Source organism: Streptomyces sp. NPDC007157 (genome assembly GCF_040634235.1).
Classification (GTDB): domain Bacteria; phylum Actinomycetota; class Actinomycetes; order Streptomycetales; family Streptomycetaceae; genus Streptomyces.
Genome location: NZ_JBEYFE010000011.1, coordinates 114,074 through 299,174 on the forward strand (window position 1 = coordinate 114,074; position 185,101 = coordinate 299,174).

A 185,101-nucleotide genomic window follows, 5' to 3' on the forward strand; every position below is an offset into this window, starting at 1 on the left:
GCTGTCGCCGGAGCGCGCCGGGGACTCTAGGGCACGGCGGGGACCGTGGCCACATCCGAGTACCGCGGCACGGTTCGGGACCAGTGGTAACACCCGCGGATCCAGCCGATCATGCCCTCCACGTAGCCCATTCCGGCGGCGCTCAACTCCGGTTCGACGGCCTTGTGGAGTTCCTGGAACTCTTCGACCGTGCCGTTGATCTGCTGAACGGCCAGGAGGATGGCGGTCTGCAGAGAGCATCGGTGTTCGCGCTGGCGCGCCAGGGCCAAGTTGATCATTTCGCCCGCACGCTTCTCCTTCACAGCGGAGAACAGGTCGGCCGTCCACACGGCCGCATCGGCCGACAGCCGGCCGAGTCGCTCTACAACGGGGTGGTGAAGTTCGGAGAGGGGTACTTCGAGCGGCTGGGCGGCCTCGTACAGCGGGTAGAACGGTTCGACTCCCGCGGTCAGCGACCGTATGGAGGTGCAGTCCGCGGAACGCAGGAGGAAGGGGTGGTCCTGGGCCACCGCTTCGTACAGCAGCCCGTGTACGTATTCACGGCTCTTCCAGGCCCACCGCGCGGCCTGTGCCGGTGTGCATCGTTCCCGGACCTGCCGGTGGAGATCGGTCAGAGCCGCTCCGAGGGGAGTGCTGGGCGGCCGGCCGTCCCGCAGGATCGCAACGCTCTCGCACAGCATGGGCAGCAGCCCGCCCGGAGAGCACCGACCGACGTCTTCCGCGAGGTCGTCGAAAACGAACTGATAGGCGATCTGATTGGCCACGATCTGGAGGAGATCGCAGTCCACCGCCGGGCTGGTGTACGACGCGAGCTCGGCCGGCCGGGTGCGCGCGATCATCGCCGCCACCCCCGGTTCGCCGGTCAGACCCCACCTGCTCAGCCAGGCGTCGACGCCGGCGGCGGCCTCGGCCTCATGGGGGTTGCGCTGGAAGGGAAAGGGCATGTGGAGGTGGGTGTCGATCAGGTCGCGGAGGTTGGCGACCGGGGTTTCGTCCAGTACGCCGACCGGGATGTCCTCATGTGTTGCCGACAACGTGATCACCTGCCCTTTCGGGAGTCCGAGGCGCGAGGGGCGGCCACGGCTCGGGGTGCGGGGGAGTCGGCGCGGGGCGTCGCGCCCGACGGCATGCGGGAGCGGGCTTCGCAGGTCATGACCAGGGAACGCGGACCCAGCGTGATCGCGGGGCGGGGTGCCTGTTCGGTGGTGCCGGGCAGATGGCGCAGGCGACGGCGGCCGGCGATGGTCGCCAGCGCCAGGGTGACCTCGACCATGGCGAACTCGTCGCCGAGGCACTTGCGGTTGCCCGCGGAGAACGGCATCGTCGCGCGGCGCTGTGCGGCGGTGGGCCGCCCCGGCAGCCAGCGGTCGGGGTCGAAACGCTCGGGGTCGGGGAACCACGACGGATCGTGGTGCAGGAGGTAGGGGCTGTAGAGCACGGTGGCCCCCGCGGGCAGCCGGCGCCCGGCGAGTTCCGTCTCCCGGGTGGTGACGCGGGTGAAGAGCCAGCCGGGCGAGGAGTGGCGGAGCGTCTCGGAGACGACGCACCGGGTGTGCACGAGGTGCGGCAGATCGTCGGGGCCGGCAAGGCGGCCGTCCGGGAGGACGGCGTCGAGCTCGGCGTGCAGCCGGCGCTCCGCCTCGGGGTTGCGGGCCAGCAGGCTGAACGCCGCGGCCAGCGCCAGTGCCGAGGTCTCGGCGCCGGTGAGCAGCAGCGTGATCAGGTGGTCGTGGATCTCCTGGTCGGTGATCGCCGCCGCTCCGTCGGTGCCGCGCGCGGCCGCCAGCAGCGTGCCCAGCACGTCGTCGCGGTCGGCGCCGAGCCGGCGCCTCGCGATCGCCGTGTCGATGATCGCGTGCAGGCGGCTCAGGGCGCGCCGATAGCGGCGGTTGGCCGGGGTCGGAATGCGGAAGAGGACGTCGACCGGGACGACCGTGCGCAGGAACAGGCCACGGACGACGTCCGCGAGGCAGTCCCGCACCTCTGCGGTCGTCCTGTCGTCCAGGGAGTCGGAGAGCAGGACCCGGCTGATCACCCGGGTCGTGAAGGTCATCATCGCCTCGGTGACCGGCACGGTCCCGCCCGCCTGCCATCCCTCGCACACCGACTCGGCCTCCTCGGTGACGAGGTCCGTGTAGGCGGCGACATGGGAGGGCCGGAAGGCCGGTTGCAGCAGCCTGCGTTTGTCGCGGTGGGTGGGCTGGCGGCAGGTGACGAGGCCGTCGCCCATCAGACTGCCCAGTCTGTCGTAGAGCGGGCCCCCCTTGTCGAAGGTGTGCGGATCCATGAGCACCTCGTGGGTCAGCTCGGGATGGCACACCATCCAGGCACGCTGGGGGCCCAGGCGTATCTCGACCAGATCTCCGTGTGCGGGCAAAGAATTCAGAAACTCCAGCGGCCGTCGGTAGAAGGCGATACCGTGACCGAGGAGAGGGAATATGCCGGGAGCAGTACCTGTCGTCCATGTTCGTTTTTGTTCAGGCACAGCGTGGTTCATGGAAACCTCCTGCCCGGTGCTACACGTGAAATGAGTGAACCTGCCTCGGGTTGAACGTCCGAGACAAGTCCTGCCCAGGTTCCACGTTCCGCGGTTTCCCGAAACCTTTCTCCAAAGGGGCGCACGGGAGCACGCTGAAGCAGAATTCCCATGGTGTGAACGATTGTTGATGCACTGCGCAGCGAGCGGGATTTTCCTGTGTCACTCCCGTGCGGTCCCGCCCCACCAGGAACGGGACCGTACGCGCTCAGCTTTCGTGGACCCGGAGCGATTCCAACGCCGGGGACGAAAGGATGTCCTTCTCGCAGAACCGCGCCGTCACCCACCTCTCGGCCGAGAACAGCCGGGTCTGGTCGCTGTGGTGCGGCGAGTTCGGGTTCGAGGACTGGGAGTACGTCAGCAGGGTGCGGGCCACCGGGCAGTGGCTGTCGTCCCAGCCCACCGCCTGGATGTGACTGGAGCCGAACGCGACGTCCGTGTAGCCGCCCTGGCCGGCGTTCCAGACCGGCTCGATCTTGTTCCAGACGCCCAGCGCCTCGGTGCCGCCCGGGACCGGGATCCGCCGTCCGTCGCGTACGACGAACTGGTGGTCCCCGAGCCGGGAGCCCAGCGGGATGCCCGCCGCCCGCAGTTCGGCCACGGCGTCGGCGAGGGCCGTGGCGAAGCCGGGTGCGGCGGTGTCGAGCGTGTTCGGGGTGTGCACCGGGTCGGCCGCCGAGAACGGCACCCGCCACAGCTGGGCCGCCGGCACCGAGGCCGTCAGCTTCCGCCAGAAACGGTCGAAGAGCAGGGCGCCCCGGCTGCCGGTGTCCATCGTCCGGTCCCAGGCCGCGAGCACCGGACAGGCCGCCGAGACGTCGACCGCCGTGCCGTCGCTGCCCGTCGCCGTACCGCCCGGCAGCGCGGCACACGCCTTCGCCGCGTCGGCCGCCGCCAGGTCGCCCGCGGGCACCCGGTTCGCGAACTCCTGTCGCTGGAGGTCCTGGACGGTCAGCCCGCCCCGCTTCGCCATCGCCGCCACGTCCTCGATCGCGCCCCGGGTGCGCGGTGTGCGCGGCGTGCCGATGTCGCCGAAGATCCGCTCGTACCCGGTCAGCGGCCGGTCGGCATTGGTCAGCCAGGCGCTGTCGTTGGAGTTCTCCACGTACGGGGCGTCCTGGAGGACGGGCATCCGGGCGGGCCCGAAGGTACCGGGCTGCACGGCGTCGGCGTCAGTGCCGGGCGTGCAGTCGGCGCGCGAGCCGTCGAGGACCGCCAGCCCCGCCTGCGGATAGGTGATCCTGCCCAGATCGGTGGAGCAGCGGGCCGCGAGGCCGTCGGTGATCCGGGGCAGCACCTGCGACTGCGTGTACAGGGTGTGCCCGCCGGAGTCCGCGGCGACGGTGTTCACCCACGGGAGCCCCTGGTACCGGTCGAGGGAGGCGCGGACGTCCGCCGTGGAGCGCGCCCTGCCGAAGCCGAGTGAGGTGTCGGCGAACCGGAAGTTGGCGGCGTTGGGGTCGTTGAACGCGTACGCCGTCGTGGCGGTCCAGGGCAGCGGCGGATCGCCGTCCGGGTCGGCGACCACCGGGCCGTACCGGGTCCACCACTGGGTGCGGGTGACGGGGGCACCGTCCTTGACCGCCACGGTCACGGTCCGCCTGGTCATCCGCTGCCGTGTGCCGTCCACCAGATAGACGGTGGGGTCGGACGGGTCGAGCGTGAGCCGGGTCAGGTTGAAGGGGACGCCGGTCGCGACGGTGTGACTCCAGGCCACCCGGGAGTTGTAGCCGATGGCCACGGTCGGCGTGCCGAGCAGGGACGCGCCGGCCACGTTCAGCTCGCCCGGAATGGTCTGCTGGGACTGCCAGAACCGGCGTCCGCCCTGCCACGGGTAGTGCGGGTTGCCCAGCAGCAGCCCCCGGCCGTTCGCGGTGGTGGCGCCGCTGAAGGCGACCGCGTTCGATCCCATGTCGGAGGTGGCGGACCGGTCCCGTACGACCTTGATCAGGGCCTCGGCGTCAACGCCGCGCTCGGGCGCCGGGGCGCCGGTGGGAGGCGTCGCCCCGGTGATCTCGTCCACGGCGCCGCCCTGGCCGCCCAGGACGGAGAGGGCGTAGTAACGGGTGGCCACGTCCAGCGTGGTGACCGGCCGCACCCAGGCGGCGCCCGCGCAGGCCGGGTCGTTGATCCGGTGCTTCGCCAGCCAGGTGTTGTATCCGGTGGCGAACCCCCGTATCAGGTCCTTCACCTGCCGGCTCGGGCCCAGCGGAGCCGGTTCGGCGAGCAGCTTCGCCACCGTGCCGGACTGCCGTACGCCCCGGAAGTAGAGGTCGCTGGACAGGTTGTCCCCGGCCGACGAGAGCGAGAGGTCGGTGGTCGCGGTGGCGCCGAAGAAGCGCGAGCGGTCGCCGCGTACGGTAGTGAAGCCGTCGGCGAGGGTGCAGACCTGGTCGGCCGCCTGCGCCCAGCCCGTGCCGAAGCCCAGGTCGGCGTAGTCCTCGGCGAGGATGTGCGGAATGCCGTACTCGGTGTAACGGATGACGGCGGACAGGCCGCCGTGCGAGGGACGGGCCTGAGGAGCGGCCCGCTCGGCCGCGGCGGCCGGTAACGCGGCCGAGGCGGTGAGCAGGGCGACGGCTGCGACGAGCAGCCGTCTCGCGCGGGTGGTGCGCATCTGTGTCTCCCAACGTCGTTGCGGGACAAAGCGGTTGAGCCCGGTTGCGCGGGGGTGCGGTGCCATGGTGCTTGACCTCTCCCGGCGACGGGCCGAGGATCATGAGTCATGACGCAGGGACAGGGCAGCACGGTTGACGGGGTGCTGCGGCGCAGCGCCCGGCGCACCCCCGCACGGGTGGCGCTGGAGTACGGCGAGCGCCGGTGGACGTACGGGGAACTCGACGACGCCGTCTCCCGGGCGGCGAGCGTCCTGCTCGACCAGGGCCTCACCCGCGGCGACCGGGTCGGCACCTACGGGCACAACTCGGACGCCTACCTGATCACGTTCCTCGCCTGCGCCCGGGCCGGCCTGGTGCACGTGCCGGTCAACCAGAACCTGACCGGCGAGGACCTCGCCTACCTCGTCGGCCAGTCGGGCAGCTCACTGGTGCTCGCCGACCCGGACCTCGCCGGACGGCTCCCGGACGGGGTGAGGGTGCTGCCGCTGCGGGACGCCGACGGCTCGCTCCTGGCCCGGCTCGCGGACGCGCCGCCGTACGACGGTCCCGAACCGCGTACCGAGGACCTCGTGCAGTTGCTGTACACCTCGGGGACCACGGCGCTGCCCAAGGGCGCGATGATGACCCACCGGGCGCTGGTGCACGAGTACCTGAGTGCGATCGCCGCCCTCGACCTGAGCGCCGGTGACCGGCCCGCGCACGCGCTGCCGCTCTACCACTCCGCCCAGATGCACGTGTTCCTGCTGCCCTACCTGGCGGTCGGCGCGACCAACATCGTCCTGGACGGCCCGGACGGCGACACCCTCTTCGACCTGGTCGAGGCCGGACGCGTGGACAGCCTCTTCGCGCCGCCCACCGTGTGGATCGGGCTGTCCAACCGGCCCGACTTCGCATCGCGTGACCTGAGCGGACTGCGCAAGGCCTACTACGGGGCGTCGATCATGCCGGTGCCCGTCCTGGAGCGGCTGCGTGAACGGCTGCCGAAACTGGCCCTGTTCAACTGCTTCGGACAGAGCGAGATCGGGCCGCTGGCCACCGTACTGGCGCCCGAGGAGCACAAGGGGCGGCTGGACTCCTGCGGCCGTACCGTGCTGTTCGTGGAGGCGCGGGTGGTCGACGAGGACGGCGAGGACGTGCCCGACGGCACGCCCGGTGAAGTCGTCTACCGGTCCCCGCAGTTGTGCGAGGGGTACTGGGAGAAGCCCGAGGAGACCCGGGAGGCCTTCCGGGACGGCTGGTTCCACTCCGGCGACCTCGCGGTGCGCGACGCCCACGGCTACTTCACCATCGTCGACCGGGTGAAGGACGTCATCAACTCCGGTGGTGTACTGGTCGCTTCCCGGCAGGTCGAGGACGCGCTCTACACCCACGAGGCCGTCGCCGAGGCCGCCGTGATCGGACTGCCCGACGAGCGGTGGATCGAGGCCGTCACGGCGGTCGTCGTGGCGCGCGGCGAGGTCGGCGAGGCCGAGCTGATCGCCCATGTCAAGGAGAAGATCCCCGCCTTCAAGGCGCCCAAGCGGGTGCTGTTCGTGGACGCGCTGCCCCGCAACGCCAGCGGGAAGATCCTGAAGCGGGAACTGCGGGAGCGGTTCGGGGAGGCCCCGTGAGGACCCAAGACGTCTGGTTCCCTACCTCGCGCGGCTTCCGGCACCACGTCCGGCGTTCACCGGTGGCGTGCACATAGCAGACATGCGCTGCTGCCTCCCCGTCCCCCTCGGCGCACTCGCGGGCATCCCCGGCCCCTGCGAGATGCTGCGCTCCGGTTTCCTGCTCGCACCCGCCCTGCTCAGGTCCGCCACCGCCCCCGCGCCCCGTCACCACCGCTCCCTCGTCGCCGTCCACCTGGAACTGGTCACCCTCACCGAGGACCGCGCCGTCATCACCTGGCACACCGCCCTGCCCGGCACCGACGACGGCACCGGCAGCATGCTGCCCGCCGTCACGGAGGGCGAGATCGTCTACGGCACCCATCCCGCCCGCCTGAACCGCACCGCGGGCGAGGACCGGCCCACCGCCCACCACCATGTCGAACTCACCGGCCTGGAACCGGGCCAGACCTACTACTACCAGGCCCGCTCCCAGGGCGTGCCCGCCACACCCACCGCGCTGCACCTGGTCCGCGGCAACGCGGCCGGCACCTCCCGGCACGGCCTCGGCTCGCCCGGCGGCCCCTACTCCTTCACCACCCCCCAGCCCCCGCCCGGCCGCCACCTGCTCTCCCTCGCCCTCTGCAACGACCTGCACATCGGCGAGACCGTCGCCGGTCTGGTGGCCGGCGTGCCCTTCCTGCGGGGCGTGGCCCAGCGGGCCGGGCTGACCGCCTACCCGGAGCTGATGAGCCGCGCCGTGGTCGACGAGGCCCGCCACCGCGGGGCCGAACTGCTGCTGGCCGCCGGTGACATCTCCGCGGGCGGCGCACCGCGCGACCTGGCGGAGGCCAGAGGGATCCTGGACGGCTTCGGCACCCACCGGCGGGACTACTTCGTCGTCCGCGGCAACCACGACCGCAACGCGCAGGAGGGCGACACCTTCCGCCGCGCGTTCGGTACGCCCGACGGTCCCGGCTACTTCGAGCACGACGTGGGCGGGCTGCGGATCATCGGGCTCGACACCTACGACAAGCGCGGCAACGGCGGTGACGCCGGCGGTCTCGGCGCCGAGCAGCTGTCCTGGTTCCGCCGCCGGCTGCGGGCCCACCGGGAACAGCCCACCGTGGTCTTCGGACACCATCCGCTCACCGTCCGGGACGCCCTCTTCCCGGTGAGCCCCGGACAGCGCCTCGGCCGCCGCCAGGCCCGCGCGATCCTGCGGGCCTACGCCGCCGCCCCGGGCGTGTTCCTCCACCACGCCGGCCACACCCACCGCAACAAGCGCACCCATGTGCCCCTCGCCCCCCGGGTGACCCTGCAGGAGGTCGGCGCCGTCAAGGAGTACCCCGGCGGGTTCTTCCTGCTGCGGATCCACTCCGGCGGCTACGCCCTCAACTTCTTCCGGGCCCGCCGCACCGAGGCCCTGGAGTGGAACGAGCGCAGCCGACGGCAGGCCGGGGGACTGTGGCCGTACCACGCGCTCGGCCGCACGGTCGCCGACCGCAACAGCGTGGCCGTCCACGACCTGTCCGGCATCGGCCGCCCGGCACAGCCGTCCGCGCCGTCCGGTTCGCCCCAAGGGATGACGGCCGTCCCGATTCCCCGCCTGGATGCGGCCTGAGGCACGGACGTCTCCGTAGCGTGGACGCATGTCGACCCTGTGGGAACTCATGCACGACTGCATCCCTGACGACCACGCCCGCCAGGTCACCTCCCGCTACTACCTCGACGAGGCCATGAGCTCGCCGCGGGCCCCGGACCGGGTGGTCGACCTGGGATGCGGGCGGGGCACCTCGGCCGGGCTCTTCCGCCGGCACGCCCCGGACGTGCGGTGGGTGGGGCTCGACATCAGCGACTCCCCGGAAGCCGCACAGCGCTCGCCCGGCCGCGACCCGGTGGTGTACTTCGACGGCGTCAACATGCCGTTCCGCTCCGACGCCGTGCCGCTGGTCTACTCCCACCAGGTCTTCGAACACGTCGCCCGGCCCAGGGAACTGCTCGCGGAAGTGGGCCGGGTGCTGCGTCCGGGCGGACTGTTCATCGGCAGCACCTCCCAGTTCGAGCCCTACCACTCCTTCAGCCTGTGGAACTACACCCCTTACGGCTTCCGGGTCCTGGTGGAGGAGGCCGGGCTGGCCCTGGAGGAGATCCGGCCCTCACTGGACGGCGTGACCCTGATCATGCGCACCTACCACTCCTCGCGGAAGAAGGAGTACGGCCGGTTCTGGCAGACGGAGTCGCCGCTCAACACGGAGATCGACACCTGGGCACGCAAGAGCGGGCGCCACACGGCCCTGGTGAACCTGCGCAAGCTCACGTTCTGCGGCCAGTTCGCCTTCCGGGTGACCAAGCCGGGCGCGAGCGTCTGACTCGGGCGCCGCCCGTTGAACCCCGTTGCGACACCGCGCCGCCGTCCCCCATGATCAGCCGCATGCCCACCTTCACCGCGGCGGACGGAACCCGCCTCGCCTACCACGTGCGGGGCGAGGGCGAACCGCTCGTCGTGCTGCCCGGCGGACCCATGCGCGCCTCCGCCTACCTCGGGGACCTGGGCGGGCTGACGGCCCACCGTCGGCTGATCCTGCTCGATCTGCGCGGAACCGGCGACTCCGCGGTGCCCGCAGACCCGGAGTCGTACCGCTGCGACCAACAGGTCGACGACGTGGAGATGTTGCGGGCCCACATAGGGCTCGACCACATGGACGTACTGTCGCACTCGGCGGGCGCGAGCCTGGCTATCCTCTACGCGGCGGCCCGTCCGCACCGGGTACGGCGGCTCGCGCTGATCACCGGAAACCCCTCGGCCCTCGGCCTGCGGACCACCCCGCAGGAGCGGCTGGCGGCGGCCCGGCAGCGGGCCGCGGAGCCCTGGTTCGGCGCGGCGTTCCCCGCCCTGGAGGCCTGGCTGAACGGCACCGGGGACTTCGACGAGGCGTTCATGCCCTTCTTCTACGGCCATTGGGACGACACCGCCCGGGCCCACGACGCGGCCGCCGAGGAACAGACCAACGACGAGGCCGGCGACCGCTACTTCGCCGACGGCGCCTTCACCCCCGACGCCACCCGGACCGCCCTGCGCGCGCTCACCGCCCCCGTCCTGCTGTACGCGGGCGAAGTGGACGGCGGACCCAGCCCCGCACTGGTCCGGCGCGCCGCCGCGGCCTTCCCGAACGCCGAGGTCGTCGTGCAGCCCGGCGCCGCCCACTACCCCTGGCTCGACGACCCCGAGGAGTTCGTCCGCCGTACCGTCGCTTTCCTGAACGCCTGAGCCGGGCTCAGTTCCGCGGACCGTACGCTTTCAGAAAGCGGTCGCGGAACTGGTTCATCGCCCAGATCGGGGCGTCCCCGGCCGGCTTCAGACCCGGCGTCCAGCCCCAGCCGGCCACCCGGTCCAGGACCTTCGGGTCATGGGCCACGATCGTGATCGGGACGTCCCGGCGCGGGCTGTCCGCGACGACCTCCGGCCGGGGCTGGTGATCGCCCAGGAACACCAGGACCGTGTTCGCGTCGGCGTAGCGCCGCATGAACCCGATCAGACTGCGCAGGGAGTACTCGACGGAGACCCGGTACTCGGTGCGCACGTTCTCCGTGTCCTTCCAGACCTCCGCCGGGTCCTTGCCCGCCCGCTGGATCGGCCCGAAGACCGAGCCGTCACCCAGGTCCTTCCAGCCGATCATGCGGGGCAGGGGCGCCCAGGGCTGGTGGCTGGAGGCGAGGACGATCTCCGCCATCACCGGGCGCCGGTTCCGCCTGCCGAACTCCAGGCGCTCGAAGGCCTCCAGCGTGAACTGGTCGGGGACCGGGCTCCAGCTGAAGTACGGGCCGCGGTAGCCCAGATGTGTGGAGTCGTAGGAGCGGTCGAGGCCGAAGAACCCGGCCTCCGGCCAGGCCCGTCGGACGCCCGGGACGACCCCGACCGTGCGCCACGCACCGGTCCTGCGGAAGTACTTGTTGAGGGTCATCCGGTCGCCGGAGACGAGGTGGCGGTAGCGCTGCTGGTTGTTGATCCACAGCCCGGACAGCAGCGTGGCGTGGCACATCCAGCTGCCCGCCCCGATCACCGGCGACCGCAGCCAGCCGCTGCGCGCGTCGAAACCGGCCGCCTTCAGAGAGGCGGTGCCCTCCGCGAGGACCGCGCCGACCTGCCGGGCCATCGCCGGGTCCTCGATCGCCGTGCGGCCGTAACTCTCGACGAACGTGAACAGCACGTCCTTGCCGCGCAGGCCGGTGAGCAACCGGTCCGGTGGCGTCCTGGCGAAGGCGTCGACGGCGGCCTCCGCCTCGAAGACCCGGGCGTCCGCGAGCCCGGCACGGACCGCCCGCACCCGGTCGTCCACCAGCTGCGCGTCCAGCGTCGAGGCGACGGGGGCGCCGCCGGCCTCCAGGCCGAAGATCGCGCAGGTGACCCAGGCGACGGCCAGGGCGAGGGTGGCACCGCCCGCGGGCGGGCGGCTGCGTGCCATCCGCTCGGCGAGCCGCACCATGGCGAGCACGGTGAGGACGAGCACGGCCACGACCAGCAGCAGCGCTCCGGCGATCGCGAGCACCTCACTGGTCCGGCCGAACGACTCGCGTACGAAGTCCGCGGCGTCGTCCAGCAGGATCCAGTCGAGCACCAGGTCGAAGGGGCGTTGCAGCACCGAGTAGAAGCCCATGTCCAGACACTTCACGAGCGTCAGCACCCCGAGCAGCAGGCCCGCCACCGCCGCCGTGACCCGCCGCGCCCGCCCGGGCAGCACCAGCAGTACGGCGGCGAGCACGATCCCCTCGACCGGGATCCGCAGGAACGCCGGCGGCGTGAGCAGGTCGAGCCGGTTCGGCAGCGACAGGGCGCCCAGCAGCACGGCGGCGGCCAGGACCGTCGTCCCCACCGTGACCCCCCGGGCGGCCCGCGGACACCTCTGGCGCCATCGCGGCCGGCGCTGCTGCCGCTGCCCGGGCTCGGTGGCGGCCGACCGAGGAGGCGTGGGGTGCGACACCCGAGGGTCCTTCCGTGCGAAACCGGTCGCTGTCACTCTGTGTACATGATCCACATGGAATCGTGCGCACAGCGTACGGCCACCGTGCCGCCCGGTGAGGGTGACTCCCCGCGCGTCCGCCGGTCGACGCGACCGGCACGTCCTACCGGTCGGCGGCCACCGCCACCTCTCGCGCCCACCGGTAGTCCGCCTTGCCGCTCGGCGACCGCTGGATGGACTCGGCGATCACCAGCTGGCGGGGGATCTTGTATCCGGCCAGCTGGGTACGGCAGTGGGTCTGGATGTCCGTGAGGGAGGGCTGATCGGCGCCCTCGCGCAGTTGCACCACGGCCGCCACGTGGTTGCCCCACTGGGCGTCCGGCACCCCGGCCACCAGCGCGTCGTAGACGTCCGGATGGGACTTCAGCGCCTGCTCGACCTCCTCCGGGTACACCTTCTCGCCCCCGGTGTTGATGCACTGCGAGCCCCGGCCGAGCACCGTGACGACGCCGTCCTCGTCGACCGTGCCCATGTCGCCGAGGAGCACCCAGCGCCGGCCGTCCTTCTCGAAGAAGGTCTCGGCCGTTTTCCGCGGGTCGTTGTAGTAGCCGAGCGGGACATGGCCGCACTGCGCGACCCGGCCGATCTGGCCCGCCGCGACCGGCTCATGCGTGGCCGGATCGACGACCTGCGTACGGGAGTTGACGCGGACGCGGAACTGACTGCCGGCCCCGGAGTCGTTCGTCGCGGTGCCGTTGAAGCCGGACTCGGAGGACCCGAAGTTGTTGAGCAGCATGCAGTTCGGGACGAGTTCGCTGAACTGCCGGCGCACGGTCTCGGAGAGGATCGCGCCGGAGGAGGAGACGCTGAACATGGCGGAGCAGTCGGTGCCCTTCAACGGTCCTCTCAGGGCGTCGATCAGCGGGCGCAGCATCGCGTCGCCGACCAGCGACATGCTGGTGACCTTCTCCTTCTCGACGGTCCGCAGCACCTCCTCGGGCACGAACTTGCGGTGGATCACCACCCGCTGCCCGAAGTTGAAGCCGATGAAGGTGGTGAGCGTCGACGTGCCGTGCATCAGCGGGGGAGTGGGGAAGAAGGTGATCCCCGTGCCGCCCGCCGCGACCCGCTCCGCCAGCTCCTCCGGCCGCTTCACCGGCTCGCCGGTCGGCGCGCCGCCGCCCAACCCCGCGAAGAACAGGTCCTCCTGACGCCACATCACCCCTTTGGGCATCCCGGTGGTGCCGCCGGTGTAGATGATGAACTGGTCGTCCGCCGAACGCGCCGGGAAGCCCCGTTCGGGCGACCCCGCCGCCTCGGCCTCCGCGAAGGACAGGGCCTTCGGGCCCGACTCCGCCTCGCCCACCCGCACCAGGTGCCGCAGCTTCGGCGCCCGCGGCAGCGCCGCCGCCACCCGGTCGCCGAACTCCGCGTCGAAGACCAGCGCGACCAGGTCGGCGTCCTGGTAGAGGTAGGCCAACTCCTCTTCGACATAGCGGTAGTTGACGTTGACCGGCACAACCCGGGCTTTGAGGCAGCCGAGCACCGTCTGGAGGTACTCGACCCCGTTGTAGAGGTGCAGCCCGAGGTGCTCTCCCGGGCGGATCCCGCTGTCGACCAGATGGTGGCCGATGCGGTTGGCGGCCGCGTCCAGCTCCGCGTAGGTAAGCCGGCGTTCCGCGCCCGTGCCGGGGTGGTCGAGGTACACGAGCGCCTCGCGGTCCGCGGCCACGTCGACGACCGACTCGAACAGATCGGCAAGGTTGTACTCCACCGCTCCTCCTGACCCCGGCAAACCATGGCGAAGAAAGGCGCACTTGTCGGTTCGCCGGTCATCAGAGCAAAGGGCGCGGCAAGTGGGAAGGGTTCGCACCAAGAAATCTGACTATCTGTCAGAAAACCCTTGAAGTGCCTCCCGCCCTACTGCAACCTGTTCTCGTTCCGGCAGAGGGGAGAGGTCCATGGGTGGGACGGAACACCTCACCGTACGGCGCGAGGGCGCCACACTGGTGCTCACGCTCAACAGGCCCGAGGCCAAGAACGCGCTCTCGATCTCCATGCTCGTCGGCCTGTACGACGGCTGGATCGAGGCCGACGAGGACGACGAGGTCCGCTCGATCGTGCTCACCGGAGCCGGCGGCGCCTTCTGCGCCGGGATGGACCTCAAGGCGCTGGCCGGACAGGGCATGGCGGGCGAGCACCTCCGCGACCGGCTGAAAGCAGACCCGGACCTGCACTGGAAGGCCATGCTCCGCCACCATCGCCCGCGCAAACCGGTGATCGCCGCCGTGGAGGGCCACTGCGTCGCGGGCGGCACCGAGATCCTCCAGGGCACCGACATCAGGGTCGCGGGCGAGTCCGCGACCTTCGGCCTGTTCGAGGTCAGACGCGGGCTCTTCCCGATCGGCGGCTCCACGGTCCGGCTGCAACGCCAGATCCCGCGCACCCACGCCCTGGAGATGCTGCTCACCGGACGGCCGTACACCGCCCGCGAGGCCGCCGGCATCGGGCTCGTCGGCCATGTCGTCCCGGACGGCGGCGCGCTCGACAAGGCCCTGGAGATCGCCGAACAGATCAACGCGTGCGGGCCACTGGCCGTCGAGGCGGTCAAGGCGTCGGTGTACGAGACGGCGGAGATGACGGAGACCGACGGGCTCGCCTCGGAGCTGAAGCGGGGCTGGCCGGTATTCGATACGGCGGACGCGAAGGAGGGCGCGCGTGCGTTCGCGGAGAAGCGGGCGCCGGATTACAAGCGTGCGTAGAGCCGCGTCGGCCTGGGGCGGTCCGGCAGCCGCGGGCCGTATGTCGCCGGCCGCGCCCACGCGGCGGCGCCGCACATGTCGCAGCCCCGCGCCCCCCAAGGGGCGCTGGTCACCGTCCTTCTCAAGGAGGCAGCCCGGATGCCCGAAGTCCTCAAAGCGCCCCTCGTCGTCGAGTTCCCCTTCACCCGTTCCCTGGGCCCGGTCCAGAGCGCGTTCCTCACCGGCCTGCGGGAACGTGTCGTCCTCGGTGTGAGGACCGGCGACGGCCGCATCCTCGTGCCACCTGTCGAGTACGACCCGGTCACCGCCGAGGAGATCCGCGACCTGGTCGAGGTCGCCCCCACCGGCACCGTCACCACCTGGGCCTGGAACCACGAACCCCGCCGCGGCCAGCCCCTGGACACCCCCTTCGCCTGGGTCCTGGTCCGCCTCGACGGCGCCGACACCGCCCTGCTGCACGCCCTCGACGCCCCCGGCCCCGACGCCGTCCGCACCGGCATGCGGGTCCGTGTCCGCTGGGCCGAGGAGCGGTCGGGCGCCATCACCGACATCGCCTGCTTCGAACCGTACGACGGTGAGACGGCCGAACCGACCGGACACGGCGGCGAGTTCGAGGACGCCGTGCACGGCATCGTCGCCCCTGCCCGCCTCGACTACACCTACTCGCCCGGCCGCGCCCAGTCCGCCTACATCGACGCCCTGTCCACCCGGCGGACCTACGGCGAGCGCTGTCCCTCCTGTCGCAAGGTGTACGTCCCGCCGAGGGGCGCGTGCCCCACCTGCGGGATGGCCACGGTGGAACAGGTCGAAGTGGGCCCCCGGGGCACGGTCACCACGTTCTGCATCGTCAACATCAAGGCGAAGAACCTCGACATCGAGGTGCCGTACGTCTACGGGCACATCGCCCTCGACGGCGCCGGCCTCGCCCTGCACGGCCGGATCGGCGGCATCCCCTACGACCAGGTGCGGATGGGCCTCAGGGTCGAACCGGTGTGGACCGAGGGGGCCCGCTACCCCGACCACTACCGGCCCACCGGCGAACCCGACGCGGACTACGACACCTACAAGGAGCTGCTGTGACCGCACCGACGCGGGACATCGCGGTCGTCGCCTTCGCGCAGACCGACCACCGGCGCACCAGCGAGGAGCTCTCCGAGGTCGAGATGCTCATGCCGGTGCTGCACGACGTCCTCCAGCAGACCGGGCTGCGCACCGCCGACATCGGCTTCACCTGCTCCGGCTCCAGCGACTACCTGGCCGGCCGCGCCTTCTCCTTCACCCTCGCCCTCGACGGCGTCGGCGCCTGGCCGCCGATCTCCGAGTCGCACGTCGAGATGGACGGCGCCTGGGCGCTGTACGAGGCGTGGACCAAGCTGCTCACCGGGGACGCGGACACCGCGCTCGTCTACTCGTACGGCAAGTCCTCGCCCGGCTCGGTCCGGGACGTGCTCACCCGCCAGCTCGACCCCTACTACCTGGCCCCCCTCTGGCCGGACTCCGTCGCCCTCGCCGCGCTCCAGGCGCAGGCACTCATCGACGCGGGGGAGACCGACGAGCCGGCGCTGGCCGCCGTCGGCGCCCGCAGCCGGGCCGACGCCGGTGCCAACTCCCATGCCCAGCTGCGGGGTTCGGTGCCGCAGGGCGACTACCTCGTTCGGCCGCTGCGCACCGGCGACTGCCCGCCCATCGGCGACGGGGCCGCCGCGGTGATCCTCGCGGCCGGGGAGCGGGCCCGCGAGCTGTGCTCCCGGCCCGCCTGGATCCGCGGCATCGACCACCGTATCGAGGCGCACGGCCTCGGCGTCCGCGACCTGACCGACGCACCGTCCGCCCGGCTCGCCGCCGAGCGGGCCGGCGCCTTCGAACGGCCCGTCGACACCGCCGAGCTGCACGCGCCGTTCAGCTCGCAGGAGGTCGTGCTCCGCAAGGCACTGCGGCTCGGCGACGACGTACGGGTCAACCCGTCCGGCGGGGCCCTCGCCGCCAACCCGATCATGGCCGCCGGGCTGATCCGCATCGGCGAGGCCGCCGCCCGCATCCACCGCGGCGACTCCGACCGCGCCCTCGCCCACGCCACCTCCGGGCCCTGTCTGCAGCAGAACCTGGTCGCCGTACTCGAAGGGGACCCGTTGGAGAGCCCCGCTCAGGAAGGGGAGCCGCGATGAGCAAGGAGCCCGTGGCCGTCGTAGGGATCGGCCAGACCAAGCACGTGGCCGCCCGGCGGGACGTGTCGATCGCCGGACTGGTCCGGGAGGCCGCGCGGCGCGCCCTCGACGACGCCGAGTTGGACTGGGCCGACATCGACGCCGTCGTCATCGGCAAGGCGCCCGACTTCTTCGAGGGCGTGATGATGCCCGAGCTGTACCTGGCCGACGCGCTCGGGGCGGTCGGCAAACCCATGTTGCGGGTCCACACGGCGGGGTCCGTCGGCGGCTCCACGGCACTCGTCGCGGCCAACCTCGTCGCCGCCCGCGTCCACCCCACCGTGCTGACGCTCGCCTTCGAAAAACAGTCCGAGTCCAACGCCATGTGGGGACTGTCCCTGCCGATCCCCTTCCAGCAGCCGCTGCTGGCGGGCGCGGGCGGATTCTTCGCCCCTCACGTGCGGGCCTACATGCGGCGCAGCGGTGCCCCCGACACCGTCGGCTCGCTGGTCGCCTACAAGGACCGCCGCAACGCCCTCAAGAACCCCTACGCCCACCTCCACGAGCACGACATCACCCTGGAGAAGGTCCAGGCGTCCCCCATGTTGTGGGACCCCATCCGCTACTCGGAGACCTGCCCGTCCTCCGACGGCGCCTGTGCCATGGTCCTCACCGACCGGGCCGGGGCCGCGCGCTCCCCGAAACCGCCCGCCTGGATGCTGGGCGGCGCCATGCGCAGCGAACCCACCCTGTTCGCGGGCAAGGACGCCGTCTCGCCGCAGGCCGGCAAGGACTGCGCGGCCGACGTCTACCGCCAGGCCGGGATCGCGGACCCGCGCCGGGACATCGACGCCGTCGAGATGTACGTGCCGTTCTCCTGGTACGAGCCCATGTGGCTGGAGAACCTCGGCTTCGCCGAGGAGGGCGAGGGCTGGAAACTCACCGAATCGGGTGTCACCGAACTCGACGGTGACCTCCCCGTCAACATGTCGGGCGGAGTGCTCTCCACCAATCCGATCGGCGCCTCCGGCATGATCCGCTTCGCGGAGGCCGCCCTCCAGGTCCGCGGCCTGGCCGGAGAACACCAGGTGGACGGCGCCCGCAAGGTGCTCGGGCACGCCTATGGCGGCGGCTCCCAGTTCTTCTCCATGTGGCTGGTCGGCGCCGTGGCCCCCGACTCCTGAAAGGACCCCCTCACGTGGCCTGTTGAGCGCCGGAACCGAAAGCTAGGCTGGCCGCGGACGACGAATTCGGGAGGAGCACGGACGTGGCCGAGAGCACCATCCAGCAGCAGTCGGTACTGGGCTGGGACAAGCCGGAGCTGGACCTCAGCGAGGCCGAGTGGCAGTCCAGCAGCCGTGGCCTGGGGGATGTCCAGATCGCCTTTGTCGAGGGATTCATCGCGATGCGCAACAGCGGCAGCCCGCAGAGCGCTTCCCTCATCTTCACCCCCGCCGAATGGGGCGCCTTCGTGTCGGGGGCCCGGGAGGGCGAGTTCGACCTGACCTGAGCACCGCCCCCCGGTTCCACGGCAGAGAGGTGAACCGGGGGTGTGTTCCGCAAGGATTTCCGGACACGTGACCAGCAGCGCCCTTCCGGGGCCGCCGCCTGAGACAGGCTGGCCCCGGACAGGGAAGGTCGTATTCCGGAGGTGAGCAACGATGAGCACTGCGCCGGTCATCGCCGCGGTGGACGGTTCGGACGACAGCCTGCGCGCCCTGGACTGGGCCCTGGACGCGGCCCGGCGACGGGACGCGCCGCTGCGGGTGGTCCATGTGCGCCAGTACGCCGCCTGGGGACAGCCCGACATCATGGTCGCCGCGGAGCCCGACGCGGCCGGCGACCCCGTCCTCGACGAGGTCCGCGACCGGCTGGCGGCCGGCAGCGGGGGACCGGCCGTCGAGTACGTCGCCATGGAGGGCGCCCCGTCCGCCTTGCTGCCCGAACTGGGATCCGACGCCCGGCTGTTGGTGCTCGGCTCCCGGGGCCGCGGCGGCTTCGCCAGTCTGATCCTCGGCTCCAACGGCATGGCCGCCGCCCGCGACGCCGGATGCCCGGTGGTCGTCGTACCCCGGCCGGGACGCGAGGTCCCCGACGAGTTCCCCGCCCGGCCCGGCCCCCGGGTCGTGGTCGGCGTGGACGTGGACAGCCCCGACGACGCCACCCTCGCCTTCGCCTTCGCGGAGGCCGCGTGGCGCGGCGCCCGGCTCCAGGTGATCGCCGCCTACCCGTGGCCGGTCCAGTTCTGGGCCACCGCCGGAGAACTCGCCCCGCCGACCCTCGACCAGGACGAGATCGAGCAGGAGACCCGCACCCTCGCCGAGGGCTTCCTCGCCCCGCACCTCAAGGAGCACCCGAACGTGTCCGCCGAGGCCCTCGCGCTGCCCGGCGACGCGGCCGGCGCCCTGGTCGCCGCTTCGAAGGACGCCGAACTGGTCGTCGTGGGGCGCCATCGCCGGCGCCTGCTGGCCCCGACCCGCATGGTGGGCTCCGTCACTCAGGCGGTCCTGCTGCACGCGGCGAGCCCGATCGCGGTGATCCCGCCGCCACCGTCCGAAGAGTCCTGAAGTGTCCTGTCAAGCCCCTTGGACCAGTAACCGTCAGTAGGGAGCGCATCACGCCCATCGAGCGTACGCTGAGCTGCCTGCAAGCCACGGTGCGCGCCCGCTCCCCGCGCTCGCGCATCACCGTGGCAGGGGGTGGTCATGGGACAGCGGGTCCTTCGGAACCGACGGACGCTCTATGAACGTGAGAGCGAACTCGCCACCGTCGACGAGGCGTTGGCGGAACTCACCGGCCTGAGCGCGAACGGTGCGGCACCGGCCGACCGGCCGCTCGGCGCGCTGCTCGCCTTCGCCGGGCGGGCCGGCATCGGCAAGACCACGCTCCTCGCCGAGGTCCGCCGTCGCGCCGCCGCCCAGGGCTGCACCGTGCTCTCCGCCCGCGGCGGCGACCAGGAACAGCGCGTCGCCTTCCACGTCGCCCGCCAGCTCCTGCAGCCCCGCCTCGCCGGTGCACCGGAGGCCGAACTCCGCGCCTCACTGGGCAGTTGGTACGACATCGTCGGCCCCGCCCTGGGCCTGTGCGCCCCCACCGAGGGCGCCCCGCCGGACCAGCAGGGCCTGCGCGACGGCCTCGACTGGGTGCTCACCCACCTCGTGGTGCGCCAGGCACCGGTGGTCCTCGTCCTCGACGACGCGCACTGGGCCGACCCCGAATCCCTCGGCTGGATCGCCGCGTTCGCACCCCGCGCCGAACAACTCCCGCTGCTCGTCGTCGTCGCCTACCGGCCCGACGAACTCCCGGACCACGCCGAGTCGTTGCGCGGACTGCCCAGCCGGGCCGGCGGCCGACCGCACGACCTGGAACCGCTCAGCGCCGACGCCGTCGCCGTCCTGGTCCGCGAGAGCCTCGGCACGCACGCCGACGACACCTTCTGCCACGAGTGCTGGGCCGTCACCGCCGGCAACCCCTTCGAGACCGTCGAACTGACCGCCAAGGTCCACGACCGCGGCCTCGACCCCACCGAGGCCGGCGCCCCCCTGCTGCGCGACCTCGCCGCCGCCGTCAAGGGCAGCGGCCTGATCGCCCGGCTGGAACGCCTCGGCCCCTCCACCGTCCGGTTCGCCTGGGCCTGCGCCGTGCTCGGCACCGAGATCCATCCGGCGCTCGCCGCCGCCGTCGCCGGCCTCGGCCACGAAGAGGCCGCGGACGCCGCCGACGCGCTGCGCGGTGTCCGCGTCCTCACCGGCGTCGAGACGCTGGAGTTCGTCCACCCGCTGATCGCCACCGCCGTCTACCGGGCCATCCCGCCCGGCGTCCGGGTCGCCCTGCACGGTCAGGCCGCCTGGTGCGTCACCGACGACGGCCAGGCCGCCGCCACCGCCGCCCGCCACCTGCTGGAAACCCACCCCGAGGGCGACACCTGGGTCGTTCAGCGGCTGCGCGCCGCCGCCGGCGAGACCCTGCGGGCCGGCGCCCCCGACGCCGCCTGCCGCTACCTCGCCCGGGCCCTGCGCGAACCCCCGCCCGCCAAGGACCGCGCCGCCGTCCTCTACGAACTCGGCAGCGCCTCCCTGCTCACCGAACCCGCCACCACCGTCAACCACCTGCGCGCGGCCCTCGCGGAACCCATCGCCGAGCCCGAGCTGCGCCAGAACATCGTCTACCGCCTCTCCCAGGTCCTCGCCCACAGCGACCGGCTCGCCGAGGCCTCCGAGACCCTGGCCCGGGAGATCCGGGTGACCGGCGACGCCCGGGTCCGGCTGCGGATGCTCTCCGAACAGTTCATGTGGGACGCCTTCCGCGCCGACGAACCCGACCACCCCTCCCGCTCCCGCCGGCTGGCCCGGCTCGCCGACCGGCTCCAGGGCCGTGACCTCACCGAGCGGTACATCATCGGCCTGCGCACCTGGGACGCGGTCCAGCGTGGCGAACCCGCGCAGGTCGCGCTCCACCACGCCGAGCGCGCCCTCGCCGGCGGCCTCGGCTGGGCCGAGTCGGACCGCGGTTTCGAGGTGCCCGTCCTGGTCGCCCTCGCCTTCATGTACGCCGACCGGCCCGACCGCACCGAGGAACTCTTCGCGACCGGCACCGCCGACTTCGAACGCCAGGGCTGGCGCGGCGCACACCTCTCCTTCGCGTACACCCTCCACGGTTATGTCCGCTACCGGCGCGGCCGCCTCGCCGAGGCCGAGGACCTGGTCCGCTCCGGGCTGCGCCTGGCCGAACGTGTCGGCCCCGGCACCCCCGCCCACTGGTACGCGGTCGGCACCCTCGTCCAGACCCTGCTCGCCCGCGGCCGCACCGACGAGGCCACGCAGGTCGCCGAGCACCACTCCTTCCACGAGCCCTTCCCGGCGGCCGTGGTCTTCCCCGACGCCCAGACGGTCTACGGCGAACTCCTCCTCGCGCGCGGCCTCACCCAGGACGCGGTGGCCGAGCTCTCGGCCGCGGGCCGCCGCCTGGAACCACGCGGTATCCGCAACCCCGCGTGGTGCCCCTGGCAACTCCACCTGGCCCGCGCCGAGAGCCACGACGCACCCGACCGTGCGCTGGCCACGGCCCTGGAAGCGGTCGGCCGCGCCCGCCAGTTCGGCGCCCCGTCGGCGATCGGCCAGGCCCTGCGCACGGCGGCGGAGGTCACGACGGGCCCGGCCCGCCTGGCGTACCTGAAAGAGGCGGTGACCCACCTGGAACGCTCCCCGGCAGCCTACGAACTGGCGTGCGCGCTGGTGACCCTGGGCACGGAGCTCCACGACCCCGTCCACCTCCGCAGGGGCCTGGAGACGGCCGAGCAGTGCGGGGCCGATGGCCTGGCGGACGAGGCGCGAGCCGAACTGGCAGCGGCGGAGACGGCGAGTTCGCAGCAGCCGTAGGGGCGCCCGGCCACGGGAGTCGGTGACGGCGCCATGGACCGTCACGATCGCGGGCTCGGTCTGTGCGAGTCTCCCGTAGTGGAGTGCGTCCGCCGGCCACCGGCGGCACGGGATGCGGGATGGCGCGTTTCGTTGGAACGTTGTCGTGTTCGAGCGTGCCCCCGCATGCCTGGCACGCGACGGTGTCCGCCCACGGGTCGAGGAGAAGGAATGAGCGGCCTGCTCTCCGACATTCTCGAGGCCCACGGCGGCGTGCAGCGGTGGGAGCGGCTGACGACCGCGACGGCCACCATCGTCAGCGACGGCGAACTCTTCGCGTCCAAGGGCCTGCCCCAGGACCTCCAGCCGCGCCGCATGACAGTCAGCCTGCATGAGGAACGCGCGTCGGTGAGCCCCTTCGGCTCCCCCGGACAGCACACCGACTTCACGCCCGGCCGGGTAGCGATCATGCGGAGTGACGGCACGGTCGTCGCCGAGCGCCTCGACCCGCGCGAGTCGTTCTCGGGGCACGTCCTGGACACCCCCTGGGATCCGCTGGACCGTGCCTACTTCAACGGCTACGCGTTGTGGACGTACCTGACCACACCGTTCTTCATGATCATGGACGGCATGGCCGTGGAGGAACAGGAACCATGGGCCGAATCCCCGACCGAGGCCTGGCGCCGTCTCCGGGTCACCTTCCCGGACGCCGTCGCAAGCCACAGCACGGTCCAGGACTTCTACTTCGGGGACGACCTTCTCCTGAGACGGCACGACTACCACGTGGACATCGCCGGCGGCTTCGCGGCCGCCCAGTACGTCACCGACTTCGAGGAAGAGGACGGCATCAAGTTCCCGACCAGGCGTCGCGCGTATCTGCGCAGGTCCGACGGACGTCCCGACCACGATCACGTCATGGTGAGCATCGACCTGAGCGACGTGCGCTTCTCCTGACGTTCCCGAGGAGGCGCGGCGGTGGGGAAAGCGCCGCGGCCCCGTACCATGGACCGCATGTCGTTCCTCCGTCGCCGCAGCGCCACTCCCGCCGGCCCCGACTTCGACGTACTGGCCATGGACCCGGGCGACTGGCCCGGCAACCTCGGCGCCGGGCTGCTGCCCGCCCCCGACGGCACCTGCCAGGGCGTCTTCCTGCGCTACGACCTCTTCGGCGGCCGCGGCCCCGCGATGATCATCGGCAACCTCCCCGAGGGCTCCCCGGCCCGCGAGGTCGCGGAGGACGAGGTCCCCTTCGAGGTCGGCCAGCTCTTGCTCGCGCTGGAGAACGACGAGGACGTCACCGTCGTCGGCACCGAGGACATGCCGGTGCTGCAGGGCGACAACCTGCTGATCGTGCGCCGCCTCAAGCTCTCCGAGAGCCGGATCTCCTGCGTCCAGTTCGACCGCAGCGACGGCGTCCTCGTGACCATCGCCGCCTGGGACCGCCCGATCACGGACGACCTGTACGCCCTGCTGAAACCGCTCCCGGCGGAGCTGTTCCAGCAGGGCTGACGACGGTTACCGCCGCCCCCACCGGCTGGCGGGCGCCACCGTCACGTCGGCCGCGCGGACGAACTCGACCCGGTGGCCGTACTGGATCTCGTAGTACAGGTCCTTGCCGACCACGACCCGGTGCGAGGCGGTGTCGAAGGTGACCGCGTAGTAGTACTCGCCCGGCACCGCGCCACCGACCACGTACTCCTGGCCCGCGGGGATGGTGTACGGCAGCGCCGACACCGCCTGCGCGGGTACCCCGGAGGGGTACGCGGCCGCCTCCGGATAGGCACGGCCGTACACCGGGATGCTGGTCAGCCCCGCCTTGGGCGTCACCACCAGCCCCGCCGCGGTCACCGCCGTCGGCGCCTTCGCCGGGTTCTTGAACCAGGCCTTCTGCCCCAGGTACCAGATCGCCGTCCAGTCGCCCCAGGTGTCGGCCACCGCGTACTGCTGGCCGGTGGAGACCCGTGAGGAGAGATCGTTCACATCGGCCGTCGGCGTCCTGCCGAGGCCGATGTCCTTGATCAGGGCCGAGCTCTCGTCGTGGTCGGAGTACAGCCGTACCTCACTGGAACCGTGCGCGGCGCACGGCTGGCCGCTGGTGACACAGCCGGTGTACGCCGGCTGGTTCGTGGCGTAGTCCGGCAGGATGGTCACCAGACCGCCCTTCTTGCCGCCCGTGCGCTTGAAGGGGTGCTCCAGCAGCTCGAAGTAGTGCCGCCAGTCCCAGTACGGGCCGGGGTCGGTGTGCATCCCGGGGATCGTGGAGGTGGTCGGCCCCGGCACGTTGTCGTGGCCCAGGATGTGCTGCCGGTCCAGCGGGATGCCGTACTTGGTGGTCAGGTACTTCACCAGCCGGGCCGACGACCGGTACATCGCCTCCGTGTACCAGGCGTCCGGCGCGGCGAGGAAGCCCTCGTGCTCGATGCCGATCGACTTGGCGTTGATGTACCAGTTGCCCGCGTGCCAGGCCACGTCCTTCGCCTTGACATGCTGGGCGATCAGACCGTCGGTCGAGCGGATCGTGTAGTTCCAGGACACATAGGTCGGGTCCTGGACCAGGTTGATGGTCCCGTCCCAGGCGCCCTCCGTGTCATGGATGACGATGTACTTGATGCTCTGCGAGGCCGGCCGGTCGCCGAGGTCGTGGTTGCCGTAGTCGTTGTCCCCGAACTCCTCGTAGGGCGCCGGGATCCATTCGCACGACACCGTTGTCGGGCATTCCGTGTCGTCCGCCGCCACGGTGCGCAGCCCGGTCAGCTTCAACTGCGCGCTGTCGGCCTTCAGCTCCGGCTGGGCGGCGAGGGCGATGATCTGCCCCTCGTCGGTGGTGCGCTCCTCGCCCGTGTGGAGGACGTCGAACACGTCGTTCGCGTACGCCGCCGCGGTCGCCGAGTCGTCGGCGCCGGAGAAGCGGGCGATCGCGCCGTACCAGTCGGCCGGGTCGGCGCTGAGCGGCTGGTGCAGGGACTGCTGGGCGGACGCGAGCAGGGCGGCGCCGCCGGCCACGTTCGCCGCCGGGTCGGTGCGCAGCTCCGCCGCCGGGATGCCGGTCAGCCCGGCGGCCCGGACGAGGGTCCTGAGGCGGGCCGGGAGCGCGGAGTTCGCCGGTACCTTGACGCTGGGGTGCAGGGCCGGGCGGGCGCCGTCGCCGCGGGCGTCCTCGGTGCCGTCGGCGAAGTGCTCGGTGGTGGTGGCCAGCGCGGTGCGCGCGTCGGTGAGGTGCATCGGGCCGTAGCCGCCCGTCACACTCGGCGCGCCGCCGTGGGTGTCCCAGCGGGACTGGAGATAGGAGACGGCCAGCAGAACGCTCTGCGGCACGCGGTACTCGGCGGCGGCGGACGCGAACGCACGCTGGAGCAGTCCGGCGGACGACGAGGTCTCGCCGGGCGGCGGAGCGGCACCCAGCAACGGCAACAGCAGCGCCGCGGAGCCGACGGCAGCGGCCGCCCTCCGCATATGTCTGCCGCCATGAGTGGGCGCTGGCTCGGTGACGGATCCTCGCAATGCGGCCTCCTGGGGCGATCGAGCGCGGCGGGGCGTGCGGGGCTGAGCGTGGCTCAGTGGTACCGGCTTGCCGACGATCCGTCAATCATGCCCAGAGGAGGGAGAATTCCCATGTCATACGATGATCGTGGGAGTTTCGCGCCGGAGGCTCCCGGCCTGCGCGGCGTCAGTGGCGTACACCTGTGAACGGTACGGCCATCCGAGAAATCCGCGGTGCGCAGCTGCCCTGAGCGCACCGCGGATTCTCGTCCCCGTCAGCGAGTGCCGACCGCCGCGCGCACGGCCCGGCGGGCCAGCTGGCAGTCGTCGTGCAGCCGCCGGAGCAGCAGCCGCTGTTCCTCGCCGGTCGGCGCGGCACCCGGATGGGCCATACCCTGTGCCGCCGGGGTCGCGTCGTGCATCGAACGCTGCACGGCGGTCTCGTAGGTCCGGATCTCCCGGGTGAGAACCAGCATCAGGTTCACCAGGAAGGCGTCCCGCGACGCGGGCCCCGCCGACTGGGCGATCTGGCTGATCTGACGACGCGCCACCGGAGCGTCCCCGAGCACCGACCAGAGCGTCGCCAGGTCGTACCCCGGCAGGTACCAGCCCGCGTGCTCCCAGTCCACCAGCACCGGACCGGCCGGCGACAGCAGGATGTTCGACAGCAGGGCGTCGCCGTGGCAGAACTGGCCCATCCCCTGCCGGCCCGCCGCGACCGCGATGCCGTGCAGCAGCTTCTGCAGGTCACCCATGTCCCGGTCGGTGAGCAGACCCAGCTCGTGGTAACGGGAGATACGGGCCGCGTAGTCCACCGGGGCGTCGAAGGTGCCGGCCGGGGGCCGCCAGGCGTTCAGCCGGCAGATCGCGCCCAGAGCGGCCCGGATGTCCGCCCTGGGCGGAGCCTCCGCCGGGTGGCGCTGTACCGCCGCCACCCGACCGGGCATCCGCTCGATCACCAGCGTGCAGTTGTCCGGGTCCGCCGCGATCAGCCGCGGCACCCGGATCGGAGGCCGCTGCCGGACGAACGAGCGGTATGCGGCTATTTCGTGGCGGATCCGCTCCGCCCAGGCGGGGGATTGGTCCAGTAGACACTTGGCTACGGCCGTGCTGCGCCCTGTCGTCCCGACGAGGATCACGGACCGCCCGGAGCGCCGCAGCACCTGAACCGGAGCGAACTCCGGGCAGATCCGGTGCACCGACGCGATGGCGGTGCGCAGCTGTGCGCCCTGGGGGCCGGACAGGTCGAGTCTCCCGCTGAGCGGTTGGGTGCCTGGCCCCGCGGCGCGCCGTTGCCGGCCGACGACCGGTACGGCGGCCCCTGTACGCGCGGGGTCGAGATAGGGTCCGCTGCCCGCCGGGCGGGGGCGCAGCGTCCGGGGCGGGGCGGACACGGAGGACGATGCTGCGTACATGGGCGATACAGATCCCTTCGTGTACCTGCGGTGCCTGCCTGAGAAGTCCTGCGAGAGGTCCTCGGCGCCCACCCGGCCCGGCCGCCCGGGCACACCCTGGGGAGTGTGCCCGTCGAGTGGCGACCGGGTCGGGGTGGCGCGTTCCTACCTGACACCCGTTGCCCAGTGGCACACCATCTGGCGCACCCTGGCGAACCGTGGCGAATAGTCGCCCGGCAATCGTCACGGGGCTACTGTCAACTCAGCCGAGAACCTGGGGGCTTGACGTGAGCGGACAAACCAACACCCGTCTCTCGGACCTGTTCGGCCTGGCCGGCTGGTCCAAGGGCGAACTCGCGAGGCTGGTCAACCGGCAGGCGGCGGCGATGGGCCACCCCCAGCTGGCGACCGACACCTCCCGGGTGCGGCGGTGGATCGACACGGGAGAGATCCCGCGCGATCCGGTGCCGCGGGTGCTGGCGGCCCTGTTCACCGAGCGTCTCGGCCGTGTCGTGACCATCGAGGACCTCGGTCTGGTACGGCACGGGCGTACGGGAAAACGGCCGGACGACGGGAACGTGGAACATCCCGACGGCATGCCGTGGGCGCCCGAACGAACCGCCGCGGTCCTCACCGAATTCACGGGAATGGACCTCATGCTCAACCGACGCGGCTTGGTGGGCGCGGGTGCCGCGCTCACCGCGGGATCCGTACTCAGCAGCGCCATGTACGACTGGCTGCACACCGACCCCACCCTGAAGGCCGACGCCCCCGTCCTCGACGACCCTCTGCACGCCGACCCCGCTGGGTTCGACCGCTACGAGGCCGCCCCCATCGGATCCGAGGAGATCGAGGAACTGGAGCGCTCCGTCGAGGTGTTCCGCGCCTGGGACGCGGCCCGCGGCGGCGGGCTGCAGCGCAAGGCCGTGGTGGGACAGCTCAACGAAGTGGGCGGCATGCTCGCCTACCGTCACCCCGACCATCTCCAGCGGCGCCTGTGGGGCGTCGCCGCCAACCTCGCCGTGCTCGCGGGCTGGATGTCGCACGACATCGGCCTGGAGCCCACGGCCCAGAAGTACTTCGTCATCGCCGCCCACGCGGCCCGTGAGGGCGGTGACCGGCCGCGTGCCGGGGAGGCGCTCTCCAGGGCGGCTCGCCAGATGGTGCACATCGGCCGGCCCGACGAGGCGCTCGACCTGATGAAACTCGCCCAGTCCGGCTCGGGCCAGGAGGTACTGCCGCGCACCCAGGCGATGTTCCACACCATCGAGGCGTGGGCGCAGGCGTCGATGGGCAAGGGCCAGGCGATGCGCCGTACCCTCGGTCAGGCGGAGAGCCTCTTCGTCTCGGACCGCAGCGACGTGCCGCCGCCGAGCTGGATGCAGATGTTCAACGAGGCGGATCTGTACGGCATGCAGGCCCTGGCCTACCGCACGCTGGCCGACCACGACCCGAGCGCGGCCGTGCACGCCCGGCACTACGCGGACAAGGCCCTGACGCTGAGGGCCGACAGCAAGCAGGAGCGGTCGAAGATCTTCGACTTCCTCTCCATGGCCTCCGCCTGCTTCATCGCGGACGACCCCGAACAGGCCGGCCACTACGCGCGGTTGGCGCTGGTGTCGATGGGATCGAACTCCTCCCACCGCACCTGGGACCGGCTGCGCCAGATGTACCGGCTCACCGCCGAGTACGCCGGCTATCCGAAGATCCAGGACCTGCGTGAGGAGATCAAGCTCACCCTGCCCAAGGCCAGGAACAGGGGGGCGAACAACAGCGCACAGGCATAGGGGGCCTGTGCGCGTCCAGACGTACCGGTTGATCCGGGTGGCGGCAGCCGCCCCTATTCACTCACCTTGGCGATGAGCACGCAGGCCTCGTCCTCGCGCTCGGTCTCGCCGAACTCCTCGATCACTGCCCTGACACAGTCCTGGGCGGTGGATGCCGCCCCGAACCGCGGGGACAGGCCGAGGAGACGGTCCAGGGAGTCCGCCGCGCTGTGCCCGGGCAACAGCCCGTCGGTGTGCAGCAGGAGCAGGTCGCCCGGTTCCAGGGTCACTTCGGCCTGCCCGTAACCGGCTCCCGAGGTGGCGCCGAGCAGTACGCCGTCCGGCGCGCTCAGCACGCACCCCGTCCCGTCGCGGAACAGCAGCGGGGCGGGGTGCCCTGCCTGTGCCCAGGTCAGGGTGCGGGTCGCGGGGCGGTAGCGGCAGCAGACGGCGCTGCCCAGCGCGGGTTGCACGGTCGCGTCGAGCAACTGGTTCAGCAGGGACATGAGCTGCCCCGGCCGGGCACCGGTCATCGCCATGCCGCGTACGGCGCCCAGCAGCATCGTCATACCCGAGGCGACGGCGACACCGTGCCCGGTGAGGTCGCCGACGCTGAGCAGCGTGTCGCCGTCGGGCAGGTCCAGCGCGTCGTACCAGTCGCCGCCGAGCAGCGCGCTGGCCCCGGACGGCAGATGGCGGGCGGCGGCGTCGAGAGTGCCCGGGCCCCCGCGCGGCAGCCGCAGCGCACCGCGCCCCGGCGGCAGCACGGCTTCCTGCAGTTCGGCCGCGAGCCGCTGCTCGGTCCGCTCCTGCCGGCGCTGATGACGCAGCGAGTCACGGGTCTCGCGCACCGTGCGCTGGCTGCGCCGCAGTTCGCTGACGTCCCGCAGCACGGCCCACATCGAGGCGGTGCTGCCGTCGCCGCCGAGCACGGGCTCGCCCATCATGTGCACGGTCCGTACGTTCCCGTCGGGCCGCAGGACGCGGAACTCGCCGTCGATCGGCTTGGCGTCGACCAGGCAGTCGGTGACCATCGCGGTCAGTTCGGGCCGGTCCTCGTCCAGGACCAGGGCGGGCAGTTCGTCGAGGGTGAGGGCGGGCGCGCCCGGGTCGCGACCGAGGATCTGGTAGAGCTCGCCGGACCAACTGGCCTCGTCCGTAAGGAGGTTCCACTCCGCACTGCCGACCCGGCTGAGCAGCGAACCGTGCGGGATGTCGGCCGGCGCTGACCGCTGCACCGGGCCGGGCGGCGGCGACGCGGGGCCGTCCCGCAGCTGCGCCAGGTGCTCGTCCAGATCGTTGAGCTGATGCAGGGCCAGGTCGTACAGCGCGCGCTGCCAGCGGTCCCGGGGGTCCGAACCGTCGCTCCGGGTGTCCCGTCGTACGGCGTCCACGTCGCCCTTGAGCCGCCGCGTCTGCGAGATCAACGCCTCGACCGAGCCGCGCCCGGGCGGCTGGGCGGCGGGGCGGTCCGCGGAGACATGGGACGGCATGACGCACTCCGATGCGGGGACGGTACGGCCAGGACGGGCGGGGGACCGGTTACGACTGTTGCACAGCCTGCGACGCCCCGTAAGGGATTTGGCAACACCCGATACGGTGGTGCTTCTGGCATATGCCAGAGTCTTCACGGGCAGGTGGACCGCTATGAAAGACGTACGCGGTCGGGCGGGGGAAGTCGTAGGAGGACTACGCGACTTGACTTACTTTCAAGAGCCCTCGTGTCGCGCTCGGGCGACTGTTCGACGTGCCTGTGTTCACAGTGTCGGGGTCTCGGCCACCCGCGGCAACTCTGTCCGGATTTCGCGTCATGCGAGGGGCACCTATGGAGTCCTACAGGCATGGACATCACTTTCGAGCAACCCGCCCGCGCCCGGCTGATCACCGCCGAGGACCAGGAGGTCCCGGTGCCCGCCACGCTCCGGTACACCTCCGGTGACCCGCTGGCCGTGTTCGTGGACTTCCCCGCCGAGGTCACCCTCGGCGGCGAGGAGGTCACCTGGACCTTCGCGCGCTCGCTGCTGGACCAGGGTCTCGATGTCCCCGCCGGGCGCGGGGACGTGCACATCTGGCCCTGCGGCCGGGGCCGTACGGCCGTGGAGTTCCACTCGCCGCACGGGCTCGCCCTGCTCCAGTTCGACACCCAGGCGCTCGTTCGCTTCCTGCAGCGCACCCACGAGGTGGTGGCGCCGGGGGAGGAGGACGTCGAGGCGGTCGTGGAGCGGGGTCTGAGCACCTTGTTCGGGGGTGTGTGAGCGGGATCCGCTGCCACTGGCGCGGACTTCGGCTCTTGTTCACTCCCGCCTCACCGCTCCGGACCGGAGCCTGACGGATGCCCCGTGCACCCTGGCGCGCGGTGTGCCACCGGGGCGCACCCGTGACGAGGACGGGGCGAATGACACCGATCAGCCGAAGAGGCTTCGTGGGGCTGGGCGCTTCCGTGGCGGCGGGCATGGCGGTGAGCGCCGTCGGTCCACGGACGGCGGCCGCGGCCCAGAGCACGGCGACCGGCACGATCTCGGACGTCAAGCACGTGGTCATCCTGATGCAGGAGAACCGCAGCTTCGACCACTACTTCGGGCGCCTCAAGGGCGTCCGCGGCTTCGCGGACCGCAGCGGTATCACCCTGAACGGCGGCTACCCGGTCTTCGACCAGCCCAACGGCTCGGGCCGGCAGTATCCCTGGAAGCTGAGCGCGACCCCCGACGCCGGCGGTCAGGACGGCGAGACCCTGGCCCAGTGCAACGGCGATCTGCCGCACTCCTGGTCCTCCCAGCACTCCGCCTGGAACAAGGGCCGTCTCGACAACTGGGTCGCGGGAGTCGGCAACGTACGGTCCCTCGGCTATCTGGACCGGTCCGACATCCCCTTCCACTACGCGCTCGCCGACAACTACACGATCTGCGACGCCTACTTCTGCTCCACCCTCAGCGCCACCGGCCCCAACCGCACCTACCTGTGGAGCGGCAAGGTCGACTCCGCCAGCTACGACGGCGGTGACGAGTCCGGGCTGACCTGGCAGAACTACGCCGAGGCCCTGCAGAACGCCGGAGTGACCTGGAAGGTCTACCAGAACGCCCAGGACAACTACGGGGACAACGGTTGCGCCTACTTCAAGAACTTCGCCGGCGCCAAGGCGGGCAACCCGCTGTACGACCGGGGCATGGCCTCGGTCCCCAGGGTCACCGGCTCCACCCCCGACGACATCGCCGCGGCCATCAGGGCCGACGTCGTCGCGGGCACCCTCCCGCAGGTCTCCTGGGTGGTCGCCAACCAGGCGTTCTCCGAGCACCCCTACGCCCCGCCCGGCGACGGCGCCCACTTCGTCAACCTGGTCTACCAGGCCCTCGCCGCCGACGAGGACGTCTTCGACTCGACCGTGCTGTTCCTCAACTACGACGAGAACGACGGCTACTTCGACCACGTGCCGCCCCCGGCGCCGCCCGCCGGCACGGCCGGTGAGTTCCTGAACGGCGTGCCGTACGGCTTCGGTTTCCGCGTCCCGATGATCGTCATCTCGCCCTGGACGCGCGGTGGCTGGGTCTCCTCCGAGGTCTTCGAGCACACCTCCGTGCTGCGCTTCCTGGAGACCTGGACCGCGGCGCTCGGCAAGCCCGCGAACTGCCCCAACATCAGCGCCTGGCGACGCTCGGTGAGCGGCGACCTGACCGGCGTCTTCGACTTCGCCAACCCGGTCCACGGCGCCGTCTCCCTGCCCGCGACCAGCGTCATCGGCTACTCCACCTGCGGTCCGCTGCCCAACCCGGTGCCCACCACCAACGCCCTGCCCGCCCAGGAGTCCGGCAGCCGCCCGGCCCGTGCGCTGCCCTACCAGCCCAACGGGTACCTGGACCACCTGGAGTTCGGGACGGCCGGCACCATCCGCGCCTGGTTCACCATGGCCAACCAGGGCACCCCGGCCACCCGGGCGGCGCACTTCTCCCTCCACCCGAACGCCTACCGGGACACCACGCCCTGGCAGTACACGGTGGCCGCGGGCGGCACCGCCTCCGACCACTTCGACATCGGCACGGGGTACGGCGGCGGCAAGTACGACCTGAGCATGGTCGGACCCAACCGCTTCCTGCGCCGCTTCCAGGGCGACGCCACCAAGGCCGGTAAGTCGGCCGAGGTGAGCACCCGTTACACCGTGGAGCCCGGCACCGGCAAGCTCGCCGTCTGGTTCAAGATGACCAACTCGGGCTCGGCGCCGGTGAAGTTCACCATCACCTCGAACAACTACCGCACCGACGGCCCCTGGACCTATCAGGTCGCCGCCGGTGGCTCGGTCGAGGACTACTTCAACGCCGTCGCCTACCAAAGCGGTTGGTACGACTTCACGGTCACGGTGGACTCCGACGCGACCTGGTCGCGCCGCTTCACCGGCCACCTGGAGACCGGCTCCGCGAGCGTCAGCGGCTGACGTCCCCGGCGTACAGGTCCGGGCGCGGGGCGAGTCCGACGGTCGTACGGCCGCCGGACTCCAGCGCCCGGACCCCGGCCTCGGCGACCACGGAGGACGCGTAGCCGTCCCAGGCGCTCGGTCCGGTGACCCGGCCCTGGCGGGTGGCGTCCACCCAGGACTGCACCTCGCGGTCGTAGGCGTCGGCGAACCGCACCAGGTAGTCCTGGGGCACCTCAGCGCGGGCGGCACCCGCCGAGGTGACCAGCATGGTGTGGTCCTCGCCGATCCGGGCGCTGCCCCGCTCGCAGACGGCCTCGCAGCGCACCTGGTAGCCGAAGCCGCAGTTGACGAAGGCCTCGACGTCGACGAGGGCGCCGCCGTCGGTCTCGAAGAGCACCAGCTGCGGGTCGAGCAGTCCCTGCGGGGCGCCCGAGGACGGCTGCGGCCGCAGCACGGTCACCGCGGTCAGCTCCTGGCCCAGCAGCCAGCGGGCCGCGTCGATCTCGTGCGAGACCGAGCTGTTGATCACCATGGCGCTGGTGAAGCCGGGCGGCGAGGACACATTGCGGTGGGTGCAGTGCAGCATCAGCGGCCGGCCCAGGCCGCCGCCGTCCAGCAGTGACTTGAGGCGCTGGTACTCGGCGTCGTAACGGCGCATGAACCCGATCTGGGCCAGCCTGCGGCCGAGCCTGGCTTCGGCCTCCACCACCCGCAGCGCACCTGTGGAGTCCGGCACCATGGGCTTCTCGCACAGCACCGGCAGCCCGCGGGAGAAGGCCGCGAGCAGCGGCTCCTCGTGCGCCGGGCCGGGTGAGGCGATCAGCACGGCCTCCACGCCGGGTGCGTCCAGGGCCGCCAGCGGATCCGCGTGGACGGTGACCCCGTCGAGGCCGGCCACCGCCTCCTTGGCGCGGTCCAGGTCGGGGTCGGCGACAGCCGCCACCCTCGCGCCGCTCACCACTTGGTCGAGTCGTCGTATGTGGTCGGCACCCATGTGTCCGGCACCCAGTACCGCGACGCCCAGCAGCTCAGCCACGCCCACACTCCCTCTCGGCCGACGATCACTCCTCAGAGCCTAGACGTCGGCCGAGCGGGCGGGTCCGTCAGTACCGCAGCACCCCGGCGATGCCGTTCTCGTCGTCCAGGGTGCCGTCCGGGACGAAGCGGACGTCGGCACCGGTCTCCAGGCACTGCTCGACGATCTCGTCCACGATGTCGTCGCGGGCGTCCAGGTCGCCGCTCGCGGCCGGGATCAGATGGTCGCCGTCGTCACGGACGGCGGTGCGGTAGTTCTCCTCGACGGCCAGGAGCCGGACGCGGCCTTCGCGGGCGCTCTGCCAGACCTCGTCGACACCGGCCGCGAACGTTCTGTGACCGCGCGCGGATTCGAGTTCCCTGGTCACCGACGCGGTGTTGCGGCGGGAGTCCGCCTCCAGCAGCGGCCGGATCACCTGCCACACGGCCTCAGGGCCTGCGTGCGTGAGGCCGCCGTGCTGCACGGGGATGGTGAACCTGGCGACGTTGCCGAACTCCTCCCACAGGGACAGTGCGGCCTGCTCGCCGGTGACGTACAGGCGTCGCGGCTCCTCACGCAGCAGCGCGGCCATCGCGGTGTCCGCGTCCCGCAGGAAGCGCTTGGTGTCCTCGTCGCGGAAGGTGCTGGGCATGTCGCCGATGCGCTGCAGCCGCTCGGCGTCGAAGTTCTCCTGGCTGCGGGTCATCGGGAAGCCGCCGGTCTCGCTCTCGGTGACCCGGTCGACCCCGCCGTTCCACAGCGTGATCCGGTCGGCCGAGATCGACAGCACCCAGAACGGCCGCTCGGCGGCCTGGGCCGAGACCAGGTTGCGGGTGAGGAAGGTGTCCGAGAGCACCACGCGCTCGGGCACGCTGCGGGACAGTGACCACACCTGGTGCTCACCCGGCGCGGCGAAGATCACCAGACCGTCCTCGGCATGGGTCAGATCGACCTCGGCGAGGGCCCGGTCGAGCTGGTCGAACAGGTCGCTGCGACGCTCCCGGGTGACCGCGGGATCGATCTCCAGCTGCTTCTTCGCCTCGGCCACGACATTGCGCAACCGGACGGGATCCTGGGCGTTGTAGGGCTCGCGGCGGTGCGTCGGCGTCAGCACGGAAACGGCGGGGTAGGGGCGCGGGCGGCGCAGCTCGGCGAGGGTCGAAGGACTGAGTGCGTGCTCCATACCAGCACCATAGGGCCGATTCGCCATTGCGGCATTTGGGGTAATTACCCCAACGGGATCGTGCAGTGGGATTCGTGCGGCGGGATTCGCCCGGTGAGCGGTGGAGGTGAGCGCGATGGCCCGGCTGACCGTCGACGGTGACGAGGTCGTCGTCCGGCTGGGCGGGCGGGAGCGGCTGCTCGCCCACTGCCGCGGGCCCAGGGTGCCGCTCGCGCAGGTGCGCGGGGCATCGGTGGAGCCCGACTGGTGGCGGGCGCTGCGTGGCGAACCGCCCTCGGGCCACTTCCTGCCCGGCCGGCTCTGCGTCGGCGCCTGGCAGTACCCGGGCGGGCGGGACTTCGTCGCCGTCCAGGAACACGGCCCGGTCGTCCTGGTCGACCTGGGGCCGTCCGCGCCCTTCGCCCGGCTCGCGGTGTCCGCGGACGACGCCGAGGCGGTGGTGGCGGCCATCAGACGCACGCTGTAACCGTGTTGAGGCCGGCTGCCCGGTGACGGTGGGCGACGCGGCCGGTTACCGTACCCGGCAGTAACCGGATCACGCCCCAGGAGGCCCCCATGCCGCAGCTCGAAGTCGACGGAGCGGCGCTGACGTACGACGACGAGGGCCCCCGGGACGGCGCCGCCGCGCCCCTGGTGTTCATCCACGGCTGGACCGCCGACCGGCACCGCTGGGACCACCAGACGGCGCACTTCGCCAAGGGCCGCCGGGTGATCCGTCTCGACCTGCGCGGTCACGGCGAGAGCACCGGGGCCGGCGTGAAGACGATCGCCGAACTCTCCCAGGACGTCGTCGCCCTGCTCGACCATCTCGAGGTGGATCGTTTCGTCCCCGTCGGTCACTCCATGGGCGGCATGATCTCCCAGACCCTGGCACTCACCCACCCCGAGCGGGTCGAGCGGATGGTGCTGGTCAACTCCATCGGCCGGATGACGTACAGCCGCGGCCGCGGCCTGCTGATGGCGGCCTCCACCCTGGTGCCGTTCAAGCTCTTCGTCGCCGCGAACATCCAGCGCGCCTTCGCCCCGGGGTACCCCCGCGAGGAGATACGCGGGTACGTCCGCGCCTCCGCGGACACCCCGCGCGAGGTCGTCATGACGCTGTACGGCGCCATGCGGGCCTTCGACGTCCTCGACCGGGTCGGGGAGATCACCGCGCCCACCCTGATGGTGCACGGCTATCACGACATCCAGCTGCCGGTCGGGCAGATGCTGCGGATGGCCAAGGCCTACCCGGACGCCGAGGTCCGGATCATCGACGCCGGCCATGAGCTTCCCGTGGAGCGGCCGGCCGAGCTGACGGCGGTGCTGGACCGGTTCCTGACGGCGGCGCCGGCACGTGAGGAGCGCGAGGACGCGTAGCGCGAGGACGCGACAGCGACAGGTGGCCGGCGCCCGGTGAAAACCGGGGCGCCGGTTCCGTTTGGGGAAGTTTTTGCGGTTGGCCTGTTCCGGGCGGGCGAGGCCCGATGTGGGGCGGGTTCGCGGGCCTCGCCGGGGCAAAGCGCGGCCGAAAGGGTGAGGCGGGGCGGCCATCCGTGTTACGGCCAGGTTGACCGGCCCGGGTCCCGGGCGCACGCTCGTTATATAGGTGCTGAATACAAGTGGTTCGCTCGGGCAATCGCCTTCCGTCGTGGAACCGCAGGTGGCGGGTGTTGTCCGGCAGACCGGCAGCAGGAGGTAACGCATGTGTGGCATCACCGGCTGGGTCTCCTTCGACCGTGACCTCACCACCGAGACGCACGCATTGGATGCAATGACGGAGACCATGGCCTGCCGCGGTCCCGACGACCGAGGCACCTGGAGCGAGGGCCCCGCAGCCCTGGGACACCGCCGGCTCGCGATCATCGACCTGCCCGGCGGCCGGCAGCCCATGACCGTCCGCACCCCGGACGGCACCGTCGCGATGGTCTACTCCGGCGAGGCCTACAACTTCACCGAGCTGCGCCGCGAACTCACCGACCGCGGCCACGAGTTCACCACCGACTCCGACACCGAGGTCGTACTGCGCGGCTACCTGGAGTGGGGCGACACCGTCGCCGAGCGCCTGAACGGCATGTACGCCTTCGCCGTCTGGGACGGCCGCCACGACAAGCTCGTGATGATCCGCGACCGCATGGGCATCAAGCCGTTCTACCTGTACCCGACCCCGGACGGCGTCCTGTTCGGCTCCGAGCCGAAGGCGATCCTGGCCAACCCGCTGGTGCGTCCCCGGGTCGGCCTGGACGGGCTGCGCGAGCTGTTCACCATGGTCAAGACCCCCGGGCACGCCGTGTGGGAGGGCATGCGCGAGGTGGAACCCGGCACCGTCGTCACCGTCGACCGTCACGGGCTGCGCACCCGGACCTACTGGCGACTGGAGACCCGCCCGCACTCCGACGACCGCGACACCACCGTCGCCACCGTCCGCGAACTCCTCGACGACATCGTGCGCCGCCAGCTGGTCGCCGACGTGCCCCGCTGCACCCTGCTCTCGGGCGGCCTCGACTCCTCGGCCATGACCGCCCTGGCCGCCCGGCAGCTCGCCGCGCAGGGCGAGAAGGTCCGCAGCTTCGCCGTCGACTTCGTCGGCCAGACCGACAACTTCGTCGCCGACGAACTGCGCTCCACCCCCGACACGCCCTTCGTGCACGACGTGGCCCGGCTCGCCCGCACCGACCACCAGGACATCGTCCTGGACGTGAACAGCCTCGCCGACCCAGCCGTCCGCGAACGGGTGATCCGGGCCCGCGACCTGCCGGCCGCGTTCGGGGACATGGACGCCTCGCTGCTGCTGCTCTTCCGGGCCGTCCGCGACCAGTCCACCGTCGCCCTGTCGGGAGAGTCCGCCGACGAGGTGTTCGGCGGGTACCTGCAGTTCTTCGACGAGGGCGCACGCACCGCCGACACCTTCCCCTGGCTGTACCTGGCCGGCCGGCACTTCGGCGACGACACGGACGTCCTGCGCACCGACCTCACCAAGTCCCTCGACCTGGAGTCGTACATCGCGGACGGCTATCACTCCGCCGTCACCGGCGTCCAACGCCTCGACGGGGAGAGCGACTTCGAGTTCCGGATGCGCCGGATGAGCTATCTGCACCTCACCCGTTTCGTCCGCATGCTGCTCGACCGCAAGGACCGGATGAGCATGGCCGTCGGCCTGGAGGTCCGGGTGCCGTTCTGCGACCACCGGCTGGTCGAGTACGTCTACAACGCGCCCTGGGCCCTGAAGTCCTTCGACGGCCGTGAGAAGACCCTGCTCCGGGAGGCCACCCGGGACGTTCTCCCGCAGTCCGTGTACGACCGGGTCAAGAGCCCCTACCCGTCCACCCAGGACCCGGAGTACGGCCGGGCCCTCCAGGACCAGGTCAAGGACCTGCTGACCCGGCCCGACCACCGGGTCTTCGACCTCGTCGACCGCGAGAAGCTGGACCTCGCGGCCCACCGCACCGGACTGAGCAGCCACGCCGCCCGGCGCGGCCTGGAACGCACCCTGGACCTGGCGCACTGGCTCGACCTCTACGCCCCCGAGCTGACCCTGTCCTGAGCCTCAGCCCGACGAGTCGGTGCCGGCGCCGCGGTCGTCGGCGTCGGCCGGGCAGGAGCTGCCGTCGGCCGGCAGCGTGCCGTACAGCAGGAAGTCGTCGACCTTGCCGTGCACGCACTTGGAGGACGTGTACCCGGTGTGACCGTCGCCCCGGTTGTCCAGCACCACGGCCGACGGCCCGAGCCGCTTCGCCGTCTCGAGCGCCCAGCGGTACGGCGTCGCCGGGTCGCCGCGCGTGCCCACCAGCAGCATCGGGGCCGACGGCACGTCCTTCACCTTGTCGCGGATGAAGTCGGTGCCACGCGGCCGGCCGTAGCAGAGCAGTACCTGGGTCAGCCGGAACCGGCCGAAGATCGGGGACGCCTGCTGGTACTCCTTGCCGAGCCGGCCGACGTCCTGGGTGAGCCGCCGGGCGCTCGGCCGGTCGGGGTCGTCGGCGCAGTTGATCGCCATCAGGGCGGCCGACAGGTTGTCCACGGGGATGTCGGCGCTGTCCACCAGCCCGCTGCCGCGCCGCTGCCCGACGGGGAGGGAGTAGCCGCCGGACGCGAAGTTCTGCACGGCCCGGGTGTCCCCGTCCTCGATCAGGGAAGCCAGCGCCCGCTCCAGCAGCGGCCACAGTTCCCTGCCGTACAGCCCCTGCCCGATGGCGGTCACCAGGTCCTGACCGGTGAAGGCGCCGCCGAAGTCGGACGGCACCGGGTTCTCGTCCAGCGAGCGCACCAGCTTCGTGACCGCCTCGCCCGCCTTGCGCCGGTCCTGCCCGAACGGACACCCCAGGTCGGTGACGCACCAGTCGAGGAAGTCGTCCAGCGCCGTCTGCTGCCCCTGGGCGCCCGCCACCCCCTGCTCGGCCAGCGACTCGGTCAGGGTGTCCACCCCGTCCAGGGCCATGCGGCCCACCTTGTGCGGGAACTGGGCCGCGTACACCGCGCCGAGCCTGGTGCCGTAGGAGAAGCCCAGGTAGTTCAGTTTCTTGTCGCCGAGCGCCTGGCGGATGACGTCCAGGTCGCGGGAGGCGTTCACGGTGCCTATGTGGGACAGCACGGGCCCGGAGTGCTCGGTGCACCGGACCGTCAGCTGCTTGAGGATCTTCATCAGGGCCTGCGGATGGGCGACGTCGGGGACCTTGTCGACGCTCGCGTCGTCCGAGGGCTGGTCGAGGCCGTCGCCGCAGCTGACGGGGGAGGAGCGGCCGACCCCGCGCGGATCGAAGCCGACCACGTCATATCCGTTGGTCAGGCTCATGAAGTCCTTGCCGGCCTGCCCGAGGCCGCTGACGCCCGAGCCGCCGGGGCCGCCGAAGTTCAGCAGCACCGAGCCGCGCGACTTCCCGGACGCCCGGTAGCGGGACAGCGCCAGGTCGATGGTGCCCGTGGCCGGTTTCGCGTAGTCGAGCGGCACGGTCACCGTGGCGCACTGCATGTCGTCGGGCAGCTCCACGTCCTTGCACGCAGTCCAGTGGGCCTTCTGCCGGTAGAAGCGGCTCAGGTCCGGCTCCTTGCCGCTCGTCGTCGTCGCCGCGGCAGCGGGCAGCCCCGCGCCGAGCAGGGCCAGCGCGACGGCTCCGGCGCCGGCGCAGCGACGCACGGCGGGCCGGTTACGGGGCATGGCCGGCATCGAGGGCCTCCAGGGACACTCCGTGGCGGACCGGGAACAGGGCTTTCGATCACCATAAGGGGGTCCCGGTGGGCCCGCCTCCCGGCGAGCGGCCCGGACCGGGGTGCCGTATCGTGCCGCGATCACCGGCTTCAGGCTCCTAACACGGTTTTGCCCCGGGTTCGATAACGATGTCACTCGATGGGGTGAAATGTGGATAAGCCATAACTCGCATGGTGCGGCCACTGTTTAACCGGTGCGGGCGAGCGCCCGCGACAATTTCTGGAAGGCAGGGAACCTATGAAACGGGTTACCCGAAACGGTGTGATCGCCGTCGCCGCCGCCTCCGGTGCGATGGCCGTGGCGGTCCCGTCCTGGGCCGACTCGGGCGCGGACGGCATCGCCGCCGGTTCGCCCGGAGCGATCTCCGGCAACGGCATTCAGCTGCCGGTGCACGTCCCGGTGAGCGTGTGCGGGAACACCGTGAACGTGGTGGGGCTCCTCAACCCGGCGGCCGGCAACACCTGTGTGAACGAGGGCGGCGGCGCCGCTGACGGCAAGTCCGGCGGCTCGGCCTCGACCGGCGACGCCGGTGTCGGCAAGTCCGGCGGCTCGGCCACCACCACCGGCGGCGCGTCCGCGCAGGGCGCCGAGGAGGACTCGCCCGGAGTGATCTCCGGCAACGGCATCCAGTTGCCGGTCGATCTCCCGGTCAACGTGAGCGGCAACAGCGTGAACGTGGTCGGGGCACTCAATCCGGCCACCGGCAACACCTCCGTGAACACCTCCGGCGACCACCCGAGCACGCCGGATACGCCCACCACGCCCACCCCGACCCCGGTCAAGACCCACCCCGGTCCGAAGACGGACCACCCCGCCCCACCGCCGGCCGCGACGACCACCCTCGCCCACACCGGGACGGAGCTCACGGGTGCCGCCGCCGCGGGCAGCGCGGCGCTGCTGCTCGCCGGGACCGCCCTGCACCGACGCTTCAGGCCGGGCCGTATGCGCTGACCCGTCCGACGCGCTGCCGAGGCGGCGCGCCGAGAAACGTGCCTGCAGGCCCCACCGGACCCCGACCGGTGGGGCCTGTGCCGTGTGCGTGTCCCGGCCCGCCGCCTTCAACAAGCCTGCCGACGCGCTCTGTTGCACACGCCGACGGCTTGATCCCGGCGTGGTGCGGCGCCCGGTGATCGGGAAGGATGCTGCGGACGCGGCGCCGCCCGCCGCGCTGTCCGACCGCACCGTGTGGGCGGCCCGGGCCGCCCTGACCAGCCGCTGAATGGAGCGCATCGATGACCTCTCCGGCCCCCCAGGACCTCGTCGTCACCCAGGCCACGCCCGAGGACTGGCCGGTGGTCCGCGGCTGGGCCGTGGACGAGGGCTGGAACCCCGGATTGTCGGACCTCCCCGCCTTCTTCGCCCAGGACCCCGAAGGGTTCTTCATAGGCCGCGTCGACGGCGCACCGGTGTCGGCCGTCTCCGTCGTCAACCACGGCCCCGACTACGCCTTCCTGGGCTGGTACCTGGTCCGCCCCGACCTGCGCGGCCGCGGCCACGGCCTCGCCACCTGGAAGACCGCACTGGCCCACGCCGGCACCCGCACGGTCGGCCTCGACGGTGTGGTGGCCCAGCAGGACAACTACCGCCAGTCCGGCTTCCAACTGGCCTACCGCACCGCCCGGTTCGTGGGTCACGCCCCGGCCGCCGAGATCCCCGCGGGCGTCCGCCCGGCACGCGCCGCCGACCTGCCGGCCGTCACCGCGTACGACAGCGCCTGCTCCCCGGCCGACCGGCCGCGGTTCGTGGCCGCCTGGCTGACCGGCGCCGGCCACCGGGCCTTCGTCCGGCACGACGGCGACCGCCTCACCGGCTACGGCGTGATCCGCCCCGGCCACGACTGCCTGCGGATCGGCCCCCTGTTCGCCGACACCGCCGAGGACGCCCGGGCCCTGTTCACCGCGCTGATGGCCGAGGCGGCCGGCCGGCAGGTCGCCGTCGATGTGCCCGAGATCAGCACGGCGGGCGTCGCCCTCGCCGAAGAGACCGGATTCACCCCCTCGTTCGAGACCGCCCGCATGTACACGGGCCCGGTCCGCGACTACGCCCTGGAGCGGGTCTTCGGGGTGACGACGCTCGAACTCGGCTGACCGGCCGGGCGGCCGCGTCCCCGGCCGCCCGGGAACGCGTGGCGTCGGCCCAGCGTGACGACCACCAGCGCGACCGACACCAGCGGCAGCGCGGTCCAGGGCAGCGCTGCCGCGCCCAGCCGGTCCAGGACGAGGCCGCCGGCCAGCGAACCGGCGGCGATGCCCGTGTTGTAGACGGTGGTCTGCAGCGAGGTCGCGACCTCCGCGTCGGCGGGCCCCGAAGCGTCCACCAGCGCCGTCTGGATCAGGGTGGGCGCCCCGCCGAAGGCCACGCCCCACAGAGCGACGGCGCCGACCAGCACCGCGGGCGTGCCGGCGTACCGGCCGAGGACCAGCAGCACGGAGGCGAACAGCGCCAGCGCGGCGAGCAGCGTGCCCCGCGGATGCCGGTCGACCAGGAGGCCCGTGACCCAGATCCCGGCGACGGTGGCCGCGCCGAACACCGCCAGCAGCAGTCCGGTACGGCCCTCGCCGAACCCGGCGTGCCGCGCGAACGGCGCGAGGTAGGTGTACATGGCCTGGTGCCCGAGCAGCAGGAACAGGGTCACGGACAGCACAGGGCGGATGCCCGGCCGTGCGGCGACCTCCAGGAACGGCGCACGCACATGCGGCGGTTCACCGGGGAAGTCGGGCACCCGCCACCGCACCCAGCCCACCAGCGCCGCGGCGAAACCGGCCAGGGCGGCGAAGGCGGCACGCCAGCCGACCGCAGCGGCCAGCGCCGTACCGGCCGGCACGCCCAGGGCCAGCGCCAGGGTGATCCCGGCGAGGGCGACCGCGATCGCCCGGCCGCGCCGCCCGGCCGGCACCATGCGGGCCGCGTACCCGGCGAGCATCGCCCACAGTGTCCCGCCCATGGCTCCGGCCAGCAGCCGGGCCGCGAAGCTGAGCGCGTAGGACGACGACAGCGCCACCAGGGCGTCGCTCACCGCCAGGCCGATCAGCGCGCCGCCCAGCACCCGGCGCCTCGGCAGCCCGCGCAGGGCGGCGGTGAGCGGGATCGCCGCCAGGAAGGAGGCCGCCGCGTAGCCGGTGACCAGGAAGCCGACCCGGGACTCGGACACCCCGAGCGCCGGGGCCATCGAGGGCAGCAGCCCGGCAGGGAGGAGTTCGGTCAGCACGGCGGTGAAGGCGGTCGCGGACAGGGCGAGCAGCCCGGACCAGGGCAGCGCGGCGCCCTTGACCTGGGAAGAGGTGGTCATGCGACCATGGTCGGACTTTGACACCAGTGTGAAGGCAAGCGGGCGCCGCGGAGGCCGCGATGAGGATCGGTGAACTCTCCCGCCGCACCGGCGTGCCCACCCGGCTGCTGCGCTACTACGAGGAACAGGACCTGCTCCACCCCGACCGCGCCGACAACGGCTACCGGTCCTACGGCGAGGCCGCGGTCCAGGACGTCCAGCAGATCCGCGGGCTGCTCGACTCCGGGCTGACCACGGAGATGATCCGCGCGATCCTGCCGTATCTCTCCGGGCCCGAGCAGATCCATCCGCCGCGCGAGTGCGTGACCCCGGAGACGGCCGCACTGCTCAGCGGGCACGTCGAGCGCATCCAGGCCCGCATCGACTGCCTGGCCCGCAACCGGGACCGGCTCGTCGCGTACCTGGCCGTGGTACGGCCGCAGGGCGACCGGTAGGGACTGTCCCCGCGGTCGCCCCGTAGCGTGTTCCGTGTGTCTGGCGCGGTTCGGCGGTCCGGCTAGGCGATGTGCCGGGCCGCGGGTCGGCCGTAGCCGGTCGCGCGGGTTCCCGTGTTCACCGGCGGGCCCTGGTCCGGTCGAGCGCCGCCACGCCCAGCGCCGCCAGCGCGATCTGGATGAACCACTCGATCCAGTCCGGCCCCTTGGTGTCCGCCACGCCGAAGCCGGCCGCGATCGCCGAGCCCAAGAGCGCCGCCACGATGCCGACGACGATGGTCAGCAGAATGCCGATGTGCTGGCGGCCGGGAACGACCAGGCGCCCCAGCACACCGATGATGATACCGATGATGATGGCACTGATGATGCCCGAGATCTCCATGTCCGCCCCTCTTCGTCTGTACCCCACTGAAGTCCAATCTGCCCGCTCAATGGGCAGGCAGTCCCCTCCGGTTGTTACAGCGGTTTTCTGTTCACCGATCCGACATGCCATGTACCTTTCAATGAGTCGACGCGTGTAGAAATCTCAACCAGGTTCTACGCGCGAAGAGTTGGCGTCCCCACCGCCTCAACCCCACCCCCCTCATGGAGGTTCGCCGGATGTTCGGATCCAGCAGATCCCGCCACAGAATCACCACCGCCCTGGCCGGGTTCGCCCTGCTCACCACGGGAGCCGCCCTCCAGGTCGGCACCGCGGCCACCCCCGCTCACGCGGCCACCACCTACCGCGTCCTGTTCGACGACGGCCACGCCGAGGAGGCGGGCAACGCGGACTGGATCATCTCCACCAGTAAGCCCGACCCGCTCTCCCAGGACTCCTCGCCCTCCTCGGAGACGGACTGGACCGGCGCCCTCTCGTCATGGGGCGTCGCCCTCCAGAAGACCGGCAGCTACAGCCTCAAGACGGCCACCAGCGCACTGACGTACGGCGGTTCGTCGACGACCGACCTGTCGAACTTCGACGCGCTGGTACTGCCCGAGCCGAACACGCTGTTCACGACGGCCGAGAAGACGGCCATCATGAACTTCGTGAAGAACGGCGGCGGCCTGTTCATGGTCTCCGACCACACCGGTGCCGACCGCAACAACGACGGCGAGGACGCCGTCGAGATCTTCAACGACCTGATGACGAACAACAGCGTCGACTCGACCGACCCGTTCGGCTTCTCGATCGACACGCTCGACATCAGCTCCGGCTACCCGGCCGCGATCAGTGACAGCACCGACCCGGTTCTGCACGGCTCCTTCGGTACCGTCACCAAGAGTCTGATCGCCGACGGCACGACGGCGACCCTGAAGCCGACGGACAACTCCGCCGTCAAGGGTCTCCTCTACCGCAGCGGTTACTCCGGCAACACCGGCGCCTTCTTCGCCACCAGCACCTTCGGCAGCGGCCGCGTCGCCTTCTGGGGCGACAGCTCCCCGATCGACGACGGCACCGGCCAGTCCGGCAACACGCTGTACGACGGCTGGAACGACAGCGGCGCCACCAACGCGGCCCTCGCCCTGAACGCCACCGCCTGGCTCGCCGGGGGCGGCAGCAGCGGCGGTGGCGGTGGCGGTGGGGGCGGCGGCACCTGCACCGCGGCCCAGCTGCTCGGCAACCCCGGCTTCGAGTCCGGCAACACCACCTGGACCGGCAGCAGCGGGGTCATCACCAACTCCAGCAGCGAGGCCGCCCGCACCGGCTCGTACAAGGCCTGGCTCGACGGCTACGGATCGGCCCACACCGACACGCTGTCCCAGTCGGTGACCATTCCGTCCGGCTGCTCCGCGACCCTCAGCTTCTATCTGCACGTGGACACCGCGGAGACCACCACCAGCACCGCCTACGACAAGCTGACGGTGACCGCCGGATCCACCACCCTGGCCACGTACTCGAACCTCAACGCGGCCTCCGGATACGTCCTGAAGAGCTTCGACGTCTCCTCCCTCGCGGGCACCACGGCCACCATCAAGTTCAGCGGCGTCGAGGGGTCGACCCTCCAGACGTCCTTCGTCATCGACGACACCGCGCTCAACGTGAGCTGAGCCCGGCGGACGGTTCCGGCGCGGCTGCCGGAACCGTCCGCTCCGCCGCGTTCCAGCCGGAGACCCGCACCCGGGGCTCCGCGCCGTGCAGATCGGCGGTGCGGTAGGTGGCCGTCAGGGTCGCCGACTCGCCCGGCCACAGACTGACCTCGTTGTCCGACCAGCGCACCGGTAGCACCGGCCTGCCGTTCGCGTCGACGAGATGGACGTCCGTCAGCAGCGCCGGAGTCTTGTCCGTACCGGCGTTGCGGACCGTCACCGTGGTGGTCGACGTGCCGTCCGCGGCCGTGGTCGACGCCGTGGCCGTGACCGGCACCTGGGCCATCGACGTCAGCCCTTTCAGATCCGCGTGGCTCGTCGTCGGCGTGTGCCACCAGTCGGTCTTCGCCCAGTCGAGGGTGTCCGCCTTGGTGGAGAGCCAGTAGACGTTGCGGCTCACCTCCTGGCCGGCCGCGTCGGTCAGGACCAGCCGTACCAGGTACGTGGACGGCAGTCCGCTCACCGACGCCGGCAGGGTGAGCGCGGTGGTGTGCGCGCCGTCGCCCTTGACCGAGAGGCCGGTGACGGTCCGGTCGTAGCGCTGGGTGCCGTCCGGGTCGAAGAGCGTCGCCCGCGCGGTGAGCCGGGACGCGGCGGCGTGCCGGTTGTTCACCACGGCCACCGAGCGGTCGTCGTACGAGTACTGGACGTGCAGCGGCTCGTTGGCCTTCTTCGCGCCGAAGTAGGCTCCGCCCTGGTCGAGGTAACGGTCCATCAGCTGCCAGTGCAGGGACGTCCAGCCGCTGTTGAACATCCAGTAGACGACCCCGGTGGACGGCTTGGCGGCGTCCGTCTGGTTGCGTCCGTACGCCTCGTACTGGGCGCGGACGTTCTCGTACTGGGCGAGCTGCGCCTTGCGCACGTAGTCGGTGAGGCTCTTCGGGGCGCCGTAGCGGCCGGCGAGGGCGTCGTCGTAGACCTTGAGGGTGCCGAAGACCGGGGAGGGGGAGCGGTGGTACTGCTTGAGGTCCGGGTACTTCCAGAGCGTGTCCAGCTCGGCCGGGGTCATCATGCGGCGCAGGGTGTCGAGGGTGGGGATGTCGGGGCCCGCGCTGGTCTCGGAGTTGAAGCCGGTGGCGCCGCCCTCCCGCTTGGCGTACCAGTAGTTCGGCGGGATCCAGTCGTAGGGGCCGGTCATCTTCATGCCCGAACTGCCCAGCTGCGGAGTGGAGTTGTCGGAGGCGGCGGAGACCACAGGGGCGGCCCAGTCGGCCGCCTTCAGGGCGTCCAGGTAGGTCTTCTCGATCTTCGCGTCGGGTGCGAAGTCGCTGCCGATCAGGAAGGAGACGACGCTCGGGTGGTCCCGCAGCCGGGCGGCCTCGGCGGCCATGGAGGCCTGGGCGACCGGGTAGTCGGCGGCCGTCCACTTCTCGCCCCGCTCGCCGTCGCCGTTGACCTGGCCCTCCCACTTGTCGCAGCACTCCCAGCCGGGCAGGGTGAGGATGCCGTACCGGTCGGCGATGTCGAAGAACTCGTCGGGCTCGATGTGGCCTTCCAGGCGGATGGCGTTGAGGCCGAGGTCGAGCGCGTACTTCAGGCGGTCCTCGACATAGGTCCGGTCCCAGCGCAGGAACTCGTCCGGTGACCAGCCGCCGCCCTTGATCAGCAGCCTGCGGCCGTTGATCGAGTACTGGCGGGCGCCGTCGGAGTTCAGCGGTGCCCGGACGTCACGGATACCGAAGCTCTCGTGTGCGGTGTCCGACGCCGTGCCGGCTACGGAGGCGGTGAGGTCGAGGTCGTACAGCGGCTGGCCGCCCATACCGGCCGGCCACCACACCTTCGGGGAGGTGAGGTGCAGACCGGGCACGTCGGCGGGGGTGAAGGTGACGGTCTTGCTCTGGTGGGCGGCGAGCGCGACCGACCTGGTGACGGCCACTCCGGCGACCGTACCGGAGACCTCGGCCGTGACCGGCGTGTCGGAGTCGTTGCGGGCCTGTGCCTTCACCGTCAGGTCGGCCGTCGCCAGGGAGGGCATCGCGAGCTTCGTCACCACGTGCGCGTCGCGGAGCGCGACCGGGCCGCCCCGGCGGACCAGGACGTCACGGACGATGCCCATGTTCTGGTCGGGCGGCGGCTGGAGCCAGTCGATCCAGCCCATGGTGAGGTTCTTGTCCGGGTCGTTGGGCTGGATACGGAAGGCGACCGTGTTGGTCCCGGCCCCGACCAGCGAGGTGACGTCCAGCTCGTGGTGTGTGTAGGCGCCGGTGACGTCCGCGGTCGTCGCGACCCGGTGGCCGTTGACGTACACGTCGGCCGCCGAGATCACCCCGCTGAAGTCCAGGTAGGTGCGCTGCGAGGGGTCCGCCACGGTGAAGTCGCTGCGGTACCACCAGGGCACCTGGAAGGGTGACTTGGGGATCTTCTGCAGGTTGGTGGAGACGAACGGGTCGTCGTAGACGCCGTCGGCGAGGAGTGCGGCCAGCACCGTGGAGCGGGGGCCCGCCGGATACCAGCCCTTGGCCGGATAGCCGGGGGAGGAGACCGCCGCCGCCGAGTCGCTCACGTCGGCCGTCGACCGGATCGCGTAGCCGGACAGCGCGGTCTGCGACCCGGCGGTGGACGGCACACGGGTGATCCGGGCGGGCCCGTGGGCCGGGTCGCGGGCCCCGGCCCAGGCGCTGGTGTTGAGTGAACCGAGCAGGCCCAGGGCCACGGCGGCCGTGGCGAGGCGGTGTCCGGGGGCGCGGCGAGGGAACACGGTGGTCTCCAGGCTCGTAAAGTTAGGAAACTTTACTAACCCGGCTCAAGCTAGGGTCCCGAGTGGGCCGTGTCAATCACCGTGGCGCCCGCGCGAGTTGGCGGCGGCGGATTCAGGACGCGGCCGACCTGCGCTGGAAGACCAGGTCACGGGCGGTGCCGAGGGCCGTGGCCACCGCGCCGAGCAGCACCGCGTCCTCGCCGAGCCGGCTGGGCGCGAGCTTCGGGCGCAGCGGGGTGAGCGTGCGCAGATGGTCCCGCACCGGGCGCAGCAGCAGGTCGACGCTGTGGCCGACCCCGCCGCCGAGCACCACCAGGTCGGGGTCGAGTACGGCCGCGGCGGCCGCCACCGTATGGGCGATCCGCTCGCCCTCCAGGCGTACCGCCTCGACGGCGGCGGGGTCGCCCTGCCGGGCCGCGTCGAACACGGACTTCGCGGTGAGCTGCCCGGTCATCCCGAACCGGCGCGCCGCCTCGACCACGGCCACCCCCGACACCGCGTCCTCCAGCCGCTCCGGCTTGCGCTGCTGCCCTGGCCACGGCAGGAAACCGATCTCCCCGGCGAGCCCGTGCGCCCCCGTGAACAGCCGTCCCTCGCTGACGACCCCCATCCCCAGACCGGTGCCGATCATGATGTACGCGAACAGCCGGCTGCCCGCCCCGACGCCGTACGTGTACTCGCCGAGCGCCGCGAGATTGGCGTCGTTGTGCACCTCCAGCGGGACGCCCAGTTCCTCGTGCATCCGGTCGAACAGCCCGGCGCGCCCCCAGCCCGGCAGGTGCATCGCGTACCGCACCCGCCGCTGCCGCTCGTCGTACACACCTGGCGTGCCCACCACCCCGTGCACCACCTCGGCCGGATCGACCCCGGAGTTGGCGACGACCTGCCGTGCGGTGGTGACCAGCAGGTCGGCCATGGCGCCCGAGCCGCGGGCCCGGTTGCGCACGTCGGAGCGGGCGACCAGGGTGCCGTCCAGGTCGGCGACCGCCACCCGCAGCCAGCCGCGGCCCACGTCGACGCCGAGCGCGTATCCGGCCGCCGGGTCGGGGGCGTACAGCACGGCGGTGCGGCCGCGCTCCGGGGCGTGGGTGCCCACCTCGTGGACCAGACCCGCCGACTCCAGTGCCGCGAGCGCGCTGGAGACCGTCGGTTTCGACAGGCCGGTCTCGCGGGCGAGTTGGGCACGGGAGGCGGAACCGAGCAGGCGCAGCCGGTCCAGCAGCAGCCGCTCGTTGGTGCTGCGCAGTCGCTGCCGGCTCCAGGGCTGTTCCTGCTGCTCTACGACGTCGCTGGCGGCCATCACACCATTCTCACCGATTCCTGACGCATACTTGACGCATCTAGTAAGGCTCCTTAACTTTATCGGCCATCCCGCCGAATCGGCCGCCGTCCGTCGTCAGCGTCCCGCCTCTTCCCCAGCGCCTCGCTCAGGAGCCCCCATGTCCGGTAGTCCCGGTAGTCCCCTCGGTCCTGGTAGCCCGCCGTCCGACGGCGGTTTCGTCCGGCGCGTCGGCCTGTTCCAGGCCACCGCCATCAACATGAGCCAGATGTGCGGCATCGGACCGTTCGTGACCATCCCGCTGATGGTGTCCGCGTTCGGCGGGCCGCAGGCGGTGATCGGCTTCGTCGCGGGCGCCGTGCTCGCGCTCTGCGACGGTCTCGTCTGGGCGGAGCTGGGCGCCGCGATGCCCGGCTCCGGCGGGAGCTACGTCTATCTGCGCCAGGCCTTCCAGTATCGCACCGGACGCCTGATGCCGTTCCTGTTCGTCTGGACGGCGATGCTCTTCATCCCGCTGATCATGTCCACGGGCGTGGTCGGCTTCGTGCAGTACCTGGGCTATCTCGCCCCCGGTCTCGGCCAGACCTCCGGCGACCTCATCGGGCTCGGCATCATCGCCCTGGTGGTGCTCCTGCTCTGGCGGGGTATCGAGCACATCGCCCGGATCACCGCCGTCATGTGGACGGTGATGATCGCCTCGGTGGTGCTGGTGATCGCCGCCGCGGCCTCCGACTTCAGCCCGCACCTCGCCTTCACCTACCCGGCGCACGCCTTCGACCTGACCAGCGACCACTTCTGGCTGGGCTTCGCCGCGGGCCTGACCATCGGCATCTACGACTACCTCGGCTACAACACCACCGCTTACATGGGCGCCGAGATCAAGGACCCGGGCCGCGTCCTGCCGCGCTCCATCCTCTTCTCGATCGTCGGCATCATGGCCATCTACCTGATGCTGCAGATCGGCACGCTCGGCGTCGTCGACTGGCAGCGCATGACGAACCCGGGCGACATCGCCTCGACCTCGGTGGCCTCGGCGGTCCTGGAGGAGACCTGGGGCAAGGGTGCCGCCGACACGGTGACCGTGCTGATCCTGATCACGGCCTTCGCCTCGGTCTTCACCGGCCTGCTCGGCGGCTCCAGGGTGCCCTACGACGCGGCCCGCGACCGGGTCTTCTTCCGCCCCTACGAGAAGCTCCACCCCAAGCACCGCTTCCCGATGCTGGGCCTGGCCACCATGGGCGTGATCACCGCGATCGGCTTCCTGATCGGCCGCCACACCGACCTGGCCACGCTCATCCAGCTGCTCACCACCGTGATGGTGATCGTGCAGGCACTGGCCCAGATCGTGGCGCTCACCGTGCTGCGCCGCCGCCAGCCGACGCTGAAACGGCCCTACCGCATGTGGCTCTACCCCCTGCCGAGCATCGTCGCCTTCGCCGGCTGGTGCGTGATCTACGGCTACGCCGACAAGAACTCCCCGGGCCGTCACCCCATCGAGTGGTCCCTGGCCTGGCTCGCCCTCGGCTGCGTGGCGTTCCTGATCTGGGCGCGCCTGGAGAAGGTGTGGCCGTTCGGCCGCAAGGAGATCAACGAGGAGTATCTGGCACCCGAGAGCCCGGTCGCGGTGTAGTCTGCGGAAAACACGTCAGCCTCACCCGGCATGCTCAACTACCGCCGGGTGAGGCTTTTTTCATGTCCGACACCACGGAAACCGCCGATGTCGTCGTCCGCCCGGCCGCCGTCGAGGACCGCCCTGCCGTCGAACGGCTGTGGCTGATGTTCCACCACGACCTGTCCGAGTTCCGCCGGCACCTGCCCGACCCCGACGGCACGTTCCGCAGCGAACGCGTCGAGGACGCCTTCTCCTCGCCCGGCTGGGCGCCCTACCTGTTCGTACAGGGCGGCCATCCGGTCGGCTTCGCGTTCGTCCGGGGCCTGGACGCGCCCGTGCGGGTGCTCAACAGCTTCTTCGTGGTCCGCGGCGCACGCCGGACGGGCCTCGGGCTGCGTACCGTCCGTGAGGTCCTCACCCGGCATCCGGGCGGCTGGGCGATCGCGTTCCAGTACGAGAACCCCGGCGCCGTCGCCTTCTGGCGGCGGGTCGCGACCGACCTCACGGGCGACGCCTGGACGGAGGAGACCCGCCCGGTGCCGGGCCGGCCCGAGCTGCCGCCGGACGTGTGGATCTCGTTCGATCTGGGGGACCGAGCGCACACCGGAAGCCGTCGACCTTGACATGCAGTTATTTGCCTGCATAACTTTGAGTGTGCGATCAGAGGACGACAGTGGGATGGACCAGGTCTTCAAGGCGCTGGCCGACGACACGCGCAGACGGTTGCTGGACCGCCTGCACGAGCAGAACGGACAGACGCTGGGCGAGCTGTGCGAGCGCATCGTGATGACCCGGCAGTCGGTGACCCAGCACCTGGCCGTCCTGGAGGCCGCGAACCTGATCAGCACGGTGCGGCGGGGGCGGGAGAAGCTGCACTACCTCAACCCCGTGCCGCTCCACGAGATCCAGGAGCGGTGGATCGACAAGTTCGAGCGCCCGCGCCTGCGCGCGCTCGGCGACCTGAAGCGACGAGCCGAGGAAGCCATGAGCGACCAGCCCAGCTATGTCTACGTCACCTATATCGCCAGCACCCCCGAGAAGGTCTGGGACGCCCTCACGGACGCCGACCTGACCGCCGTCTACTGGGGGCACTCCAACGTCTCCGACTGGCGACCCGGCTCCCGCTGGGAACATGTGCGCACCGACGGCTCCGGCATCGCCGACGTGGTCGGCACCGTCGTCGAGAGCGAGCGTCCGACCCGGCTGGTCACCAGCTGGGCCGCGCCGGAGCATGAGGGGGAGCCGGACCGGCACTCCCGGGTCACCTTCGACATCCAGCCGCACGCCGACATCGTCCGGCTCACCGTCACCCACGAGGACCTGGACGGCGAGGACGAGCTGCGGGCCATCTCGGCCGGCTGGCCGGCCGTGCTGTCCAACCTGAAGTCCCTCATCGAGACCGGCAGTCCGCTCCCGCAGGAGCCCTGGCTGGTGCCCGGCCGGTGAACAACGCGGCGGGGCCGGTCCGCCGTCACCGGACCGGTCCCGCGTCCTCCCTTCCAAGGGGGAGTTCGGTGTTGCCTACGACATGGGCGTCCGCCGGGCCGCCGAAGCGGCACACACCAGCCCGAGGCAGAGTGCCAGCGCGCCGATGATCACGTTGTTGATGATGACGCCCGTGTCCGGGCTGCGGCCGACCACCCAGGGCGCGATGATCATCCAGATGCCCAGGGCGCACATGGCCCAGCTGAGGCCGTACATGCGTTCCGGGGCCCGGGTGAAGCCCAGTGCCAGCAGGCCTATGGCTATGCCCATGATCAGGTTGTGGGTCATCAGCGCCGGCTGGCTCGCCGCGTAGTGAAGGATCCACGGGGAGGCCGCGCAGTACAGACCGAGCAGGAACACCGGTCCGTCCACGAGGGCCACATCACGACCGCCGAGCATGCGGTCGTAGCGCTCCCGCATCTCGCCTACATCGGGGTGGCTCGATATGTCGCTTCTGCCGTGCGAGACGTTGGCCATGAGTCGTCTCCTTTGACTGTGCAGGCCTGACCGCGTCTGGTGCGTGCGTTATACGCCGCTATCAGACATTCTGCTCTTATTTCCCCTTTATGTGTAGAGCGGGGCGTGAGTGCCGGAGCAGGCAGGGTGTATCGACCTGTGCGCGGTTCCGCACCGTTTCTGCAGCGAAAAGACGTACGGGTGGCGAACCGGTGAGCGGCTCAGCCGCCCGCCTCCTGCTGGAGACAGCCGTGCAGCCGGCGCAGGCCGCGGCGGGCGTGACTCTTGACCGTGCCCAGCGGCCAGCCGGTGCGTTCCGCGATCTGGGTGTGGGTGAGGTCCTCGTAGAACGCCAGCCGGAGCACCCGCTGCTGAGGGGCGGGCAGCTTGGCGAGTTCGTGCAGGACGATGACCCGGTCGAGGGCCGCGTCGGGCTGCCGGGCCGCGGGATCGGCCAGGGCGAGCGACGAGCCGGCCGATGCGACCAGGGCGAGCCGGCGGGTCCGGGCGGCCACCGCGTCGGCGATCTTCCGCCGGGTGATCCCCGTGATCCAGGCGCCGAACGAGCCGCGCTCCGGACGGAAACCCCCGCGCCCGCGCCACACCCCGAGGAACACCTGCTGGGTCACGTCCTCCGCCTCCCTGGCATCGCCCAGGGAGCGCCAGGCCAGCGTGTGCACCAAGGCCGACCAGCGGTGATAGGCCGCCTCCAGGCAGTCCTCGTCACCCGCCACGACCCCCCGCGCGAGCTCCTCGTCGGTGAGGGACTCCGCCGCCGGCACCGACGCGACGGCACTGTCCTGCGGGCTCATGACGGCGGCTCCTCACGTCGCACGTCCCCCTGCGGGGGAGACTCGGCCCGGCCGGGCCGCTGCCGGAAGGGCGGACTCGGGACGGCCGCCGCGAGCCCTGGCACCGCCATCGTCCGAGGGACCGAACCAGGTCCTCAACTCGCATCGGTTCTGCGTCGTATAGTCGCTGCCATGAGTCAGCCATCCGCGTCCGGGGACTCCCCGCGAGGCGAGGCGCGGGACCGGCCCGGACGGTCCGCGAAGGCGGCGGACGTGCCCCTGACGACCGGGGCACTGGCCCGTCGGCTGGGGGTGTCGCCCACCACGCTCCGCTCCTGGGACCGCCGCTACGGCATCGGGCCCGCGGTCCGAGCCGACGGACGGCATCGCCGCTGGACCCCGCAGGACGTGGCCGTGCTCGAGGAGATGTGCCGGCTGACCTCGTCGGGGGTACCGCCGGCCGAGGCCGCCCGCGCCGCCAGGGAGACGGCCGATCCACCGCCGGGGACGGTCGGGACGACCGTGCGCCCGCCGGACCGCGGTCCTTCGCACGCGGCCGGCGCACTGTCGCTCGGCGACGTGCGCCAGGAATGCCGGGGCCTGGCCCGTGCGGCCGTACGGCTGGACGCCCCGGCCGTCGAGGAACTGCTGACCGCCGTCGTGGAGCAGTACGGCGTCGCCGTCGCCTGGCAGGAGGTGATGGTGCCGACCCTGCACGCCGTCGGACGCAAGTGGGTCTCGTCCGGCGACCGTTACGTCGAGGTCGAGCACCTGCTGTCCTGGCATGTCTCCACCGCCCTGCGCCGTCGCACCCCGCCGTCCGACCGGCAGGGCGCCGGACCCGTCGTCCTGGCCTGTGTGCCCGGCGAGCAGCACACCCTGCCGATCGAGGCGCTCAACGCCGGACTGGGCGAACTGCGCCTGCCCACCCGCATGTTCGGCGCCGCCGTCCCGGCGGAGGCACTCGCGGCGGCGGTGCGGCGGCTGGGCCCGTCGGCCGTGGTGCTGTGGGCGCAGGCGCGCTCCACGGCCAGCCTGCCGCTGGCCCGGCACGTCGCCGACACCCAGTGGGGGGTGAAGGGGGCGCGCCGCCGCCCCCTGGTCGTGCTGGGCGGACCCGGCTGGTCCGGCCCGTCGGTCCGCGGAATGCTCCGGCCGCCGAGCCTGCAGCACGCCCTCGACATCCTCTCCACCGCGTACCGGGAAGGACCGTCCGGCTCACCGGCCTGACGAGCACTTCCGGGGGAGGGCCGGGCAGCGGCCGCCGCATCCGGGGTACACGGGGGACGGGAAGTCATTCCCGCACGCGTGCGCCGTCGCGCACGGCCGACGCCGTCCGGGCCCCACCCGGCGGCCCGACAGCCGAGGGGCTCGACATGTCCGCGTCCGCCCGTACCCCCGACGTCCTCGTGATCGGCGCAGGCGTCGCCGGACTGGCCTGCGCCCGGGACCTGCTGGGTGCCGGACTCGACGTCCGGGTTCTGGAAGCGTCCGACGCGGTCGGCGGACGGATGCGCTCCGACCGGGTCGACGGCTTCCTCGTCGATCGCGGCTTCCAGGTCTTCAACACCTCGTATCCCCAGGTCCGCCGCCGTCTGTCGCTGCGCGCCCTCAGGCTCCGGCCGTTCACGCCCGGCTTCCTCGTCCACACCGGGGACGGCGGCCCGCTGCGCTTCGGCGACCCCACCCGGCGGCCCCGCACCCTGCCCGACCTGGTCACGGGGCGGGTCGCCGGCCCCCGCGACCTCGCGGCCCTCGCCCTGCTGTCGGCCCGGGACATGCTCGCCCCGGTACGGCTGGTGAAGCGGTCGCAGGACCGCACCACCCGTACCGCGCTGGCCGCCGCCGGATTCTCCGAGGACTTCGTCGAACGGTTCCTCCGGCCTTTCCTGTCGGGCGTGTTCCTGGAGGACGACCTGGAGACGTCCAGCCGGTTCTTCCACCTCGTCTGGCGCAGCATGCTGCGCGGCACCCTGTGCCTGCCGGCCGCCGGGATCGGCGCGGTGCCCGACGCGCTCGGCGCCGCCCTGCCCGGCGGGACGGTCCGGCTGGACACCCCCGTGACCGGCCTCACCGACGACGGCGCGGTCACGGCCGACGGCACCGAGGTGCCCGCACGTGCCGTGGTGGTGGCGACCGGCCCCGGCCCGGCCGCCGGCCTGCTCCCCGGCCTGGACGTCCCCGCCGGGCGGACGGTGACGACGTACTGCCACGTCGCCCCGCGCTCGCCGCTGGGCGAGCCCACCCTGCTCGTCGACGAGCGCCGCCGCTTCCTCAACACCTGCGTCCTCAGCGACGTGGTCCCGGGCCACGCGCCGGCCGGCTCCGCGCTCGTCGCCACCTCGGTCCTCGGCGCGGCCGCCGAGGGCCGGGAGCCGTCGGTGCGCGCGGCGCTGGCCGAGGCGTACGGCACCGACACCGCCGGCTGGGACCTGCTCACCACCCGCACGGTCCCGGACGCGCTGCCCGCCATGCCACCGCCGTGGCCGCTCACCCGTACCACACGGGTGAGCCCGGGCCGCCACGTATGCGGGGACCACCGCGCCACCGGCTCGGTCCAGGGCGCCCTCGCCTCCGGCGCACGCGCCGCCCGCGAGGTGGTGGCGGACCTGCACCGCCGATAGTCGGCCACCGGGGTCGGGGGCGGGCCGTCGCCGGCGGCCGGGAAGTGCGGGCCGAGCTGGTCGCCGAACAGTCAGTGGGGGGTCATGCGCGGGATCCTTCAGTCGCGGGCGCGAGCCCGCTTGAAGCGGGCGAGGCCTTCGGACAGCTCGACCACCGGGTCCGGGTAGTCGTCGAGACCGGCCCGGCCCGGCCCCCGCAGCTTCCAGGGCTCGTGCACCGCCGGGCCGTCGACCGCGGCGAGTTCGGGAACCCAGCGGCGGACGTACGCCCCGTCGGGGTCGTAGCGCCTGGCCTGGGTCACGGGGTTGAGGACGCGGTTGGGGCGGGTGTCGGTGCCGGTGCCCGCCATCCACTGCCAGTTGAGCTGGTTGTTGGCGACGTCGCCGTCGACCAGGAGGTCCAGGAAGTGGCGGGCGCCCACGCGCCAGTCGACGTACAGGGTCTTGGCGAGGAAACTCGCGGCCAGCAGGCGGCCCCGGTTGTGCATCCAGCCCTCGTGGCGCAGCTGGCGCATCGCCGCGTCGATCACCGGGTATCCGGTGCGTCCCTCCTTCCATGCCTCGATGTCCTCGCGCGCGGCGTACGCGGAGCGCCAGTGGTCACGCTTGGTCCGGTAGTCGGCCGTGGCGGCCGCGGGCCGGGCGGCGAGCACCTGGCGGTGGAAGTCACGCCAGGCGATCTGCCGGACGAAGGCCTCGGCGCCGGGCCCGCCCGCCCCGCGTGCCCGGTGGACCAGTTCGACGGGGGAGAGCGTCCCGAAGTGCAGATGGGGCGAGAGCCGGGAGGTGGCGTCGCCCGCCAGATCGTCGTGACGGTCCTCGTACGCGCCGATCCCGTCGCGCAGCCAGGCGGACATGCGCCTGCGGCCCACCGTCTCCCCGCCGGCCGCCAGGCCCTCGGACACTCCGGAGAGGGCCGCGCGGGTGGGCAGGTCCTCGGAGCCGACCCCGTCCGGGACCCGCACGGTGCGCGGCGCGGCCAGCGCGTCCCGCAGCCGCACTCCGGACCACTGGCGGAAGTACGGGGTGAAGACGGCGAAGTGGTCCGAGGAGGCCGGGGTGAGGTCGCCGGGCGTCACGGCGGTGGTCACGGTGTCGTGCACGTGCAGCCGCCGCCCCTCCGGCTCCAGTGCCCGGCGCAGCCGCCGTTCCCGCAGCTGGGCGTAGGCGCTGACGTCGCCGGCCAGGTGGACTTCGTCGGCGTCCGTCTCGGCGGCCACCTTGCACACCTCCTCGACGACGTCGCCCGAGCGCACCACCAGCCGCCCGCCCCGCTCGCGCAGACCGCCGTCGAGATCCCGCAGGCAGTCGGCGAGGAAGGCCATCCGGTTGGGCACGGCGAACCCGGCGTCCATGACGCCCGTGTCGCGTACGAACAGCGGGACCACCTCGCGGGCCTCGCCGGCCGCCCGCAGCGGTGGATGGTCGTGCAGGCGCAGGTCGGCGGTGAACAGGACGACCGAGACGTTCATGATGCTTCTCCGGAGTCGAATGGCGGGCGGCCGGCGAGGTACTTCCGGGCCGGCCGGCCCCGCGGACGCGGCCGTCATCCGCGGGGCGTGAATTCCCTCGTGGGGGCGAGCGGGGTGCGGGCCGCGGCGAGCGCGATGTTGCGGGCCATGCCGCCGAACACAAGCGTGTGGAAGGGGCAGACACTCCACCAGTAGGCGTGGCCGAGCAGCCCGTGCGGATGGAACATGGCCCGCTGGCGGTAGCGGGTACGGCCCCCGGGGTCCGTGTCGGCGTACATCTCCAGCCAGGCGAGACCCGGCAGCCGCATCTCGGCCCGCAGCCGCAGCAGACGGCCGGGCACGATCTCCTCCACCCGCCAGAAGTCCAGCGAGTCGCCGACCCGCAGCCGTGCCGCGTCCCGCCGCCCCCGGCGCAGCCCCACCCCGCCCACCAGCCGGTCCAGGCCGCCCCGCACCGCCCAGGCCAGCGGGAAGGAGTACCAGCCGTTCTCCCCGCCGATCCCCTCGATCACCCGCCACAGGGCCTCCCGCGAGGCGTCCACGGTCAGCTCCCGCCGGTCCGTGTACAGGCTGCCGCCCGCCCAGTCGGGATCGGTGGGCAGCGGGTCGCTGGGCGCGCCCGGCACCGACGCCGACGACCAGCGGGTGGTCACCTGCGCGTCCTGGATGCGCTGCAGGGCCAGCCGTACCGCCTCGTCGAAGCCGAACGGATGCCCGGGCGGGTCCGGCACGTACCGTGCGATGTCGTGCTCGTGGCAGACGACCTCGTGGCGCAGCGACTCGGTCAGCGGCCGGGCGATCGACGCGGGGACCGGGGTGACCAGCCCGACCCAGTGACTGGACAGGCCGGGGGTCAGCACCGGCACGGGGAAGATGACCCGGCGGGGCAGTCCGGCGACCGCCGCGTACCGCAGCATCATGTCGCGGTAGGTCAGGACGTCCGGCCCGCCGATGTCGAAGGCACGGCTGACGCCGGCCGGCATCCGGGCGCTGCCGACGAGATACCGCAGCACGTCCCGGACCGCCACGGGCTGGATGCGGGTGCGCACCCAGCTGGGCGTGATCATGACGGGCAGACGCTCGGTGAGGTAGCGCAGCATCTCGAAGGAGACGGAGCCCGAACCGATGACGACCGCGGCCCGCAGCACGGTCGTGGGCACCCCGGAGTCCAGCAGGATCCGGCCCACCTCGGCCCGCGACCGCAGATGCGGCGACAACTCGGATTCCGGCACGCCCGACGGCGTCAGACCGCCGAGGTAGACGACGCGCCGTACCCCCGCGGCCCGGGCCGCCGCGCCGAAGATCCGCGCCGCCTTCCGGTCCGTCGCCTCGAAGTCGTCGCCGCTGCCCAGCGCGTGCACCAGGTAGTAGGCCACGTCGACGCCCCGCATGGCCTCGGCGACGTCGGCGGCGTCGGTGACGTCGCCCCGCACCACCTCCGCCCGCCCGGCCCACGGGTGGTCGCGCAGCTTTTCGGGGGAGCGCGCCAGACAGCGCACCCGGTGGCCCTCGGCGAGCAGCTCCGGCACCAGCCTGCCGCCGATGTATCCGGTCGCCCCGGTCACCAGGCAGCGCGGGCCGGGGGCGTGGTCGTCAGCGTTCATCAGCTCTGCGTCCTCCGCGTCGGCCCCCTGGAGATCACTTCCCCTTGTGCCGCCGTTTCGGATGCGGCGGGTTCCATGGTCTGCCCGTCGGCGGCCACGGTCGACCGGGGGCGGCGCACGGCGGGCGCCCGCGCGGACTCCTTGGGCATGTCCGCGCCGATCGCGGGCAGACGAACCGCAGGACAGGGGCCGGATCCGGCCGGAGGAAGGACGCTGGAGGTGTCTGCCACCATGAGCGCGAAGGTGTTGGAACGTTTTCCCGCCGGAGCTCCGCGGGGATCGTGGCCGGCGGAGGAGTACGCGGCGGAGCGCCGCGCCGCGGGCGAGGCCGCGACGGTCGTGATGGATCTGCGGACCGACGCCTTCCTGGTCGTGGTCCCCGGCCCGGACGACGACTGACTTCCCGGTCACCAGCCGGCTCACGATCGGTTCGGTGGTGAAACGACTCCGCCACCGGTCCCCACGGCGCCGTCTGCCGCGCCGTCAGATCCCGGCGCCGGCCGTCCTGTCCCGCGCGTCGGTCTCCCGGGCCGGCGGGGGCCGCGGGAGCGTACGAAGGCGACGGCGGTGTCCTTGACCGTCGCTTCGGGCTCCGCGATGCTGTGTTGCGATACATGAGATGCGTGTCGTCATGGGCAACGTCTCGCCCCCTCTGCCAGTCGAGGAGCGGCCATGTCGCAGCAGGTCCGTGCCGTCGTCGCGCGGAGCGAGGGTGCCCCCGTCCGCATGGGGGCGATCGTGGTGCCCGATCCCGGCCCCGGCCCCGGCGAGGCGCTGGTCAAGGTCGAGGCCCGCGGGGCCTGCCACACCGATCCGCACCACCGCGAGGGCGGGATCAGCGACGACTTCCCGTTCCTGCTGGGACACCAGGCGGCGGGTGTCGTCGAGGCGGTCGGCGACGGAGTCACCGACGTGGCACCCGGCGACTTCGTCATCCTCAACCGGCGGGCCGTGTGGCTGCTCGGCCTCGACCATGACGACTTCGTCACCGAGACCATCGCCCTGGACGAGGTCGAGAAGGCCTTCGAGCGGATGAGCCACGGTGACGTCCTGAACTCGGTGGTGCTCCTGTGACGACCCGGGAGCGGATCGACCGCGGTCTCTGACCGGCCCCCTCCGCGGGCGGTCTCCGACCGCCCCCCGCGACGACGCGGCCCTGCCTCGGTGCCGGAACCTTCCACGGCACCGAGGCAGGGCCGCGTCGTCGCGCTCCAAGGGACGCCTGTTTTCCCTGTTCACCCTTGCTTTCGGGGGCACTTCGGCAGGCCCGGGGATCCACCGTCGCGGCCCGCGCAAACCGGCGGGTGAACGCCTTGACAACGCTTCGGAACCGCCCCCAGACTGACGTTGCGCTCATCGCAATCCGTTTCGCTATACGCACCGAGGTGTCATGATGATTCCCGCGTGCCGTCTCGCGGATCTGCCGCGAGGCGAGGCCCACCGGCTCGATATCGACCCGCCCGTCTCGGTGTTCCACACCGAGGACGGCGAGCTCTTCGCCATCGACGACACGTGCACCCACCAGGACGCCTCGCTCGCCGACGGCTGGTTGGAGGGCCGCGAGGTCGAATGCCCCCTGCACGCCTCCAAGTTCGACCTGCTGACCGGCGCCGTGGACGCACCCCCGGCCAAGCGTCCGGTCCGCACCCACGAGGTCGTCGTCGAGGACGGCACGGTCTACGTCCGGCTCTCCGCCGACGCCCCCAACCTGCCGCCGTGCGTCGCCGCCCGGCTCGCCGGGGGCGCGGCGTGAGGACGGTCGCCGTGGTGGGCGCCTCGCTGGCCGGACTCTCGGCCGCGCGCTCGCTGCGGCAGCGGGGGTACGACGGCCGGTTGGTCGTCATCGGCGACGAGCCCCATCGCCCGTACGACAGGCCGCCGTTGTCCAAGGAGTTCCTGGCCGGCACCCTCGGCGAGGCGGACCTGGCGCTGGAGCGGGACGACGAGGAACTCCGTGCGGAGTGGCTGCTCGGGGCGCGCGCCACCGGGCTGGACCGCGCCGGGCGGGCGATCCGGCTCGCCGACGGCCGGGAGGTCCGCGCCGACGGCGTGGTCGTCGCGACCGGCGCCGCCGCCCGTACCCTGCCCGGCACCGAGGGCCTCGCCGGGGTCCATGTGCTGCGCACTCTCGACGACGCCCGCGGCCTGCGGGACGACCTCGCCCGGGGTGGCCGACTGGTGGTGATCGGCGGCGGGTTCGTCGGCGCCGAGGTCGCGTCCACGGCGTACGCCCTCGGGCTGGACGTGACCGTGATCGAGGCGGCGCCGACCCCGCTGGCCGGACCGCTCGGCCCGGCCATGGGCGCCGTCGTCTCGGCCCTCCACGCCGACCACGGTGTACGGCTGTTGTGCGGGGTCGGGGTGAAGGGGCTGAGCGGCGAGCGCCAGGTGTCGGCGGTTCTCCTGGAGGACGGCCGCAGTGTGCCCGCCGACACCGTCGTCGTCGGTGTGGGGGCGCGGCCCTGCGTCGAGTGGCTGGAGGGCTCCGGCGTCGCGCTCGACAACGGCGTGAAGTGCGGCGCCGACGGGCGGACCAGTGTGGCCGGGGTGGTCGCCGTGGGCGACTGCGCCAACTGCTACGACCCGCACACCGGCGGCCATCGCAGGGTCGAGCACTGGACCGGCGCGCTGGAACGGCCGGCCGCCGCCGTCGCCGCGCTCCTCGCGTACGGCGCGACACAACCGGGTGTCCCCAGGCCCCCGTACTTCTGGTCCGACCAGTACGGCGTGAAGATCCAGTTCGTCGGGCACGCCGCCGGGGCCGACGAGGTGACGGTCGAGGAGGGCTCGACCGACGACCGCAGCTTCCTCGCCGTCTACCGGCGCGCGGGCCGGCCGGTCGCCGTGCTCGGGATGAACCAGCCGCGGCTGTTCACCCGCCTGCGCAAGCAGTTCGGCACCACCGCGTCCTGACCCGGCGCCCGCGCCGTCCCACCGACCCACGACGTTCTCCGAGGAGTGCACCGTGACCTCGACCAGCCTGCCGGACAGCCTGATCGCCACCCTCCCCGGTTCCGCCTACACGGATCCCGGCATCTTCGCCCAGGAACAGGAGCGCATCTTCGAGACGATGTGGTTCTGCGTCGCGCGCGCGGCGGACCTGCCGAAGCCCGGCGCGTTCCGCACGGTGGACGTGGGCCGTGAGAGCATCCTCGTCACCCGGGCCCGGGACGGGTCGGTCCGTGCCTACTTCAACGTCTGCCGGCACCGCGGGGCCAAGCTGTGCACCGAGGACACCGGCGAGGTCAGGCGCGCCTTCCAGTGCCCGTACCACGCCTGGACCTACGACCTGGACGGCAAGCTGGTGGCGGCACCCAACCTCACCAAGATGCCCGACGTCGGCCGCACCGAGTACGGCCTGGTGGGCGTGGCCGTGCGGGAATGGCTGGGCTATGTGTGGGTGTGCCTCGCGGAGGACCCGCCCTCCTTCGAGGAGGACGTGCTGGGGGCCGTCGTCGAGCGGCTGGGCGACACCGCGTCGATCGAGCACTACGACATCGACCACCTCGCGGTGGGCCGGCGGATCGTCTACGACGTGCGGGCCAACTGGAAGCTCATCGTCGAGAACTTCATGGAGTGCTACCACTGCGCCACCATCCACCCCGAACTCACCGAGGTGCTGCCGGAGTTCGCCGACGGCTACGCGGCGCAGTACTACGTGGGCCACGGCGCCGAGTTCGGCGCGGACGTGCAGGGCTTCACCGTCGACGGTTCCGAGGGGCTGGACCGCATCCCCTCGGTCGCCGCGGACCAGGACCGGCGGTACTACGCGATCACCGTGAAACCGCAGGTGTTCATCAACCTCGTGCCCGACCACGTGATCTTCCACCGGATGTACCCGGTGGCCGTCGACCGGACGGTCGTCGAGTGCGACTGGCTCTACCTTCCGCACGTCGTGGAGAGCGGCAAGGACGTCAGCCGGTCCGTGGAGCTCTTCGACCGGGTCAACCGCCAGGACTTCGACGCCTGCGAGCGCACCCAGCCCGGGATGAGCTCACGGCTGTACGCCAAGGGCGGTGTGCTGGTGCCCAGCGAGCACCACATCGGTGCCTTCCACGACTGGGTCCACGAGCGGCTCGGTACCCGGCAGCCGGAATGAAGCGGCGAGAGCGGTGCCCGTGGCCCGCGCGGCACGCGGACGCGGGCCGTACGGCGGTCGTCAGCGGGGCGCTCAGCCCAGGTACCCCATGCGGTGGCTGATCTCGTGCGCACCCTTGACCAGCACCGGAGCCAGCTCGTGCATACGCTCCTCGGTGAACCGGTAGGACGGTCCGGAGGCGCTGATCGACGCGATGACCTTGCCCTCCCGGTCCCGGATCGGCGCGGCCACGGCGTGCAGCCCGATCTCCAGCTCCTCCAGCGTCCAGGCGTAACCGCGCTCCCGGGCCTCGGCGAGGTTCTTCTCCAGCTTCGCCTTCGTGGCGATGGTGTGCGGGGTGAGCTTCTTCAGGCCCCCGTCCGAGATCAGCGCGGCCCGTTCCTTCGCCGGCAGATGGGCCAGCATGATCTTGCCGCTGGAGGTGGCGTGCAACGGGGTCAGCTGGCCCACCCAGTTGTGCGCGGTGACGGCGGCCGTACCGCGTACCTGGTAGAGGTTGATCGCGTAGTGCTCCTGCATCACCGCGATGTTGACCGTCTCGCCGATCTCCTCGGCCAGCCGCTCGCACACCTGCCGGCCCTGCTGGGTGACGTCGATACGCCCGGTGACGGCGCCCGCCAGCCGGACGATGCCGAACCCCAGCGCGTACTTGCCCCTCTCGCCCGCCTGTTCCACCAGTCCGCGCGCCTCCAGGGCGCCGAGCAGGCGGAACGCGGTCGACTTGTGTACCTCGATCTCGGCGGCCACCTCGCTCACGCCCGCCTCTCCGCGCTGGGCGAGGATCTCCAGGACGCTGATGGCGCGGTCGACGGACTGTACGCCGCCGGAGGATGAGCCGTTCGTTTCTGTGTCCGGACTGTAGTTGCTCATAGCGGAACTATACGCGGAGTAAACAACAGCACCCAAGAAACGAGATGTGAACAAAGATCTTACAAGTTGCGTTGTTCGCAACCTAGTGCGCATAGCGATACCCGTACTAGCATGCCGCGCACATCGACGGCGCGAGCGAGACGAGGCACGATGGCTCCCTTGCAGTACGACTTCGTCATCGTCGGCGGCGGATCGGCCGGCAGCGCACTGGCGAACCGGCTCTCGGCCGATCCCGGCAACCGGGTGCTGGTGCTGGAGGCGGGCCGCCCGGACTACCCGTGGGACGTGTTCATCCATATGCCCGCGGCGTTGACGTACCCCATCGGAAGCCGTTTCTACGACTGGAAGTACGAGTCCGAGCCGGAGCCCCACATGGGCGGCCGTCGTGTCTACCACGCCCGCGGCAAGGTGCTGGGCGGCTCCAGCAGCATCAACGGCATGATCTTCCAGCGCGGCAACCCCATGGACTACGAGCGCTGGGCCGCCGATCCCGGCATGAAGACCTGGGACTACGCCCACTGCCTGCCGTACTTCCGCCGGATGGAGAACTGCCTGGCCGCCGACCCCGACGACGAGTTCCGTGGCCACGACGGACCGCTCGTGCTGGAACGCGGCCCGGCCGAAGGCCCGCTCTTCTCCGCCTTCCTGAAGGCCACCGAGGAGGCGGGCTACGCGCCCACCGACGACGTCAACGGCTACCGGCAGGAGGGCTTCGCGAAGTTCGACCGCAACGTGCACCGCGGCCGGCGGCTTTCCGCGTCCAAGGCGTACCTCAAGCCCGCCAGGAAACGGCCCAACCTCACCGTGAAGACCCGCGCCCTCGTCACCCGCGTCCTCTTCGAGGGGAAGAAGGCCGTCGGCGTCGAGTACCGGCGCGGCAGGGGCGTCCTCCGGCAGGTCCGGGCCGCCGAGGTCATCCTGTGCGGCGGCGCCGTCAACTCCCCGCAACTGCTCCAGCTTTCCGGCGTCGGCAACGCCGAGGAGCTGCGTGCCCTCGGCGTCGACGTCGTCCACGACCTGCCGGGCGTCGGCGAGAACCTCCAGGACCACCTGGAGGTGTACATCCAGTACGCCTGCAAGCAGCCCGTCTCCGTACAGCCGTACCTGGCGAAGTGGCGGGCCCCCTTCATCGGCCTGCAGTGGCTGTTCCGCAAGGGGCCGGCCGCGACCAACCACTTCGAGGCCGGCGGCTTCTGCCGCAGCAACGAGGAGGTGGACTACCCCAACCTGATGTTCCACTTCCTGCCCGTCGCGGTCCGCTACGACGGCTCCGTGCCCGCCGGCGGCCACGGCTACCAGGTCCATGTCGGGCCCATGTACTCCGACGCTCTCGGCTCGGTGAAGATCCGGAGCAAGGACCCGCGCGAACACCCGGCGCTGCGCTTCAACTACCTCTCCACCGAGCAGGACCGCCGCGAGTGGGTCGAGGCGGTCCGGGTGGCCCGCGAGCTGCTCAACCAGCCCGCACTCGCCCCCTACAACGACGGGGAGATCTCGCCCGGCCCGTCCGTGGCCACGGACGAGGAGATCCTCGCCTGGGTCGCCAAGGACGGCGAGACCGCCCTGCACCCGTCCTGCACCTGCAAGATGGGCACGGACGCGATGTCCGTCGTCGACCCGCTGACCCTGCGGGTGCACGGAGTGGACGGACTGCGCGTGGTGGACGCCTCGGTGATGCCGTACGTCACCAACGGCAACATCTACGCCCCGGTCATGATGATCGCCGAGAAGGCGGCCGACCTCATCCTCGGCAAGGAGCCGCTGCCGCCGTCCGATGCCGTCTACTACCGGCACCGCGACGCCCGGAAAGAGGCCGGGTAGCGCACTCTGCCCGGACTCTTGACGGCGGTCGGTCCGTTCGTCAGGGTGTTCCACCAAAAGCAATCCAATGCACAATGCGCAACGAATTCGGGCTCGAAGGGCGCGGCCGTGGCAGATCTGTATGTGGATGGTGAATGGCGTGCGGCGGAGGCCGGCGGCCGGCGCGAGATCCGCTGTCCGGCGGACGGCACCCTCGTCGCCACGGTCTCGGAGGCGACCCGCCCCGACACCGAGGCCGCGATCACCGCGGCCCGGCGCGCCTTCGACGACGGACCCTGGCCGCACACCCCCGAGCGGGAGCGCGGCGCGCTGCTGCTGCGCACCGCCGGCATCATCGAGCGCGACGCCAAGGAGTTCGCCCGCGCCGAGTCCCTCGACACCGGCAAACGCCTGGTGGAGAGCGAGTACGACATCGCCGACGTCGTCTCCTGTTTCCGCTACTACGGAGGCATCGCCGGCACCAGCGCCGGGCGGGTGGTCGACACCGGCCGCGACGACGCGCTCAGCCGGGTCACCTACGAGCCCGTCGGCGTCTGCGGCCTGATCACCCCCTGGAACTACCCTCTCCTGCAGGCCTCCTGGAAGGTCGCCCCGGCCCTGCTCGCCGGCAACACCGTCGTCCTCAAGCCCAGTGAGCTCACCCCCTCCACCTCGATCCTGCTGATGAAGGCGCTGGAGGAGGCGGGCCTCCCGGCCGGAGCCGCCAACCTGGTGCTGGGTGCCGGCCCCGAGGCGGGCGCGCCGCTCGCCGAGCACCCGGCCGTCGACATGGTGTCGTTCACCGGCGGACTGCACACCGGCCGGCGCCTCATGGCCACCGCCGCCGCCACGGTGAAGAAGGTCGCCCTCGAACTCGGTGGCAAGAACCCCAACGTGGTCTTCGCCGACGCCGACTTCGCCACCGCCGTCGACTTCGCGCTCACCGCCGTCTTCCTGCACTCCGGGCAGGTCTGCTCGGCCGGTGCCCGGCTCATCGTCGAGGACTCGGTCCACGACGCCTTCGTGGACGAGGTCGTGCGCCGAGCCCAACTCATCCGCCTGGGCGGCCCCTTCGACCCCGAGGCCGAGACCGGGGCGCTGATCTCGGCACAGCACCGCGAGAAGGTCGAGGCGTATGTGGCCGCGGGCCTCGCCGAGGGCGCCGTACTGCGCTGCGGCGGCGCGCGCCCCGACGATCCCGCGCTGGCGAACGGCTTCTACTACCCGCCCACCGTCCTCGACGAGTGCCGGCAGGACATGCGGGTGGTGCACGAGGAGTCCTTCGGGCCCGTGCTCACCGTGGAGCGCTTCCAGGGCGAGGACGACGCCGTCCGCATCGCCAACGACACGGAGTACGGCCTCGCCGGAGCCGTCTGGACGCAGGAAGCGGGCAAGGCCCAGCGGGTCGCCCGCAGGCTGCGCCACGGCACCGTGTGGATCAACGACTACCACCCCTATGTGCCGCAAGCGGAATGGGGTGGCTTCGGGCACTCGGGCGTGGGCCGCGAGCTGGGACCGACCGGCCTGGACGAGTACCGAGAGCCCAAGCACGTCTGGCAGAACATCCAACCCCGGCCGCAGCACTGGTTCCGCGGCTGACGGCGAAAAGAGGCCGACCATGACCCCAGCCCAGACCGAGGTGTCGCAGCGGCGCGACTCGTCCCAGGACCCCGGGGACCGCACCCCGGTCATCTCCGTGCGCCGGCTGTGGAAGGTGTTCGGGCCGAAGGCCGACCAGGTGCCGGGCTCCGAGGAGCTGTGCGGGCTGACCCGCCGCGAACTGATGGACCGCACCGGCTGCACCGCCGCCGTACGGGACGTGAGCTTCGAGGTGTCGCCCGGCGAGGTCTTCGTCGTCATGGGCCTGTCCGGGTCCGGCAAGTCCACCCTGGTGCGATGTCTGACCCGGCTGATCGAACCCACCGCCGGCGAGGTCGTGTTCGAGGGCGAGGACATCCGGGGCGCCGACGCCCGGCGGCTGCGGGAGCTGCGGCGCAGCAAGTTCTCCATGGTCTTCCAGCACTTCGGTCTGCTGCCGCACCGCAAGGTCGTCGAGAACGTGGCGTTCGGCCTGGAGATCCGGGGCATGAGCCGGGCCGAACGGACCAGGAGGGCCATGGAGGTCGTCGAACTGGTGGGCCTCGCCGGATACGAGAACTCCTACCCCGACCAGCTCTCCGGCGGTATGCAGCAGCGCGTCGGCCTCGCGCGCGCCCTGGCCGGCGACCCCGACGTCCTCTTCTTCGACGAGCCGTTCTCCGCGCTCGATCCGCTGATCCGCCGTGACATGCAGAGCGAGGTCATCCGCCTGCACCACGAGGTCGGCAAGACCATGGTGTTCATCACCCACGACCTCTCCGAGGCGCTGAAACTCGGCGACCGCATCCTGATCATGCGGGACGGCAGGATGGTCCAGTGCGGCACCGGCGACGAACTCGTCGGCGCCCCCGCGGACGACTACGTACGGGACTTCGTCAAGGACGTGCCGCGCGGCGACGTCCTCACCCTGCGCTGGATCATGCGGCCGGCCACCCCGGAAGACGCCCTGGACGGACCCGAGTTGGGCCCGGAGGTGGTGGTCCGCGAGGCCACCCGGGCGGTGCTCGCGGCCGAGAAGCCGGTCAAGGTCGTCGAGAACGGCAAACTGCTCGGCATCGTCGGCGACGAGGAGATCCTCGCCGTCGTCGCGGGAGCCGTCGGTGCCGGAGCAAGTGGTGCCGGAGCAGCCCGTGCCGGAGCCGTCGTCGCGGGACAGGAAGGCGGCGCGTGATGGCCGCCGTCGCCGACGCGGCCGCGCCCGTCGCCACCCTGCGCCACAAGGTGAGCCGCTCCATGGTGGTGGCGGCGATCCTGGTCGTCTGGCTGGTGCTCTTCACCGTGCTGCGCGGCCGGCAGACGCTCGACCTGGCCGCCGCCGACCTCACCGGACTGCACCGCCGGCTGAACGACGTCAACGACAGCATCGGCGCCAACCGCAACTCCAACTGGGTCTTCCTCTACTTCTTCAACGAGATCCGGCTGGTCATCGACAACCTGGTGACCTTCGTCCAGTCGCTGATCTCCCAGCCCGCCGGCTCCCGCCCGGTTCCGCAGATCGGCTGGCTCGGCGTCGTCGGCCTCGCCGGTTACGTGTCCTGGGTCGTGGGCAACTGGCGGGTCGCGCTGCTGGCCGCGGCCGGCTTCACCTTCTTCGGGCTCCAGGGCCTGTGGCAGGAGAGCATGGACACCCTGGCGCTGACCCTGTCGGCGGTCCTGGTGGCCCTGCTCATCGGCATCCCGCTGGGCGTCTGGGCCGGACTCTCCGACCGGTTCAACCGGATCATGACGCCCTTCCTGGACTTCATGCAGACGATGCCGACCTTCGTCTACCTCGCCCCGCTGACCCTGATCTTCCTCATCGGCGGGGCCTCCGCGGTGATCACCACGGTGATCTACGCGGCACCGCCCGCCATCCGTATCACCGCGCACGCGATCCGCTCGGTCCCCGAGACCACCGTCGAGGCGGCCGACTCGCTCGGCGCGACCCGGACACAGCAACTGCTGAAGGTGCTGCTGCCGATGTCCCGGCGCACGGTGGTCATGGGCGTCAACCAGACGATCATGGCCGCCCTGGCCATGGTCACCATCGCCGCCTTGATCGACGCGCCCGGCCTCGGCAAGACCGTCGTCCAGGCCCTGCAGTCCCTCGACGTCGGCACCGCCTTCAACGCCGGACTCGCCATCGTCGTCATGGCCATCGTGCTCGACCGGGTCACCACGGCGGCGGCCGCCCGCACCCAAGTCCGCCGCGCCGACGGCCCGTTCCTCAAGTGGCGCCGCCCCTTGCCGGCGGCCGGCGGCATCGTGGCCGCCGTCCTGGTGTACCTCTCCCACACCTACGTCTGGGCGGCCGAGTTCCCCGGTGACGGCACCGTCGGCACCCACATCGCGAGTGCCGCCGACACGGCGACCACCTGGCTCCAGGACCATCTCTCCGGCCTGACCAACGCCCTGCGGGACGCCCTCACCAACGGCCTGCTCAACCCGTTCCAGACGCTGCTCACCGACTCCCCGTGGTGGCTCGTCGGCGCCATCCTGGTCGCGCTCGGCGCGGTCCTCGGTGGCCGGCGGGCCGGGGTGACGGCGGCCGTGTGCGTCGGGCTGCTGGTCGGCACGGGCCTGTGGTCGGACAGCATGACCACGCTCGCCTCGACCGCCGTGGCCACCGTCCTGGTGATGCTGCTCGGTGCTGTCGTCGGCGTGTGGATGGGCCGTAGCGCGCCGGCGGACCGGTTGATCCGGCCCGCCCTGGACGCCGCCCAGGTCATGCCGCCCTTCGTCTATCTCGTGCCGTTCCTGGCGCTCTTCGGCGCCACCCGCTTCACCGCGATCGTCGCGGCCGTCGTCTACGCGGCCCCCGTAGCGATCAAGATCATCGCGGACGGGGTGCGGAACGTCCCCGAGTCCACCGTGGAGGCGGCCACCTCGGCCGGGTGCAGCACCTGGCAGATCATCACCAAGGTCCAGCTGCCGATGGCACGCGGCGCCCTGACCCTCGCGACCAACCAGGGCCTGATCTACGTGCTGTCGATGGTTGTGGTGGGCGGCCTGGTAGGCGCGGGCGCCCTCGGCTACGACGTCGTGGCCGGTTTCTCGCAGGGCGAGTTGTACGGCAAGGGGCTGGCGGCGGGGCTCGCCATCGTCCTGCTCGGAGTCATGTTCGACCGGATCACTCAGGCTGCGGCGCGACGCACCCGGGCATAAGGAGCACCGACACCATGGCACAACACTGGCGCATAGGCGCGGCCGGCCTGGCCGTCCTCGGCCTCACCCTCACGGCCTGCGGCGGGGCGAAGGTCGGCGAGGACACCTCGGCCGGCTCGAAGTCCTCGGGCGGCAAGTGCGGCACCTTCAACCTGGCCGTCAACCCGTGGGTGGGCTACGAGGCGGACGCGGCGGTCGTCGCGTACGTCGCGGAACACGACCTCGGCTGCACGGTGCAGAAGAAGGACCTCAAGGAGGAGATCGCCTGGCAGGGTTTCGGCACCGGCGAGGTCGACGCCGTCCTGGAGAACTGGGGCCACGACGATCTGAAGAAGAAGTACATCACCGGGCAGAAGACGGCCGTCGAGGCCGGTTCGACCGGCAACAAGGGCATCATCGGCTGGTACGTCCCGCCGTGGCTCGCCAAGGCGCACCCGGACATCAAGAACTGGCAGAACCTCGACAAGTACGCCGCCGAGTTCAAGACGTCCGAGTCGGGCGGCAAGGGCCAACTGCTGGACGGTGACCCGTCGTACGTCACCAACGACGCCGCCCTGGTGAAGAACCTGAAGCTGGACTTCAAGGTGGTGTACGCGGGCAGCGAGACCGCGCTCATCCAGGCCTTCCGGACGGCCGAGAAGAACAAGCAGTGGCTCATCGGCTACTTCTACGAACCGCAGTGGTTCCTCTCCGAGACACCGCTGGTGAAGGTGGACCTGCCCAAGTACACGACGGGCTGTGACGCCGACGCGGCGAAGGTCGCCTGCGACTACCCCGTCTACGACCTGGACAAGATCGTCAGCGCGGGTTTCGCCAAGTCCGGCAGTCCGGCGTACGACCTGGTGAAGAAGTTCAACTGGACCAACGACGACCAGAACACCGTGGCCAAGTACATCGCCGTGGACAAGATGTCGGACGACGCGGCGGCCAAGAAGTGGGTCGACGCCAACCGTGCCAAGGTCGACGCCTGGCTGAAGTAGCGGGGGGCGTCCAAAGGCCGGTCCAGTACGCCCGGCGGGCGGTGCGCACACTGCGCACCGCCCGCCGGGCGTTGCCTTTTGCCCCACTGCCTTTCGGTCGTTTCCCGACGTCACCGGACCTCTTGACACCCCTCCTCGACGACGGGCACATTGAGTTGCGCAGCCTGAATCACGTTGCGCACAAAGCAACTGCACCGGTCTCAAGTTCGGAGGTTGGGCGATGGCGGGACCCCGAGTGGTCATCATCGGAGCGGGCGTCGTGGGAGCCGCGCTCGCGGACGAGATCTCCGCACGCGGCTGGACCGAGGTGACCGTGGTCGACCAGGGCCCCCTCCCGGCCACCGGGGGCTCCTCCTCGCACGCCCCCGGCCTGGTCTTCCAGACCAACCCGTCGAAGACCATGACGGAACTGGCCCGCTACACCGTCGAGAAGTTCTGCTCCCTCGACGTCGACGGCAAGCCCTGCTTCCTCCAGGTCGGCGGCCTCGAAGTGGCCACCACCCCCGAGCGCCTCGCCGAACTCCACCGCCGCCACGGCTGGATCACCGCCTGGGGCGTCGAGGCACGGATCCTCACCCCCGAGGAGTGCGTCGAACAGCACCCGCTGGTGAACCCGGACCGGGTCCTCGGCGGCCTGCTCGTCCCCACCGACGGCATCGCCAAGGCCGTGCTCGCCGTCGAGGCCCAGATCCGCCGGGCCGCCGAGCGCGGCGTCCGCTTCCTCGCCCGCCACGAGGTCCTCGACGTCCGCCGGAGTGAGGGCCGCGTCACCGGTGTCCTGACCGACCAGGGCGAACTCCCGGCCGACATCGTCGTCTGCTGCGCCGGCATCTGGGGCCCGAAGATCGCCCGCATGGTCGGCATGAACCTGCCGCTCACGCCGCTCGCCCACCAACTCGCCTGGACCGGCCCGGTCCCCGCCCTCGCCGGCCAGACCGAGGAGGCCGTCCGCCCGATCCTGCGCCACCAGGACGCCGACCTCTACTACCGCGACCGCTTCGACGGCCTGGGCATCGGCTCCTACGGCCACCGCCCGATGCCCGTCTCGGCGGACGACATCCTCTCCTTCGACGAGGCCGAACCGATGCCCTCCGTCCTGAAGTTCACCGAGGAGGACTTCGAGGACGCCTGGACCGAGACCCGTTCGCTGCTCCCCGCCACCCGCGAGGCCAAGGTCGAGGAGGGCATCAACGGCCTGTTCTCCTTCACCACCGACGGCTACCCGCTGCTCGGCGAGTCCCCGGACGTCAAGGGCTTCTGGGTCGCCGAGGCCGTGTGGGTCACGCACTCCGCGGGCGTCGGCCGGGCCGTCGCCGAATGGCTGGTGGACGGCCACTGCTCGTCCTTCGACCTGCACGAGTGCGACATCAACCGTTTCGAGCCGCACCAGCTCGCCCCCGAGTACGTCCTGGCCCGCGACTGCCAGAACTTCGTCGAGGTCTACGACATCCTCCACCCCCTCCAGCCGAGCGGAAAGCCACGCCCGATCCGCACCAGCCCCTTCCACGCCCGCCAGCAGGAACACGGCGCGTTCTTCCTGGAGGCGAACGGCTGGGAGCGCCCCCAGTGGTACGAGGCCAACGCCCCCCTGGTCGAGGGCCGTTCGATCCCCACCCCAGGCGACTGGGCCGCCCGCTACTGGTCGCCGATCGTCGGCGCCGAGGCCCAGGTCACCCGCGAGACGATCGCGCTCTACGACATGACCGCCCTCAAGCGCCTGGAGGTCTCCGGCCCCGGCGCCGCCGACTTCCTGGAGGGCCTGGTCACCGGCAAGGTCGCCAAGTCCGTCGGCTCGGTCACGTACACCCTGCTCCTGGACCACGACGGCGGCATCCGCAGCGACATCACCGTCGCCCGCCTCGCCCGCGACCTCTTCCAGGTCGGCGCCAACGGCAACCTGGACCTCGACTGGTTCACCCGACACCTGCCGGCCGACGGCCGGGTCCAGGTCCGCGACATCACCCCGGGCACCTGCTGCGTCGGCCTGTGGGGCCCGCTCGCCCGCGAGGTCCTGCAGCCGCTGACCGACGAGGACTTCTCCAACGAGGGCCTCAAGTACTTCCGTGCCCGGAGCGCCTACGTCGGCTCGGTGCCGGTCACCGCGATGCGGCTGTCCTACGTCGGCGAACTCGGCTGGGAGCTGTACACCACCGCCGACCAGGGCGCGAAACTCTGGGACACCCTCTGGCAGGCGGCCCGGCCGCTCGGGGGGATCATCGCCGGCCGGGGCGCCTTCAACAGCCTGCGCCTGGAGAAGGGTTACCGCTCCTTCGGCACCGACATGACCTACGAGCACGACCCTTACGAGGCCGGCGTCGGCTTCGCCGTCAGGCTCGACAAGGGCGACTTCGTCGGCAAGGCCGCGCTGGAGCGGCGCAGCACGCAGGTACGGCGCCGGCTGAGCTGCCTCACCATCGACGACCCGCGGGCCGTCGTCATGGGCAAGGAGCCGGTGTACGACGGTGAGCGCGCGGTCGGCTACGTGACCAGCGCGGCCTACGGCTACACGATCGGCAAGGGGATCGCGTACGCGTGGCTGCCGACGGAGCTGGCGGTGCCCGGAACCGGCGTCCAGATCGGGTATTTCGACCAGCGGGTGGCGGCGGTGGTGGCCGAGGAGCCGTTGTTCGATCCGGGGATGGCCCGGCTCCGTGGGTGAGGGATCCGAGCGGCGTCGCCGTTCGGCCGCGGGGCTCGTCGTGGCCGGCCGTCGCCCGGTTCCCCGCGCCCCTTGCGGGCGCCGCAGTTCGGCTTCCTGCACGTACCGCCGGTGACCGAGAGGAACGCGAGACCCGCATGAACGCGCTGAACACGCCCCTGGCCGAGCTGGACCCGGAGGTCCATGCCGCGCTCCAGGCCGAACTGCACCGTCAGCAGACCACCCTGGAGATGATCGCCTCCGAGAACTTCGCGCCCACCGCCGTGATGGAGGCGCAGGGCTCGGTCGCCACCAACAAGTACGCCGAGGGCTACCCGGGGCGCCGCTACTACGGCGGCTGCGAACACGTCGACGTCACCGAGCGGCTGGCGATCGAACGCGTCAAGTCGCTCTTCGGCGCGGGCTACGCCAACGTCCAGCCGCACTCCGGTGCCCAGGCCAACACCGCCGTCTTCTTCGCCCTGCTCAAGCCCGGTGACACGGTCCTCGGCCTCGACCTCGCGCACGGCGGCCACCTCACCCACGGCATGCGCCTCAACTACAGCGGCAAGATGCTCGACATCGTGCCGTACCACGTCTCGGAGGCGTCCAACCTCGTGGACCTGGACGAGGTGGCGCGGCTCGCCAAGGAACACCGTCCGAAGATGATCATCGCGGGCTGGTCGGCGTACCCGAGGCAGCTGGACTTCGCGGCCTTCCGCCGGATCGCCGACGAGGTCGGTGCCCTGCTCATGGTCGACATGGCGCACTTCGCGGGCCTGGTCGCCGCCGGACTGCACCCGAGCCCCGTCCCGCACGCCCACGTGGTGACCACGACCACGCACAAGACCCTCGGCGGACCACGCGGCGGCGTCATCCTCACCGACGACGCCGACCTCGCCAAGAAGATCAACTCGGCGGTGTTCCCCGGAATGCAGGGCGGTCCGCTGGAGCATGTCATCGCCGCGAAGGCCGTCTCCTTCAAGGTCGCGGCCACCCCCGAGTTCGCCGAACGCCAGGCCCGCACGCTGGCCGGCGCCCGCATCCTCGCCGAGCGCCTCACCCGCCCCGACGCCGCCGCGGCCGGAGTGAGGGTGCTGACCGGCGGCACGGACGTCCACCTCGTCCTCGTCGACCTCCGTACCTCGCCCCTGGACGGCCGGCAGGCCGAGGACCTCCTCCACGAGATCGGCATCACCGTCAACCGCAACGCCGTCCCCTTCGACCCGCGCCCGCCCATGGTCACCTCCGGCCTGCGCATCGGCACCCCCGCCCTGGCCACCCGGGGCTTCACGGAGGCGGACTTCGCCGAGGTGGCCGACGTGATCGCCCTCGCCCTCCAGCCCGGCCCTGACGTGTCCGCCCTGCGCGCCCGCACCGCGACCCTCGCGGCCGCCTACCCGCTCTACCCGCACCTCTCGCACGACGGAGACGTCCGATGAGCCCCCGCACCCCCGGCGCCGACCTCCCTGACCACCCGGACTTCCTCTGGCGCACCCCCGAGCCGAAGCGCTCGTACGACGTGATCGTGGTCGGCGGCGGCGGACACGGCCTCGCCACCGCCCACTACCTGGCCAAGAACCACGGCATCACCAACGTGGCGGTCCTGGAGAAGGGCTGGCTGGCGGGCGGCAACATGGCCCGCAACACCACGATCATCCGCTCCAACTACCTCTGGGACGAGAGCGCGGGCATCTACGAACACGCGCTGAAACTCTGGGAGGGCCTGGAGGAGGAGCTCGACTACCCGATCCTCTTCTCCCAGCGCGGCGTGCTGAACCTCGCCCACAGCCTCCAGGACGTCCGCGACAGCGTCCGCCGGGTCGAGGCCAACCGCCTCAACGGCGTGGACGCCGAGTGGCTCGACGCCGAGCAGGTCAAGGAGGTCTGCCCGATCGTCAACACCTCGCCCGAGGTGCGCTACCCGGTCCTGGGCGGCACCTACCAGCCGCGCGCGGGCATCGCCAAGCACGACTACGTGGCCTGGGGCTTCGCCCGCTCCGCGGACGCGGCCGGCATCGACATCATCCAGAACTGCGAGGTCACCGGAGTGGACGTGGTGGCCGGCAAGGTGGTCGGCGTCCGGACCACCCTCGGCCCGATCGCGGCCGGCAAGGTGGCCCTGTGCTCGGCCGGCCACACCTCCGTCCTCGCCGCCATGGCGGGCATCGAACTCCCGCTCCAGAGCCACCCGTTGCAGGCCCTGGTCTCCGAACTCCTGGAGCCCGTCCACCCGACCGTCGTCATGTCCAACGCGGTGCACGTCTACGTCAGCCAGGCGCACAAGGGCGAGCTGGTGATGGGCGCGGGCATCGACGCGTACAACTCCTACACCCAGCGCGGCGCGTTCCACATCATCGAGGAACAGATGGCGGCGGCCCTCGAACTCTTCCCGGTCTTCGCCCGCGCCCACGTCCTGCGCACCTGGGGCGGCATCGTCGACGTCAGCCCCGACGCCTCACCCATCGTCGGCCTCACCCCGGTGGCCAACCTCTACCTCAACTGCGGCTGGGGAACAGGCGGTTTCAAGGCCACCCCCGGCGTCGGCTGGGTCTACGCCCACACCATCGCGCACGACACCCCGCACGATCTCAACGCCCCCTTCTCGCTCGACCGTTTCACCACCGGCGCGCTCGTCGACGAGCACGGCGCGGCCGCGGTGGCCCACTAGGGAGCCCCACCATGCTGCTCATCCCCTGCCCGTGGTGCGGGCCCCGCGACGAGGCCGAGTTCCACTACGGCGGCCAGGCCCACGTCCCCCACCCCGAGACCCCCGCGTCCCTCACCGACCAGGAGTGGGCCCGCTACCTCTTCTTCCGCGCCAACCCGAAGGGCCCCTTCGCCGAACGCTGGACCCACGCGGCAGGCTGCCGCAGATGGTTCAACGCGGTACGCGACACATCGACGAACGAGATCCTGACGGTGTACCGCCCAGGCGAGACACCTCAACCACCCCACCCAGCGACCTCGCAACCCCGCTCAGCCCGTCAGGCAACCTCGCAACCACCTTCAGCCGATCCGGCGACGTCTCAGCCGACTGCGCCTCTCTCAGCCGATCCGGCGATGTCTCAGCCGACTGCGCCCTTCTCAGCCCGTCCGGCGTTTGAGGACGAGGCCGTTCAGGCCGACGGGGGGTCTGGGGGCGCAGCCCCCAGCGGGGTCGAAGGGGCAGCGCCCCTGGAGGACGGGAAGGGTAGGGGCGGCGGGGGCGACACCCCCCTCGCCGGCACCACCGCGGCCCACCCCCACCGCACCCCCACCGGCGGCCGAATCGACCGCACCACCCCCCTCACCTTCACCTTCGACGGCACCGAATACCAGGGCTACCGAGGCGACACCCTCGCCTCCGCCCTCCTCGCCAACGGCGTCATCCAGGCCGCCACCAGCATCGGACTCGGCCGCCCCCGGGGCATCTTCACCGCCGGCCCCGAGGAACCCAACGCGGTCGTCCAGATCGAGGCCCCCTTCCCCGAACCGATGCTCCCCGCCACCACCGTCGAGCTCTACGACGGCCTGGTGGCCACCGGCCTCCCGGGCCAGGGCCGCCTCGCCACCGACCCCGACCCCGCCCGCTACGACGCCGTACACGCCCACTGCGACCTGCTGGTCGTCGGCGCCGGACCGGCCGGCCTCGCGGCGGCGGCGGCCGCAGCCACCAGCGGCGCCCGCGTCATCCTCGCCGACGACCAGCCGGAACCCGGCGGCAGCCTGCTCGGCACCGGCGAGCACCCCGACTGGGTGGCCGCGACGTTCGCGCGCCTCGAAGCCGCCGCCGAGGTCCGTGTCCTGCGCCGCACCACCGTCTTCGGCCACTACGACGACAACCACCTCCTCGCCGTCGAACGCCGTACCGCCCACCTCGGCGCCGACGCCCCCGCACACGTCTCGCGCGAACGCGTCTGGCGGATCCGCGCCCGGCAGGTCGTCCTCGCCACCGGCGCCCACGAGCGGTCCCTCGCGTTCGGCGACAACGACCGCCCCGGCGTGATGCTGGCCGCCTCGGCCCGCACGTACCTCCACCGGTACGCCGTCCTGCCCGGCCGCCGCGCGGTCGTGTTCACCACCAACGACAGCGCGTACGCCGCCGCACTCGACCTGGCGGCAGCCGGCGTGGACATCGCGGCGATCGCCGACACCCGGCCGGAGCCGGGGGAGTGGGCCGAACGCGCCCGGTCCGCCGGTATCGAGGTACTGGCCGGACACGCGGTCACCGGTACGGCGGGCGGCGCCCGGCTCACCGCCGTGACCGTCGCCCCGTACGAAGGCGTGACCGTTGCCGCACACGAAGGTGTGACCGCACCTCCGCACGAAGGCGTGACCCCACCCCCGCACGAAGGCGTGACCGTCGCTCCGCACCAAGACGCCGGCACACAACGGGAGTTCGCCGCCGACCTGCTGCTCGTCTCCGGCGGCTGGAACCCCGTCGCGCACCTGTTCAGCCAGGCGGGCGGCACGCTCCGCCACGACGAGACGCTCGGCACGTTCGTCCCCGACGGCTGCCGTCAGGCGGTGACCGTCGCGGGCGCCGCGAACGGGGCGTTCGACCTCGCCACGGCCCTCACCCAGGGCGCGGCGGCCGGCGCCCGGGCGGTCGAGGCCGAGGGCTGTACCGCAGAGCCCCCCGCCCTCCCCGCTGTCGCCTCCCAGCCGTACACCCCGCCGATGCAGGTCTTCACGATCCCCACCGCCTCCGGCGCCCCCCGCTTCGTCGACCTCCAACGCGACGTCACCGTGGCCGATCTGACCCGGGCGACCGGCGCGGGCCTGCGCTCGGTGGAGCACACCAAGCGCTACACCACGGCCGGTACCGCCAACGACCAGGGCAAGACCGGCGGGGTGCTGGCGAGCGGGGTCGTCGCCGAACTCCTCGGCGTGGACGTCTCGGCGCTCGGGCTGCCCACCTTCCGGCCGCCGTACACCCCCGTCTCCTTCGCCGCCCTCGCCGGCCGCGACCGGGGCGCGCTGCACGACCCCGTCCGCACGACCGCCCTGCACGGCTGGCACGTCGAGCACGGCGCGCTGTTCGAGAACGTCGGTCAGTGGAAGCGGCCCTGGTACTACCCGCGGGACGGCGAGGACCGGGAGACGGCCGTACTGCGCGAGTGCCGTGCCGCCCGCGCGGGGGTGGCCTTCATGGACGCCTCCACGCTCGGCAAGATCGATGTGCAGGGCCCGGACGCCGCACTCTTCCTGGACCGGCTCTACACGAACATGATCAGCACCCTGAAGGTCGGCATGATCCGCTACGGCGTGATGTGCCGCCTGGACGGAATGGTCTTCGACGACGGCACGGTCATGCGGCTGGCCCCGGACCGGTTCCTGGTCACCACCACGACCGGCAACGCGGCGGCCGTCCTGGACTGGATGGAGGAGTGGCTGCAGACCGAGTGGCCCGACCTGCGGGTGCACTGCACCTCGGTCACCGAACACTGGGCCACCGTTGCGCTGGTCGGCCCGAGGTCGCGCGCGGTCCTCGGCTCGGTCGCGCCCCGACTGGCCGTGTCCAACGACGACTTCCCCTTCATGGCGTGGCGGGAGACCACCGTCGCCGGCCTCGACGCCCGGGTGTGCCGGATCAGCTTCTCCGGCGAACTCGCCTACGAGATCAACGTGTCACCGTGGCGGGCCCGCGCGCTCTGGGAGGCGCTGTACGCGGCGGGCGAGCCGTACGGCATCACTCCCTACGGCACCGAGGCCATGCATGTGCTGCGCGCCGAGAAGGGCTACCCGATCGTCGGCCAGGACACCGACGGCACGGTCACCCCGCAGGACCTAGGCATGGGCTGGGCGGTGTCGAAGAAGAAGCCCGACTTCATCGGCAAGCGCTCCTTCGCCCGCCCCGACACCGTCCGCCCCGACCGCAAACACCTGGTCGCGCTGGTCACGGACGACCCCGGCGCCCTCCTCCCGGAAGGCACCCACCTGGTCGCCGGGAGCGAGCTGCCCGCCCCGCCCGTCCCCACCCTGGGCCATGTCACCTCCAGCTACCGCAGCGCGGCGCTCGGCCGGACCTTCGCGCTGGCCCTGGTCAAGGGCGGCCGGGACCGCATCGGCGAGCGCCTCTACGCACCCGTCGGCGCCCGGCTGCTGCCGGTGACCGTCGCCGGTCCCGTCCTCTACGACCCCGAGGGAGCCCGCCGCGATGGCTGACACCGCCCCGACCACAGCGCAGCGCAGCCCCCTGGCCGACGCCGCGCACCGGCTGGCCGCCGTGACGCGCTCCTCCCGGGGCGCCGTCCGGCTGGCCGAACTCCCCTTCCTGGCCCAGGTGAACGTCCGCCTGGACGCCAAGGGCCCGGCGGCGGACGCCGTCGGCCTGGCCCTGGGACTCGCACTGCCGCTGGAACCCGACACCGTGGTACGCACGGGGGAGGCGACCGCGGTGTGGCTCGGGCCGGACGAATGGCTGGTGGTGGGCCGGCCCGGCACCGAGCGGGAGCTGGAGGGCCGGATCCGCTCGGCGGCCGGGGCCGAACCGGTCGCCGTCACCGATGTCTCCGCCCAGCGCACCACCCTGCTGGTCGGCGGCCCCCGCGCCCGAGATCTGCTGTCCCACGGCTGCGCGCTGGACCTGCACCCGCGCGCCTTCGGCCCCGGCCGCTGCGCCCAGACCACGCTGGCCCGCACCCAGGTCGTGCTGGTCGCCCGCGAGGAGAGCCGGGCCGGGTTCTGGGTGCTGGTGCGCTCCTCCTTCGCCGGCTACCTGGTGGACTGGCTGCTGGACGCGGCCGTGGAGTACGCCTGAACGGCCCGGCGGCCGGCTCAGCGGGCTCGCTCCGCGAGCTGCTCCAGATGGGCCGTGCGTGATGCGGCGGTCTGGCCCTGGACCAGGAGGAACAGGGCCTCCCGGGCCAGGCGCTGGGCGCGGGCGGTGACGGACATCGCCCGGCCGCCGCCCGTCACCACGGCCGCCGTGGTAGCCGTACGCATGAGTGTGAACGCCTCGGCCCGCAGCGCCAGCCGCTCCTGCGCGTGCTCCCGCGGCACCGGATGGTCCGCGAGCGCATAGGCCCGGCGGCGCAGGTCGTCGGTACGGGCCCGCAGCGGAGCCGCGTACTCCTCGTCCACCAGGGCCAGGGCCGCCGCCGTGATCCCGAAGACGGCCGGATTGGCGTTGCGGGACTTCGGGCGGTCCGTCGCCGCCCACTCCTCGTACGGCGTCCGGAGCGCGACCGCGTCCTCCGCCACCCGCAGGCCGTCCAGGTCCAGGGACACCGTCCGGGACGCGGTGAGCGCGGCCAGCCGCATCGGCTCCGACGGGCGCAGCCCCGGTTGCTCCCGTGCCTCGACGAAGGCGAACAGGGCCTCGTCGTCCTCGGTCACCCCGGCGAGCAGCAGCACGTCGTTCAGGCCCCAGCCGGTGTACCAGGGGACGGTGCCGTGGAAGCGCCAGCCGTCTCCCTCCCGCCGGACCCGCACCGGGACACGCGGATACGACCGCAGATGCGCGTACGCCACCCCGGACAGCAGCTCACCTCGCGCCAGCGGGCCCAACAGGCGCTCCCGTACCGGCAGTTCGGCCTTGGTCAGGGTCAGTACCGGCGTATGGTGCTGGGTCTGCACGAACCACGTCGAGCAGCACGCCCCGGCCAGGATCTCCGCCGTCTCGCGCACGACGGCCGCGGGCGCCGCCGAGCCGCCGTACGCCACCGGTGCGTTCAGGCCGAGCAGTCCCGAGCGTCTGATCGCCTCGATGTGGCTCACCGGCACCCCCTCCTGGTCGACGCGCTCCGCGGCGGGGGAGAGGACGCCGTCGGCGAGTTCCCGGGCGCGGACGACGAGCGGATGTGCGGAGATGGTCATGGAAAAGATTCTTTCGGCTGTCCGGGGCGGGGTGTCGATCCGGGGGCCCGCCGTTCGTGTAGAAGGCGAGCAACCCCCACGATGACCGAGGAGAACGTCATGAAGCACTACCTGCTCAGCGTGGTCCAGCCGGCCGACGGCACCCCGCCGCCGCCCGACGAGATGGCCACGATCATGCGCGATGTCGAGGTGTTCAACGACGAGCTGCGCGCGGCCGGTGCCTGGGTCTTCTCCGGCGGACTGCACGGCCCGGAGACGGCCACGATGCTGCGCCCGAAGGACGGCGACGTGCTGGTCACCGACGGGCCCTACGCCGAGGGCAAGGAGTACCTCGGCGGGATCAGCCTGATCCGGGCGGCGGACCTGGACGCCGCCCTGGAGTGGGGACGCAAGGCCGCCCTGGCCACCCGGCTGCCGATCGAGGTGCGGCCCTTCATGGACCAGTTCTGATGGCGGATGCCGCCGACGTCGAGGCCGCCTTCCGTGCCGAGTACGGGCGCGCGGTCTCGGTTCTCGTCCGCTTCCTCGGCGACATCGACCTCGCCGAGGAAGCGGTCCAGGACGCCTTCGCCACGGCGCTGGACCGATGGCCGGAGAGCGGGGTACCGCCGAGCCCGGCCGGGTGGATCATCACCACCGCCCGCAACCGGGCGCTCGACCGGCTGCGCCGCGAGTCCTCCCGGGACGCCCGGCACGCCGAGGCCGCCCGGCTGTACGCGTCCGACCCACCGGCCGAGGAGGGCCCTGTGCGCGACGAACGGCTCCGGCTGATCTTCACCTGCTGTCACCCCGCGCTCGCCCCGCAGGCCAGGGTCGCGCTCACGCTGCGCCTGCTCGGCGGGCTCAGCACCGCCCAGATCGCCCGCGCCTTCCTGGTGCCCGAGCCCACCCTCGCCCAGCGCCTGGTGCGCGCCAAGGCCAAGATCCGCGACGCGGGCATCCCCTACCGGGTGCCGAAGGACGCCGACCTGCCCGACCGGCTCAGCGGTGTGCTGGCCGTCGTCTACCTGATCTTCAACGAGGGGTACGGCGGTGATCCCGCGCTGTGCACGGAGGCCGTACGCCTGGGGCGGCTGCTGTACGGGCTGATGCCGGACGAGCCCGAGGCCGCCGGGCTGCTCGCGCTGATGCTGCTGGTCGAGGCCCGGCGGGCCGCCCGGCGCCCGGCGGGCGGCGAGCTGGTGGCGCTGCCCGACCAGGACCGCGGCCGGTGGGACCGGGAGCTGATCGGGGAGGGGCAGGAACTCGTACGGCGGTGTCTGCGCCGCGACCGGCCGGGGCCGTACCAGATCCAGGCCGCGATCAACGCCGTGCACAGCGACGCGCGGACCGCCGAGGCCACCGACTGGGGCCAGATCCTGCGGCTGTACGACCAGCTCATGGCCCTCGACCGCTCTCCGGTGGTGGCGCTGAACCGGGCGGTCGCGGTGGCCGAGGTCGAGGGTCCTGACCAGGCCCTCGCCCTGGTCGACGCGCTCGACCTCGGCCGCTATCACGTCCTGCACGCCGTCCGGGCCGACCTGCTGCGCCGCCTCGGCCGTGACGACGAGGCGGTACGGGAGTACGACACCGCCATCGAGCTCGCCGACGGACTGCCCGAACAGGCGTACCTTCGGCGGCGACGGGCCGAGCTCGCGGCCTGAGGAGCGTGGCCACGGCAGGGTGGGCCGGGCAGGGCGGCAAGGGGTTCCGTGGTGGCGGAATTTACTTCGGCCCCTGAAAGGTTGCATTATGCATCCGAGTGTTCGACACCCAGCCGGGCCGTCAGGCCCGTACGCACCACCAGCGAGGCATCCGTGAACCAGTCCACCCCCGAGCAGCCCGCCGACGTCGTCGCCCGGCTGCGTGCCACCTTCCGCACCGGCCGCACCAAGCCCGTCGAGTGGCGCACCGATCAGCTGCGCCGGCTGCGTGCCATGCTCACGGAGCGTGGCGACGAGCTGGCCGCCGCCCTCCACGCCGACCTGGGCAAGAGCGCCGTCGAGGCCTACCGCACGGAGATCGACTTCACCGTCCGGGAGATCGACCACAGCCTCGACCACCTGGCCGAGTGGCTGCGCCCCGAGTCCGCCCCCGTCCCGGCGCACCTGGGCGGCGACGCGAGCGCCTGGACGCAGTACGACCCGCTCGGCGTCGTCCTCGTCATCGCCCCGTGGAACTACCCCGCCCAGCTGCTGCTCGCCCCGCTGGCCGGCGCCCTCGCCGCGGGCAACGCGGTCGTCGCCAAGCCCAGCGAACTGGCCCCCGCGACCTCGGCCGTCCTGGCCCGGCTGCTGCCGGCCTATCTCGACGCCGAGGCCGTCGCCGTCGTCGAGGGCGGTGTCCCGGAGACCACGGCCCTGCTCGCCGAGCGCTTCGACCACATCTTCTACACCGGCAACGGTACGGTGGGCCGGATCGTCATGCGCGCCGCCGCCGAGCACCTCACCCCGGTCGCCCTCGAACTCGGCGGCAAGTCCCCGGCGTTCGTCGACCGGGACGTCGACCTCGCGGTGGTCGCGGACCGCCTGGCGCGCGGCAAGTTCCTCAACGCGGGGCAGACCTGTGTCGCCCCCGACTACGTCCTGACCGATCCCGAGACGGCCGCCGCCCTGGAACCCGAACTGGCCAAGGCCGTGCGGGCGTTGTACGGCACGGAGCCCAAGGAGTCCGGCGAGTACGGCCGGATCGTCAACGAGCGCCACTTCGACCGGCTCAGCGGACTGCTCGGCTCGGGCCGGGTGGCCCTGGGCGGCGACACCGACCGCGTCGCCAAGTACATCGCGCCCACCGTGCTCGCCGACGTCGACCCCGAGTCCCCGGTGATGCGGGAGGAGATCTTCGGCCCGATCCTGCCCATCGTCACCGTCCCGGACCTGGACGGCGCGATCGGCTTCATCAACGACCGCGACAAGCCCCTCGCGCTCTACGTCTTCAGCGAGTCCGGCGACACCCGGGACCGGATCGCCGCCGAGACCTCCTCCGGCGGGCTCGGCCTCGGCCTCCCGGTCGCCCATCTCACCGTCTCCGACCTGCCGTTCGGCGGGGTGGGGGAGAGCGGTATGGGGAGCTACCACGGCCGCTACTCCATCGAGACGTTCAGCCACCGCAAGGCGGTCCTCGCCAAGCCGCTGAGCTGATCCACCGACTTTCCGGGCCCGGCGGCGTGTTGACGCAGCCGGGCCCCACCGCTGCCGTGCCGGGCGTCGGCGAGGGCCCGGCTTGCCTGTTTCCGGGCGCAATTGGGGAAACCGCGGACCGAGGATCCACTCCCGAATGACTGGTCTACACCCTTGACTGGTACAGACCAAAGCAGTTGAGTGTGCCTCACACCCCCCACCGCGGCCGCTCCCCCTCCGTGGGGCGCGGCCGTGCTCCGCAAAGGAGTTGATCCGTGTCGAGGCGCCGTATCGCCGCACTCCTCACCTCACTCGCCATAGGCGGCTCCGCCCTGGTGCTCCAGGCGGCCCCCACAGCCTCCGCCGCCGGCTTCGTCGTCAGCGAAGCACAGTTCAACCAGATGTTCCCGAACCGGAATTCCTTCTACAGCTACAGCGGCCTCACCGCCGCTCTCAGCGCCTACCCCGGCTTCGCCAACACCGGCAGTGACACCGTCAAGAAGCAGGAGGCCGCCGCCTTCCTCGCCAACGTCAGCCACGAGACCGGCGGGCTGGTGTACGTCGTCGAGCAGAACACCGCCAACTACCCGACGTACTGCGACTGGAGCCAGTCCTACGGCTGCCCGGCCGGACAGGCCGCCTACTACGGACGCGGCCCCATCCAGCTCAGCTGGAACTTCAACTACAAGGCGGCCGGCGACGCGCTCGGCATCGACCTCCTCGACAACCCCTGGCAGGTCGAGAACAACTCCTCCGTCGCCTGGAAGACGGGCCTGTGGTACTGGAACACCCAGACCGGCCCCGGCACCATGACCGGCCACAACGCCATGGTCAACGGCGCCGGCTTCGGCCAGACCATCCGCTCCATCAACGGCTCCCTGGAGTGCGACGGCAAGAACCCCGCGCAGGTGCAGAGCCGGGTCAGTGCCTACCAGAAGTTCACGCAGATTCTCGGTGTCGCGGCGGGCAACAACCTCTACTGCTGACCGGTGCCGCAGGCATCGTGTGCCAGACTCCGTCGATGACCTCCGAAACGATCACCGCGGACACCTCCGGCACCTGGAGCCTCGGCGATCTGCCCGTCCACCGTCTCGGCTTCGGTGCGATGCGGTTGACGGGCAACGTCGCCTTCCACCGCGGCACACCGAGCGACCGCACCCGCTCGGTCGCCGTACTGCGCAAGGCCGTGGAACTCGGTGTGAACCACATCGACACGGCTGCCTTCTACTTCTCCGCACTGCGCTCCGCCAACGAACTCATCAACACCGCGCTCGCCCCCTACCCCGACGACCTGGTCATCGTCACCAAGGTCGGCCCCTTCCGCGACTACTCCGGCGAGTGGGCCACCTCCGCCCGCCCCGACCAGCTGCGCGGGCAGGTCGAGGAGAACCTGCGCCAGCTCGGCCGTGACCACCTCGACGTCGTCAATCTCCGCCGGATGGGCCAGGACTCGATCGCCGAGCACTTCGGCGCCCTCGCCGAACTCCGCGAGGCGGGACTGGTCCAGCACCTCGGCGTCTCCGACGTCACACCGCGCCATCTCGACGAGGCACTGGCCATCGCCCCCGTGGTGTGCGTGCAGAACCGCTGGGGACTCGACCTGCGAGACGCGGCCACCGACGAACTGGTCCGCCTCTGCGGCGAACGCGGCATCGCCTTCGTACCGTTCTTCGCCGTCGCCGGCGAGGCCGGGGCGGGCGGCGCCACCGAGAACGACGACGCCGCCGTCCTCGCGGTCGCCCGCGCCCATGACGCCAGTCCCGCCCAGGTCCGCCTCGCCTGGACCCTGCACCAGGGTTCGCACGTCCTCGCCATCCCCGGCACCGGAAACCCGGACCACCTGGCCGAGAACGTGGCGGCGGGCGCCATCCGGTTCACCGAGGAGGAGCTGACCGAGCTGAACGCCCTGCACACCAGGGCCGGTTGACAGTCTGGCTCAGACCGCCCACACCCCGTCCCGCATCAGTCGCCGGCCGCGCGGCTCGTGCTCCTCGTGCCGGGCCTCGACCGCGAGGGGCCGGATCCGGAACCAGGCGCACGACGGGCTGTCCCCGCGCGGGTCCCAGCCCGTCCTCGCCCGCAGCGCCTCGGCGTCCGGGCCCGGCTCGGTGCGGTCCTGGGCCCGGTACGCGGCGAACGGTTTCAGGGCCGTGGGGCGTCCGGTCGTGCGGCTGACGCCTGGTGCTGCGGGGGCCGGGACCAGCTGGCCAGCAGCTTGAGGCGTTCCGCGGAGGGAGACCCTGGTTCGGCGGTGGAGACGCCCAGGGTCTGTTCGGGGTCGTCGGCGGGGACGAAGGCCTCGTAGCCCAGGACCAGGTCGCCGACGACGGGATGGTGGAAGCGCTTGGTGCCGTGGGTGCGCTGGAACACGTCGTGGTCCGCCCACCAGTGGCGGAAGTCCGCGTCCTGGACGGAGAGTTCGCCGATCAGCTCGGCCAGGGCAGGGTCGTGCGGGTGGCGTCCCGCGTACAGGCGGAGTGAGGCGACGATGGAGCGGGCGGCGTCTTCCCAGTCGGCGTACAGGGTTCGGAAGTGGTCGTCGAGGAAGACCAGGCGGGCCATGTTGCGGCAGCGGGCGGGCAGGGCCTCGAAGTCCGTGTACAGGGCGCGGGCGAGGTCGTTGGCGGCCAGGACGTCCATGCGGCGGCCGTAGACGAGGGCGGGGACGTCGGTGAGGCTGTCGAGCAGCAGGCGCAGACCGGGGCGGACGCGCTGCGGGGGGAGCGGGCGAGGACGGGTGCGCGCCGGTCTGGCGACCCGGAACAGGTGGGCGCGCTCCAGATCGGTCAGGCGCAGGGCGCGGGCGATCGCGTCCAGGACGGACGCGGAGACGTTGAGGTGGCGTCCGCGCTCCAGGCGGACGTAGTAGTCGACGCTGACCCCGGCGAGCTGGGCGACCTCCTCGCGCCGTAGGCCCGGAACGCGGCGGGTGCCGGGCAGGGGTGCCAGGCCCGCCTCCTCGGGGGTGATCTTCGCGCGACGCGAGCGGAGAAAGTCCCGCAGCTCGCTGTTGGGTTCCTGGGCCATGCCACCACCGTAGACCGGGTGACCTGGGCGGTAGCCGCGCCAGAGGGGGTCTGTCGGACCCCCGGTCAGGGCGGGTCTCCCACCCCGGCCGCGAGCGGTGCTCGTCTGGTGGCGAAAGCAAGCACGCACCCGGAGGAACCCCTCATGAAGCGCAGGATTCTCGGCGGCACCGGCATGTCGGTGAGCGAATACGCACTGGGCACGATGATGTTCGGGGCGATGGGCAACACCGACCACGACGAGTCGGTCCGCATGATCCGCACGGCACTGGACGCCGGGATCAACCTGGTCGACACCGCCGACGTGTACTCCGGCGGCGAGTCGGAGGTGATCGTGGGCAAGGCGCTGAAGGGCCGCCGCGACGACGTCGTCCTGGCCACCAAGTTCGGGCTGGCGACGGGCGAGGACCCCAACCGGCGCGGCGGCTCGGCCCGCTGGATCCGCCGCGCGGTGGAGGACAGCCTGCGCCGCCTGGACACCGACCACGTCGATCTGTACCAGATGCACCGCCCGGACCCGCACACCGACATCGACGAGACCCTCGGCGTCCTGTCGGACCTGGTCCGGGCCGGGAAGGTCCGTGCTGTGGGCGGCTCGTTCTTCTCCCCGGAGGAGATCGTGCAGGCCCAGTGGACGGCCGAGCGCCGTGGCCATCACCGTCTGCGCACCGAGCAGCCGCCGTACTCGATCCTCACCCGCGGTGTGGAGAGCCGGGTGCTGCCCACCGCCCAGCGCTACGGCATGGGCGTGCTGACCTTCGGCCCGCTCAACTCCGGCTGGCTCTCGGGCCGCGCGGATCCCACCGCCGGGCACCGCAGCGCCGGCGCGGGGGCGAGGATGTTCGATCTCACCCGGCCGGGCGTCCGGGCGAAGGCCGACGCCGTGCGCGAACTGACCGCCCTGGCCGCTGAGGCCGGCCTGCCGCTGCCTCATCTGGCCACCGCTTTCGTCCGTGCCCATCCGGCGGTCACCGCGGTACTCATCGGCCCGCGTCGCCCCGAACAGCTGACCGACCTCCTTGCCGCGGCCGACGTGGAACTCGGCGACGACATCCTCGACCGCGTCGACGAGATCGTCCCGCCCGGCGTGGACGTGAATCCCGGCGACTTCTACATCGACCCCACCCCGCCGATCACCGACAAACGCCTGCGCCGTCGCTGAAGCCCCCTACGCCTCCATGGCCGGACCTCCGTCGTCTTGCCGCGCGCGAGCCGCATGCCTTACGCCCGTACATGGACGTCCCGGCCGCCAACAGCCTCGCCATCGCGCTCTCACCGTTCGACGCAGCGGGACACAACGGCATTCTGGCCGCGTTCCTGGAGCCGGAGACGCGGGAGCGCTCCACCCGGAGGCATTGCGCATACCGTCCCCCAGCACACGGACCAAGCAGCCGGACGCCGACGCCGTGGATCGCGAGGTGGCGGACCGCCCGGCTCCGACCGGTCCGCCCACCGCCACCGCGACGTCGTCGAACGCTGCTTCAGCCGCCTCAAGCCATGGCGCGGCCCGGCCACCCGTTACGACAGGACCCGCGAGTCCTACCAGGCCACCGCCGCCGTCGCCGCCGTCCTGCTCCGGATCCGACCCTCAGCAGACGACCCCTGGGTCTCCGGTACCGCTCACCGCCGGAGGTTCCCCCCGCCCCCGGTGGGGGCTCCTCTTCATAATGGGTGCGCGGGCGGTGGCCGCCGCCCGTCTGACTACAGTGCCGTAGACGGTCCCTGGGGCTGCCGACGAAGTAGGGGTGAGGAACCTTCCATGGCCGACGCGAAGGACGAACGCCGGCCCGCCGGTGAGCTGGAGGCGAGCGTCATGGCCGCCCTCTGGGCCGCCGGTGCGCCCCAGACCCCCGGACAGGTGCAGCGCAGCCTCGGTGCGGACCTGGCCCGCACCACCGTGACGACGATCCTGACCCGGCTGCACGACAAGGGTGTGGTCGACCGGCACCGTCAGGGCCGCGGCTTCGCCTACTTCCCCGTCCAGGACGCGCAGGGCCTGACCGCGAAGCGGATGCACAGCGAACTCGACCGCGACACCGACCGGGAGACCGTGCTCGCCCGCTTCGTCGCCCAGCTCAGCCCCGACGACGAACGTGTCCTGCGGAGTCTGCTCGACGCCGGCGAACAGCCCGGGGTGTCATGACCGCGCTGCTGATCCTGCCGCTGCTGGTGCCGTTCGCGCTGCCGGCGCTCTCCCGGCGGGCCCTCGACCGGCTGGCGCCCGCCGCCGCGCTCTGGGTGATCACCGCCTCGGCCGTCGCCCTCGCGGGCTGCTCCCTGGCCGCACTCGGCGCGTTCGTTCTCACCGGACTGCTCAAGCTGCCGTTCTTCGCGGCGCTCGGCGAGCTGGTCCGGCCGCTGCACACGGTCTCCGACCGCTACGTCCTGCCACTCGCGGCCCTCTCGGTCGGCGCTCTCGTCGGCTGCGCCTGGACCGGCACCCGGTCGGTGCTCCGGCAGGCACGCGCCTTCCGCGCGGCCCGTGCGGAGGCCGGGCGGGGGCCCGTCGCGGGCGACCTGTGCGTGGTCGACTCGCTGAGTCCGGACGCGTACGCGCTGCCCGGCCGGCCGCATCGGATCGTCGTCACCACGGGGATGCTGCGCAGCCTCGACGGGGCCGAACGGGAGGCGCTGTTCGCCCACGAACGGGCGCACAACGCCGGCGGCCACCACTTCTTCCTGGCCGCGGCGGAGCTCGCGGCGCACTGCCATCCGGCGCTGCGGCGGGTCCGGGACGTGGTACGGCTGGCCGTGGAGCGGGTCGCCGACGAGGCCGCGGCGCGCGCGGTGGGGGACCGGCGGCTGACGGCCCGTGCGATCGCCCGGGCCGCGCTGGCGGGACAGGGCGGGGCCATCGAGCGGCCGGCGTTCGTGTCGGGGGCGGCATCGGGGCCGGTGCCGCGGCGGGTCGCGGCGCTGCTGGCCGCGCCGCGGGGGCGGCGCCGGGCCGGTTCCGGGGTCGCGGTGCTGCTCGCGGCCTGTGCCGCGCTGTCGTGCGCCGCGTCCACGACCGGGGTGATCGACTTTCATCATCGGGTGGAGGTCGCGCAGGGGGAGGCGGAGCGGTAGGGCGGGCGCTGCGTGAAGGGTGCGGGTCCGTAGGGCGGCGCCGCGTGAAGGGTGCGGAGCGGTAGGAGGGCGCCGCGTGAAGGGTGCGGGTCCGTAGGGGCTGGCCGCTTCCACGCGGCGGTAGCCGTGCGCGGTAGCCGCAAATCGACACGGCCCCGCACCCCTGTCGGCGCGCTTCAGCCGACGCCTCCCGAAAATGCGACCCATGGCTGAGTGCGACTGGCGTTCGCCAGGTTTTACGTATAACCTCTCCCGCTAACCGCACCACCGAAAGGCCCCCATGCGACGCGTCGCCCTGGTCACCCTTGTCGTCGGCGACTACGACGAGGCGATCCGCTTCTACACCGAGGCTCTCGGGTTCCGGCTGGTCGAGGACGCGCCGCGACCGGACGGCTCCCGCTGGGTCGTCGTGGAGCCCGGGACCGAGGGGCACGGCACCGGCCTGGTGCTCGCCCGCGCCAAGGACGACCGGCAGCGCGCCCGGGTCGGCGACCAGACCGGCGGGCGCGTCGGGTTCTTCCTGCACACCGACGACTTCGCCCGCGACCACGCCCGGATGACCGCCGCCGGCGTGACCTTCCTGGAGGAGCCGCGGCACGAGCCGTACGGCAGTGTCGCCGTCTTCCAGGACCTCTACGGCAACCGCTGGGACCTGCTCCAGCCCACCGACTGACCCAGACCCACCGCCCCGAATCACCCGCCGAGGAAAACCCCGCCATGACTGCTACGCGCGTAGATGCCGATGTGATCCGCCGCCTCCCCAAGGCCGTCCTGCACGACCACCTCGACGGCGGCCTGCGCCCCGCCACCCTCGTCGAGCTCGCGGCCGAGGTCGGTCACACCCTGCCCACCACCGACCCGGACGAGCTGGCCGCCTGGTACGTCGAGGCCGCCAACTCCGGTGACCTGGTGCGGTACATAGCCACCTTCGAGCACACCCTCGCCGTCCTGCAGACCAAGGAGGGGCTGCGGCGCGTCGCCGAGGAGTACGTTCTCGACCTCGCCGCCGATGGGGTGGTGTACGGCGAGGTGCGCTACGCCCCGGAGCTGAACGTCAAGGGCGGGCTCACGCTGGGCGAGGTCGTGGAGAGCGTGCAGGAGGGGCTCGCCGCCGGTATGGCGAAGGCCGCTGCCGCCGGCACGCCGCTCCGGGTCGGCACCCTGCTGTGCGGGATGCGGATGTTCGACCGGGTCGGCGAGGCCGCCGAACTGGCCGTCGCCTACCGGGACGCGGGCGTCGTCGGCTTCGACATCGCCGGCGCCGAGGACGGCTTCCCGCCCGCCGACCACCTCGCCGCCTTCGAGCACCTGCGCCGCGAGAACGTGCCCTTCACCATCCACGCCGGTGAGGCGCACGGCCTGCCCAGCATCCACCAGGCGATCCAGGTGTGCGGCGCCCAGCGCATCGGGCACGGTGTGCGGATCACCGAGGACATCGCCGGCGACAAGCTCGGCCGGCTCGCGAGCTGGGTGCGCGACCGCCGGATCGCCCTGGAGATGTGCCCCACCTCCAACCTCCAGACCGGCTGTGCCACCTCCATCGCCGAACATCCGATCACCGCGCTGAAGGAGCTGGGCTTCCGGGTCACCCTCAACACCGACAACCGTCTGGTGTCCGGTACGACGATGACCCGGGAGATGTCCCTGCTGGTCGAGGAGGCCGGCTGGACGGCCGAGGACCTGCGCACGGTCACGGTGAACGCCCTGAAGAGCGCGTTCATCCCGTTCGACGAGCGCACGGCCCTCATCGAGGACGTCGTCCTGCCGGGTTACGCGTCCGTGCTCTGAAGCAGCCCCCGCAGGTAGGCGGCCTGTCCGACGTGCTGGAGATCGTCGGACAGGACGCTCACCAGCCGGACGCCCAACGTGACCGGTGGGTCGAAGCGGGTGTCCACGATCCGTTCGAGATCCTTGGCGGGGAGCTCGCGCAGCACCCCCAGGGTCTGCTCGTGCACCGCGTCGTAGTAGCCGGCCAGCAGGTCGCCGGAGTCCACCGTGACCTTCGCGACCTTGGCGGGGGTGTGGCCGTACCCGTGGTCACGGGGCGGCAGGTCGAGGCCGAAACGCTTCTCCCAGCCCTGGGCCAGCCACACCTGGTCGAGGTCGAAGGCGTCGGCGACATGGTCGTCCTGGATCCGGGTGAGGTGCCAGACCAGCCAGGTGATGGAGTTGGCGCCGGGGGCCGGAGGCCTGTTGAGCAGGTCGGGGTCGAGGCCGTCGAGGGCGGCGTGGACTTCTTCCTGGATGCGGCCGAAGCCGTCGATGAGGATGTCCCTTGCATGCATGCGACCACGATCGCGCATCGCGGCTCGTCATGCGTCCGGAATCCAGCTTCCGTGGAACCCCAGCGGCACCCGGCCCGGCAGGTGGACCCGGGCCAGCGGCTCGCCGGTGAAGTCCTGCGCGGCGAGGATCAGCAGGTCGGCGGCGCCGCGGTCGGGGTTGTGGACGTAGGCGAGGGTGAAACCGTCGTCCTCCTGGGCCGCGTGTTCGCCCGGCACGAACACCGCCTCGCCCGCCGCCGCGCCCCTCGGCAGCCGGTGCACCTGGGCCGTGCCCCGCGCGAGGTCGTGCTTGAGGAGGGCGTTGGAGAAGGCGTGGTCGGGCGGGTTGCCGTCCCCGGCCAGATACGCCAGTGACATCTCGGCGGCCGCCGCCGAGTAGCCGTAGCGATGCCGGCGGGAGACCAGCTCCTCGTTGACGCGCGGGAACTCCTGCGGCCGGTCGTCCAGGGTCCGCCTGCGGACCCGGCCGTGGCGCAGATCGACCGTCCAGCGTTCGAGCTTCGCGGTGCCCACCGCGTGCGGTCCGTCCGTGAACTTGCCGGCCACGTCGAACGGCGCCGGATACGTCGTCAGGTCGATCACCACGGACTCGCCCTCGTCGTACGCGTTGAGGGTGTGCGAGTAGAACACCGGGTCGACGCCGAACCAGCGGACCGCACCGCCGGACCGGGGCATCACCCCCACCCGGGCCGGGTGTTCCCGGTTCCAGTCGTACGGCACCAGGGCGCCGGCCTCGGCGGCCGCCGGGTCGAAGGTGACCGGGATGTCGAAGACGACCACATGCTTCTCGGTGAGCGCGAAGTCGTGCATCATCGGCGCGTCCCGCACCGGGATCCGGGTGGTGCGCGCGACGCGGCCGGTGGGGTCCACGACCAGATGCCGGACGTGGTCCCAGGTCGGGTAGTAGGTGACCGCGTGCAACTCGCCCGCGACCGGGTCGTACTTGGTGTGCGCGGTGAACGCGCCCTCCAGCGTGCCCCGGAAGTCGAAGGCACCCACCGTGTTGAGCTCGCCGTCCAGCTCGTACGGCAGTGGGCCGCTCTCCTGGAGTGCGAGGATCCGTCCCCGGTAGGGGATCACATGCGTGTTGCAGGCGAAGTCGTCCGGCGGGACCGGGCCGGGGTAGGACTCCCCGAGTTCCGCGGCGACCTGGGAGGACCGCACCCAGCGGTTGCGGTACCACTCGGCGCGTCCGTCGCGCAGCCGTACGCCGTGCACCATGCCGTCGCCGAGCATCCAGTGATGGGCGCGCGGGTCCTCCAGGCCGAGGACGTTCGGGCCGTTGCGCAGAAAGCGGCCGTTGAGCTCGCGCGGGATGCGGCCGGTGACCGGCAGGTCGAAGGCCGTGAGTTCCTCGGTGACCGGGGCGAACGCGCCCTGGAGGAACGGGTACTGATGATCCGTCGATCCCGTCGATCCCGTCGCTGGGCGTGCCGCCGCCGTCGCGGTCCCGGTCGGGCCGGCCAGCGCGGTGGCCGCCGCGAGACCCGCCGCGCCGCGCAGCACCGTACGCCGTGTGTGTTCCGCCATGTCCCCCTGCTCCCCGTCGTCGTTGTGGACGCTCATGAGTCTGCGCCGACGGGAGGCCGAGGTCAGGAGGGGTGGACCCCCTCCAGGGGTGTTGTCAGGCCCCCTGTTTCGAGGAGGGTGATCAGCGCCCGGGCCGCCGGGCTGGTGGCCGTCTCGGGCGGCAGCAGGGCGACGGTCTCGTAGGCGGCCTCGTCCGTGTCCTTGAGCGCGAGCGCGGTGAGCGAGGGCCGCTTGTGCCGGAAGTGCCGGGGTACGACGGCGATGCCGAGGTTCTCGTCGACCAGGTCGAGGAGGCTGTGCACGTCGTTGACCTCCAGCGCGACCGTGCGCCGTACGCCCGCCGCGGCGAAGGCCGAGTCGGTCGTACGGCGCGGGCCCCAGTCCGGATGGAAGTCCACGAACACCTCCCCGTCGAGGTCCGCCGGGACCACCGCCGCGCCGGCCGTGGCCAGCCGGTGGCTGGGATGGCACAGCACGGTCATCGGCTCGCCGGTCAGGGCCACCGAGCGCAGCTGGTCGGTGTCGTCCTGGGTGCGGTAGGCGAAGGCCAGGTCCAGCCGGCCCGCCGCCACCTCCTCGGCGAGCGCGCCCGATCCGGCCTGCCGCAGCCGGATCTCCACGTCCGGGTGCCGGCGCCGGAAGGCGGCGAGCAGCCCCGCGACATGCACCCCGGCGATGCACTGCTCGGTGCCCAGCGCCAGCGTTCCGCGCAGCACGCCCTGCACCGCGGCCACCGCCTCGTGCGCCGACCGCACCTGTGCGAGGATGCGCTCCGCCTCACCGAGCAGCGCCCGGCCCGCCTCGGTGAGCGTCACCCGGCGGGTGGTCCGCACGAACAGGGGCGCCCGCAGTTCCCGCTCCAGGGCCCGGATCGAGGCGGACAGGCCCGACTGGGACACCAGTAGCCGTTCCGCGGCCCGGGTGAAGTGCTGGTCCTCGGCGACGGCGACGAAGTGCTGGAGGTGGCGCAGTTCCATGATTGAGAAGCCTAACCGCACAATTCCATCGGATTCTCCTGTTGGACCACTGTCGAGGCTCGGGGAAGAGTGGAACCGGTAGATCCTGTGCCCACCCCTCTGGAGTCGCGTTGTACACCGCACACCCCGACCGCTACGCCGACATGCCCTACCGCCGCAGCGGCCGCAGCGGCCTGAAGCTTCCCGCGCTGTCGCTCGGCCTGTGGCACAACTTCGGGCCCGACCGGCCCGTGACGACCCAGCGCGCCATCCTGCGCCGCGCCTTCGACCTCGGGGTCACGCACTTCGACCTGGCCAACAACTACGGCCCGCCGCCCGGCGCCGCCGAGTCGGCGTTCGGCGAGGCGCTGAAGGCGGACCTGGCGGGGTACCGCGACGAGCTGGTGATCTCCACCAAGGCCGGCTACCTGATGTGGCCCGGCCCGTACGGCGAGTGGGGTTCGCGCAAGTACCTGCTGTCGTCGCTGGACCAGTCCCTGACCCGGATGGGCCTGGACTACGTCGACATCTTCTACTCGCACCGCCCGGACCCGGAGACTCCCCTGGAGGAGACGATGGGTGCCCTGCACTCCGCGGTCCAGCAGGGCAAGGCGCTCTACGTCGGCGTCTCCAACTACTCGGCGGAGCAGACCCGCGAGGCCGCCCGGATCCTCGGCGAGCTGGGCACCCCGCTCCTGATCCACCAGCCGCGCTACTCGATGCTCGACCGCCGCCCGGAGACCGAGGGCGTCCTGGACGCCCTCGACGAGCTCCAGGTCGGCTCCATCGTCTTCTCGCCGCTGGAGCAGGGCCTGCTCACCGGCCGCTACCTGGACGGCATCCCGGAGGGTTCCCGGGCCGCGAGCGACAGCCCGTTCCTGAACTCGGACGCGGTCACCGAGGACCTGGTCGCCCGGCTGCGCGCCCTCGACGAGGTCGCCAAGGGCCGCGGCCAGACCCTGGCCCAGCTCGCCCTGTCCTGGGTGCTGCGCGGCGGCCGGGTGACCTCCGCGCTGATCGGCGCGAGCAGCCCGCAGCAGGTCGAGGACTGCGTCGGCGCCATCGGCAACCTCGACTTCGACGCCGAGGAACTGGCCCGGATCGACGCGATCGTCAAGCAGTGAGCGACGTCGTCGTCGACCGGTGAGCCGCGTCGTCGTCGGCCAGTGACCGACGCCGTCGGCGATCAGTGACCGGCGTCGTCGCCCACCGGTGACACGCTCGGTGAGGCGGACGCGCACCGCGTCCGCCTCACCCCTGCCGGCTCAGGCCCCGGTCGGCACCCGGTCCAGGAAACCCAGCACCTGCCGGATCCGGCCGTCCTCGCTGAGCGTGACCACGTCAAAACCGGCCACCGGTGCGGTGCCGTCGGTCTCGTTCACCAGCTCCCAGCCGAAGCGCGCGGTGTCGTGGTGGCCGTCGACGGGCCCGAGCGGACGGAACACGAAACCCGGGAACTGCTCGTGCGCCGCCGCGATCACAGCCGTGATCTGGGCGTGTCCGGAGACCTCGGCGAGCGGGTCCGTGTAGGTGCCCTCCGGGGCCCAGGCCTCGGCGACCGCCTTGCTCAGCGCCTCGGGCTCGGTGGCGTTCCAGGCCTCGAAGTAGCGGGCGGCGGCGGTCTGGTAACGGTCGGTGTTCACGGACATGGCGAATCAGCCTCCATCGAGGGTGTCACTGCTGGTCAGGGGGTGGATCGCGGCCTGCGGCGATCCGTTGACACCACCATGCCCGGATCCGCGTGACGGGTCGATTACCCCTCGGGTAATGAAGGCAGGGCCGTACAGCTGGCGCATTCCGGCCAATTCGCAGAGCGAATATGCCAAGAGACTGGCCGGAAAGGTGTGGTGACAGTGTTTCGAAAGTGAACATACTCGAATGTCAGGAGCACTTCACCGCACAGGAGCCGCACGGAAATCCGCCCGCGACGGCACACCGGCGAGCTACGGGGGAGTGATCGTGCACGACGAATTCCTGTGCCATGTCACGGCATACGGTATCTGCGGCGGGCAGCGCATCGGCGTTCCGCTCGGCACCTACCGTGCGCCGACCCTGGCACTGGCGCTGTGGTGGTTACGGGACCGGGCCTCGTGGATCGCGGAACGGCTGGATCCCTTACCCGAGAACCCCAGGTATCCGCAGGGGGCACTCGTCCCGGTGGGGGCGACCGTCTCGGACGTACCCGGTCTGCTCCGCGCCTGGTGTTCCGACGCGGTCCGGCAGGAACTCGTCGCCGACGAACTGGCCGGCGGACGGCTGGTGCGGATCGCCGTACAGGACGACACCACCGAGTACGAACTGCTCGCCGAGTCCGTGGACGCCCTCCGTATGCAGCGCACCATTCCCGCCCTCATCGTCCCCGTGGCCTGACACGTGACAGCCGCCGGGCCGGGCGGCCGCAGCCAGGCAGTCGTAGTCGACAGTCGTAGCCGGTGGGCGTAGTCGGGCAGCCATGGTCGGGCGTATAAGCCGACAAATCTGTAGAATTTTGGCCATGGCGGAGCGGCCGGTCAGCTCGACGGCGCCCGAACTCGTCCTGGAGACCGACACGGGATCCACGGTGATGAGCCCGGGCCGCGACTACCACGTCGGGCGTGACCCGTACAGCGACATCGTCATCGACGACTCCCGGGTCTCCTGGCACCACGCGGTGCTGCGGCCCGATGACGGCCACTGGACCCTCGAGGACGAGCAGAGCACGAACGGCACCTACGCCGACGGCCGCCGCATCCGGGAATGGGAAGTGGGCCCCGGTACGGTCATCCGCTTCGGCAGCCCCGCCGACGGACCGAGCGCCGTCCTCGTCGGCCGCCCGCCGCCCGCCCCGGACCGCCCCTCCGCCGTCTCGATGCCCAGCCGCACCGGCACCTTCCGGCAGCCTTCCTCGGTACGACGGCTGCCCGCGCACACCGTGCGCATAGGCCGGGCCCCCGACAACGACGTCGTCGTCGACGACCTGATCGTCTCCCGCCACCATGCCGAACTGCGCGCCCACCCCGACGGCGGCTACGAGATCGTCGACCTCGACAGCCACAACGGCACCTACCTCAACGGCCGCACCGTCGTCCGCGCCCCGGTCGGCCCCCGGGACGTCGTCGGCATCGGCCACTCGGCGTTCTGCCTGGTCGACGGCCAGCTGCAGGAGTACGTCGACACCGGCGAGGTCTCCCTCGACGTCCAGGAACTCACCGTCGCCGTCGACCGCGGCCGCAAGATCCTGCTCGACCACGTCTCCTTCCCGGTCGGCGAGAAGTGCCTGCTCGCCGTGGTCGGGCCGAGCGGCGCCGGCAAGTCCACCCTGCTCGGTGCCCTCACCGGCCAGCGCCCCGCCGAGCACGGCACCGTCCTCTACGACGGCCGCGACCTCTACCGCGACTACGCCGAGCTGCGCCAGCGCATCGGCCTGGTCCCGCAGGACGACATCCTGCACGTCCAGCTGACCGTGCGCAGCGCCCTCACCTACGCCGCCGAACTGCGCTTCCCCGAGGACACCGCGAAGGCCGAGCGGCGGGACCGGGTCGAGGAGGTCATCCGGGAACTCGGCCTCGAACAGCGCGCCGAGCAGCCCGTGCACAGCCTCTCCGGTGGGCAGCGCAAGCGGGTGAGCGTGGCCCTGGAGCTGCTGACGAAGCCCTCCCTCCTCTTCCTCGACGAGCCGACCTCCGGACTCGACCCGGGCATGGACCGCTCGGTGATGAACACGCTGCGCGGCCTCGCCGACGACGGTCGTACCGTCATCGTCGTCACCCACAGCGTGCTCAGCCTCGATGTCTGCGACCGCCTCCTGGTCCTTGCCCCGGGCGGCCGGACCGCCTACTTCGGCCCGCCCGGCGACTCCCTCGGCTTCTTCGGCTTCGACGAGTGGCCCGAGGCCTTCGAGGCGTTCGAACGGGACACCGACCGGGACTGGGCGGGAGAGTTCCGCGCCTCGTCGTACCACCGGAAGTACATCGTGAACTCCAGCGCGCAGCCCGTCGTGCCGCGCGCCGGCCCGGTCGCCGCGCCCCCGCCACCGCGGCCGCGCGGCTGGGGAGCCCAGTTCTCGACCCTGGTACGCCGCTACACCGCCGTCCTCCTCGCCGACCGCACCTTCCTCGCCATCATGGTCGGGCTACCGTTCGTCATGGGCGCGATGGCCCGCGCCGTCGCCGGCAACAAGCTCACCTTCGACACCGCGACCAACGCGCTGCTCACCCTGTGCGTGGGCGGGGTGCTGACCGGCGCGGCCAACGCGGTGCGCGAACTGGTCAAGGAACGCGTCATCTACCAGCGCGAGAGAGCCGTCGGCCTGCCCAGATCGGCGTACGTGCTGTCGAAGGTCGTGGTCCTCGGCACCATCACCGTGCTCCAGGCGATCGTCCTCACCCAGGTGGGCCTGGCCGGTGTCGACATCAACGCGCCCGGTGGCGAAGGGGTGTTGATGCCACCCCTGCTGGAGATCACCGTCGCCGTGGCCGTGCTCTCCTTCACCGCGATGATGCTCGGCCTGCTGATCTCCGCCCTGGTCCGCAAGGAGGAGGTGACGATGCCGCTGCTGGTGCTGCTCACCGTCGTCCAGGTCGTCTTCTGCGGAACCCTGCTGAAGCTGGACGGCGTACCCGGTCTCGAACAGCTCTCCTGGCTGGTCCCGTCCCGGTGGGCGCTCGGTGCCATGGCCGGCACCGTCGAACTGCACCGGATCGTGCCGGGCAAGCTCACCGCCGACCCGTTCTTCCGGCACTCGGCCGGCGTCTGGTTGCGCAACATGGTCATGCTGGTGGTGCTGTCCGTCGCCTTCGGCTGTGTGCTGTCCCGGCTGCTGCGCCGGCACGAACCCGCCGTGATGCGAAAGTAGGCGAGGCGATGACCACGAGCCCGGGGTTCCGGCCCACCCACGTCGTCCCGGCCGACGGCATGCCCGCCTGGGAGGCCCCGGACCCGGCCCGGCCGACCGTGCCCCTGGACCCGCTGCTGCCGGTGCAGCTCGTGGAGCGGCGCGGCGACTGGGCCCACATCAGCTGCGCCAACGGCTGGGCCGCCTGGGTCGACGGCCGCTACCTCGTCACCGTGCCCCGGGACCCGCCCCTGACCGGCGGCCCGTCCGCCGACGCCACCGACCCCCGCCCGCTGCTGACCCAGGCCGCGCAGGTCCTCGCCGACTACCGGGACGCCGTCGAGGACCTGGCCGGCGGCGGCCTCGACGGCGAGTCCTTCCGGGGCCGTACGCACGGACTGCGCATCGGGGTGGTGGTCGACGGGGAGTCCATGTGGCTGTACGACCCGGCCGAGGGACGCTGGCTGTACGGCGACGGACGGCGGATGTCGACGTACCTCACCGATCGCGACGTCGCCGACGGGGACGTGACCGACCGGGACCTCACCGATCGGCATCTCACCGAGCGGCCTGAGCCGGGCGGCGACGGCGTCGGTCGCCACGCGACCCGGGTGGTGACCCCCGACGGTGAGCGTAGGCGGTAGGCATCAGGTTCTGCGGGCCGCGACCTCACCGGGCCGGCGTACCGGGCCGGCCGGCAGCGCGCCCACGAACCCGGCGATCAGACCCCAGAGCGCGCTCAGGCCCACCGCCGACCACAGCCGCGGCTCCAGCAGCAGTTCGCCCGACAGATTGCCGCCCAGGTCGCCGATGCCGAGCAGCGAGAGGCCGTAGTGGGCGGAGACCCGGCCGGTCAGGCACAGCGTCAGCATCGTCAGCGCGAGCGCGATCGCCAGATGCAGGGCGTGCTGCCAGGCGCGGACCCGGGCCGGTGAGCGCACCGCCGTCAGGAACCCGGCGGCGAGCAGCAGCACCGCGGCCACCCCCGCCAGCCACCACCAACGGCCGTCGTGGGCGGTGATCGTACGGAGGTTCAGGGTCGAGACGTCCGGGGTGCGCAGCACCTCCGCGAGGACATGCGGCACCGGCAGCCCGAACGGGCCGTCCACCCGGCCCCGCCAGGTGGCCCCGAGACCGAGCGTCAGCGCCAGCCACGCCAGGTTGGGCAGCCCGAGCAGAATCACCGCGAGGGTCTCCTTGGCGTGCCCGCGCGTGACCATCGCGACCAGCGCGGCCACCAGGGCCAGCGCGACGTACGCCAGCACGAGCACGACCATCGCGAACGCCGCGGGGCGCACGGACGTTTGGAAGCGCAGCAGTCGCCCCGGCAGCGGCGCCCCACGCGACACCAGCAGCGCCAGCAGCAGGATCCCGGCCAGCCACAGCAGCCCGAACACGACGGTGAGCGGCACGTCCGTCGTGAAGCCCACCTTCGGTGCGGCGCCCAGCAGGTCGGTGAGGTCACTGAGCGTGCCGCTGCCCACGTTCACGGCGAAGGTGTGCCGGGCGCCGAGCGCGAGCCCGATCAGCGCGAGCAGCCACAGCACCGCGATCCGGGCCGCCCAGCCGGCCAGCTCCCGGGCGCCGGCCACCGCCCGGTGCCGCAGCGGCCGCAGAAAGCCTCCGGCGACGACCAGCGCCCCGACCAGCGTGACCGAGAGCGGTACGACGGTCAGCCCGGCGTTCGTGCGGGCCAGGTCGCCCGCGTCTCCGGAGAGCTCGACGGTGCCGCCGACGGCCGTCACCACGGTCGCGAGCACCACCGGGAGAAACGCGCCGTTCGGCAGGTCCGCCGCACCCGCCGCCCACAGCCCCACGGCGGCGACCACCGCCATGGCGACCAGCGCGGCCAGTACCACGGCCAGGGCAGGCGGCCAGCCGTGCCGGGCGACGGGCCGGCCGGCGGGCGCGGCCACCGGCCGCGCGGAGGCGATTCGGGGGCTCACGCTGTCACGCTAAGCAACACCTTGACGCTCCGCCTGCCGGGTGAGCCGTCCGCGTCGGCTTGCGGACGGTACGGGTCCGGCGCACATTGGGCTCGTTGTGCATCAATTGAGGCAATTTTCATAGAAGCCGTTTATCGCGAATGTCGTCCATCACGACGGGGAGATGAGCGTGAGCATCGGACCGCCGTCATCCGGCCGCCCCACAGGACCGCCCTCCGGCCCGCTGTCCGGGCCCGCCGGGCCACCCCCCGGCCCGCCCTCCCAGCCGCCGGGCGGCGGAGGTGGCGGCAGCCAGGGCGGACAGCCGAACCAGCCGTGGTGGCGCTCCACGCGCCGGATCGGGATGCTCACCACCGCAGTCGTGGTCGCCGCGGTCCTGGCCGTGGTCTTCACCCGTCCGGGTGGCGGCTCCGGGAAGGGCGGCGAGGTCTTCCTCCAGGCGGCGGACAGCTCCGGGCAGGACCCGTTCACCGAGTCCAGTGCCACGAAGAGTTCCGTCGCGCCGGCGTCCTCCATACCTGCCGCGTCGTCGGCCGCCTCGGCCGTGTCGGAGGGTTCGGCGGTGCCTGCGAACGAGGTGCGCGGGGTGGACGGCGGGGCGCCCGGCCTCTACAGCGGCACGAAGAACAGCGGCAGTTGCGACATCGAGAAGCAGATCAGTTACTTCCAGGCCTCGCCCTCGCGCAACAGGGCGTTCGCCGCCCAGGTCGGCGTCCGGCCCTCCGGCGTCCCCGCCTACCTGCGGTCCCTCACCCCCGTACAGCTGCGCGCGGACACCCGGGTCACCGCCCACGGCTACCGCGACGGCGGCTCGACCACGTACCAGTCCGTCCTCCAGACGGGCACCGCCGTCCTGGTCGACGGGCACGGAGTGCCCCAAGTGCGCTGCGCCTGCGGCAACCCGCTGACCCCGCCGGTCGCGCAGAAGAACTCCCCGCGGACCACGGGCAGCGCCTGGTCCGGGTACCGGCCCTCGAACGTGGTCGTCGTCGCGCCCGCCGCGCAGATCGTGAACGTCTTCGTCCTCTTCGACCACAAGCGCGACGACTGGTTCGGCCGCCACCGAGGCGACCACACCGGGCACGAGGACCGCCCGGCGAAGCCGCCGGCCGATCCGAATCCGATGAACCCGCCGGTCCACCACGGCTGCCCGCCCACGTCCGGCGGGACCGGCCGCCCCGGTGCCACGCCGTGCCCGTCGGCCTCCACCGGCCCGTCGGGATGGGCCAGCCCCGGCACCAGCCCCGGCACCGGCTCGAAGTCCCCGTCGTCGAACTCGCCGTCCTCCAAGTCGCCCTCGTCCGAGTCGCCGTCCTCGAAGCCGCCGTCCTCGGAGTCTCCGAAGACGGAGTCCCCGAAGTCCGAATCCCCGAAGTCCGAATCGCCGAAGACCGAGCCGCCGAAGTCCGAGTCTCCGAAGACGGAGTCCCCCAAGTCCGAGGCGCCCAAGTCTGAGTCTCCGAAGACCGAGTCCCCGAAGCCCCAGGCGCCGGTGCCGGGGTCGCCGGCGCCGGAATCTCCCAAGTCAGAGGTCCCGCCCTCGGCGCAGCCGCCCTCCGTGGCGTCGCCCGGCTCCGAGTCCGCGGTGTCCTCGGCCGCCCCGGTGTCCCCGCAGGCCCCGCCCAGCTCGGCCGCCCCCGCGCCCCCGGAGTCCGGAGGCCTCGGTTCCCCGCCGGTGTGACCAGCGTGACGCCTTTTGTGCGTGGTCGGCGGACACGCCGGGGACTGCGGGACGACACTCGGGGTACGAGCATGGTGGCAACAGCGACCGGGCCGGACGGGCCTCCTGGAGAGACACGCATGATCGAACACCTGGGCGGGGCAGTGATACCGACTGGCTTCGACGTACCCGTGGAGCCGCTGCGGCGGGCGGCGCACTACACCGGTGAACCGGGATGCATCGCCGAGGCGCGGGACTTCGCGGGCCGCTTCCTGGAACAGCTCAGAACCGAGTGGTGTGCCACGATCGATCCCCGGGCCGACGGTGAGCTGCTCCTGGTGGTGAGTGAGCTGATCACCAACGCGGACCGGCACAGCAACGGCCCGTACATCCTCGAACTGGAGGGTACGGACAGCGCGGTCCTGGTCTCCGTATACGACAGCAGTGCCGCGCTGCCCCGGCGTTTCCCCAAGGATCCCGAACGGGTCGGCCGGCACGGTCTGGAGATCGTCCACGCCGTGGCCGCGGAGGTCACCGCCGAGCGGGTACCGGTCGGCAAGCGGGTCCGCGCGCTGGTGCCCCTCGCGCACTGAAGACGGATGTCGGACTCGCGCTGAAGACTGTCGGACCTCGGATCACCCGCACAATCACCCGGACGCGGGATCGCCACGGGCGCTGCCCCACGCGCCGGTGCGGGGCAGCGCCCGTGAGTCCGCCGTCAGGCGCAGCCGAGTTCGCCCAGCATCCCCTGGCGCAGGCGCGCGATGATCCGCTTGATGAGGCGGGAGACATGCATCTGGGAGCAGCCGAGCCGCTCGCCGATCTCCGCCTGCGTGGCCTCCTCCACGAACCGCAGATGGATGATCTCCCGGTCCCGTTCGCTCAGCTCGGCCATGAGCGGGGCCAGCGACTGGAAGTCCTCGACGAGCCGCAGCCCGTCCTCCTCGACGCCGATGAAGTCGGCGAGCACCGATTCGCCGTCCTCGGGACCGTCGCCGGTGAGCGCGGCGTCCAGGGAGGAGGAGTTGTAGCCGTTGGAGGCCAGCTGCCCCTCGACCACCTCGGGCTCGGACAGGTTCATGAGCGTGGCGAGCTCGGCGACCGTCGGTTCCCGGTCGAGGCGACTGGAGAGTTCCTCCCGCGCCTTGGCCAGTTCGACCCGCAGCTCCTGGAGACGGCGCGGGACGTGCACGGCCCAGGTGGTGTCCCGGAAGAACCGCTTGATCTCGCCCACGATGTACGGCAGCGCGAAGGAGGTGAACTCGACCTCGCGCGACAGCTCGAACCGGTCGATGGCCTTGATCAGGCCGATCATCCCGGTCTGGACGATGTCCTCCATGTCGTCGCCGCGGTTGCGGAACCGTCCCGCGGCGAACCGCACCAGGGACATGTTCATCTCAATGAGAGTGTTGCGGGCGTACTGGAATTCGGGGGTGCCCTCCTCCAGCTCGGCGATCCGCCGGAAGAACTGGCGGGACAGCTCCCGCGCGTCCCGCGGGGCGACGGTCTTCGGGTCCTCTATTCCGGGCAGCGCCCCTTGCGTCGAGCGCTCCCCGACAGACGGCGCGGTGCTCACTGCTTCCGACCGGATCCCGGCGGTGTTCATTACCTCTCCCCACGAAAGTCACGGTACGGCGTGTGCCTCTTCGGCCTTTGTCGTTCCGGCCTTGTCCAGTTGATCGCCCTGGCCCTGGTACCCGCTGTCGGACATCCCATGCGTGCTTGACGGACGGGTACCCGGGGTGACGTACCGCATGCGTACCGTCCACCGGGCTGGCGGAAAACAGCCGGTGACGTTCGGTGGTATTCGGTGACGTTCGGTGGAGAGATGCTCACACCTCGACGCGGACGGCCGTGATCAGCTCGTGCCAGTACCGTTTGGTGACCACACCGTCGTACCGCGAGTCGATGAGCTTCCGGACGCAGTCCAGCAACCCGTTCCGCGCGGTGTCGGGCAGGGCGCGGTGGTTGGAGTAGGTGAGGAGTACGTCCAGATAGGTGTCGGTGGTGTACGTGATCTCCTGGGCGTGGCCGTGCACGGTGACGTCCGTGAAGCAAGGGGAGCCGCTGAGCTCGGCCGTGTCGGGGGTGATCCGCGACTCGGGGGTCAGCCGCAGCCCCGGCGGTGTGGCCGGGTCCCACCGCTCGTAGCACTTCTGGACGTCGGCGAAGAAGCCCTCCGTGCCGCCCGCCACATGGTGGGTGGTGACGACGGCGAGCAGTCCGCCGGTGCGCAGCGCCCGGGCCGCCCTGGGCACCCGGACCTCCGGGTCGATCCAGTGGAACGCGGTCGCGCACACCACCGCGTCGAACGGCTCCGGCGGCAACTCCCACCGCTCGAAGTCCGCGGTCACGACCTCCACCGCGGGGAACGCGGCCAGTTCCCGGCGGGCCACCGCGGCCAGGGACGGGCCCAGCTCCACGGCCGTGATCGCGCAGCCGGACCCGGCGAGGTCCACGGTGAGCTGGCCGGGGCCCGGAGCGATCTCCAGCACGCGCACCCCCGGGCCGGCGCCCGTGACCCGGCTCAGCTCCTCGACGAGGGAGGTGGGATAGCGGGGCCGTGCGCGCCGGTACCGCTCCGCGTCCTGGTCGAAGGTGTCCCGTAGCTCCGGCCCTGTTCCCATGAACTCCAGCGCATCCATGCCGGGCAGCTTGCCGATTCCCTTCCGGGGCGGGCCACTGCTTTTAGGCTGTCGGAGTGAGCAGCCAACCGCCGAACCACGCCCCTGTCGTCCCGCTCCGCCCGCGGCAGCCGGACCCGGAGCCCAGGGAACCCCTCTGGCGCGACCTGGTCGGCGACGTCCTGCGGCGGGAGCGGCTGGATCAGGAGCGCACCCTCAAGGACGTCGCCGAGACGGCCCGGATCTCCATGCCGTATCTCTCGGAGATCGAGCGAGGCCGCAAGGAGGCCTCCTCCGAGGTCCTCGCGGCCGCCGCCCACGCCCTCGGCCTCGACCTCGGCGGGCTGCTGTCCCTGGTCCAGTCCGAGTTCGTCCGCAGGACCGCTGTCGGCCGACCCGTGCCCGGGCCCTACAACGGGCTGTGCCTGGTCGCCTGACCGCCGCTCAGCGCCCGCCCTGCTCTCGCAGCTGCCGGAAGAACGCCCGGACGTCGCCCACCAGCAGATCCGGTTCCTCCATCGCCGCGAAGTGCCCGCCCCGGTCGAACTCCGTCCAGCGCACGATGTTCTCCGTGCGGTCCGCCTTGTGCCGCAGCGGACGCTGGGGTTCGGCCGGGAACAGGGCGACGGCGGTCGGTGCCGTCGACGGCCGGGAGGGCGCGGTGGCGCGCGGGCCGGTGGCGTGCGCCCGCTCGAAGTAGATGCGGGCGGACGAGGCGGCCGTACCGGTCAGCCAGTACAGCATCACGTCGGTCAGCAGCCGGTCCCGGTCCACCGCCTCCTCCGGCAGCTCCTCGGAGTCCGTCCACTCCCGGAACTTCTCCACGATCCAGGCGAGTTGCCCGACCGGGGAGTCCGTGAGCGCGTAGCCGGGGGTGTGCGGGCGGGTGCTCTGCAGGACGGCGTACCCCGTGCTCTCCCGGGACCAGGCGGCCCAGCGGCGCCAGGAGTCGAGGGTGTTCGCCTGCTCCTCGGCATCGAGGGCGGCCAGTTCCTCGGCGGTGGGCTCGGTGGCCTGCTGGGCACCCGGCAGCAGATTGAGGTGCACGCCGATCACCCGATCGGGATGGGCGCGGCCCAGCTCCCGCGAGATCGCCGCTCCCCAGTCACCGCCCTGCGCACCGAACCGCTCGTGACCGAGCCGTGCCATCAGCTCCGCCCAGGCGTCCGCGACCCGCCCCGCCTCCCAGCCGGACTCCGTGGTCGGACCGGAGAGACCGAACCCGGGGACACTCGGCACCACCACATGGAAGGCGTCGGCTGGATCCCCACCGTGCGCCGCCGGATCCGTGAGTGGGCCGACCACGTCCAGGAACTCCACGATCGAGCCCGGCCAGCCGTGGGTGACGATCAGCGGGGTGGCGTCCGGCTCGGGGGAGCGGACATGGGCGAAGTGGATGTGCGCGCCGTCGATCGTCGTCGTGAACTGCGGCCACGCGTTCAGCTGCGCCTCGGCGGCCCGCCAGTCGTACTCGTGCCGCCAGTACCGGGCCAGCTCCCGGAGATACGGCGTCGGTACGCCGTACTCCCAGCCGGCGCCCGGCAGCTCGGCCGGCCAGCGGGTGCGGTCCAGGCGGGCGTGCAGGTCGTCGAGGTCGCTCTGGGGGATCGAGATGCGGAACGGTTCAACAGCCGACGAAGAGGTCATGGTCGGGATGCTAGGTGGAACGGCGAGCGAGCAGCGATGAGTTTCCCGCCGTGTGGGGGTCGGTACAGATGACCCTGTTCCACGCCCCAGGAGGTGTCCATGACCACCGACGGATTCACCACGTGTCTCTGGTTCGACGGCCAGGCCGAGGAGGCCGCCCACTACTACGTGTCGATCTTCAAGAACTCCAGCGTCGGGCGGATCGGCCACTACACCGAGGCCGGACCGGGCCCCGCCGGCTCGGTGCTCGCCGTCGAGTTCACGGCCAACGGGCAGAGGTTCGTCGCCGTCAACGGCGGCCCGGAGTTCAAGTTCAACGAGGCGGTCTCCTTCCAGATCCACTGCGACGGCCAGGAGGAGGTCGACCACTACTGGGCCAAGCTCACCGAGAACGGCGGCGAACCCGGCCCGTGCGGCTGGCTCAAGGACAGGTACGGCGTGTCCTGGCAGGTCATCCCGGAGGGACTGATCGAGATGATCGGCGACGCCGACCGGGAGAGGGCGACCCGCACCACGCGGGCCATGTACACGATGGGCAAGCTCGACATCGCCGCGCTGAAGAAGGCGTACGCGGGCGAGTGACCCGCACGGCGACGCGGGGCGGTGTCTCCGGACACCGCCCCGCGCCTGCGCCTCGCCGGGTCAGATCCGGTCGGCCACGATCAGCAGGTACTGGAAGCTGCCGTTCTTGTAGGCGGTGAGGAAGGCGTCCTCGACTCCCGTCACCAGGTGGTCGGCCTGCTTGCGCAGTTCCCAGTACGGAATGGCCGCCTCGGTGAGGTCCTCCACATGGACCGGTACGAGGCGGTTCTTGGCCATCGCCCGGAAGTACTCCGACCTCGGGTGGATGTCACAGATGTAGTGCGCGTTGATCAGGGACACCTCGCGCGAGGCCTGCCCGTAGGCGTTGTTGTAGCAGCCGGTGATCGTGACGTAGCGTCCGCCCCGGCGCAGCAGCCGGGCGTGCTCGGCGAAGAGCAGTTCCAGCTCGACGTACATCGTGGACTCGTTGTTCCAGGAGGCCGCGTACGCGCCGGTCTCGAAGCCGGTGTCCAGCATGTTCCGGTGGTGGTAGCGGACCTTGTCGCCGACCTCCCGCTTGCGGGCCATGTCGTTGGCGAAGCCGGCCTGCTTGGCGGAGATGGTGACCCCGTCGGCGTGGCAGCCGTAGCGCAGGTTCGCCACGATGCTGCCACCGCCCCGGCCGCAGCCGGCGTCGAAGACCCGGTCGTCCGGGGCGAGCGGGCCGAGATGCCCGGCGAGCAGCTCGGCCTGGGCGTGCTCCAGGCGGTGCAGCTCGCTGGTGACACGCTCCTTGCGCAGCTCGGGGTCGGTCTCGTCGAGCACCGACCAGTCGGCCTCGCCGATGCCGTAGTGGTGGTGGTAAAGGTCGTCGATCTTTCCGAGTTCGAGGTTGACCGGGTTCTCCTCGGCGTTCCAGTACTCCGCGACGCTGTTCTGGTACCTGGACTGGGTCGGCACCGGGGCTGACGTGGTGGTCTTCCGAGCGACAGGGGCGGTGGTCAACAGTTGCTCCTCGAAGTGTTTCTGACGGTGTTTCGGATGCGCTCGCCACTACCAGTAATCGGGCAGGTGGTAGCGGTTGGTGTTGGTCGAGTGCCACTCGTGGTTGCCCGAGACCCAGGCGGCCAGGCCCTCCACGTAGCGGGCGACCAGCGGCGAGGTGGCGCCCAGGGCGGCCGACTCCTCCTCGAAGGCCGCCATGATCCGGTTGTGGATGTCGACGGACTTCAGGTAGGCCGCCTTCAGTCCGCGCCGGTCGTTGGCCGCCACCACCTGGGGCAGGTTGAGGTGGTCCGGATCGCTCGCCAGCTCCTTGGTGAAGGAGTACAGATCGTTGACGATCGTGGTCGCGTTGCAGGCCAGGGCCGTGATCCGCTGGATCTCCGGGCGGGCGTACAGCGGCTCGGGCAGTTCGTAGCCGTCCACCGCGTCGACGATCGACAGGCACGGCCGGAAGTTGTTGAACTGCCTCATCACCAGGTACTCCCAGACCCGCGGCATGTACCGGGTCTCCATCCACGCGGCCTCGCCCAGGTACCCGAGGTGCAGCCGGGCGATGTCGTGCACGAACCGGTCGGTCTGGCTCGGGGTGGCGAACCCGGCGAAGTCCGCGAGGGCGAAGTGGTAGGAGCGCAGCGGACCGTCGGCCCGGATGCCGGCGCGCCACTCCTCCTCCAGCTCCGGGATGCCGTGGTAGGGGTCGAGCGCCGACTGGGCGATGATCAGCGGGCCGCCGAGCCCGCGCCGCGATCCGCCGCGTCCCTCGTCCTCCTCGCAGTAACAGGAGTCCACGATGTTCTCGGCCAGCAGCAGCTTGCCGGCGACGGTGAGCCGGTCCAGGTCGAGACCGCCCGGATGCTGGAGTACGACGGCCCGGCCGAACTGGAAGCCCGAGAAGTCCCCTTTCCAGGCCTCGGGGAACAGGTCGAGCTCCCGGGCCCAGGCCTCCAGGCGGCGGTCGAGCTCGGCGGCCTTGGCGGGGTCGGCGGGCACGGCCGGCCGGTAGTGCAGTCCAGGGACCGCCCCGGTGCGCCTGGCCGGGCGCAGACTCCGCGCGATGTTCGGCGGCCCGGGCAGGACGTAGGAGGTGGTGGGTGTGGTCATGATGACTGTGCTCCAGGCCGTCAGTCGGCGGTGCGGCCGAGCTGGACGTTCTCCAGGATCCCGGCCGCGTCGGGGACCAGGATGGCCAGCGAGTAGTAGGCGGTGACCAGGTAGTTGACGATGGCCTGCTCGTTGACGCCCATGAAGCGGACGTTCAGGCCGGGCTGGAACTCCTCCGGGATTCCGGTCTGGTAGAGGCCGATGACCCCCTGGTCGGCCTCGCCGGTGCGCAGCGCGATGATGCTGCTGGTGTGGTCGTCGCTGATCGGGATCTTGCTGCACGGATAGATCGGGACCCCGCGCCAGGCCGGGATCTCGTGCCCGTCGATGTTCGCGCTGGGGGGCACCAGTCCGCGCCGGTTGCACTGCCGGAAGAACGCCGCGATCGCCTTGGGGTGCGCCAGGATCACCTTGGTCTTGCGGCGCATGGAGATCAGCTCGTCCATGTCGTCCGGGGTCGGCGGGCCGGTGAAGGAGCTGATCCGCTGCCCGTAGTCGATGTTGTGCAGCAGCCCGAACTCACGGTTGTTGACCAGCTCCCACTCCTGGCGCTCACGGATCTCCTCGACCGTGAGGCGCAGCTGCTGCTGGGTCTGGTCCATCGGGTTGTTGTAGAGGTCGGCGACCCGGGAGTGCACCCGCAGCACGGTCTGGGTGAGCGACAACTCGTACTCGCGCGGCGCGAGTTCGTAGTCCACGAAGCCGCCCGGCAGGGTCGGCTCGCCCCGGTGGCCGGCCTGTACCGGCACCTCGGCCTCGCCCTTGCGGTTCATCGGCAACCGCTGCCGGTCGACGTACGCCTGGAGATGCGCACCGAGCGACGGCACCCGGTCCATGACCTCCTCGACGACCGTCCAGGGCAGCGCCAGCACCACGCCGGCCGTCTCCGCCCGGACCGAGGTGAGCCACAGCGGGTCGGTCTGGCCGACCGCCTCGTCGCCCATCTGGTCGCCGTCGCTGACGACCCCGACGACCTCCTCCTCGCCGTACTTGCCGGCCGCGAACCGGATGAACCGGCCGTGCACGACCAGGTAGGTCTCGGTGACCGGCTGCCCGGCCTCGAACAGCACCTGCCCGGCGCGCACTTCGCGGGCCTGGAACCGCTCGGCGATCTGGGTCAGCGCGTCCAGGTCGTCGTAACCCCGCAGGACGGGCAGTTCGGTGAGGGTTCCGGGGATCACCCGGATGTCGTCCCCGCCGTTCTGCTCGAAGCTCACCCGGCCGCGTCCGGTGCGCAGTTGGAGGCGCCGGTTGACCCGGTAGGCGCCGCCCTTGACGTCCACCCACGGCAGTGTCTTCAGCAGCCACCGGGAGGTGATGGCCTGCATCTGCGGTTCGGACTTGGTGGTCGTGGCGAGCTGACGTGCCGCCCGGGTGCTCAGGCTGGTGAGCTCCCCGTCGGTGGTCGGATCCGGCTCGGGCTCGTCGACGGCGGAACCGATGACGCTGTCCGGTGTGGACACATTCCCTCCAGCAGAGAGGCGAACAGAGGTGACCCGGAGGGTCGGTGGTGTGCGAGGTGGCGCTGCGCAAGGACCAGCCAAACAGCCGTGGTGATCTACGGGTACGGCGCGAAAGGGGCGGTTGCGCGCCTTAGTTGCGCAAACCTGGTGTTCGGGGTGGAAAAGGTGGTGTTCGTTGATCGTGCGCCGGTGATCCGCTCCGATGCCCGGGTCCGGCCCGGGTTGGGCTCAGGAAAGGTCGTTGACCAGCACCGCGGCCCCGTCGAAGCGCCCTGCCTTCAGGTCCCGCAGGGCCTGGGGGGCCTCGGACAGCGGGTAGGTGTGGGTGGTCGCGTGGACATGGTGGCGCTCGGCCAGGGCCAGGAACTCACGCCCGTCGTCACGGGTGTTGGAGGTGACGCTGCGCAGCTCCCGCTCGTAGAACAGCTCCCGCTCGTAGTTCAGTGCCGGTACGTCGCTGAGGTGGATGCCCGCCACCGCCAGCACCCCGCCCCGGTCCAGGGCGCGCAGCGCGACCGGCACCAGATCGCCGACCGGGGCGAACAGGACGGCGCTGTCCAGCGGCTCGGGCGGCGGCTCGGAGGCGTCCCGGGCGGAGGCCGCGCCCAGCTCCAGGGCCAGCCGCCGGGCCTCGGCGCCCCGGGTCAGCACATGCACGGTCGCGCCCTCCGCGAGCGCCACCTGCGCGCACAGATGGGCGCTGCCGCCGAAGCCGTACAGGCCGAGCCGGCCGCCCGGCGGCAGCGAGGCCCGGCGCAGCGCGCGGTAGCCGATGATCCCGGCGCACAGCAGTGGTGCGAGCGCCACGTCGTCGAGGGCGCCGGGCAGCCGGTAGGCGAAGTCCGCCGGCACGGTCGTGTACTCCGCGTAGCCGCCGTCCGCGTCCCAGCCGGTGTACTCCGAGTGCGGGCACAGGTTCTCGGCGCCCCGCCGGCAGTAGGCGCACACCCCGTCCGTGCGCCGCAGCCAGGCCACCCCCACCCGGTCACCGACCGTGAAGTCCGCCACCTCGGCGCCCAGGCCCGCGACCACGCCGACCACCTCGTGCCCAGGCGTCACCCCGGGCCGGTGCACCGGCAGATCGCCCTCCGAGACATGCAGGTCGGTCCGGCACACCCCACAGGCGCGCACCCGGACCAGCAGCTCGTCGGCTCCGGGCTCCGGCACCGGACGCTCGACGAGCCGGAGCGGATCCGCCTCGACCGGTCCGGGCCGCGCCACCGTCCACGCCCGCATCACGTCCGTCATGCCGCGCCCCGTCCGCCGAAGGCCGCTCGGTCATCCTTCCCAGTGTCCGCCGGAGTCCGGAGTTCGGCGCGCGGGCGGTCGGCCGGATGGCTAGCGTGAGGAACCGGGAGAATCCGTGCGATCGGAAGGGCCGCGGCCATGGCGGTACAACCTGAAGGAACCCCCTGTTGGGCGGACGCGATGTTCAGCGACCTGGAGGGGGCCAAGAGCTTCTACGGCGAGGTCCTCGGCTGGACGTTCGGCGAGTCGACGTCGGAGTACGGCAACTACACCCAGGCCTACGCGAACGGCAAGGCCGTCGCCGCCGTCGTACCGCCCATGCCCGGCCAGGAGGGGCAGTCGCAGTGGTGTCTGTACTTCGCCTCGCCCGACGTGGCGGCCGTCGCCGAGCGGATCCGGGAGAACGGCGGTGAGGTGCTGATGGAGCCGATGCAGGTCGGTGACTTCGGCACGATGTGCCTGGCGCGGGAGCCCGGCGGGGCGGTCTTCGGCATCTGGCAGGGCGGCGTCCACGAGGGCTTCGAGGCCACGGCCGTGCCCGGCGCCTACTGCTGGGCGGAGGTCTTCACCCGCGAGCCCGAGAAGACCGACCCCTTCTTCACCGCCGTCTTCTCCTACACGGCCAGGCAGGTCGAGGACGACAACGTCGACTTCCGGATGTTCGACGTGGGCGGGAACACGGTCCTCGGCCGGATGGGGATGACCGACGACTTCCCGCCCGAGGTGCCCTCGTACATCAACGTCTACTTCACCGTCGACGACTGCGACGAGGCCGTCGCCAGGGCCACCAAGCAGGGTGCGGTGCTGCGCTTCGGTCCGATGAGCAGCCCCTTCGGCAGGTTCGCGGCGCTCACCGACCCGCAGGGCGCCAACTTCTCGGTGATCGACCTCACCACCACCGAGGGCGAGCAGCCCCAGGTCAAGGACGTCTGACCAGGACGTACACCGGGCCACGGGCGGGCTCCCCGCCCGGCCGTGGCATGATCGGGCCCATGCGTGAACGAGTGGTGGCCGCGTGCGACGGGGCTTCTAAGGGAAACCCGGGACCGGCCGGCTGGGCCTGGGTGGTGTCCGACGACGCGGCGACGCCGGCCCGCTGGGAGGCCGGCCCGCTGGGCAAGGCCACCAACAACGTGGCCGAACTGACGGCGCTGGAGCGGCTGCTGACGGCCGTCGACCCGGACGTGCCGCTCGAGGTGCGGATGGACTCGCAGTACGCCATGAAGGCGGTCACCACCTGGCTGCCCGGCTGGAAGCGCAACGGCTGGAAGACCTCGGCGGGCAAGCCCGTCGCCAACCAGGACCTGGTCGTACGCATCGACGAACTCCTCGACGGCCGCACGGTCGACTTCCGGTACGTCCCCGCCCACCAGGTCGACGGCGACCCGCTGAACGACTTCGCCGACCGCGCGGCCAGCCAGGCGGCGACGGTCCAGGAGGCCGCGGGCAGCGCCCACGGCTCCCCGGTACCGCCGCCGTCGCCGACGCCCGCCGCCTCCGCCGGGGCCCCGCGCCGCAAGGCGGCACCCCGCAAGACCACAGCCGGCGCCGGCTCCTCGCGCACCATCAAGGCCAAGTTCCCCGGTCGCTGCCAGTGCGGCCGCTCCTACGCGGCCGGTGAGCCGATCGCGAAGAACGGGCAGAGCTGGGGCCACCCGGAGTGCCGTACGGCGGAGGCCTGATCAGCCGTCTCCAGCCGTCGTCAGTCGTCGTCAACCGTTGTCAGCTGTCTTCAGCTGTCTTCAGACGTCGAACGTGTAGAACCGCGTGTGGTCGAGCAGGTCCGCCGGCCGCACGTCGTTCCACGGCTTCATCGTCTCGTCCAGGTCGACGACGTCCGGCGTCCCGCCGCCCGGTACGTAGGCCGCCTGCGGATGCCGGCGCTGCCACTCGGCCCACAGCTTGTCGATGAAGGCGTGGTGCAGCCAGAACACCGGGTCGTTGGGGGAGACCCCGGTGGCCATCTGGCCGCCGACCCAGACATGGACCCGGTTGTGCAGATTGACGCCGCGCCAGCCCTCCAGATGGTTCCGGAAGCCGTCCGAGGCGCTGTTCCAGGGCGCCATGTCGTACGTCGCCATGGCCAGCACCGAGTCGACCTCGGCCCGGGTCGGCAGCTCGCGCACGCCGGTCCCGAGTGACCTGCGCAGATAAGTACGGCCGTCCACCCGGACGTTGACCGGCCAGTTCCCGCTCGACGCGGCGAACGGGCCGTCCATCACCCGCCCGTCGGAGCTGCGCCCGGTGCCGCCGAGGAAGTCCGGCGCCCACAGCGCGGCACGGACCGTGCGGTCGGCGCTCCAGTCCCAGTAGGGAAGCGTCACCGAGGAGTCCACCGACTGCAGCGCCTGCTCGAAGTCGAGCAGGAATCTGCGGTGCCAGGGCAGGAACGACGGCGAACGATGGCCGGTGCGCTCCGAGTCGTCGGTGTCGGACATGATGAAGGCGTTGTGCGTGCGCACGAAGTCGTCGTAACGTCCGCCGCGCTTGAGCTCGATGACGGCGGCGACGAACCGCCGCTTCTCGTCGGCGGACAGGCTGGCCTGGTTCTTGCGTATGGTCATGTGCTTCGAGGCTCCGGAAGTCCTGGTGGGGGGCGGTCAGTTGGCGGGGAACGGCAGCAGCGCGGCGCCCTGCAGCTCGTCGACCGCCGCGCGGGCGGCGGCCCGTGGGGTGCGCACCGGGTCGTAGTGGCTGACCACGCTGATCCAGCTGCCGTCCGCGTTCCGCATGACGTGCAGCTCCACCCCGTCCACGAACACCGCGTAACCGGTGCCGTGTCCGTGGTGGTGACCGCCCATACCGCCCATGCCCTTCATGCCCTTCATGCCGGCCATGCCGCCCATGTCGTCCATGCCGGAGGGGCGGCCCTGTATTCGGCGGCCCTTGTAGACCTCGTCGAAGGGTTCGAGGGATCCCTCCTGCGGGTGAGCGGCGGCCGGGGTGCCGGGGGCGACCAGGGTCTGGGCACCGGCCGCGGCGGCGAGGGCGGCCGCCGCGGTGAGCGCGCGACGGCGGGTGAGCTCGGGCATACGGATGCTCCTGTGCTGGGTGCGGGTGATGACTCCGTATGCCTATCCGCCGCTTTCCGGGCGGGAGAAATCGCCCGGATCGGGTTGGCTGCGATCAGGACAATTGACTACATGTCATACAAGATTGAACGAAGATGATCTTGCCGTGGTCGGCGGCCGGGTGGTACCGGAATGGGGAATTCCTTGCCCGGGCGAGGGTCTTTTCGTCGATCTTTCGCGCGGGTCCGCCGTCCGGGTGTCGTGGCTCACGCCGTCAATCTGGCGCGATTCGAAAACCCGGCCGGACCCGTCACCGCTGCTACTGTGCGGTGCCAATCGGCCACTTTCGGTGAAATCCAGGGGTGCGTGTGAAGGTCGTCTGCGTCGGAGGCGGGCCCGCCGGCCTGTATCTAGCGATCCTGCTCAAGCGGCAGGACCCGTCCCACGACATCACCGTCCATGAACGCAACCCCGAGGGCTCGACCTACGGCTGGGGCGTCACCTACTGGCGTGCCCTGATGGACCGGCTGCACGCGTACGACCCCGAGTCGGCGCGCGCCGTCGAGGAGAGCTCGGTGCGCTGGAACCAGGGCGTCGCCCATGTCCGTGACCAGGTCACCCGGCAGCCCGGCGACCCGGGCCACGGCATCGGCCGCCACCGCCTCCTGGAGATCCTCGCCGCCCGCGCCCGGTCCCTGGACGTACGGCTGGAGTTCGAGAGCGAGATCACGCCCGACGACCTCCCCGAGGCGGACCTGGTCGTGGCCGCCGACGGCATCCACAGCGCCCTGCGCACCCGGCACGCCGGAGCCTTCGGAGCCGAGGTCGCCGAGGGTCGCAACCACTACGTCTGGCTCGGCACCACCAAGGCCTTCGACTCCTTCACCTTCGCCTTCGCCGAGACCGAGCACGGCTGGGTCTGGTGCTACGGCTACCCCTACGACGACGGGCACAGCACCTGCGTCATCGAGTGCGCCCCCGAGACCCTGACCGGCCTCGGCCTCGACACGCTGAACGAGGTCGACCAGCTGTCCCTGCTGGAGAAGCTGTTCGCCGGCATCCTCGACGGCCGGCCGCTGATCGGCGGCTCCTCGACGGCCGCCTGGCCCACCTTCCGCACGCTCGTCAGCCGCACCTGGCACCACGGCAACCTCGTCCTGCTGGGCGACGCCGCCCACACCACGCACTACTCCATCGGCGCCGGCACCACCCTCGCCCTGGAGGACGCGATGTGCCTCGCCGGTGCCCTGCGCGAGCACGGCGCCGGACCCCAGGCCCTCGCCGCCTACGAGCGGCAGCGCAAGGCCGAACTGGTCTCCGCGCAGAGCGCCGCCCGCCTCAGCGCCCAGTGGTACGAGAACCTGCCCCGCTACATCGACCTCCCCCCGCACCGCATGTTCGCCCTGCTCGGCCAGCGCCACTCGCCGCTGCTGCCGTACGTTCCGCCGCAGCTCTACTACGGCATCGACAGGGCGGCCGGGCGGCTGGAGGTGCTGCGCCGGCTCAAGCGGTGGCTCGGGCCACGCGCGGCGCGCGCCCTGCACTCCCGGTCGTAGGCGCCGACCGGCGGCACGAGTTGGTGAAAGGTCATTCACTCGATAGGGTGAATATCTATTCACCTTCTTGTCTGTGCCGTCCGCAGGAGTGCCGATGGATCACCCCGCCCCGACAGCCGGCCCCTCGGGCTCGTCCGCCGCACCGCCCCCGCTGCGGGAGCGGCTGACCATCCCGGTACTGGCCTTCGGCGGGATCCTGATGGCCGTCATGCAGACGGTGGTCGTCCCCCTGCTCCCGGACCTGCCCAAGCTCACCCACTCCTCGGCCGGCGCCGTCTCCTGGATGGTCACCGCGACCCTGCTCGCCGGGGCCGTCCTCACCCCGGTGCTCGGCCGGGCCGGCGACATGTACGGCAAGCGCCGGGTGCTCACCGGGGCGCTCGCCCTGATGACCGTGGGCTCCGTGATGTGCGCCCTGTCGTCCGACATCGCCGTGCTCATCGTCGCCCGCGCCCTGCAGGGTGCCGCCGCCTCCGTCGTACCGCTGTCGATCAGCATCCTGCGTGACGAACTGCCGCCCGAGCGGCGGGGATCGGCGGTGGCGCTGATGAGCTCCACCGTCGGCATCGGCGCCGCGCTGGGTCTGCCGCTGGCCGCGCTGGTGGTGCAGTACTACGACTGGCACACCATGTTCTGGCTGACCAGCCTCCTCGGTGCGCTGGGCGTGGCCGCCGTGTGGTGGGCGGTCCGGGAGTCACCGGTGCGCGAACCCGGGCGGTTCGACGTGCTCGGCGCGCTCGGGCTGGCTGTCGGGCTGACCTGTCTGCTGCTCGGCGTCTCGCAGGGCGGCCAGTGGGGCTGGGGCAGCCCGCGCGTCCTCGGGCTGTTCGCCGCCACCGTCGTCGTACTGGCCCTGTGGTGGTGGCAGCAACTGTGGACGGAGCAGCCGCTGGTCGACCTGCACCTGGTGTCCCGGCCCCGGGTCGGCCTGTCCCATGTCGCCGCCCTGCTCACCGGGTTCGCCTTCTACGCCAACTCCCTGGTCACCGCCCAGCTGGTGCAGGCGCCGAAGGCCACCGGATACGGCCTCGGCCTGTCCATCGTGGCCACCGGTCTCTGCCTGCTCCCCGGTGGCATCACCATGCTGCTGTTCTCGCCGCTCTCCGCCCGGATCTCGGCCTCCCGTGGCCCGCGCATCACCCTCGCCCTCGGCGCCGGGGTCATCGCCTGCGGCTACGTGGTACGCGTCGCCGACAGCCGCGACCTCTGGATGATCATCCTGGGCGCCACCGTCGTCGCCACCGGCACCACCCTCGCCTACTCGGCGCTGCCCACGCTGATCCTGCGGGCCGTCCCGGCGAGCCAGACCGCCTCCGCCAACGGCGTCAACGTCCTCATGCGCACCATCGGCCAGGCCACCTCCAGCGCCGCGGTGGCCGCCGTCCTCACCCATCACACCAGCCTCGTCGGTGGCGCCCAGGTGCCCACGCTGCACGGCTATCTGCTGTCGTTCACGATGGCCGGTGTCATCGCGCTGGTGGCCGGCGCGGCCGCCCTGTCCATACCCGGCGACAAGGCCACGGACGATGCCCCGCGCGCCACGGCCCGCCCCCAGGGCGCCCGGGACGACGCGCTGGAGGGAGCATGAGTGCCGTGAGCACCCGACCCGACACCGGCAACGACACCACCCCCGCGCCCGCCCGCCGGGACGCGGAGGCCACCAAGGCCGCCATCCTCAAGGCCGCCCGCCACCTCCTCGCCCGGCACGCGCACGCCGACATCACCCTCAAGGACGTCGCCGAACGCGCCGGGGTCAGCGCGCCGTTGATCCTCAAGTACTTCGGCAACAAGGACGGCCTGTTCGCCCGCGTGATGTCCTTCGACACCGACGCGGCCGCGCTACTGGACGCACCCCTGGACGACCTCGGCCGGCACATGGTCCGGCACGTCCTGGAGGGCCAGCGCGACCGGGGCGCCGACCCGCTGCTGCGGATCGTCTTCGCCCCCCTGCACGGCGACCACGGAGACGTGCTGCGCGCCAACTTCCGCGCCCAGGTGGTCGACCGCGTCGCCGCCCGGCTCACCGGCCCCGACGCCCCACTGCGCGCCGAACTCGCCGTCGCCCAGCTCATCGGTCTGGGCGTGATGTACGGCATCGCCCGCGGCCCACGGCTGCGCGACTCGGCGATCGACGACCTCGCCGACCGCTACGGCCCCGCCGTCCAGGCCCAGTTGACGCCCTAGCCCGGCTCCGGCCCGGTCAGTAGCGCTACGGCCGACCCGCGGAAGGCGGTAAGCAGCCGGTGGTGGTCCCCGGCGCGGGTCGCCAGGACCACCTGGCTCGGCTCGACGCCGTGCAACGGGACCGTGGTCAGGTCGGGGCGGATGATCGCGCCGGGCACCAGGGGCACGATCGCCACGGCCTGCCCCGCGGCGACATGCTCGAACTTGTCCTCCACCGCGCCGATCAGCGGACCGTCGGGCGCCGGGCTGCCGTCCGGCCGGGGATCCACGCGCCAGAACGCGTTCCACAGCGGATCCCGTCCCCGGGGCAGCGGCTCGTCGGCGATGTCGTCGAGCGTGACCGACTCCTTCCCGGCCAGCCGGTGGTCCAGCGGGACCACCAGGACACGCGGCTCGTCGTAGAGGACCGTCACCCGCAACCGGTCGGTGCGCAACGGCAGCCGGGTCACGACCGCGTCGACGCGCCCGGTCAGCAGGGCCTCGCGCGGCTCGTGCCAGGCGAGGTGCAGGGTCCGCACGTCGGCGTCCGGGAAGCGGCGGCGCAGATCGCGCACGGCGGGGGTGACGAAGATCCCGTTGATGTACCCGACGGTGATCCGGCTGGGCTCGGCGGCGGCCCGGGTGACGGCGGCGGCCTCGCCCGCGGCCCGCAGCAACGCCCTCGCCCGCGGCAGGAACACCTCACCGGCCTCGGTGAGCCGCGCCCCCTGCGGGGTCCGGTCGAAGAGCCGCGCCCCCAGCAACCGCTCCAGGCGCTGGACCTGGCGGCTCAGCGACGGCTGGGTGATGTGCAGGACGCCGGCGGCCCGCCCGAAGTGCCGCTGCTCGGCGACGACGGTGAAGTACCGGACGAGCCGCAGATCGAGGTCAGGGGCGGAAGCGGGATCAGCCATGCTTCCAGGGTACGGCCGACGACCTGCGCCGATGCCTGAAACGTATTGCGCGTTGCACATCAGGCTTTGGACGCCCGACGCCCGCCGCCCGAATGATGGAAGCACCAACCCCTTCCTCGAAGGAGCACCGACCATGCGGGTATTCGTCACCGGCGGCAGCGGCTTCATCGGCTCCGCGGCCGTCCCCGAACTCCTCGGCGCCGGGCACCAGGTCCTCGCCCTCGCCCGCTCGGACAAGTCCGCCGAGGCCCTGCAGGCGGCGGGCGCGGAAGTGCACCGCGGCAGCCTCGACGACCCCGAGGGCCTGGCACGCGCGGCGGCCGGGACCGACGGCGTGCTGCACCTCGCCTTCAACCACGAGGACTTCTCGGACATGTCGCGAGCCGTGGAGACCGACCTGCGCGTGATCGAGGCGATCGGGGCCGCACTGGAAGGGTCGGACCGGCCCTTCGTCGTCACCTCGGGAACCCTGATGCTCGCCGCGGTCGACGGTGTGGCGACGGAGCAGGACACCCCGGCATCGGGCATCCTCCGTGGCGCCTGCGACCTGGCCGCACTCGCCCTCGCCGAGCGTGGCGTACGCAGCTCGGTGGTCCGCCTGGCCCCCACGGTGCACGGCCGTGGCGACCGGGGCTTCGTGCCGCAGCTGATCGACATCGCCCGCCGGACGGGCGTGGCCGCGTACGTGGGCGAGGGCACCAACCGCTGGCCCGCCGTACACCGCCTGGACGCGGCCCACCTCTACCGCCTGGCCCTGGAGTCGGCCCCGGCGGGTACGCCCCTGCACGGAGCGGCCGACCAGGCAATCCCGTTCAAGGACATCGCCGCGGCGATCGCCCAGGGCCTCGGCGTCCCGTTGCAGAGCATCCCGCCCACGGAGGCGGAGGCCCACTTCGGCTGGCTGGGCATGGTGGCGGCGATCGACAACGCGACATCGAGCGACCGAACCCGGAACCTTCTGGGTTGGAAGCCGGAACAGGCGGGCCTGCTCGCGGACTTGAACGAGGGACACTACTTCTGATCGCCGGTTGGGGCAGCGCCGCCCAAGGGGCGCGGGGAACTGCGCGACCGGCCCCCACCGGACCCGCGGACGTCAACGGCGCACAAGAACCCGATCCAGGAACCCGTTGCCGAAAACACGGTGCGGGTCGAGCCGGTCAAGCGTGCCGACGGCCGTATTCCACACCGCGTCTCCAAAGGTCCCCGGAACAGTCGCGCCGAGCACCTCCTCGTCACTCCACACAGCGGACCCGGTGTACGCCCACCCCTTGGACCACTCCACCCGAGTCCCCTCGTACCGCTCGAACAAGAACCGCTCCAACTCCCGCAGGAACGCCTCCGCACCAGGCGTCCCCGGCAGCGTCAGCACATCCAGCCACACCGCCGTGTCCGCCCCGTCCCTCGGCCGCAGGGCGGAGAGCAACGGCACCTGAGCACCGGCCAGTTCCACATCGGCCGGCTCGTCCAGCCCCGTCACCCGGATCTCCACCGACCCGTTGACGGGGAACCGCCCCGACGCGGCGTACGCGGTGAGCCGTTCCCGGTAGAACGACGTGAACTCATGCACAACACGCTGCACGTCGGCCCGCCGGGTCAGCACCGCGTACCCGTTCGCGTTGATCCGCAGCGTCGTCGGCCGCAGATACAGCAGCGTGTTCTTCGACGCCCCCCAGATGTCCGAGGACAGCGTCGCCGCCAGCCCGAGCGCCGCCACATCCAGCTGCGCGTTGCCCAGCACCGGCGCCAGATACCAGGCCGCGCCGGACACCATCCGCCCCACGAGGTCGGCGACCACGGTCGGCACGACGTCGGAGAAGGGGTAGTTGTACGGCGAGGTCACATGCCGCGAGGTGAGCGGTCTGGCCGGGGCGACGCTCCACTCCTTCAGCCACGGGTACTCGGTGAACGCGAACCAGATCGCCTCCACCCGCCCGGACCGCGCCAGGAAACCGTCGAGGGTCCGCCCGCCGGAACCGGCCGCGGCGAACAGTTCGCCGGCCGGGATGTCGGTCCGGCTCACACACCGCAGATTGCTGTTGCCGCCCACCCGCAGCACGACCTCGGTGACCAACGCCCGGCCCAGATGTGTGAGCAGGGCCGCGCAGTCCGCCTCGGCGCGCCGGAACGTCCGCAGGACATACGCTCCCGCGTCCTCGTCCCACACCACCGCCGTCAGGGACAGCACCAGATTGCTCAGCGAACCGTAGGTGTGCCCGGGCAGCGGCTGCTCGCCGTCGGCCGGTACGGCGGTGCCGTGCGCGTCGATCGCCAGCGCCCCGCCGAGCGTCAGATCGCCGGGCGCGGGAGCGGCGGTGAGCCCGAGGCCGTGGCCCTCGAGGAAGGTGAGCAGCGCCTCCATGGTGACCCCGGTCCCGGCCCGCACCCGCGACCCGGAGTCCAGGGACAGCCCCGTGAGGTGCGTCCCGGTGTCGACGAGCAGTACCTTGTCGCCGGCAGCCGTCCCCTCCGTGACGGTCAGCGGCGACCAGCCGTGCGAGGAGCCACGCGCGCGGACCCGCCAACCGTTGCGCCAGGCCCACTCGACGACCGTGAGCACCTCGTCCGCGTCGGCCGGGGCGCAGGCCCACAGCCCGTCCGCGGTGATCTCGCCGACCCAGTTGCGGTACGCCGAGCGGTACAGCGCCACATTCTCCGGGAAGCCGGGCAGCTCGGCCGCGGCCACGGCCGGATCCGCCACCGACAGCACCGGTACGGCGGCCAGCGCGGCGGCGGACCGCAGGAAGCCCCGACGGCTCCAGCCGTCCGGTGCAGGGAAGTTGTTCGCTGAACGATCAGTCACGCCGACACGCTAGGGCCGGGTTGACGCCCTCCCGATTTCTGTCGAACACAATCACCCGTGTGAGTGAAGGATTCACAGGTGGGCGGGGGCGGAGAGGCCCCTGACACCGTTGTCGGCGGCTGATGACAGACTGACGCCATGGACGAACGTGTAATCGGCAGGTCGCAGCAGCGGGCATCGGTCGTCGGCCTCGGCACCTGGCAGCTCGGTGCCGACTGGGGCGACGTGGACGACAAGGAGGCCCTTGCCGTGCTGGAGGCCGCGGCCGAGGCGGGGGTGACCTTCTTCGACACCGCCGACGTGTACGGCGACGGGCGCAGCGAGCAGACCATCGCCGCCTTCCTGAGCGGCAGGCCGGACCTGCATGTGCTGGTGGCCACCAAGATGGGCCGCCGGGTCGACCAGATCCCGGAGAACTACGTCCTGGACAACTTCCGTGCGTGGAACGACCGGTCCCGCCGCAACCTCGGCGTGGACCGCCTGGACCTGGTGCAGCTGCACTGCCCGCCGACCCCGGTCTACTCCTCCGGCGAGGTGTTCGACGCCCTCGACACCCTGGTCGAGGAGGAGCGCATCGCCGCCTACGGGGTCAGCGTCGAGACCTGCGCGGAGGCGCTCACCGCGATCGCCCGCCCGGGCGTGGCCAGCGTGCAGATCATCCTCAACCCGTTCCGCATGAAGCCGCTGCGCGAGGTCCTGCCGGCCGCCCGGGAGGCCGGCGTCGGCATCATCGCGCGGGTGCCGCTCGCCTCCGGTCTGCTGTCCGGCAAGTACACCAGGGACACCGTCTTCGCGGCCGACGACCACCGCACCTACAACCGGCACGGCGAGGCCTTCGACCAGGGTGAGACCTTCTCCGGCGTCGACTACGCGACGGGCGTGGAGGCCGCCGCCGAGTTCGCCGCGCTCGCCCCCGAGGGCTGCACCCCGGCCCAGCTCGCCCTGCGCTGGATCATCGACCAGCCGGGTGTCACGACGGTGATCCCGGGCGCCCGCAACGCCGAGCAGGCCCGCGCCAACGCGGCCGCCGCCAAGCTCCCGGAACTGCCCGCGGAGACGGTCACCGCCATCCGCGACCTCTACGACCGCCGGATCAAGGACCAGGTCGAGAACCGCTGGTAGCCCCCGCCAGGCCGGGACCGCCACCACGGTGCGGCTCCCGGCCCGGGCCGTTTGAACGACGGGCCCGACGGTTACACGCAATCCATGACCGACCAGGAGCGGCGGCGAGGGCGCGACGAGAGCGAGGAGGAGCGCGCCGACCGGATGTGGGGCGAACTCATCCAGGAGGTCCGCGTCGCCCAGACCGGTGTGCAGATCCTCTTCGGTTTCCTGCTCACCGTGGTCTTCCAGCAGAGGTACGCCGAGCTGTCCGACGTGGACCGGACGATCTACATCGTGACCGTCGTCCTGGGCGCCGCGGCCACGGGCGCCCTCATCGGCCCGGTCTCCCTGCACCGGCTGGTCGCCGGCCGCAAGGTGAAGCCACAGGCGGTGCGGCTGGCCTCCGGGATGACCCAGATCGGCCTGTTCCTGCTGCTGGCCACCATGGCCGCCTCATTGGTGCTGATCCTCCGGGTGGCCACCGGCGGCAGCCAGGTGACCTGGGTGGTCGCGGCCGTCGTCGTCTGGTACCTGGTGTGCTGGTACGGCCTGCCGCTGTGGTCCCGGCGCCGTCACACCACCCGCTGAGCCGCGTCACATCACCCGCCGAGCCGCCTCCAGCGCCCGCAGCTGCCGGTCGTGCACCCGGCTGAGCAGCAGCACCGACACCGTCGCCCCGATCAACGCGCAGAACATGTCCCACTGGGTGTCCCAGACATCTCCCTGGGTGGCGAGGAAGGCGTCCGCGCCGTGCCCGCCGATCTCGGCCGCGAGCCACTCCAGCAGCTCGAAGAAGGCGCTGAACGCGAGGCAGGCGCACACCGTCAGCGGGGCCAGCCAGCGGCTGCCGCGCAGCGGTGAGGTACGGCTGAGCAGCTCACGGACGAGGACCGCCGGTACGAAACCCTGCATGAGGTGGCCGAAGCGGTCGTACGGATTGCGGTCCAGGCCGAAGGTGTCGCGCACCCAGTCGCCCACCGGCACCTCGGCGTAGGTGTAGTGGCCGCCGACGGCGAGCACCAGTGCGTGCGCGGTGAGGAGGCCGGCCAGCAGCCCCGTCAGCGGGAAGCGCCGCCAGGTCAGCACCACCAGCGGCAGGCCGACCAGCACCCACACCGTCTCCAGGAACCAGGTCGTACGATCCCGGGCACCCCACGCCGACACGGCCATGCCGGCCACCACCACCCCGGCGAGCAGGGCGGGCGGAACCCGGCGTGGCACACGGTGCGGAACGGGGCGCGGGGCGGGGTGCACTGCGGTCATGGCGGACTCCTCGTCGTGGGAGCCCCATCGTGGCCGCGGCGCCGGGGCGCGGACATGAGTACGGCTACTCAGCCGGCCACGCGCTTACTCAGCCGGTGGCGAGGATCTCCGCCAGCAGGTCGTCCACCCGGACCTCTTCCCGCCCGGGCGGCACGGCCATGTAGGTGTCGCTCAGGAACGAGGCCAGCGCGGGCGCCCAGGCGAACACCACCGCGTGATGCCGTTCGCCGCCGGGCAGGGGATCGCCGAGGAAATCCATGCGCACTTCCCTCCAGCGCCCCTGCCGTACCGGACGCAGCCGTACGTCCCCGACCCCGACCGGCTCTCTCAGACTCTCGTTCAGCATCTCCCGGTCCAGCCGCCATCGGGCGAGCACCCGGCCGTCCAGGGTGAACACCGCGGTGACGGCGAACGGGTCTTCGGCGTCGTACGACAGATGGGCGAGGACGGGGCAGCGGGCGGTCCCGTCCGCGCGGAGCTGTACCACCAGGGTCCTGTGCACGATGGGGTTCACGCGAGAGGCCTCCGAGAACGATCGGCTTGGTGCTCTCTAGTACCCCTCTCACATGAAAAACGCTCAATCGTGAGCGGAATCCACTGCGGAATCCTCTGCCGAATCCACTGCGAAATGCACGGCGGCAGGCACCGCGGAATCCACCACGGAGTCGCCCTTCGTGCCGCGCAGTGCGGCCAGGCAGGAGCCGATGGCCTGCTGGAGTTCCTCCAGGCGCTGCACCATGTCGTCCTCGTAGAAGTCCTGGGCGTCGTCGAAGGTCAGCTCCTCGAACGCCTTGGTCGCCTTCTGCAGGCCGCTGTAGAACCTGGTGCGCTTCTCCTGGACGCGGAGTTCGGGGTCCGCCTCGACCGTCTCGACGACCAGGTTCTTCATGGTGTCGTACGCCTCGGTCGCCCACTCGCCGGTGTCCTCGTCCTCGTCCAGCTCGTCGAGGAGCGACAGATGACGCTCGGCCTCCTGCCGCAGTTCGACGGGGGCGTCGACGGTCTGCCCGGCAGGCGTCTTGATCTGGCCGGACTCGGCGATCTGGCGGACGTATCCGATGCGGTCGGCCGAGCGGCTCTCGGTGGCCACGGCCTTCTTCAGGTCGGCGGTGCGGACCACGTCACGGGCCAGCACCGTCTGCAGGTCCGGGTCCTCCTTGATGCGGTCGAGGAGGGCCGAGCGGGCCGCGCGGGCGGTGGAGGGGTCGGCGAGGATCGCGGCCCGCAACGCGGTCGGGTTCTCGGCCACTTCGAGGGCCTTGGTGGGCCGGATGCCCTCGGCCTCGGCGGCCTGGCTGATGGCGGTGCCGCGCTCGGACGTCGCGCTGTTGCGGGAGACGTAGTAGTCCAGCCAGACGTCGGAATCCGGGAGTCCGACCTCCTGACCCGGGGCGAGGGCCTCGAAGTGCGGGACCACACCGTCGTCGGCGGCCCGGTCCCACGCCTTGTAGTAGCGCATCACCCGCTCCGGGGAACAGCCGGCCAGCTCGGCGAACTCCTTCGCCGACACCTTCGGCGTCTCGTCCGCGCCCTGTCCTCCCGGCCGCACACTGCGGGCCACCATCAGCCCGAACGCCCAGCCTCCGGTGCGCACATACGCGCCGAACTCCCGGGCGTCCCGCGCCACGAGGTCGGACAGGGGAGCCGGGGACGCGCTGGACGTCTCGGACGGGTCGATCGCTAGGGTCACGGAGGACACTCCTGAAGGCTGCCGAACTGCGTACGTACCGACGGGCAGCCTATATCGACCCATTGGCCAGGGTTTGCCGCACGGCCGAAGACCGGCCGAGCGCGGCTCAGGTCGCGGACGCCCGGAACGTGGCCAGGAAAGTCTTCAGCGCCAGCGTGTTCGCGGCGTCGTCCCAGGCGGCGGCGGGGGCCGTGACGCGCAGCGAGAAGCTGCGGCCGCCGCCGAGCAGGAAGCCGCGGCCGAAGGTGCGCACCTGGTCGGCGCCCGTGCCGGACAGCCACTCCATGTCAGCCGCCTTGTACCCCTGGTAGGTGGTCGCCTTGATCTGGCCGATCCGCCGGTAACCGTCGAGCTCTTCCAGCTGCGGTTCCACGTCGTCCCGCCAGACCGCGACCGGGTCCGGGCCGGCCTGGGTGCTGTAGGTGACAGCCAGGGTGTGCGGGTCGTCGCCGCCCGGGCCGAAGGTGACCCGGTAGGCGACGTCGTCGACCCGCGAGGTGTCGATGCGCTTCCAGCCCGTGGGGAGCGCCACGGAGAAGCCCTCCGGGGCGGTGTAGCGGTGGTACCCGGCCGGGAGGGCACCGGCCGTGGCCGACGGCGCCGTCTTCGAGGGGGAGGAGGCAGGAGGGGAAGACGGAGGGGAAGAGGGGGAGGACGGAGACGAAGGAGAGGACGAAGTGGGTGCGGAAGGGGAGGGCGAGGCGGTGGGCCCGTTGCCGTCCGTGCGGTTGCCCGGATCCGTGGTCGCGGAGGCGCTCGGCGCCGAACCGGCCAGGGAGCCGACGCCAGGGAGCCCCTGGGTGGCGGCGAGCACCGCGACCGACACGGTCACCACGGCCAGCGCGGTCCCTCCGATCATCGCGGTCCGGCTCCATCCCGAGGCCCGCGCCGCCACGTAGGCGCCGCGCAGCCGGGGCACCGGGGCGGGTTGCCCGATCGTGTCGGGGTCTGCGTCCAGGACACGTGTCAGCGCCTGCCGGACCACCGGCCGGCTCAGCCGCTCCCGGGAGTTCTTGCGCAGCAGCCCCTGGACGACCTGGGTCAGCGGACCGGCGCGTAGCGGGGTGCGCAGCGGCAGCCGGTCCACGCCCTTCAGTGTGGCGTCGGCCCGGCCGCGGTCCCGGAACGGCGGCCGTCCCTCGACCATCGTGTAGAGGATCGCGCCGAGCGCCCACAGGTCGGCGGCCGGGCCGATCCGCTCGTCCCTGGCCTGCTCCGGCGAGGCGTACGACGGCGCGGTGACCCGCGGGGCCAGGGTCGCGCCCGCCAGCCCGAACCCGGTGATCACGACCGGGCCCTTGTCACGGACGAGGATCTGGCCGGGGCTGAGCTCGCCGTGCGTGTAGCCCTCGCCGTGCGCGCCGTCCAGCACGTCGAGCACCTCGAGGGCGATCCGGGCGGCCCGCACGAAGTCGAACGTGGGCTGCTGGACGAGCAGTTCACTGAGCGGCGTGCCGTCGATCAGCTCGGTGACCGTCCACAGCGTGCCCGCCTCCTCGAAGGCGTCGATCACCATGGCGACCCGGCCGGGCCGCAGCGCGCCCATGGTCTCGGACGTGCGCAGGATCCGGGAGGTGGTCCGGCGTATCACGTCCTCGGTGAGCGCGTCGGGGAGCACGATCTGGGTCACCAGACGTGGACGTTCGGCCTGCACGTCCTCCGCGTACCAGCTGATGCGGTTCGGCTCGCGGTCGGCGACCTCGAGGAGCCGGTACCTGCCGGCGACCAACTGTTGTGCGGAGACATGCGCCTTGACCATCGTCATCCCTCGCTGGAACCCCTGCCTCGTCTTAACCAGAGGTACGCGGGGCGAGCCCGGGTTTGTTCAAAGAATCTGCAACTCCGATCCCCTTCTTGCCTTTTATTCAAACGGCGTCCCGTACCTGGGACTTGCGGAAAACGGCCGATGGCCGGGCCCCGACCTGCGGGTAACCGACGGTAAAAGCCCGGCTGCGGTCCGCTGGCCGACCCACCGCGAAACGCCCGGTATCCGGGTGAACGGGGCCGGTCGGACCGTCTCAGAGGTCCCGGCGCACCAGGAAGTCCAGCAGGCCGCGCAGTTCCGCCGACGCGAGCGGCAGCCCGGCGAGCAGTGCCTCGGCCCGGGCGGTGTGCCGACGGGCCTCGGCGAGCGCGGCGGCGCGTCCGCCCGCCTCCTCGATCAACGCGGCCGCCTCCCCGGCCTGCCCCGGCGCGTCGAGCAGTCGGGCCAGCCGGGGTCCGGCGGGCGAGCCGAGCGCGGCGAGGACCGGATACGTCTTCTTCCGCTCCCGCAGATCGCCGTGCACGGGCTTGCCGGTGACGGCCGGGTCGCCCCAGATCCCCAACACGTCGTCGACCAGCTGGAACGCTACGCCGAGATGGCGTCCGGCCAGGTCCAGCGCGCCCACCGTGGCCTCGGGCGCGCCGCCGAGCGCGGCCCCCAGCGCGACGGCACACCCCAGCAGCGCGCCCGTCTTCCGCTCGGCCATCACCCGGTACTCCCGTGCCGACACGCCGGCCCAGGGCCGCGCCGCGAACAGCAGGTCGTCCGCCTGCCCGTGGACCAGGTCCGCCAGCGCGGCCGACAGCAGCCGCAGGGCGCCGGGTCCGCCGGGAGCGGCGGCCAGGGTCTCGACCGCGAGTGCGAAGAGGGCGTCGCCCGCGAGGACGGCCGGTCCGGTGCCGTACGCCTGCCAGACGGCCGGGCGGCGGCGCCGGGTGGCATCGCCGTCCATGATGTCGTCGTGCAGCAGCGAGAAGGCGTGCACCAGTTCCACCGCGACCGCCGCCGGAACCCCGCGCTCGGCGGGCGCGCCGGCCGCCTCCGCGCCGAGCACCGCCAGCGCCTGCCGGACGCCCTTGCCGCCCGGGGCGGCGGCGGGGGAGCCGCCGACCTCGCACCAGCCGAACGCGTACCCGGCCATCTCGCCGACCCAGGGGTGCAGCCGTCCCACCGCCGTCACCAGCGCGGGCCGCACCAGCTCCCGGCACCGGACGAGGGCGTGCGGGGGAGCGGTGACGGGTGCGGGCGCGGTCATCGGACGGCCTCCGTCCCGACGCCGAACTCCGCCTGGGCCCGGGTCACCATGTCCCGGGCGTGCCGCAGGCCGGCCCGCTCCAGCACGCCCGCCAGGTCGGCGAGTTCGGCCGCCGTCTCGGCCCGGTCACGGCCCAGCCGGGCCAGCGACTTGGCCAGCCCGAGCCGTGACAGCGCCTCGCCGCGCGGCTCGCTCATCGCGCGGAACTCCGTGAGCGCCAGCTCGTACAGCTCCCGCGCCTCGGCGTAACGCCCGGCCCGGTAGAGGACGTTGCCGCGCATCTTGTGGTTGTAGGCCAGCGCGCTGGACAGGTTCATCGCCCGGCAGGACCGCTCCGCCTCGGACAGCAGCGCGAGTGCCCGTTCGCTGTCGCCGTCGCGCACCGACACGATGTCCGCGAGCCCGCGCAGCGCCCAGGCGTGCCCGCGCCGGTCCTCCGCCCGTGCCGCTATCCCCGCCGCCTCCTCGAAGAGCGCGTACGCCCGGTCGTACGACCCGGTGTTGCGATGCATCTGCGCGATGCCCTCCAGCGCCCACACCGTGTGCCGGGCCTCACCGCGCCGCCGGGCCTCGGCGAGCAGTTGCTCGTGCAGCCGGCCCACGGCCGCGTAGTCGCCCTGGATGCGGCCGGTCTCGGCGAGCCCGGCCAGCGAGTAGCCGCGGACGACTACATCCCCGCCCCGCTCGCCGAGGTCGGCCGCCAGCCCCAGCAACCGCCTTGCCAGCGGGAACGCGCCGCGCTGCCGGGCCAGGGTGCCGCCGCTCCACAGCGCCCACGCCATCGCCGCCGTGTCCCCGGCCGCCCGGGCGGCACGGTAACTCGCCTTCCAGGCCCGGTCGGCGTCTCCCACCTGACCGAGGCGCCGATGTGCCTCGGCGACGGCCAGCCCGCAGCGCGCCTCCTCGTCGGGCCGACCGGACCGCTCGGCCTCCCGCAGCCGCTCGATGCCCTCGGCCAGCACGTCGACCAGCGACGAGTTCACGGACAGGGAGGTCAACGCGCCCTGGTACTCCGGGGCGACTGCCTTGCCGTACATGGGTGATGTGGGGGACATGCGTGCCTTTCTACGCGGGCGCGTATACACACCGTCTATACGCCATGTGTATACATGATGTGTATAGTGCGCCCGAATTTCGCCCTGGCCGCAGGGGCCAGGGCTTCGCTGATGTGAATCAAGACGCCGGCACGGCCGTCGGGGTTGCCTGCGTGGTGTGGATCACCGCGCGAGGGTGTCAGTGCTGCTGAGCCTTCTGCGGGGTCACCTCGCTCGGCCGCACCACGACGTACCCCTCGCCCTGGAGCATCAGCTGGACCGCTTCCCCCGAACCGCCGCGCAGCATCGACCCGATGGACTGCGAACGGTGCAGCGAGGTCTGGAGCCGGGTCGTCCAGCCCACCACCGCGTCCGTGTCGACGTACACCGGCGCCTGCGGCGAGACCGGGATGACCAGCGGGTTGCCGTCGCAGATCAGCCCCAGCCTGCCGTGTCCGGTGAAGACGCTGTTGAACAGACCGCCGCCGGCGATGCCGGACCCCTTCACGGTCCTGATCTCGTACGACAGCGAGGCGTCGAAACACAGCACGTTGCGGCCGTTGACCGTGAACTGGTCGCCGGGCTCGACCTCGACGATGAAACAGTTCTGTGCCTCGTGCGCGAACCAGGCCTCGCCCTGGCCCTGCACGGACATCAGGGGCAGACCCTCGCCGGTGACCGCGCGCTTGAGCATCCCGCCCACGCCCTGGCCCTTGCGCTCGAACTTCAGATTGCCGCGGTGCGCGATCATCGCGCCCTGGCGTGCGTGCATCTCGCCGTTCACGGCGTACCGGACGCACTTCGCGTTCTCGATCGTCATGCCCGGCTCGACGGCCGGCTCCACCATGTGCTGACTGGAAAAGAGATCACCCTTCATGCCGGGCATGGTGTCCCGGACGAACCCGTTCCGCCAAGATCACGGACCGTATCGGTTCAGGCACCGAACAGTTGGGTCCAGTAGGTGCCCGCCCGGCCGCCGCCCGCGAAGCCGACGCCGATGTGGGTGAAGTCCGGTTTGAGGATGTTGGCCCGGTGGCCGGGGCTGTTCATCCAGCCGTCCACCACCTCGGCGGCCGAGCGCTGGCCGCAGGCGATGTTCTCGCCGATGGTGCCCCGCCGGGAGCCCGCGGCGGCGGCCCGGTCCCAGGGCTGGGTCCCCTCGGGGGAGGTGTGCGAGTAGAAGTCCCGGGTCGCCATGTCCGTGCTGTACGCCTGTGCCGCGGTGGCCAGATGCGGATCCATCGCGAGCGGCGGCAGCCCGGCCCGGGCGCGCTCCCGGTTGGTGAGCTCGACGACCTCGGCGCGGGTGCGGGTCAGTTCGGCCGGGGTGAGGGGTCTGGCCCACAGGGCGGTCCAGTAGGTGTCCCCGTCCCTCGGGCCCTGGACGTGGGCCAGGCCGGTATGGGTGAAGGCCGGGTCGAGCAGGGTGCGCCGGGCGCCCTCGGTGCGCAGGCAGTAGTCGACGAACTCGGCCGGGGTGCGCGGGCCGGAGACGAGATGCTCGCCGACCGTGACATACGCGAATCCGGTGCGGTCGATCCGCTGGTGGAGCGAGACGCCGTCGGGGCTCTCGGTGGCCAGGCGGCCGGCGTCGGCCATCGCGGTGGCGTGGGCGAGGGCGGCGGAGGTGAGCCGGGCGTCCGGGGCCACGGGTGGCCGGCCGGCCTGGGCGCGGGCGGAGTTGACCAGGCCCAGCAGGCCGTCCGGGTCCGGGAGCGCGGCCGCCGAGGGCCGGGGCGGCGCGGCCGCGGTGCGCTGGGCGGGGATCGTGGGGCGCGACGCCGGAGCCGGCTGCCGGTCCTCGACGACGTCGACCCCGAAGTCCCGGGCCAGCCCCGCCAGTCCGTCGGCGTAGCCCTGTCCGACCGCCCGCAGCTTCCAGCCGGTGCCCCGGCGGTATATCTCGGCGAGCAGCAGCAGCGTCTCCGTCTGCGGGCGCGGCGGGGCGAACCGGGCCACCGTGCGGCCGAGGCGGTCGGTGACATGCAGGGCGGAGGCGGGCAGCCGGCCGAGTGCGGTGCCCGGCTCGGCGGCGGTGACCGTGAGGGTGACGCGCTGGGCGCCGGTGCGCAGCCGGGCCGGCTCGACGGTCAGTGTGTCGCCGCGCAGCCGGACGCCGGGCGCGTCCGGCTGGTTGTAGAAGACGAAGTCGGTGTCGCCGCCGACCCTGCCGCTCTCGTCGGTGATCAGCGCGGAGACGTCGAAGGGGCCGGGCACCCGCAGCGTCAGCGTGCCGTCCGGAAGGGGCAGATTTCCCCCGGGGACCAGCTCGCTCATCGCGCCGCCTCTGCGAGGTCAGGGGCCGAACATCGCGCCCGGTGGGGGAGTCGCCGGTAGAACGTCCGGCCCGGGCGCGAGGTTCCCCCGACGGGGGCGAGGCATACCGCTCCCGCTGCTACTGCTCCCGTGGCGCGGCCGGTGCGATGTCCTCCCGTTCCAGCGGCTGCCCGGCGCTGCGTGTCGCCGTCGCCGCGCGTTTGCCGCAGAACGCCGGCTCCAGCGTGTCCGCCAGCGTGTTGAGCACGGTCGAGCTGTTGGAGGCGTTGGCCAGCGCGGTCAGGCTGCGCGTGCCGTCCTTGGTGGTGAAGGCGTACGTGTAGTAGCCCTGCACGGCGCCCGTGTGGCCGTACACCGAGATCCCGCAGGACAGGTCGCGGCGGCGCAGCCCCAGGCCGTAGGAGGTGGTGGAGTTGACCCGGGTGAAGCGCTCCATCTCCGCGAGGCGGGCGGCCGACGTCAGCTTGCCCCGGACCAGCGCCGAGTAGAAGGTGTCGAGGTCCTGGGCGGTGGAGATGATGGCGCCCGCGCTCTGCGCCCAGGACACCGTCTGGTCCGTCGCGTCGACGGCCGCGGCGCCGGCCTTGTCGGCGGTGAGGTAGCCCTTGGCGTGCTGCCCGGGGATCTTCTCGTCGGGGTGCACGTAGAAGGTGTCGCGCAGCTCCAGCGGCTTGAAGATGCGGTTCTCGTACTCGGTGCGCACGCTGTGCCCGGTGAGCTTCTCGATCAGCATCCCGGCCACCACGAAGTTGGTGTTGGAGTACGAGTAGGCGGCCCCCGGCGCGTTCGTGCGCGGCTCCTTCAGGGAGAGGTCCACCAGCTGGCGGTAGGTGAAGACCTTGTTCCGTACCGCCTCGAACCCTGACACGCTGCTGGCGAACAGGTCGTTGGTGTAGTCGTACAGACCGCTGCGGTGGCTGAGCACGTGCCGCACGGTGATGCGGTCGTCGGGCAGCAGCCCCGGCAGATAACGGTTGACCGGTGCGTCCAGGGCGAGCCTGCCCTCGTCCACCAGTTGCAGCAGGACGACCGCCGAGAACGTCTTGGTGACACTGCCGACGCGGAACCGGTCGCCGGTGGTGATGGCACGCCGGGTGGTCCGGTCGGCCACGCCCCGCGTCGTCTTGTAGACCTTCGTGCCGTCGTCGATCCGCGCCATCGCGCCGGGCGCGCCCTTCGCCACCACCGAGTTCAGCACCGCGGCCATACCCGCGGTGTCCGGCGCCGGCAGGGCGGCGGCCGGCCGGGGCTCCGCTCCCGCCTTCAGGGGCGCCGCCTGGGCCGGTACCGCGAGCAGCGACAGCGCCACCGCTCCGAGCACCGCACTTCTGCTCATCTTTGCCGAGACCATCCGGACCCAGCTCCTCTCTGTCTGTCTCCGATGCGAGATGGGTCACATTCGGTTCGGGGAACCCTCTCGCATCCCGTCACATCTCCACAGTCGACGCACAGTTGGTCACTCCGCGATCACCACGCGGTGCGGAATCGCAAAGTATTGCCAGGAAACGCAAGAAAAGCGACGAACTGCGCTTTACATGGACATGACTCGTCCGGAAGGGTTGCGGCCGGGGGCCCGACCAGCCCCCTTGGCGCCTCGACGGTGCCGTGCCGCAAGGCGGTCGGTGATCGATGCCGGCCGTCTTCGAACGTAAGGAACCCTGATCAGTGCGTAGCGCGCACATACGTAGCGTGGCGGTCGCCGTCGCCGTGACGACGGCCGCCACGGCCCTGACCGGTACGGCCTTCGCCGGTCCCACCGCGGGGGTGGAACAGCAGGCCGCCGCCACAACGGCCGCGCAGGTGGTGACCGCGGCACGGACCGCGGCCTTCGCCCACGCCTCGGCCACCGGAGTCGGCGCGGGCGACGAACTCCAGGCACAGGATGTGATGATCGACCCCGAGGGGGCGCGTCATGTCCGCTTCGTCCGCACCCACCGGGGTATGCCGGTGCTCGGCGGCGATCTCGTCGTCCATCTTTCGCGTCGGTTGGCCTACGCCGGTGTCACCCGAGCGGCCGACCACGCCGTCCGGCCCGCCACCACCGAGGCGAAGCTGACGGCCCGCCAGGCCGAGGAGAAGGCCGCCTCCGCCGCCGACGGCGACGCCGGCACCGCCGCACTCGTGGTGGACGCCCGCGGCGGTGCCTCCGCCCTCGCCTACCAGGTGACGGTCGACGGCTCGGACGGCTCCCGCACGGTCGTCGTCGACGCCCTCACCGGCACGGTGCGCAGCAACGCGCCGGACAACGACGAGTTCCTCTCGCCCAAGGTGCTGGAGACCCTCCGCGAGCGCGGCGAGACCCTCGACCCGGCCACCGGCATCGGCGCGCACGCCGACGCCTTCGCCGGCGCGTCCGTCTCCGCCGCCGCCCGCTACCCGGCGACCGCGCACGGCTCCGGCAAGTCGCTCTTCGTCGGCAAGGTCCCGCTCACCACCACCCAGACCGCCCGCAAGAGCTTCCTGCTCAAGGACCCGACCCGGTACGGCACCGAGACCCGGGACGCCAAGGGCAAGGAGACCGAGAGCTTCCCGCAGGGCACCAAGTTCACCAGCACCACCGACAGCTGGGGCAACGGCGCCACCAGCAGCCGGGGCAGCGCCGCCGCCGACGCCCAGTACGGCATCACCAAGACCCTGGACTTCTACAAGAAGACCTTCGGCCGCAAGGGCATAGCGAACAACTCGAAGCCCGCGCGCGCCATGGTCCACTGGGGCAAGAAGGTCGGCAACGCCTTCTGGGACTCGGACTGCGGCTGCATGCTGTACGGCGACGGTGACGGCCAGGAGATCAAGAAGCCGCTGGTCGTCCTCGACGTCACCGGCCACGAGCTGACCCACGGCGTGGTGGACGCGACCGCGAAGCTCGAACCGACCCGGGTCGACAACGACGGCAACCAGTACGGCGAGCCGGGCGCCCTGAACGAGTCGCTGGCCGACGTCTTCGGCTCGAACGTGGAGTTCTCCGCGAACAACCCGAAGAACCCGCCGAACTACCTGCTCGGCGAGAAGCTCGGCCTGCAGCAGAAGTTCCTGCGCCGCCTCGACCACCCCTCGCTCGACCGCCTCGAAGGCACGGTCGACTACTGGTCGCCCGAGGTGGCGGACGCCGAGGTGCACGCCGGCTCCGGTGTCTCCTCGCACGCGTACTACCTGCTCGCCGAGGGCAGCGGCCGCAAGAAGATCGGCGCCACCACCTACGACTCGCCGACCTTTGACGGCTCCACGGTCCAGGGCATCGGCCGCGCCAAGGCCACGGCGATCTTCTACCGCGCCCTGACCCGGTACATGGTCTCCTCGACCGACTTCCACGACGCGCGGATCGCGACGCTGAAGGCGGCCAAGGACCTCTACGGCGCGAGCGGCGTCGAGTACCGCACGGTCGACCAGGCCTGGGCCGCGGTCAACGTCACCGAGGCCAACACGCCGGCCGCCCGCCACTGACGGGCACGCCACACCGCTGATCCGGGTGCCCTGTCGGGGGGCCGGGCACCCGGATCGCTCCCACCGGTGGAACCGGATCGAGGTCACTGGTGGAACACGAGCCAACGCCCCCACGTCACTCGCCATTTGAAGGCCACGGCAGTCTCACAGTCAACCTTCAGGTGATTCCTGTTTCTTTTATTGACAGCGGAAAATAAGCCACCTAAGTTCCCGGCCATGCGCTCCACCTCCCGTGCCGAGACGTTCCCGGCCCACACGCCGGCCGTCTCGCAGATCTTCACCACGGTCCTGTCCCACGGCCCCCTCACCCGGCTGGAGGCGGCCCGCCGGGCCGGCCTGTCGGCGGCGGCCGTGACCAAGGCCGTCCGGCCGCTGCTGGCGGCCGGGTATCTCGCGGAGGACGCCGACGGCGAGGCCCGGCCGGCCCTCGGCCGCCCCGCCAACCTGGTGCGGGTCGACGGCGGGCGGGCGCTGTTCATCGGGGTCAAGGTGACCGGCGACGAGGTCATCGCCGTCCTCACCGACCTGTGCTGCCGGATCCGGCTGGCCCGCCGTCTGCCGGTAACGGACCGCACCGTCAAGGACGTTCTGACCTCCATCGCCGAACTGACCCACGAACTGCGCACCGAGGCCGAGGACTTCGGCGCCCCCGTCCTCGGCCTCGGGATCGCCGTCTCCGGCGACGTGGACCGCGCCGAGGGGGTCGTGCGCTACTCGCCCTTCCTCGACTGGCGGGACGTGGCCCTCGCCGAACTCGCCGCCATGACCACGGGGTTGCCGGTCGTCGTCGACAACGACGTACGTGCCCTGACCGTCGCCGAGCAGTGGTTCGGCGCCGGGGTCGGGCTCTCCGACTTCGCCGTGGTCACCGTCGGCGCGGGCATCGGCTGCGGACTGGTGATCCACGGCCGGCTGGTGGCGGGCGCGCATGGGGTGGCGGGGGAGATCGGCCATGTGGCCATCGACCCGGCCGGGCCCCTGTGCCACTGCGGCAACCGCGGCTGCGTGGAGGCGATCGCCGGGGACGCCGCGATCGTCACCCGCATGCGCGAGGTGACCGGCCGTCAAGTGGCCGACTCCGCCGCGGCGGTGGCCCTGGCCCACGAGGGCGTGCCCGGAGCGCGGGAGGTGTACGCCGGTGCCGGTGAGGCCATCGGCCGGGGCATCGCCACCGTGGCCAACCTCTTCGGACCCGAGCGCGTGATCATCTCCGGCGAGGGACTCGCCGCCTACGACCTGTTCGCCGAGCAGATCCTCGACTCGTTCACCGCGGCCGCCTTCGGGTCCGCCGCGCAGTGCGACGTAAAGACCCGCCCACTCCCCTTCGAGGAGTGGGCGCGCGGGGCCGCGGCCACCGCGATCCAGTCCTTCATCACCTCGTCTCCCACCCCAACGGGCAAGGGCTGAGCCGCCCAAGACCCCGAACCCTGGAGGGCCCATGCGGTCACCTTCGCAATCCGTCCTGCCCGTACGCGGGCTGAGAACCGTCCTCGTGCTGGCACTCACCGCGGCCTTCGCGGCCGCCGTACCGGCCGCCCAGGCCCAGACCCCCGCCCAGACGGCCGCTCCGATCGCCGCCAAGCCCTACATGGGCTGGTCCAGCTGGAGCATGCAGTCGTCCAAGTACCCGGGCCTGAACGACCAGGGCGACTACAGCTACCTCACCGAGGCGAACGTCCTCAAGCAGACCGACGCCCTGGCGAGCAAGCTGAAGAAGTACGGCTACGAGTACGTCAACATCGACGCCGGCTGGTGGATGGACTGGAACTGGAAGTCCGGCTACGACCAGTACGGCCGCCAGAAGGCCGACTCCGCCCGCTTCCCCAGCGGGATGAAGGCCGTCGCCGACCACATCCACGCCAAGGGCCTCAAGGCCGGCATCTACCTCCCGGCCGGTCTGGAGAAGGGTGCCTACGGCGACGGCAAGAATCCGATCTGGAACGCCGACGGCTGCACCACCGCCGACATCGTCTACGACGACCTGCGCACCACCAACGGCTGGGACAGCGCGTACAAGATCGACTTCGACAAGCCGTGCGCGCAGAAGTACATAGACTCCCAGGCCCAGTTGATCGCCGGCTGGGGCTATGACTTCCTCAAGCTCGACGGTGTCGGCCCGGGCTCCGGCAAGAGCGGTGACCAGTACGACAACGTCGCCGACGTGGCCGCCTGGCACAAGGCGATCGCCGCCACCGGCCGCCCGATCCACCTGGAGGCCTCCTGGTCCCTGGACTTCGGGCACGCCGCCGACTGGCAGAAGTACACCAACGGCTGGCGCATCGACACCGACGTCGAGTGCTACTGCAACACCCTGGTCAGCTGGGAGAACTCGGTCGACGACCGGTGGGACGACACCCCGGCCTGGACCGGCAAGGCGGGCCCCGGCGGCTGGAACGACCTCGACTCCCTCGACGTCGGCAACGGCGCGATGGACGGCCTCACCAAGGCCGAACGGCAGAGCTACGCGACGCTCTGGGCCATCGCCAAGTCGCCCCTGTTCACCGGCGACGACATCACCAAGCTCGACGACTACGGCGTCTCCCTGCTGACCAACCGCGAGGTCATCGGCATCGACCAGAGCGACAACCCGCCGGCCCGGCCCATCACCCCGTCCGACCCGCAGCAGGTCTGGGCCGCGAAGAACGCCGACGGCACGTACACCGTGGCCCTGTTCAACCTCGCGGACTCGCCCGCGGCGGTCACCGCCGACTGGACGGCCCTGGGCTTCACCGGCAAGGCGTCGGTGCGGGATCTGTGGAACCGCGAGGACCTCGGTTCGTACACGAGCAAGATCACCGAGGCGCTGCCGGCGCACGGCTCGCGACTGTTCACCGTGACGCCGAAGGGCAGTGCCCTGGCCGCCACCGGCTACGAGGCCGAGGCGAGCGCCAACACGCTGAGCGGCAACGCCTCGGTGGCCGGTTGCGACGCGTGCTCCGGGCAGAAGAAGGTCGGAAACCTGTACCAGGGCGGCAAGTTGACCTTCAACAACGTGGTGGTCGACAAGGCCGGTACGTATCTGGTGAAGGTGGCCTACATCAGCGGTGACTCCCGGCCGGCCACGATCTCGGCCAACTCCGGGGGCGGGACCAGCCACAAGTTCCCGTCGACCGGGGACTGGGGGACCGTGGCGACGGTGAGCGTGCCGGTGACCTTGAAGGCCGGTGCGAACACGATCAGCTTCGACAGCGGGTCGGGGTACGCGCCGGACGTCGACCGGATCGACGTTCCCAAGTCTCCCCGGTAGTCGGCTCGGTACGTGCGTCGTCGGGAACTGCGGGCCGGTGGGGGCCGGTCGCGCAGTTCCCCGCGCCCCTTGCGGGGCGCGCCCCCCTCACGGACGTTGGATTGGAACCCCATGGACAACCACCCCAGCAGACGCGGTTTTCTCGCCCTCGCCGCCGCCACCGGGGCCCTCGCCTCGCTCCCCTCGTTCACCGCTTCCGCCGCTCCGCTGCGGTCCTCGCAGCCGCTCAACGCTCCTCGACACCAGCTCTGGTGGCAGGCACCCGCCGACGACGGGTCGATGATCACGCAGGGGCTGCCCGTCGGCAACGGCCGGCTCGGTGCGCTCGCCGGCAACGACTCCGGTCGTGAACTCCTCCTGATCACCGACGCCACCCTGTGGACCGGCGGTCTCAACGACACCCTCGACTCGGACGGCCAGTTCCCCTACGGCCGCGCCGACTTCGGTTCGCTCACCCTGCTGGCCCGGCTCGTCGTCGAGATACCCGACCACGACCTGGGGGCCGTCTCCGACTACCGCCGCGCCCTCGACCTCGACAACGGCGTGGTGACGGCGTCCTACGTCCGTTCCGGAGTGACCTACCGGCGGCAGATCTTCGCCAGCCGCCCCGACGACGTGATCGTGGTGCACTTCAGCCAGGACGGCGGCGGGCGCTACACCGGCACCCTCACCTTCGAGGGCACCCACGGCGAGACCGGCTCCACGGCCGAGTCGTTCGCCGGATCCTTCGCCAACGGGCTGAAGTACGGGGCCGCCGTGCAGGCGTACGGCAACGGTGGCACCGTGCGCGTCAGCGGCTCGCACATCACCTTCACCGACTGCCGGGAGCTGACGGTCGTACTCAGCGGTGGTACGAACTACGCGCCGGACGCCGCCGCCGACTACCGCGACCCGTCCCTCGACCCGCGGGCGCTGGCCCGCACCAAGGTCAAGACGGCCGCCCGGCACTCGGCGGACTCGCTGCTGCGTACCCACGCCGCCGACCACCGGGCGCTGTTCGGGCAGTTCGACCTGTCGCTCGGCACCTCGACGGCCGACCAGCGCGAACTCGACACCTGGGCACGCATCCAGGCCCGCGCCGACTCCGGTGACCCCGACCCGGAACTGGAGGCCGCCTACGCCCAGTTCGGCCGGTATCTGATGATCGCCGGTTCGCGCGACAGTCTGCCGATGGGCCTCCAGGGCCTCTGGCTGGACGGCAACGACCCGGACTGGATGGGCGACTACCACACCGACATCAACATCCAGATGAACTACTGGATGTCCGACCGGCTGGGCCTGTCCCAGTGCTTCGACGCCTACACCGACTACTGCGTCGACCAGCTCCCGGCCTGGACGGACCTCACCCAGCGGCTCTTCCAGGACTCCCGCAACCGCTACCGCAACTCCAGCGGCAAGGTGGCCGGCTGGACCGTCGCCATCTCCACCAACCCCTTCGGCGGAGGCGGCTGGTGGTGGCACCCGGCGGGCAACGCATGGCTGTGCCAGAGCCTGTGGGAGCACTACGAGTTCACCCAGTCCCGCGCCCACCTGGAGAAGATCTACCCTCTCCTCAAGGGTGCCTGCGAGTTCTGGGAGGCGCGGCTGCTCACCACCACCCTGGACGACGGGAAGGAGGTGCTGATCGCGGACAGCGACTGGTCGCCGGAGCAGGGACCGCTGGACGCCAAGGGCATCACCTACGCCCAGGAACAGGTGTGGATGCTGTTCGGCAACTTCCGGACTGCGGCCGCCGAGCTGAAGAGGGATGCTGGATACGCGGGTACCATCGGCAAGCTCCGCGACCGCCTCTACCTGCCGGTGGTGAGCCCCAAGACCGGCTGGCTGGAGGAGTGGATGTCCCCGGACAACCTCGGCGAGACCACTCACCGCCACCTCTCGCCGCTGATCAACCTCTTCCCCGGCGACCGGATCCGCCCCGACGGCTCCACCCCCGCCGACATCGTCAAGGGCGCCACCGCCCTGCTCACCGCCCGCGGCATGGACAGCTTCGGCTGGGCCAACGCCTGGCGCTCGCTGTGCTGGTCCCGGCTGAAGGACGCCGACAAGGCCTACCAGCTCGTCGTCCGCAACCTCCGCCCCTCCGACAACGGCAGCAACGGCACCTCACCCAACCTCTTCGACATCTACCAGGTCGAGGAAGGCCGGGGCATCTTCCAGATCGAGGCCAACTTCGGCACCCCGGCCGCGATCCTGGAGATGCTGCTGTACTCCCGCCCCGGCCACCTGGAACTCCTGCCCGCCCTGCCCGCCGCCTGGGCCGCCTCCGGCAAGGTCACCGGGGCGGGGGCGCGCGGCGGCTTCGTCGTCGACCTGAGCTGGCGGGACGGCAAGCCGACCGAGGCCCGGATCCGCAGCGTCGGCGGCCGCACGACGACGGTCGCCTACGGCGGCAAGTCACGGACGGTCACGCTGAAGCCCGGCGCTTCCGTCACGCTGAAGGACCTCGGGCGGTGACCGGCCGGTTCGCGCGCCTCCTCGGCCTCGCCGCCGTGTTACTGGCGACGGTCGCCTGCCAGACCGGGCCCGCCCAGGCCTCACCCGTGTGGGAGCCCTCCTCCGGGGCCGCCGTCTCCGCCCGGCACGACGTCGTCACCTGGGGCGCCAGCGCCGACCAGATGGGACAGGGCACCGCCGACCGCGGCTACCGGCTGGTGGTGCACACCAGCGCCGCCGGCAGTGGACTGCGGGTGCGCCTGTCCAACGTCTTCGGCGACCGGCCGCTGACCCTGGACAGCGTCTACGCGGGACTGCAGAGCCAGGGCGCCGCCCTCAAGCCGGGCAGCAACAGGCGGCTCACCTTCGACGGCGCCCGCACGGTCACCGTGCCGGCGGGCGCCACCGCCTGGAGCGACCCGCTGCCCGGCAGCCTGCCCGCCGGCAGCGACCTGGTCGTCAGCCTGCACAGCCCGGACGCGGCCGGCCCCGCCACCGGCCACTGGATGGCGATGCAGACCTCCTACGCCACCCAGGGCGACCACACCGCCGAGGAGAGCGCCGCCAACTGGACGGAGACCACCGGCTCCTGGTGGTACCTGGACTCGGTCTCCGTACGGCCGTCGAACCCGGCCACCGGGGCCGTGGTGGCGCTCGGCGACTCCATCACCGACGGCTGGGCGTCCACCACCGACCTCGACCGCCGCTGGCCCGACTACCTCGCCCGTCGGCTCCAGAAGGCGGACACCGAGGTCAAGGGCGTGGCCGACGAGGGCATCTCCGGCAACCAGGTCCTCGCCGACGGCGCAGGACAGGCGGCTCTGCACCGGCTGGACCGCGACGTCCTCAGCCAGCCGGGCGTCCGTACCGTCTTCCTCTTCGAGGGGGTCAACGACATCAAGGCCCACACCGGGGTCACCGCGGCCGACCTGATCGCCGGGTACCAGGAGATCGTCCGGCGGGCGCACGCGGCCGGCAAGTGCGTGGTCGCCTCGACCGTCGGCCCGTTCGAGGGCTGGTCGGAGTGGGACCCGGCGGGCGAGGCCGTACGCCAGCAGGTCAACCAGTACATCCGCACCAGCGGGGAGTTCGACGAGACCGCCGACTTCGACCGGATCCTGCGCAGCCCCTACGACCAGGCGCGGATGCTGCCGTTCCTCGACGGCGGCGACCACATCCACCCCAACGACAAGGGGATGCAGGCCATGGCCGACTCCGTCGGCCTGGCCGGTCTGGACTGCGACCGCTGAACCCGTGTACCGCCCTGATCACCCCTGGGCCGTCGGCTCCGGGGTGATCAGGCCCTCGCGATAGGCGATCGCCACCGCCTCCGTACGGCTCGCCGCGCCCACCTTGGCGAGGATGTTGGAGACATGGACGCTCGCCGTCTTGCCGGTGATGAACAGTTCCTCGCCGATCTGCCGGTTGCTGCGGCCGAGCGCCAGCAGCCGCAGCACCTCCCGTTCACGGGCGGTGAGCGGGGAGACCCGGACCGTGGCGGCCCGGCCGGGGAGCGCGTCCAGCCGCTCCAGCAACGCCACGGCCCGCAGCGCCACGGCCGTCTCCCGCGCCGCCCGCGCCTGCTCGTCGGCCTCCGCATGCCGGCCGTCGACGGACAGGGCCTCGGCGTACCGGAGCCGGACCCGGGCCAGCTCGTAGACATCGGCGTGCGCGAACGCGGCCACCGCCCTCCCCCAGGCCGTCGCGTCCGGCCCGGACACCGCACGGGTCCACTCCGCCTCCGCGCGCGCCAGCCAGGCCTGCCCCTCCGGACCCTGCCGGGCGGCCGAGACCCGGGCCGACTCCACCAGCTCGCCGGCGAGGTCCGTCCAGCGGCCCTCGCCCCCGGTGCCCCGCACCTCGGCCGCCCGGTCCGCGACCGCCGCCAGTGCCAGTGCCGCCAGCCGGACCGTCACGTCCGCGGGCCGCCCCGACTCGTCGGTCAGCGCCGCGACCGAGTCCCGCATCAGCGCCACCGCCTCCTCCGGATCACCGCGCAGTGCCGCCGCGTCGGTGAGCACGATGCCCCCGACGAGCCGGCCCATCCAGTCGAAGGGCTCCCCGAGTAGGGCCCGGCCCCGCTCCACGACATCCGGCTCGCCGCGGCCCAGCGCCACGTACAGGGCGGGGCCGCCGGCAAAGCCGGGCGCCGGGCCGGCGTCGGCCGAGCTCACGCACTCGTCCCAGTGCCCGAGCGTGTACAGCACGAGCAGCCGCAGATACCGCATCTCCGAGGCGTACAGCGAGGACACCAGCCCCGAGCGCCGGGCCCGGTCGAGTCCCTCGTCGATCCACGGCAGGCACTCCTGGAACTCGCCCGCCTCGAAGCACCCGATGGCCAGGGCGAACAGCGCCCGTATCTCCACCGGCGCGTCCCCGGCCGACCGGGCCAGCTCGCGGGCCTCCCGGAGCCGTGCCTGCCCCTCCAGGCTGCGGAGGCCGCCGCCTTCGAGGCGGGCCAGGGAGATCAGCAGGTCCGCGCGGGCCGCGGTGGCGCCGATCCGCTCGGCGACCTCCAGGGCCTGCCGGGCCACCCGCAGCGCGGTGGCGTCGTCGCCGATCTGGCGGGCCGCCATCACATGGGTGGCCGCCGCCCACACCCAGGTCCGCGAAGGCGGATCGGCGGGGATCATCGCGAGCGCCTCGCTGCTGTAGGCGAACGCGGCCGCGAGGTTGTCGACGGTCATCAGGTTCCCGGCGAGCGTGTAGCGCACCCGGGCGGCGAGTTCGGGATCCGCGTCCTGTCCGGTGCCGGCCAGCGCGGCCCGGGTCAGGGACACCGCCCGGTGCGCGTCACCGGCGTGCGCGGCAGCCGCCGAGGCCCGCAGCGTCAAGGTCACCCGGTCCAGCCCCTCACCCGTGGGCCGGGCCTCGCACGGCACGGCCGGCCACAGGTCCAGGGCCGTCTCCAGTTGCCGCAGCTCCTCCGCCGGGGCACCCACCCGGCGGGCGTGGTCGGCGGCCTCCAGGGACGCGGCCAGCGCCTCGGGCAGGTCGTGGCTCTCCCGGTAGTGGTGGGCGCGCTCGGCCGCCGTCGCCGCGCTGCTCCCGCCCGCCGCGAGCAGTCTCGCGAAGGTGCCGTGCAGCCGCGACCGCTGCCCCGGCAGCAGATCGGCGTAGACCGCCTCCCGTGCGAGAGCATGCCGGAAGGCGTACGTGTCCCCGTCACCCGGGACCAGCAGCTGCCGTCCGACCGCCTCCCGCAGCGCCGACTCCAGTTCCTCCTCCGGCAGCCCGACCGCGTCCCGCAGCAGGTCGTGCCCCACCCGGCGCCCGGCGACCGCGGCCGTACGCAGCACCCGTTGGGCCGTCTCCGGCAACTGCTCGACCCGGATCAGCAGCAGATCGGCGAGCCCGGTGGGTATCCCCGCCGCGTCGGCGGCGGCCACCAGCTCCTCCGTGTAGAAGGCGTTGCCCTCGGCCCGCTGGACGATGTCCCGCACGGCCACCTCCGACAGCGGGCGCTCCGTCAGGGCCCGCACCAGCCGTGTCACCTCGGTGTCGGCGAGCGGCCGGAGCTCAAGACGTTCCACGGCGGGGAGCCGCACCAACTCGGCGAGGAGCGGCCGCAACGGATGCCGGCGGTGCAGGTCGTCCGCACGATAGGAGGCCAGTACGGTCAGGCCCCGGGCGAGCCCGGCCCGGCTGAGCAGGAACCGCAGCAGGTCCCGGGAGGACTGGTCGGCCCAGTGCAGATCCTCCAGGACCAGCAGCAGTGGTGCGGTCGCGGCGAGGTCCGCGAACAGTCCGGCGACCCCCTCGTAGAGCCGCAGCCGGGCGTCCGCGACCCGGGCGGAGTCGGATCCGGCACCGAGCAGCCGCTCCACCACGGGATGCGCCGAGACGACCGCGGCGAACCGGGCATCGGCGGCCAGCACCCCGAGGATCTCGGTGAAGGGCAGATACGGCAGTCCCACATCACCGAGATCGACACAGTGCCCGACGACGACGGTGGTCCCGGCGGCTCCCGCGCGCTCGGCCACCTCGTCCAGCAGCCGGGTCTTCCCGACCCCGGCATCCCCGGCGACCAGCACGGCCTGCCCACCACCGTGCCGGGCACGCTCCAGTACCGCGGCAAGACGGGCCAGCTCATCGCCCCGGCCGATCAAAGGAGTGCTGAACGATCTCTGCGACACGCCCTCATCCTTGCAAGAAAGGCGAGGGCGGAAACCCCGGGGGCGCGGGGCTGTGCCGATATGCGGCTCGCGTGGGCGCGACAAGCCACGAACAACCCGCAGTCGCCCTCACCACCGAACCCGCCCCCCCAGGCGCTCAACCCCGCAGAACCTGCGCCCAGTTCTCCGGCACCCGCTCCGCAGGACCCGGCACGGACTGGTCCGCGGGATGGCACTCCGGCGGCGCCAACTCCGGTCCCGCCTCGAACACTTCCTCCGTCTCGTAGTTCCAGAACCATCCCTCGTCCGGCTCGTAGCTACGAATGATCGGATGCCCCGTGTCGTGGAAGTGCGCCGTCGCGTGCTTGGCGGGGGAGTCGTCACAACACCCTATGTGCCCGCACTGCGCGCACCGCCGCAGATGGAACCACCAACCCCCCGCTTTGTCGCACTCCACGCACCCGGCACCGCTCGGCGGAACGTTCGGGTCGATCGCGGTGTCGCCACTCATACCGTCTCCTCAGATGATCGGGGCGCCTCTGCCTCGGGCGCTTGGGCGGTCAGCGGAAGCAGTACCTGGAACCGGGTGTCCCCGGGCACCGACTCCACCCGCATGGTGCCGTGATGCTTGTTCACGACGATCCGCCACGAGATGTCCAGACCGAGACCCGTGCCCTGCCCCACGGGCTTCGTCGTGAAGAAGGGGTCGAAGATCCGGTCCTTGATCTCCGGCGCGATCCCGGTCCCGGTGTCCCGGAACTCGACCAGCAGGTGCTCGTGGTCGAGCGCGGTCCGCACGGTCAGCGTGCCCTGTCCGACGCCGTCACCGTCCCTCATCGCGCACACCGCGTTGTCGACGAGGTTGGTCCACACCTGGTTGAGCTCGGCAGGGTAGGCGGGGACCGGCGGGAGCGTACGGTCGTACTCCTTGACCACCCGGATGTCCTGCCCGATCTTGGCGGACAGCATCAGCAGGGTGCTGTCGAGGAGTTCGTGCACGTCCACGACCCGGTACGGCGCCCGGTCCAGCTGGCTGTACTGCTTGGCCGCGTCGACGAGGTTCGAGATCCGGGTGGTGGAGTCGTCGATCTCGTTCATCAACAGCTCGGTCTCGATGGTGTAGTTGAGCCAGCCGACCGCGTTCGGGAAGATCTCCTCGTCCACGGCCGCCTCGACCTGCTCCAGCCAGTCGACGTCGAGTCCGGCCTGTACGAAGGTCGGAGCGAGCTGCCAGCCGTTGTCCAGGCCGTGGTCGTCGAGCCAGTCGGAGAGCGCGTCCTCGCGGTCGGTGGCCTCCAGCGGACTCATCGCCGGGACCTTGGCGACCCGTTCGGCGGTGCGCTCCTGGATCTCGATCAGACCAACCAACTGCTCCCGCGAGAACGGCCCTTCGGCGATCACCGCGAGCTTGTGCCGCATCTTCGCGATCCGCTCGCGCAGCGTGGCCGTGGCCCGGACCGCCGCCGCGGCCGGGTTGTTGAGTTCGTGGGTGAGCCCGGCGGACAACGAGCCGAGCGCCAGCAGCCGTTCGCGCTGCCCGATCGCCGCCTGGGTGTTCTTCGAACCGAAGAACAGGCCCTCCAGCAGATGCACGGCCATCGGGAACCACTCGCGCATGATGTCCGCGAAGGTGTCCGCCGGCAGCACGAAGAACCGCGTCGGCTCGGTCACCCGCATCGAGTTGTTGTACCCCTGCCGCACCCGGTCCCCCAGGTACGCCTGCATGGCACCCGCGTACACCCCGGCCTGCGAGGTCCGGGTGACCTCGACGTCGTCCCCGCCGACCTGCCGGGAGAGCACCACGGTGCCCTCGATCATCACGTAGAAGCAGGTGGCCGGGTCACCCTCGGTGTAGACCGGACCGGGCTCGAACCGCTCCACCCGGCCCGCGGCGCACAGCCGCGCCAGCTGCTCCGGCTGCAGCTTCTCGAAGAGGAAGAGCGCGCCGATCTCCTTCGGGCTGCACGGACACAGCTGCCCGCTCATGACTGCTCCAGATAACGGTGGACGAGCATCACGGCCATGGCTCCTTCTCCGACGGCGGACGCGACACGCTTGGCGGACTCGGCACGGGCGTCGCCCGCCACGAACACTCCGGGCACGCTGGTCTCCAGGTGGTACGGCGGCCGGTCCAGCTCCCAGGCCGTCGGCGGCCGTCCGTCGGCCGTCAGGTCGGGGCCGGCCAGGATGAACCCGCGCCCGTCGCGCAGCACGGTGTCGCCGAGCCAGTCGGTCAGCGGGGCCGCGCCGATGAACACGAACATCCACTGCGCCTCGACCGACTCGGTCTCGCCGCTCACCGAGTGACGGAGCGTCAGCCGCTCCAGCCGGTCGGACCCGTGCGCGGAGGCGACCACCGTGTGGCTGCGCACCGAGATGTTCGGGGCCTCGTTGATCTGCTGGATCAGGTAGTACGACATCGAGGCCGCCAGGTCGGCGCCGCGCACCAGCAGCGTCACGGACTTGGCGAACCGGGACAGGTACATGGCCGCCTGGCCAGCCGAGTTGGCGCCGCCGACGATGTACACGTCGTGGCCCTGGCAGGAGGTGGCCTCGGTCAGCGCGGAGCCGTAGAACACCCCGCAGCCGGTCAGGCCGAGGCAGCCCTCGGCCTCCAACTGCCGGTACTGCACACCGGTCGCCAGGATCACACTGTGCGCGGCGATCGCCGAGCCGTCGGCGAACTGCACCACCCGGGCGGCCCCGTTGACCTCAAGTGCCGTGACCTCGCGGGCGGTCAGCACCTCCGCGCCGAACTTGGCGGCCTGCCGCCGGGCCCGGTCGGTGAGCTGAGCCCCCGACACCCCGTCCGGGAAGCCGAGGTAGTTCTCGATCCGGGAGCTCTGCCCGGCCTGCCCGCCGGTCGCCGCGCGCTCCACGAGCACGGTCCGCAGACCCTCCGACGCCCCGTACACCGCCGCGCCGAGCCCGGCCGGGCCGCCGCCGATGACCACCAGGTCGTAGAAGTCCGCCGTGGGCGTGGTCGCGAGCCCCACCCGCGCGGCCAGTTCGGGCGCCTCCGGCTCGATGAGGGGCGTGCCGTCCGGCGTGATCACCAGCGGCAGCCGCTGCCCGTCGGCCCCGGCGGCCGCCAACAGCCGCCGGCCCTCCGGCTCCTCGACCGAGTACCAGCGGTAGGGCACCTGGTTGCGGGCGAGGAACTCCCGCACGTCCGAGGACCGGGCCGACCAGCGGTGCCCGACGACCTTGGTGGCCGCCACCGGCTTGTACGCGCTGCACCGCCAGGCGTCCAGCAGGTCGTCCAGGACCGGGTACAGCTTCTCCTCGGGCGGATCCCAGGGCTTGAGCAGATAGTGGTCCAGATCGACGACGTTGATCGCGTCGATCGCCGCGTTGGTGTCCGCGTACGCGGTCAGCAGCACGCGCCGGGCGCCCGGGTACACGTCCAGGGCCTGTTCCAGGAACTCGATGCCGTTCATCTGCGGCATCCGGTAGTCGGCCAGGATCACCGCCACCAGGTCGCCGCGCAGCTTCAGCTCCCGCAGCGCGTCCAGCGCCGACTCCCCGGACTCCGCACGCACGATCCGATACGACGCGCCGTAACGGCGCCGCAGGTCCCGGGCGACGGCACGGGAGACCCCCGGGTCGTCGTCCACGGTCATGATGACGGTCCGTGCTGCGTCGGCAGCCTGTGCCATACGTCTCCCACCCCGAGCCGTTGGTTCTCGGCACGGCGGGCCCTCCTGGAGGAGCGCGGCCACCGCACCCGCCCATCGTATGTTCGATCGCCCGCCTTCGCTCTTGTACGCCGGTGCACAGCGGGCACCCGTCCGTGCGGAAGACTGATCACGCAGACGCGGAACCGACGAGGAGGCCGGTGCATGACACGCCCGATCACGGCAGGGGTCGACGGTACGGAGGAGAGCCTGGCGGCTCTGGACTGGGCGGCCCGGGAGGCGGTGCGCCGCGGTCTGCCGCTCCGGGTGGTGCACGCCTGGCGCCACGAGGAGCAGGAGGCGCTCGGCGGCGACCGGGAGACCCAGCACGGGTGGGTGAAGGACGGGGTGGCCGCGTCGGTGCGTGCCGTCACCGGGCGCTGTCCGGAGCTCGCGGTGAGCGTCGACGTCGTGGAGGGCGGGGCGGTCGAGGTACTGGTCGAGGCGGCCGCCGGGGCCGAGTTGCTGGCGCTGGGCTCGCGCGGTTACGGGCCGGTCGTCGGGTTCCTGCTGGGTTCGGTGGGCCAGCAGGTGATCGCCGGGGCCGCCCGACCGGTCGTCCTGGTGCGCGCCGGGGACCGGCCCGCGGCCGAGGCCGCCGGGCGGGAGGTCGTGGTGGGCCAGCAGGGCGGGGCGGAGGACAGCGCGGCCGTGCTGGAGTTCGCGTTCGAGACGGCCGCGGTCCGTGGCGCGACGGTCCGGGTGGTCCGGGCCTGGACCCTGCCCCCGGTCTTCGCCTACAGCCCGGGCTCGCTGAAGCTGCTGGACGAGACCGGCGGCCTGGAGCCCTACGAGCGGAAGGCCCTCGCCGAGGCGGTACGGCCGCTGCGGGAGCGGTTCCCGGACGTACCGGTCGCCGAGCACGTGGAGATGGGCAGCGCCGGCCAGGTGCTGCTCTCGGTGGCCGGCCGGGCTCAGCTGATGGTCGTCGGCCGGCGCGCCCACCGTACGGCGGTCGGCGCGCGCATCGGCTCGGTCGCGCACGGGGTGCTGCACCACGCCGACTGCCCGGTGGCCGTGGTGCCGCACGACTGACTCATTCGGGGGTGACCGGCTCCAGGGTCTCCCGCGCCTTGGGCAGCACGTTCTCGATGTAGGCCTCGACCGCGCTGTCCAGACCTATGTCGTGCTGTGCCCGCTCGGACAGGTACCAGCGGTGTTCGAGCAGCTCGTGGTAGATCTCGGCCGGGTCCATGGAGCCGCGCAGCTCCAGCGGCACGGCCCGCACGGTGGGGCGGAAGACGTCCCGCACCCACCGGTGGGCCAGCACCTCGGGCCGGGCGGCGAGGGGGTCGCCGGGGGCGTAGTCGTCCTGGGTGGCCATCCAGCTCTCCAGGTCGTTCAGCAGCCGCCGGGCCTGGTTCTCCTCGGCGTCCAGGCCGGTCAGCCGGAGCAGCTGGCGCTGGTGGTGCCCGGCGTCGACGACCTTGGGCACGAAGGTGACGCTGTCGCCGTTGGAGGAGTGCTCGATCTGCATCTCGGCCACGTCGAAGCCCAGCTCGTTGAGCCGTCGGATCCGGCGCTCGATGTAGTGGTACTTGCCGGCCGGATACACCGAGGTACGGGTCAGCTCCTCCCACAGTTCGCCGTACCGGGTGCAGATCTCGAACCCGAACTCGATCGGGTCCAGCGACGGGTGCAGCGCCCCCGACGCCTCCAGGTCGAGCAGTTCGCCGCTGATGTTGACCCGGGCCAGGTCGAGGTCGTACTCCCGCTGCCCGTTGCTCAGCTGCGGATGCAGATCGCCGGTCTCGGCGTCCACCAGGTACGCCGCGTACGCGCCCGCGTCCCGCCGGAACAGCGTGTTGGAGAGCGAGCAGTCGCCCCAGGCGAACCCGGCCAGGTGCAGTCGTACGAGCAGCACGGCCAGGGCGTCCATGAGGCGGTGCATGGTGGCCGGCCGCATGGTCGTCTCGAACATCGAGCGGTACGGCATCGAGCCGCCGAGGTGCCGGGTGACCAGCACCGACTCCAGGGGGTCGCCCGCCGCGTCGATGCGGCCGGTGATCACCGCGAGCGGGTCGACCGCGGGGATGGCGAGCCGGTCCAGATCGCGCAGCAGCTCGTACTCGCGCAGGGCCGGGCGCTCCGCCAGCTCCTTCACGGCGATGACCTCGCTGCCGGCCCGGGCGTAGCGCACCACGTGCCGGGAGATACCGCGGGGGAGCGGCACGAGGTAGTCCTCGGGCCACTCCTCCAGCGGGACGTCCCAGGGGAGTTCGAGCAGGAGCGCGGGGTGCTCCGGGTTGGTGGCGCTGATCTGCAATGCCATGGCCCGACCTTAGACGGCGCGTTCGCGGGCCTGCCGGGCGGCCGCCGCGACGGATCCCCGGTGCACGGGCCCGTGCCCGGGCAGCAGCACGTCGCCGTCGAGCGTCTCGATGACGCCGAGCGACTCCACCGCCCGGGAACGCTCGTGGTGGAACATGTCGGGCAGCAGCTGCGGACCGGTCAGGCGCGCGGTGCGGTGGCCGCTGACCAGGGCGTCGCCGGAGATCACGATTCCGGCGTCGGGCAGGTGGTAGACGGTGTGCCCGTCGGTGTGGCCGGGGGTGTGCACCGGGACGGGCCGGCCCGGCAGGTCGAGCGGGCCGTCGGCGACCGGGAACGCCTCGGGCGCGATCACCGGGTGCTGCTCGGTGCCGCCGACCCGCAGGACGTGCACCAGCCACGGCACCACACCCGGCCGCCAGGCGTTCCTCAGCACCGCCCCCACCGAGACCTGCTGGAGGAACTCCCGCCGCGCGTGCGGCACTTCGGCCTCGTGCAGATAGACCGGGGTGCCGTGGGTGTCGCGCAGGTACTCGGCGGAGCCGAGGTGGTCGTTGTGCGCGTGGGTGATCAGGACGGCCGCGACCGCCTCCGGTGAACTGCCCACCTCCGCCAGGGAGTCGAGCAGCCCCGGCCGGTCGCCCGGGTAGCCGGTGTCCACCAGTGTGACGGCGTCACCGTCCTTGAGGATCACCCAGTTGGTGTGCTGTCCGTGCACCAGGTAGATGCCCTTGCCGACTTCGTGTACCTCTGCGCGCATGATCTCTCCGACGTTCCCGCAGCGTCCCGACCGAACCGGGGGACAGCCAACCAGATGGCGTGGGGTGGCTGCCGACGGGGACCCGGGTCAGCGCACCCCGTGTGGCCGGAACTGGACGCTGATGCGCGGACCGGCGGCCCGTGCGGTCTTCGGTACGCAGTGCTCCCAGGTCCGCTGGCAGGAGCCGCCCATCACGATCAGGTCGCCGTGGCCCAGCGGGCGCCGGACCGAAGGACCGCCGCGCAGCGGGCGCAGCAGCAGGTCGCGTGGCGCGCCCACGGAGAGGATCGCGACCATGGTGTCCTCCCGTGCGCCCCGGCCGATCCGGTCGCCGTGCCAGGCGACGCTGTCCCGGCCGTCGCGGTAGTAGCAGAGCCCCGCCGTGGTGAACGGCTCGCGCAGCTCGTCGGCGTAGTGCCGGGTGAGCGCCTCGCGGGCCTCGACGAGGACGGGGTGCGGGAGCGGGTCGCCCGCGCCGTAGAAGGAGAGCAGCCGCGGTACGTCCACGACGCTGTCGTACATCGTGCGGCGCTCGGCGTGCCAGGGGACGTCCGCCGCCAGCTGTTCGAACAGGGCGTCGGCGCCGCTCAGCCAGCCGGGCAGCACGTCGATCCAGGCGCCGGCGCCCAGCTCGGTCCGGCCGGCGCCGTCGAGGGAGCCGAGCCGCAGCTCGTCGGTCTGGTCGAACAGGGAGCCCTGGAGGTGCGTGGCCATGGAGCCAGCGTACTCCTTAATCGAAAATGTGTTCCCATTCGATCATGGCGAACCCAGTGCCGAGGTCTTTCGATACGTTCATGTATCGGATACGTTCGTGTATGGAACGGAGGTCGGGACATGGACGTCGACGGAGCGACGAAGCGGGTCACCCGGCGCCGGGTGCAGACCCGCGCCCGGCTGCTCGACGCCGCGTTCACCGTGTTCGCGGCCAAGGGCTTCGGGCGCGTCTCCATCGAGGAGGTCTGCGAGGCCGCCGGGTTCAGCCGGGGCGCGTTCTACTCCAACTTCGCCACCCTCGACGAGCTGTTCTTCGCCCTCTACCGGGACCGCGCCGACCTCATCGCCCGGCAGGTCGCCGACGCCCTTGCCCTGGACCGGCCGGACATGGACGTACCGGCCTCCGTGGACCGGGTCACCGACGTGCTGCTCCTCGACGTGGACTGGCTGCTGGTGAAGACCGACTTCCTGGTGCACGCCGCCCGGGACCCGGCCGTCGCCGAGGCGCTCCTCGACCACCGTGCCCGGCTGCGGCAGGCCATCGCCGACCGGCTCTTCCGGGCCCGCGGCCCCGCCCCGATCCCCGCGGTGCTCGGCGGGGTGGACGGCGCCGCGCACGCGGTGGTCGCCGCGTACGACGGCGTGACCACCCAACTGCTCCTCGACAAGGACATCGACCGGGCCCGCGCCTGGCTCAAGCAACTGCTCACCGCGCTGCTGACCGACGGCAGCACCCCCTTCGGATAAGAGAGGCAACGGTCGCCATGGACGCGGACGTCATCGTCGTCGGAGCGGGCCTCGCCGGCCTGGTCGCGGCGCACGAACTCACCAGCAAGGGCCGCCGGGTCGCCCTGGTCGACCAGGAGAACGCCGCCAACCTCGGCGGCCAGGCGTTCTGGTCCTTCGGCGGGCTCTTCCTCGTCGACTCGCCCGAGCAGCGCCGCCTCGGCATCAAGGACTCCCTCGACCTGGCCTGGAACGACTGGCAGGGCAGCGCCCGGTTCGACCGCGAGGACGACGAGGACTCCTGGGCGGTGCGCTGGGCGCGGGCCTATGTCGAGTTCGCGGCCGGGGAGAAGCGGCCCTGGCTGCAGAGCCACGGCATCAGCCTGCTGCCGACCGTCGGCTGGGCCGAGCGCGGCGACCTGCGCGCGACCGGGCACGGCAACTCCGTACCCCGCTTCCACATCGCCTGGGGCACCGGAACCGGCGTCGTCGAACCCTTCGCCGATTACGCCAAGCAGGCCGCCCGCGACGGACTGCTCACCTTCCACCACCGCCACCGGGTGGACGAACTCGTCATCGAGGACGGCGCGGCACGCGGTGTGCGCGGCACGGTCCTCGCCCCCGACGACTCGCCGCGCGGTGTCGCCTCCAACCGCGACCGGATCGGCGACTTCGAGCTCACCGCCCAGGCCGTCGTCGTCACCACCGGAGGCATCGGCGCCAACCACGACATCGTCCGCCGCTACTGGCCCGAGCGCCTCGGCACACCCCCCGCCGAGATGGTCACCGGCGTCCCCGCCTACGTGGACGGCCGCATGCTCGACATCAGCGCCGAGGCAGGCGTACGCCTGGTCAACCGCGACCGCATGTGGCACTACACCGAGGGCATCCAGAACTGGAACCCCGTGTGGCCCGGCCACGGCATCCGCATCCTGCCCGGCCCGTCCTCGATCTGGCTGGACGCCCTCGGCCGCCGGCTCCCCGACCCCTGCCTGCCGGGCTACGACACCCTCAGCACCCTCAAGTACCTGCGCACCACCGAGGACATCGCCGGACACGACCACTCCTGGTTCGTCCTCACCCGGAAGATCATCGAGAAGGAGTTCGCGCTCTCCGGCTCCGAGCAGAACCCCGACATCACCGCGAAGGACCGCAAGGCCGTGCTGCGCGACCGGCTGCTCGGCAAGGGCGCCCCGGGCCCGGTGCGGGCCTTCGTCGACAAGGGCGCGGACTTCGTGACCGCGAACTCCCTGGAGCAGCTCGTCGAGAAGATGAACGGGCTCACCGACAAGGCGCTCCTGGACGCGGCCGAGGTACGCCGCCAGATCGTCGCCCGCGACCTGCAGATCGGCAACTCCTACAGCAAGGACTCCCAGATCCAGGGCATCCACAACGCGCGCCGCTACATCGGCGACCGCCTCGGCCGGGTCGCCGCCCCGCACCGCATCCTCGACCCGGCCGCCGGACCGCTGATCGGCGTCAAGCTGCACGTCCTCACCCGCAAGACCCTCGGTGGCATCCAGACCGACCTGGACTCCCGCGCCCTGGGCGCCGACGGGCAGCCGATCGACGGGCTCTACGCGGCCGGTGAGGTGGCGGGCTTCGGCGGTGGCGGTGTGCACGGCTACAACGCGCTGGAGGGCACGTTCCTCGGCGGCTGCCTGTTCTCGGGCCGCGCGGCGGGCCGCGCGGCGGCCCGGCAGACGGCCTAGGCGGTGAGGAGCCGCGCCAGCACCGTGGCGTGGCTCTCGTCCGGGGACCTGGACGCGGTGAGCAGGGTCACCTGACCCTTGCTCGCCGACTCCCGCAGGCCGTCGAGGAGTTCGGCGGCCTCGGGAGCGTCCAGCTCCGCCTCGTAGCGGCGGGTGAACTCCTCGTACGACCCGCCGTCGTGGAACCACCGGCGCAGTTCGTTCGACGGCGTCAGCCCCTTGGGCCACTCGTCCACGTGGGCGTCCGCCTTCGACATCCCGCGCGGCCACAGCCGGTCCACCAGGACCCGCACACCGTCCTGCGGCTCGGGCGGTTCGTAGATCCTGCGGACGCGCACGCTCACGGTCGGGCACCTCTCGGCTCGGTGACGGTGTCGCGAGGGTACGCGGTGGGCCCGCGCCACCGGCTGCCGACGGGGCGCGGCTTGACCAGAATGAGGGGGAAACGCGGACACCCGCGCGCCTAGTCTGTGGGCCATTGATCATTGGCCACCCCCTCGAAGGAGCACATGTGCAGGGCGCAAGCAGACGTACCGCAGTCCTCCGCCGCGAGGCCGTCCTCGCCACCGTCCCGGTCGCCGTGGCGGCCCTGCTCGCCGCCGCCGGACCGGCCTCGGCGAGCACGATCGGCGCCGCGGGCGCGGGCGACCCCTACTTCCCGCTCAGCGGCAACGGCGGCTACCACGTCGGCCACTACGATCTGACGCTCCGCTACGACACCTCCTCCCGCCATCTCGACGGCAAGGCCGTCCTCACCGCCCGCGCCACCCAGAAGCTCACCCGCTTCGACCTCGACCTCAGCGGCCTGAAGGTCACCCGGGTGACGGTCGACGGCCGGACCGCCCGCTTCAGCCGCAGCGGACAGGAACTCGTCGTCACGCCCTCGCGCGCGCTCGCCAAGGGCCGGGAGTTCCGGATCGCCGTCACCTACAACGGCACCCCCAAGCAGGTCACCGACCCCGACGGCTCGCCGGACGGCTGGATCCGCACCGACGACGGCGCGTTCGTCGCCGGCGAGCCGCAGGGCGCCATGACCTGGTTCCCGGCGAACAGCCATCCCAGGGACAAGTCGTCCTACGACTTCACGATCACCGTCCCCAAGGGGCGCACGGCCGTCGCCAACGGCGTCCTTCTCGGGCAGCACACGTCCGGCGACCGCACGACCTTCCGGTGGCGGCAGACCGAGCCGATGGCCGCGTACCTCGCCACCGCCACGGTCGGCAAGTTCAAGGTGCAGCAGTACACCACCCGGGACGGGATCAAGGTGTACAACGCGGTCGACCCGCGCGAGGCGAGCGGGTCGGCGGCGGTGCTGAAGAAACTGCCGTCGGTGCTGGAGTGGGAGAGCAAGCTGTTCGGGCCGTATCCGTTCCGGTCCGCCGGGGCGATCGTCGACCACGCGCCGAACGTCGGGTACGCGCTGGAGACGCAGGGCCGGCCGATCTACGACTCCGCGCCCGACCTCGGCACGCTCGTGCACGAGAACGCCCACCAGTGGTTCGGCGACTCCGTCTCCCTCACCGCTTGGAAGGACATCTGGCTCAACGAGGGCTTCGCGACGTACGCCGAGTGGCTCTACAGCGAGCAGCACGGGGGCGACAGCGCGCAGAAGTCCTTCGACGCGCTGTACGCCAAGCCGGCGAGCAACGAGTTGTGGGCGTATCCGCCCGGGGATCCGGGGAGTGGCGCGAACATCTTCGGCACGCCGGTGTACGCGCGGGGTGCCATGGCGTTGCACGAGCTGCGGAAGGCGGTCGGGGATCCGGTGTTCTTCCGGATCCTGCGGGTGTGGGCGAGCGAGCACCGGTACGGGCACGGCACCACCGCGGAGTTCGTGAAGCTCGCGGAAGGGCAGTCGGGGCAGGATCTCGGTCCCTTGTTCCAGACGTGGTTGTACAAGAAGGGCAAACCGTAGCGGCTCGGGTGCGGGCCGGTGGGGGCTTGGCGCGCCCACGCGGCGGCAGCCGCAGATCGACTCAGCCCCGCGCCCCTTCGGGGCGCTTCAGTCAACGGGGATATGAAGCTGACGAGTTTCTTACAATTGTCGGCCAGAGTCGATCACATGATCCATCGCAGAACAGCTGTCGCCCTCCTCGCCTCCCCCCTCCTGCTCTCGGGGTGCGGGGGTGGCGCCGAGGCCGCGCCGAGTCGGTCGGACGACGACCGGCCGGCGCGGACGACGGCTGCCCCCACACCTGAGAGCAGCAGCCCGCAGCCCACCGGCATACCGGGGCTGGGGCCGCGGACCGCGGCCGCGATACCCGAGCGGGCCGAGCAGGTCGTCGTCGCCAGGGGGCGGGGCAAGGACTCGCCCGTCTCCACCGTCGTCCTGTACGAGCGCGACGACAGCGTCTGGCAGCCCGGCGCGAGTTGGCCCGCACACAACGGCAGGGACGGCTGGAGCGAGCACCACATGGCCGGGGACCTGCGCTCACCCGTCGGCGTGTACGGGCTCACCGACGCCGGGGGCCTGCTCGCCGACCCGGGGAGCGGGCTGCCGTACCACCAGGGGTACGGCTTCCACTCACCCGGCACCGGCTTCGAGGGCGAGCCGCTGGAAGGCTCCTTCGACTATGTCGTCGCCATCAACTACAACCGGCAGCCCGGCACTTCACCCCTCGACTGGACCCGCCCCATGGGCGCCGGGCGCGGCGGCGGCATCTGGCTGCACGTCGACCACGGCGGCCCGACACACGCCTGTGTCAGTGTCGCCAAGGCGCACATGAAGGAACTGCTGCGCACCCTGGACCCGGACCGGCACCCGGTCGTCGTCATGGGGCACGCCGACTGGCTCGCCCGCTAGCCCGCCGGCACACCGCTTAGGATCCGAACCTGTGTGCGCACATGTGCTGGTCGCCGAGGACGACGAGATGCAGGCCGAGCTGATCCGGCGCTCCCTGCTGGCCGAGGGCCATACCGCGACCGTGGTCCACGACGGCGCCGCCGCACTGGACGCGGCCCGGCGGCTCGGGCCCGACCTGGTCGTCCTCGACCTGATGCTCCCGGTGATCGACGGCTACGGCGTCTGCCGGGTGCTGCGCGGCGGCGACCCGGAGATCCCGGTGCTGATGCTCACGGCCCGGTCCGAGGAGGACGACGTGCTGCTCGGCCTGGAACTGGGCGCCGACGACTACATGACCAAGCCGTACTCTCCCCGAGAGCTGATGGCCCGGATCCGGACGGTGCTGCGGCGCAGCGGGCGGACCGCCGCGGTACGGGAGGAGCCGGCCGTGACCGCGGCCGGGATCAGTGTCGATCCGGTGCGGCACGAGGTGCGCTGCGACGGGGTGCCGGTGGAGGTGACCCCGGCCGAGTTCCAGATCCTGCTCGCCATGGCCGGGGAGCCGGACCGGGTGTTCACCCGGCGGCAGCTGCTCCAGTGCACCCGCGGCTTCGACCGGGCCTCCACCGAACGGGCCGTCGACGTCCATGTGATGAACCTGCGCCGGAAGATCGAGGCCGACCCCCGGCGTCCGGTGCGGCTGCTGACCGTGTTCGGCGTCGGCTACAAGCTGAGCGGCGGCCGACCGTGAGGGCCCGGATACCCTGGCGCAAACGGCTGCTGGTCCGGCTGTTGTTCGCCTCCGTGCTGATCGCCGCGTGCTCGGTGGCCGCCACCGCGTGGCTCGCGGTGACGACCACCACCAGCGCGCTGGAGGAGGAGCAGGGCCAGGACCTCGCGGCCGACAACAAGATCCTCGCCCAGCTCAGCGGGTACGCAGCGGACCACCCCGACTGGAGCGGGGTCCGGCACACGGTCCGCTCGCTGGCCGCGCAGACCGGCCGCAGGGTCGCGCTGACCACCGCCGACCGCACCCTGATCGCCGACTCGGCGGCACCGGGCACCGCACTGCCGCCCCGGCCGGCCGCCGCCATCGACCCGCTGCACACCGACACCTACACCGAGTCCGGCGCCCAGCTCAGCGGCATCGACCCGCGGGTGGTGGGCCCGTACCGGCTGTCGGCGAAGGAGCGCGGGGAACTGGACATGGTGGCCGAGAAGGAGCGGTACTGCTACAACTCCTACGGCGTCCGGACCACCGTCGCCCACACCCCGAGCGGGCGGCCCTACCTCGTCGACGACGACGGCACGGACGCCTCGAGCTTCCGCTCGATCGGCTGCGGCGGCCTGCTGGACGACTCCCTCACGATGCTGAAGAAGGGGAGCCTCGGCGCCACCCGCACCGAGGCGAAGGCCCTCGCCACGCTGACGGACCTGGTCCGCCCCTGCCTCCAGGGCAAGCACCTGGACCTCGCCGGACAGCTGTACCTCACCTACGACCAGACGGGACGCAACCCGGTCACCGGCGGCTTCCTCGTCACCGCCAGGAAGGCCGGGCGCGAGCAGGCACAGACGGACCAGATCGCGAAGAACTGCATCACCAGCGCCCGCCGCACCCAGCTCGAACCGTATGCCGCGCCGGCCGCCGAACTCTTCCTCGGCCTGGGCGACCAGACCGTGCCCCGGTTCGACATGTCCCGCACCAACAAGGCGAAGATCGTCGGCGCGGCCGGACTGGTCCTCGCCTTCACGGTCGCCGTCACCGCCGTGGTCGCCACCCGGCTCGTCCGGCCGCTGCGCGCGCTGACCGTCACCGTGCGCCAGCCGCCCGAACTGCATGCGCGGGCGCCGGTGCGGACCCGGGACGAGACCGGGCTGCTGGCCGAGGCGTTCAACGACCTCACCGAGCGCCGGGAGCGGCTGGAGGAGCAGCGCAAGGCGATGGTCAGCGACATCGCCCATGAACTGCGCAGCCCGCTCACCAACATCCGAGGCTGGCTGGAGGTCACCCGGGACGGCGTGGTCGACCCCGACCCGGCGCTCCTGGCCTCGCTGCACGAGGAGGCGCTGCTGCTCCAGCGGATCATCGACGACCTCCAGGACCTGGCGGCCGCCGATGCCGGCACCCTGCGCATGCACCGCGAACCGGTCCGCGCCGCCGACCTGTTCGACCAGGTCGCCGCCGCCCACCGGGTGGCCGCCGACGCGGCCGGGGTCACCCTGCTGACCGACGTCGAGGGCACGGCCTGGCTCGACGCCGACCCGGTGCGGATGCGGCAGGCGCTGGGCAACCTGGTCTCCAACGCGATCCGGCACACCCCCGCCGACGGAACGGTGACCCTGGCCGCCCGCCGGGCCGGCGACGAGGTCGTGCTCACCGTCACCGACACCGGCAAGGGCATCGCCCCCGACGACCTGCCGCACGTCTTCGAGCGCTTCTGGCGCGCGGAGAAGTCCCGCAGCCGCCGTACCGGGGGCAGTGGGCTCGGCTTGCCGATCGTGCGCCACCTGATCGCCGCCCATGACGGGACCGTCCAGGCCGCGAGCGAACCGGGCGAGGGCGCCGAGTTCACCCTGCGGCTGCCGGCCGCCGAAGCACCGGCCGACGTCAGCTGAACCGGCGTGCGGCCCGTTGTCGGCGCCGGGCCAGCAGCCGGCGCTCCGCCTCGGTCGTACCGCCCCAGACGCCGACGGTCTGCCCGGCGTCCATCGCCCAGTCCAGGCATGGTTCCTGGACCGGACAGCGCTCACAGACGGCCTTCGCGCGCCGTGTCTGGTGCAGCGAAGGCCCGGTGGTGCCGATCGGGAAGAAGAGGTCGGGGTCCTCCTCGCGGCACTCGGCGTGGTCTCGCCAGTCGTCCATCGAAGTCACCTGCGATCCAAGTCGATTCTGCCGTTTCGTGTGCGTACTCGGGTTCGGGTCACCGGAGTGGGCGCGTCCGAAACGGCCAAGTCCCCTGGAATTCGCGAGCGGTCACTGCTCGCGCAGCCCCCAGGGGGAGCCGTACTCGGTCAGCAGGTCGAGGAACGGGCGGGCCGGGAACGCCTCCGGGCCGAGGACGCCCGAGCCCGACCACGCACCGGTGGCCAGGAGTTCGAGGGCGACGACCGGGTTGAGGGCCGTCTGCCACACCACGGCCTGACAACCGTACTCCGCCATGGACCACTCGTTGTCGACCACGTGGTAGAGATACACCTCGCGTGGCTGTCCGTCCTTGACGCCGCGTACCCAGGTGCCCGCACAGGTCTTGCCGCGCATCCGGTCGCCCAGCGTCGCCGGGTCGGGCAGCGAGGCGGCGACCACGTCCCGCGGCGAGACCGCGACCGGGCCGTCGGCGCCGGGCACGGTCACCGGCGTGGTCCTGTCCAGCCCGAGCAGGTGCAGCGTCTTGAGCGTGTCGATGAACTCGCGGCCGAGCCCGTACTTGAAGGTGACCCGCCGTGCCTCCACCCAGCGGGGCACGAGCAGCACCTCCTCGTGCTCCACGTTGACGCACTCGACCGGCCCGATCCCCTCCGGGAAGTCGAACACCTCCGGCTCGCTGAAGGGGGCGGTGGTGAACCAGCCGCGCTCCTTCTCGTACACGACGGGCGGGTTGAGGCACTCCTCGATGGTGGTCCAGATGTTGAAGGAGGGCGCGAAGTCGTAACCGTCCACCGTCAGGTCCGCGCCGTCGCGGATGCCGATCTCCTCGATCTCGTCGAAGAGCTCGTCGGCCGCGTACCGCGCGAACACGTCGGAGAGGCCCGGCTCCACGCCCATCCCGACGAGCGCCAGCGCACCCGCCTTCGCCCACTCCTCGGCCAGGGCGAACTGCTCGTCGCCCAGCTTGACCCCGCACTCCTCGTACGGCCGTTCGGCGTGCGGCCGGGACAGCGACATCGCCATGTCGAGGTAGCCGGCGCCGGCCTGGCGGGCGGCCCGGAAGAGCGGCATCACAAAGCGCGGGTCGGTGGCGTTGAGCAGCACATCGCAGCCGTGCCGGGCCAGCAGGCCGGCCACGGCCGCCTCGTCACCGGCGTCGACCCGCTCGGCGAGGAACCGGGCGTCGCCGACGGCGGCCACGGCCGCCTCGGCGCGGGCCGGGTCGTAGTCGGCGACCACCATCACCTCGAAGAACGGGCGACGGGCCGCGATCCGGGTGACGGCGGTGCCCACACCACCGGCTCCCACGAGCAGTACGCGCATGGCGGAATCTCCTTCTCGAACAGTGTGCGAGGTCGAGTACGGGGGCGCCCGGCCGGAATCAAACGCCTGACCCTGTCGTAAGGTCAATGGCGTTGGCATAAGAACGTCGTCGGCGTGAGTCGGCGTGCGGACCCCAGGGGAGTGCCCGATGCCCAAACCGGTCGTACCGGAGGAGAAGCGCCGCCGCCGCCGGCCCACCCGTGGCGGCACGGTGCTGTCCGAGCGGCTGATCGTGGCGACCGCCCTGCGTCTGCTGCGCGAACACGGCAGTGCGGGCCTCACCGCCCGCCGCCTGGGCCTGGCCCTCGACTGCGACCCCAGCACCCTGTACCGCTACTTCCGGGGCATGGACGACCTGACCCTGGCGATCGGCGACGCGCTGATCGGACAGGCGCTGGCCGGCTGGGCGCCGACGGGGGAGTGGCGCACCGACCTGCGCACGATCGGCCTGCGCATCCACGCGGCGTACGTGGCCCATCCGCAGGCGGCCCTGCTGACGGCGAACCGGGTGACGGGCCGGGCGCAGGAGCTGGCGGCGGACGAGGCGATCCTGGACGTCCTGCGCACGGCGGGCTTCCCCCTGCCGGAGACGGTCCGCGTCTACCACGCCTTCATCGACCAGACCCTGGCCTTCGCCGCCCTGGACGCGGCGTCCCTGGCCCTGCCGCAGGACTCCCAGCGAGCGGACGAGGCCAAGTGGAACTCGACGTACGCCCAGCTCCCGCCCTCGACTCATCCCCGTATCGCCGAAGCGGCCCCGCTGCTGGCGAAAAGGATGGTGACCAGCGCATATCCGACGGCACTGGAGATGCTCCTGGCCAGTGCGGGGCCCCGTCAGGGGCGCGGGGCCGAGCCGATGGGCGGCTCCGACGCGTGAACGCGAACCGGCCCCCACGCACCCGCGCCCGCTCTCGTACGAGCTGATCCCCTACGGCTGGCGCAACGCACCACTCGCCGTCCTCACCACCGCCTCCGCCAGCGCCCCCAGAGCCGGCGAATCCAGCTTCCACTGCTGCCAGTGCAACGGCACGTCCGCCCACAGCTCCGGCCCCCCGAGCCGCACCAGCCGCCCGTTACCCAACCGCGGCTCCGCCTGCACCTCCGGCACCATCCCCCACCCGAGCCCGGCCGTCACCGAGTCCACGAACCCCTCCGAGGTGGGCACGTAGTGCCGTAGCGAACTCGCCCCGCCCCGCCCCAGCCGCCGTACGAACCCGTCCTGGAAGTCGTCCCGCCGGTCGAAGACGATCACCGGCGCCTCGGCGAGCACGTCCGGCAGCGGCCCGGTGAGATGCGCCGCCGCGAACTCCGGCGCGGCCACCGGCAGGTACCGCATCCGGCCCAGCGCCCGCACGGAGCAGCCCGGCACCGGGTCCGGCGACGAGGTCACCGCCGCCATCACCAGCCCCTCCCGCAGCAGCGTGGCCGTGTACTCCTCGTCCTCCCGGCGCAGTTCGACGAAGACGTGCCTCAGACCGGTCAGCGCCTCCAGGAACCACGTCGCCAGCGAGTCCGCGTTGACCGCGACCGGCACCCGGGTCGGCTCTCCGGCACCGCTCATGCCCAGCTCGCCGCGCGCGTCGCGTTCCAGCCGGGCCAGCTGCCGGGCGAACCGCACCAGCACCTCGCCCGACTCGGTCGGCCGCACCGGCTTGGTGCGCTGCAGCAGCACCCGTCCCGTCCGCTGTTCCAGCGCCTTCACCCGCTGGCTGACCGCCGACGGCGTCACGTGCAGGGCCGCGGCCGCCGCGTCGAACGTACCCTCGTCCACCACCGCCAGCAGCGTCCGCACCTGGTCGAGAGGAAGTTCCACCGTTCAGCTCCCGTCTGCAGCTGCGCTAAGGGTACGTAAGAATCTTTAGCTGTACCTACAGAGATCGCTTCCTTACCGTCGAGGACATGTCCAGCTCTTTCGCCGCCGCTGCCGCAGGTTTCGGCAGCGGCCTCTCGCTCATCGTCGCCATCGGCGCCCAGAACGCCTTCGTCCTGCGGCAGGGCGTCCGCCGGGACGCGGTCCTCGTCGTCGTCGCCATCTGCGCCCTGTCCGACGCGGCCCTCATCTCGCTCGGCGTCGGCGGGGTGGGCGCGCTGGTGGTGGCGTGGCCCGGCGCGGTGCGGGCGGTCGGTCTGGTCGGCGGCGCCTTCCTGCTCTGCTACGGCGTCCTGGCCGGCCGCCGGGTCCTGCGGCCCGGTACCGGCGGGCTGCGCGCCGGTGGCGAGGCGGCCGGTTCCCGGCGCCGGGCCGTTCTCACCTGCCTCGCCATGACCTGGCTGAACCCGCATGTCTACCTGGACACCGTGTTCCTGCTCGGCTCTCTCGCGGCCGACCGGGGCGACCTGCGCTGGACCTTCGGTCTCGGCGCCGCGCTGGCCAGTCTGTGCTGGTTCGCCGCGCTCGGCTTCGGTGCCCGGCAGCTCGGCCGCTACCTCGCCGAGCCGGCCGCCTGGCGGGTGCTGGACGGCCTGGTGGCCCTGACCATGATCGGACTCGGTCTGATGCTCCTGATGGGTGCCTGACGCCCCCGGCCCCCGGTGCGGCCGCATCCTGAGACAACCGGTTCGGCGGTCACAGAAGTTGCTGGGATAGTGATCCCACAACCGAAAGATGTAGCGAGCACCAAGAAGACCAGGACACCAGGATCTCCGTGGACACCAGCGAGAGCGGCACCCAGTCCGGCATACAGCCCCCCGAAGACTCCACGGCGCCCCCGCCCCCGCTCCGGCGGGGCTGGCGCCGCTGGGCGATGGACACCCGCCCGCTGGCCGTCCCGGCCTACCGCCGACTGTGGACCTCGACGATCGTCACCTCGGTCGGCAGCCAGCTCACCGCGGTGGCCGTGCCCAAGCAGATCTACGACATCACCGGGTCCTCGGCCTGGGTCGGCGCCGCGAGCCTCGCCGGACTGCTGCCGCTCATCGTGTTCGCGCTGTGGGGTGGCGCGGTAGCCGACGCGATGGACCGCCGCAAGCTGCTGCTGATCACCAACTGCGGTATCGCCGTCACCTCGCTGCTGTTCTGGCTCCAGGCCGTCACCGGAATCGAATCCGTGGCCGCGCTGATGGTCCTGCTCGCCATGCAGCAGGCGTTCTGGGGGCTGAACGCCCCGGCCCGTACCGCCTCCATCGCCCGGCTCGTCCCCGAGGGACAGCTGCCCGCCGCCAACGCCCTCGGATCGACGGTCATGCAGACCGGGCAGGTGATCGGCCCGTTGCTGGCCGGTGCCCTGATTCCGGTCATCGGCCTGCCCGAGCTGTATCTGATCGACGCGCTGGCGCTGTGCGTGACGGTGTGGGCCGTCTACCGGCTGCCCGCGCTGCCGCCGCTGGCGCGGGCGACGGCCCGCCGGGCCGGGGTGCGGGAGATCGTGGAGGGTTTCCGCTACATCTCGATGCACAAGGTGCTGCTGCTGTCGTTCCTGGCCGACATCATCGCGATGGTCCTCGGCATGCCCCGCGCCCTGTTCCCGCAGCTGGCCGCGGAGACCTACGGCTCCTACGGCGAAGGGCTGGCGCTCGGCCTGCTGTTCGCGGCGATCCCCGTCGGCGCCGTGCTCGGCGGGCTCTTCTCCGGCACCTTCTCGCGGGCCCGCCGGCACGGCTGGATGGTGATCGGCGCGGTCGTCGGCTGGGGAGCGGCCGTCGCCGGGTTCGGGCTCAGCCGCAACCTCTGGGTGGCGGTCGCCTTCCTCGCCGTCGCCGGGGTCGCCGACATGGTCTCGATGGTCTTCCGGGGCGCGATCCTGCTGTCCGCCGCGACCGACGAGATGCGCGGCCGGATGCAGGGGGTGTTCACGGTCGTGGTCGCGGGCGGGCCGCGGCTGGCCGACGTCCTGCACGGCACCATGGGTTCGGTGTTCGGGCCGCGCGCGGCCGTCACGGGCGGCGGACTGCTGGTCGTGGCCGTGATGCTGGCCCTGGCCGCCGCCGTGCCCGCCCTGCGCCGCTACCGCGTCTGACCGCTACGCGGGCCGCCGCCCCACGTAGGCGTCCAGCAGCTTGCCGCGGGTGACCTCCAGCCGGCTGGCGAGGATCTCGGCGACGGTCCGCACCAGCGAGAGCCCCAGCAGCGGATCCTCCACGCAGAGCGCGAGCACGGCCGCGGCGTCGTACTCGTAGGCCCGCACCTGGCTGAAGGCCACCGCCCCGAAGTCCCAGGTGTACGGCGGGAACAGCCATGACCAGCCGAGCAGGTCGCCGGCGCCCAGGCTGGCCACGGTGACCCGTTTGTGGGACGTCACCTCCTGGTCCAGGTTGACCGCTCCCGAGCGGATCACCCAGAAGCGGTCCGCGGTGCCGCCGGCCTCGAAGATACGGGCGTCCTCGGGGAAGGAGACCTCCTGGGCCAGTTCCATGAGGCGCTCGCGCTGCGCCTGCGGTAGGGCGGTCAGCAGTTTGATGGCTTTGGTCATGGCGCGGTGCTCCTCGCCGGCGAGGGTACGGGGGCTTTGCCTACGCCCATTTCAGCCGCTGCCGCCGCGCCGGGCACCTCGAAGGACATGAGAATCGCCTGCCCGGAGCCGTCCGGGCATTAAAAAGCCCTGGCTGGACGGGGGAGGCCAGCCAGGGCCGTCAAGCGGTGGTGCGGGGAGGACTTGCTGTCGACTCCTCGACCACGTATGGATGAACGCTAAACCATCCGGGGCCGTTTCGGATACCCGGGAACAGGCTACGTGACCCGTTTCACTCGGGGGAAGCCCTTCCTGCCCCCGGATGTGTTTGGCGGCGCCCCGACCGGTGAGCCGAACAAGGAGAGACCCGCGCGGACGGGCCAGACAGATCAGCCGGTCCACCACTCAGGGAGTGAAGGGATGCGCGAGAAGTTCCGGACCGAATCAGTAGTGGTACCACCCGACTCCCCCCGGCCGTCGCTGCGGCCGGCCGACGCCCGCAGAGCGGTCCGCGGCGCGCTCGCCCGACAGGCTGTGCCGTGCGCCGCCCGGGCCCTGGACGACGCCCTGCTCGTCGCCTCGGAACTGACCACCAACGCGATCCTGCACGGCGGCGGGATCACCGGCTTCGACGTGGACGTCGACGGATGCGCGGTACGCATGTCGGTGAGCGACCGCAGTGACGCGCTGCCGGTGGCCGAGCAGATACCGGACGGGCGCGACCGCGGCCGACTCGGCGGCCGGGGCTGGCCCATCGTCTGCCGGCTGGCCCGGGACGTGGAGGTCGCCGGACTGCCTCGCGGGGGCAAGTGCATCACCGCGGTCGTGTCGCTGAGTTGAGCCGGCGAGCCGAGTTTCTCCCGATGGCGTTTGCGCCGGGGGCGAAGGGGCAGGCGGAGTTTCGTGCTTCGGACCGGAGGCGCGCGCCAGTGGGAGCGGTCATATCGCCCCGGGCCCGCAGAGCGGTCCGGGCGGTGCTCCCGCGGCGACTCTGACACCGCAGTTCGGGTCGAGTCCCGGAACCACGTTCCGGTGATGCCCCGGAACCCACAGTTCAGGAGCGAGTCCGCATGCTCACCGACTTGTCGAACAGCCGCCCCCGCACACCCGGCCGGACCCCGCACACCACGCCCCGGCGCTCGCACGACGACGCCCCCGACACCGCGTCCCTCTTCGCCCGGCTCGCCGCCCTCGGCGACGGCCCCGAGCGGGACGCCCTGCGCGACGACCTGGTGGCCGCCTGGCTGCCCATGGCCCACCGCATCGCCGGCCGCTTCCGCGACCGGGGCGAGTCCGTCGAGGACCTGCGCCAGGTCGCCGCCCTCGGCCTGGTCAAGGCCGTGGACCGCTACGACCCCTCCCGCGGCGCCTTCGAGAGCTACGCGGTACCCACCATCACCGGCGAGGTCAAGCGGCACTTCCGCGACCGGATGTGGGCGCTGCGGGTACCCCGCCGAGTACAGGAACTGCGCAACCGGGTGCGGGTGGCCCGCCGCGAACTCACCCAGAACCCCGGCAGCCAGGAACCCTCCACCGCCGATCTCGCCGCCCACACCGGGCTGACCGAGGACGAGGTCAACGCCGGTATGGAGGCCCTGGAGAGCTTCAGCACCCTGTCCCTGGACGCCGAACTCTCCGCCGGCGAGGACGGTCACCGCCTCGCCGACACCCTCGGCGACACCGACGGCTCCTACGACACCGTCGTCGACCGGGAAGCGGCCAAGGAAGGACTGCGCCGACTGCCCGAACGCGAACGCGCCATCCTCTACATGCGCTTCTTCGAGGACATGACGCAGAGCCGGATCGCCGAAAGTCTGGGCATCTCCCAGATGCACGTCTCCCGCCTCATCAGCCGCAGCTGCGCCCGCGTCCGGGCCGAAGCCCTCGGCCGGCAGTGACCCCCCGTCAGACGGCGCGTGCCCGGACCGGCACCTTCAACGGCCGGGCCAGGCCCGCCACCGCCTCGTCGAGGCGTTGCAGATGCCGCAGCACGCGGTCGGTCACCCGGCCGTAGCGCGGGGCGCGCAGGGTGCCCGGCTCCAGCATCGCCGCGATGCTGGGGCCGGTCTCGATCTCGCCGGCGGGCCGCCGGTCGTCGACCTGGGCGGCGATCGCCTCGATGTTGTGCACGATCCGCTGACCCGCGCCGCGCAGCCGGGGATCCGCCGCGATCGCCGGATGGGTGGGCAGCAACTCGGCCGTCGCCGCGAGCGACCGCGCGTGATACGCGCACGTCTCGAGGAGCGCCACCACATAGCGCGCGGTGTCCCGGCGGGAGCGCAGCGGGGTGATCGGATGCGTCAACGGCTGCACCGCGGCCCGCAGATCGGCCAGCGCCTGGTCCAGGTCGCGGGCCTTCTCCACCAGGTCGGCCGGCGGCGCCCCGCTCAACTGGTCGGCGGCGGCCCGGGTCACGTCGGCCAGCCGGTCCAGCGTGGTGACGAGCAGTTCGTCGGTACGGCGGTCGGTGTGCACCGGCAGCACCACCGCGGCCGCGATCACCCCGCACACCGCGCCGAGCGCCGTCTCCCCGATCCGCAGCACCAGGACGTCCACGTTGTAGGTGTTGAGCAGCGTGTACAGCAGGCCCAGCATCGCCGTCACGAAGAACGACATCAGGGTGTACGACAGCGGCGCCGAGTAGAACATCGCGAAGACGAACAGCAGCACCAGCCCGAACGCCGTCCAGGTGTGGTGCCCGACCAGACCCGCCAGCCCGATGCCGGCCACCACGCCGAGGACCGTGCCCAGCAGCCGCCGGTAGCCCTTCACCAGGATCTCGCCGGTGGACGAGGTGTTGAGGAACACGATCCAGCAGGTCAGCACCGCCCAGTACCAGCGCTGGGCGGACAGGAACTCGCCGCCCACGATGGCCAGCGACGACCCGACGGCCACCTGCACCGCCGCCCGGGTGGTGGGCCGGCGCAGTCCGGTGGCCTGCTCGGTCTCGCCTTCGTCCTCCTCGGCGACCTCGATGGCCGCGTCCTCGGCGTCCAGTTCCTCGCGGGACCTGGACGTGGCCGGGGTGTCGTCGGACTCGTCCTGCGGCCCGTCCAGCGCGATCCGCAGCCCCATGACCGCCCGGGCGGCCTCGCCGACCCCCCGGAAGACGTCCTGCACGGCAGGGTCGGCGGGCGGCAGGTTCTCCTCCTCGCGATAGCCGAGCAGCCGGTTGCGCAGCCGGGACAGCGCGGTCCCCGGCTGGGGCCCGACCGGCCGCAGCACCAGCAGCCGCAGCGCCTCCAGGTCCAGGCGCAGCTGGTCCAGCGCCTCGTCCCGGGCCGGCAGCGGAGCCGTCGGGAGTAGGTGGGCGCCCGGCAGATGCAGGGTGAGGGTGTCCGCCCGCCGGGCGCTGCGCGCGGTGAGCAGCATCAGTCCGAGCCGCTCGGCGGCGATCTCCGCGTCCGCGATCCGCCGCTGCACCAGCCTGGCCACCGCCTCGTCGGCGGTGCCGTCCGGCAGCTGCCCCTGGATCAGCAGCGCCGTCTCGTGCAGCCGGGCGGTCCTGACCCGGACCTCCTCCACCGCCTTGTCCAGCTCGTCCGCCCCGGCGTCGAGCAACTCCGCCTGCGCGGCCACCAGCTGGGCGAACCGGCCCCGGAAGGCCCGCCGCAGCCGGCCGAGGATGCCTGCCGGCGTCTGCGGTACCAGCACGAAGCGGGCAACGGCCGCGCTGCCGAAGGCGACCGCGATCACGACGTACAGGCCCGGCAGTACGGGCACGGTCGCGTGCACGAACAGCGAGGCGAAGTAGATCTGGAAGCCGATCAGCCCCAGCGCCGTGCCCCGGTCGCCGAACCGCCGGCTGTAGACCGCGCAGAAGATGAGCGCCACGAAGAACAGGTCACCTAGCACGACCCGCTGGTTCAGGAACGCGCCCACGGACATCGAGACCAGCGCCACCGGCAGGCCCAGGGCGAGCGTGACGGCCTGCTGGGAGCGGGCCTTCTCACGGATCGCGAAGGTGGCGACCATCGCCGTGATGGCCCCCGCCACCAGATGGGACACGTCGAGCCGCAGGGCCGCCAGGACGGCGAGCGTGAGCGCGATGGCAAGGACCGTCCGCAGGCCGGCGGTGAAACGGAGCAGCCCGGGGTCGGCCGCCGCGAGCCGCCCCCGGACCTCCGCCCACACCGACCGCCCCGCTGTGCTCACTTGGCCCCGCTCTGCGTCAGACCGTGGCTTCGCCGGGGCCCTCGGCACGGGCCCGGACCTGCTCCGGGGTCAGATAGGTGTTCGTGTATTCGAAGTCCTTGAGCGTGGCGGGCTTGCGGGACTGGAAGCCGGTACGGACGAAATCGTCGCCGGCCACCGCGTTCAGCAGCCAGTTGGTCGCCACCCGGGTCTTGGCCACGTTGGTGCGCAGCGCCGACCAGTGGTACCCGCGGGCCACCGCCTGGGCGGGCAGCCCGCGCAGTTCGATGCCCAGCGGCTTGGAGACGGCGTCCTTGCCGCCGAGGTCCACCACGAGCCCCAGGTCCTTGTGCACGTACGGGCGGAGCGCCTGGCCCCGCAGGGTCGCGATGACGTTGTCGGCGACCACCTTGCCCTGCCGCATGGCGTGCTGCGCGGTCGGCGGGCAGACCGCGCCGGCCTCGTCCTTCGCCTTGTCCGGTACGGCGGCGGCGTCGCCGAGCGCGAACACCCCGTCGTGGCCCGGCAGGGTCATCTCGGCGTCGACCGCGAGCCGCCCCCGGACCGTCTCCGCGCCCAGGGTGGCGATCAGCGGGCTGGCGACCACACCGGCCGTCCAGATCAGGGTGTGGGTGGGCACCACCCGGCCGTCGGTGAAGGTGACCTCCTCCGGGCCGGCCTTCTCGATCGACACCCCGAGGGAGACCTCGATGCCGCGGCGGCTCAGGATCTCCTGGGCGCTGCGGCCGAGCTTGTCGCCCAGCTCCGGCATCAGCTTCGGCGCGATGTCGATCAGATGCCACTTGATCAGCTTCGGGTCCAGGTTCGGATAGCGGTGCAGCGCCGCGTGCGTGAGCCGCTGCAGACAGGCCGCGGTCTCGGTGCCCGCGTATCCGCCGCCGACCACCACGAACTGCAGCCGCGCGGCCCGCTCCACGGGGTTGTCGCTGGCGTCGGCCAGGTCCAGCTGGGAGATGACGTGGTCACGGATGTAGGCGGCCTCGGCCAGGGTCTTCATGCCGAAGGCGTGCTCGGTCAGGCCCGGGATGTCGAAGGTGCGGGTGACGCTTCCCGGGGCCAGCACGATGTAGTCGTACGGCTCGTTCACCAGCTGACCGGTGATGGTGCGGACCACGCACACCTTGGACTTGAGGTCCACGCCGATCGCGCCGCCCGGGATGATCCGGGTGCGGTACTTCTTGCTGCGGCGCAGCGAGACGGCGATCGACTGGGGCGTCAGCACACCCGAGGCGACCTGTGGCAGCAGAGGCAGGTAGAGCTGGTAGGCGAAGGGCGCCACCAGGGTGACGTCGGCCTCGTCGGGGGCGAGTTTCCGCTCCAGGCGACGGACGCATCCCACTCCGGCGAAGCCTGCGCCCACCACCAGGATCCTGGGTCGTGTCACGGTGTCCATCCCTTTCCGCTGTTCCAGGGGCCCGGGTCACGCCGTTCGCATGCCCTGGAACGCTTGCTTCGCACCAGTTCGATCCCACCGTGCCCGACGCCGTTCCGCCAGCCGGGCGGTGCAGGCAGACGAACGCGTGGGTGCCAGCATGCCCCTCGATCAAGAGGAGTAACCGACTGTCGCACAGATATGCGCCGGACTTCTGTCCGGTGCAAGGCCGTCCACGACGATCACGTACGCCAGTAGAGTGCCCGCCATGGCGCAGACCCAGCCCGGGACGGGCTTCCAGCAGCGGCACATCGACCCCGACCGCGTGGCCCCGCTGGTGGGCGCCCTGGACTCGCAGGACGCCAATCCGGGCGTACGGCGGTTGCGCGCCTGGGCCGAGGAGGCGCTGGCGGTCCGGTCCGGTGAGCGGATCCTCGATGTCGGCTCCGGCACCGGCTCGCAGACCCGGACTCTGGCCGCCGCCGTCGGCCCGGGCGGGGTCGCGATCGGCGTCGAGCCCAACCCGAGTCTGCGGGCGGTCGCCGAGGAGCGGTCCGCGGGCAGCCCGGTCCGTTTCGTGCACGGCGAGGCGGCCGCGCTGCCGGTGCCCGACGGCTCGATGGACCTGGTGTGGTGCGAGCGGGTGCTCCAGCACATCGCCGACCCCGACCGGGCCGTCGCCGAGATGGCCCGGGTGCTGCGTCCCGGCGGCCGGGTGGCCTTGCTGGACACCGACTGGGGGACCACCCTCCTGCACCCCGGCGACCCCGCGGTCGTGCGCGCACTGATGGGGGTCGCGCTCAACGGCGCCAACCCCTACGCCGGGCGCCGACTGGTCGGCCAGCTCAGCGCGGCCGGGTTCGTGGTGGACGACCGCGGCTCGCAGGCCCTGCTCCAGGACCACCGCACGGTCGCCTGGCCGCTGATCCGCATGCTCGGTGAGTCCGGCGTGCGCACCGGCGCCCTCACCGAGGAACAGCGGGACACCCTGTACGCCGACCTCACCGAGGCCGCCGAGCAGGGGGCGCTGCACATGTCGGTGACGATGTTCGGGGTGGTCGCCCACCGCCCCGAGTGACCTGGCCCGCCGCTCACCGGGGCAGCAGCCCGTCGCTCACCGGAACAGCAGCCCGTCGCCCACCGGGCCGCAACCCGACGCTCACCAGGGCAGGAAGACGTGAATGTCCTTGCCGGTCTCGGTGACGACCACGCTGACCTGGTCGCACAGGGTGTGCAGCAGGTGCCAGCCGACACCGCCGCCGCCGTGGCGCGGATGGAAGGGGCGCGGCGCGGGCTGGACCTGGCTGGTGTCGTGCATCGTGAAGTGCACACCGTCGTACGTGCGCCGCATCCGCAGCTGGAAGGGGCCCGGCGCGTACTGGACGACATTGGCGGCCAGCTCCGTCACCACCAGCAGGATGTCGTCCCAGCACTCGGGGGCGGTGGGCGGCGAGGTCCGGGAGAGATCGGCGAGGTAGCCGTCCGCGGCCAGCCGGGCGCCGGTGACATTGCGCAGCTCGCCGGGGAAGGAGACCGTGCGTTCGGTGATCTCCTCCGTGGAGCGTCCGCGGTCGCGCCGTGGCCCGGTCGACATGTCGTCTCTCCCGGCCCCGGGGGATCTCAGGGCCGTGCTCACTGTCGGATCTCTCCCCTCGCGGCGAGTTCCCACTGCCGCACCGGCTAAGCGTGCCCTACTCAGCGGAACACGTCGTCCGAGTCCTCCCAGTCGGCCGGCTCCGCCGTGCCCGGCCGGCGTACGGCGTGCGAGCGGGCCTGGTACATGGCGTCGATCTCGGCCGCGTAGTGGCGCGCTATGGCGTCCCGGCGCAACTTCATCGACGGCGTGAGCATGCCGTTGCCCGGGGCGAACGGTTCCTGGAGCACCCGGTAGACCCGGATCGACTCGGAGCGGGAGACCGCACTGTTGGCGGACGCGATGGCGCGGGCTATCTCCTCGCGCAGCGCGTTCTCCTCGCGCGCCTCCCGCCCGGGCGAGTCGCCCGGCAGCGACAGGGCACCCCGCCAGTGCGCCAGGAACTCCGGGTCCAGGGTGATCAGCGCGCCCACACAGGGCCGGTCGTCGCCGACGATCACCGCCTGGTGCACCAGCGGGTTCATCCGCAGCCGCTGCTCCAGCGGGGCCGGGGCCACGCTCTTGCCACTGCTGGTGATGATGATGTCCTTCTTGCGGCCCGTGATGGTCAGATAGCCCTCGGAGTCGAGCCGTCCGATGTCCCCGGTGGCCAGCCAGCCGCCGCGCAGCGCGGCCCGGGTCGCGTAGTCGTCACCGACGTACCCCTGGAACACGGACGGCCCGCGGACCAGGATCTCGCCGTCGTCGGCGACCTGGATCTGGGTGCCCGGCAGGGCCTGGCCGACCGTACCGGACTTCTCACGGCCCAGCGGCTGCATGGTGATCCCGCCGCTCGACTCGGTCAGCCCGTAGCCGTCGTGCACGGGAATGCCGATGCCCTCGTAGAACAGGATGAGTTCGCGGCTGAGCGAGGAGCCGCCGGACGTGGCCCGCAGCACCCGGCCGCCGAGCACGGACCGCAGCTTGCGGTACACCGTCCGCTCGTACAGGGCATGCTGGAGCCGCAGGTCGAACCCCGGTCCCGCTCCGGTGCCCAGCCGCTGCCGTTCCTGGGCGGTGGCGAAGTCCCGTGCGGTCTCGACGGCGCGCTCGAACAGGGCGCCCCGGCCGTGCTGGTGGGCGGTGCGCAGGAACGTCTTGTAGAGCTTCTCCAGGACCGACGGAACGGCGTACAGATAGGTCGGCCGGAAGCTGCGCAGCGCCGACGCCAGGGCGGTCTCCGTCATCTCCGGCTCGTGGCCCATCAGGATCCCGCCGCGCAGACAGATGACCATCACCATCAGGCCGTACACGTGCGAGAACGGCAAGTAGGCGAGGACGGAGGCCTGTTCGCCCGGACGGGCGGCGGTGTGCCCCCAGCCCGCGAGCAGGGTGTCGCACGGGTACGCCAGGCTGCGGTGGCTCAGCGCGCAGCCGAGCGGACGGCCCGAGGTGCCGGAGGTGTAGGTGATCGCCGCGGTGGAGTCCGGCATCACGATCCGGCGCAGCGACTCCACCGTGGTCAGCGGGACGAACACGCCCCGCTGCACCAGCTGGGGCACGGCCCCCGAGTCCAGCTGCCAGACGTGCTTGAGCCCGGGCAGCCCCTCGCACACCGTGCCGACGGTCATCACCGCCTGCTCGTCCTCGACCACCACGGCCACACAGCGGGCGTCCCGCAGGATCCACTCGACCTGGTCCCGGGCGGCCGTCGGATGGATCGGCACCACCTCCGCGCCCACCGACCACAGCGCGAGGCAGAACACCGTCCACTCGTAGCGCGTCCGCGCCATCACGGCCACCCGATGCCCGGGCGAGATACCCGAAGCGATCAGACCCTTCGCCAGGTCGACCACTTCGTCACGCACTTCGACCGCGCTGATCTCCTCCCAGGCCGCGGCGGCGGCATCGGGCCGGCGCGCCAGCACCGGCAGGGTCGGGTTCCGGTCCGCCGTCTCGAAGATGCTGTCGGCGAGCCCGCCGGTCAGGGTCGAAGCGGTAGTCGGAGCGAGGGCGTAGTCGCGCATGCGCTGCTCCTGGTCTTACGGAGGGTGACCCTCCCGATCGGTACTGTTGTCGAGCGGGTCGAATCTAGCCCAGGGGAGGGCGGCCCGTGTCCGGAACGGTCAACTCGTTTCCCCCAGATGACAAGAGCGGTGACACGAGGGATGACAAGAGGTCAGCCCTGGGTGCGGCGCACGCACTCGACGACGACGTCCCGCAGGCTGCCCGTGCGCTCCAGCAGCGCCCGTTGCTCGCCGGCTCCGGTGCCCCTGTACAGCAGCTGTGCGACGCCCTCCTCGACGCCGCTCGTGTCACCGCTGGCGGCGAGCGCGTCCGCGGTGTGCGCCAACAGTGTGCGCACCACCTCGGCGGCGGGCCGGGGCCGCATGGTCGCCGGATCGAGCAACTCCTGGTCCAGGCCGGAGCGGGCGGCCTGCCAGGAGGCCAGCCGGAGCATGCTCACACTGTGGTCGAGGGGCGGCCGGCCGGCCCGCCAGTCGCGGGCGGCCGTCTCCACCAGGGCGCGGGCCAGGGTGGCGACGAGGACGGTGGTGTCCGCCCGGAGGCACACGTCGGCCACCCGGATCTCCACCGTCGGGTAGTGCACGGCCAGCCGGGCGTCGAAGTACACCATCCCCGCGTCGAGGATGACCTCGCTGGCCACCATGTCCGCGACCCGGCGCCGGTATCCCTCCGCCGAGCCGAACAGTTCGGTGGGCCCCGCCGACGGGCCGCGCGCCCACAGCCGGCTGCGGAAACTGGCGTAGCCGGAGTCCCGGCCCTGCCAGAACGGGGAGTTGGCGCTCAGCGCGCGCAGCACCGGGAGCCATGGCCGCAGCCGGTCCAGGACGGCGACGCCCTCCTCGTCGGACTCCACCGACACATGCACATGGCAGCCGCACACGAACTGGTCCAGTGTGGCGCTGCCGAACCGCCCGGCCATCCACCGGTACCGCTCGTGCGCGCTGAGCGCCGGCGTCACCGGCAGCGGGCAGGTGGCGAGCGCCGCCACCGCGCAGCCGATCTCCCCGGCGAGCCGGGCCGCCTCCTTGCGGCAGCGGGCGATCTCGGCGCCGAGGTCCGCCATGTGTTGCTGCGGACTGGTGGCCAGCTCCAGCATCTGCCCGAACAGTTCCTTCTGGAACACGGCCTGTCCGGGCTCGTCCAACGCGGCACGGTCCAGGACGGCCGCCGACTGGGGCATCGGCTCCCCGCTGTCCGGGTGGACCAGCAGAAGTTCTTCCTCCACTCCGACGGTACGCAGCACCGAGGACCGCCCTCCGGCCGGGCCGCGACCGGGCGCGGCGGTGTCTTTCATCCCGAACTGCCCCGGCCCGGCCGCCTGGACACGTGACGACGTCCTCGGCGGGTTACGGGGCGACGGGCTCCAGCCACACCGTGCCGAGCGGCGGCAGCGTCAGCCGCACGGCGCCCTCGTCGGTCAGCAGCGGCCCCCGGCTGACGACGTCCCCGCCGCCGTACCGCGCGCTGTCGGTGTTGAGGATCTCGCGCCAGACGGCGGCGCTCCCGGGCACGTTCAGCCGGTAGTCGGGACGGACCACGGGGGAGAGGTTGGACACCGCCAGCAGCGGCCGGGCCTCGGTGTCGAACCTCAGGAAGGCGAAGACGTTGTCCTCGGCCGCGTCCCCCAGGACCCACTGGAAACCCGCCGGATCGGTGTCCCGCTGCCACAGGGCGGGGTGCGTGCGGTACACGGAATTGAGATCGCGGACCAGATCCCGGACACCCCGGTGATCGGCCTCGGCGCCGTACTCCGGGTCGAGCAGCCACCAGTCCGGGCCGTGCGCCTCGGACCACTCGCCGCCCTGGGCGAACTCCTGCCCCATGAAGAGCAGCTGTTTGCCGGGATGGGCCCACATGAAGCCCAGATAGGCGCGGTGATTGGCGCGTTGCTGCCACCAGTCGCCGGGCATCTTCGACACCAGGGCCTGCTTCCCGTGCACGACTTCGTCGTGGGAGATGGGCAGTACGTAGTTCTCGCTGTACGCGTACACCATCGAGAAGGTCATCTCGTCGTGGTGGTACTTGCGGTGGACCGGCTCGTGGCGGATGTACTCCAGGGAGTCGTGCATCCAGCCCATGTTCCACTTCAGCCCGAACCCCAGCCCGCCGCTGTCGGTCGGCCGGGTCACGCCGTCCCACGCGGTGGACTCCTCGGCGATGGTCACCACACCCGGCGCCCGCCGGTACACGGTCGCGTTCATCTCCTGGAGGAACGCCACCGCGGCCAGGTCCTCGCGTCCGCCGAACACGTTCGGCGTCCACTGGCCGGAGTCCCGCGAGTAGTCGAGGTAGAGCATCGAGGCGACCGCGTCCACCCGCAGCCCGTCGATGTGGAACTCCTCGCACCAGTAGACCGCGTTGGCGACCAGGAAGTTGCGCACCTCGACCCGGCCCAGGTCGAACTCGTAGGTCCCCCAGTCCGGATGCTCGGCCCGCCGCTCGTCCCCGGGTTCGTACAGCGGGTCCCCGTCGAAGCGGGCCAGCGCCCAGTCGTCCTTCGGGAAGTGGGCCGGCACCCAGTCCATGATCACGCCGATGCCGGCCCGGTGCAGGGCGTCGATCAGGTACTTGAGGTCGTCGGGGGTGCCGAGGCGGGCCGTGGGGGCGTAGAAGCCGGTGACCTGGTAGCCCCAGGAGCCGCCGAAGGGGTGCTCGGCGACGGGCATGAACTCGACGTGGGTGAAGCCCAGGTCGTTGACGTAGGCGGGGAGTTCCTCGGCCAGCTGCCGGTAGGTCGATCCCGGCCGCCAGGACGGCAGATGCACCTCGTACACCGAGAACGGGGCCTCGTGCACCGGCGTGTCACCCCGGTGCGCCATCCACTGCGCGTCGCTCCACTCATGGCGGGAGACCGCCACGATCGACGCGGTCGCGGGCGGCACCTCGGTACGGCGGGCCATCGGGTCGGCCTTGAGGAACCGGCCGCCGTACCGGGAGGTGATCTCGAACTTGTACCGGGCGCCCTCACCGACACCCGGCAGGAACAGCTCCCACACCCCGGCCGCGCCCAGCGAGCGCATCGGATACTGCGTGCCGTCCCAGCACGTGAAGTCCCCGGCCACCCGCACGCCTTGCGCGTTCGGCGCCCACACGGTGAACCGGGTACCGGTCACGCCCTCATGGGTCATCGGCTCGGCACCGAGCGCCTTCCACAGCTGCTCGTGGCGCCCCTCACGGATCAGATGCAGGTCGAACTCACCGAGCGCGGGCGGGAAGCGGTACGGGTCGTCCACCTCCTGCTCGCCGCCGTCGCCGTCCTCGTACGTGACGAGCAGCGTGTACGAAGGCACCTCGTCGTACGGGAGTACGGCCGCGAAGAACCCGTCGTCCTCCGGCGTCAGGGGGCTGCGCACCCCGTCGACGAGCACGCTCACCGCACGGGCGTGCGGGCGCAGCGCGCGAACGAGGATGCCGCCGTCCACCGGGTGGGCGCCGAGCAGGGCGTGCGGATCGTGGTGGGCGCCCGCCAGCAGACGCCCGCGGTCGTCGGCGCCCAGCGGCGGGGCCGTGGGACGGGACGGGCCGGAGGGCTCGGGAAGCGAAGAGTCGCGCAGGGCCATGAGGTCAGCCTCCCCAGCGGGCGAGCCGCTCGATCGCGGCCATCGGAACCGGAAGCCAGGCCGGCCGGTGCCGGGCTTCGTACACCACTTCGTACACCGCGCGATCCGTCTCATGGGCGCGCAGCAACGCGTGCTTCTTCCGCGGGTCCCAGCCGGCGCGGGCAGCGTAACCCGCGCAGTAGGCCTCCCGGCAGCGGCGGGCCCACTCGGGGCGCCAGGGGCGGCGCTGCCGGGCCGCGTAGTCGAAGGACCGCAGCATGCCGGCCACGTCCCGCACCGGGGACTGGGTGCTGCGCCGCTCCGCGAGCGGCCGGGAGGGCTCGCCCTCGAAGTCGATGACGAACCACTCGCGGTCCGCCCGCAGCACCTGCCCGAGATGCAGATCGCCGTGGATGCGCTGCGCGTGCGGTCCCGCGTCACAGGCGGCGAGCGTGTCGAAGGCGCCCCGCAGGCCCGGCACGTACGGCCGGAGCGCCGGCACCGCGCGCGCGGCCGCCTCCAGCCGCGCCGACATGGCCTCCGCGGTAGGTCCGTGTTCGTCGTGGACGGCGGACGGGAAGGCGGCGGCGAGCGCGAGATGCACGTCCGCGGTGGCCCGGCCCAGCTCGTGCGCCTCGGTGGCGAAGTCGTCCCCGGCCGCGAGCGCGCGCAGGGCGAGGGTCCAGCCGTCGGCCGCGTCCGGCAGGAAGGGCTGCAGCACCCCGAGGGTCGCCGGGCTCGGTTCGGTGGTCCGGAACCAGGCCACCGGCGCGGGCACCCGCGCACAGCCCTGCGCGGCCAGTGCTCCGGGCACCTCCAGGTCCGGGTTGATGCCGGGCTGGATCCGCCGGAACACCTTGAGGATGTAGGAATCGCCGTACACCAGCGAGGAGTTGGACTGCTCCGCGGTCAGCAGGCGGGGCGTCAGCCCACCGGGTATCCGGGTTCGCGGGGCGGTCTCGAAGCGCAGCGGGCCGACCGTGCCGGGCATCCGCAGCCGCTCCAGCAGCAGTTCGGCGGCGCGCGGGTCCTGCAGGGCGTCGTACACCGCGAGTCCGGCCAGCGGGCCCTCCTCGGCGCGGCCGATGTACGCCCGCTCCAGCCGGGGCGTGCGGTGTTCGCGGACGCCGAGCAGGAGCTGGTAGCAGTCACCGGACGGGGCGCTGTCCCCGCCGGGCGAGTGGTCGGCGTGGACGAGCAGATGCAGACAGCCGGGGAAGAGCTCGGTCAGGGACAGTACGGAGAGATCCGTGACGGGCCGGTCCTTGCCCGCGAACCAGCGCTGCCGGGGCAGCCAGTCGCGCAGCAGCCCGCCGAGCGAGGCCAGCGGCCGGTCGAGGCCGGTGGTCGCCGTGCTCCGGGGGAGGTCAACGGTCTTCGTCATGGGGACGCGTCCTTTCCTCGGCTCCGCACGCTCAGCGCCGACGGCCGGTGCGGGAGGCGACTCGGGAGAGCCGGAACCAGTAGAAGCCGTGCCCCGCCAGGGTCAGCAGATACGGCAGCTCGCCGACGGCCGGGAAGCGCACCCCGCCGATCAGCTCGACCGGATGCCGGCCGTCGAAGACCCGCAGATCGAGTTCGGTGGGCTGGGCGAACCGGGAGAAGTTGTGCACGCACAGGACCAGGTCGTCCTCGTACTCCCGCAGGAAGGCGATCACCGCCGGGTTCGAGGACTGCAGCTCCGTGAACGTGCCGAGCCCGAACGCGGGGTTCTGCTTGCGGATCTCGATCATCCGCCGGGTCCAGTGCAGCAGTGAGGACGGGGACGACATCGAGGCCTCGACGTTGGTGACCTGGTAGCCGTAGACCGGGTCCATGATGGTCGGCAGGTAGAGCCTTCCCGGGTCGCAGGTCGAGAAGCCGGCGTTGCGGTCGGGGGTCCACTGCATGGGTGTGCGGACGGCGTCCCGGTCACCGAGCCAGATGTTGTCGCCCATGCCGATCTCGTCGCCGTAGTAGAGGATCGGTGAGCCGGGCAGGGAGAGCAGCAGGGCGGTGAAGAGCTCGAT

Annotated in this window: 153 protein-coding genes and 2 pseudogenes; 88 read left to right on the forward strand and 67 right to left on the reverse strand. The window is 71.9% G+C overall.

Features of this window, described 5'->3' with window-relative positions; translation table 11 throughout:
- Nucleotides 1-26: 26 nt before the first annotated feature.
- The 3 genes from ABZ642_RS21485 to ABZ642_RS21495 all read right to left on the reverse strand — a co-directional run bounded on the left by ABZ642_RS21485 (nucleotide 27) and on the right by ABZ642_RS21495 (nucleotide 5,153).
- A complete protein-coding gene (locus ABZ642_RS21485; protein ID WP_360486215.1) occupies nucleotides 27-1,043 on the reverse strand; it encodes a (-)-alpha-amorphene synthase in 1,017 nt (338 codons plus the stop codon).
- On the reverse strand, nucleotides 1,040-2,497 hold the full coding sequence (locus tag ABZ642_RS21490) for a cytochrome P450 (RefSeq protein WP_360486218.1): 1,458 nt from the start codon (nucleotides 2,495-2,497) through the stop codon (nucleotides 1,040-1,042). Before ABZ642_RS21490 ends, ABZ642_RS21485 begins: the two co-directional genes overlap by 4 nt.
- A 247-nt stretch (nucleotides 2,498-2,744) precedes the next feature.
- Nucleotides 2,745-5,153 (reverse strand): penicillin acylase family protein, encoded by a 2,409-nt coding sequence (locus ABZ642_RS21495; protein WP_360486221.1) that lies wholly within the window; start codon nucleotides 5,151-5,153, stop codon nucleotides 2,745-2,747.
- Nucleotides 5,154-5,261: 108 nt separating this feature from the next.
- On the opposite strand from ABZ642_RS21495, the gene ABZ642_RS21500 reads away from it, so the two are divergent.
- The 4 genes from ABZ642_RS21500 (at nucleotide 5,262) to ABZ642_RS21515 (ending at nucleotide 10,014) form a co-directional block, all read left to right on the forward strand.
- On the forward strand, nucleotides 5,262-6,764 hold the full coding sequence (locus ABZ642_RS21500; protein ID WP_360486224.1) for an acyl-CoA synthetase: 1,503 nt from the start codon (nucleotides 5,262-5,264) through the stop codon (nucleotides 6,762-6,764).
- Nucleotides 6,765-6,831: 67 nt separating this feature from the next.
- Nucleotides 6,832-8,367 carry a metallophosphoesterase family protein gene (locus ABZ642_RS21505; protein WP_360486227.1) on the forward strand — a complete coding sequence of 512 codons (1,536 nt, stop codon included), beginning with the start codon at nucleotides 6,832-6,834 and terminating at the stop codon, nucleotides 8,365-8,367.
- A gap of 28 nt (nucleotides 8,368-8,395) precedes the next feature.
- A complete protein-coding gene (locus ABZ642_RS21510) occupies nucleotides 8,396-9,115 on the forward strand; it encodes a class I SAM-dependent methyltransferase (RefSeq protein WP_360486230.1) in 720 nt (239 codons plus the stop codon).
- 62 nt (nucleotides 9,116-9,177) lie between these two features.
- Nucleotides 9,178-10,014, forward strand: coding sequence for an alpha/beta hydrolase (locus tag ABZ642_RS21515; protein WP_360486232.1), 837 nt, complete (start codon nucleotides 9,178-9,180; stop codon nucleotides 10,012-10,014).
- 7 nt (nucleotides 10,015-10,021) lie between these two features.
- Here the strand turns inward: ABZ642_RS21515 and ABZ642_RS21520 are convergent, their stop codons facing one another.
- Nucleotides 10,022-11,617 carry a sulfatase gene (locus ABZ642_RS21520; protein ID WP_360486235.1) on the reverse strand — a complete coding sequence of 532 codons (1,596 nt, stop codon included), beginning with the start codon at nucleotides 11,615-11,617 and terminating at the stop codon, nucleotides 10,022-10,024.
- Between the two features lie 250 nt (nucleotides 11,618-11,867).
- Nucleotides 11,868-13,478, reverse strand: coding sequence for an acyl-CoA synthetase (locus tag ABZ642_RS21525; protein ID WP_360486238.1), 1,611 nt, complete (start codon nucleotides 13,476-13,478; stop codon nucleotides 11,868-11,870).
- Between the two features lie 187 nt (nucleotides 13,479-13,665).
- Between ABZ642_RS21525 and ABZ642_RS21530 the strand changes: the two genes are divergently transcribed.
- The 9 genes from ABZ642_RS21530 to ABZ642_RS21570 all read left to right on the forward strand — a co-directional run bounded on the left by ABZ642_RS21530 (nucleotide 13,666) and on the right by ABZ642_RS21570 (nucleotide 23,476).
- Nucleotides 13,666-14,466: a crotonase/enoyl-CoA hydratase family protein gene (locus ABZ642_RS21530; RefSeq protein ID WP_360486241.1), complete on the forward strand. Its 801-nt coding sequence runs from the start codon at nucleotides 13,666-13,668 to the stop codon at nucleotides 14,464-14,466.
- Between the two features lie 138 nt (nucleotides 14,467-14,604).
- The gene (locus tag ABZ642_RS21535; RefSeq protein WP_360486244.1) at nucleotides 14,605-15,546 is read left to right on the forward strand and encodes an OB-fold domain-containing protein; all 942 of its coding nucleotides are present in this window, start codon (nucleotides 14,605-14,607) and stop codon (nucleotides 15,544-15,546) included.
- Nucleotides 15,543-16,631, forward strand: a complete 1,089-nt coding sequence (locus ABZ642_RS21540) for a thiolase domain-containing protein (protein ID WP_360486247.1) — start codon at nucleotides 15,543-15,545, stop codon at nucleotides 16,629-16,631. The genes ABZ642_RS21535 and ABZ642_RS21540 overlap by 4 nt, the downstream gene beginning before the upstream one ends.
- On the forward strand, nucleotides 16,628-17,794 hold the full coding sequence (locus ABZ642_RS21545) for a thiolase domain-containing protein (protein ID WP_360486250.1): 1,167 nt from the start codon (nucleotides 16,628-16,630) through the stop codon (nucleotides 17,792-17,794). Before ABZ642_RS21540 ends, ABZ642_RS21545 begins: the two co-directional genes overlap by 4 nt.
- Nucleotides 17,795-17,877: 83 nt before the next feature.
- Nucleotides 17,878-18,120, forward strand: coding sequence for a DUF397 domain-containing protein (locus ABZ642_RS21550; RefSeq protein WP_360486253.1), 243 nt, complete (start codon nucleotides 17,878-17,880; stop codon nucleotides 18,118-18,120).
- Between the two features lie 151 nt (nucleotides 18,121-18,271).
- Nucleotides 18,272-19,177: a universal stress protein gene (locus tag ABZ642_RS21555; protein ID WP_360486256.1), complete on the forward strand. Its 906-nt coding sequence runs from the start codon at nucleotides 18,272-18,274 to the stop codon at nucleotides 19,175-19,177.
- A 138-nt stretch (nucleotides 19,178-19,315) separates the two neighbouring features.
- The gene (locus ABZ642_RS21560) at nucleotides 19,316-21,988 is read left to right on the forward strand and encodes an AAA family ATPase (protein WP_360486259.1); all 2,673 of its coding nucleotides are present in this window, start codon (nucleotides 19,316-19,318) and stop codon (nucleotides 21,986-21,988) included.
- Nucleotides 21,989-22,198: 210 nt separating this feature from the next.
- A complete protein-coding gene (locus tag ABZ642_RS21565; RefSeq protein WP_360486262.1) occupies nucleotides 22,199-22,921 on the forward strand; it encodes a hypothetical protein in 723 nt (240 codons plus the stop codon).
- A gap of 57 nt (nucleotides 22,922-22,978) precedes the next feature.
- On the forward strand, nucleotides 22,979-23,476 hold the full coding sequence (locus tag ABZ642_RS21570; RefSeq protein ID WP_046731250.1) for a hypothetical protein: 498 nt from the start codon (nucleotides 22,979-22,981) through the stop codon (nucleotides 23,474-23,476).
- Nucleotides 23,477-23,482: 6 nt separating this feature from the next.
- Here the strand turns inward: ABZ642_RS21570 and ABZ642_RS21575 are convergent, their stop codons facing one another.
- Nucleotides 23,483-25,420 carry a peptidoglycan recognition family protein gene (locus ABZ642_RS21575; protein WP_360486265.1) on the reverse strand — a complete coding sequence of 646 codons (1,938 nt, stop codon included), beginning with the start codon at nucleotides 25,418-25,420 and terminating at the stop codon, nucleotides 23,483-23,485.
- A gap of 302 nt (nucleotides 25,421-25,722) precedes the next feature.
- Entirely contained in the window at nucleotides 25,723-26,862 is a 1,140-nt protein-coding gene (locus tag ABZ642_RS21580) for an aminoglycoside phosphotransferase family protein (protein WP_360486268.1), read from the reverse strand.
- Nucleotides 26,863-27,128: 266 nt separating this feature from the next.
- Between ABZ642_RS21580 and ABZ642_RS21585 the strand changes: the two genes are divergently transcribed.
- Nucleotides 27,129-28,628: a hypothetical protein gene (locus tag ABZ642_RS21585; RefSeq protein ID WP_360486271.1), complete on the forward strand. Its 1,500-nt coding sequence runs from the start codon at nucleotides 27,129-27,131 to the stop codon at nucleotides 28,626-28,628.
- Nucleotides 28,629-28,681: 53 nt separating this feature from the next.
- Here ABZ642_RS21585 and ABZ642_RS21590 read toward each other — a convergent pair whose 3' ends face one another.
- Entirely contained in the window at nucleotides 28,682-30,100 is a 1,419-nt protein-coding gene (locus tag ABZ642_RS21590) for a SpoIIE family protein phosphatase (RefSeq protein ID WP_360486274.1), read from the reverse strand.
- Nucleotides 30,101-30,448: 348 nt separating this feature from the next.
- On the opposite strand from ABZ642_RS21590, the gene ABZ642_RS21595 reads away from it, so the two are divergent.
- A complete protein-coding gene (locus tag ABZ642_RS21595; RefSeq protein ID WP_351707504.1) occupies nucleotides 30,449-30,862 on the forward strand; it encodes an SsgA family sporulation/cell division regulator in 414 nt (137 codons plus the stop codon).
- A gap of 140 nt (nucleotides 30,863-31,002) precedes the next feature.
- Nucleotides 31,003-33,030, forward strand: coding sequence for a phosphocholine-specific phospholipase C (locus ABZ642_RS21600; protein WP_360486277.1), 2,028 nt, complete (start codon nucleotides 31,003-31,005; stop codon nucleotides 33,028-33,030).
- On the opposite strand, the gene ABZ642_RS21605 is transcribed toward ABZ642_RS21600, so the two are convergent.
- On the reverse strand, nucleotides 33,020-34,048 hold the full coding sequence (locus ABZ642_RS21605) for a Gfo/Idh/MocA family oxidoreductase (protein WP_360486280.1): 1,029 nt from the start codon (nucleotides 34,046-34,048) through the stop codon (nucleotides 33,020-33,022). The two genes, ABZ642_RS21600 and ABZ642_RS21605, sit on opposite strands and share 11 nt — an antisense overlap.
- Nucleotides 34,049-34,115: 67 nt before the next feature.
- Nucleotides 34,116-35,210 carry a chemotaxis protein gene (locus ABZ642_RS21610; RefSeq protein ID WP_360486282.1) on the reverse strand — a complete coding sequence of 365 codons (1,095 nt, stop codon included), beginning with the start codon at nucleotides 35,208-35,210 and terminating at the stop codon, nucleotides 34,116-34,118.
- 115 nt (nucleotides 35,211-35,325) lie between these two features.
- On the opposite strand from ABZ642_RS21610, the gene ABZ642_RS21615 reads away from it, so the two are divergent.
- The 3 genes from ABZ642_RS21615 (at nucleotide 35,326) to asnB (ending at nucleotide 38,733) form a co-directional block, all read left to right on the forward strand.
- A complete protein-coding gene (locus tag ABZ642_RS21615; RefSeq protein ID WP_360486285.1) occupies nucleotides 35,326-35,676 on the forward strand; it encodes a hypothetical protein in 351 nt (116 codons plus the stop codon).
- An 89-nt stretch (nucleotides 35,677-35,765) separates the two neighbouring features.
- On the forward strand, nucleotides 35,766-36,569 hold the full coding sequence (locus tag ABZ642_RS21620; protein WP_360486288.1) for an alpha/beta fold hydrolase: 804 nt from the start codon (nucleotides 35,766-35,768) through the stop codon (nucleotides 36,567-36,569).
- A 325-nt stretch (nucleotides 36,570-36,894) separates the two neighbouring features.
- Nucleotides 36,895-38,733: an asparagine synthase (glutamine-hydrolyzing) gene (gene asnB, locus ABZ642_RS21625; RefSeq protein WP_360486291.1), complete on the forward strand. Its 1,839-nt coding sequence runs from the start codon at nucleotides 36,895-36,897 to the stop codon at nucleotides 38,731-38,733.
- Nucleotides 38,734-38,736: 3 nt separating this feature from the next.
- On the opposite strand, the gene ABZ642_RS21630 is transcribed toward asnB, so the two are convergent.
- Nucleotides 38,737-40,353: an alpha/beta hydrolase gene (locus tag ABZ642_RS21630; protein WP_360486294.1), complete on the reverse strand. Its 1,617-nt coding sequence runs from the start codon at nucleotides 40,351-40,353 to the stop codon at nucleotides 38,737-38,739.
- Nucleotides 40,354-40,632: 279 nt separating this feature from the next.
- Between ABZ642_RS21630 and ABZ642_RS21635 the strand changes: the two genes are divergently transcribed.
- Both ABZ642_RS21635 and ABZ642_RS21640 read left to right on the forward strand, forming a co-directional pair.
- Nucleotides 40,633-41,346: a chaplin gene (locus ABZ642_RS21635; protein WP_360486297.1), complete on the forward strand. Its 714-nt coding sequence runs from the start codon at nucleotides 40,633-40,635 to the stop codon at nucleotides 41,344-41,346.
- A 281-nt stretch (nucleotides 41,347-41,627) separates the two neighbouring features.
- A complete protein-coding gene (locus ABZ642_RS21640; RefSeq protein ID WP_360486300.1) occupies nucleotides 41,628-42,482 on the forward strand; it encodes a GNAT family N-acetyltransferase in 855 nt (284 codons plus the stop codon).
- Here ABZ642_RS21640 and ABZ642_RS21645 read toward each other — a convergent pair.
- Nucleotides 42,434-43,684, reverse strand: a complete 1,251-nt coding sequence (locus ABZ642_RS21645; protein ID WP_360486303.1) for an MFS transporter — start codon at nucleotides 43,682-43,684, stop codon at nucleotides 42,434-42,436. The genes ABZ642_RS21640 and ABZ642_RS21645 overlap by 49 nt on opposite strands.
- Before the next feature lie 59 nt (nucleotides 43,685-43,743).
- On the opposite strand from ABZ642_RS21645, the gene ABZ642_RS21650 reads away from it, so the two are divergent.
- Nucleotides 43,744-44,118, forward strand: a complete 375-nt coding sequence (locus ABZ642_RS21650) for a MerR family transcriptional regulator (RefSeq protein ID WP_360486306.1) — start codon at nucleotides 43,744-43,746, stop codon at nucleotides 44,116-44,118.
- 118 nt (nucleotides 44,119-44,236) lie between these two features.
- Here ABZ642_RS21650 and ABZ642_RS21655 read toward each other — a convergent pair whose 3' ends face one another.
- Nucleotides 44,237-44,500 (reverse strand): GlsB/YeaQ/YmgE family stress response membrane protein, encoded by a 264-nt coding sequence (locus ABZ642_RS21655; RefSeq protein WP_360486309.1) that lies wholly within the window; start codon nucleotides 44,498-44,500, stop codon nucleotides 44,237-44,239.
- Between the two features lie 218 nt (nucleotides 44,501-44,718).
- Here ABZ642_RS21655 and ABZ642_RS21660 point away from each other — a divergent pair, with 218 nt between their 5' ends.
- Nucleotides 44,719-46,149 carry a hydrolase gene (locus ABZ642_RS21660; RefSeq protein WP_360486312.1) on the forward strand — a complete coding sequence of 477 codons (1,431 nt, stop codon included), beginning with the start codon at nucleotides 44,719-44,721 and terminating at the stop codon, nucleotides 46,147-46,149.
- Here the strand turns inward: ABZ642_RS21660 and ABZ642_RS21665 are convergent.
- Together ABZ642_RS21665 and ABZ642_RS21670 are read right to left on the reverse strand one after the other, a co-directional pair.
- Nucleotides 46,136-48,886 carry an exo-beta-D-glucosaminidase gene (locus ABZ642_RS21665; protein WP_360486315.1) on the reverse strand — a complete coding sequence of 917 codons (2,751 nt, stop codon included), beginning with the start codon at nucleotides 48,884-48,886 and terminating at the stop codon, nucleotides 46,136-46,138. The genes ABZ642_RS21660 and ABZ642_RS21665 overlap by 14 nt on opposite strands.
- A gap of 112 nt (nucleotides 48,887-48,998) precedes the next feature.
- Nucleotides 48,999-50,186: an ROK family transcriptional regulator gene (locus ABZ642_RS21670; protein ID WP_360486318.1), complete on the reverse strand. Its 1,188-nt coding sequence runs from the start codon at nucleotides 50,184-50,186 to the stop codon at nucleotides 48,999-49,001.
- Nucleotides 50,187-50,325: 139 nt separating this feature from the next.
- Here ABZ642_RS21670 and ABZ642_RS21675 point away from each other — a divergent pair, with 139 nt between their 5' ends.
- From ABZ642_RS21675 to ABZ642_RS21685, 3 genes are all read left to right on the forward strand, one after another.
- Nucleotides 50,326-51,795, forward strand: coding sequence for an APC family permease (locus tag ABZ642_RS21675; RefSeq protein WP_360486321.1), 1,470 nt, complete (start codon nucleotides 50,326-50,328; stop codon nucleotides 51,793-51,795).
- A gap of 62 nt (nucleotides 51,796-51,857) precedes the next feature.
- Complete coding sequence (locus ABZ642_RS21680) at nucleotides 51,858-52,400, forward strand: GNAT family N-acetyltransferase (RefSeq protein WP_360486324.1); 543 nt, start codon at nucleotides 51,858-51,860, stop codon at nucleotides 52,398-52,400.
- A 55-nt stretch (nucleotides 52,401-52,455) separates the two neighbouring features.
- Nucleotides 52,456-53,223 carry a metalloregulator ArsR/SmtB family transcription factor gene (locus tag ABZ642_RS21685; protein WP_360486327.1) on the forward strand — a complete coding sequence of 256 codons (768 nt, stop codon included), beginning with the start codon at nucleotides 52,456-52,458 and terminating at the stop codon, nucleotides 53,221-53,223.
- 75 nt (nucleotides 53,224-53,298) lie between these two features.
- Here ABZ642_RS21685 and ABZ642_RS21690 read toward each other — a convergent pair whose 3' ends face one another.
- Together ABZ642_RS21690 and ABZ642_RS21695 are read right to left on the reverse strand one after the other, a co-directional pair.
- Entirely contained in the window at nucleotides 53,299-53,739 is a 441-nt protein-coding gene (locus ABZ642_RS21690; protein WP_360486330.1) for an SPW repeat protein, read from the reverse strand.
- Between the two features lie 200 nt (nucleotides 53,740-53,939).
- On the reverse strand, nucleotides 53,940-54,530 hold the full coding sequence (locus ABZ642_RS21695) for a sigma-70 family RNA polymerase sigma factor (RefSeq protein WP_360486333.1): 591 nt from the start codon (nucleotides 54,528-54,530) through the stop codon (nucleotides 53,940-53,942).
- A 171-nt stretch (nucleotides 54,531-54,701) separates the two neighbouring features.
- On the opposite strand from ABZ642_RS21695, the gene ABZ642_RS21700 reads away from it, so the two are divergent.
- Nucleotides 54,702-55,739 carry a MerR family transcriptional regulator gene (locus ABZ642_RS21700; protein WP_360486336.1) on the forward strand — a complete coding sequence of 346 codons (1,038 nt, stop codon included), beginning with the start codon at nucleotides 54,702-54,704 and terminating at the stop codon, nucleotides 55,737-55,739.
- Nucleotides 55,740-55,885: 146 nt separating this feature from the next.
- Nucleotides 55,886-57,133 carry an NAD(P)/FAD-dependent oxidoreductase gene (locus ABZ642_RS21705; protein ID WP_360486339.1) on the forward strand — a complete coding sequence of 416 codons (1,248 nt, stop codon included), beginning with the start codon at nucleotides 55,886-55,888 and terminating at the stop codon, nucleotides 57,131-57,133.
- A gap of 98 nt (nucleotides 57,134-57,231) precedes the next feature.
- Here the strand turns inward: ABZ642_RS21705 and ABZ642_RS21710 are convergent, their stop codons facing one another.
- Nucleotides 57,232-58,605, reverse strand: a complete 1,374-nt coding sequence (locus ABZ642_RS21710) for a deoxyribodipyrimidine photo-lyase (RefSeq protein WP_360486342.1) — start codon at nucleotides 58,603-58,605, stop codon at nucleotides 57,232-57,234.
- A 74-nt stretch (nucleotides 58,606-58,679) separates the two neighbouring features.
- On the reverse strand, nucleotides 58,680-60,209 hold the full coding sequence (locus tag ABZ642_RS21715; protein ID WP_360486345.1) for an SDR family oxidoreductase: 1,530 nt from the start codon (nucleotides 60,207-60,209) through the stop codon (nucleotides 58,680-58,682).
- A gap of 231 nt (nucleotides 60,210-60,440) precedes the next feature.
- Between ABZ642_RS21715 and ABZ642_RS21720 the strand changes: the two genes are divergently transcribed.
- From ABZ642_RS21720 to ABZ642_RS21740, 5 genes and pseudogenes are all read left to right on the forward strand, one after another.
- Complete coding sequence (locus ABZ642_RS21720; protein WP_360486349.1) at nucleotides 60,441-60,608, forward strand: hypothetical protein; 168 nt, start codon at nucleotides 60,441-60,443, stop codon at nucleotides 60,606-60,608.
- Nucleotides 60,609-60,881: 273 nt separating this feature from the next.
- A pseudogene (locus ABZ642_RS21725) lies at nucleotides 60,882-61,163 on the forward strand (alcohol dehydrogenase catalytic domain-containing protein); the annotation flags it as partial.
- Nucleotides 61,164-61,599: 436 nt separating this feature from the next.
- A complete protein-coding gene (locus tag ABZ642_RS21730; protein WP_360486352.1) occupies nucleotides 61,600-61,962 on the forward strand; it encodes a bifunctional 3-phenylpropionate/cinnamic acid dioxygenase ferredoxin subunit in 363 nt (120 codons plus the stop codon).
- On the forward strand, nucleotides 61,959-63,122 hold the full coding sequence (locus ABZ642_RS21735; RefSeq protein ID WP_360486354.1) for an FAD-dependent oxidoreductase: 1,164 nt from the start codon (nucleotides 61,959-61,961) through the stop codon (nucleotides 63,120-63,122). The genes ABZ642_RS21730 and ABZ642_RS21735 overlap by 4 nt, the downstream gene beginning before the upstream one ends.
- A 52-nt stretch (nucleotides 63,123-63,174) precedes the next feature.
- Nucleotides 63,175-64,308, forward strand: a complete 1,134-nt coding sequence (locus ABZ642_RS21740; RefSeq protein ID WP_360486357.1) for an aromatic ring-hydroxylating dioxygenase subunit alpha — start codon at nucleotides 63,175-63,177, stop codon at nucleotides 64,306-64,308.
- Nucleotides 64,309-64,380: 72 nt separating this feature from the next.
- Here the strand turns inward: ABZ642_RS21740 and ABZ642_RS21745 are convergent, their stop codons facing one another.
- Nucleotides 64,381-65,178 carry an IclR family transcriptional regulator gene (locus ABZ642_RS21745; protein WP_360486360.1) on the reverse strand — a complete coding sequence of 266 codons (798 nt, stop codon included), beginning with the start codon at nucleotides 65,176-65,178 and terminating at the stop codon, nucleotides 64,381-64,383.
- Between the two features lie 150 nt (nucleotides 65,179-65,328).
- On the opposite strand from ABZ642_RS21745, the gene betA reads away from it, so the two are divergent.
- The 10 genes from betA (at nucleotide 65,329) to ABZ642_RS21795 (ending at nucleotide 82,084) form a co-directional block, all read left to right on the forward strand.
- Nucleotides 65,329-66,999 (forward strand): choline dehydrogenase, encoded by a 1,671-nt coding sequence (gene betA / locus ABZ642_RS21750; protein ID WP_360486363.1) that lies wholly within the window; start codon nucleotides 65,329-65,331, stop codon nucleotides 66,997-66,999.
- A 108-nt stretch (nucleotides 67,000-67,107) separates the two neighbouring features.
- The gene (locus tag ABZ642_RS21755) at nucleotides 67,108-68,577 is read left to right on the forward strand and encodes an aldehyde dehydrogenase family protein (RefSeq protein WP_360486366.1); all 1,470 of its coding nucleotides are present in this window, start codon (nucleotides 67,108-67,110) and stop codon (nucleotides 68,575-68,577) included.
- A gap of 19 nt (nucleotides 68,578-68,596) precedes the next feature.
- A complete protein-coding gene (locus tag ABZ642_RS21760; RefSeq protein ID WP_360486369.1) occupies nucleotides 68,597-69,748 on the forward strand; it encodes a glycine betaine/L-proline ABC transporter ATP-binding protein in 1,152 nt (383 codons plus the stop codon).
- On the forward strand, nucleotides 69,748-71,721 hold the full coding sequence (locus ABZ642_RS21765; RefSeq protein ID WP_360486371.1) for an ABC transporter permease subunit: 1,974 nt from the start codon (nucleotides 69,748-69,750) through the stop codon (nucleotides 71,719-71,721). The genes ABZ642_RS21760 and ABZ642_RS21765 overlap by 1 nt, the downstream gene beginning before the upstream one ends.
- Before the next feature lie 14 nt (nucleotides 71,722-71,735).
- Complete coding sequence (locus ABZ642_RS21770; protein ID WP_360486373.1) at nucleotides 71,736-72,701, forward strand: ABC transporter substrate-binding protein; 966 nt, start codon at nucleotides 71,736-71,738, stop codon at nucleotides 72,699-72,701.
- 220 nt (nucleotides 72,702-72,921) lie between these two features.
- Complete coding sequence (locus ABZ642_RS21775) at nucleotides 72,922-75,360, forward strand: FAD-dependent oxidoreductase (protein WP_360486376.1); 2,439 nt, start codon at nucleotides 72,922-72,924, stop codon at nucleotides 75,358-75,360.
- 137 nt (nucleotides 75,361-75,497) lie between these two features.
- The gene (glyA, locus tag ABZ642_RS21780; RefSeq protein ID WP_360486379.1) at nucleotides 75,498-76,781 is read left to right on the forward strand and encodes a serine hydroxymethyltransferase; all 1,284 of its coding nucleotides are present in this window, start codon (nucleotides 75,498-75,500) and stop codon (nucleotides 76,779-76,781) included.
- Nucleotides 76,778-78,010 carry a sarcosine oxidase subunit beta family protein gene (locus ABZ642_RS21785; protein WP_360486382.1) on the forward strand — a complete coding sequence of 411 codons (1,233 nt, stop codon included), beginning with the start codon at nucleotides 76,778-76,780 and terminating at the stop codon, nucleotides 78,008-78,010. Before glyA ends, ABZ642_RS21785 begins: the two co-directional genes overlap by 4 nt.
- Before the next feature lie 11 nt (nucleotides 78,011-78,021).
- On the forward strand, nucleotides 78,022-81,489 hold the full coding sequence (locus ABZ642_RS21790) for a sarcosine oxidase subunit delta (RefSeq protein WP_360486384.1): 3,468 nt from the start codon (nucleotides 78,022-78,024) through the stop codon (nucleotides 81,487-81,489).
- On the forward strand, nucleotides 81,482-82,084 hold the full coding sequence (locus ABZ642_RS21795; RefSeq protein WP_360486387.1) for a sarcosine oxidase subunit gamma family protein: 603 nt from the start codon (nucleotides 81,482-81,484) through the stop codon (nucleotides 82,082-82,084). Before ABZ642_RS21790 ends, ABZ642_RS21795 begins: the two co-directional genes overlap by 8 nt.
- A gap of 17 nt (nucleotides 82,085-82,101) precedes the next feature.
- Here ABZ642_RS21795 and ABZ642_RS21800 read toward each other — a convergent pair whose 3' ends face one another.
- The gene (locus ABZ642_RS21800; RefSeq protein ID WP_360486390.1) at nucleotides 82,102-83,142 is read right to left on the reverse strand and encodes an acyl-CoA dehydrogenase family protein; all 1,041 of its coding nucleotides are present in this window, start codon (nucleotides 83,140-83,142) and stop codon (nucleotides 82,102-82,104) included.
- A gap of 99 nt (nucleotides 83,143-83,241) precedes the next feature.
- On the opposite strand from ABZ642_RS21800, the gene ABZ642_RS21805 reads away from it, so the two are divergent.
- The 5 genes from ABZ642_RS21805 (at nucleotide 83,242) to ABZ642_RS21825 (ending at nucleotide 88,167) form a co-directional block, all read left to right on the forward strand.
- Nucleotides 83,242-83,592, forward strand: a complete 351-nt coding sequence (locus tag ABZ642_RS21805; RefSeq protein ID WP_360486393.1) for a YciI family protein — start codon at nucleotides 83,242-83,244, stop codon at nucleotides 83,590-83,592.
- Nucleotides 83,592-84,785, forward strand: coding sequence for an RNA polymerase sigma factor (locus ABZ642_RS21810; protein WP_360486396.1), 1,194 nt, complete (start codon nucleotides 83,592-83,594; stop codon nucleotides 84,783-84,785). The genes ABZ642_RS21805 and ABZ642_RS21810 overlap by 1 nt, the downstream gene beginning before the upstream one ends.
- Nucleotides 84,786-84,836: 51 nt before the next feature.
- On the forward strand, nucleotides 84,837-86,261 hold the full coding sequence (locus ABZ642_RS21815; protein ID WP_360486399.1) for an aldehyde dehydrogenase family protein: 1,425 nt from the start codon (nucleotides 84,837-84,839) through the stop codon (nucleotides 86,259-86,261).
- Between the two features lie 254 nt (nucleotides 86,262-86,515).
- A complete protein-coding gene (locus ABZ642_RS21820; protein ID WP_360486402.1) occupies nucleotides 86,516-87,226 on the forward strand; it encodes a chitinase in 711 nt (236 codons plus the stop codon).
- Nucleotides 87,227-87,261: 35 nt separating this feature from the next.
- Complete coding sequence (locus ABZ642_RS21825; protein ID WP_360486404.1) at nucleotides 87,262-88,167, forward strand: oxidoreductase; 906 nt, start codon at nucleotides 87,262-87,264, stop codon at nucleotides 88,165-88,167.
- 215 nt (nucleotides 88,168-88,382) lie between these two features.
- Here the strand turns inward: ABZ642_RS21825 and ABZ642_RS21830 are convergent, their stop codons facing one another.
- The gene (locus tag ABZ642_RS21830; protein ID WP_360486407.1) at nucleotides 88,383-89,267 is read right to left on the reverse strand and encodes a helix-turn-helix transcriptional regulator; all 885 of its coding nucleotides are present in this window, start codon (nucleotides 89,265-89,267) and stop codon (nucleotides 88,383-88,385) included.
- 144 nt (nucleotides 89,268-89,411) lie between these two features.
- Between ABZ642_RS21830 and ABZ642_RS21835 the strand changes: the two genes are divergently transcribed.
- From ABZ642_RS21835 to ABZ642_RS21860, 6 genes and pseudogenes are all read left to right on the forward strand, one after another.
- Nucleotides 89,412-90,428, forward strand: coding sequence for an aldo/keto reductase (locus ABZ642_RS21835; protein ID WP_360486410.1), 1,017 nt, complete (start codon nucleotides 89,412-89,414; stop codon nucleotides 90,426-90,428).
- A gap of 276 nt (nucleotides 90,429-90,704) precedes the next feature.
- A pseudogene (locus ABZ642_RS21840) lies at nucleotides 90,705-90,815 on the forward strand (IS5/IS1182 family transposase); the annotation flags it as partial.
- 210 nt (nucleotides 90,816-91,025) lie between these two features.
- A complete protein-coding gene (locus ABZ642_RS21845) occupies nucleotides 91,026-91,409 on the forward strand; it encodes a BlaI/MecI/CopY family transcriptional regulator (protein WP_360486646.1) in 384 nt (127 codons plus the stop codon).
- Nucleotides 91,406-92,335: a M48 family metalloprotease gene (locus tag ABZ642_RS21850; RefSeq protein ID WP_360486413.1), complete on the forward strand. Its 930-nt coding sequence runs from the start codon at nucleotides 91,406-91,408 to the stop codon at nucleotides 92,333-92,335. The genes ABZ642_RS21845 and ABZ642_RS21850 overlap by 4 nt, the downstream gene beginning before the upstream one ends.
- A 280-nt stretch (nucleotides 92,336-92,615) precedes the next feature.
- The gene (locus tag ABZ642_RS21855) at nucleotides 92,616-93,008 is read left to right on the forward strand and encodes a VOC family protein (protein WP_351707646.1); all 393 of its coding nucleotides are present in this window, start codon (nucleotides 92,616-92,618) and stop codon (nucleotides 93,006-93,008) included.
- Nucleotides 93,009-93,052: 44 nt separating this feature from the next.
- Nucleotides 93,053-94,123, forward strand: a complete 1,071-nt coding sequence (locus ABZ642_RS21860; protein WP_360486416.1) for an adenosine deaminase — start codon at nucleotides 93,053-93,055, stop codon at nucleotides 94,121-94,123.
- Here ABZ642_RS21860 and ABZ642_RS21865 read toward each other — a convergent pair.
- From ABZ642_RS21865 to ABZ642_RS21875, 3 genes are all read right to left on the reverse strand, one after another.
- Nucleotides 94,105-94,620: a DinB family protein gene (locus tag ABZ642_RS21865; RefSeq protein ID WP_360486419.1), complete on the reverse strand. Its 516-nt coding sequence runs from the start codon at nucleotides 94,618-94,620 to the stop codon at nucleotides 94,105-94,107. The genes ABZ642_RS21860 and ABZ642_RS21865 overlap by 19 nt on opposite strands.
- A gap of 27 nt (nucleotides 94,621-94,647) precedes the next feature.
- Complete coding sequence (locus ABZ642_RS21870; RefSeq protein ID WP_360486422.1) at nucleotides 94,648-96,150, reverse strand: carotenoid oxygenase family protein; 1,503 nt, start codon at nucleotides 96,148-96,150, stop codon at nucleotides 94,648-94,650.
- A 62-nt stretch (nucleotides 96,151-96,212) separates the two neighbouring features.
- Nucleotides 96,213-97,127, reverse strand: a complete 915-nt coding sequence (locus ABZ642_RS21875; protein WP_360486425.1) for a LysR substrate-binding domain-containing protein — start codon at nucleotides 97,125-97,127, stop codon at nucleotides 96,213-96,215.
- Nucleotides 97,128-97,237: 110 nt separating this feature from the next.
- Between ABZ642_RS21875 and mgrA the strand changes: the two genes are divergently transcribed.
- Complete coding sequence (gene mgrA, locus ABZ642_RS21880) at nucleotides 97,238-98,230, forward strand: L-glyceraldehyde 3-phosphate reductase (protein ID WP_360486428.1); 993 nt, start codon at nucleotides 97,238-97,240, stop codon at nucleotides 98,228-98,230.
- 141 nt (nucleotides 98,231-98,371) lie between these two features.
- On the opposite strand, the gene ABZ642_RS21885 is transcribed toward mgrA, so the two are convergent.
- Complete coding sequence (locus ABZ642_RS21885) at nucleotides 98,372-98,755, reverse strand: nuclear transport factor 2 family protein (RefSeq protein WP_360486431.1); 384 nt, start codon at nucleotides 98,753-98,755, stop codon at nucleotides 98,372-98,374.
- A 310-nt stretch (nucleotides 98,756-99,065) separates the two neighbouring features.
- On the opposite strand from ABZ642_RS21885, the gene ABZ642_RS21890 reads away from it, so the two are divergent.
- The 3 genes from ABZ642_RS21890 (at nucleotide 99,066) to ABZ642_RS21900 (ending at nucleotide 102,563) form a co-directional block, all read left to right on the forward strand.
- Nucleotides 99,066-99,476: a hypothetical protein gene (locus ABZ642_RS21890; protein ID WP_360486434.1), complete on the forward strand. Its 411-nt coding sequence runs from the start codon at nucleotides 99,066-99,068 to the stop codon at nucleotides 99,474-99,476.
- A gap of 124 nt (nucleotides 99,477-99,600) precedes the next feature.
- Complete coding sequence (locus ABZ642_RS21895; RefSeq protein ID WP_360486437.1) at nucleotides 99,601-101,940, forward strand: FHA domain-containing protein; 2,340 nt, start codon at nucleotides 99,601-99,603, stop codon at nucleotides 101,938-101,940.
- Nucleotides 101,941-101,948: 8 nt separating this feature from the next.
- Nucleotides 101,949-102,563 carry a hypothetical protein gene (locus tag ABZ642_RS21900; RefSeq protein ID WP_360486440.1) on the forward strand — a complete coding sequence of 205 codons (615 nt, stop codon included), beginning with the start codon at nucleotides 101,949-101,951 and terminating at the stop codon, nucleotides 102,561-102,563.
- Between the two features lie 3 nt (nucleotides 102,564-102,566).
- On the opposite strand, the gene ABZ642_RS21905 is transcribed toward ABZ642_RS21900, so the two are convergent.
- Complete coding sequence (locus tag ABZ642_RS21905) at nucleotides 102,567-103,865, reverse strand: streptophobe family protein (protein ID WP_360486443.1); 1,299 nt, start codon at nucleotides 103,863-103,865, stop codon at nucleotides 102,567-102,569.
- A 169-nt stretch (nucleotides 103,866-104,034) separates the two neighbouring features.
- Here ABZ642_RS21905 and ABZ642_RS21910 point away from each other — a divergent pair, with 169 nt between their 5' ends.
- On the forward strand, nucleotides 104,035-105,546 hold the full coding sequence (locus ABZ642_RS21910) for a DUF6777 domain-containing protein (protein ID WP_360486446.1): 1,512 nt from the start codon (nucleotides 104,035-104,037) through the stop codon (nucleotides 105,544-105,546).
- 119 nt (nucleotides 105,547-105,665) lie between these two features.
- Nucleotides 105,666-106,118: an ATP-binding protein gene (locus ABZ642_RS21915; protein WP_360486448.1), complete on the forward strand. Its 453-nt coding sequence runs from the start codon at nucleotides 105,666-105,668 to the stop codon at nucleotides 106,116-106,118.
- Between the two features lie 125 nt (nucleotides 106,119-106,243).
- Here the strand turns inward: ABZ642_RS21915 and ABZ642_RS21920 are convergent, their stop codons facing one another.
- Nucleotides 106,244-107,131, reverse strand: a complete 888-nt coding sequence (locus ABZ642_RS21920; RefSeq protein ID WP_360486450.1) for an RNA polymerase sigma factor SigF — start codon at nucleotides 107,129-107,131, stop codon at nucleotides 106,244-106,246.
- Between the two features lie 226 nt (nucleotides 107,132-107,357).
- Nucleotides 107,358-108,170, reverse strand: a complete 813-nt coding sequence (locus ABZ642_RS21925) for a class I SAM-dependent methyltransferase (RefSeq protein WP_360486452.1) — start codon at nucleotides 108,168-108,170, stop codon at nucleotides 107,358-107,360.
- A gap of 56 nt (nucleotides 108,171-108,226) precedes the next feature.
- Between ABZ642_RS21925 and ABZ642_RS21930 the strand changes: the two genes are divergently transcribed.
- On the forward strand, nucleotides 108,227-108,586 hold the full coding sequence (locus ABZ642_RS21930; protein ID WP_360486455.1) for a helix-turn-helix transcriptional regulator: 360 nt from the start codon (nucleotides 108,227-108,229) through the stop codon (nucleotides 108,584-108,586).
- Nucleotides 108,587-108,593: 7 nt separating this feature from the next.
- On the opposite strand, the gene ABZ642_RS21935 is transcribed toward ABZ642_RS21930, so the two are convergent.
- Entirely contained in the window at nucleotides 108,594-109,796 is a 1,203-nt protein-coding gene (locus ABZ642_RS21935) for an epoxide hydrolase family protein (protein WP_360486458.1), read from the reverse strand.
- 99 nt (nucleotides 109,797-109,895) lie between these two features.
- Between ABZ642_RS21935 and ABZ642_RS21940 the strand changes: the two genes are divergently transcribed.
- The gene (locus ABZ642_RS21940) at nucleotides 109,896-110,378 is read left to right on the forward strand and encodes a VOC family protein (protein ID WP_360486461.1); all 483 of its coding nucleotides are present in this window, start codon (nucleotides 109,896-109,898) and stop codon (nucleotides 110,376-110,378) included.
- 60 nt (nucleotides 110,379-110,438) lie between these two features.
- Here the strand turns inward: ABZ642_RS21940 and ABZ642_RS21945 are convergent, their stop codons facing one another.
- From ABZ642_RS21945 to ABZ642_RS21960, 4 genes are all read right to left on the reverse strand, one after another.
- Nucleotides 110,439-111,323, reverse strand: coding sequence for a geranyl diphosphate 2-C-methyltransferase (locus tag ABZ642_RS21945; protein ID WP_360486464.1), 885 nt, complete (start codon nucleotides 111,321-111,323; stop codon nucleotides 110,439-110,441).
- A gap of 48 nt (nucleotides 111,324-111,371) precedes the next feature.
- Complete coding sequence (locus tag ABZ642_RS21950; RefSeq protein ID WP_360486467.1) at nucleotides 111,372-112,424, reverse strand: family 2 encapsulin nanocompartment cargo protein terpene cyclase; 1,053 nt, start codon at nucleotides 112,422-112,424, stop codon at nucleotides 111,372-111,374.
- Between the two features lie 20 nt (nucleotides 112,425-112,444).
- Nucleotides 112,445-113,887, reverse strand: a complete 1,443-nt coding sequence (locus ABZ642_RS21955) for a family 2B encapsulin nanocompartment shell protein (RefSeq protein ID WP_360486470.1) — start codon at nucleotides 113,885-113,887, stop codon at nucleotides 112,445-112,447.
- Nucleotides 113,888-114,115: 228 nt separating this feature from the next.
- A complete protein-coding gene (locus ABZ642_RS21960) occupies nucleotides 114,116-115,123 on the reverse strand; it encodes a zinc-binding alcohol dehydrogenase family protein (protein ID WP_360486649.1) in 1,008 nt (335 codons plus the stop codon).
- 150 nt (nucleotides 115,124-115,273) lie between these two features.
- On the opposite strand from ABZ642_RS21960, the gene ABZ642_RS21965 reads away from it, so the two are divergent.
- Together ABZ642_RS21965 and ABZ642_RS21970 are read left to right on the forward strand one after the other, a co-directional pair.
- A complete protein-coding gene (locus tag ABZ642_RS21965) occupies nucleotides 115,274-116,068 on the forward strand; it encodes a VOC family protein (RefSeq protein ID WP_360486472.1) in 795 nt (264 codons plus the stop codon).
- 47 nt (nucleotides 116,069-116,115) lie between these two features.
- Nucleotides 116,116-116,817 (forward strand): ribonuclease H, encoded by a 702-nt coding sequence (locus ABZ642_RS21970; protein ID WP_360486474.1) that lies wholly within the window; start codon nucleotides 116,116-116,118, stop codon nucleotides 116,815-116,817.
- A 60-nt stretch (nucleotides 116,818-116,877) separates the two neighbouring features.
- Here the strand turns inward: ABZ642_RS21970 and ABZ642_RS21975 are convergent, their stop codons facing one another.
- The gene (locus ABZ642_RS21975) at nucleotides 116,878-117,699 is read right to left on the reverse strand and encodes a tyrosinase family protein (RefSeq protein ID WP_360486477.1); all 822 of its coding nucleotides are present in this window, start codon (nucleotides 117,697-117,699) and stop codon (nucleotides 116,878-116,880) included.
- A gap of 36 nt (nucleotides 117,700-117,735) precedes the next feature.
- On the reverse strand, nucleotides 117,736-118,167 hold the full coding sequence (locus ABZ642_RS21980; RefSeq protein ID WP_360486480.1) for a tyrosinase cofactor: 432 nt from the start codon (nucleotides 118,165-118,167) through the stop codon (nucleotides 117,736-117,738).
- Nucleotides 118,168-118,508: 341 nt separating this feature from the next.
- On the opposite strand from ABZ642_RS21980, the gene ABZ642_RS21985 reads away from it, so the two are divergent.
- The 3 genes from ABZ642_RS21985 (at nucleotide 118,509) to ABZ642_RS21995 (ending at nucleotide 121,886) form a co-directional block, all read left to right on the forward strand.
- A complete protein-coding gene (locus ABZ642_RS21985) occupies nucleotides 118,509-119,702 on the forward strand; it encodes an FAD-dependent monooxygenase (RefSeq protein ID WP_360486483.1) in 1,194 nt (397 codons plus the stop codon).
- A gap of 94 nt (nucleotides 119,703-119,796) precedes the next feature.
- Nucleotides 119,797-121,290, forward strand: coding sequence for an MDR family MFS transporter (locus ABZ642_RS21990; RefSeq protein WP_360486486.1), 1,494 nt, complete (start codon nucleotides 119,797-119,799; stop codon nucleotides 121,288-121,290).
- Complete coding sequence (locus ABZ642_RS21995) at nucleotides 121,287-121,886, forward strand: TetR family transcriptional regulator (protein ID WP_360486489.1); 600 nt, start codon at nucleotides 121,287-121,289, stop codon at nucleotides 121,884-121,886. The genes ABZ642_RS21990 and ABZ642_RS21995 overlap by 4 nt, the downstream gene beginning before the upstream one ends.
- Here ABZ642_RS21995 and ABZ642_RS22000 read toward each other — a convergent pair.
- Nucleotides 121,883-122,779 (reverse strand): LysR family transcriptional regulator, encoded by an 897-nt coding sequence (locus ABZ642_RS22000; RefSeq protein ID WP_360486492.1) that lies wholly within the window; start codon nucleotides 122,777-122,779, stop codon nucleotides 121,883-121,885. The two genes, ABZ642_RS21995 and ABZ642_RS22000, sit on opposite strands and share 4 nt — an antisense overlap.
- 133 nt (nucleotides 122,780-122,912) lie before the next feature.
- Between ABZ642_RS22000 and ABZ642_RS22005 the strand changes: the two genes are divergently transcribed.
- Complete coding sequence (locus tag ABZ642_RS22005) at nucleotides 122,913-123,800, forward strand: SDR family oxidoreductase (RefSeq protein ID WP_360486495.1); 888 nt, start codon at nucleotides 122,913-122,915, stop codon at nucleotides 123,798-123,800.
- Nucleotides 123,801-123,872: 72 nt separating this feature from the next.
- Here ABZ642_RS22005 and ABZ642_RS22010 read toward each other — a convergent pair whose 3' ends face one another.
- Nucleotides 123,873-125,579, reverse strand: a complete 1,707-nt coding sequence (locus ABZ642_RS22010; RefSeq protein WP_360486498.1) for a cholesterol oxidase substrate-binding domain-containing protein — start codon at nucleotides 125,577-125,579, stop codon at nucleotides 123,873-123,875.
- Between the two features lie 138 nt (nucleotides 125,580-125,717).
- On the opposite strand from ABZ642_RS22010, the gene ABZ642_RS22015 reads away from it, so the two are divergent.
- Complete coding sequence (locus ABZ642_RS22015) at nucleotides 125,718-126,701, forward strand: aldo/keto reductase (protein ID WP_360486500.1); 984 nt, start codon at nucleotides 125,718-125,720, stop codon at nucleotides 126,699-126,701.
- An 84-nt stretch (nucleotides 126,702-126,785) separates the two neighbouring features.
- Complete coding sequence (locus tag ABZ642_RS22020; RefSeq protein WP_360486503.1) at nucleotides 126,786-127,271, forward strand: DUF6328 family protein; 486 nt, start codon at nucleotides 126,786-126,788, stop codon at nucleotides 127,269-127,271.
- A 6-nt stretch (nucleotides 127,272-127,277) separates the two neighbouring features.
- Here the strand turns inward: ABZ642_RS22020 and ABZ642_RS22025 are convergent, their stop codons facing one another.
- From ABZ642_RS22025 to ABZ642_RS22065, 9 genes are all read right to left on the reverse strand, one after another.
- On the reverse strand, nucleotides 127,278-127,946 hold the full coding sequence (locus ABZ642_RS22025; RefSeq protein WP_360486506.1) for a DUF2238 domain-containing protein: 669 nt from the start codon (nucleotides 127,944-127,946) through the stop codon (nucleotides 127,278-127,280).
- Between the two features lie 88 nt (nucleotides 127,947-128,034).
- The gene (locus ABZ642_RS22030; RefSeq protein WP_360486509.1) at nucleotides 128,035-128,460 is read right to left on the reverse strand and encodes an SsgA family sporulation/cell division regulator; all 426 of its coding nucleotides are present in this window, start codon (nucleotides 128,458-128,460) and stop codon (nucleotides 128,035-128,037) included.
- A 63-nt stretch (nucleotides 128,461-128,523) separates the two neighbouring features.
- A complete protein-coding gene (locus ABZ642_RS22035; RefSeq protein ID WP_360486512.1) occupies nucleotides 128,524-129,636 on the reverse strand; it encodes a hypothetical protein in 1,113 nt (370 codons plus the stop codon).
- Between the two features lie 106 nt (nucleotides 129,637-129,742).
- Nucleotides 129,743-131,401 carry a serine/threonine-protein kinase gene (locus ABZ642_RS22040; RefSeq protein WP_360486515.1) on the reverse strand — a complete coding sequence of 553 codons (1,659 nt, stop codon included), beginning with the start codon at nucleotides 131,399-131,401 and terminating at the stop codon, nucleotides 129,743-129,745.
- Between the two features lie 253 nt (nucleotides 131,402-131,654).
- A complete protein-coding gene (locus ABZ642_RS22045; protein WP_360486518.1) occupies nucleotides 131,655-132,656 on the reverse strand; it encodes a polyprenyl synthetase family protein in 1,002 nt (333 codons plus the stop codon).
- Nucleotides 132,653-133,693: a tetratricopeptide repeat protein gene (locus tag ABZ642_RS22050; RefSeq protein ID WP_360486652.1), complete on the reverse strand. Its 1,041-nt coding sequence runs from the start codon at nucleotides 133,691-133,693 to the stop codon at nucleotides 132,653-132,655. The genes ABZ642_RS22045 and ABZ642_RS22050 overlap by 4 nt, the downstream gene beginning before the upstream one ends.
- Before the next feature lie 196 nt (nucleotides 133,694-133,889).
- Entirely contained in the window at nucleotides 133,890-134,567 is a 678-nt protein-coding gene (locus ABZ642_RS22055; RefSeq protein WP_360486520.1) for an AIM24 family protein, read from the reverse strand.
- Between the two features lie 56 nt (nucleotides 134,568-134,623).
- Nucleotides 134,624-135,967 carry a CAP domain-containing protein gene (locus ABZ642_RS22060; protein WP_360486523.1) on the reverse strand — a complete coding sequence of 448 codons (1,344 nt, stop codon included), beginning with the start codon at nucleotides 135,965-135,967 and terminating at the stop codon, nucleotides 134,624-134,626.
- Between the two features lie 118 nt (nucleotides 135,968-136,085).
- Nucleotides 136,086-137,303 carry a serine hydrolase domain-containing protein gene (locus ABZ642_RS22065; protein WP_360486526.1) on the reverse strand — a complete coding sequence of 406 codons (1,218 nt, stop codon included), beginning with the start codon at nucleotides 137,301-137,303 and terminating at the stop codon, nucleotides 136,086-136,088.
- A 329-nt stretch (nucleotides 137,304-137,632) separates the two neighbouring features.
- Between ABZ642_RS22065 and ABZ642_RS22070 the strand changes: the two genes are divergently transcribed.
- The 5 genes from ABZ642_RS22070 (at nucleotide 137,633) to ABZ642_RS22090 (ending at nucleotide 146,341) form a co-directional block, all read left to right on the forward strand.
- On the forward strand, nucleotides 137,633-139,408 hold the full coding sequence (locus ABZ642_RS22070; protein ID WP_360486529.1) for a M4 family metallopeptidase: 1,776 nt from the start codon (nucleotides 137,633-137,635) through the stop codon (nucleotides 139,406-139,408).
- A 216-nt stretch (nucleotides 139,409-139,624) separates the two neighbouring features.
- On the forward strand, nucleotides 139,625-140,815 hold the full coding sequence (locus ABZ642_RS22075; RefSeq protein ID WP_360486532.1) for an ROK family protein: 1,191 nt from the start codon (nucleotides 139,625-139,627) through the stop codon (nucleotides 140,813-140,815).
- Nucleotides 140,816-140,846: 31 nt separating this feature from the next.
- On the forward strand, nucleotides 140,847-142,655 hold the full coding sequence (locus ABZ642_RS22080; protein WP_360486535.1) for a CBM35 domain-containing protein: 1,809 nt from the start codon (nucleotides 140,847-140,849) through the stop codon (nucleotides 142,653-142,655).
- A gap of 111 nt (nucleotides 142,656-142,766) precedes the next feature.
- Nucleotides 142,767-145,112 carry a glycoside hydrolase N-terminal domain-containing protein gene (locus ABZ642_RS22085; RefSeq protein WP_360486538.1) on the forward strand — a complete coding sequence of 782 codons (2,346 nt, stop codon included), beginning with the start codon at nucleotides 142,767-142,769 and terminating at the stop codon, nucleotides 145,110-145,112.
- Nucleotides 145,109-146,341 (forward strand): SGNH/GDSL hydrolase family protein, encoded by a 1,233-nt coding sequence (locus ABZ642_RS22090; RefSeq protein WP_360486541.1) that lies wholly within the window; start codon nucleotides 145,109-145,111, stop codon nucleotides 146,339-146,341. The genes ABZ642_RS22085 and ABZ642_RS22090 overlap by 4 nt, the downstream gene beginning before the upstream one ends.
- Before the next feature lie 18 nt (nucleotides 146,342-146,359).
- Here ABZ642_RS22090 and ABZ642_RS22095 read toward each other — a convergent pair whose 3' ends face one another.
- From ABZ642_RS22095 to ABZ642_RS22110, 4 genes are all read right to left on the reverse strand, one after another.
- Nucleotides 146,360-149,227 (reverse strand): AAA family ATPase, encoded by a 2,868-nt coding sequence (locus ABZ642_RS22095; protein WP_360486543.1) that lies wholly within the window; start codon nucleotides 149,225-149,227, stop codon nucleotides 146,360-146,362.
- A gap of 136 nt (nucleotides 149,228-149,363) precedes the next feature.
- Nucleotides 149,364-149,717: a UBP-type zinc finger domain-containing protein gene (locus ABZ642_RS22100; RefSeq protein WP_360486546.1), complete on the reverse strand. Its 354-nt coding sequence runs from the start codon at nucleotides 149,715-149,717 to the stop codon at nucleotides 149,364-149,366.
- Entirely contained in the window at nucleotides 149,714-151,192 is a 1,479-nt protein-coding gene (locus ABZ642_RS22105) for an ATP-binding protein (RefSeq protein ID WP_360486549.1), read from the reverse strand. Before ABZ642_RS22105 ends, ABZ642_RS22100 begins: the two co-directional genes overlap by 4 nt.
- Entirely contained in the window at nucleotides 151,189-152,865 is a 1,677-nt protein-coding gene (locus tag ABZ642_RS22110; protein ID WP_360486552.1) for an FAD-dependent oxidoreductase, read from the reverse strand. The genes ABZ642_RS22105 and ABZ642_RS22110 overlap by 4 nt, the downstream gene beginning before the upstream one ends.
- Nucleotides 152,866-153,048: 183 nt before the next feature.
- On the opposite strand from ABZ642_RS22110, the gene ABZ642_RS22115 reads away from it, so the two are divergent.
- Nucleotides 153,049-153,918, forward strand: a complete 870-nt coding sequence (locus tag ABZ642_RS22115) for a universal stress protein (protein ID WP_360486555.1) — start codon at nucleotides 153,049-153,051, stop codon at nucleotides 153,916-153,918.
- 1 nt (nucleotide 153,919) lies between these two features.
- Here ABZ642_RS22115 and ABZ642_RS22120 read toward each other — a convergent pair whose 3' ends face one another.
- The 3 genes from ABZ642_RS22120 to ABZ642_RS22130 form a co-directional block, all read right to left on the reverse strand.
- Complete coding sequence (locus ABZ642_RS22120; RefSeq protein WP_360486558.1) at nucleotides 153,920-155,155, reverse strand: DUF4032 domain-containing protein; 1,236 nt, start codon at nucleotides 155,153-155,155, stop codon at nucleotides 153,920-153,922.
- 9 nt (nucleotides 155,156-155,164) lie between these two features.
- Nucleotides 155,165-155,914, reverse strand: coding sequence for an MBL fold metallo-hydrolase (locus ABZ642_RS22125; RefSeq protein ID WP_360486561.1), 750 nt, complete (start codon nucleotides 155,912-155,914; stop codon nucleotides 155,165-155,167).
- A gap of 87 nt (nucleotides 155,915-156,001) precedes the next feature.
- Nucleotides 156,002-156,628: an alpha-ketoglutarate-dependent dioxygenase AlkB gene (locus tag ABZ642_RS22130; RefSeq protein WP_360486568.1), complete on the reverse strand. Its 627-nt coding sequence runs from the start codon at nucleotides 156,626-156,628 to the stop codon at nucleotides 156,002-156,004.
- A gap of 120 nt (nucleotides 156,629-156,748) precedes the next feature.
- Between ABZ642_RS22130 and ABZ642_RS22135 the strand changes: the two genes are divergently transcribed.
- Nucleotides 156,749-157,375: a TetR/AcrR family transcriptional regulator gene (locus tag ABZ642_RS22135; protein ID WP_360486571.1), complete on the forward strand. Its 627-nt coding sequence runs from the start codon at nucleotides 156,749-156,751 to the stop codon at nucleotides 157,373-157,375.
- A gap of 17 nt (nucleotides 157,376-157,392) precedes the next feature.
- Nucleotides 157,393-159,066 (forward strand): FAD-binding dehydrogenase, encoded by a 1,674-nt coding sequence (locus ABZ642_RS22140; RefSeq protein ID WP_360486575.1) that lies wholly within the window; start codon nucleotides 157,393-157,395, stop codon nucleotides 159,064-159,066.
- On the opposite strand, the gene ABZ642_RS22145 is transcribed toward ABZ642_RS22140, so the two are convergent.
- The gene (locus ABZ642_RS22145) at nucleotides 159,063-159,410 is read right to left on the reverse strand and encodes a DUF488 family protein (RefSeq protein ID WP_360486578.1); all 348 of its coding nucleotides are present in this window, start codon (nucleotides 159,408-159,410) and stop codon (nucleotides 159,063-159,065) included. The two genes, ABZ642_RS22140 and ABZ642_RS22145, sit on opposite strands and share 4 nt — an antisense overlap.
- A gap of 167 nt (nucleotides 159,411-159,577) precedes the next feature.
- On the opposite strand from ABZ642_RS22145, the gene ABZ642_RS22150 reads away from it, so the two are divergent.
- From ABZ642_RS22150 to ABZ642_RS22165, 4 genes are all read left to right on the forward strand, one after another.
- Complete coding sequence (locus ABZ642_RS22150) at nucleotides 159,578-160,981, forward strand: M1 family metallopeptidase (protein ID WP_360486581.1); 1,404 nt, start codon at nucleotides 159,578-159,580, stop codon at nucleotides 160,979-160,981.
- Nucleotides 160,982-161,128: 147 nt separating this feature from the next.
- Nucleotides 161,129-161,869, forward strand: a complete 741-nt coding sequence (locus ABZ642_RS22155; protein WP_360486584.1) for a L,D-transpeptidase family protein — start codon at nucleotides 161,129-161,131, stop codon at nucleotides 161,867-161,869.
- Between the two features lie 31 nt (nucleotides 161,870-161,900).
- The gene (locus ABZ642_RS22160) at nucleotides 161,901-162,599 is read left to right on the forward strand and encodes a response regulator transcription factor (RefSeq protein ID WP_360486587.1); all 699 of its coding nucleotides are present in this window, start codon (nucleotides 161,901-161,903) and stop codon (nucleotides 162,597-162,599) included.
- Nucleotides 162,596-164,464, forward strand: coding sequence for a HAMP domain-containing sensor histidine kinase (locus tag ABZ642_RS22165; protein ID WP_360486590.1), 1,869 nt, complete (start codon nucleotides 162,596-162,598; stop codon nucleotides 164,462-164,464). The genes ABZ642_RS22160 and ABZ642_RS22165 overlap by 4 nt, the downstream gene beginning before the upstream one ends.
- Here the strand turns inward: ABZ642_RS22165 and ABZ642_RS22170 are convergent.
- Nucleotides 164,457-164,711, reverse strand: a complete 255-nt coding sequence (locus ABZ642_RS22170; RefSeq protein ID WP_360486593.1) for a WhiB family transcriptional regulator — start codon at nucleotides 164,709-164,711, stop codon at nucleotides 164,457-164,459. The two genes, ABZ642_RS22165 and ABZ642_RS22170, sit on opposite strands and share 8 nt — an antisense overlap.
- A 111-nt stretch (nucleotides 164,712-164,822) precedes the next feature.
- The gene (locus ABZ642_RS22175; RefSeq protein ID WP_360486596.1) at nucleotides 164,823-166,037 is read right to left on the reverse strand and encodes a saccharopine dehydrogenase C-terminal domain-containing protein; all 1,215 of its coding nucleotides are present in this window, start codon (nucleotides 166,035-166,037) and stop codon (nucleotides 164,823-164,825) included.
- Between the two features lie 148 nt (nucleotides 166,038-166,185).
- Between ABZ642_RS22175 and ABZ642_RS22180 the strand changes: the two genes are divergently transcribed.
- Entirely contained in the window at nucleotides 166,186-166,914 is a 729-nt protein-coding gene (locus tag ABZ642_RS22180) for a TetR/AcrR family transcriptional regulator (protein ID WP_360486599.1), read from the forward strand.
- 51 nt (nucleotides 166,915-166,965) lie between these two features.
- On the opposite strand, the gene ABZ642_RS22185 is transcribed toward ABZ642_RS22180, so the two are convergent.
- A complete protein-coding gene (locus ABZ642_RS22185) occupies nucleotides 166,966-167,850 on the reverse strand; it encodes a LysR family transcriptional regulator ArgP (RefSeq protein ID WP_360486602.1) in 885 nt (294 codons plus the stop codon).
- Between the two features lie 86 nt (nucleotides 167,851-167,936).
- On the opposite strand from ABZ642_RS22185, the gene ABZ642_RS22190 reads away from it, so the two are divergent.
- The gene (locus ABZ642_RS22190) at nucleotides 167,937-168,554 is read left to right on the forward strand and encodes a LysE family transporter (protein WP_360486605.1); all 618 of its coding nucleotides are present in this window, start codon (nucleotides 167,937-167,939) and stop codon (nucleotides 168,552-168,554) included.
- A 128-nt stretch (nucleotides 168,555-168,682) separates the two neighbouring features.
- Nucleotides 168,683-169,993 (forward strand): MFS transporter, encoded by a 1,311-nt coding sequence (locus ABZ642_RS22195; RefSeq protein WP_360486608.1) that lies wholly within the window; start codon nucleotides 168,683-168,685, stop codon nucleotides 169,991-169,993.
- A gap of 3 nt (nucleotides 169,994-169,996) precedes the next feature.
- On the opposite strand, the gene ABZ642_RS22200 is transcribed toward ABZ642_RS22195, so the two are convergent.
- Nucleotides 169,997-170,446, reverse strand: a complete 450-nt coding sequence (locus tag ABZ642_RS22200; RefSeq protein WP_351707852.1) for a cyclic nucleotide-binding domain-containing protein — start codon at nucleotides 170,444-170,446, stop codon at nucleotides 169,997-169,999.
- A 399-nt stretch (nucleotides 170,447-170,845) separates the two neighbouring features.
- Here ABZ642_RS22200 and ABZ642_RS22205 point away from each other — a divergent pair, with 399 nt between their 5' ends.
- Entirely contained in the window at nucleotides 170,846-171,265 is a 420-nt protein-coding gene (locus tag ABZ642_RS22205) for an ATP-binding protein (RefSeq protein ID WP_360486612.1), read from the forward strand.
- 230 nt (nucleotides 171,266-171,495) lie between these two features.
- A complete protein-coding gene (locus ABZ642_RS22210) occupies nucleotides 171,496-172,323 on the forward strand; it encodes a SigB/SigF/SigG family RNA polymerase sigma factor (RefSeq protein WP_360486615.1) in 828 nt (275 codons plus the stop codon).
- Nucleotides 172,324-172,330: 7 nt separating this feature from the next.
- Here ABZ642_RS22210 and ABZ642_RS22215 read toward each other — a convergent pair whose 3' ends face one another.
- Complete coding sequence (locus ABZ642_RS22215) at nucleotides 172,331-174,580, reverse strand: FUSC family protein (RefSeq protein ID WP_360486618.1); 2,250 nt, start codon at nucleotides 174,578-174,580, stop codon at nucleotides 172,331-172,333.
- A 16-nt stretch (nucleotides 174,581-174,596) separates the two neighbouring features.
- Complete coding sequence (locus ABZ642_RS22220) at nucleotides 174,597-175,973, reverse strand: NAD(P)/FAD-dependent oxidoreductase (RefSeq protein ID WP_360486621.1); 1,377 nt, start codon at nucleotides 175,971-175,973, stop codon at nucleotides 174,597-174,599.
- Between the two features lie 247 nt (nucleotides 175,974-176,220).
- On the opposite strand from ABZ642_RS22220, the gene ABZ642_RS22225 reads away from it, so the two are divergent.
- Entirely contained in the window at nucleotides 176,221-177,030 is an 810-nt protein-coding gene (locus tag ABZ642_RS22225; protein ID WP_360486624.1) for a methyltransferase domain-containing protein, read from the forward strand.
- 81 nt (nucleotides 177,031-177,111) lie between these two features.
- Here the strand turns inward: ABZ642_RS22225 and ABZ642_RS22230 are convergent, their stop codons facing one another.
- From ABZ642_RS22230 to ABZ642_RS22255, 6 genes are all read right to left on the reverse strand, one after another.
- A complete protein-coding gene (locus ABZ642_RS22230; RefSeq protein WP_360486627.1) occupies nucleotides 177,112-177,546 on the reverse strand; it encodes an ATP-binding protein in 435 nt (144 codons plus the stop codon).
- 101 nt (nucleotides 177,547-177,647) lie between these two features.
- Entirely contained in the window at nucleotides 177,648-179,552 is a 1,905-nt protein-coding gene (locus ABZ642_RS22235; protein WP_360486631.1) for an AMP-dependent synthetase/ligase, read from the reverse strand.
- 152 nt (nucleotides 179,553-179,704) lie between these two features.
- Entirely contained in the window at nucleotides 179,705-180,793 is a 1,089-nt protein-coding gene (locus ABZ642_RS22240; protein ID WP_360486655.1) for a glutamate--cysteine ligase, read from the reverse strand.
- Nucleotides 180,794-180,899: 106 nt separating this feature from the next.
- Nucleotides 180,900-183,113 carry a 1,4-alpha-glucan branching enzyme gene (gene glgB, locus ABZ642_RS22245; protein ID WP_360486634.1) on the reverse strand — a complete coding sequence of 738 codons (2,214 nt, stop codon included), beginning with the start codon at nucleotides 183,111-183,113 and terminating at the stop codon, nucleotides 180,900-180,902.
- Nucleotides 183,114-183,117: 4 nt separating this feature from the next.
- Nucleotides 183,118-184,476 carry a maltokinase gene (locus tag ABZ642_RS22250; protein ID WP_360486637.1) on the reverse strand — a complete coding sequence of 453 codons (1,359 nt, stop codon included), beginning with the start codon at nucleotides 184,474-184,476 and terminating at the stop codon, nucleotides 183,118-183,120.
- A 31-nt stretch (nucleotides 184,477-184,507) separates the two neighbouring features.
- Nucleotides 184,508-185,101: alpha-glucosidase C-terminal domain-containing protein (locus ABZ642_RS22255; RefSeq protein WP_360486640.1), on the reverse strand; the 594-nt coding region annotated here is incomplete at its 5' end.

Coding starts and splice junctions, on each gene's coding strand:
- ABZ642_RS21490 (WP_360486218.1), bottom strand. CDS start 2,497: ATGAACCACGCTGTGCCTGAACAAAAACGAACATGGACGACAGGTACT.
- ABZ642_RS21495 (WP_360486221.1), bottom strand. CDS start 5,153: ATGCGCACCACCCGCGCGAGACGGCTGCTCGTCGCAGCCGTCGCCCTG.
- ABZ642_RS21500 (WP_360486224.1), top strand. CDS start 5,262: ATGACGCAGGGACAGGGCAGCACGGTTGACGGGGTGCTGCGGCGCAGC.
- ABZ642_RS21510 (WP_360486230.1), top strand. CDS start 8,396: ATGTCGACCCTGTGGGAACTCATGCACGACTGCATCCCTGACGACCAC.
- ABZ642_RS21515 (WP_360486232.1), top strand. CDS start 9,178: ATGCCCACCTTCACCGCGGCGGACGGAACCCGCCTCGCCTACCACGTG.
- ABZ642_RS21530 (WP_360486241.1), top strand. CDS start 13,666: ATGGGTGGGACGGAACACCTCACCGTACGGCGCGAGGGCGCCACACTG.
- ABZ642_RS21535 (WP_360486244.1), top strand. CDS start 14,605: ATGCCCGAAGTCCTCAAAGCGCCCCTCGTCGTCGAGTTCCCCTTCACC.
- ABZ642_RS21545 (WP_360486250.1), top strand. CDS start 16,628: ATGAGCAAGGAGCCCGTGGCCGTCGTAGGGATCGGCCAGACCAAGCAC.
- ABZ642_RS21555 (WP_360486256.1), top strand. CDS start 18,272: ATGAGCACTGCGCCGGTCATCGCCGCGGTGGACGGTTCGGACGACAGC.
- ABZ642_RS21560 (WP_360486259.1), top strand. CDS start 19,316: ATGGGACAGCGGGTCCTTCGGAACCGACGGACGCTCTATGAACGTGAG.
- ABZ642_RS21565 (WP_360486262.1), top strand. CDS start 22,199: ATGAGCGGCCTGCTCTCCGACATTCTCGAGGCCCACGGCGGCGTGCAG.
- ABZ642_RS21570 (WP_046731250.1), top strand. CDS start 22,979: ATGTCGTTCCTCCGTCGCCGCAGCGCCACTCCCGCCGGCCCCGACTTC.
- ABZ642_RS21575 (WP_360486265.1), bottom strand. CDS start 25,420: ATGCGGAGGGCGGCCGCTGCCGTCGGCTCCGCGGCGCTGCTGTTGCCG.
- ABZ642_RS21580 (WP_360486268.1), bottom strand. CDS start 26,862: ATGTACGCAGCATCGTCCTCCGTGTCCGCCCCGCCCCGGACGCTGCGC.
- ABZ642_RS21590 (WP_360486274.1), bottom strand. CDS start 30,100: ATGCCGTCCCATGTCTCCGCGGACCGCCCCGCCGCCCAGCCGCCCGGG.
- ABZ642_RS21595 (WP_351707504.1), top strand. CDS start 30,449: ATGGACATCACTTTCGAGCAACCCGCCCGCGCCCGGCTGATCACCGCC.
- ABZ642_RS21600 (WP_360486277.1), top strand. CDS start 31,003: ATGACACCGATCAGCCGAAGAGGCTTCGTGGGGCTGGGCGCTTCCGTG.
- ABZ642_RS21610 (WP_360486282.1), bottom strand. CDS start 35,210: ATGGAGCACGCACTCAGTCCTTCGACCCTCGCCGAGCTGCGCCGCCCG.
- ABZ642_RS21615 (WP_360486285.1), top strand. CDS start 35,326: ATGGCCCGGCTGACCGTCGACGGTGACGAGGTCGTCGTCCGGCTGGGC.
- ABZ642_RS21620 (WP_360486288.1), top strand. CDS start 35,766: ATGCCGCAGCTCGAAGTCGACGGAGCGGCGCTGACGTACGACGACGAG.
- asnB (WP_360486291.1), top strand. CDS start 36,895: ATGTGTGGCATCACCGGCTGGGTCTCCTTCGACCGTGACCTCACCACC.
- ABZ642_RS21630 (WP_360486294.1), bottom strand. CDS start 40,353: ATGCCGGCCATGCCCCGTAACCGGCCCGCCGTGCGTCGCTGCGCCGGC.
- ABZ642_RS21635 (WP_360486297.1), top strand. CDS start 40,633: ATGAAACGGGTTACCCGAAACGGTGTGATCGCCGTCGCCGCCGCCTCC.
- ABZ642_RS21640 (WP_360486300.1), top strand. CDS start 41,628: ATGACCTCTCCGGCCCCCCAGGACCTCGTCGTCACCCAGGCCACGCCC.
- ABZ642_RS21645 (WP_360486303.1), bottom strand. CDS start 43,684: ATGACCACCTCTTCCCAGGTCAAGGGCGCCGCGCTGCCCTGGTCCGGG.
- ABZ642_RS21650 (WP_360486306.1), top strand. CDS start 43,744: ATGAGGATCGGTGAACTCTCCCGCCGCACCGGCGTGCCCACCCGGCTG.
- ABZ642_RS21655 (WP_360486309.1), bottom strand. CDS start 44,500: ATGGAGATCTCGGGCATCATCAGTGCCATCATCATCGGTATCATCATC.
- ABZ642_RS21660 (WP_360486312.1), top strand. CDS start 44,719: ATGTTCGGATCCAGCAGATCCCGCCACAGAATCACCACCGCCCTGGCC.
- ABZ642_RS21670 (WP_360486318.1), bottom strand. CDS start 50,186: ATGGCCGCCAGCGACGTCGTAGAGCAGCAGGAACAGCCCTGGAGCCGG.
- ABZ642_RS21675 (WP_360486321.1), top strand. CDS start 50,326: ATGTCCGGTAGTCCCGGTAGTCCCCTCGGTCCTGGTAGCCCGCCGTCC.
- ABZ642_RS21680 (WP_360486324.1), top strand. CDS start 51,858: ATGTCCGACACCACGGAAACCGCCGATGTCGTCGTCCGCCCGGCCGCC.
- ABZ642_RS21685 (WP_360486327.1), top strand. CDS start 52,456: ATGGACCAGGTCTTCAAGGCGCTGGCCGACGACACGCGCAGACGGTTG.
- ABZ642_RS21690 (WP_360486330.1), bottom strand. CDS start 53,739: ATGGCCAACGTCTCGCACGGCAGAAGCGACATATCGAGCCACCCCGAT.
- ABZ642_RS21695 (WP_360486333.1), bottom strand. CDS start 54,530: ATGAGCCCGCAGGACAGTGCCGTCGCGTCGGTGCCGGCGGCGGAGTCC.
- ABZ642_RS21700 (WP_360486336.1), top strand. CDS start 54,702: ATGAGTCAGCCATCCGCGTCCGGGGACTCCCCGCGAGGCGAGGCGCGG.
- ABZ642_RS21705 (WP_360486339.1), top strand. CDS start 55,886: ATGTCCGCGTCCGCCCGTACCCCCGACGTCCTCGTGATCGGCGCAGGC.
- ABZ642_RS21710 (WP_360486342.1), bottom strand. CDS start 58,605: ATGAACGTCTCGGTCGTCCTGTTCACCGCCGACCTGCGCCTGCACGAC.
- ABZ642_RS21715 (WP_360486345.1), bottom strand. CDS start 60,209: ATGAACGCTGACGACCACGCCCCCGGCCCGCGCTGCCTGGTGACCGGG.
- ABZ642_RS21720 (WP_360486349.1), top strand. CDS start 60,441: ATGAGCGCGAAGGTGTTGGAACGTTTTCCCGCCGGAGCTCCGCGGGGA.
- ABZ642_RS21730 (WP_360486352.1), top strand. CDS start 61,600: ATGATGATTCCCGCGTGCCGTCTCGCGGATCTGCCGCGAGGCGAGGCC.
- ABZ642_RS21745 (WP_360486360.1), bottom strand. CDS start 65,178: ATGAGCAACTACAGTCCGGACACAGAAACGAACGGCTCATCCTCCGGC.
- betA (WP_360486363.1), top strand. CDS start 65,329: ATGGCTCCCTTGCAGTACGACTTCGTCATCGTCGGCGGCGGATCGGCC.
- ABZ642_RS21760 (WP_360486369.1), top strand. CDS start 68,597: ATGACCCCAGCCCAGACCGAGGTGTCGCAGCGGCGCGACTCGTCCCAG.
- ABZ642_RS21765 (WP_360486371.1), top strand. CDS start 69,748: ATGGCCGCCGTCGCCGACGCGGCCGCGCCCGTCGCCACCCTGCGCCAC.
- ABZ642_RS21770 (WP_360486373.1), top strand. CDS start 71,736: ATGGCACAACACTGGCGCATAGGCGCGGCCGGCCTGGCCGTCCTCGGC.
- ABZ642_RS21775 (WP_360486376.1), top strand. CDS start 72,922: ATGGCGGGACCCCGAGTGGTCATCATCGGAGCGGGCGTCGTGGGAGCC.
- glyA (WP_360486379.1), top strand. CDS start 75,498: ATGAACGCGCTGAACACGCCCCTGGCCGAGCTGGACCCGGAGGTCCAT.
- ABZ642_RS21785 (WP_360486382.1), top strand. CDS start 76,778: ATGAGCCCCCGCACCCCCGGCGCCGACCTCCCTGACCACCCGGACTTC.
- ABZ642_RS21790 (WP_360486384.1), top strand. CDS start 78,022: ATGCTGCTCATCCCCTGCCCGTGGTGCGGGCCCCGCGACGAGGCCGAG.
- ABZ642_RS21795 (WP_360486387.1), top strand. CDS start 81,482: ATGGCTGACACCGCCCCGACCACAGCGCAGCGCAGCCCCCTGGCCGAC.
- ABZ642_RS21800 (WP_360486390.1), bottom strand. CDS start 83,142: ATGACCATCTCCGCACATCCGCTCGTCGTCCGCGCCCGGGAACTCGCC.
- ABZ642_RS21805 (WP_360486393.1), top strand. CDS start 83,242: ATGAAGCACTACCTGCTCAGCGTGGTCCAGCCGGCCGACGGCACCCCG.
- ABZ642_RS21810 (WP_360486396.1), top strand. CDS start 83,592: ATGGCGGATGCCGCCGACGTCGAGGCCGCCTTCCGTGCCGAGTACGGG.
- ABZ642_RS21825 (WP_360486404.1), top strand. CDS start 87,262: ATGACCTCCGAAACGATCACCGCGGACACCTCCGGCACCTGGAGCCTC.
- ABZ642_RS21830 (WP_360486407.1), bottom strand. CDS start 89,267: ATGGCCCAGGAACCCAACAGCGAGCTGCGGGACTTTCTCCGCTCGCGT.
- ABZ642_RS21835 (WP_360486410.1), top strand. CDS start 89,412: ATGAAGCGCAGGATTCTCGGCGGCACCGGCATGTCGGTGAGCGAATAC.
- ABZ642_RS21845 (WP_360486646.1), top strand. CDS start 91,026: ATGGCCGACGCGAAGGACGAACGCCGGCCCGCCGGTGAGCTGGAGGCG.
- ABZ642_RS21850 (WP_360486413.1), top strand. CDS start 91,406: ATGACCGCGCTGCTGATCCTGCCGCTGCTGGTGCCGTTCGCGCTGCCG.
- ABZ642_RS21855 (WP_351707646.1), top strand. CDS start 92,616: ATGCGACGCGTCGCCCTGGTCACCCTTGTCGTCGGCGACTACGACGAG.
- ABZ642_RS21860 (WP_360486416.1), top strand. CDS start 93,053: ATGACTGCTACGCGCGTAGATGCCGATGTGATCCGCCGCCTCCCCAAG.
- ABZ642_RS21865 (WP_360486419.1), bottom strand. CDS start 94,620: ATGCATGCAAGGGACATCCTCATCGACGGCTTCGGCCGCATCCAGGAA.
- ABZ642_RS21870 (WP_360486422.1), bottom strand. CDS start 96,150: ATGGCGGAACACACACGGCGTACGGTGCTGCGCGGCGCGGCGGGTCTC.
- ABZ642_RS21875 (WP_360486425.1), bottom strand. CDS start 97,127: ATGGAACTGCGCCACCTCCAGCACTTCGTCGCCGTCGCCGAGGACCAG.
- ABZ642_RS21885 (WP_360486431.1), bottom strand. CDS start 98,755: ATGTCCGTGAACACCGACCGTTACCAGACCGCCGCCGCCCGCTACTTC.
- ABZ642_RS21895 (WP_360486437.1), top strand. CDS start 99,601: ATGGCGGAGCGGCCGGTCAGCTCGACGGCGCCCGAACTCGTCCTGGAG.
- ABZ642_RS21900 (WP_360486440.1), top strand. CDS start 101,949: ATGACCACGAGCCCGGGGTTCCGGCCCACCCACGTCGTCCCGGCCGAC.
- ABZ642_RS21915 (WP_360486448.1), top strand. CDS start 105,666: ATGATCGAACACCTGGGCGGGGCAGTGATACCGACTGGCTTCGACGTA.
- ABZ642_RS21920 (WP_360486450.1), bottom strand. CDS start 107,131: ATGAACACCGCCGGGATCCGGTCGGAAGCAGTGAGCACCGCGCCGTCT.
- ABZ642_RS21925 (WP_360486452.1), bottom strand. CDS start 108,170: ATGGATGCGCTGGAGTTCATGGGAACAGGGCCGGAGCTACGGGACACC.
- ABZ642_RS21935 (WP_360486458.1), bottom strand. CDS start 109,796: ATGACCTCTTCGTCGGCTGTTGAACCGTTCCGCATCTCGATCCCCCAG.
- ABZ642_RS21940 (WP_360486461.1), top strand. CDS start 109,896: ATGACCACCGACGGATTCACCACGTGTCTCTGGTTCGACGGCCAGGCC.
- ABZ642_RS21950 (WP_360486467.1), bottom strand. CDS start 112,424: ATGACCACACCCACCACCTCCTACGTCCTGCCCGGGCCGCCGAACATC.
- ABZ642_RS21960 (WP_360486649.1), bottom strand. CDS start 115,123: ATGCGGGCGTGGACGGTGGCGCGGCCCGGACCGGTCGAGGCGGATCCG.
- ABZ642_RS21965 (WP_360486472.1), top strand. CDS start 115,274: ATGGCGGTACAACCTGAAGGAACCCCCTGTTGGGCGGACGCGATGTTC.
- ABZ642_RS21970 (WP_360486474.1), top strand. CDS start 116,116: ATGATCGGGCCCATGCGTGAACGAGTGGTGGCCGCGTGCGACGGGGCT.
- ABZ642_RS21975 (WP_360486477.1), bottom strand. CDS start 117,699: ATGACCATACGCAAGAACCAGGCCAGCCTGTCCGCCGACGAGAAGCGG.
- ABZ642_RS21980 (WP_360486480.1), bottom strand. CDS start 118,167: ATGCCCGAGCTCACCCGCCGTCGCGCGCTCACCGCGGCGGCCGCCCTC.
- ABZ642_RS21990 (WP_360486486.1), top strand. CDS start 119,797: ATGGATCACCCCGCCCCGACAGCCGGCCCCTCGGGCTCGTCCGCCGCA.
- ABZ642_RS21995 (WP_360486489.1), top strand. CDS start 121,287: ATGAGTGCCGTGAGCACCCGACCCGACACCGGCAACGACACCACCCCC.
- ABZ642_RS22000 (WP_360486492.1), bottom strand. CDS start 122,779: ATGGCTGATCCCGCTTCCGCCCCTGACCTCGATCTGCGGCTCGTCCGG.
- ABZ642_RS22005 (WP_360486495.1), top strand. CDS start 122,913: ATGCGGGTATTCGTCACCGGCGGCAGCGGCTTCATCGGCTCCGCGGCC.
- ABZ642_RS22015 (WP_360486500.1), top strand. CDS start 125,718: ATGGACGAACGTGTAATCGGCAGGTCGCAGCAGCGGGCATCGGTCGTC.
- ABZ642_RS22020 (WP_360486503.1), top strand. CDS start 126,786: ATGACCGACCAGGAGCGGCGGCGAGGGCGCGACGAGAGCGAGGAGGAG.
- ABZ642_RS22025 (WP_360486506.1), bottom strand. CDS start 127,946: ATGACCGCAGTGCACCCCGCCCCGCGCCCCGTTCCGCACCGTGTGCCA.
- ABZ642_RS22040 (WP_360486515.1), bottom strand. CDS start 131,401: ATGACGATGGTCAAGGCGCATGTCTCCGCACAACAGTTGGTCGCCGGC.
- ABZ642_RS22045 (WP_360486518.1), bottom strand. CDS start 132,656: ATGACCGCGCCCGCACCCGTCACCGCTCCCCCGCACGCCCTCGTCCGG.
- ABZ642_RS22050 (WP_360486652.1), bottom strand. CDS start 133,693: ATGTACGGCAAGGCAGTCGCCCCGGAGTACCAGGGCGCGTTGACCTCC.
- ABZ642_RS22055 (WP_360486520.1), bottom strand. CDS start 134,567: ATGAAGGGTGATCTCTTTTCCAGTCAGCACATGGTGGAGCCGGCCGTC.
- ABZ642_RS22060 (WP_360486523.1), bottom strand. CDS start 135,967: ATGAGCGAGCTGGTCCCCGGGGGAAATCTGCCCCTTCCGGACGGCACG.
- ABZ642_RS22065 (WP_360486526.1), bottom strand. CDS start 137,303: ATGAGCAGAAGTGCGGTGCTCGGAGCGGTGGCGCTGTCGCTGCTCGCG.
- ABZ642_RS22075 (WP_360486532.1), top strand. CDS start 139,625: ATGCGCTCCACCTCCCGTGCCGAGACGTTCCCGGCCCACACGCCGGCC.
- ABZ642_RS22080 (WP_360486535.1), top strand. CDS start 140,847: ATGCGGTCACCTTCGCAATCCGTCCTGCCCGTACGCGGGCTGAGAACC.
- ABZ642_RS22085 (WP_360486538.1), top strand. CDS start 142,767: ATGGACAACCACCCCAGCAGACGCGGTTTTCTCGCCCTCGCCGCCGCC.
- ABZ642_RS22100 (WP_360486546.1), bottom strand. CDS start 149,717: ATGAGTGGCGACACCGCGATCGACCCGAACGTTCCGCCGAGCGGTGCC.
- ABZ642_RS22105 (WP_360486549.1), bottom strand. CDS start 151,192: ATGAGCGGGCAGCTGTGTCCGTGCAGCCCGAAGGAGATCGGCGCGCTC.
- ABZ642_RS22110 (WP_360486552.1), bottom strand. CDS start 152,865: ATGGCACAGGCTGCCGACGCAGCACGGACCGTCATCATGACCGTGGAC.
- ABZ642_RS22115 (WP_360486555.1), top strand. CDS start 153,049: ATGACACGCCCGATCACGGCAGGGGTCGACGGTACGGAGGAGAGCCTG.
- ABZ642_RS22120 (WP_360486558.1), bottom strand. CDS start 155,155: ATGGCATTGCAGATCAGCGCCACCAACCCGGAGCACCCCGCGCTCCTG.
- ABZ642_RS22125 (WP_360486561.1), bottom strand. CDS start 155,914: ATGCGCGCAGAGGTACACGAAGTCGGCAAGGGCATCTACCTGGTGCAC.
- ABZ642_RS22130 (WP_360486568.1), bottom strand. CDS start 156,628: ATGGCCACGCACCTCCAGGGCTCCCTGTTCGACCAGACCGACGAGCTG.
- ABZ642_RS22135 (WP_360486571.1), top strand. CDS start 156,749: ATGGACGTCGACGGAGCGACGAAGCGGGTCACCCGGCGCCGGGTGCAG.
- ABZ642_RS22140 (WP_360486575.1), top strand. CDS start 157,393: ATGGACGCGGACGTCATCGTCGTCGGAGCGGGCCTCGCCGGCCTGGTC.
- ABZ642_RS22155 (WP_360486584.1), top strand. CDS start 161,129: ATGATCCATCGCAGAACAGCTGTCGCCCTCCTCGCCTCCCCCCTCCTG.
- ABZ642_RS22170 (WP_360486593.1), bottom strand. CDS start 164,711: ATGGACGACTGGCGAGACCACGCCGAGTGCCGCGAGGAGGACCCCGAC.
- ABZ642_RS22175 (WP_360486596.1), bottom strand. CDS start 166,037: ATGCGCGTACTGCTCGTGGGAGCCGGTGGTGTGGGCACCGCCGTCACC.
- ABZ642_RS22180 (WP_360486599.1), top strand. CDS start 166,186: ATGCCCAAACCGGTCGTACCGGAGGAGAAGCGCCGCCGCCGCCGGCCC.
- ABZ642_RS22190 (WP_360486605.1), top strand. CDS start 167,937: ATGTCCAGCTCTTTCGCCGCCGCTGCCGCAGGTTTCGGCAGCGGCCTC.
- ABZ642_RS22200 (WP_351707852.1), bottom strand. CDS start 170,446: ATGACCAAAGCCATCAAACTGCTGACCGCCCTACCGCAGGCGCAGCGC.
- ABZ642_RS22205 (WP_360486612.1), top strand. CDS start 170,846: ATGCGCGAGAAGTTCCGGACCGAATCAGTAGTGGTACCACCCGACTCC.
- ABZ642_RS22210 (WP_360486615.1), top strand. CDS start 171,496: ATGCTCACCGACTTGTCGAACAGCCGCCCCCGCACACCCGGCCGGACC.
- ABZ642_RS22220 (WP_360486621.1), bottom strand. CDS start 175,973: ATGGACACCGTGACACGACCCAGGATCCTGGTGGTGGGCGCAGGCTTC.
- ABZ642_RS22225 (WP_360486624.1), top strand. CDS start 176,221: ATGGCGCAGACCCAGCCCGGGACGGGCTTCCAGCAGCGGCACATCGAC.
- ABZ642_RS22230 (WP_360486627.1), bottom strand. CDS start 177,546: ATGTCGACCGGGCCACGGCGCGACCGCGGACGCTCCACGGAGGAGATC.
- ABZ642_RS22235 (WP_360486631.1), bottom strand. CDS start 179,552: ATGCGCGACTACGCCCTCGCTCCGACTACCGCTTCGACCCTGACCGGC.
- glgB (WP_360486634.1), bottom strand. CDS start 183,113: ATGGCCCTGCGCGACTCTTCGCTTCCCGAGCCCTCCGGCCCGTCCCGT.
- ABZ642_RS22250 (WP_360486637.1), bottom strand. CDS start 184,476: ATGACGAAGACCGTTGACCTCCCCCGGAGCACGGCGACCACCGGCCTC.